Raw genomic sequence first — 230,686 nt, 5'->3', positions numbered from 1 at the left:
ATTGATAGAAGTCTTGTTGATTGGTTGTCATTGACGGACCTCCAGTTCATGTAAAATATTGCGATAGATAGAAAGCACTCTTTGCCCATACCAGCGTGCACGCTCTTCGTTCCAACTGTGATAGCGGCCTATGCCAAGCTCTAAATCATTTGGTGAAGACTTGATTGCTTCGGCCAAAATACTTGAGCCGACCGTAAGGTTGGTGATGGGGTCTAGCAGTTCCGCTGCTGAGCTCACCCGATGCCCATGCCAATGCAAATTGATTTGCATAAGGCCAATATCGAGCTGATATTTTTCAGTCTCTTGCAGTGCCTGGTTTAACAGTTGCTCTGCTTCTGTCTTAGATTTGGCGTAGGTTGCGTTTGAACCATTGCGAATTGCGTATGGCCATGGACTGGTCATGTTGAGACCACGATGTGAGGCCGACTCAGCCAAGGCAACGGCGTAGAGCATGACTGGATCAATACCAACGCTTTGTGCTGCTTTTTCCCACTGATAGCCCGGAAACGCATAGACTGAAGTGCTTGCGGACATGGCTATCACTAGGGCAATGGTTTTTGCTTTAATCGTTTTCATTTTTGTCCTCTAATTGATTTCCGAGAAGCGCCTGAATGGCTTTCGGGCTTATTCTTTTTAATGGCACTGCGCTAAAGTCGGCGATGCCTCTCGTATAAACTTGTGCCGCTTTTGACCAGTTGCCTACGGCAACAGGCGCTTGCATATCAAATCCTTTTTGCTGGTTCTGATGGTCTGCAATACCCTGTAATAGCCTTGGGTATTCACCCACTTCGTCCCGTAGCAAGTAAGCCTGGTAGCGTGCTAAAAACTCTTTTTGCTTAAAGGGGTATTCCCTGTCATCAACCTTGCAGAGTTCAACCCATCCACCCATGTCTGAAATCACGCGGTGGATAAGCGCATCGTCAAACATCACGGATGTCCAAGCGCCAACCTGACGAACAGCCTTGTCAACTTTGTTCCAAGCAACCATGGCTCTTGAACCTGAGTTGCCGTCGATATGCTTGATGACGTCAGCGGGCTTTGGAAAAAATTGCCCAGTATCCGGTGATTGAATATGCCGAGTCAGACCGATTCGCACTTCTTCAATGCTATAAGCACGAAGGGCTTCAAATGCGATGGATAGCAATTGTGGTGATACGCTTTTGCCATACATGGCCCAAGCTGCTCCCCAAACTTCAGCAAACTCGCGTTTATCAACCTCCTGCACTTGAACGAACCTCCCGAATACCTGGTCCGGCCCAGCTTTCAGCAATGCGGCGATTGCTTTCTTCAATATTCAATTGGTGATTGCTGCCCTTTAGGCTCGTCGATGATTGCTGTACTTCATCAATGCGAACGTACTCGTCTTCCCATTGCCGGTTTAAAAGCCAGTTATGTGGCATAGGGGTCTTAGTCCGATCTTGATACTGTAATCGGTTGTCTCGTTGCTCTTTCCAGCGTGTTAGCACTTCCAAGGCGAGTTCATGGTCTTCATTGAGGCCCATGCGTAGCCATTCTTCTTTGGCTTTCGCTTTTTTTTCTTTGCGTATTTGTACATCCCAGAAGTCTTCAAACTGTATGTGGTCAACAGTTTTAACTGTTGGTTTATTGCTTCTCTCAGAGTCATCCGACCGTTGAGAGTCCCTTACCGGGTTGCCATCAGGCATAAACAATGATGAAAATTCTTCTGGTAGCCGAGCTTGAAAAGCGGCAAGAGATTTCAAAAGCGATGCCATACCAATGAAGTCGGCAGGTACATCTTTAAGCAACCGAAAGGCTGCCTTACCTTGGTTTGGGTTTTCGATTGGGTTGTGCTTCAGAAAGCTTCGAATCAAAGTCCAACCAGATGCCTCGCAACGAATAAGGAACTGATCTTGTTCTAACTCACTTAACGTCTTGGCAACCTGTTGCTCATCCCAGTTCAAGTCAGAAGCAACGTAACCAATCGGCAGTCGAAAGCAGCCAAGCAAATTACAATGTGGGCATGTAAGCAAATACAGTCCTAGCAACTTCGCTGAGTCACTCCAGGACAAAACATTTTGCTTTAGCCAAAAGCGGGTATAGACCTTGCCATAATCACGCATGGAGGAACTCGCTTTTGTGTTTACGTAAAATGCTGACCATTATTTGCCCTTAATCCTACTGGTTACTGGCTTTCAGCTCGCTTGGGCATTCGGGATAGATGTCCGGTCTTAACTGAGATCGGGTTACCTGTCCTTGCGTAGCTTGTTCGATGGGTAAAACGAATTCAGCGGGAACACGCCCTGATTTATTCAACCAAAACCAGACGTTTTGCTGTTTTGAGTTGATGGCTCTTGCTAATGCTGATTGCCCGCCGACCAAGTCAATGGCACGGCGGAGATGTTTTTGTGTCGTTTTGAACACTTCCATACCGTCTCCTGTTACAATAATAACTGTTACAAGATTGAATGTTACAGTTTAAACTGTAGATAAGTCAACAGTTAAAATTGTTGAAAGACTACAGTTTTATTTGTAGAATGCGGGCTTATGAAAACTTTATCCGAACGACTAAACCATGCCTTGCAGCTTACTGGGGTAACTCAGTCTGAGTTGGCTCGTCGCATTGGTATCAAACAGCAGTCGATCAGCCAGATTTGCTCTGGTAAATCGGCTAGGTCTCGTTACACCATGCAGATCGCGGAGGCGCTTCGCGTGAATGCTCATTGGCTCGCCACAGGTGATGGCGAGATTGGCTTGGGGGTCGGTAATGTAGAAGTCGGGCCTGATATTAAGGGAAGAATTCCTCTCATTAACTGGGTTCAGGCCGGTGATTGGACTGAAATAGCGGAGGGATTTGCCCATGAAGATGCTGAGGAGTGGCGTGAAGTCACTGGGAAAGCACATGAGGGTTGTTTCGCACTTCGCGTAAAAGGCGACAGTATGGAAAATCCAAGCGGAAAAAAATCCATACCTGAGGGGGCAGTGATCGTTGTTGATCCTGAGTTACCTTACTCTTCAGGTTCATTGGTTGTTGCGCGTTTGGATGATTCGAAAGAAGCAACCTTTAAGCAGTTGGTTATTGATGGTGAACAGAAGTATCTAAAACCTTTGAACCCGCAATACCCTGCAATACCGATCAACGGCAACGGCACCATCATCGGTGTAGTACGACAAGCTATCATCGATTTCTGGTAGCGAAGGAATTTGTGGTTTAGCCACAGTTGTTCATGAGCTGAAGAAGCAACGATTGCAAACAGCTACAACTGAGCATTGGCACACGCTGAGAGCAAATGGTAACCGATTAGATAACCATTGATTGTTTATAAAGTCAAGATCAGCGAAAATAGCGGCCAATTACGATTAACACGACGGATTTGACAAGCGAAGAACTGAAAAGAGAGTACTTCCAAAAGTGTGTACAAATCCGTGTACAAACTAAAAGAATTTATACATGGCAAACCAAGATTTTCTCAATGAAATCAATAAGCGAAGGACCTTTGCTATCATCTCGCACCCTGATGCAGGTAAAACAACGATTACTGAAAAGGTATTGCTGTTTGGTAATGCGCTACAGGTGGCGGGCACAGTAAAAGGCAAAAAATCAGGTCAGCACGCAAAATCCGACTGGATGGAAATGGAAAAAGAGCGGGGTATCTCTGTGACTACCTCGGTGATGCAGTTTCCGTATCGCGATCATTTAGTCAACTTATTAGACACGCCCGGGCACGAAGACTTTTCAGAAGATACCTACCGTACCCTTACAGCTGTAGATTCTTGCCTGATGGTTATTGATGCTGCAAAGGGGGTAGAAGATAGAACCATCAAATTGATGGAAGTCACTCGTCTTCGAGATACGCCCATTATTACCTTCATGAACAAGCTAGACAGGGACACGCGCGACCCAATTGAGCTGCTGGACGAAGTAGAAGATATTCTCAAAATAAAATGTGCGCCTATTACCTGGCCAATTGGCATGGGAAAAGAATTTAAGGGCGTTTATCATTTACTGCGCGACGAAACTATCTTATATAAAAGCGGCCAAGGCCATACCATTCAAGAAAAACGTGTTATAAAAGGCATTGATAATCCAGAGCTTGATACAGCCATTGGTTCATATGCTGAAGAACTTCGGGATATGCTGGAATTGGTGCAGGGGGCCAGTCATGACTTTGAACTCGAAGCGTTCTTAAACGGTGAGCTTACGCCCGTCTTTTTTGGGACCGCATTAGGTAATTTTGGCGTTGACCACATGCTCGATGGTTTGGTGGACTGGGCACCTAAACCGCAGGGCAGAATGACCAGTGACGAAGAATTTATTCCTTCCGAATCGGACAAATTTTCAGGGTTTGTATTTAAAATTCAGGCCAATATGGACCCTAAACACCGCGATCGTATCGCCTTTTGCCGCATTGTTTCAGGGAAATACGAAAAAGGCATGAAAATGCGTCATACCCGCATTGGTAAAGATGTCAGGGTTTCTGACGCTTTGACCTTTTTGGCCGGTGACCGTGCGTTACTGGAGGAAGCTTACGCGGGTGATATTATCGGATTACACAACCATGGTTCGATGCGCATAGGCGACACCTTCACAACGGGTGACGATTATCGCTTTACTGGTATTCCAAATTTTGCACCAGAGCTTTTTAAACGCATTCGTCTTAGGGATCCGCTTAAGCAAAAACAACTTTTAAAAGGTCTTATTCAGCTATCTGAAGAGGGCGCAGTGCAGGTGTTTAGGCCGCTTATCAACAATGATTTGATCGTAGGCGCGGTTGGTGTTCTGCAATTTGATGTTGTTGTGGCACGTCTCAAAGCCGAATACAACGTTGATGCCATGTATGAACATGTTAACGTGGCGACAGCGCGCTGGGTTTATGGTGATGAGCGCAAGGTCGATGAATTTAGACGAAAAGCTGAAAGTAATCTTGCGGTAGACGGGGCAGATAATCTCACTTACATCGCACCCACTATGGTTAATTTATCATTAGCGCAAGAGCGCTACCCTGATATCACCTTTGCTTCAACGCGTGAGCAATAAAGTAGATGATTGCAAGCACACGCGAACTTTTGACGATATAGATTACTCGCTGGCAATAACGAGACAAACGCGACACAAATTAGGAACAAGGGAAGCTGCATGTTAATTCAAGCAATATTGGTAGACCGGTTTAAGCAGGCCATTGAAAAGCTTATTTTGGCGCATAATGAGGCGGGTGCAAACATCGACGCAAAAACACTACCTGTGCCCTTAAGTAAAAGTACACGACCTGAATTTGGCGAATATCAATTCAATGGCGCCATGGCTTTATCAAAACAGCTTAAAAAAAATCCACGTGAAATCGCGCAAGAGATTTTAGAGCATGTCTCACTTGACGATATTGCCCATCACTGCGAAATAGCAGGTCCCGGTTTTATCAATATCCACTTGGATAGCAATTGGATTGCTCAACAAATTGAAGCGGCTAATGGCAATGCGCGTTTGAATGTTTCAAAGCAAACAAAACAAAAAGTTGTGGTGGATTATTCTTCTCCTAACCTTGCAAAAGAAATGCATGTTGGACATTTGCGAAGCACAATCATAGGCGATGCGGTAGTCAAAGTGCTTGAGTTTTTAGGCGCCGATGTAATACGGCAGAATCACATGGGAGATTGGGGAACGCAGTTTGGCATGCTTTTGGCGCATTTAAGTGACAAGCTAGAGCAGTCTCAAGCAAGTACCGCATTAAGTGACCTTGAAGATTTTTATCGTGAAGCAAAAGTCAGATTTGATAACGAAGAAGGCTTTGCCGACAGAGCGCGAGAATATGTCGTTAAGTTACAAAGCGGGGACGAGCAATGCTTGGCGCTATGGGAGCAGTTTATTGATATCTCCATATCACATAGTGAAGAGGTTTATACAAAGCTTGGCGTTTCTCTAAGCCGTGAAGATATCATGGGCGAAAGTGCTTACAATCCCGACTTGCCCGTTTTGGTAAAGGATTTGTTAGAGCGAGAAGTTGCTGTACGCGATCAAGGTGCTGTTGTCGTGTTTTTACCGGAACTTGCCGACAAAAACGGTAATCCGGCGGTTTATATTATTCAAAAGTCAGGTGGTGGGTATTTGTATGCCACCACTGACCTTGCTGCTATTCGCTATCGTTGTGGTAAATTGAGCGCCGATCGCACCATGATATTTACTGATGCAAGGCAAGCGCTTCACTTTAAACAGACTGAACTGGTTGCGCGAAAAGCGAACTACATGCCTGCATCCCATCACTATCAACATTGCCCTTTTGGGATGATGCTAGGAAAAGATGGTAAGCCTTTCAAAACACGCAGTGGCACAACTATCAAACTTGCTGATTTACTGGATGAGGCAATTGAGCGCGCGGCTAAGCTTATCGCGCAGCGCGCAGGTGATAAGTCGGATGATGAATTACAAGAAATTGCTCAAACCGTAGGGATTGGCGCAGTCAAATATGCTGATCTGAGTAAAAATCGAACCACCGATTACATCTTTGACTGGGATAGCATGTTAAGTTTTGAGGGCAATACCGCGCCTTACTTACAATACGCCTACACTCGTATTCGCAGTATTTTTAGAAAAGCGGATATTGAGATGGACAATTTTACAGCGCCGGTAACTGTTGCCAACCATTCTGATAATGAAAGCGAACGTGCCTTGGCGATAAAGCTGCTGCAGTTTGAAGATGCTCTGCTTGCTGTTTCTAATGAAGCAGCACCACATTTACTGTGCACCTATTTGTATGAACTCGCCAGCTTATTTATGAAGTTTTACGAAGCGAGCCCGATATTAAAAACAGATGTGGATGCGTCGCTCAGAGACAGCCGTTTAGGTTTGGCTGCCCTAAGCGCCAAAACCTTAAAGCAAGGCTTGTCCATGCTTGGTATAGACGTACTGGAGCAGATGTAAATCAGGCGCAAGACTTATCCTTGCATCCCATTTATTTGCTGTTATGCTTATTTGATGTGAAATCAGATGCTTAGCTGTTGCATTAGCGTTTAAAAAGCAGTTAAAGCAAATACTTGGCGTTGAACGTTTGAATATTGCCATTATTCCCGCACGAGGCGGAAGTAAGCGTATCCCCCGCAAGAATATTCGGCCTTTCCAAGGAAAGGCCATCATTGCTTATCCTATTGAAGCAGCACTTGAAAGCGGCGTTTTTTCAAAAGTCTATGTCTCTAGCGACGACGAAGAGGTGGGAGAGGTCGCAAAGCGATACGGGGCCAGTTTATTACCATTAAGGCCTGCAAAACTTTCGGATGACCACACCGGCACCAGCGCCGTAATGCGATACGAACTGTCCAATCTCGTGAAAGAGCAAACTGATAAGTCTGGTACTTCACTTAATCGCATAGACTATTGTTGCTGTATTTACGCCACTACGCCGTTACTTACTCCGGATGCGCTTCAAAAGGCCTGGGAAATGCTTCAGAGCAATCAAGGTCTTGACTATGTATTTAGCGCGGCACGCTTTTCTTTCCCAATTCAACGAGCCTTGCTTAAATCTGAGAACGGTGGCGTACAGGCTTTTGATCCTCAAAGTATTAAAAAGCGCTCTCAAGATTTGCCTGAGTGTTTCCATGATGCCGGACAGTTTTATTTTGGTAAAACCGATGCTTGGCTTCAACAAAACGCCGTCTTTTCTGAAAAGAGCGAAATGTTGATATTGCCTCCTCACAGAGTGCAAGATATCGACACGCCAGACGATTGGGAACATGCTGAGCGTTTGTATCGTTTATTACAGCAACCATGAAAAATGAGCCTTCCTTGAACATCTTGTGTCGTGTGGATGCTTCACTTGAAATTGGCGCCGGTCATCTTATGCGCTGCTTGGCGCTGGCTAATGCGCTTAATAAGCGAGGAGCTCAATGCACCTTTCTTTCTTATAAACAAAAAGGTGACTTGCATGCGCTCGTTGATGAACAAGGTCACAAGCGTTGCGTAATATCATCTGACGAGCAAGCAGCGCCTGCAATAGCCTCTGATAAAAGTTATTCCGATAAGCTTATAGTTGCTTCACAGATGAGTGAAGAGCGGGAGGCGCAACGATGCATTCAATTACTTGGAAAGCAGCGCTTTGATTTGTTGATTGTGGATCATTATCATTTGGCAAAAACCTTCTGTCGCTCAATGCGCGCCATTTGCAAACGCATCCTCGTGATAGACGATTTGGCAAATCGAGAGCATGACTGCGATATATTGCTCGATCAAAACCTGTTACCAAATGCCTCAACCCGTTATCAGAATCTCATCCCAAACGCCTGTCAGACCTTACTTGGTCCACAATATGCGCTGTTAAGAGAGGAATTTTACCAATCAAAAACAATAGACAGTTTACAGCAAGAAGAAGGTCACCTTTTGGTAAACTTCGGCGGCAATGATATCCATAATCTTAGCGCGCTTTGCATAGAGGCTATGGCAAATTCGAAATACGTGAAAAGCGCTGATATTGTGATAGGCGCAAATCATCCCTCCCTTCAGCAACTAAAATCAGCAATAAGTCTTTATCCAGGATTTACTTTGCATATTCAAACTAAAGAAATGGCAAGGCTTATGCATAAGGCTTCGTTAATGATAGGTGCAGGTGGCAGTAGTCACTGGGAGCGATGTATTTGTTCGCTTCCAGCTTTAATCGTTACGGTAGCTGAAAATCAAGTGGAGACCACGCGATATCTGGACTCACTTGGTGTATGTCAATATGTGGCCGATGCAAGTGATGGAATAAATAATAGCATCAGCGCGACTATGCTAGCTTCCTGTATCGACAAATTTTTGTCGTCACCTGACTTACTTGAATCAATGCGAAAAAAAGCAAGCGAAATTGTGCCAAAGCAAGCGGGGACTCCCTTGGTTTGCGACACAGTGTTAACACTACTATGAGGAATCTATGCCTGTCTTCAAAGCATCGCCTTTTATCATTGCCGAGCTGTCGGGTAATCATGATCAGTCGCTAGAAAAAGCGCTTGCAATGGTAGATGCAGCTGCTGAGTGCGGTGCAGACGCTATCAAAATTCAAACTTACACGGCTGACAGCATGACCTTAAATGTAAGCCAGGCAGAATTTGTCATTAATGATAAAGGGAGCTTGTGGGAAGGTAGAACGCTTTACGAGCTATATCAGCAAGCTATGACGCCCTATGAATGGCATGAGGCAATTTTTGAGCGAGCTGCGTCTCACGGCATGCTTGCTTTTAGCAGTCCTTTTGACATTGCCGCCGTCGACTTTCTTGAAAGCTTAAACGTCCCTTGTTACAAGATTGCGTCATTTGAAAACAGCGACCATGGATTATTAAAACGCGTTGCCCAAACCAATAAGCCAGTCATACTTTCAACCGGTATGGCAACTCAGGCTGAACTGGCGGAATCTGTTGAAGTGCTTAAATCAAATGGATGCAAAGACTTAGTACTGCTTAAATGCACGAGTCATTATCCGGCAGACCCTGTAGATGCGAATTTGGCTACCATTCCTCATTTAGCTGAATTGTTCGACTGTCAGGTTGGGTTGTCAGATCATACCGCTGGAATTGGCGTTGCCGTTGCAAGCGTTGTATTAGGCGCAAGCGTGATTGAAAAGCACTTTGTGCTCGATAGAAGTGAAGGCGGTGTTGATGCAGAGTTTTCACTTGAGCCTCAAGAGTTTTCTGCCTTAGTTAAAGAATGCAGACGTGCTTCGCTTGCGCTTGGCAAGGTGACCTATGGTGGAACAGCTAAAGAACAGGCATCGCGCAAATATAGACGATCGCTTTACGTAGCAAAAGATATCGAAAAAGGCGAACTTTTTACCTCAGAAAATGTGCGAAGTATTCGACCTGGGCATGGCTTGGCGCCAAAATACTTAGACATGATACTGGGTAAACCGTCAAAACGGGCCTTGAAAAAAGGCTGCGCGATGAAGTGGGAGTACATTTAAGCATATGTATGCTAAACCCGAGCCTACTCAAGTAGATAAAACGCAAGAAAAAAAGCGAGAACGACCACAGAAAAGGGCCTATCCAAGCGCTCAGTTTGTCAAGCTCAGCTCAAAATATGTAAAACAGGTTTGGCAGTGGCGCAACCAAGATGACATTCGCAAAAATATGCATAACACGGCGCCTATTGAATGGAATACGCACCTGAAATGGTTTGAAGATTTACAAGCAAGCCAAAAGAGAGACAAGGAAAAAGCTCAAGAGTTTTTCGTGTTTTTGCAAAACGAAAGACCCATCGGCGTGCTGAATTTTAAGCCTTGTCCGATACAAGAATCAAATTCTAAAACTCATGAGCCTATTCGCGCTGCGCTTGAATGGGGCTGTTACATTGGCGAGCAGGATGCATGGCCTGGTTCAGGTTTACTTCTGGAAGTCGCTGCGCTTGACTATGCAAGTACGCAAGCGAAGGTCGCTCAACTGTATGCCGAAGTGCTTGATTTCAATCAATCTGTTTTGAAAATGCATAAACTCTTTGGTTACAAAACCCTTGAGGATGATTCTCAAAGACCGCAAGTAAAACGTTTTGTTTATGATACAGACGAGTGGCGTACAAATAGAACAGCAATACTTGCTCGTTTGCCTAAACAAATAGCTAAGGCGTCAGAGTTAATACGCTTCGCTTAATAAATAAAGAATGATGAGAAAAACCGTGGATATAGAATCAATTATCAGAAAGACTTTGCTTGAAGTGGCTGAAATGGCCGATTGCACACTTGTAGATAATATCGATGAGCACACCGTGTTATTGCAATCAGGACTAGATTCACTCGGATTTGCTATGTTGGTCGCACAACTGGAAGAAGATTTAGCTATCGATCCTTTTAGCGAGATGGAAATGGCCGTATATCCTCGTACCTTCGGTGAGTTTGTCGCTGTTTATCGTCAATCTTTAAGTCAACGCGATTAGTATGCGCTGGTTATCTGACCTGTCGAAAATTAAAAATCATGCCTCTTGCGCCATCATTGATGTATCAAGTTGTTCTCATACGCAGGTGCATTTCAGCTACAGCGATTTACATAAGCGCGCTTTGCACCTAAGAGCGTCCTATCCTCATTTGTATAATCAATGTATTGCAATAAGTGCTAGGAGACTATCTGACTTCGTCAGCGCGCTTTTTGCCTTTGAAGGCCATTGCGCTGCGATATATCTACTACCTAAAAATGGCTTGTCAGATAAGACGCGCTCTAACAAATCAATAGCTGCTGGGCACCCGAAGCAGGAGAATAATCTTGTTCACGAGACCTACAATTTGCCTGAGTATGCTCAGCTTTTTATTCCAGAGCGCGCAGACACTCAAACACTGAAATCTCGTCAAGCGATGCAAAATGAAGGTTTAAATCAGCAATCCACCTCGAAAGTTTCGCTTGATACACAGTTTTATCTTGCTACTTCTGGCACGAGCGGAAAAGCAAAGTGGATTGGACATAACACAGATAGCCTGACCAAAGCGATTAAGCTTAAGCCCCAGTTAACAGACTTGAGATGGGCGCTTTGCTACGAGCCTTCCCGGTTTGCTGGTTTGCAGGTCGTGTTACAGAGCATGCTGTCTGGGGCAAGCTTACTTGACTGCAGTGAGGGTGATTTTGAAACGCGTGCTAATCGCATGTTATTACACAAGGTCAATGCTATATCCTGTACGCCTTCGTTCTGGCGTCAACTGTTAATGCAGAAATCGAGCGAGTCGCTTGAACTTCAGCACATCACTTTAGGCGGAGAAATAGCTGACCACGCCATACTCAGAGCGCTAAGCCATCGCTGTCCAGAAGCCAAACTAATGCACATTTATGCTTCGACAGAACTAGGCGTTGGTTTTGCAGTGAGCGATAAACAAGCAGGCTTTCCTGATAAATGGTTAAGTGAGGGCGTAAATGGTCATTTTTTAAAAATTGACGCGCAAAATCACCTGCGTATCAAGCCTAACATCGCGCTGGACAAAGCGCTTGCTCCTCTCATTGATGAAAATGGCTACTACGACACCGGAGACTTGGTTTCGCATATAAAAAACAGGGTGATATTTTTAGGGCGTGCAAGCGGTTTGATCAACGTAGGTGGTGCGAAAGTCTCTCCTGAAGAGGTTGAACACGTGCTGTTGGCATCACCTTTGGTGCAACAGGCAAAGGTATATGGCAAAGCAAATAGTGTGCTTGGACAGCTTGTCGCTGCTGATATTGTTTTAAAACAACCCCTTGAAGTATCAACTTCTGAGGCAAAGCAATCTTTACTGACTTTGAGTCAAAATAATTTAGCCCGCCACAAAATCCCCCGTATCATCCACTTTGTAAGCGCGATTGATGCTAACGATTCAGGCAAAATCATGCGCCACCGAGCGGCTGATGAAACAGCAGGCAAGCCTTGTGTGATTGAAAACAGTGAGACTAATCATGAATAAACTAGTGGTAGTGACGGGCGCAAGTCGCGGTTTGGGTTTGGCCATCGTCAAACAACTGCTCAAGCATACGGTGATAAAATATGATGTGCTTGCAATTTCACGAAGCAAAAGCGATGAACTCCTTCAGTTAGAAGAAGAATATTCAACCAGTGATAAACGCTTACACATATTAAACGCTGATCTTTTAAAGCTTAACAATATTCAAGCGCTTTGCACAAAAATGGTAAAAGACTACGGTCGACCTTATGCGCTGATAAACAATGCAGCCCTAGGGTTTGATGGTGTTTTGGCTACTATGCACAATAGCCAGATTGATGAGTTATTATCGGTTAATGTGCAGGCCCCTATATTACTGAGTAAATACTTATTAAGGCCGATGTTGCTTAACAGAAAAGGACGCATCATCAATATATCGTCCATTATTGCCAAAACGGGCTTTAACGGATTAAGCGTGTATGCTGCCAGTAAAGCTGCACTAGAGGGCTTTAGTTTTTCACTGGCAAGAGAAGTAGGCAAGGCAGGTGTGACGGTGAATTGTGTTGCACCAGGTTATATGCAGACCGATATGACGCAATCCTTGCAAGGCGAAAAACTGGAAAGTGTCAAACGACGAAGTCCGCTAGGGCGTCTCGCCACTCCAGATGATGCCGCAAGTGCTGTTTTGTATCTCTTAAGTGAAGAGGCGAATGCCATTACTGGCACGGTGATAACGGTCGATGCTGGCTCTACAGCCTGATTTCGATGCGGCAAAACGCTATTTCTTAGCATCAAATTGGCCTGCTTAATTACTTTTGAACATAATGCCATCCTTGTCCGTAACAAAAGACCAGTAACATGCGCTCAGTATTATCATTAAGTACCCGTCGCACAGTACTGTTCAGATAGCACTGTTCGGGTAAAAAATTCGCGTAATAAACATTTAAAAAGGATGAACAATGAAAAAGATTCTCGCTTTTGCAGGCTCAGGACGAAAGCACTCTTATAATTTCGCGGCGGTCAAAGTGGCGGCAGAAGGCGCTAGAGAAGCAGGTGCCGACGTCACTGTGATTGATATGTCAGAATACGCAGATATCCCAATTTTTACAGAAGATCTGGAAGCGCAACAGGGCATGCCTGAAAAAGCAAAAGCCTTAAAGGAACTTCTCAAAAGTCACGATGCTTTTCTTATTTCAAGCCCCGAATATAACAGTGGTTACAGCGCCTTATTTAAAAATGTGATTGATTGGGCTTCTCGTAAAGAAGAGGGAGAAAAACCCCTTGAAGCATTCAAAGGCAAATACGCAGCATTATTAGCTGCTTCACCTGGTGGATTAGGTGGAATAAGAGTGCTTGTGCCTGTGCGTCTTCTCTTAAGTAATATTGGTGTAAACGTATTAGGCGACCAGTTGGCCATCAGTAATGTAGGTGACTTGGTTGACGAAAATCATGAAATGTCTGACGAAGCAACGATGAAAAAATTGCATAAGCTAGGTCAACAATTGGTCGATTTTACGAAGGCTTAGGCTCCGTTTGTTATATTTGCCTACTTTGTTTTTGTAAACAATTAAGCAAAAAAAGTAAAAAGCCACGGGTGAGTGGCTTTTTGCTTGATTGAATTGATGCGTTTACTCTACAAAAACTTTATCTGTGCTAGAGTCCGACAGGTCTGTACCGTGCAGCGTCGATGATTGACCAGATGTGCGCAATAGCGCCAACAGGCCATAAGAAAATTAAAATAACCGTTGCAGATAGCGCATAGCAACCTGCAGCAATGATAAAAAATACAATCGCCGCAAGCACTCTGCCTTGAACCAATTGGCCCAATCCAGGAATAAAAATATTACAAATAGCCGCGATAACGTTTCCGCCTGAGCCTTGTCCTGCCATATCAACCTCACTGTTTTTAAAAAGACTTTGATCAAGGTCTCTAAAAGCAAAGACCATTGACGCGCGACTTATAAGATATGGCAAAAACAAACGCTTCTCAATCTTTAAATTGTGAGAATAGGCGTCAATTTGTAACAATTTGCACTTAATTAGATGCGAAGCCTACTGTCAAAAGTGCCTTGTTTTGGGTACACTTCTGGCTCATTTAAAAAGGAGTGAAAAAAGCGGTTTATGTTCGAAGTCAATCCAATTAATAACGCTATTGCAGATATTCGTGAGCGCACAGAGTCGCTTAGGGGGTATCTTTGACTATGATCTGAAAGTTGAAAGACTTGAAGAGGTGAGTCGTGAACTTGAGGATGCCAGCGTTTGGAACGATCCAGAATATGCACAAAAGCTAGGAAAGGAAAAAGTCGCCCTTGAACAAGTTGTAAACACTATACAAACACTCGAGCAAGGCACCGAGGACGTTGAAGGTTTAATTGAATTGGCTGTTGAAGCCGAAGATGAGGAAACCTTCAATGAAGCGAGCTCAGAGCTAAAGAGCCTTCAAGACGAACTGGAAAAGTTAGAATTCAGGCGCATGTTTTCAGGGCCAAATGATGCCAATGATGGCTATCTTGATTTACAGTCTGGTTCTGGCGGCACAGAGGCGCAAGACTGGGCAAATATGCTTTGTCGCATGTATTTGCGCTGGGGCGAAGAAAATGGCTTTAAAACAGAATTAATTGAAGTTTCTGAAGGTGACGTTGCAGGGATTAAAAGTGCAACAATTAAGTTTACAGGCGAATACGCTTTTGGGTGGTTACGCACAGAAACAGGCGTGCATCGGCTGGTTCGTAAATCTCCTTTTGATTCGGGTAATCGGCGACATACCTCTTTTGCATCTGCCTTTGCTTACCCTGAAGTTAACGACGACATCGATATTGAAATCAATCCGGCTGATTTGCGTATAGATACCTACCGGGCATCTGGCGCAGGTGGTCAGCACGTAAACCGAACGGATTCGGCGGTACGAATTACTCATGTCCCGACAAATACGGTAGTGCAGTGTCAAAATGACCGCTCACAGCATAAGAATAAAGATCAAGCCATGAAGCAGCTTAAAGCAAAGCTTTATGAGCTGGAATTACAAAAACAAAATGCTGAAAAGCAAGCGATGGAAGACAACAAGTCGGATATTGGTTGGGGAAGCCAAATTCGTTCTTACGTGCTTGATGACTCGCGCATTAAAGACCTGCGAACAGGTGTTGAAACCCGAAACACGCAAGCGGTGCTTGATGGCGACTTAAACAAGTTTATTATCGCGAGTCTAAAGTCAGGCCTGTAGCACAAGGCAACACAAGACAACACAACACAAGACAACAACACCATTTATATTAATTTAACTACACAGGAATTTTCATGACAGAGCAAGTGCAAGATGAAAACAAATTGATTGCAGAGCGTCGCGGTAAGTTAGACGCCATTCGTAAAAACTGCGATTCCAATGGTTTTCCCAATCAATTTCGCCGCGAGCACTATGCTCAGGATATTCAAAACGAATTTGGCGATTTTGATAAAGAAACACTTGCTGAAACGCCTCGTAAAATGACCATTGCTGGTCGAGTAATGGCTAAACGTGGACCGTTTCTATTGCTTCAGGATATGACTGGCCGTATTCAAGCGTATGCAGATAAAGGCGTGCAAAAAGATATTAAGGCCACTTATGGCAGCCTGGATATAGGTGACATTATTGGTGTAAGCGGTCAGTTGCATAAATCAGGTAAGGGTGACTTGTACGTCAATATGGAAGAGTATGTATTACTCACCAAAGCACTTCGTCCTCTACCTGAAAAATTTCATGGCCTGGCCGATCAAGAGACCAAATATCGCCAGCGCTATGTCGATTTGATCACCAGTCCTGACACACGTCGAACCTTTCAAATTCGTAGCCAAATCGTTAATGGTATCAGACGGTTTTTAACTGAGCGCCGTTATATTGAAGTTGAAACCCCTATGCTACAAGTCATTCCAGGTGGTGCGACTGCAAAACCATTCGTCACGCATCATAATGCCTTGGATATCGATATGTATTTGCGCATTGCGCCAGAGCTTTACCTGAAACGTTTGGTTGTTGGTGGCTTTGAGCGAGTATTTGAAATTAACCGGAATTTTAGAAATGAAGGCCTGTCTACTCGACACAATCCTGAATTTACCATGCTGGAATTTTATCAGGCTTATGCAGATTATAACGATCTGATGAATCTCACTGAAGAGATGCTACGCGAGCTCGCCCAAAATGTGCTGGGCACAACCAAAATTCGCAATACCGAAAAAAATGCGGAAGGTGAAGTCGTTAAAGAAACGGTTTACGACTTTGGACAAGCATTTGAACGCTTGAGCATGGGCGATGCCATTTTAAAATATTGGCCAGAAGCCGATGAAGCGGCCATCAAAGACCCTGAGAATCATCTCGATAGTTTAAAAGCGATGGCGAAAAAGCTTCACATAAAAGAGCCTGAAGTAGACGGTATTTGGGGTGCTGGAAAATATCTATGTGAAATTTTTGAAGCAACGGCAGAAGAAAAACTTGAGCAGCCAACCTTCATTACCGAATATCCGTGGGAAGTGTCGCCACTAGCCCGTCGTAATGATAAAAATGCCTTTGTTACCGACCGCTTTGAGTTTTTTGTAGGTGGACGTGAACTTGCTAACGGGTTTTCTGAGCTCAATGATCCAGAGGATCAAGCTTCTCGCTTTAAGAAGCAGGTGGAAGAAAAGGATGCCGGAGACGATGAAGCTATGCATTTTGATGACGACTATATTCGTGCCTTAGAATACGGACTTGCACCAACAGCCGGTGAAGGGATAGGTATCGACAGACTCGTCATGTTGTTTTCAGATAGTCCCACTATCAAAGATGTGATCCTGTTTCCCCATATGCGACCTCTATCTACCGATGAATAGACAGAATTAACCGAATAAAGGCGAGTATCAGAAGCATAAAAGATAGGCAATAAGCGTGTTTTCTCGAAAGCCTTATTCAGCTGAATCTGTGCCTAGATATTGAGATTCCATATCTTTAATCTGCTGGTAGATACGCTCGATAAGCGGCAAGCTCATATTAAGCTTTGCCGCTTTTTCTATTAATACGCCTAATATTCCATCTATTTCAGTTTTTCTCTTGTGATAAATATCTTGCTGCATCGATGAATAGTTTTGCGCCGTGTTGTGAATAACATCATCAATATAACGATTGAGTAAATGTTCATCCAAGCCTACCTCTAACGCCTTGTATAGCTTAAATATTTCACTTTTTATTCCTTCAAGAAGTTCAGCCGCGCCTTTTATTTCGCCGTTTCGGCAGTTCAATTTAGCACTTAGGGGATTAATGACAGCATTGGCTGCAAGCTTTTGATAAAGATGCGTACGTATATCTTGCGCCCAAACGGCGCTTGATGGCGGAACTTTAGAATCACGCGGTTTTGCTGCGTGGCGGTGTGCGTCGATTAGCGCTTGAATAACAGCAGGCGCCTTACTTTCAGGTTCAGCATTTGCCAGCTCCACTGCACCAATGCTCAGTTTGCCTCTGGCATTAATTGTGATTGTGCTTTTGTTCGCGTGACCTTGTTTAAATACCGCATCGCTTGTCGTTCCAACATACAGTGTATTGTTTGGAAATTTTTCGTGCAATATCTCGTGTCCGCCTAAGCCATTTTGTAAAAGAAGGAGTGGCAGTTGCTCAGGTAATTTCCCCTGCAACTGCGCAACAAGTGCAGCGAGCTGATAGTATTTGACGGGGATAATAAGCAAATCCAGATCGCTTAACCTAATCTGAGGATCTTTATTTTCAATCACAGACTGCAAGTTATGATGCTTTAGGTGGTAATGGCCTCTCTTTGCCAGCGCCTTTGTTTGTTGTTTACTAGATGTATTTTGTTCGTATTGTTTCTGCTCAAAATCTTTTTGTTCTAAGCGCTCTTTAACAATAAGTTCATGCGTTTTCGCATCGCTTCGTCCAAACATACTGACTTTTAATGGGGCTTCTGATTCTTCCAGCACCTGAGCTAAATACAACCCAATTGCACCAGAGCCAATGATGCCATAATTAAGAGCCCCGTGGTGAAGAGCCTTGTACGTGTGAACTGCCTTATTCGAACTGAAATAATCACTCATTATTCAGCGTCTTTTGAGATATAAGATACATTTGTCAGTTTGGCCGTTGGCCACATCAGATGATGCGGCTCCAACCACGACTGTGGTAATTCGAGCGAATCAAAATGTATGCCTTCGCATGGTGGATGAAAAAGCGTTATCTGCTTTGATTGATATAAAAACCGCATGCCAAAACTATGCAAATAGAGACGATCGGAAGGAGAGCCGCCATAGCGGTCATCGCCCATTATCGGTGCGCTTAGCGCTTTTAAAGCGACTCTTATTTGATGGGTTTTACCAGTAATTGGCTTACACAAGTAAAGGCGCTTTCCTTTATTTAGAATAGCGCTTGAAACAAAATGCGTGATAGCGGGTTGATTGCATGATTTACTCAGCTTGTAACTTCCGCCGCGCGCCTTTTGCATGTCACCCATTATAGAGCCTTGTTTTTTCTTCGGCCTTTTATCACTAATCGCCAGATAATATTTTTCGATTTTTCTCTTGGCAAACAGATCAGATAAAATACCCGCGCTTTCTTTATGTTTGGCAATCAGTAAACAGCCTGAAGTTGGTGTATCTAATCGGTGAACCAAAAACAACTTTTCTTTAAACCCAAAAGACGCTAGCAAATTCAGGATACTCACAGTGCTTTCGTCGCCTCTATGCATCGCAACATTACACGGCTTATCTACAATAAGAAAATCGTCATGCTCTAGCAAAATATCAATGGAAGACGACACCCTCTTCTCACTAATCATTTTAAAAACACTGCGTAGAAGTAAAATCTAATGGATAGCCGTCTCATAGTTTGTTTATTTTGCAGGACTCAAAGTTGGAGAGATTTAACAAGCTCGGAGGCTTCATCGTATTGTAGTTCTTCTACCAGATTAATAAGCGATGCTTGCTGCTCTTTTGAAATGTCGAGCGAGCTGACCAAATTATGCAACAAAGTATCATCAATAAATTCATGACGAGCCAGTTTATCTAGCAATTGTGTTTTTGCATCTGCGATGTGAGTCCTTGCGTGAAGCTGGGTATCTACTTCCTTGTCATCTTGCTTATCGATGGCTTCACAGGTCTGCGACATGGTTAGCTCAAAAGCGTTAAGAGTTTCATCCTCGATGTCTTCTGCCTTTATTTGTCGGTCAAGCTCTTTACTCACGTCAAATAAAGCCATCAAGCCGAGGTTTCCGGTGATTCCTTTTGTGGTGTGCACTTTAATTTTGGCGTCTTCCAAATCGCCTTTATCAAGCGCAGATTTAACCTCACTTGGCATATGTTCAAATTCATCTCTAAACTTACCCAACATTCTCATAAGCAATTTTTCGTTTCCGCCAAGCTGACTTAAGCCAAAACCTAAATCAAGTAAGGGTCGTCTGTCATGCATACAAAAGGGCCTTTGTGAGCTGTATTTACAAGAAAGGATAATACAATTACATCAAGTTACAAAGTCCTGTACCAATTAGCTTTAAAATGATTACGAGCTTTTTGTGTTTGCAAAGAACTTATTTGTATCACTTTGATATAAATTAAAGGGTGTCTATTTGTGATGCCCTGCAATAGAATAGACGAAAAATAACGGGTGACTTACCCAAAATTAATTGGGATCTTTTTTTGAGTAAATTATTTAAACAATTTGATAGACGGCTGTCCTTTATAAACCAGAATAAGGTCATGGCGACCTTAGTTAATATTCGACGGGGGGTAGAGCGAGAAACGCTTCGAGTCAATTCAAATGGAAGTTTGGCGAGCACGCCTCATCCCGCTAAACTTGGCTCAGCCCTGACTCACGAATGGATTACAACCGATTTTTCAGAATCTTTGCTGGAATTTATCACGCCACCCGAAATACAGGCCGCTGTCACTATCGAGCAGCTTATTGATATTCATAAATACACCTACGAGAATATTGGCGAGGAATATTTGTGGCCAATGAGTATGCCTTGTTTCATAGATAAAGACACGAATATTCCCATTGCGCGATACGGCAGTTCCAACATTGCGAAAATGAAAGAAGTTTATCGCACCGGGCTTCATAATCGGTACGGCAGTATGATGCAAGTAATAAGTGGCGTTCATTTTAATTTTTCCTTACCCGATGAATTTTGGGCGCACTGGTGTGACTTTCAAGAACAGGAAAATAATAAAGATTGCATTTCAAAGCAGTATTTTGCGTTGGTCCGTCAATTCAAACGCTTAGCGTGGGTAATACCCTATTTATTTGGGGCTTCACCTGCCTTATGCAGCTCATTTATCAGTCACCGAGAGGTTGCCCATCCTTTTGAAAAAGTTGGCAAAGGCACTTTATATATGCCACATGGTACTTCATTGCGAATGAGCGATTTAGGATATACCAGCGCTGCGCAGTCAAATTTAAGAATTTGCTACAACGACCTAAGCACCTATGTAGAAACCTTGCGGCGCGCAATCAATAAACCTGCTCAGCAGTACGCCAATATTCCAGCAGGCGAGAACGGGAATTGGCAGCAGCTTAATAAAAATGTGCTTCAAATAGAGAACGAATTGTATTCCCCAATCAGGCCCAAACAGGTTGCAAAAACGCTAGAAAAGCCCACTGACGCATTAGAAGACAGGGGTGTACGTTATCTAGAAATCCGTTCTTTAGATGTAAACCCATTTTCACCTGTCGGGATTGATGCTTCGCAAATGGATTTTCTGGATGTGTTTTTAATCTACTGTTTGATGCTTGAGCCAATAGAATACGACGATGCTCTGCACGAAGAGAGTCAGAGCAACTTTGTAAGCACGGTATTAAGAGGTCGTGAGCCACAACTGGAACTACGGGATGGCGGGAAAAATATTCGTTTGGATAGATGGCTTTCGAACATCATGAAAGACTTACAGTCTATCGCCGAGGTTTTAGATAAAGCAAATCAAACAGATAAATATGCCCATGCGGTGAAAAACGAATCGATAAAAGCCGACGATGCGAGTCAGACTCTTTCAGGTAGATGGCTAGATACCTTGTTAGACAATCAAATTGATAACAGCATGCTTGGCATGGAATTGGCGAAAGAATACAAAACCTTTGTGTCTAACTTGGAATACAGAAACATCACTAAAGAAGCGTTTACTGAACAGGCTTCTTTATCGGTGAATGCGCAAACTCAAATTGAAAGGGAAGATGATAAAGACTTTGCGAATTTTATTCGTGATTATTTTGCTCCAGTACACGAACAAAAAGAGCTAAAAGCGTCCAGTTAAGGCGAGAGTGCTAAGCAGAAGAGTGCTAAGCAGAAGAGTGATAAGCAGAAAAAAGAAACCCAGCCATGAAGCTGGGTCAAACACACTTAGGGAAACACAATTAATTCGTATATATAGAGTCTATTGTCGTAAAAGAAGTTCAATAAAATGCAAAAAAAATTCAATCTTTTTTTAATGTCGTGTTGCTGCGTCGTTTTCCTGGGTGCTTGCTCAACCACTCAACCCAGCAAACGCGAAAATATATGCCATATTTTTGAAGAAAAGAACGACTGGTTTGACGCAGCCTCAGATATGCGAGAAAAGTGGGGCGTGCCAATTCACGTACCCATGGCAATGATGTATCAGGAAAGCTCCTTTAGACATGATGCACTGCCGCCTCGAGATTATATCTTTTTTGGATTAATTCCGTGGGGGAGAGTCAGCAGCGCTTATGGATATGCCCAAGCTAAAACAATGACCTGGGATGACTATGTGCGCGAAACGGGTAATCGCTTTGCAGATAGAGATGACTTTGACGATGCAATTGACTTTATGGGCTGGTTTATCAGTAAAACACATTCGATTAATCGTATTTCAAAGTGGGATGCTGGCACGCAGTACCTCAATTATCATGAAGGCTGGGGCGGATATAAACGAAAATCCTACCGCAAAAAACCATGGTTAATAAAAGTTGCTAATAGAGTGGATGCGCGCTCAAAACGCTATGCGGCGCAACTTCGTACTTGTGAAGAAGAACTGAGTAAATCCTGGTTTATGCGCCTGTTTACCTAAATAAAATCGTTACCTAAATAAAATCGCTCTATTGACACCAGTATGGATCTAATTTACTTAAAATAGAGCGTCATAAGTATCTGCGCTCCAAAAGAATAATCTGGCATTTCCTTTGCTTAATCTTTAATAGTAAGTTTACTAGCAATGAAGACACTGTGCTTAAATCCAGTCAAATATTCGATAACACGCAAAATCAAATAAACAGGTGGCTTGAATCCATATCTACCTCGTTGTCTCAGTATCAGAAAATTGGCATTTTTGGTAACGGTCCATATGCTCGTTATCTGGCAGCGTGTTTATTAAAAAAAGGTTTCATCCCCGTTTTCATCGTTTCGCAAGTGCAAGTTTCGAAACTCGATGGTTTAGACGTAAAAAGTCCCCGTTCTTTGGCAAACCAAGATGATTGCTCCACGGTGATTGATGCAATGTTGTCGGGCTCTCTGGCCGAGCCTTTAGCGCAGAAAACGGTCTTGGACGCTATGGGCATAGACTTGCCCTTTTATTACTTGCCGCAGGGGCAATTTCTGTGTTCTGAGCCAAGAATCAACCCTTGCGATTACAAAAAGCTTGAAAGTCTGCGAGATAAGCATAAGGGGCAACGGTTTTTCATCATAGGGAATGGACCGAGTCTTAATCACACGCCACCGGAGAAAATTGACGACGGCATTTGTTTAGGCGGAAACGGTATTTTGTTAAGAAAGGGTTTTTTACCAGACTATTACTTTCTTTTGGAGGAGAAAGCGCTGTTCCACTGGCCAGAGGAAATTGACGCGCTGACTATTCCAATTATTTTAGCGTCACACTTGTATTCACAACAACGTGATACATCTAACCGATTTTATTTTCCGGCGTGTTTTCGTGCAAAATCAGATGAGGTCGATCCATACCACTGTGGCGTCGCTTCAGGCGGAACAATAATCAGTAGCATGATACAATTTGCCGTTTTTATGGGTGCTTCTAGCGCTGTCATTCTTGGTGCAGACAACAATTACCGCGGAAATCAAAGGCAAACCCACTTTGCGGCAAATTATTATACAGAAACGCGAAGCAACATGGCGGAATCTAAAGCGAGGGCCATTGCTGATAGACAAACTTCAGGCATTCTGAGGGCGGTAAATTTGGCAAAATTAAACGGTGTAAGTGTGCTTGATGCCACACCAGTTGATAATGGTTTGGGCATAAAAAAAGTAGACTTTAACACATTGATATTACCGCCGCAGGCAACACCTCAGCACAGAGTGTCAAGTGTCTGAATTTAATAAAGCGCACATTTTTCAACGAATCTGGATTATACAATGACTAAGCTTCTTCATTTGGCTTCATTCACAGGCAATATAGGTGACAATGCAAGTCATATGGGCCTCTACGATATGATAAAACCGTTTTTTAGCTCCCTTGAGATTTCTCAACTGGAAATGCGAAAGTTTTATCAAAAATATCAAGGTGTTGACAAGATGCACTTTGACGAAAGCTTTATCGAAGCGATAAACAAAGCCGATTTTGCAGTCATAGGAGGCGGAGGGTTTTTAGACTACTGGCATAAAAACAGTCAGTCAGGCACAACTATCGATATTGCGCCCAATCTGATCCGTCATATCAAAACACCCACGTTTATCAGCAGTATGGGTGCAATGGCTCTGCATCCTGTTCCCGATGGAAATAAAGAGAAGGCACAAGTTTTTTTTGAGGCTTTGTATGATAACGAAAATATACACGTCGCCGTGCGCAATGACGGCTCTTTGCATTCTATCTCTCGTGATTTAGGTCCTGATTATTTAAAGGGGATCACTGAAATACTTGATCATGGTTTTTTCTATGCGCCAAAATCTGTTGATAACCCTCTGGGGCTCGTCAAGTATGTCGCTCTAAACATTACAGAAGATCAGCTATCGATGCAGCGAAGTGCGTCTTCAGCATTATCATTACAAGAGTATCACCTACAATTAAAGGCAAGTATTGAGTACATCGTTCATAAAAAAAATCTTAAGGTTGTATTAGTACCTCATATTTACAGTGATTTGCGGGCAATTAATGCTTTGCTTAACGAACTGGATGATTGGTTTGTAAGACAGCATCTTGCTATAGCTCCCTGTATTCAGGGCGACTCAGGAGCTGACTATTTATTCAATGTTTACCGTTCGGCGGAGCTCGTCATTGGTATGCGTTTTCACGCGAATGTGTGCTCGTTGTCAATGGCCAAAAAATGCATCGGTTTAGTTGCGCTTGACAGGATAGAGTATTTGTATGAAAGCCTCGGTATCAATGACAGCTGTGTTTCTATAGTAGGCGGATTTGCAGAGCAACTTAAAGGAATGATTGATAAAAAACTTAGGGATGATAATGGCTCAAATCTTGAGCAACTTGAAGCGCGAAAATTGCAGACGATTAATTACTACAAGAATCACTTTTGCAAGTTACTCCTCGATTAAGCTCCCAGATTTAGTTTAAAGAGAGAAGGCTTCCAGTTTATCCAATGCGATCCAGAAGCCTTCGCCTTCATTTTTATGACCTTGCCATATTTCGGGGATAAATGAAGCCTTCGGTGCATGTATCTTTAGTTCGTTGCACAAGGCTTTAAAGTCGATTTCTCCATCGCCAATTTGCAAACCTTCACCATCGACACCTTCAGCGTCAACAATGTGCAAATGTGCGGTATAGGGCGCTACTTTCTCAATAAACTCGCTGAACGACTGCCCTTTCAAATTGCAGGCTAATTTGGAATGCGAAATGTCCAAACAAATACGCGTTTGATATGCTTCACAGAAGGCTTTGATTTCGTCTGCATCCATAAAAAGATTATGAAAACGTTGCCCGCCAAAATGCCAAGGGTAGGGGGGCATGGTTTGGGGAATGATTTCTACCCCATTTTGATCGAGTTGAGAAAGAGCATCTGCAACTAACGCATATCGTATCTTTCGTTCATCTTCAGGCATAAAACCATCAAGCGTAAATCCGCCAGCGTTGATAATAATTTTTGGTGTTGTAGAGCGCGTAAAATAAGACTTAAGCTCACGCGTTGCTTGTATAACGCGCTGCAACTCTGCAATTGATCGATTTCGGTATGCCGAGTCCGATGAACAGAGGTCCATAACATGATCGCCTTCGAATAATTCAGGGCTGTGCACCACCAAATCCATGTCGTAACCTTTCGCATCGAGATAATCGCCGGGAGATAAATCTAAGTCTTTATAACTAAAATGAAACTCAACCAGGTTTAAGTTAGTCTTTTTAGCGATATTCACAAAATCATGATAGCGAACGGGAATACCGTAAGGACGTTCAAAGCGGTAAGGTCTGGCTTTTATAGCGTCTGAATTTAAATCAGAAGGATAAAAAAAGTCGCCTTTTTGTATATCTCTTGGTGCTATTTTCCCAATTAGCTCACACTTTCGATAGGGCGGCAGCCCTTTTCCTGGACTTCTGCTTGTTATGTGAGATTCATTTATGCGCTCACCTGCTTTAATCCCGACATTTGCGACCAGACTTTTTCCCAGCACTTCGCGGTTCATCATTTCGCCCTGAGTGATTTTTCTGATTTCTGCGGTCCCCAAAGCGTTCTCTATCTCTCTTATTCCCTGCGTCATAGCCGCAAATTCAGCGGGCAACAAACTAACTCGATGGTCGTTGCCCTCCATGTTCCTGTCAAGGGTGAAATGCTTTTCAATAACTCGCGCACCGAGTGCTACCGCAGATATCGCTACTGAGATACCGCGTTCATGACCAGAATAGCCAACAAAACCATCCCCCATAAGCTCTTGTAATCGGTGTAAGTATTTTAAATTTACGTCCTTAAACGGAGCAGGATAGGTTGAATTACAGTGCAAGAGCACAAACTGTGCACCTTCAGCGTTTAATAATGCGATTGCTTCTTTAATTTCTGCCTCGCTGGACATACCCGTAGAGCAAATGAGAGGTTTGCCGGTTTTTGCGAGTTTTAGTAGAAACTCATGATTGGTTAAATCAGCAGATGCAACCTTGTAGGCAGGCATACCATACTCCTCTAAAACAGAGAGGCTGACTTCGTCCCACGGTGTGCATAGTGGAGTGATACCTTTTTCTTTACAGTAATCAAATACTTTGAACATTTGATCGTTTGAAAGTTGAAAGCGAGCCAGTAAATCCAAGGTATATTCTGCCCCTAAATCTTCTCCACTAACGCCGCTTTCAGCCTGTCGATACATGCTGCACATATCACGCAATTGAAATTTTGCACAATTAGCACCTGCTTTCACCGCTTCATCTACGAGGCGATAAGCCATGTGAATATCACCGTTGTGGTTATTTCCTATTTCCGCAATGATATACACGGGATTATCGGCATCAATAATATCTGTATCTATTTGAATAGGCTGTTGTTTGTAGCTAGCTACTGCGACCAGTCGCTGCTGTTTATCGATAAGTGGAATAAATTCAATTTTTTTTGAAAACAGGGCCTCAATTTCCTGTCTTGGGGCGTTTTCGTGTTGATAAACAAAGCGCTTGTTCAAAGCATCTGAAACTGGACGAGTGATGTCTAGCTCACTTGAATTTAATAACCAACGTCTAAGATCGCCGTCAGTAATTACGCCTTCAAGCACACCATTTGGCGCTACAGCAAAGACGATACGCGTTTTATTTGTACTAATTTTTCTCAATGCATGGCTGAGCTCATCATCGGTGAATACAACATATCGAGCGATATTTCTTTCGATGATCATAAGTTTACCTCTTTCATCATAGTTTCAACAATCAGCCAATCAGTCATAGAATCAATCTCCCAGGATTCGCATTCTTTCATTTGAAACATTGCAATCTTGCCGCCTAAACGATTTTTTTCGCGGCTTAAAAGTTGTGTATCAGTGATATAAATTGAACCATTTTCTCTGTATTGCTGGTCTTTAGGCTCGATATCCTGGCGTCTGGGGCGAGCCCTGAAATCGTATAAAGGTTCTGGAGCACTCGGGTTTTTCCAAAAAAATGCATGGCTGGAACATACAGAAACAAGCGAATCTGCCTGCTGTTGTTCGAACAAAGAAATTGCGCTATCGATACTATTGGCTAACCTAAGTGGCGATGTGGCCTGCAGAAGTACCATCGCATGTCCGTTTTTGTTTGATTCGTCTTTCATCCATGTGTCTAGAGCATGCAGCATTACGACCTCTGTTGAGGCAACATCGGTCGCAAGATGTTTTGGGCGCAATTCAGGCACCTGTGCACCTGCTTTGCGTGCAATGTCGGCAATTGTTTCATCATCTGTTGAGACAATCACTCTGGATATCTTTTTTGATGCTTTGGCTTGTAAAATGCTCCACGTTATAAGGGGCTGTCCATTCATTATCTTGATATTCTTGTTGGGGATACCTTTAGAGCCGCCTCTGGCTGGAATTAAAGCTGTGTATTTCATGTTGATTGCTCAGACTCTTTTAGTTGCAATGGCAATAAGCGTATCGCTTTGGTCTCTTGCTGCCAGATAGGATTCATAAGCGTGTGCAAGAGCGATACTTGTCGCATCATTAGTTGCACCAGAAAGCCCTGAGGGCTCATGATGTGAGCACCAGTGCAAGTGATTCCAAACTGGATAACGTTGAACGCCTTTGATGTATTTGACTTGCCATCCGCTTGCTTCAATAGTGTATTTAAGAGACGCTCTGGTGTGCAGAACGATATGCTCTGACCAAAAAGTGAAGGCTTTAAAAGCTTCGGGGCCTTCATGTATAAGCCAGTCATTTGCGTGAGGAACTTCTATAATAAGCGTTGCTTGTTCATCCGAGGCTTCAGCCAATTCTTTCAATATTGTTTGCGGGTCATCGAGGTGTTCCATCACATGAAACAAACTGACAACTTGCGCAGTAAATGTCTTCGCTTCGTAAAAATCAGCACTGACCTGATAACCAGATTGCTTCAAGAGTTCCAAGTTTGTCTGATTAAGTTCGATTCCTAAATGCCTGCGTGATAAATGACTATCATGTCGAAGTTGATAACCAGGTCCACATCCAAAATCAAGCCATGCTTTTCCAGCGATTAGCGACTCTAGGAGCATGCTTCGTCTTTCGGTATCAGCGACATCCATATCATTTCGGGGATGCTCAGTCGCAGGCATGCTTTTATTGACGTAATAGTCTGTCTTTCTGCCGCCATATTGCGGATCAAGGTAAACCACGCCTGACTGTTTATCTTCAAAAACAGCAACGTCAGCATCTCGACATTTGTCTGCCAATTTATTGGCTCTCTTAGCAGAGATAAAATCAGACTTTTCTAACATTGATATTGCTGGCAATAGCGCCATAAGAAGACTCACTTACTTTTATCGATGGTTAATTAACGGTCTGTGTGATTGCAAAACTTATTGATATAACTTTGTGCAACAGCATTGCAATTTTGATTCCAAAAATGTAAGTAGTTGATCTTCTTGCTTGCTTGCGACTTATTTTTTCATCTATCATTTGAAGAAATCGCGACTAAGGAAAGAAATTAGCTATGTGGAAATGGCTTTTCAGTATTTTTACCATCATTCTGGTCGCTGCTGTTGGGTATTGGTTTAGTCTAAACAGTGGCGTTCGCTATTTAATATTAAATCCTCCAGACAATGAAAACGTGCTTTTCTGGACCACAGAGCAGCGTGATGCTGGATTTAGAGCTTTAGAATATTTAGATATCTTGCCAAAGCGTACGATTTCTAAAAGTGATGAGAAAACATCAAACCATACAGACAATAATGAAAAGAATAAGCCTATAGAATTAGAGCCAGGTAAACCCCTTGCCATTCCTGATGAGAAAATAGCTGATTATTTTAAGAGTCAACGAATTGCTGCATTAGTGGTAATTCACGAAGGAAAACTTGTTTTTGAAGGCTATGGTTTGGATTTCGACGCAGATAGCAAATGGACAAGCTTTTCAGTTGCAAAATCTTTTACTTCAACCTTGGTAGGCGCGGCCTTAAAAGATGGCTATATTAAAAGTCTTCAAGACAAGGTGACTGACTACATCCCTTCAATGCGCGGTAGCGCTTACGATGATGTTAGTATTGAGCAACTGTTGACCATGACCTCAGGTGTTAAGTGGAATGAAGATTATAGCGACCCACAATCGGATGTATCCCAATTCAACTTTCACCAGCCAGATCCAGGGATTGACGCAACGGCAAGTTATATGCGTAAGTTGCCGCGTGCATCAGCCCCGGGTGCAAATTGGGTATATAGCACAGGTGAAACAAATCTGATTGGGCTTTTAGTGAGTCGAGCGACAGGCAAACCTCTCGCCGATTATTTATCCGAAAAAATCTGGCAGCACATAGGTGCAGAGCAGAATGCATCATGGATATTAGGGCCGAGCAATCATGAAATAAGCGGCTGCTGTATTCAGGCTACTACGAGAGATTTCGCGCGCTTTGGTTTATTTATATTAAACGGTGCAAAAGTTGGCGGTGAAGGGGCTACGGGAAGTAGCATCGTGCCAGACAACTGGTTTAATCTCGCCACTCGCAAGCAAGCCGATACAGGAAGCGAAGATATGGGATATGGTTACCAATGGTGGACGTGGGAGGATGGTAGCTTTCAAGGGCGAGGGATTTTTGGACAGGGAATTTTTATAGACCCTGGCAAAGACTTAGTCATTGCGGTAAACAGTAATTGGCCGGTAGCGTCTAGCGCAGAGTATAACGCCAGAAAGTTTGCCATGTATCGAGATATTCAAAAAGCAGTCACTGACAGTGAATCGAATTAAGTCAATTGATGCCATCAGGGGCCTCGCTATTCTTGGCATTCTGTTTATGAATGTTGGTTTTCACATCAATATTGTCACCGGTTATGTCGGTTTTGAAGAGGCTATATCAAGCGACAGGATAATTTTAATCCTGCAGGGCCTGTTTATTGATGGGCGCTTTCGAAGTCTGTTTTGCATCTTATTTGGCGCGGGGCTGGCGATTTTGCATGAGCGTGCCAGCGCTAGAGGATTCGCGGTCAATATTTACCTAAAATCAAGGTTATTCTGGCTTGCAATTATCGGCGCCTTACATGCTACTTTTCTTTTTGGTGGCGACATCCTGCTATTCTATGCGCTGTGCGGCTATGTTGTAATTAAGTATTTGGATAATGACCAAAAAACCCTGCTCGTGGCGGCAAAACACCTGTTTATTGCCGGCAGTATTCTGAGTCTGATCATTGGCGCTGGTGCATTATATTCCACTTCAAGCGATGAGATTATGCATCGAAACTCAGCGGCCTTCTTGTCCAAAACCGCGTTTATCAATCAAAGCTACTTAAACTTTATTTTAGCCAATACGGGAATAGCAATATTTTTGCTGCTTATCTCAGTTTTTTCCTACCTGTGGCAGGCGCTAGGCCTGATGGTTTTAGGTATTTATCTTTACAGAAGTGGATTTTTTGAAAGAGGGTTCACACCTGATACTTTAGGAAAAATATCGCTTGCAGCGATTGTTTCAAGTCTTATCACCATCTCGCCGTACTTTTTATTGTCGTCGATTGACAGCAACATTATGCCATCGCTCGCTAGCGTTTCAGCGATTTTTGTTTCGCTGATTTACGCACATTTTTTGATAAGACTATCGCTTACAAACAAGCGCTATGTTCTTAAAAGCGTGGAAACGAGTTTGGAAAAGTGCGGAAAAGTTGCTTTAACACTTTACATAAGCCAATCAGTGGCAATGGCGCTATGGTTTAAGGTGATTTTACCGTGGATTGACCCTGACTATATTCAAAGCATCACTTTAGTGGATTTGATGCTGATATCCATTGTTTTTACGTTTATTCAAATCCTTTTTGCGAAATTTCTTACACATCACTTTTCACAAGGCCCTTTAGAGTATCTATGGCGCAAGCAATATGAGAAGCGGTATCAGGAGAGGGTTCTAAAGCAAGAGCGTGAGTGATCTCTCAATTCTGTTATGCAAATATCCATTAACCCTTGCAAAAACTTGATCTAGATTAATAAATTTATCTGCAGTATTTAGGTTTGAAAAAAACATTGATCTTGATCAGCGTTTTTTTAGCACTTTTTGCCACAATTAAACCATGAATTATAAATGACGCCACGTCGATTTAGTGCGGCTTTAGATGGCGTTTTAACCAAGAGCAGAGGTGCTTATGATTGACTTACTACTTTCAGATCCTGTCGCATGGGGTTCAGTACTTGGCATATTCGTGGTGATTGCTATTTGTGCATATTACGTCTATTTATTTTTAAATAACGTACACGAAGATAAATAAAGGCGCCAGGCGCATCGTTGTTGAAAGATTATATTTGCGTGTCTATTAACACGAGTAGTGCGCCATTGCCTCCCCATTCCAAAGGTGCCTGATGAAAACCCAGCACTCTCGGGTGTTGGACAAGGTAATTAGGCACTTGTTGTTTTAAAACACCGCCGCTCACGCCGTGAATGATATTTATGCACTCATAGTGTTTATTGAGCGCCTCATCAATTGCCGCAGCCAATTCGGGTTTTGCTTGAGCGCGATTAAGACCATGTAAGTCCAAAACAAGCTCAGGCACTATTTCTCCGCGCCTTAAGCGCTTAACACCCTGTGATGCAGTCTGATTGTTTTCTCTCACAAATTTAAGCGCTTTGTTGGCATCAAAGTGCGCTTCAAAACCATCTGAAAATTCAAACGACGCTGCGCGTTGTTTTTCCCTGTGCGTATAAATCGCCGCTGGCTTTCGTTTTAACGCACGTTTTTCTTTTGCACTTTGAACGAAAGTGTCGTGTTTAACCGGTTTTGCGTCAGCAAAGAGCTTTTTGAATTCATCTTCGTCTGAATGCATATTACCTGACACCACCTTGTTCATTTAATATTTTCACTTCACGCTGCGGGAACGGAATTTCAATATCGTGTTTTCTCAAGGCTTCAAAGATCATGAGCAATAAGTCACCACCTACGCGATTTTTACCGTCATCTACCCCATACATCCAAAACTCGACAAACATATTTACACCGCTATCCCCAAAACTGTCTATCTCGCAGTCAGGACGCTCTTCAAATGGGATATCTTCACCGCTAATCACTTGGGGATGCTCTGCCACCACCGACTTGATGATTTCAACCAATTGGCGAATATCCGTTTTGTAAGCAACCGAGAAGTCAACGCGAAAACGCTGCTTCATATCCTTATGAGACCAGTTGGTAAAAGTCTCGCTGATAAACTTTTCATTGGGTACCATGATGAATTTACCATCAAAGGTTTCCAAAGTTGCGTAGCGCATTTTAAACTCGCGGACATAGCCTTTACAGCTATCGTCAAACTCAATGTAATCGTCTACCGTAATTGAGCGGTCGAGCAAAATGATAATGCCGGATATAAAATTAGAGGCGATGGACTGCAAACCAAAGCCCAAGCCGACACCTAACGCGCCGCCAAATACTGCAAGCGCAGTCAGGTTTATACCCATAACGTTTATCAGTATCAAACCAACAGCTGTAAATAAGATTACTTCAAAAAGCTTGGCGAGCACTTCTTTTGTGGGTACATCAAAATCAGTTTGTTTACGAATTACATCTTGTCCAAATTGATTCGATGCGCGGCCAAACCAAAACAAAAATGTGCCAAATATGATAACGCGAGCAAGACCATAGGCAGATAATTCAATGTTGCCAACTTCGATTCGAACCGACTCAAGCGCGGCAACGATTTCAGGTAACAGTCCAACAAGGTGCAAAAACAGAATGGGTAAAGCAATCCATTTAAACAGCTTGGAAAGCACACGATTACTCACATAACGCTCAATAAGCTGATTTAAAAATAGCAGCATCGCAATGCCCAGAGCGTAGGATAGTAACCAGTGTGAGATAGCCGATTTTTCGTAAAGGACGAGGACAAACTTGAGTAAAATAATGGCAATAAGCGGAAATACCAAGCGGTGTATGTTAAACACAAGGCGCCTGATAGGGTGGCAACTATCTTCTGGCGTATCGTGAACCCAAGCAATACGCTTTTTTAACTGCAAAGCCAGTACAAAGGCAAAAATGTAAATCGCCAAAATAGTGGCAAATTGAATATAAGTTTGCGTTGACGATAAGACTTCAGCGCTTTGGTCAATAAACTCGAAAAAATGCTTTTGTAAACTTTCCATTGTGTTCATAAGAGCTTCTGCTTTTTTGTATTTATTCAGAGCACCTTTGCTCCCAATAGGTTCTACTTATTTTGGCATGCTTTGGCATGAAGATTAGGCGATGCCTGACAATATTGGCAAGCTTGCGCTAAACTCAAATAGCATTGCAAGTTTTATCGTCAAATAAAATGCAAAAATCGTTCATTAAGACAGGCATTCCATTGGAATAATGCGTATTATACGCATTAATAATCTGACAGCTTTTTTATTTTACCGCAAATGTCTGAACATTCATCTACAATCAACGAGTTAACTACTGCCGCGAGTGCCTCAAGTGCAGATTCTCCTTTGCACGAATTAGTAAGCATTGGGGATTGGATACGCTTTAGTATCAGTGAATGCCATCGCCATGACATCTACCTGGGGCACGGAACCGATAATATCTGGGATGAGGCAGAACACCTTGTTTTTCAGGCATTAGACTTGCCGCTGTTGATGAACGCTGCTCAGAAACAAGTCATGTATGTTACGCGCACAACCATGGCGGAGCGCAAAAAGATACTGGACTGGGTGCGTCTTAGAACAGAGCACGCAAAACCCTTAGCCTATATTTCGAACGTAGCGTGGTTCGCCAAAATGCCGTTTTATGTTGATGAACGTGTTTTGATCCCTCGTTCTCCTTTTGCCGAGCTGATTGAAAAACGCTTTGCCCCTTTTTTATCTGAACGTTTTGCGCCTTCTCACATTTTAGACATGTGCACGGGCAGTGGCTGCATTGCAATTGCGCTTGCTCACGCCTTTGAGCATGCTGCAGTTGATGCTACGGATATAGACATGGATGCGTTGGAGGTCGCTTCAATCAATATAGAGAATCACCAGCTTGAAGAGCGCGTCTATCCAATTCAATCAGACATCTTTAGTGAATTAGCCGGGCAAAGCTATGATCTGATTATTGCGAATCCGCCTTATGTTGATGCTGAGGATATGGCAGATTTACCACAGGAATATCACCATGAACCCGAGCATGCGCTTGCAAGCGGTTACGATGGCCTGGATTTGACCATGCAAATTGTGACACAAGCCATCGAGCATTTGAACGATGATGGCTGGCTGTTTGTTGAAGTAGGGAATTCCGAAGCCAACTTTGCTCAGCGCTTTGGTTCGCTCGAGGTTACCTGGTGCGAATTTGAACATGGCGGAAGCGGTATCTTTGCCATCAGTAAAGCGCAGTTATTAGCGCAACAAGATATATTGGACGAATTGGAGTAAATGCAGGATGTCTGGAAATACCTTTGGAAAACTATTTAGCGTTACCACTTTCGGAGAAAGCCACGGTATTGCCATTGGCGGAGTAGTAGACGGTTGTCCTCCTGGACTGGAGTTGACAGAAGAAGACATGCAGGTAGATTTGGATAGACGAAAGCCCGGTACTTCTCGTTACACTACGGCACGGCGCGAAGAAGATGAAGTGAAGATTTTATCAGGCGTATTTGAGGGAAAGACCACAGGTACCAGCATCGGTTTGCTGATTAATAATACTGACCAGCGCAGTCAGGACTATGGAAAAATTAAAGATACCTTCCGTCCGGGTCATGCCGATTACACCTATCAGCAAAAATTTGGTATGCGAGATTATCGCGGAGGAGGGCGCTCGTCTGCCCGAGAAACAGCAATTCGTGTTGCCGCAGGTGGAATTGCCAAAAAATACTTAAAAACGCATTTTGGGATTGAAATTCGTGGCTTTTTGTCGCAATTGGGGCCAATCGCAATTGATTCAGTTGATCATACGATTACTAATACCAACCCTTTCTTTTGTCCAGATGCGTCCAAACTGGACGCGCTTGACCAGTACATGCGAGACCTTAAAAAAGAGGGAAATTCAGTAGGTGCCAAAGTCAGTGTATCGGCTATCAATGTGCCGGTTGGGCTAGGCGAGCCAGTATTTGACCGTTTAGATGCGGATATCGCTCACGCCATGATGGGTATAAACGCTGTTAAAGGAGTTGAAATTGGCGATGGATTTGATGTGGTGACGCAAAAAGGCACTGATCACCGTGATCAAATTTCTCCTGAAGGCTTTCACACTAATCACGCTGGAGGCATATTAGGTGGCATTTCAACCGGACAAGAAATTTTGGTTCACATGGCATTAAAACCCACTTCAAGTATTTCTATTTCAGGTGAAACTGTGGATGTAGCAGGTAAATCGGCTGAAATTATAACCAAAGGCCGACACGATCCATGCGTCGGTATTCGGGCCGTTCCAATTGCTGAAGCGATGCTTGCTTTGGTTTTGATGGATCACCTTTTACGCCATCGAGCGCAAAATGCAGATGTGAAAAGCCCAACGCCAGTGATCCCGGCATCGCGTCCCTGAAGCGAAGATTCTATTTAATCGATGTTTTACGCGCTTAACAGTTAGATAAAAAACAGGCAGACAAAAAATACCCAGCGCATGGCTGGGTATTTTAAGAAAAAGCGTAAGTGGTTTATGCTACAAATTATGCTGCAAAGTTCTCTGAAGCAAAATCCCAATTCGCCAGCGCCCAAAATCCTTCAAGATAATTTGGACGTACATTGCGATAATCGATGTAGTAGGCATGCTCCCACAAATCAACAGTTAACAATGGCGTTAAGCCGACTTCAGTGATAGGTGTACCGGCGTTGCTGGTATTGACGATATCTAAACCACCATCAGCTGTTTTTACAAGCCATGTCCAGCTCGAACCGAAGTTATTCACTGCTTTGTCATTAAAAGCCGACTTGAAGTCTGCGAAAGAGCCCCATTTTGCGTTGATTGCGTCAGCTAGTGCGCCGCTAGGTTCACCGCCGCCATTTGGACTAAGGCTGTGCCAGTAAAAAGTATGGTTCCATATCTGTGCGGCGTTATTAAATACGCCGCCATCACTGCTTTTTACAATCTCTTCTAAAGACTTATCTGCGTAGTCAGTACCTTCGATTAAGCCGTTCAGCTTGGTCACGTAAGTCGCGTGATGCTTGCCGTAATGAAACTCTAATGTTTCAGCTGAAATATGCGGCTCTAGTGCGTTTTTTTCGTAAGGTAGTGCGGGTAATTCAAAAGCCATGTGTTTTCTCCATTTTCTGTGAGGATGTTGTAGTGTTGAAGTAAGGGCAAAGTCTTGCTTTTAAACCCTTTTTCAATAAAAACTTTTAGAACATGATCAGTGGGTCTTCTTATTTCGTAAAAACAGGCGTTAAAGATCACACTTATTTAAGCCATTTAAAGAAATTTAAGACCTTGATGGCTTGATATTCTGCGTTGTGACCCATACCCTACACACATTATACATTGATATGGCAGTTATTATGGAAACCTTAGATAAAATTAAAGAACAAATCGCTGAAAACCCTATCCTTCTCTATATGAAAGGTTCACCTAAACTACCTAGTTGCGGATTTTCGGCACAAGCCAGTCAGGCGCTTATGTCTTGTGGCGAACAGTTTGCCTATGTGGATATTTTACAAAATCCGGATATCAGAGCAGAATTACCAAAGTATGCAGACTGGCCCACGTTTCCGCAGCTTTGGATAAATGGAGAATTAATTGGCGGTTGTGACATCATTTTGGAAATGTTCCAGCAGGGAGAATTACAGCCCTTGATTAAAGAGGCTGCTGGAAAGGCAAAAGAATCGTAAGTCGAAGCGGAAATCTTCCAAAAAGTGTCTGAAGCAGACAAACACATATAAAAAAGGCGCGTAATTCATAACGCGCCTATTTTAATATTCAATTCTATTTATACAATATCAACTATTCAGCCCACGTCTTTGAATAAGGAATCATCAATAATGGTTTGGTCGATAATTGAGACTGCCATGTCTACACATGCACCGCACTGCGATCCAACGCCTAGCTGTTTTTTAAGCTCGCGAATATTGCCAATGCCATCGTCACGCACTGCTTTTTCGATTTGCTTATCGGTAATGCCATAGCACATACAAACGAACATGTTTTGCCTCTTCTAACAACACTGCAAATGATAATAGTTGTTATTTAGATTAAAGGCAAGCAGTTTTTGATTAAAAAATCGCTAGTTTTCTTCTTTATTTAGGGGCCAGCCGCCTAGCATTTGATAGCGATTGACCATGTAACAAAATAATTCTGCCGTTTTTTCGGTATCGTAAAGCGCGCTGTGTGCTTCGGATTGTTTAAACTCAATTTCTGCTGCTTCACAAGCTTTAACCAAAACCGTTTGACCCAAGCAAAGCGCGGCGAGACTGGTAGTGTCGAAGGACACGAAAGGATGAAAAGGCGTTCGCTTGATACTTTGACGCTCAATTGCAGCATTTACAAAGCTTTGATCAAAGGTGGCATTATGGGCAACGATGACGCTTCGTTGACACTCAGCCGCTTTTTGCGCTTTACGAATGTGTTTGCACAGTTCTTTGAATACATCATGCTCTGGCTTGGCGCCTCTTAAGGCGCAGTACGGATCGATACCATTAAATTCAATGGCGGCCTTTTCGATATTTGCGCCTTCAAATGGCACAACATGTTCATGGAATACAGTGTCTCGCTCTAGTTGCCCTTGCTCGTTAAGCTTTAAAGTCACCGCTGCAATTTCAAGCACTGCATCCGTTTGGGCATTAAAGCCGCCCGTTTCAACATCGATAACAACCGGAAAATAACCGCGAAAACGCTCGGAAAGGGAAGGGGGGCTTTGACTCATAATTTCAGTCTTAGTCTCTTTATCAAATATAACTATCAACAAGGCATAGTATGCCAACCTTAGTGCCTTGTGGCTAAACCTTTCTCAAAAATAGTCGATACTTACATGGAATACTGAGACTTAAAGATGACTTTACTATTTATGCAAATACATGTTCAACGCTTATTGCTTTTGCTGGCATTACTTACCTTTTCTCTAGCTTGGCAAAACAAGCCGCACGCCAACATGCGTCACTATCAAGTGGATGTTGAACAATCCAATTGGGAAATGCGCTCGCAAACGCGTCTCAAATGCGAAATAAGTCATGAAATACCGGGCTACGGAATTGCGTCATTCACTACAGAAGCGTCAAAACAATTAAATATGGAATTTTACTTGGATATGTATCGTTTGCCCAATCGATACGATTCTGCAATTGTCTATTCAATGCCGCCTAAATGGATGCCGGGCCTTGCGAAACGCGAGATAGCGCGTATGGATTTGCGCAAGCAGTATGATGGCGACTTGCCTTCACAAGCCGCCTGGCAAATGCTTACAGAGCTGGAAAAAGGATTTTGGCCAACCATTTACTACAATGACTGGTTAAATCCGAATGACAAAGTTGCAGTGGCCTTAAATGCGACAGCATTTGAAGAGGTTTATTATAACTTTAGCCGCTGCGTCGCTAATTTATTGCCCTATAGCTTTGAAGATATTGCCTATACGGTTCTCACATACCAAAAAAACAGTGCAGAACTGACCAAGTACTCACAACGGCGCTTGGATATGATAGGTGAGTACCTCAAGGAAGATTTGGACTTGGATCTTGTTCTGCTTGATGGCTATACCGACAGCTATGGCGGTCCTTATGCAAATGAACAGCTTTCTATTCGCCGCGCAAATGCAATAAGAGACTATTTTGCATCACTGGGCGTAGACGGTGAACGCATAGAAATTACCGGTCACGGTGAAAAGCGTCATGTGTCCCCTAACGACTCTCGGCTCGACCGGGCAAAAAACCGCCGAGTGGTAGTGAGGCTTTCTAAATAGTTTGTTTGGTTTATTTACTTAAGCATGTAAGGCATGATCTGGTCGCTGAATACGCCGTCGACGGCCAGGCTTTTTAAGGCTTCAAATGCTTGTTCTGGCTTGTCGATCACATCTGTTCTGAATGTGTACGGATGAATCAGTAAACCTTGTACTTTTGCACGTTTAATCAATGCTGTGGGTTGCTGTGATTTAAAATCATACACTTGCGGTAGCCACGGACCAATGCCATCTGCATAGCTTGCTATATTTTGCAGGCCTTCAGAAGTTTGCAAAGCATTGTAATCCGTTAATGATTCTCCCCAACTATTGTCAGCGATTAGCTGTACCAGTTTGGTTTTGGCACCAAGCTCAAATTTAAGTCTTTTTAAACTTTCAGGTTCAAAACTTTGAACGAATATTCGAGCGTCTTTTGAATTAAGCGACAGTCGATTAAGTTCATCTACAAGAAGGCTTGCTATATCTTTTCCTTCCTCAAGATGCCAGGCGGGAGACTTTATTTCAGGATACAAACCGACATTTTTATTCAATTGCCGGTTAAGTTCACTCACGAGTTCAACATGTTCTGCAAAGGTCGAAACAGTAAAATGCGCCGCCCCCTGGTAGCGGTTCGCAAATACAAGTTTGCCGTCGCTATTAGTGCGCTCATGAAGGCTTAAACTTCGAAGCTCATCAAGCGTAAAGTCTATTGCGTACCAGCGACCGTCTTTACGCTTACGCTGTGGATAGAGCACTTCAACATTTGTCACATTTTCCAGATGAATATCATGCAATACGATTAATTCGTTATCTCTACTGAGAACCAAATCCTGCTCAATATAGTCAGCGCCTTGCATAAAGGCTAATACTAAAGCTTCTTTGCTATGTTCTGGTAAAAAGCCCGATGCGCCGCGGTGTGCTATCAAATCAAACGCGAGGCTTTTAGCGCTAAATAGCAGAATACAAATGCAAGTGGTCGTAGAGATTAAAAAATGTCTGGTATTCATAGCCTTGTCTTTTCAATGATTACACTAACTCAATAGCATATTTGATATGTATGACGATAAAAAGACAACAAAAGAGCAATGAAGCAATAATGAAACAATAATGACACGACTTTTCTTCCCTCATTTTTTTCGGCATTAGTCCTCTGGGCCCGAAAATAAGCCGCTTGATAAATGAGTATCTGCTTTTCTTGCACTCAAATGTTATTGGCTTAGGACTTTTTCACTGCTATTGTTGCTACATAATGCTGTATAAAAATAAAACAAAATCAAACCGCGCAGCAGTTCGTAAAATTGATTCGTATTTACTTTCGCGCCTTGATCCAACTCGTAAAAGGTAAATACGCTATGTTGTTTCGACTTTTTTTACTCTCTTTTTTCATTTTATTTAGTGCTTCTGTGTTTTCTGATGAAACGAGGGCAGGAGAAACTAGAAGCGAGCCATCCAAAAATACCACTCAGGTGGTCACTGTTGCGGAGGCGAGAGAAGTTTTATCTGATGACTTTCAAGAATTAGTGGCGCTACGCAAAAGTTTATTGAACGAACAAAACACCTTAAAAGCTAAGCGTGATTCTATTAGCGCGATACTCTCCTACGAAAATCCGAAATATCTGGAGAGTGAAATTGTTAGAATAGATCAAATGATGCTGCAGACGCAAAAAGATATCGCTGAACTTGAAAAAATCGAGAACCCAACTGCCGAAGAAATGCAGCGCCTAAATACCTTTCGTGGCTATATCTCCACAGATAAATCCACAATTGAAGCGCATGAGCGCAGAATTGAAGAGTTGGAACAGATGAAGCTTGATTTACAGTTAGTGGAAAACGCATTGTTAAATTCAGTTAATCGGGCAGAAGCTGTAGAGCTTAAGCTTGGTAACCTTTTTAACCTTGAGAAAGAGCGAAACAGTTTCAGGATGATGACCAGTATCGCTTTTGTAGCTTTAGTTGCGATTGTGATTATTGGCTTTTACGTCATTGCGCTTAAAAAAGAAAACATTGCAGAGTCGATTTTTGCTGGTGAAAAGGGTATTCAGTTTGTTACGATCTTTTTAATTGTGATTTCGATTATTTTATTTGGCATTATGGGCGTGCTTGAAAGCAAAGAGCTATCTGCATTGCTAGGCGGTTTATCGGGATATATTCTTGGCCGTGTGAGTAATAATCCCGACAAGCCAAAGCGGGTAAAAGCGACTGAAGCGCCTCAGTCGTGAGTCTTTCAGTCAATTAGCTAATTGCCATTACAGCGTTTTTTCTGTTCTTATGCGTGATTGGTCGGCTCAGTTGTGGAGCGAATTAAAGTAGTATCAGCGACTGAGTCCATAATCCCGATTAACGTCCATGACTCTCAAGCCAAGCTCCAGTGCTTTTATGGTGTCTACAAAATCAAACTGAATGGCACACTGAGCCTCAATCATTACCTCCCATACGTAGCGAAGACTGTCAGGGCGCCTTCCTTTCCAGAATTCCTCGGTCTTATTGATATATGCCACAACAGGCGCAACATGACCATCACGATACATTCGGCGAATGAGTTCAAGATCAGGGCCAAAGGTGCTTAATACTGCAGAGTCGCTAATTTCAAGTGATTGCAATAACTCGGTGAAGGCCAGTTCGTAATTTTCTTGTCGGTAAGCTATCCAGGCTCTGGCAATGCCCACTGAATGAGATTCGCTACTGAAACGGTCAACCACTTCACCGGCAATTTGTTGCTCTAAACTGAGTGCCTCTGCATGTTCAAAAATCCGATCAATTTTGGCATTCACCACTTCTACAGGTTCAAATTGAGCACTGTATCGAAGGTGACGACTTAAATCGCCTATGACTTGATAAGGATTAGTGCTTGTTGCCAGGCTTCGTTCATAGTCCTGCAAGGTCTCGTTGAATAAGCGACGGTTCAAAGCTTCAAAATGCGCATATCGCTGCTTCATATATTGCGCGTAATCAGGGTCTTCACACCCTTTTGCATAATCAGCACGAGCAGCAAAGTTGGCCGTAATACTTAAGCAAAACAAAAGAGCGGCAAGAGGCTTTACCATTTAACTTACCTTTGTTCTATATTTGTATTTTACTACTTTGGAAGTGAGAAGATTGATCGTTTCAAAAGCAGATAAGGTAAGCCAGAAGTCATGCAAATGCGACAGTAGACGAATGGGCCTGGATGATTAAAGTTAACTCAATGAAAGCGCGAGTGATTACTCGACTTTATCTTTAAACTCACACAAATCTTCAATGATACATGAGCCGCATCTTGGCTTTCGAGCCACGCAGGTATAACGTCCATGCAAAATCAACCAGTGATGCACGTCAACCTTGAATTCTTTCGGCACAACTTTCAATAATTTTTGTTCAACTTGGTCAACATTTTTACCCATCGCCAGCTTAGTACGGTTACTCACACGAAAGATGTGGGTATCGACCGCTATAGTAGGCCAGCCAAAAGCCGTATTTAATACAACATTCGCCGTTTTTCTGCCAACGCCGGGAAGCGCTTCAAGAGCTTCTCTGTCTTCTGGCACTTGTGAGTTATGTTTCTCAATCAGAATGCGACAGGTTTCAAGAACGTTCTTTGCCTTTGAATTGAATAACCCTATCGTTTTAATATAGCTTTTTAGGCCCTCTAGACCCAATGCATATATCGCCTCTGGTGTATTTGCTATCGGAAACAGCTTGTCAGTGGCTTTATTAACACCAACGTCTGTAGCTTGCGCCGAAAGAATAACGGCAATGAGAAGCTCAAATGGTGAGCTAAAATTAAGTTCAGTAGTAGGGTGGGGGTTATTTTCACGCAATCGGGAAAGTATCTGAAAGCGTTTCTCTTTATTCATAAATCCGTTCCTGTCACACGTGCTCGCTGTACTACTTTTTGTTCACTTTGCGCTTTGCGCTTGGCTATTGCACCATCAATCAGATTTTTTGCGGCGATTAACAAGCCCATGCCCAAAAACGCACCAGGCGGTAAAATGGCCAATAAAAAATTGGCTTGTGTGTCATAAATAACAAGTGTCATGTTTGCTGCCCACTCGCCTAATAACAGCTCCATTCCATCAAATAAGGTGCCAAAGCCAAGCAATTCTCTCATTGCGCCCAAAACGACCAAAACGATGGTGAAACCTAAGCCCATCATCAATCCGTCAAACGCAGCAAACTGCACGGGGTTTTTAGAGGCGTAGGCTTCAGCGCGGCCAATGATCGCGCAATTTGTTACTATCAGCGGAATAAATATTCCAAGTGCCTGATAAAGCTCAAAAGTATAAGCGTGCATAATAAGTTCAATAACCGTAACAAAGGCAGCAATTACCATCACAAATATCGGAATACGTATTTCGTTAGGTACAAAGTTTCGCACTAAGGACACGGTAATATTTGAACCTAAAAGCACCAGCGTTGTGGCCAGGCCTAGTCCTAGACCATTTACAACAGAACCTGTCACAGCTAACAAGGGACATAAGCCTAACAATTGCACAATAGCAGGATTATTCTTCCAAATACCTTGGATACTTAAGTTTTTTAGCTCGTCTGTATATTGTGACTTGCCTTTATCTTCACTCATTGATATCGCCCATTAGTATGATTATTAGTCTGGCTGCCGGTACTTGCGATATCAGGTGTTACCAATGTATCGGGTGCGCCGCAGCTGGAAGGACTTTCAAATATGCTTTGTCCGTGCAGTTCCACGTAGATGATCGCGTTTTTAACGGCGTTTACTACTGCCCGCGGCGTAATGGTTGCGCCAGTAAACTGATCAAATTGACCGCCATCTTTTTTTACTTGCCAGCGGCTTCTGGTTTCTTCTGAGTAGCTCACGTCAGTAAAAGACTTGATCCAATCGCTTATGCGCAAATCAATTTTGTCTCCAAGACCGGGCGTCTCTCGATGCGCAATCACTCGTGCACCTAAAGAGTTTAAGTTTGTATCTACTGCGACAACGAGTTCTATGTCACCGCTATAACCATCAGGTGCGGTGGTTTCGACTATCGCGGCATAGTTGTCACCATTTTGGCGCGCTCTAAAAATGCGCTGAGGCTGATTACCCAGCAGTGGGTCGGCCTTAACGATTATGCAGTCGGTATGCAGTTCGTTACTATGCTTGTCATGGGGAACAAGCTCATTTAATACACTTAAAAGTTGCTTTTCTTGTGCAGCTGCAATCTCGTCTTTAGTGGCATAAAAAGTCATTGCAATCAGCCCTGTTGACACAACGGCAAAGCCAGCAAGTATGAGTCCATTTCGAGAGATAAAAGTCCACATACTAATCGTCCTCACTGTTATTGATTGCCGAGGTTTTTAGTTTGTGCCCGTAAGTTCTAGGACGCGTATAGTAATCAATTAGCGGAACCGCCATATTCATGAGTATCACGGCAAAGGCCACCGCGTCGGGATAACTTCCCCATGTTCGAATAATAATAATCCAGACGCCAATAGATGCACCGAAAATCAATCGACCTTTATTTGTAGTAGCCGCTGATACAGGGTCGGTTGCAATGAAAAATGCTCCAATCACCAAAGAGCCATTTAAAAAATGAAAGGCAGGAGACGCATATTGAGAGCTATCAGCAAGGTGCAATATTAAAGCGGTGAGCATAGCGGCCAGGATCATACTTCCGGGAATATGCCAATTAATCACGTTTAGCTTTATCAGCGCAATGCCACCCACCAGGTAGGCTATCGCGATTTGCGCCCAACCCAGCCCCCAGGCACCCGACATAATGGGGGTTTGCAAAGCTTCTTGCACGGTGTAACCCTCTACCAACGACGTTTTAACATGGTCAAGGGGAGTCGCCATGCTCACACCATCAGCACCAACGCGCAGCTGCTCTATGCTATAACCATCTATGGTAAAGCCGGTAAATACGGTATAAATTGCATCCAAAATGCTGAAATTTAGCTCGGCCAGGCTTATCGGCGGTAGCCAAGAGGTCATTTGAACAGGAAAAGAAATCAGTAACATAACATAGGCAGCCATTGCGGGATTAAACATATTGAATCCCAAACCGCCATAAGCTTGTTTTACTATGGCAATCGCGAAAAAGCTTCCTATTACGGCTATCCACCAAGGTGCTAATGGTGGCAGGCAAATGCCTAATAGAAGTCCAGCAAGGGCTGCGCTTGAATCTTTTATCACGCGTTCGGTATTTTTTTTGCGTAATTCGACTATAAGCGCTTCGGTCACAATCGCAGTAAGCATGCAAAGCGCTATTTGTATCAATACGCCAACCCCAAAATACCAGGTTTGAAGCATTATACCGGGTATACAGGCATAGGCGACTAAACGCATAACCTGTCCGGTATCGCGTTGATTATGGTGATGCGGAGAGCTTGCTACCTTTAGTTTACTCATTACTGGGTTTGTCTACCTTTTTAGCGGATGTCTCTTGAGATGCCGGCGCAGATTCCTGTTGTTTGGCGCGCTCTTGCTTTTTTGCCTTGGCTCTCGCTATGGCAGCCGCCACCTTCGCTTGCTTATCGTCTTGACTGGTGACAATTGTCGCGCTTGCTGCCGGAACACTCTGCGCTTGTTTTTTCGCTTCATCAGGAGAGGTTTGCGCTTTTGCTTGCGCCGCAGCTTTTTTGGCCTTGGCACGTTCAAGGGCCGCCGCAATTTTATCTTGAGCTACGCCGCCATCTTTATTCATAGCCTGTTTGCGAGCTTCTGCCGCTTTGCGATGCTTTTCTTCACGCTCTTCTTTTTCTCGTTGCAGGCGAGCTTTGCGTGCTTCAAATCGAATGCGCGCCTTTTCTGCTTTTTCTTTTTCGATTTGTTGCTGTCTGATATCCGCCTTTGCCTTTCGGTAATAGTGCACCAGCGGGATCTCGCTTGGACAAACATAGGCGCAGGCGCCGCATTCTATGCAGTCAAACAGATTATATTCCTGCGCTTTTTCGTACTCTTTTGCCTTGCTATGCCAGAACATTTGCTGAGGCAATAGCGATACCGGACAGGCATCCGCGCACGCTGAGCAGCGGATGCACGCTCGCTCATCTTCAACCAGTGGAAGCTCTTTGTGGGCAGGCACCAACAAACAATTTGTGATTTTTACCACAGGTACCTGCACTGAGCTAAGAGTAAAGCCCATCATGGGACCGCCCATAATAATTCTTGGATAGCTTTGCTTGTTTGGATCATACTCTGCAAAGGTGAGTAAATCTTTGACAGGCGTGCCAATTCTTGCCCAAACATTTCTTGGTTTTGCCAAGGCTTCACCCGTTACCGTTACAACACGTTCTATTAACGGCTTTCCTTCTATGACTGCATCGGCAATTGCATAACAGGTCCCAACATTATACATCAGGCAACCTACGTCGACGGGGAGGCCATCAGAGGGTACCTCGCGTGAAGTCAGAACCTGTATCAGCTGTTTTTCTCCGCCGGCAGGATATTTGGTAGGGACGCTAACTACTTGGTAGTGGTCCTCTTGCTGACAGGCGATTGATAAGGTTTTCAACGCTTCCGGCTTGTTATCTTCTACCGCAACCAGCACTTGTTTGGGCTGCAATAGATGGTTGAGAATATCAATACCTTGTCTTATCTGCCAGGCATGTTCGCGCATTAAGCGATCGTCAGCGGTAATATAGGGCTCGCATTCAATTCCGTTAATAATTAAAAATTCAATAGGTTTTACATTATTTGATTTCAAATGAGTAGGAAAACCCGCACCGCCCATTCCACTGATGCCAGCCTTACAAATGGCACTAATTATTTCAGCTTTGCTACGCGTGCTATAGTCGCTTAATGGTTCGTAATTAAAGGGAGTATCCTGGCCGTCTGAACGGATGCTAATAGTCAGCTCTTTAAGGCCCGAAGGATGCGCAGCCACGTGTTCATCAATTGCAATAATCTCTCCGGAGACTGATGCATGTACCGGCACAGAAAAGGCATTGTCACTGCTACTAAGTGGCTGTCCACGTAGCACTTTGTCACCCACGTTTACGATTATTTCACCATTGACCCCAATATGTTGTTTTACAGGAATGTGTACAAGCTCAGGTAAGGGTAATCTGGCAATTGATTCTTGATTAGAAAGCGACTTACGCTCAACAGGGTGCACGCCACCAGGAAAATCCCACAATCGCTGCGTGGCAATTCTTTCCATTATTTGATCGTAATCTGCAAACATACTCATCGTTTTTACTATACTTACCTTGATTGCCTTTGCTTTACTATTTAACTACTGTAGCTGCCTAACAGGAATATCACCGAGGTTTTCGTCACTTCGTGGAACTTGCGTAAAGTCCCATTGCCAATTTTCGCTTTTGTCGTTCAATGGAACCATATCGATGCAGTCAACAGGGCAGGGGTCAACACAAAGATCGCAACCTGTGCACTCATCAATGATCACCGTATGCATTTGCTTTGCTGCACCTAATATTGCATCAACCGGGCAAGCCTGAATGCACTTTGTGCATCCAATGCATTCGTCTTCGCGAATAAAGGCAACTTTTTTAATGTCTTCAACACCGTGAGCCGCGTCTAATGGTTTTGGCTCTTTACCCATTAAGTCAGCTAACTGTTTGATGGTTGCTTCACCACCGGGCGGACACTTGTTGATTTCATCCCCATTTGCGATAGCTTCTGCGTAAGGACGACAGCCAGGATACCCGCATTGACCGCACTGTGTTTGTGGCAATATGTTGTCAATTTGCTCAACTAATGGGTCGCTTTTCACTTTAAAACGAATTGACGCGTAACCTAAAAGCGCGCCAAAAATTAAAGCGATAGCAGAGACAACTAGAATAGCAATGAGGGTTAAAGTCATTTAATTAACCCCGTAAACCCCATGAAGGCGAGTGACATAAGGCCAGCCGTAATCATCGCAATGGACGCGCCTTTAAAGGGAGCGGGCGTATCGGCTGCAGCCAGTTTTTCCCGCATGGCTGAAAATAAAATCAGCACAAAAGAAAAGCCAAGGGCCGCGCCAAAACCATATACAATTGACTCTAAAAAGTTGTGTTGCTTGGTTGTGTTTAGCAGCGCAACGCCGAGTACCGCGCAGTTGGTTGTAATAAGCGGTAAAAATATACCAAGCAGGCGATAGAGACTGGGACTCGTTTTTCTGACAACCATCTCGGTAAACTGGACAACTACCGCAATAACTAGAATGAACGACAAGGTCCGCAGATAAGAAATACCCAGCGGTTGTAAGATATAGGATTCAACTAGATAACTGCTCATTGAAGCTACCGTTAACACAAATGTGGTAGCCATTGACATGCCCATTGCTGTTTCGAGTTTGCCTGAAACGCCCATAAAAGGGCATAGCCCTAAAAATTGGACCAAGACAAAATTGTTTACCAAAACTGTCCCTAACAGGAGCAACAAGATTTCAGTCATTACCGCGTGCTTATCCAGTTTATATTGAGACCGAGAAAGATGACGCGAATTATCGCTTTTTAATTGTCATTAAACAACACGTTATCTGTAAGGGTATTGTGAAAAGCAGAAGGAATTAGATTAATTTTGAGAATTGATGCAAAGACGCAAAGAAATTGTGACGTAAGCCTTAGCTTAGAATGGCTCCCCCTCCCCGACTCGAACGGGGGACCTGCGGATTAACAGTCCGTCGCTCTAACCAACTGAGCTAAGGGGGAATTTCGCATAAATGAAAGTTTGTTAAAAGTGGCTCCCCCTCCCCGACTCGAACGGGGGACCTGCGGATTAACAGTCCGTCGCTCTAACCAACTGAGCTAAGGGGGACCTGACTTTTAACGGATGCGCATATTAATGAGCATCTACCTGACTGTCAATAAACAATTGCGCTTTTTTGTATATATTTAAAGCGTTTGAACGTAAAACCTTATTATTTGTCGTAATATTAACGGATGTACATGCTGAAGCTCATTTAGTTGCTTGCTTATTATGCGAAGCCCAGAGAAATTGGTTGTTTTATTAACTAAATAATAGAGCTTGTTTATCTTTGTTCATTAAGTTCCTATATTTAATACTTATAAACAAAAATTCATTTGTTTTTCTTATTAAGTCAAAAAAAGAATTAAAAAAGCATTGATTACTGTACATTCGGACAGTGCTTAATAAATCTGTCATACAAGCACAGACACTGAATGGTTAGTAACAACTCACATAAAAAATGAACAATTAAGATGGAGCAAGCGTCATTATTAAGGCGCACTCAGTTATCCACCTTTTCTGTGGATAAGTGTGTGAATGAAATTTTTAAATTTAAAATATGTTTCTCAATAAAATGTCAATAAAGAAATGAAATTTTTCTTAAAAATTAAAAAAATATATGTATTACAATGATTTATGAATTTGCTGGATGAATTCGTATTTATTTTCTTGCTTTTGTGAAAATTGTTCGTCTGCCTGTGTGCATCTTTTTCTGATATTCACGAAATTTATGATGAATTTTAAAATGTGGCATTTAATTGGCGTTGCAAATTCTGGGTTTATGACGTTTTTATGACGAAAATTATTCTTAAGTTTAATATAAGGAGGCTGAATAAATCTTTTTGTGTGTTATCTTAAGGAAAGTGCTTGCGTAATCTGAAAAAGATTCCCATTCGTAATATTTTAGAATCCAGCACAATTAATAAATAAAGATAAACACGTTCTAACTATTAGTGTTTATAAACGGTTAGTATTCACAAGCATTGCACTACTGTAAAAGTGTTTAACTGAACACGATATGCAAAAATTTGCAAAGTCTTTATACCATTTCATCAGATTAAAAAAAGTGATTGAGCAATCGTGAAATCGAATCATTCAGCGCGGAATTTAGTAAAAGACGATATTCCAGTTACGCTGCGCAAAATGACTGTTCCTATGATCTTAGGGATGGTGATGTTAATGACCTTTTCTTTGGTCGATACCTACTTTGTAAGCTTACTCGGCACAGATGAGCTTGCTGCGATCAGTTTCACTTTTCCCGTTACCTTTACTGTTATTAGTTTAAATATCGGTTTAGGCATTGGCACCTCTGCAATTATTGGTAAATATTTAGGCGGTGGTGACGCTACACACGCAAAATCCATTGCAAGCGGTGCACTCATGTTATCGTTTATCTTGGTAAGCTTGCTTTGCCTCGTAGGATACTTATTAATTAATCCTGTATTTAGCCTGATGGGTGCAAGCGACCGTTTGCTTCCCTTTATTCATGCATATATGGGCGTTTGGTTTTTATCCGGCGTCTTGCTTGCGATCCCTATGGTTGGAAATAGCGTTCTGCGCGCATCAGGAGACACTAAAACGCCGAGTATTATTATGGCAGTGGGTGGCGGAATTAATGCTTTACTTGACCCTATTTTGATTTTTGGTTGGGGGCCTATTCCCGCCTTTGGCATACAAGGCGCGGCTATTGCCACTTGTATTGCGTGGGCAGTCTGTGTGATATGGATTTTGTATTTATTGGCCTATCAACGTCAGCTTATTGAACCAAAGTTACTTAACTTCGCAGATTTTAAACAGGCAGCGAGCGGTGTTTTAAAAATCGGCTTACCTGCCGCGGGCGCGAACATGCTAACTCCTATCGCCGGCGGAGTGCTAACTGCCGTTGTTGCAAGTTATGGTGCCGAAGCAGTCGCTGCATGGGGCGTAGGTAACAGACTAGAGTCCATTGCCAGTATACTTGTTTTAGCGCTCTCAATGTCTTTACCCCCGTTTATTAGCCAGAATTTTGGAGCAAGCGAGTATCATCGTATTAAAATCGCGTATAAAATTAGCTTACAGTTCGTCATGCTTTGGCAGTTGGCTGTATTTGTCGTTCTTGCTTTATTGTCCACCTTCATCGCTGATATATTCGCCAGCGAACAGCGTGTTCGAGAACTGATCATTTTATTTTTGTTAATTGTACCCGTCGGCTATGGTTTGCAGGGAATCATAATACTAACCAACTCTTCGTTTAACGCTATGCACCGGCCAATGGCTGCATTAGTCTTATCTATTGTGCGCCTCTTTATTTGTTATGTGCCATTCGCGTATATAGGCAGCCTGGTTTACGGATTGAAGGGTTTATTTATAGGCTGCGTTGTTGCAAATTTTGTTACCGCGCTGCTTTCATATTATTGGTTTAACAAAGAGTTGAACAAATCACGCATGCAATACGAACAAACACAATCTACTTTACTAAATAAGGGTGTGTCATGAGTAAAGGCTTTGATCTTGTTTCAAAGTACTCGCCTGCGGGCGATCAACCCAAGGCAATTGAAGCATTGGTAGATGGATTAGACAGCGGACTGGCTCGGCAAACACTGCTTGGCGTGACCGGCTCAGGCAAAACGTTTACCATGGCTAATGTAATTTCTCAGGTGCAACGGCCTACGCTCATACTTGCTCATAACAAAACATTGGCTGCCCAGCTATATGGAGAAATGAAAGACTTTTTTCCCAACAACGCAGTGGAATATTTTGTTTCGTACTACGATTATTATCAGCCTGAGGCATACGTTCCAAGCACCGATACCTTCATTGAAAAAGACGCATCTATTAATGATCATATAGAGCAAATGCGCCTGTCTGCAACCAAAGCACTGATGGAACGTCGCGACGTTGTTATCGTTGCTTCGGTTTCAGCGATCTACGGTTTGGGTGATCCGCAAAGTTACATGAAAATGCTTTTGCATTTGCGCAAAGGCGACTTGATGGACCAACGTGACATATTAAGACGCCTTGCTGAATTGCAATACAAGCGAAACGATATAGCGTTTGAACGCGGGTCTTTTCGTGTGCGTGGTGATGTTATTGACATTTTTCCTGCCGACAGTGAAAAACAGGCAGTCAGAGTGCAGCTTTTTGACGAAGAGATTGAAAAAATCAGCCTTTTTGACCCATTAACCGGCGCGGTTGAAAAAGATGTTATTCGTACTACAGTATTTCCCAAAACGCACTACGTGACACCACGGGAAAAAATACTAAATGCGATAGAAAGCATTAAAGGTGAGCTTAAAGAAAGGCAAAAACAACTTAAAGATAACCATAAATTACTCGAAGAGCAGCGGATATCACAACGCACTCAGTTTGATATCGAAATGATGCTGGAGCTTGGCTACTGCTCTGGTATTGAAAACTACTCAAGATACTTATCCGGCAGAGCCCCTGGCGAGCCGCCACCAACATTGCTGGATTATTTTCCAGCAGATGGGCTTTTGTTTATTGATGAATCACACGTAACGGTATCGCAAATTGGCGCGATGTATAAAGGAGACCGTTCTCGTAAAGAAACGCTAGTGGAATATGGCTTTAGACTTCCTTCGGCACTTGATAACCGGCCGCTAAAATTTGAAGAGTTTGAGCATATTTCGCCGCAGACAATTTATGTTTCTGCTACACCGGGGCAGTACGAGCTAGAAAAATCCGACGGCGACGTCATTGAGCAAGTTGTGCGGCCAACCGGCTTGCTTGATCCGGAAATTGAAGTACGGCCGGTTGCCACCCAGGTAGACGATGTACTGTCTGAAATCCACAAGCGGGTGAAACTTGACGAGCGCGTGCTTATTACAACCTTAACCAAACGCATGGCGGAAGATTTAACCGAGTATTTGAATGAGCACGGAGTACGTGTTCGTTACCTGCACTCCGATATTGATACCGTCGAGCGTATTGAAATCATTCGCGATTTACGTTTAGGCAAATTCGATGTACTAGTGGGAATTAATCTGTTACGAGAGGGCCTAGACATGCCCGAAGTGTCGCTGGTTGCTATTTTAGATGCAGATAAAGAAGGATTTTTACGGGCTGAAAAATCATTAATACAAACCATTGGGCGGGCCGCTCGTCACTTAAGCGGTAGAGCAATTTTATATGCCGACACCATCACCGGCTCGATGAAAAAAGCGATTGATGAAACTAACCGCAGACGAGAAAAACAAAAAGCGCATAATGTTGAAAACGGCATTACGCCGATGAAATTAGATAAAGCCATCACAGATATTATGGATATTGGTGATGAATCTGCACATCCTGCATCAGGTAAAGTAAGACTGAAAAAAGTAGCAGAGAAACAAAAAGTCGCGAAAGTCACGTCGGTGACAGATCTGATGGCTCAGATTTCTGCGCTAGAAAAGCGTATGTTTGAGCATGCGCGTGATTTAGAATTTGAAAAGGCCGCCTCTCTAAGGGATGAAGTAGAGTCTTTGCGCGCTGAAGTGGTTAAACTTTCGTAAAGCTTATAATTTTTGCGCAAATTTACAGAAAAGTGTAAAGTTTTAGTTATGTAAAACGATAACTTAGTTAATACTATAACTAGTCAAGGTCTAGGTAGTGCGTATTGCACTCGTATTAGCCCCGTTTTGTAACACTTTTCAAGGAGTAAATATGCTTAACCGTTTGCAGGAATCTGACATTAAATTGTTACGAGTATTCTATGCGGTTGCATCTTGCAATGGCTTTACTGCTGCCGAGCCTGTGCTGCGCATGCAGCGTCCTAACATAAGCGCTGCTATCAAAAAGTTAGAAGAACGCCTGGATCTTGTCCTTTGTCATCGTGGCCGAGGTGGCTTTCAAATGACCAAAGAAGGTGAGGTGGTTTTTCAGGAAACCAAGCGGATATTTAATGCTTTCGATAATTTTGTGTTTAACCTGAAAAGCCTGCACGACGATTATTCAGGTCATATTACCATTGTCTTGATGTCGGGTCTTGCCACATCAATGCAGCTCGCGGTTGCAAAAGCAGTAAAAAGCACCATGAAAAAGTTTGATGATATTCACGTGAATATCCAAACTCGCTTATATAATGAGGTAGAGCACGTTGCTCTGTCGGGGGAATGCCATCTAGTTTTGTCGACCTATGACATGGTGAAGCCTGAATCGGTTATGTTCCACCCTGTTGGCATTAAATGCGAAGGGCGTTTGTATTGTTCACCAACTCATCCTCTTGCAAAGTATCGTGATGCAGAAGCGCTACCAGATAATGTGAATATTGAAGATTATCCGGCCATAGGTATCTCTGGCTTGTCGTCTTCCAATTACATCTGGAATGACAAGCGCCTGAGTATTCAAACCTTTTCCGATTCGTTTGAAGTGTGTATGGCAGCGATTATGACCGGCGAATACGTAGGCTTATTGCCCGACTACATGGCAAAAGAGCAGGGCGCCGCCACGGGGCTTGTGCCAATTGCTCAGGGTTCGCTCTTTCCCTTTGCTCACGATCTTTTTGTAATGAACGGCAAAAACACACGATTAAACCCGGTGCTACGTTATTGCATCAAAGAAATTGAGTATTTTGTTTCAGAAAGTCAAAAATAATCGATGGGGTCTTTGACCCCGTTTTTTGCAAACGCTTCTAACCTTTCCTGACATGAGCCACATTTGCCACAGGCTTTTTCCAGTCCCTTGTAGCAGGTCCAGGTTTCAGAATAGTCCAAACCCAGGCGCAAGCCTTCTCTGAGAATATCTATTTTATTATGAGCAATAAAAGGCGCTCTAATCTCAACAGGTTCGTAGTTGGCAATCTGGCAGACATCGTTCATTTTTTCCATAAACTCTGTTCTGCAATCAGGATAAATAGCATGGTCGCCAGAATGCGCCCCAAAATAAACAGCCTCGGCACCAATTGATACGGCATAACCTACCGCCATGGAAAGCATGATCATGTTTCGGTTAGGGACAACCGTTTGCTGCATCGACGCTTCTTCATAATGTCCTTCAGGCACGTCGATGTCATCGGTTAAGGCAGAGCCTTTCAATAGCTGATTAATGGAAGAAACATCAACAATTTTAAAAGGATAGCCATAGCGTTTGCAGACCGATTCAGCAAGAAGCAGCTCTTTTTTGTGGCGCTGACCGTAATCGAATGACACAGGATACACCTCAAATCCATCAAGTGCCGCTTGTCGTAAAACGGTATAACTATCCATGCCGCCGGAATAAATAACGACGACTTTTCGATGGTTTTCAGTTGTTGAATTATCTGCTTGGGATGCGTGCGTTGAGGTCGACATATCTACCTAAGTGAAGTTTATGTGTATAATCGCGATCTTAAGTGAAATAAGTGCAAAATACCAAAGCAAAGCGACGATAAAGCGTATTTTATTGTCGCTTGATAAGAGAGAGCTATGACAGACCTATTGGTCAATGAAGTATTTGAGTCCATTCAGGGGGAAGGGGCATTTACCGGTGTGCCGTCTATTTTTGTGCGTTTACAAGGCTGTCCGGTGGGCTGCCCGTGGTGTGATACCAAGCATACTTGGGACGTTCACGAAGATAGGCTGCGCGCAGCAGATGTGATCATGCGTCAAAATGAAGATAGTGAGGACTATTTTAAAGCCGATACCAAGGCTTTGTTTTCACTTTTTCAGCAACATGGCTACGCTGCAAGGCATCTTGTTTTAACCGGTGGAGAGCCATGCATGTATGATTTACGCGCATTGACTGAAATGGCGATTGAAAAAGGATTCTCAGTTCAGATTGAAACAAGCGGTACCTTTGAAATCCTCTGTCATGACAAAACATGGGTAACGCTATCTCCTAAAATTAATATGAAAGGCGGCTATAAAATATTACCATCTGCCGTATTACGTGCCAATGAAATTAAACACGCCATTGCAATGGAAAAGCATATTCAGGAGCTTGACGATTTGATCTCGTCAGTTCAGTTAAAGCGCTTACCCATGATTTATTTACAGCCAATCAGTATGCAAAAACGTGCAACTGAACTGGCAGTAAAAACTTGTATTGCGCGCAACTGGCGTTTATCGTTACAAACGCACAAGTTTATCGGGGTTGAATAACTCATGAGCCGCAAACAGCCTTCTAATTGTTGTAAACACAAAGCCATTTTTTTGCTCGCATGTTTCATTACCTTGACGATGATTTCAGGGCAGTTAAGCGCGGCGATTTGGGTGATCACCTATCCTCAATCGCAGGTGGATAACGATTTACGCTACGATTACCCGCTGGCCCTGTTGGAACTCGCCCTGGATAAAACAGGTGTACGCTATGAATTAAAACCCTCAGTAAATACCATGCGGCAAGCTAAATCCGTCAAACGTCTGGAAGAAAACCTTGAAATTAATGTTCTTTGGTCGATGACTGATGCTACACGTGAAGAGGAGTTACTGCCTATTCGCATCCCGATTGCGAAAGGATTGATTGGCTGGCGCATGTTTATTGCTCCGCAAAATAGCGCATTTATGCGAGCCGATATTTTGACTTTAAATGATATGTTGGCATTTGAGCCCGTTCAGGGAATTGCCTGGCCGGATACAAAAATACTTCAGGCGAATGGATTTAATGTGGTGACTTCGAGGGATTATCTGGATGCCAAGAATATAGTATCGCAAGGACAAGCTGACTTTTTTCCTCGTTCAGTCATCGAAATAGAGCAAGAGTTGGAAAGTTCTTCAGTCTCAAACCTGGCTTTGCGAACAGATATTGCTTTGCAATATCCAACGGCTATGTATTTTTTTGTGAATAAACGCAACGTCACTCTGGCAAAGCTAATTGAAACAGGATTAAACAAAGCAATTGAAGACGGCAGTTTTGATGCCTTATTTCTGGAGCATTTTGGCGAGACTATCGAACGCTTAAACCTGAAAAACGTCAGATATTTTCAGTTGGCCAATCCGCTGCTTCCCAAGCTAACGCCTACATCAAAACAAGAGTTGTGGTACTTTCCGGAACGCAGTTTTTACAAAAATGCACAATAGCCTAAAAAGCTAACTAAAAAAGCATAACTAAAACAAAAAAAAGCGGAGTGTTCTCTCCGCTTAATTTATTTTGCATATACTCGACATCAAATCACTGGGCGCTTTTAAACTCACCTGCGTGAACTGACTTCATAGAACGGCCAGAAGGGTCTGCCATTTCTTTAAATGATGCATCCCACTCAAGCGCTTCTACCGTGCTACAGGCAATTGATTTACCGCCAGGAACGCATTTCGCTGCGGTTTCTTGCGGGAAGAAATCTTCGAAAATGGTGCGATAAAAATAGCCTTCTTTAGTGTCGGGTGTGTTGATGGGGAAGCGATATTGAGCCGTGGCCAATTGCTGGTCGCTAACTTGTGTGTTGACAAAATCGCGGATTGAATCAATCCATGAGTAACCAACCCCATCGCCAAACTGCTCTTTTTGCCGCCATAACACTTCAGCAGGAAGGTAGCTGTCGTCATCAAAAGCTTTGCGTAAAATCCATTTTTCCATGCGACCATCAAGGCACATTTTATCTTTTGGATTTAAGCGCATGGCCACATCCATAAAGGCTTTATCTAAAAAAGGAACGCGAGCTTCAACGCCCCAGGCAGATGTGGCTTTGTTGGCTCTTGCGCAATCAAACATATGTAATCGGTCCAGTTTACGAACCGTTTCTTCATGAAATTCTTTCGCATTTGGCGCCTTATGAAAATACAGGTAACCACCAAATATTTCATCAGACCCTTCACCGGAAAGTACCATTTTAATACCCATGGCTTTGATTTTTCGACTCATCAGATACATCGGTGTCGCGGCACGAATGGTCGTTGTATCAAAGGTTTCCAAGTGGTAGATCACATCTCTTATTGCATCTAAACCTTCCTGGATGGTGAAGTGAACTTCATGGTGTACGGTACCAATCATATCTGCGACTTTTCTCGCCGCCAGCAAATCAGGTGCGCCCTCCAAACCTACTGCAAAACTGTGCAAGCGTGGCCACCAAGCGTCACTTTTATCTTCATCTTCTATGCGTTTGGCAACGTATCGAGCAGCCACAGCAGAAACCAGCGATGAATCCAAACCGCCAGACAAAAGCACTGCATAAGGAACATCAGACATTAAGTGTGTTTTAACAGCTTTTTCAAATGCCGCTTTTAAATCATCAAGATTGGTTTCGTTATCTTTAACATTGTCGTAAGACATCCAGTCACGTTGATAGTACTTAACCAGTTTGCCATTGAGCATGTAATGTCCAGGCGGGAATTCCTGCACGGTTTTACATATCGGCACCAGCGCTTTCATTTCTGAAGCGACATAAAAATTACCAAATTCGTCAAAACCCGTGTAAAGCGGAATAATGCCGATATGATCGCGAGCAATCAAATAATCGCCGCTATCTTTGTCGTAAAGGATGAACGCAAACATTCCCTGAAGTTTATCAATAAACTCCACACCTTCACGCTGATAAAGAGGAAGGATCACTTCGCAGTCTGAGCGAGTGGCAAAATTGTAGTCGGCGCAATGGGCTTTTTCTAACTCTTTGTGATTATAAATCTCGCCGTTTACCGCAAGGATATGCTGCTGATTATCACTAATTAATGGCTGCGCGCCCGTATCCACATCAACTATTGCCAGTCTTTCGTGACATAAAATAGCACGCTCATCGTGCCAAATACCTGACCAGTCTGGCCCACGGTGACGAAGAAGTTTTGCAAGTTCCAAGGCCTTGCTTCTGAGCTCGGTGACATCTGATTTGATATCGAGAATACCGAAAATACCACACATAAAAAGGACTGCCTCTGTTAATTGAGTTTATATTTAGGTTGTTTCTGTCGGAAGTCGTGCAGCTTAGGAGGGTATGAGACCCGAATTTTTGCTATCTTTTTATTATTATGTTCCTGAATAGTGAATGTGCCATGCTCGAAAATAAATGCAAGGGTTTTATTAGTTTATGAAGCATTGAACACAAGAAAAGTATTAAATACAAAAAAAGCGATACGAAAAGTGTCCTTCGTATCGCTTGGTGGAGTGTTTTAGAGTTTAGCGAGAAATATTAGCGCTGAAATTCGCTGCTCGCATTCCATTTGGGCCAGTTCTCAGCATTTGCCACATCGTACCCAACTTCAAACAGCATTTGCGTGTCTTCCGTTATGCCTTCAATGTCCCAGTTGTCGCGATATTGATCGCACACCTGATGATAACATCCGGTTACGATAACGTTCATGCGTTTACGGTACTGAGCGGTTTCTTCATCTACCGGCTCTGTACCACCTTTTGCATAGAGTGCAGGGACGCCAAGCTTTGCGAAGCTAAAGTGATCAGAACGATAGTAATAACCGGCTTCAGGTCTATCTTCCTGAGTCAATACTCTGCTTTGTCTGGCTGCGGCATCTCGAAGATAGTCTTCCAGTTCAGATTTACCCATTCCAACAACCGCAACATCGCGTGTCTTACCCAAAATATTCATCGCGTCCATATTAATGTTAGCAACGGTGTTTTCCAGGGGAATAACCGGGTTTTCTGCGTAGTATTTTGAGCCTAATAGGCCTTGTTCCTCAGCTGTTACCACCAGCATGCTGATAGAGCGCTTAGGTGCAGTATCCAGTTTTCCAAATGCTCGCGCCATTTCAAGTATGGCAGCGGTGCCAGTGGCATTGTCATGCGCACCATTGTAGATTTGGTCCCCTTCTTTACTTTCGTCTTTACCAAGATGATCCCAGTGAGCGGTGTAAATGATATGCTCATCAGGGAACTCGCTTCCCGGTAAGCTTGCAAATACATTATAGCTCTTGGATTTTTCAATACTGTTTTTTACAGTAATCGAAGCGTTTAAATCAAGCGCTTTGGCGTAAGGCCCCTCAAGTGCTTTCGCCTTCTCTTCTTCAAAATTAAGACCTGCATCTGCAAATACTTTTTCCGCTGCTTCCCGCGAAATCCATCCTTCAACCTTAACGCGGCTCTCGCCTTTATCTGGACTTACTAAACCATATTGAGGGCCGCTCCAGCTATTGGCAACAACTGACCAACCATAGGAAGCAGGTGCAGTTTCATGCACGATAAAAACGGCATCGGCACCTTGCAGGCTAGCTTCTTCGTACTTATAACTCCAGCGACCATAATAGGTCATCGTGCTGCCTTGAAACTTGCCCGAGTCTGGGGCAGCAAAGCCCGGGTCATTCACAAGTACAATCACCGTTTTACCCGTCACATCAGTCTGGGCATAATCATTCCAGTCATATTCGGGAGCATTCACGCCATAACCTAAAAATACGATGGGGGAATCTTTAAGTTCGATGCTGTCGACCTCTCGCTTGGAGCTTGCGACCATATTTTCTTTGTAGTTGAACGTATTATCGCCCATCGATAAGATCATGTCTTCATCTGCAGTAATTTGCATCAAATCAACTTGCTGAAGGTAGCTATCTCCGTTGCCAGGCTCAAAACCTGCTTCACTGAATGCTTTGGTGAGTAAATCGAGGGTTTTTTCTTCTCCAGCGGTTGTGGGAAGGCGTCCTTCGAATTCATCTGACGCCAGCGTTTTGATATCTTCGCGAATACGCTCGCTTGAAATACTATTGTAGGCGTCTAAAAAAGATTCAGACGCTTGTTCTTGTGAGCTTTGTACTGAAGTCGTTTTAGTCTCATTGGCTGGTTCTGCACCAGACTGTGGCTGGGAGCAGGCGCTCAAAAGGCTTGCTATTGTAACAGTTAAGCCAATAAATAGGTGCGAGGAACGTCGCTTTTTGCCCTGGCTTTGAGGCATGCTGCTTAAACTTTTAAGTAAACCGAGTTTCATATTTCATCCCGAGGTATTGATAAGGTCATAGTAAAGTCAATGCTTTCAATATGCATTACCGTTTTTTATAATTAGTACACAAGCACAAATGCTTGCATATAAGCTTAACTTCCTAAGTATAAGGGAATTCATCATTCATACAAGATTACCCAGTCAGGCAAACGCTCAAGCTTTTGCGCAAGTTCTGCCCTTTATAAGCATTTCAAATGCAGCCTTTCAATCTAAGGGATTTCTGTCAGCTGATTACCTGCAAGCGCTAAAAAAGCAGTTTGCTCCCAACTTAGCCTATGATTTTGTTGACCAGGATAGTCTGCGAGACAGTCGATATTACGAGCAAATCATTTATCAAGATAAGTGCATACCCACGCGTAAAAATAGCTGGCATGACTTTTTTAATGGACTAATGTGGTTTCAGTTCCCGCGTACTAAAGCCTATTTAAATGAGCTTCATTGGCAAGATATTCAGCAATTCGGACTGAAAAAGCGCACAGCAGCGCGAGACCGGGCCACCCATTTTGATGAATGCGGTATGGTTTTAATTAATGACAGTGACTTTGCAGAAGCATCGTTAAATACGCATCAATGGAAGGAGCTTTTTATCACAAATCGTAAGGCATGGTTTGCAGCGAAAAACGGAGTTTTACCTGTCCATTTTGGTCACGCTAATCTGGAAATGTTGTGCAAACCTTTTATTGGCCTCACCGCCAAGGTGCTGGTGATTAATAACGCAACCGCTCTTAGACAGAGCGAATTAATCAAAGCGGAAAACAATGCTTGGACAGAAGACTCAGAGAAGATAGAAGAAAGCGCGAATCGGATACTCGGATTCACTGAAACTATCGACAAACTATTGTTGCAAACCCTTATTGAAAACAACATATTTGAGCAGAAAAAAGCATTCAGGCCCATGCCAATTTTAGGAATACCAAATTGGCATAATGCAGCGCAAGACGCTGCATTTTATGACAATAAAAACTATTTTATGCCGCATCCATCCGAACGCTCTCAGGATCGAAATTTTAAGCTAAGCGAGCGCGACCGCTAGCGTAATCGACCAAACAATTGCACCGGGGATGATTGCAATGATGATTGATTTGAGCATGCTAAAATTCGTCCATGTATTAAGTGCAATTGCGCCTAAAGCAATAGACCAAAATGTATCGAGACGAATACTTTCCAGCAATCCATAAAGACTGTGGCTCATATCAATACCAAACAGAAAAGCGAGGGAAAGGGGAGCCATTGCAGATTGCGGTATTTGAGCATCGATGGGTTGCATGACCAAATACAGGCTTGAAATTACTGCGCTTATTACTGCAGGTAATGCCATCCACCACATTGCGCCGTACCAATCAGTAAAGCCTTGCAGGCTTTTTTCATCGTTACGTGTCACGAGTGTGTAATAACCTGCAAGAATAGCAAACACGATTGGCGTACCAATAACTACCGCAAGGATAACGAACATTTGTGTCGAGCCCGGCTCCATGAAGTTCTTCATTGCTTCAAGTTCAGCTGGCGAGCCTTCAGGATTTTGCATCAGCGCCGCCTGCGTTGCGTACCAGTCAAAGTCAACAACGCTAAAATATAAATATGCAGGCGCACAAGACACTAAAATTATGAGAATAAAAGGTATCCATGACCAGTTGTCTTTCACTGCAAGCGCTTTAAATACATTAGTTGGTTTATAAAAAATTTCGGAAGCAGCTTGAAATGGGTTGGTAACTTCCAGTGTTTGTTGTTCTTGCATAGTCGTTCCTTTGATGGTGATTTACATTTACGCAGAATTATGTAGTTAAAGTGCCGGTAGCACAAGCCTGACTCAAGGTTCAGTTTTTCAAAAGTGTTAAAAAATGTGTCATTTTTGCTAAAACGAAACATCTTCACACAATTAGACGCGGTTAAATGCCTTAAACAGGGTCAAAATAGGTCGAAAATCGTTTTAATATAGCTTAAGCTAATGTCGCGCTTAAAAGCACCAAACTACTCGCTCTTACAGCAAATCGTTCATAGCTTCGCAAAATACACGGATGAGATAAATAATGATAAGTATTTCCGGATTAGCTAAAAAATTTAAAGTAGAAAACCCCAAAAAACTCAGCGAACAAGATAAAAAAGACCCACGCTTACAAGGAAAGTTTTTTCACTCGGTTAAAGGCGTACATTTACGCTGTGAAAAAGGACAAGTACTTGGTTTACTTGGGCCTAATGGAGCTGGCAAAACCACTACTCTGAGACTACTGTCAACTGCACTTCAACCTGATGCTGGCAGTATTCAGATTGGTGATACTGATGTCATAAAAGAGCCTGTTCAGGCACGGAAAAAAATCGGCTTTTTGTCAGGTTCGACCGGGCTATATGGGCGATTGACGGGCCGTGAAAATATTGCCTATTTTGGTCGTCTCAACGGCATGAAAGAAGCCGATATTAATCAGAAGATAGAAGAGCTAGGCAATAAGCTGGACATGCACTCGTTTCTTGATAGACGAAGCGAAACTTACTCCACCGGAATGAAGCAAAAAACCTCCATTGCCAGAGCCGTTGTGCACAGCCCTGATGTCGTAATTTTAGACGAACCGACCACTGGCCTGGATATTATGGCTGCAAAAACTGTTATCGATTTTATCCGCGATCTAAAGGCGCAATCTGTGCCCGTTATTTTTTCAACTCATCATTTAGAAGAAGTCACCGAATTATGTGATTCGGTTACCGTCATCGATCATGGTGAAACCACCTTTGACGGCAGTTTGGATGAATTTAAAGCACTTTCGAACGACGGATTGCATGCGTCATTTATGGCAAGCTTAAAACAGGGAGTCGCCTAAGATGTGGATGATTTTTAAAAAAGAAATTTTAGAGCTGTTACGAGACCGTAAAACCCTATTTTTTATGGTCGCTTTGCCTATAGTGGTCTTTCCTGTGCTTTTTGGTGGTGTGATTTATTTCACGTCTCAGGCGATGGAAGAAGCGCAAACCAAATCGTTATCTTATGCAATAGTGGGGCAGGAATATGCACCTGAGCTGGTGGAGAAATTTCAGGAAGTAGACAATCTTGCGCTACAAACATTAGATGTTGATGCGTCAGATGAAGAAGCTTTAAAGGCGCAAATTAAGGCCGGAAGCTTGGACTTTATCATTGCTATTCCTGATAATTTCAGTCCCCTTATCGAAAAGTCTGGCCAGATTGTATTTAAAATTTATCTTAATGACGCTGAGTTGAACTCTGTCCAGCAACGATTGAATGATGTGATTGATGAGTTTGAGACGCAATTTCAGCGTGACGCGTTTTCGCGCCTTGGTATGGACGAGTCTCAGCAAGTGACTCTTTTAGACCCAATGGTGCTTGAAAAAGTCAATGTTGCAGACAAGCGCGAGAGCGTGGGAGCAACCATTGGCGGAATGATCCCCTATATACTTTTTATTTTATGCTTACAGGGGGCGATGCTGCCTGCTGCTGATATTGGCGCAGGTGAAAAAGAGCGGGGTACTTTGGAAACGCTGTTGCTTTCTCCGATAAGCCGCACCGACATCGTGCTTGGTAAGTTTTTGACCATTGCCACCGCAGGTGTAGTTTCTGCTCTTGTTACCGTACTAAGTATGGCGGTTTGGGGAGTTATTTTAGCCCAGGGAATGGCGATAGAATTTGTGTCGAGCTTTATTGCCAGTATTGGCACCATCGATGTGATGCTAGTGTTTTTAATGCTGGTACCCATTGTTTCCATGTTTGCCGCCATTTTACTTTCGTTATCAATATATGCCCGTTCATACAAAGAGGCGCAAGGCTATATGACGCCTTTGGTGTTTGCCGTTATCGTACCGGTATTGATTGCTGCGGTTCCCGGTATTGAGCTAAAAGGGATTTGGGCTTGGGTTCCGCTCACAAACGTAGCATTAGCAATAAAAGAATTAATAAAAGGAACAATGGATTATGTGCAATTGTTTGCCATTTTCTGTTCTTCTGTTCTAATCGCCGGAGCATTAATTGCCTTTTGCGTATATTGGTTCAACAAAGAGAAAGTACTGTTTAGATAAACGTCAAAACGCGGTATATTCTTAAGTCGAATATGCTATTTGCAATCGCACCTGTTGTGTTTACTTCAGGTGCGTTTTTTTGTGATAAATGAAGTTGAATGTATCAAAGGGGATAAGTGCAATATGAAAAAAGTGAAAGACTTTTTTCAAGATGATGGCCCGCTTGCTAACATTATTGCTGGCTACAAAGTCCGAGAGCCTCAAGTAGAGTTAGCACAAGCTGTTGCAAAAGCCATTGAAAATAAGTCTGCGCTTATTGCAGAGGCTGGAACCGGAACCGGTAAAACCTTTGCCTATCTTATTCCTGCCTTACTTTCAAAAAAGAAGGTGATCATATCAACCGGAACAAAAAACCTGCAAGAGCAGCTTTACAGCAAAGACCTTCCTTTGATTAAAAATGCAGTAGATAAAACCCAGGATACCGCATTGTTAAAAGGGCGTGCCAATTATTTGTGTATACATCGTTTAAGATTGAACGGCGGTGAACACATGCGATTGGAAAAAGAAACGCTAAACGAATACAGCATCATCAAAAAGTGGAGCTTAACGACCCAATCGGGAGACATCTCGGAAGTTTCTTCCTTGCCTGATAATGCCAAAGTGATTCCCTTAGTAACCTCAACTGTGGACAACTGTCTTGGCAAAGACTGTAGCGATTATCAAGATTGCTATTTGATGAAAGCACGTAAAAAAGCCATGGAAGCGGATGTGATTGTGGTCAATCACCATTTGTTTTTTGCCGATTTGGCCTTAAAAGAAAGTGGATTTGGCGAGTTAATACCTGAAGTTGATTTGATCGTTTTTGATGAAGCACACCTTATTCCAGATATTGCCAGTGAATACTTTGGAGAGGCGATATCTTCAAGACAGCTCGATGATCTGCTCAATGACTTAAGCAAGCAACAAAGAGTGAGCTTAAAAGACGCAGACCAAATTCAGCAAGTTGCAGATAAAACCCGACAGCTTATTGCAGATTTGCGCTTGGCGTTTGAGCAAGACCCTAAGCGCGGAGATTGGGATGAAGCGCTGGAAAAACGAAATTTGTTGCCGCTTATGTCCAATATAGATGGGCAACTGACTCAATTGCTCTCAGTGCTCAATGTCCACAGTGGACGTGACAAAGATATCGACCAGTATGCAGAAAAGCTTTTAGGCCTTGCTGAAACGTTCAAACGTTTGATGCAAACCAAGACACCCGATGTGAGCTATTGGTATGAGACTACGCGCAAGCACATTGTGTTGCACATCACCCCTTTGAGCATTGCAGAAAAATTCCGAAAAATAGTTGAAAAAAGCGATGCAGCTTGGGTATTCACCTCCGCAACGCTTTCGGTAAATGGCTCATTTGACCATTACCAGCAATTAATGGGACTGGAAAAAGCATCCCATCTTGAAATGGGAAGTCCATTTAACTATGACTCACAGGCCATGCTTTGCGTCCCTCGCTATCTACCTGAGCCGAATGATAGAAAAATGAGTACTCATTTGGTAGAAATCGCCATCAGACTGATTGATGCCAGCAAAGGTCGCATATTTTTATTGTTCACGAGCCATCATATGATGCGGGAGGTTGCCCGTCGAGTGCGCGAACAGACTGAACATAAGATACTTGTGCAGGGTGAAAGCACTAAAACGAGCATTTTATCCCGCTTCAAAGCTGAGCCTGAAACAGCGCTTTTTGCCACGGGTGCCTTTTGGGAAGGTGTGGATGTCAAAGGGGATGCTTTACTGTGTGTATTAATTGATAAACTTCCTTTTGCGTCTCCAGACGACCCATTGCTGCAAGCGCGGATCAAAGACTGTCGGAATAAAGGTGGCAATCCTTTTGCAAGCATTCAGATACCTCAGGCGGTCATTACCTTAAAACAGGGGGCTGGACGCTTAATTCGAGACAGCGAAGATAAAGGCGTACTCGTGATTTGTGACAATCGATTACTCACAAAACAGTATGGCCAAACGTTTGTTGCATCCCTACCCGATATGAGGCGCACACGCTCGATTGACAAAGTGTGTGATTTTTTAAAAGACATAAGTATATAGGTTGAACAATAACTGCATGAAAATATTGGCAATTGATACCGCAACTGAGGCCTGTAGTGCTGCGCTTTTAATTGAAGAGCAGGGCGAAGTGACTATCGATGAAATTTTTGAAGTATGTCCGCAACAACAAAGCCAGCGGATTTTACCCATGCTTGATGAGCTGCTGTCACGCAACAATCTAAACGTTTCTGACTTGGATGCACTGGCCTATGGTCGAGGTCCGGGAAGCTTCACAGGCGTGCGTATTGCCAGTAGTACAATACAAGGACTGGCACTTGGCGCTGATTTGCCCGTATTGGAAATTTCTACCCTTGCCGCCATGTCTCAGGAGTGTGCCAAGCGCTGCCAGGTTAAGCATGTCCTATCACTCATTGATGCGCGCATGGGTGAAGTATATTTCGGTTTATATGAATACGATTTACAAACCGGCGTTGTAAGCCTGTTGGGTCAGGAAGCCGTTATTCCACCTGCTGATGTCATTCACCGCGTTGCGCGTATTCTTCCGGAAAAACACGAATCGATAATGAGTGAGTTTGGCTTTGCAGGCACAGGATTTGACGCTTACCGTCAAGAACTTGGCGAAAAATTGCAAATTAACGGAATCAAGGTAAACTATCCCAGTGCAAAGTATATGTTGCCGCTAGCAAAAAAGATGCTTGAAAGCGGCAACACGGTGAATGTTGAAGATATTTCCCCCGTCTATTTGCGCGATAAGGTTACATGGAAAAAGCTACCGAATAAGTAGAATAGCGACAATAACTACAAGAGATTACTAAGCCATGGAAAATATTTCGAACATTAATCACAGTCTGTATGTCAATGCAGATGTAAACCGTGATGCAAAACGAAAGGCGCCTTCACAAGTTGAGCAGCAACAGGAAAATACTGAGCAACATCGCAAACACATTATTAAATTAGGCTCTCAACAAGCATTCTCAGACGCAGAGGCTATTTTTTCACGTGCAAATAGCTATGCAGACGTTTCCAGCAAGGTTCAAAAAAGCTTACAAGCGTATGAAGCGGTTGAAGTATCGTTAAAGCGTGAAGCGGTTAGTCAGTTGATGGGCATAGATCTTTACGCATAGCGAGAGACTTACACCTTACAGAAAATCGTCTATAATGAACGATACGTAGTAAACTGAGTCTTAGGCTAGTTGTTATTTCAGAGGTTTTCATATGAACCGCATCATCTTTCTTTTATCAGTGCTTCTGATATCCGCTTGTTCCACTGTACCAGAACCTATTCAAATTGCCGACAATGTGCCACTGGTAAACTTTTCAAATGTGCTAGCTAACCCCGAAGCTGAAAACGTCATTGGGGAAAAAGCCCGTTGGGGTGGTCGTATCGTTAGTGTAGAGAACAAAAAAGACGTATCAGAAATCGAAATAATCTATTTTCCTGAGTCTGGTAGCGGAAAGCCTCGTTTAAGTGAAGCGAGCCCTGGAAGATTCAAAGCAGTAGTAAATGGTTTTATCGATCCTTTGGTTTTTGAACCTGACCGCGTGATAACAGTGATTGGAACCGTTAATCAACCTCAGAATGGAATAATTGGCGAGCAAAATTATACTTACCCAACGGTTGAAGCAATTGGCTATTACATGTGGAAGCAGCAAAGTGATGTTAGGGTTGAGCAAATTGGTTTCAGTCCTTTTATGTACGGTCCGTTTTTTCACCGAGGTTACGCGTGGTCTGCGTGGAGCCCATGGTATGATCCGTTTTATCATCAGAGGACCCGATATCGCGTGATCCAAAAGCACGGTCATTCTCAGGGTGCCACCGTGAACCAACCGCGAAGTAATCAGGTTAATCGTTCGAATTCGACTAACGCCAGATCAACTGCGTCTGTCAGTCGGCCATCGTATAGCTCTTCAGCAAAGAGGGCACGTACAAAGGCGCCTGAGAACGTGCAAAAACGTTAATTAACAAAAGAAATAGCATATTGAACTATCAAGAACGCTTTCTTTTCGAAAACCAGATCGCGTCTTTATCTTTCGGTAATGGAATTGAGCATACAGCTAATGATAATCCAGTTGTTATATGCTTACACGGTTACCTGGATAACGCCGCGAGCTTTATTCCTCTGATTGAGGCGCTAGAGGGCTTGTCAGGAGTAGCGATAGACCTGGCAGGACATGGCAAGTCTGCCCATCGGCCAGCAAACCAGCACTATGCGCTATTAGACTATGTAGCTGACCTTCATACGCTCATATCTTATTATCAACTCGAAAATGTAGTGCTCATAGGACATTCGCTGGGTGGTATTGTTTCGACTATCGTCGCAGCAGCCTTTCCAGAACGAGTGCGACAGGTCATTGCAATAGAAAGCATAGGGCCACTGACGCAAAGTGAAGAAAGTTCAGTGGAGCAAATACGCGCCAGTATATTGAGTCAAGTGAAAGCGCGTGCTGCGATTAAACATCCAGCTTCAATTGAACAAATAGTGGCCGCCCGAATGCGTGTGAGCGACTTAAAAGCGTGGCAAGCAGAAATTATTTTGAAACGAAATGTTGAAGATAAAGACGGTCAATTACAATGGCGCACCGATAAGCGACTGCGCACTCAGTCTTACCTTCGATTTACAGAAAAGCAAGCCTTGAATGTAATTGAAAACCTTCAGTGCCCCTTCCACTTAGTGCTTGGTAATCAGGGGTTTACTAAAATCAAAAAGCTTTTGGAGACCCGACAACAAGCGTTTAAACAATTCACATGTGTTGAATTTAATGGCGGTCACCATGTGCACATGGATTCACCAAAAGCGCTCGCGTCCTTCATTCAAAAGTGTCTTGAATCCGGCTTTGATGAGCGCACGGGTAAAAGATTAGACTTTTGACCATTTCATTTTTATCTATACTCCATTAGTATTAGTGAATTAAGTTGTTTAACAAAAGGTCAGACCTTTCTTGTCTGGCATCCATGCAAACCTATAGGGCATTTTTGTGGAAAAAATTTGGACCAATCAGTACGATGAGTCAGTTGAAGCTGAAATTAACCCAGATACCGTTCCTTCCTTACTAGAAATTTTTGAAAGTGCAGTCGGCACATACGCAAACCAAACCGCATTCATCAACATGGGACATAAGATCTCATTTGAGGACCTTGATGTTTTGTCAATGCAATTCGCCGCCTATTTGCAATCCATAGGCTTAAAAAAAGGCGATACTGTTGCTTTAATGATGCCCAATTTACTGCAGTACCCTGTTGCCTTGTTTGGTGTTCTAAGAGCAGGCTGTACGGTGGTGAATGTTAATCCGCTTTATACTGCTCGCGAATTAAAACATCAATTGAATGATGCGAAAGTATCTACTATTGTAATCGTTGAGAATTTTGCCTCGACCCTTGAAAAAGTGGTCAGCGAGACGCCTGTAAAGCATGTGGTTCTGACGTCTTTAGGCGACTTGCTTCCATTTCCTAAAAAGTGGCTGGTCAATTTTGTTGTCAAATATATTAAAAAAATGGTGCCGTCTTTTTCACTGAACAACACCTGTTCATTTTCATCGGCGCTTTCAATTGGGGAAAGCAAAACCTATCAACGTCCGTCCGTAGAAAGTTCTGATTTGGCATTTTTACAATATACCGGCGGGACAACCGGTGTATCGAAAGGCGCGATGCTAACACACAGAAATATGGTTGCTAATTTAGAGCAGGTGAGCGGAATTTTAGAGGCCGCTGTAACGCCTGGTAAAGACATGGTGGTGACCGCGTTACCGCTTTATCATATTTTTGCTCTCACCAGTAACTGTTTGACGTTTTTGAAATACGGTTGCCCAAATCTACTGATTACCAACCCGCGCGATATGCAAGGCTTTGTTAAGGAACTAAAAAAGTATCCTTTTGCTGTGATAACAGGCGTAAATACCTTATTTAATGGATTGCTAAATACACCAGGATTTGCAGAGCTTGATTATTCTCACTTTAAGTTCGGACTTGGCGGTGGAATGGCAGTGCAAAGACCGGTTGCTGAAAAATGGCAGGCGGTCACCGGAAAAGTGCTTGTGGAAGGTTACGGACTAACTGAGTGCTCGCCCGTGGTATCAGTAAATCCTATTAGTTCCACCGAGTATCGAGGCTCTATTGGTATACCAGTGCCCTCTACCGATGTAAAAATCTGCGATGAAGAAGGCAAGGAGCTTGAAATTGGCGAAACCGGTGAGTTGTATGTAAAAGGGCCACAAGTCATGCTTGGGTATTTTGGCAGAGACGAAGCAACTGCCGAGGTCATAAACGACGGCTGGCTGGCAACAGGTGATATTGCCAAAATGGACGAAAAAGGATTTTTGTATATTGTAGATCGTAAAAAAGACATGATTTTAGTTTCCGGTTTTAACGTTTTCCCCAACGAAATTGAAGAGGTGGCCGCTATGCACGATGGTGTGCTAGAGGCAGCCGCGGTAGGGATACCACACGAAGTGTCGGGAGAGGTCGTTAAGCTATTTGTGGTTAAGAGCGACCCCAATCTGACAGAGAAAGATGTGATTAAACACTGCAAAGATTTGCTAACAGGATATAAGGTACCCAAGTCGGTCGAGTTTAAGGATGAATTACCAAAAACAAATGTGGGCAAAATATTGCGACGTGAATTACGTGATGATTAAAACTTCAATACGTCGCAATGGAATTAACTGTGAATAGCGTAGACGTTGGCAAGTTAGACAATCTGGCGTTTACGTACATTACCGATTCACAGTCGCTTAGAAAACTATGTGAGTCTCTAAGTGCAGTAAGCGCATTTGCAATGGATACTGAATTCGTGCGGACTCGCACGCTTTATCCCGACCTGGGTTTGATCCAGGTTTTTGATGGCCATCATTTGGCTCTTATCGATCCTGTGCTTATTGATGATTTAACGCCATTTTGCGATTTATTGAATAATCAAAACATCACTAAAGTCCTTCATTCCTGTTCTGAGGATATTGATGCTTTGCATCGTAATTTAGGCACGGTTCCCCAACCTCTTTTTGACACTCAGTTTGCAGCCAGTTTGCTGGGAAAAGGTGCCAGCATAGGCTATGCAAATCTTGTTTCAGAAATGTTCGACATCTCGTTGGATAAAGGTGAGTCGCGAACCGATTGGATTGCACGCCCTCTATCGGATAGTCAGTTGTCCTATGCCGCCGCAGATGTGACCTACTTACTTGCCGCATACCAGGTTCTAAACGAGCAAATACAAACACAGGGACTGCATGAGTGCGTTATTCAAGAATCGCAGCAGTTAATTCACAAGAAAACCACGTTGTTTCCTGCTGAATACGCTTACCTGCTGTATTCTAATAACTGGAAGTTGCGCGGTAAGCATTTATTGGCTTTTAAGCTTTTGGCAAAATGGCGCATGGAACTGGCCAGAGAACAGAACGTAGCGATTAATTTTATCATCAAAGAGTCGAGTATGATTGAAATTGCGCAAAAGCTTCCGTTGAATATCTCTCAACTTCATCAGCTTCACGCGCTCTTCGGTAAACAAATCCGTTTATATGGGAACACGATTATCGCAATTGTTGAAAAAGCGAATGCAGCTGACGAAAGCGAATATCCGCCTCGCGTAAAGCGATTAATGGAATTCTCTTCTTACAAAAAAGCCATGTCTGACTTAAAAGCAATAGTCGATACAAGCGCACGGCAACACAATATACCAGAAGCTGTGCTGGCATCTAAAAAGCAGCTTACACAAGTGCTTAAATGGTGCTGGTTTAGCCTCGATGAGTGCGCCTTGCAAGGCATTAAACCTGATTTGCTGTCTGCCTGGAGAAGGCCGCTTGTAATTGATGCGCTTGAGCAGCATTTTGACTATCGCGACCAGCACGCGAACGACAAACATGGCAGCAATAATCAAGCTGGTCATGAACAAGCTGCAAACAACAGTGTCTCATCAAAACAAGGAACTCAAGCGAAATACCATGCTCTGCGCCGTTTATAAATCCAAGAAAAAAGCGGATACTTATCTGTATGTAAAAGAAAAAGACGACTTTTCGGATGTGCCCGAATCTTTGTTAAGTGTGTTCGGCCAACCTCAATTTGTTATGCTTGTTCCAGCGAATAAACGTCCACGCATTGCCGGTATTGAGCGAGAACGCTTTTTAGAATCGATGAACGAGCAGGGCTATTATTTACAAATGCCTCCAAAGCCTGAAAATTTATTGCAAAGTTATCGCGCATCTCTTGGACTTAGTAATAAAAATACGAACAATGAATCAAACGGGTGAGAAAGGGTAAGATGGTAAGGCAATTATTAATATTGTGTTTGGCATTTTGTGTTTTCACTAGCAGTCAAGCAGTGAGCGCGCAAGATGCCAAGCGCTTAGCCTTTGAAGATTATGTTGAGAGCCTGAAAAATGAAGCTTTGCAAAAAGGCTATGATGCGGATTTTTTAAATCCCATTTTTGCAAGCATTAAGCAACGCGAGACCGTAGTGAAGGCAGATCGAAATCAGCCGGAAAGACGTCTCACACTGGATAACTATCTTGAAACACGCGTGCCCGACTGGAAAGTGAAGCAAGCGCTTGAGCAATATAACTTGCATAAAGACTTATTTGAGAGAGTAGCAAAAAAATATCAAGTCCAACCTCGATTCATCGTTGCTTTATGGGGAAATGAGAGCAATTTTGGTCGAATTCAGGGAAACCATCCCGTTATTTCATCTTTGGTGTCGCTGGCGCATGAAGGACGAAGAGAGCATCTATTTAAAACGCAATTTTTTGCTGCGCTAGAGATTTTAAAACAAGGGCACATTTCACTGGAGAACTTCAACGGGAGCTGGGCAGGAGCAATGGGACAAAGCCAGTTTATGCCAAGTTCCTTTTTAACTTATGCTGTTGATGCAAACGGGGACGGTAAAAAAGATATCTGGAATACACCAGAAGATGTCTTTGCTTCTATCGCCAATTATTTAAGTAAAGAGGGTTGGCGAGGCGACCAAACCTGGGGAAGACAAGTTAAGCTCAGTGATACTTTTCCAAAAGAGCGTATTTCTTCATTGGAAGGTTTAAGTCAAACGCGTAAAAAATCGCTGCAAGCATGGAGCGACTTAGGAGTTCGGCGATTTGACGGTAGTCTCTTACCCGAGGTGGATATGCAAGCAGCTTTGATCCTGCCCGACGGTCCCGATGGGCGAGTCTATTTGGTGTACAATAATTTTGAAACCTTGATGAAGTGGAATCGTTCCTATTATTTTGGAATTTCGGTTGCCTACCTGTCTGAACGAATTGCCAAGGAAATTTAACCCGATGTACGTGCAAGCAAAATCACACACCGGAGAGAAGCTATTTACTGAGGGACCAGACTCGTCTGCGCTAATCATCAATAAAGCGGTTTGTGTTGGTCGAAATTATCTCGATCATATACAAGAGCTTGGAAACGCGCCGAGTGAAGAGCCTGTACTTTTTATCAAGCCTGCATCTGCGATAGCTGAATTAGATAAGCCGCTAGTGATCCCAAATGATTTTGGCGCTTGCCATAATGAGCTGGAGCTGGCCTTTCTCATCGGTAAAAATCTCTCATCTGCCACTGAAGATGAAGCAAGCAAGGCGATATCAGGGGTTGGATTGGCCTTAGATCTTACCTTAAGGGATGTGCAAAGCCGCTTGAAAGAAAAAGGTCAGCCCTGGGAGCGGGCAAAAGCCTTTGATGGGAGCTGTCCTGTATCGGGTTTTTATCCTATCAATTATGAAAATCAACAGTTTAACTTTACCTTAAAAGTGAACGGAGAGCTTCGTCAGTCGGGAAACTCTGATTTAATGCTGCATAAAGTTCCCCAATTGATCAGCCATATTTCCAAGCTCTTTAGTCTGCAAGCTGGAGATATCGTGCTTACTGGCACGCCTAAAGGAGTGGGTCCTTTACATGATCAGGACAAGCTGGAAATAAAACTTATTGATTATTTTTGTGTGAATGCGCAAGTAGTGTTAAAAAACACCTGATAATCGTACACCTTGAGGTTGAAAACACATACAAATGGCTAAAAAAGACAGCAAATCCGTGCCGTACACCTCAGCACTAATTGAGTCCCGATTTTGGGAAACCACAAAGCTTGAGAATATGAACAAAGAGCAGTGGGAAGCTATTTGTGACGGTTGCGCGCGATGTTGTCTGCACAAGTTCATTGACGATGAAAACATAGAAGAGGGCATGGCGGTAAGTGAGATCCCGGCCGAAGACGGCGATATTATGTATACCAACATCGCGTGTTATCTATTAAATGATAAAAGCTGTGCCTGCACGTCTTATGACAATCGTTCAGAATTAGTGCCTGACTGCGTAACGCTTACAAAAGAGAATTTAAACAGCATCTACTTTATGCCGCCATCATGCAGCTATAGGCGTATGCATGAGGGGAAAGGCTTAGCTTCGTGGCATCCTTTGTTAAATAAAGGCAAAAAAACGAAAATGCATACGCTTGGAATTAGCGTACGCAACAAAGTGGTGAGTGAGCAAAACGTCGATATCAATGAATTTGAAGATTATATTGTTACCTGGCCGCTTTGCGAGATTGAATAAACGCTGCAATATATGCCCCATGCGCTAAAAGGGCAAATACCCATCCTGCAATATACAAACTGAAAATTATCCGCATCCATTCAGGCATGCCCATCGACAAAAACTGCCAATCGTTATTATCGCAAAAACCAGGTGCATCAAAAATCTTCGGCAACCATTCATGCAGTGGCATAAAACCCGGAAACTCAGGAAATAAGGGGCAGGGTGGTACAAAAAAACTGTCTGGGAAGATAACATCCAAGTGTTCATTTGCCACAATTAATCCCCATATGGCAGCAGCTCCCCAAAGTGCAAGACTGAATAAACGGATGATTATGTGCTTACTGAATAATGGAAAAACTGCCGCAATAGCAATGAGGATAACCGCCGTACGCTGATAAATACATTTAACACAAGGTGCATGACCTAAAACATGTTGAAAATAAAGGGCAGCCAATAAAAGCGAAAGCGCAGAAACAAATACAAAGCCCCATAGAGCGCGGCTACTGCTTAACTGCGATAAAATACCGGTAATTTTTTCCATTTTTTATTCGTTTTCCAAAAACTTAGCTTCAAGCTTGTGTAATGTAACCCGAAAGTCAGAAAATGCAACTTGTGCAAAGAGCACGATTTTAAAATTTTAAAGCTTTCCTTGTCTTTATCATCTGGTACAATCAGTTAATAAGACGTTAATAAAAATAAGAGCAACTATGATTTATAAGTCTCAAAGCCCTGCTGGATTTGCTGAAGAATACATTGTTGAGTCCATCTGGAGCGGGCGATTCCCACCCGGTACGATACTGCCAGCAGAGCGAGAGTTATCAGAACTTATAGGCGTAACTCGCACAACGCTTCGTGAGGTGTTACAGCGATTAGCCAGAGATGGATGGTTGACCATACAACACGGTAAGCCAACAAAAGTAAATAATTACTGGGAAACATGTGGCCTTAACATCCTTGAAACACTGGCCAGGCTTGACCAGGAGGGGCAACCTGCTCTTTTGGATAATTTACTCTCAGCGCGCACTAATTTAAGCGCGGTTTTTATTCGCGGTGCCTTTAGACAAGCGCCGGAGAAAAGTCGTGAAATTATTGAGCGCTATAAAACAGTTCAGCACGAAGGTGCTGCATTTGCACAACACGACTATCAAATGCATCACGACTTAGCGTTTGCTTCAAATAATCCTGTTTACGTACTTATGATGAACGGCTTTAAGAATATTTATGCCAAATTGGGCGGTTTGTTTTTTTCTGAACAGGCGGCAAGAGAAGTGGCGATCAAATATTACGAACAGTTACTCAAGGTGCTTGATGAGGATGATCCAGACAAAGTGGTTGCCGTAGTTCGAAGATACGGCGTTGAAAGCGGCAAACTCTGGAGTGATTTTCGCGAAAACTTGCCGAACAATCTCGTTGATTAAGCCAATTGTTGAAAAGGTTATTTTATGAATGCAGTTGTTGATACACCCTACCCACATATATTCAAACCCCTGGATTTAGGTTTTACAACCTTAAATAACCGAATCATCATGGGCTCCATGCACACGGGGCTTGAAGAACTCCCAGACGGTCATAAGCGCATGGCAGCGTTTTTTAAAGAGCGGGCAAAAGGGGGCGTTGCGCTGATTGTAACGGGTGGTATTGGCCCTAACGATGAGGGCGCCACTCACGCGGTGACTCGTCGACTAGACTCTGACCAGGCGGTTGCTAACCATAAAGAAGTTACCGACGCAGTGCATGAGGCAGGCAGTAAGATTTGTATGCAAATTCTGCATACAGGGCGCTATGCGTATAATAAAAATCTGGTTGCGCCATCTGCAATTCAGGCACCGATAAACCCATACGTGCCAAAAGAGCTGACTAGCGAAGAGATAGAGAAACAGATAGAGGACTTTGTATTCACCGCTATGCAGGCGAAACGTGCCGGCTATGACGGTGTAGAGATAATGGGCTCTGAAGGTTACTTTTTGAACCAGTTTATTGTTGAGCGTACCAATCAGCGCAAAGACGAATGGGGCGGCGAGTATGAAAATCGCATTCGTTTGCCTATTGAAGTGGTTAAACGTGTTCGTGAAGCAGTGGGCGAACGTTTTATCATTATTTATCGCCTTTCAATGCTAGACCTTGTAGAGGGTGGAAGCACTTATGATGAAGTGGTAGAGCTGGGTTTACGCATTGAAAAGGCAGGCGCAACAATTATCAACACTGGTATTGGCTGGCATGAAGCCCGCATTCCCACGATTGCCACAAAAGTGCCTCGCGCCGCCTTTACCTGGGTAACGGCCAAATTCAGAAAAGCGCTTAACATCCCAGTGATTACCTCAAATCGAATAAATACGCCGGAGGTTGCCGAAGAAGTGCTAGCCAGAGGCGACGCCGATATGGTTTCCATGGCGCGCCCGTTTTTAGCTGACCCTGAATTTGTAATTAAAGCCCAGCGCAATCAGGCAAGCCAGATAAATACCTGTATTGGATGCAACCAGGCTTGTTTGGATCACGTATTTGCGGGCAAGATGACAAGCTGTTTGGTCAATCCGCGCGCGTGTCACGAAACAGAACTTGAAATAAAACCCGCTGAACAAATCAAAAAAATAGCCGTTGTGGGCGCAGGACCGGCCGGTCTAGCTGCCGCTACCACAGCGGCCTCACGCGGCCACAAAGTGACCCTGTTTGATTCAGATAGCGAGATTGGTGGGCAATTTAATATAGCTAAACAAATTCCGGGTAAAGAAGAGTTTTACGAAACTATTCGCTATTTCAAAGTACAGCTGCAACTGCATGGTGTGGAAGTAAAGCTTAATACGCGTGTGGATGCGAAGATGCTTAATGACATGGGTGTTGATGAGGTAATTCTTGCAACGGGGATAGAGCCACGCATTCCAGACATTCCGGGTATTGATCATCCAAAAGTGCTGAGCTATATAGACGTTCTCAAGTACAAAAAGCCGGTTGGTCAGAAGGTAGCCGTAATTGGTGCTGGCGGCATAGGCTTTGATACCTCTGAATTTTTGTCTCATGGCAAAGTGTCTACTTCTACCAATATTCCTGCCTTTATGAAAGAGTGGGGCATCGACATGGATCTTAAAGCCCGTGGTGGTGTGGAAGGCATGCGTCCTCAGCCAGAGCCTTCTCCCCGTGAAATTTTTCTGCTTCAGCGAAAAACCACAAAAGTGGGCGCAGGCTTAGGTAAAACGACTGGCTGGGCTCATCGAGCGGGACTGATGATGAAAGGCGTTAAAATGCTGGCAGGCGTTGAATACGTAAAAATTAATGACGAAGGTTTGCATATTACCGTCAATGGCGAGCCACAAACATTAAATGTGGATAACATTGTTATTTGCGCCGGACAACTACCGCTAAAACAGCTCGCTGAAGGTCTAAATGTATCTCATCATCTTATTGGTGGTGCAGACGTAGCAGTCGAGCTTGATGCAAAACGAGCCATTGACCAGGGCACCAAATTAGCTGCGCGGCTTTAGAGCCTTAAAACTTTATTTACCCTTTTGAGAAAGCAACCTTAGCGGGTTGCTTTTTTTGCAAAGTCATACGCAAAAGACTTTATTTTCAAAACATTACAGAGTATGTCCTCTGCGCACTATGTTTCACGGGGCTGCTGCCATCCGCTAAAATTGCCATTTGAGGCCATCTAAAAGATTTTTATGAGTTTTTGGTAATAGACAAGAAATAAATATGTTGACAACTTTTAAAATGTGAATGATATTCGCCGCTAATTAGGAAATAAAAATATAAAAGGACTTTAAATGATGGCGGTAATTATCTCAATTAGTGATCCTGTCAAACGGAGCCTTGCGCGTTTCATCATTTCGTTACCTCTTATTTTGTTGCTCAATAGCAAATTGCTTGCTTCTGATAATTCACCTGGTGCTCCTAATCAAAGTCTTCTCCCTGCAAATGTAGACACCCACTTTTTCGATTTACCCGATCCTACCGGACCTGGGATAGGCGATTCGAGCGGTCAATTTGTCGCACCTCAAACATTTACGTATAACTTTAATGACCTTAATAATGTTCAGACCGAGGTGCAATCATTGACTTCGTCTTTGATGGGCGATTCCATGGATTTAAGCACTGGAACAATAGCCTGGATGCACACCGATGTCGAAATACCGGGAAATTTTGATATCGAAGTCGCGATAAAGCGACAGTTGTCTGATACGGGTAACTGGTATCGGGCCACCCGGGATTTTGGGAATTGGAGTTTGGCTATTCCTCATGTTCGAACGACTTATGTCACTGATAACGATGGCAGCTTTACAAGTGCAGTCAATGGCGCCAGACCAGCGTGGTATCGAAATGAGGCTTGCTCCGCCGGACTCAACAGCAATCCTAATTTTAGAAAAAGAATTAAAAGTGGCACTCAACTTAGAGACTACGAGCTACGAAAAGAGGATTATTGGCAGGGCGATACTGTTGACATACCTGGTGTCGGTAGTTACAAACTGCTTCAGGACGGCGCTCAAAAACGCACCAGTGCAAACTGGAAGGTGGATTGCGTAAGCGTCAATGGGGTTGACAGTTTTAAAGTCACCTTGCCAAACGGCACCTCATACTTATTTTCTCATTTGACGACCATCGAGTCTTTAAAACCGGCAGCGCTCAGTGAACTTCCGCATTTTTGCTTGCAAAACTGCCCCATGCCACCGCCTGATATCGGTCCAGATGGTTCCGTAGACACCAAATACACCATGCGACAAGTCCATGCATTTATGCAAGTGACACAAATAACCGACCGCTTTGGAAATTGGGTGAAATACGAATACGATAGTCATGGAAAGCTGGATAAAATTCATTCGTCAGATGGCAGACTCATTGATATTACCTTTTCAGGCGGTAGTCAATCGCGAGTGACGCAAGTTATCGCAAATGGGCGTACCTGGACCTATGCGTATCAGTCTCCAAGTAGCAGTTCGAGTTTTTATAAACTCAATAAAGTCACCCTTCCTGATAGCCGCTATTGGCAGTTTCAGTATCCTTCAGATAGTCGGCTGCCATTTTGGAACAACTATTATATAAGCAACCATGTTGAGCTTTATCCCTATGACGTAACGATGTGCTCTGATGGCCTAATCGACGCTACCTTTATTGAAATGCGACACCCTAGTGGCGCAACAGGGAAATTTAACTTGAAGCTGCGCTGTAACTACCAGGCGGCGGTTCCAAAACTAGAGGAGTGGAATCCGTTTGGGCAAGGTGGACCATACCAGGCGTACGAACTGCAGATGGTTAATCAGCAATTTGCTCTGGCGAAAAAAACCATTACCTATGATGCGGGCGCGCAATATCAATGGGATTACCAGTACAGTAAAGTAAAAGGCTACTTTTATGCAGACGGCGCCCCCTACGCAAGTAGTTTTGGTATATCATCGTTGGCGAATAAGGATATCTCTTCAATCATCACACTTCTTGATAACAGAAACCTTCAACTCGCGGATGTAAATGCGACTTCTGTTACCAGTCCGGATGGAAGTGTGGCATTGACGCTGTCAGATAGACAATACGGTGCAACGCAGGGCAAGGTCATTATTGAAGCAACATTTGCCGATGCTGGTGAACCATTGGCGATAGCAGAAACCCATCATAGTAAAAGTCCGCGCTACTACGGCCAAACAAAACAAAAGCATGCGTGTAATACGGCCTACTTTGTGCACCCGATGCCCCCCGACTTTCAAGGTGAAACATGTTTTGACGTAGACATTACGTCTGCGTTTCATATTCAAACCATAGGTCAATCGACCATCATGCTGGACGATGGTGTCGATACTTGGTATCAAACCGACTTTAGCAATTTTAACGAATACGAACAGGCAACAGAGATTTCGCAAACTGGCCCGAGTGGGTCTCGCGATGTCCGATTAGGTTTTGCGCATCACACGGGTACGTGGGTATTAAACCAACCCACTACTGTCGATGTCAGAATAAACGGTGGAGCTTTTAAACGTCTATCGGAAAAAAGCTATCACAGTGCAACGCATTCAACATCTGGATATCGATTCCAGCTTTCGGCAGAAAAGTGGTTTGGTTCGACCCGCAAATCTTATCCTAGCTATCACAATACCACTGGAATGAAAGGGCAAATTAAAGATGTCGACCTGCATTTAGATGGCGCAAGTACAAAGCGTCGCATTAGTTTTTCAAATTATAAACGAGGCAAAGCGCAAACCATTAGCGTGCCTTTAAGATACAGTTCAGGCACGATGAGCTTGTCTAAAACCATAGACAATAACGGTTGGATAAGCTCCACTACTGATTTTAATGGTGCGACCACCTATTACGCTTACACCAATATGGGATTTATCAGTAGCGTAGATTTACCTCGCGATGATCGCTACAGCTATGGTAACTGGCGAGACACACGTTTTTCTTATTCATTCCCAAGCGCAGGTGGCCTTGTCAGAACCACGGAGCGCTGTGTACTCAATAGCACTCGCAATGCCTGTACAAACTCGAGCGACTTAACCATCACTGAAACCTACGATGCGTTATATCGATTGAAGCAAACCAAAACAGCGGGTAGTGGAGAGAATCGATATCAGCGTTTTTCCTATAACCACCATGATCAGCAAACCTTTGTGTCATATATCAGCAGCTCTTCATCTGAAAGCAGAGGCACGAGCTCAGATTACGACGCCCTTCAGCGGCTGATAAGTTCCACCGTATCCGGAATGGGTACAAACTCAATTGAGTATTTATCGGGGAATCGTGTTAAACAAACGAATCCACGCGGCTATGCGAGTATTACCACATATAGAGCGTTTGAAGGTCCTAGCTATCGATTGCCGACATTGATTGAGGCGCCAGAGAATGTGGACACGCAATTACACTACGATTATTTTGGTAATGTTACTTCGATAACACAGTCGGGTGGCGGCAAATCCTCCACTGAATATCGATACTACGACAGCGCAAACAATTTGTGCCTGATCAAACGTGCAGATATTGGAAATACCGCAGTCAAGATGAATTTAATGGGCGAGATGCAATGGCAGGCTCAAGGTTACAGCGGTAGCAGTTGTACTAGTACTAAGCCGGGTACGGCGGTAACCATGACTTATGATAACTTGGGGGATTTACACGAAATTTTGTATCCTTCTGGTAATCATAATGTGCGGTATAGAAGAGATAACAACGGCAACGTTGACCGACTATACGCAGGTAGCTCAAGTATTCACTATGTTTATAACAATATGAATTTGCTCGAGTACGAGAGTTCCTTTATAAGTGGTCGTGCTGGAAGTTTAGAGTTTAATTATGAATATGACAGTAGCCAGCAGTTGACACGTTTACGTTATCCGAATAACGATTCCCTCTGGTATGGTCCCAATGCTTTTGGCGAGCCTACGGTAGTCAGCAAATCGGGACAAACTTACGCAAGTGATATTGACTTTTTTCCTACAGGTAGCGTTGACCACTTTACTTACGGAAATGGAGTGCAGCACAACACGTATTTACATCATTTGAGTAATTTGCCGATTAAAATTGCTGATATAAAGGCATCGTCTACCCTCGTTAGATTTGACTATTCTTATGATGATAATGCTAATATCACGCGAATAATAGATGGCAGTGACAGCGGCTATAACCTAAATACACTGAGCTACGACGGACTGGACCGCTTGATAGGCGTTTCTGGAAACAGCAAAGCAGGCAACACCAGTGTGACTTATGACGCTTTGGGAAATATCACCAGACTCAATACCAAAAATCGCAATCTAAGCTATTTTTACACGAGCAATCACCAATTAGAGAAAGTGACAAGCTCTGGCTCTAGTGCCAAATCTTACGCCTATTTCAACTATGATAATCGAGGCAATGTTACTCACAATAGTCATTATTCGATGCAGTATAACTTGGCAAATCAAATGACGCATGCAAAGAGTAATGAATATACCTATGATGGTCACAATCGGCGAATAAAGGCACGTGAAAATGGCCAGACGAGCTATTATCACTATAGTCAGGCAGGGCAACTTTTATATCGTGAAAAAGGGACTGAAAAAACCAATTTTATCTATTTACAAAATCGTCTCATTGCTGAACACAGTAATACAAAACTAACTTATGTTCATACCGATAATCTTGGTAGCCCCGTTGCCAGAACAAATACCAGTGCCAGCGTGACTGAGCGCATGCATTACAAACCTTTTGGTGATACACACGAAGCTCCATCAGATGGAGTAGGATTTACGGGGCATAAGTTCGATAAAGAGCTGGGCTTAAGCTATATGCAGGCACGATACTATGATCCAGTTATAGGTCGTTTCTATTCGAATGATCCGATTGGTGCGGTTTCACATTTAGACACTCAAAATGGTATTCATGGATTTAATAGGTATGCTTATGGCAACAATAACCCTTACAAATATTACGATCCTGATGGTAGAGAGAGTAGACTTGCACAGCAGTTGGATATCGAAATTAAAGAAAATGCGCCGGAAGTCTTTGCCGAAACATACCCTGATTCTGGAACAGATGCGACAGTCATAGAGTTGAATTTGAGTTGGGGGGGCTCGGCGTCATTCGAAGCTGGTATTGTCAAAGATAGCCATGGTAATAAAGGATTTCAATTTTCAGCTCAATTCGGCGGTGGCACGCCAGAAGGCTCCATAGAGGTTGGCAAAGAATTCACAACTGCCGATTCTATAACACAACTTAACGGCCCTTCTGGAACTCAGTCTATTGGGGGAGGTGAGGGACTTGTTGCGACCCAATCAATGATAACGAACCCTGAATATAGGGGCTCTTCAACTACAGCTGGTTTAGGCGCAGGATTACCCGCAGGAATGTCTGGTGGTGTTGAATATACAAAGGTGATCATTTTTAAAACGGGAAATAATGATTAAAAAATGAAATTATCCAAGAAGACAATTTGTCTGATAATAGGTTTGAATGCATCCGTGATATTATTCGGTTCTATCTTTATTTTCTCTGATTCAGCAGTTCTGGAAGAAATTGAAGAAGCTTTTTTCGATAAACAAGAAGAGCCCGAAGTCTATATTTGTGGAAATAAGTTACCAGAAGTGGCGAATTTTAAAAAAAGCTTTTTGAATCGTAAATCTGTAAAGAAAATGGCCGGTAGCGAACCGGTTGAATTTTTCCTTCTACAAATATCAAATTCTGCTGATAGTGCAAGATTGTTTTTGGGAAGAGATTCAAAAAATTCGAATTTATATTGGATTTATCCTTTTGAAAAACCAGATTTAATTAGTCAGTTGGGTTATCTTCAACTAGAGATGGATCTTAGCTCTATTAATTGTGACGGTTTTGGCGATATTTGGCTTTCGGAGATTTATGGAAGTAAAAAGAATGATTAAACGATCGATATTTTTAAAAACACAATCTAATTGCTGCCGTTTTACGCATTTAGTTCAGTTTTTAATCGTAGGCAAGTCATCCTTAACTTAGGTTGAATCCAATCTCGTTGCCTCGCACTCGCGGGGCCTTTTTATTTTACTTCTAAATCTAGCCCAGAAGAAGTTATTGAAAATTGGAACTAGCTGATTAATTAAAAAATGAGAACTTATCAAGAGCACGAATCTGGGAAGACGCGAATTACATACGATGGGAGCGCAGTAAGCTAGCTACCTCAACCTTAAGTAATGAAGATTTGGATGCAATTTGTAATCTAGGTCTACCAAGTTGGGTCGCACCAAACATGAATTTTGATGTTTATGAACTGCAAGACAAAACTCTTCAATTAGGAGAGGACCGTGACGATAGGGCTATAAAGGTTTCTCTAGAGTCTTGTCGTGTGTCTGTTGGCACGACTGACCAGTTCATGAACAAAAATCTTGCTCTGATGAGGCATAGTGTTCCCCAATCGTAATAGCGAAGGGCAGATAATATCTGCCTTAGGGATACGCTATGGGAAACGTATCAGGCGATATGAAAAAACGCGTATTGAATGGCAGCTTCGTTCACTAGAACAAATGCGCCGAGAGGCACTTACAAGAGCCAAGGAGGTGTATTATGTTTAATCCGAACAACATGCGTATTTGGTGCTGTGTAAGATATTATCTGCGAACCTGTGCAGCCAAAGGTCAGGCGTCTGATACCATTCGTGGAAAATATTCAGGATTGAAGAAGTTCTTCCTTTGGTGCCTTGAAAACAACATCCGTAAAGTTGATAAAATTAACTTAGACGTGATGGACGGTTATATGGAATTTCTCAATGCCTATCGTATTCCTGCAACGAATAAACCACTTTGTCAGAATCAAAAACGCAATCTAGTTGAGTTTGTTAAAGTGTTTATAAAAGCGTTACACCATAAAGGAATACTGGAGTATAACACCTTAGAATTTGTTGAATTGCTAGGTAAAGAGTACACCTTACCAAAGGGGTTATTCAGTGAATATGAAGTCGAAAGAATACTCGACCAGCCACTTTTGGTTGGTGAGCGTGGTTATCGAGACAAAGCCATCCTCGAAACCTTTTATGCAACGGGGATTCGACGCACCGAGCTGATACATATTCGGTTTAGTGATGTGAATTTTGAAGCTAGAGAGCTTACAATCACCCATGGCAAAGGACATCGGCAGCGCATAGTGCCAGTCAGCCAACGAGCACTTGAATGGATAGCATTGTACTGGCAACGCGTTCGTCCGATTTTTGCGAATATTGGTGGCTGTAATTATTTGTTTTTGGCAAACAATGGAAATCAATACTTGCCTAATAAACTATCTGATTTGGTTGCCAAGTATGTCAAGCAAGCAGGTTTTAAGCGTCATGGTGCGTGTCATCTGTTTAGGCATGCAACAGCAACATTTATGCTGGATAACGATGCAGACATCCGCCACGTACAGGTGATGCTAGGCCATGCAAGCTTGAGTACAACGCAGATTTACACGCATGTTAGTCAGAAAAAATTGCATGCGGTTTATCAACGGACGCACCCGTCGGCACTGTCAAATGCGGAGCTGGGATGACTAACTCAGTGAATTTCGTTTATTTCGAATAGTATTGCTTGTTTCGATTATTTCGTTTATATTCTCTATTACGGTTCGCAGTATTTGAGACCGTAATGGAGAAATTGACGATAATGACCAACCGACAATATGACAATGTGTTTAGCCCAACAGAGCATGATATAGATCTCGCTAGGACGGGCTTGCCTATACTTGCCCAAATACTAGGCCGCCATAAACAAGAGCATGATTTTGACGAACGTATTGAGTTTATCGATGAACAAGGTGAACAAATCGTACTGCCTGCTTCTGCTTTAGAATTGCTCAAAACGATCTTGATACAAATGGCCCAGGGTAATGCTATGACATTGATGCCCATTCATGCTGAGCTAACTACACAGCAAGCTGCTGATATATTGAATGTATCAAGGCCCTATCTGGTAAAACTGCTTGAACAAGGTGATATCCCTTTCATGAAAAAAGGAGCGCATAGACGTGTTCGATTTGAAGACATTCAAACTTATAAAGCGCGAATCGATAGTCAACGACTCGAAGCATTGGATGAGCTAACTAAGCAGGCACAAGAGCTAGACATGGGGTACTAATGCGCTTTACGGCTTTACTGGATGCCAACATCTTATACCCCGCACCTCTCCGTGACTTGTTCATGCGTTTAGCAGTGTCTGACATTTTTGCTGCTCGATGGACTGAGCGAATTCACGATGAATGGATGAGAAATGTTCTAAAGAATCGACAAGATCTGACCAGAGAACAGTTGGAGCGCACAAAACTTCTTATGAACAGTCATGTTAGAGATTGCCTTGTAGAAGATTTTGAACAGCTAGAAGCGGGGTTGCAGCTGCCAGACGAAGATGACCGACATGTTTTAGCTGCCGCTATCAAATGTAACGCACAGGTTATTGTCACGTTTAACCTGAAAGATTTTCCGGAAGGTGAACTAAATAAATGGGGTATCGAAGCAATTAGTCCTGATGATTTTGTGCGCTTTCAGCTAGACCTGAATCCTGGTTTAGTCTGCCATGTCGTAAAGCAGCATCGTGAAGCGTTAAAGAATCCGCCTAAAACAATTGCAGAGTATCTCGATACGCTAGAAGCAAATGGCCTTGTGATCACCGCTGCAGAGTTGCGCGGTTTTGCGGAAAATTTATAGACTAGTACGGAATAAAACGAATTGGATAACCTACATCAATTATCGCGGAGTGAATTTGCTTCTAGGCTAAAAAATGTTCTTAAACCAGCTAAACCGATCGATTCTATTGAACTTCTGTTTGGTCGCGAAAAAGAAATCGAAGACATCGAGTATGCGTTGCCTGCAGATGGACGACATTGTTTCATTTATGGTGAGCGTGGAATTGGTAAATCTTCCCTAGCTCATGTTGTCGCTAGCCAACTTCAATCTTCAGATAAACGTCACCTTCGTGCTGAATGTCACAAAGGGTCAACGTTTACTAGCGTCATAAACTCATTGGTGAATTATGCAAATAAGAATCTACCAAAAGGCACGACTGAGAGTCACACAAAAACAAACGTTAAATTTCCAGTTTTAAGTCACGAGATAACAACAAAAAACAAGTCGGAAAATAATGGACAATATGGTGAAGTAGTAGATGAAGCACTTGATTTATTTCGCGAAATAGCTGCGTCATATTCTGATAGTACTGTCGCGGTGATAGATGAATTCGATGCCATAAGTGATGAAACGGAACTAGCAAAATTTGGCGAGCTACTTAAATACCTCAGTGATTTAGATATTAACGTGACTTTGATATTTACCGGTATTGGAAAATCTCTTAGCGACCTCTTGGGAGGTCATTTTTCAAGTGTAAGGCAATTGCATCAAGTTCCTCTCGAACCACTCAATTGGAGCGGTAGGTATAGCATAATCGAAAAAGCTTTTAACTTCTTTGATATCGCAATTTCTGATGATTTCAAATACAAAATAGCCGGTTTAAGTGATGGTTTTCCTCATTATGTTCACCTGTTATGCGAAAAAATCTTGGTTGAAGTTCATAAATGCGACAAACAGCCTAAAGCGATAAGCCATGATTTATTTTTACTTGGTTTAGATGCCGCTATAAACTCAGTAGGTGAGCAGATCAAAAAGGATTACGACAAAGCGACTGAAGGACGCAGTGAGTCATATCACCATATATTATGGGCAGCGGCTGATTCAGCAGACTTGATTCGACAGGTTGAACATGTGCAATTCTCATACGTAAATATTTGTAAGATTCTCGATCTTGAACCTTTGACTCAAGATGACTTCAAGAAGTGTTTGCAGAGACTACGAGATAAGTCATCAAACAATATATTGACCAAGGGTCTGGGTTCAAGACCTGGTTGGATTAAGTTCAAGGAAAGTATTTTACGTGGGTTTATTCGTATGTACGCTGAACGTCATGGTGCAACTTTAGATTTCGAACGAAATTTTACAGCGCAGACAGCAAGTTCGAAAACTCACAAGTCTCAACGGTTGTATCGTCCTCTCACAAATGTTGAACAGCAAGTATCCAAGTTAAGAGGAGAAGAATAAAAGGATTTATACGCACTTAAATCGGGTTGTGTCTTAGTATTTATCTATATGCAGGCACGATACTATGATCCGGTTATAGGGCGTTTCTACTCAAATGACCCTGTGGATGCTGTATCTCATCTTGGAGGAGCTGCAGGCATACACGGTTTCAATCGCTATGCCTATGGAAATAACAATCCTAGTAAATTTATTGACCCAACAGGCATGGCGCCAAAGTTTGTTGATGCCATTAAGGAGCAAGTTCAGGTTATTGTGCAAAGTTTTGGTTATGATTCTCCGTCACTGGGTAACCAGAATAGTGCAGCTGATTCAATGTCGGCTGCCAAGCAGGTTGCAAGCGATATAGGAAACGCAACGGTTGATATTGCAAGTACCACCGCAACTGTGGCTGGAAATGTTGCAGCAGACTCTCTAGCCCCTGCGGCAACCGTAAGTGCCCTTTTGCCAGGTGGGCAAGGTATTTCTGCGGCATTAACTGTAGCAGATGTAGCAGTTAACGGTGGGCTTGCAGAGGCTTTAGGAGCAGCATCTGGAGCAACTACATCAGCACTTGTTGGAGACGTATTAACTGATTATGGAAGTAAGTCTCCAAATCTCGGGGTTCGAGTGCTTTCCGAAGCTACTAATCAGATCGTTAGTAGAGCAGCAGCAGATTCAGTGAATATCCAAGAATTGAAAGAGGAAAACTGAAGGTTCAAATGAAAAACTCAAATAATCAAAAAGGCTTTTCGAGTAAAAGCCTTTTAATACTACTTATATTCGTTGGCGGTATCTGGCTAATAATTAAATCATTAATAAGCGGTGAGTTTTTACTTAAGGGGACGATAATTTCCATGGATGAGTCACCTCTTTATTTCTGGACGGTACTTTTCTGCTTTATCGCTGGGATGCTCTATATTTTGAAATTATTTATTAAGTCTTTGAAAGGCGACTGAACAGACTAAGTAGGACAGTCACTTTATTAACCCACAGCCTCGCACTCGCGGGCCTTTGTTTTGAGCACAAATTGGTCAAAATGCACAGCTTTAGCTATACTGCTAAAGCATTGTTCTAATATTATTTATTAAATATCTATCATAAATCATAGTGTCGTTAAATGTATATGCAGGCACGATACTATGATCCAGTCATAGGTCGTTTTTATTCGAATGATCCGGTGGGTTTTACTGGTGAAATTGATACATTTAACCGCTATTCTTACGTAGCTAACAATCCATATAAATATATAGATCCGAATGGAGAAGAAAAATGAATCATTAGTTGTACTGTTTGTTACATTTGGGTTGAGACGAGGAATCCGAAGCGGTTGGGTTTAGAACTTAGGCTTTTATTTGCTGTAATATAAAGTATTGAAAGCGGCCATTGAGATCCAAATAAATCAAAAACATGGCAAGACCACCGCGCTGAGATGCAGCGAGAAGAGCGCCGAGAATGGTTGCAAGTGATTGCGATTTCGTTTGTGGTGATTGCTGCAGGCGTGTTACTGGCGTATCTGGTGCAGTGATAAAACCGGTAACGGACTATCAACTAGTTTGGTGATAGTGGAAAGCGGGAATGGATGATATCGGTTCCCGCTTTTTTGCTGGGTTTATTGTCACACATAACGCAAGATTCTCTTGCTAATGAAAAGCTCGCCCTTATTGGGTTGGCGGAGAATCTGACTGTCGTTCAGGCGATGAAAAAGAGAATCTCATTGTGTGCAAAGGCTCTGTTGGTGTGGGCTAGCGCAGAATCTCTAAAAAGTGAACATTTTTAGGCTTTATCTTTTTAATTGGTTGCTTGTGCTTTTTTAGCCGCTAAAGCTGTTTATCATTGGGCAAATCCTGTGCCTCAAAATCTTGTCTGGTATGCACCACTGCCAGCACCCGGTGATGGTCACTCATGACTTCATACATGACGCGGTAAGAGTAAATGCGAAGCTCTCGAATGTTGGCTTCGTTGATCTCTGGCACCATCCGTCCGATGTTCGGTAAACGGTTAAGGACATCGGTCTTCTCGCGAAGGGTTTGGGCGACCTTTTTGGCATAGTGTGTGGAGTCTTTGGTAACAAAATCATGAATGGCTTTTAGGTCCGCAATGGCGGGACGTGTCCAAATGACCATCAATGATTACCACGAATCGATTTCGCGTTTGACTTCCTCACTGGTGAGCGTCTCGCCACGCTCGGCAGCGGCTTGACCTTTACGCACTTTATCGAGCACATAAAGTCGATACATTATCTCTTCCATATCGGCATTATCGGGCAGTTGATTGATGGTGTTAATGGCATCTTTTTTAGCGTCTGGTTTGTCATTTGGTTTAACAACTTGCATGGTGATGTCCTTTAAAAAAATACGCTTGAAACGCTGCGAATTACGCATTGCCTTGAATGACAGTATCGAGCATGTCACTCACAAACTTTTGCTTAGCTTTAGGCAACTGGCTTATCTGTTCAATTTGCCTGAGTAACCTTGGTGCTGGTCCGCGCTTTTTACCATTAACCGGCGCGACGCCAATTAACTCTTCCACCGAGACAGACAGTACATCGGCCAGTATTGGCAGCATAGAGGAAGGCACTTTCCGGCGACCTGCTTCAAAGGCTTGCATGTACTGTTGTGAAATCCCTAAGACTTGGGCAAGTTGCACTTGCGTGAGCCGCTGCTCTTTTCGCAGGCGAGCAATGTTATGGCCAAGCTGTTTAAAAAAATCATTGTCGTTGTCGAGCATCTTCGGTAGGTAATGAGCAATTGTCGATGTCATAAGAATACCCCGTGTTTTGCAATGCTTACGAATAGGTGTTGAAGATACTACATATAGTAGTATTATGCAATCGAGTTATTTTTTGAACTACCTATTGCCAGCAGTTGTGTCAGCAATAATTGGTTGGGGTGTTTCTAAACTTTTTAACTTGAGTTCGAAAGGTTCTATTAAATTAATTTTGAGTACAATCTTCATAAGCGTTGCACCAGTATCATTATTAATAATTTTGGTAAATTATTCGTCTGGGCCGTTGTAGCCTTTTGACATTAAATTAATCAACTTACTTAGAAATTTGAGAAGGATATGAACCAAAAAACATGGCAAGACCACCGCACTGAGATGCAACGAGAAGGCCGCCGAGAATAGTTGCAAGTGATTGCTTTTTCACTTGTGGTGATTGCCGCGGGCGCACTGCTGGTCTATCTGGTGCTGTGATAAAACGGGAAACGGAATGTCAGCTAGCTTGGTGATGATGGAAGGCGGGGATTGAGGTTATCGGTCCCCGCTTTTTTTATTTTTTTATCCGCCTATGGAAGCAACTTGTTTTTAGCTAATAACGGCAAAGCTTACAAACCCGGGAATGTATCTGAAATAGTCGGTCGATACGTTAAGCTTAGTAACATGAAGCACAGTAGCGCATGTCGCTTAGTTCGGCATGCTACAGCCATCATTATGCTGGATAAGGGTGCTGAGCTTCGACATGTGCAGAAAATGCTCGGCTATGCCAATATTTCTACTACACAAATTTATACTCATGTGTCCCGTACTTAACTTGGCGAGGTCTATAACAAAAGCCATCCCTCAGCTTTAAGTGATGAGCGTTTATATTTATCAGTGCTGGCAATAGTAATGCAAATGCATTACTATTTTGGGTATGAATTTAATTGAGTATATATCAATGCCACAATTACCCCTACAAACTGAAACAACGCTGACTGAGCGTTATCAAACAACGGTGCCCAGTGTGGTTCGTAAAGCGTTGCATTTAGGCAAAAAAGACAAAATCAGATTTACTGTAGAGCCAAACGGAAGCGTGACGCTATCGCGCGCCGAGCCAAACGAAGACGACCCAATTTTGAATGCGTTTTTGTCATTTCTAGGAAACGATATTGAGCAACATCCAGAGAATATACAGGCACTCAGTCCTGCAATGCGAGCGTCTATTCAATCTTTAACTGAAGGTGTTGACATTGATTTAAACGCGCCATTAGACGAAAACGACGACTGATTTTGAAAGATAGTAATCCGCTGATTATTAATGGCTGGACGCTGTATGCGCACTCACTTTTTCTAAAGCAGTTAGCATCTTTAACTGATAAAGTTAAGGTTCTAAAAGCACGAGACCCGATTGAGTACAAAAAGAAAAACGCGACCAAGCGACTCGCCGCAATAGAAAAACTTATTTACGAAATCATTCCAAGCGACCCTACTTCAACAGAGTTTCGTCAAGGATCGACATTAGGCGTCGACAATAAACACTGGTTCAGGGCGAAGTTCTTCCAACAATACCGCCTATTCTTTCGATATCATCAAGCGTCTAAAATTATTGTTTACGTATGGGTGAATGATGAAAAAACAAAACGCGCATATGAAAGTAAAACAGATGCATATAACGTATTTAGTAAAATGTTAGCATCAGGTAATCCGCCCGATAATTGGGCTGCTCTTTTAAAATCCGCCTCTGCTTTGAGCACTTCATTAGACTAATTCTGTTCTAAGAGTGTAAAGAACAAGTGGAACATAGTATCGTGCCTGCATATAGCTTAAGCCTAGCTCGTTATCGAACTTATGCTTTGTAAATCCCACGCCATCTGAGTGAGCTTCGTGTGTATCACCAAAAGCTGGAAGCCAAAATGCTTTAAAAACATGCCTAACCCGCGCAAAATAAAGAAATATGTGTAATTTTTTAGTTCGTATATGGCCTATTTTTCAGCTCTGCTAATCATACGCATCTGCCCGTCATTAGCGTTGTAGCTGATATGAAATTGATTAAGTACATTCATACCGAGCAGGCCATCAAAGTCAGGTAAATTCTCAGAGGGAAGGACCATTACCGCAACGTTTGTAAAATTTATCTCACCCACATATAAATTCCTGACTCGATAAACGGGGCTTGAAAGCGCGCCACCGGCTGTTTGCACATTAAACATTCCAAGATAGGTTTTTTCAGAATCATTGATGCTGTCGAAAATACGCTCACTAATTGCGGTAGTCGATGCGCCGGTATCTACTAACATATCAGCTTTAGCTCTGGTGTTTGCGAAACCCACTTCAGTGTAGTACTGCCCTCGACGATTTTCGAGCGCCACTTCATTTCCTTTAATTTCGCGCTCGCCAGTGCTGCTATCTGTCAAATTCTCGGGCGCAAACGTGTCACTCTGTCTCTCCAATGGCGCTTCACGGTTATCCAAACGCGCGTAGATGCTTTCTCTTAACCGCGACGCTCTTGGATCATTGCTTGGTAAAGCAGCCAATGCGTTTTCCATTAAAACCGTTTGTGCTTGCATGCCATATGCTTTTGCCAAAGCGATAATATAACTTCGATTAAGCGGGTCCACTTGCACAAGCGGCTCTAAAAATGTAGCCAGTAGATCCCAGCTACCATCACTGCTAAATTGCTGGATAATCCGTTGCGTATTCGCTTCAATAAGTGTTTTGATTTGAGTGAGTTGTTCTGGGCTGAGCGATTTGTCTAAGAGCCCATAGTAATTAATGAGCGCATTACTTAAAGGCTCGGTAAAGTAGATGGCTTCAGCTTCTAGCAGTAAGGCATCCAAATCGTAAGGATTTTCCCGCAGATAGTTTTTAACATAAAATGCCAATGCAGCATATTGCTGTTCTTTTTTTAGCTTAAGTAAAAACGTCATATCTACGCCGGTATCGGGAACGCTTACTGGCGCTTTACGTTGCGATAATCCTACATCAGTTGGTGGGAGCATTTGCTCAACTTTGGCGGTGGGGATAAGATTCTCGCCTTTGGCTTGCCCATCGTTTTGACTGTTGCCAAGGTGCTCTGAACGCGTGTTATTCCGCGAGTCCTCATCAGCGCTATGGTTTTGTGATTGATGGCCTTGCATCTGCTGGCTAGCATCAACTCGCTGGGACATTGAGTTCAGCTTAAACAATAAAAAAGCATTAAGCGTTAACGATAAAATAAACAGCCAAACTAGCCACGAGCGCATGAGATTTAGTCGCTTAGTTGAGTACTGTCAACAACTTGCGCTCCATAAATCGACGCAAAGTGTTCAGGCATTGGGCGAGGTGCACCACTAGATAGTTTAATACAAACAAAATCGGTCGTTGCGGTTAATAATGTTTTGTGGGATTGCGTTGAAATAAATTGAAATTGCCGTTGCAAGCGAAAGCGTTTGTCACACTTGGTGATCCAGGTTGCACAAGCAATGGTCTCATCTTCATAGGCTGGATTATGGTAATGAATATCGTGATGTTGTATTACCATCGCACGGTCGCATTTTTCATAATCTTCAAAATGCAAACCAAGTTGATGGGAATGCGCCCATGCGGTGCGCTCTAGCTGCTTTACGTAAGCCGTGTTGTTCGCATGTTTATAATGGTCGATATCTTCATGCGTAATATGCCAAAGCACAATGAAGGGGGAAGGGAACTGCCAGTCAAGTTCGTTCCAGTGATTTTGCTCGTCACAACATAGCGTGGTTTCTAGCATCTTTTTCCCTCAATTGTTTAGCGATTATCGAAATATTCTGACAGTTCGGTATACTGCGCCCACTTTCTTAGCGCAAGTGATTATTATTTTGGAGTCAAGCATAAACATGGCATCAGTTTGCAATCTATCAAATCATTCTGCAACTTTATTCGAGAAAAGCCCCTTGAGTAAGCATCGCGAAATGAGTGGAATAGATATTGCGGATATTTTTAATACATGTTTCAGCCAATCTATGAACACACGCTTATTTTGTGGCGCACACGAACCGCTTTACATACCCAATACGGAATCAGTGTTGACGCATTTATATGACCTTAGTTCACTGGGTCAGGTTCAGGAAGAGGGGCAAAATTTCAGATCTGTTGATGTAGTGGATACTGCCAATCAGCCTAACGCAGATACCCAAAAAATTTCTTATCAAGGCGTCTCTAAGCTATCCGACATGGATTCACTTTATAAAAATTGTCATAAGCTATTTTCTCGCTTTGATTATGCATCCAGTGCCTTACATGAAATTGCCCACTGGTGTATTGCCGGGAGCGAGCGTCGTAAAAAGATTGATTACGGTTATTGGTATGCTCCAGATGGACGAGACACAGTTCAGCAACATCAATTTGAAAAAGTTGAAGTTAAGCCTCAGGCATTAGAGGCCGCCTTTGCAAGCGCTTGTGGTTTGCGATTTAGGGTCAGCGTGGACAATTTAAGTCTAAACGATGATGAGCGCGAAACGCTTGTTCAGCGCTTTTCAAAAAGTGTAGAAGCGCAATTAGAAGAATATGCGAAAACAGGCTTTCCCGAGCGCGCTCAGATTTTTATTAATGCGCTGAATGAATATGTAACAAAAACAAGCAATACCAAACTGCCTTGTAAATATGGAGAGCTTGCGCCATGTCTTTAGCAAACAAGCGCATTGAGCGATGCTTTAAATTAGGGCTGATCATCAATCCATTTGCCGGTATCGGCGGAGCCGTAGCGCTTAAAGGAAGCGATGGTAAGCATATTCGACAGCAAGCGCTTGACGCGGGGGCTGAGCAGCTGGCAATGGAAAAAACCTTGCGTGCTCTAAAAGAGGTAAAGTCACTGGTTTCGCAATTTGAGGTGTATACCGGCTCAGGAGATATGGGGGAGACGGTTGCGCGTAAGCTGGATTTAAATACGCATGTTGTGTATCAGGTCAATCAGGCGCAAACCGAAGATACAGACACAATACAATTAGCAAAGGCACTAGTTGAACAAGACGTTGACTTGATCGTGTTTGCAGGAGGCGACGGCACAGCTCGAAATGTTTATTCTGTAGTGGGCGAGCACCGGCCCGTTTTAGGCATTCCGGCAGGTTGCAAGATTCATTCTGGTGTTTATGCAATAACGCCTAGCGGCGCAGGGAAAGTGCTAAGTCAGGTCATTCAGGGCGAGCTTGTGAGTCTTTTTGATGCCGAAGTCAAAGATATTGATGAAGATCGCTTTCGCAAAGGAGAAGTGATTGCGCGATATTACGGTCAAATGCAGGTACCAGCCGAATTAAACTATATTCAAGCGGTAAAAATGGGCGGAAAAGAATCTGACGAGCTTGTTTTGAACGACATCGCAGCCCATGTCATTGAAATGATGGAAGATGACCCGCAGCGCCTGTTTGTAATGGGTTCGGGCTCAACCGTTGATGCAATTATGCAGGCCGCAGCACTTCAAAATACGCTGCTTGGCGTTGATGTTGTGCAGAATATGCAAGCGATCGCATCAGATGTAACAGCAAACGATTTGCTAAAAATCTGTGAAAACAAGAGCTGTAGTTTAGTGATCACGCTGATAGGCGGGCAGGGACATATTTTTGGTCGGGGAAATCAACAGCTTAGCCCAGCATTTATTCGCCAGATGGGCAAAGAGAATATTCATATTGTGTCAAGCAAAAGTAAACTAAATGCATTGGGTAATAAGGGCTTGATAGCTGATACCACTGATGACAACCTTGATAATGAGTTAGCTGGCCCCATGTCAATCATTACAGGGTATAAAGATAAAGTACTTTATTTTGTGCGCACACCATAGCGTGCTTCTTATTGGTGATTTCATTCGTTTTACCCTATTTTTAAATTGCCGATTTAAGTCTCAACTAAAAGGAGAAGTTTTGACAAACCAATTAAAGCTCTCATATGAACAAGAAAACTACCTTGAACAAAAAGAACAGTTTCTAGATCAGTTTATTGAAAGTAACGACGAATATAAGCTGTTTGTTTCCAGTTATATTCATGGTCATTTTTCCGTCGTGGTTGCTAATCTGCCTGAGCATTTTACGGAAGTAGATGGTTTGGAATCGGTCGATTTGGATACATTCTCAACGACTTTTGAGCAAAACCTAAGACGTGACATTGACCAAGCGATTGAGAACAACGAGTTATCCAGTGAAGATGCAGGGCGGGTGTCGGATATGTTGGAAGAATTATTTGCCTAATTGATTATTTTCCATCACTAGGTGCTGGAAAGTTTATATGCGTGACTTTCGCTTTAAAAAACGGAATATAATCATCCGTTCCATAGTGATTTCCAGCAATGACTTTCGTGGGTAAACAGTAACCGCCAAAGCGTTTAAATTCGGATAAATCGCCGCCAAATGGCTGAGAACGATAAACCCGATCAGGATTTTCATTGCTCCATCTTTCAAACACTATCCGCTTGGCCTGACCGTTTGCACTCACAATTACATCTATCGATTGCATGAAATTTTTGTGATGAACGGTCACTCGGACGCTATCTTTTCCCAGTAGCTGCCATTGAACATGCTCATTCGGTAGCATGGTGGCAGGGGCCCAAATCAAACTGTCTGCCAATAGGCGACCGTAAGCAGATCGAAAATGGTCTCGACCAGTTACTCGTGCAACTGGAATACACTTAAATAACCAAAATCGCGTCCATGAAAAATTTTTATACAAGCCATCGGAACCAACAAATAGCTTCATTGAGACTGACCAAACAAACCCATGCGGTGCAGCCAAAATCTGCGTTGCCTTCATGTCGCTATACTTAAGCGGTTTTTTAGTTCCCAGCGCAAGCTGCCCAGTCATGGATACTTCAGTATAATTGTGTAGTGGCGTACCTTCGGCGATTGCGTATTTAAAAAATCGTTGGGCGGGTTCAGGCAAATCTTCAATTAAACTTAAATCAAACAAGCGAGGATCCATGTTTGCGGCTTTTAAATCGTTGAAAATCTTTCTTTCCCAACGTTTATCGTTCCAACGCCATAGCGCTAGGGAAAGCACTAGAGCACTAAATACGACAATAGGTGTCCAGATCCAAATCTGATTCATAGTGAATTTATAATAATAAAAATTCAGCTTATAATAAAAAAGCGTATCTATCTTCGCTAGGTCAATGTGAGTGAGTTATGAAAATTTTTGCAAGTGTTGTATTCACAATTTTTATGTTTATGAGTCTTTTGTCAGAGGCTAACTCTTTTCGCTGCGAAAATGGTAACTTGGTAAGAGAAGGGGACCTTAGCTTAGAAGTTATCTCAAGTTGTGGAGATCCTGATGCGCGAGAATATGTAGGGAAAGTTAAAATTAATGGGAAGTACGTAAACGTTGATCAATATTTATACATTCCTGCGAAAGGTCAGTTTGTCAAAATCATAGAATTTCATGACGGCAAAGTGGTAAAAATTACCAATGGAAGACGCGTGCAATAAGTCTTTGACAAAAACGTTTAAACTGGTTATGTCCCAACCATACCTGACGATTGCAAAACTCGACTGGAATTAAACATTTTTACTAGTGTGGTTCAACACTGTTTTGTGTTGAAGTAGATAGGATTTGAAACATCAAGCAAACGAATTTTTTGCTTTTGCTCCTATGTTGACCATGGTGCTTGCCTGGTGGATACTGGGCCAGGTTCCCAATATTTATCAGGTAGCTGGGGTTATCCCGATTCTCATTGATAGTTATTTAATAACGCGTCAACAGCAAGTTACATCTAAGACCTAAACATATTTTCTTACTATTAATTGCTCAATCTAGATGGCATTTGTGGCTATTGAATCGGTTCTAGCGTTAAGCCATTTCTTTGCTCAGCAGTTGTTGCGTCAAAAAATCTTCAAATTTTTCCAAGCTTTTCCATCGAATTGCGACCTTGCAGGAGTAGGGACCATTTTCGTCTCGCAAAGTATAGCCTTTGTCATCAACAGAGAAACGAATAGTTTCATAATCTAATAGGCTGCCATCATAAGCCATATAAACCGCCACATCGTCGAACAAAGTGGAACTTGCGGTGGCGAAAAAGTCACATTCCATCCAAGGAACGCGGGGCGCCCAGATGCAGTAGTTTTCAATCACAGAGCGTAATAAATCATCATCGGTGGCTGACCAAATTTTATAATAATTTTCGCCTTTCAGATGCACTAAGCCACAGGTATCCAATGGCGTAATGACTGCGCTTTTCCAGTTTGCAGTCATTAAAGTGCGAAATGCATTTACATCCACGCGAACATTGGTTTCTGCGGATATTTGTGGATTTCCGCCATAGCCAAAGTCAAAACTGCCGTACATGCCGTAAAACTCGCAATTTTGTGCAATTTCAGGCGCACGTTTTAAGGCTTCAGCCAAACTGGGGGCAGGACCAACGGCAATTACTTTGACTGGGACGACGCTAGATTTAATCAAGCGAATAAAGGCATCGATACCTTCTTTATGGATCGTGCCGGGGAATTGTTCTAAATCGTAATTTTTGACCCAGGGGCCTTGATGGCGATGTTCATCCCTCATCACGCCAAAATCACGACCTAAGGCAATTTCTACATCTGTTCGCCTGGCGGCTTCGAGCATTTTTGCGGTAACCAAAGCACGATATTCGGCTTCGCCAGTTTCAGTCAGCACCATTTTAAAGTCCAATTGTGGCACCCGCAAAATATGCGCTAGCGCCCAAGTATCATCAATATCGCTGCCAATATCCGTGCACAGTACAGTAGGTGCGGTTGGTTTGTTAGAACTAATAGCAGTGGTCTGGGTTGCGCCAATTTGGCTATTTTTTTGACTTATTTGTGCCAATGCAGAAGCACTACTTATACAAGCAACTGCGCCTGCTAAAAAACGACGTCGATTTATCATTCACATGACTCCACTAAAAATTATCAAAACACTAGGGCGTGTTCAGTTCCAAAAAACAGATTCAACCTTGTTAACACCAAAACGGCAAGTAAAGTCGCCATTTTTTTTACAGGCGGCAATCCTTTTCCTCTTTCAATGCTTACTAACAAAAACGTTTGGCTAGGGCGCTTGGCAATTTGCTCCATTTATATGCTTCATGAAAACAAATTATTGCTAAATCACCGTGTTTTCGCATCTTGGAATTATTTTTGCAAAGCCTGCGGTTTAACAGCATTCAATCAAGGCTGTTTCCAGGATTTCAGTTGAACGTCAAACGCGGCATTAAACACTTCATTGTTTTGAATCGAGGCGTTCTACTTACTTTATAGCAGGTAGTTATTATGAAAAACGCCTTACACAGTATCGCCAATATTATTATGAGCATCTGCTGTTTGCTTCTTATTTTAAGCTTAAGCGCTTGTAATTTGACGCAGCTTGTCTCATCAGAGGCAAATGTGGAACCGACACAAAAGCATCGCTCAACGGCGCTTGGAAATGCCGAATTGTATACACATAACCTAGCAAATGAATTGTTCGCTAATATGAATGCCGACAGGCAATATCGCTATGCGGTTGTTGGCTTTGTGCCCGTGACGTCCATGAAACAAGATTTGTCGCAGCAATCACCCTTAATGCTTTTAGGGCATCAATTAGAGCAAGGGCTAATAACAGAAGTGCTTCGCAGAGGTTTTATTGCGCAAGACTACAAAGCCACCAATACAATTATTATGGCTGATGATTCAGAGCGAGCCTTGTCCAGAAACGTCGAGCACCTTCGCGCTATTCAAAATATCGATTATTACATTACCGGCACAATTACCGAGCAGGAAACTGGCGCAATGGTAAATGCCCGAATTATCAATGTGAGAAACAAAGATGTAATAGCTGCGGCAACCTCATTTTTTCCGGCAGAGCTATTCTGGCAACAAGAACAAGTGAGTTTACGAAACGGCATGCCGTATCGAAGCAATAAGCCCAATCAACATTATTTAAAATCTGGAGAATAAGCCATGAAATACATAGTTCTTATCGTTGGGTGTTTTTTACTAGCTGCCTGCTCATCAATGCCGGGTATGGATTATTTTTCAAACCAAGATGCAGCCCAATCGGATGTAAATGATGAAGTCGGCTCGAGTGATGCAGTAAGGGGCATTGTTGATGTTCAAACTCAAGCGCCTGCTCAAAGCGCTTTCGCGCAGTCGGGAATGCAGCAAAGCCAATTACCTCAGCAAAACAAAGGACAAATTCCTCAGGCAGGTGGTATTGATGCATTTGGCTCTATTGAAAAGCCTAACATGATAGGAAGTACTCCCGGAGCATTTAAAAGCTTGCCGCTTACCCGTCACGTTGGATATTACGTGCGCAACATGGCGCAAGACTTGGTGGGTAATATGGAATATGTCACAGAGCGCACTCCCGTAGCGGTCACCCATTTTTCACTTATCGATAGCGACTTACGTGAAACAAATCTGTTGGGTCAGCAAATGGCTGAATCCTTTGTGCACGAGTTTCACAAATTTCGCATGCCGGTGGTTGAGTTTAAAGCAACGCAATTTATTCGAGTAACTGAAACGGGCGATTATGTGCTCTCTCGCGACTTTTTGGATTTAAACAATAACACGCCTATTCAATATGTGTTGACAGGCACAATGACTAAGCATCAAGGCGGATACATAGTAAATGCAAGAATGTTGGGAATGGAATCAAAAGTCGTAGTGGCCAGTGCGCAGAGCTTTATTCCGTTTTATGTTGTTGATGCCTTAATACCCAGCGAATCCAGCCGTCAAAATGAAGTGGTTGATGGCGTTCGCATTATTCGTGGAGAATAAACAATGCGAATTCGCCAACTGCTTTTTTTAGGTGTCGCTGTTTCTGCTTTAATGGGCTGCGCGGCAGGAAAAATGCTTATGGCGGGCTATACGCCGCCACAAACGATTGCTGATTTGTTGAATGAACAGTACGCGATGGCAGGGGAGTTACCGCCAGAATTAGCGCCAAACGGTCGAGAAAATAATCCAATTGGTATCGAAAATTATGCAGACGATACTTTAGGAAATACGAACGAAGCGCTTGACGTGAGTACAGGAAATGCCGACATCTATGGCATGTCTGCATACCGACAGATTGAATCCTTTCGTCCACGTTTTACCTACAAAACCTTAGACGACTACGCAGGACAGTTAGCCATGTCGCTTATGCAAAATCGTATCGCTTTGGGTAAGCACACAAAAGTTGGCATAAGCTCCTTCGTTAAACTGGATTATAGCCTTCAAAATACAACGGTTCTAGGCAATCAGCTAGCCGAACACCTTATTTCAAATATGCAACAACTGGGCTTGCCGGTTGTGGATCACAAGATTATGCCGGCTTTGACAGTCACGGAGCGCGGAGATATTGCGTTTTCAAGAGATGTGATGCAACTGTCTGAAAAAAATATAATGAATCACGTCCTGTCGGGCACCCTTATTCAAAAATCGAATGGCGTTTTTGTTAACGCGCGTATTATTTCACTTGAAACGCATCAAGTGGTATCGAGTGCGACGATTCTTATACCTGACTTTTTATCTGAGCAAATAAACGCCGGTTTTGCCTATCGCTAACACATCTGCCTCTTATTGCTGTTACGCCACTAAAATTAAGGGTAGGGAGTTTGACGGGTCAGGGCTCTCATTAAAAAGCGATTTGGACTCAGTGCATTGAGTAGCGGTATGCCAAGGGGAAGCGGGCGATTCATAATTTGCGAAACAAGTGCATCAGCCAGAATTGGAGCACTAGTGATGCCCCTGCTTCCTAGAGCGCCTAAAATATAAACGCCTTCAACGTTCTTAGCCTTCGGATAGTTATGGGCAGGTAAAGCTTTGTACAAATCCTTGTACTGTTCACACTGCTTATCGATGTTCGGCAAGGCTCCCATTAACGGAAGATGGTCAGGCGTTGAGCAACGAATGGCGGCACGCCCTGCAAAGCGCTGTGCATCGGCCTTTTTTAGTAGTTGTTCAAACCACGCGTTAGGCGCGTTACTTTTTCCTTTTCCTTCTCTGTCTCTATCTATATCACTATCGCTTTCACAGTTAGCTGTGCCTTCCTTTAGCACGGCATCTTTTTTCGTGACACCATTTCCCATGGCATTGAGATGCATACTTATATTGATGCTTCGCTCGCTGGCGCGATAATCCGTATTAAGATCATTTTTGATATAAGTTGAGCCTAGCGCGTGACGCTCATTTACCGCTGGCGTGAAATATCCCTTATGACACAACACAGTACTAAGCTTTTTTGATTCAGTCGTTGCGGGTATAGCTTCGACTTGACCACGTGTCATACGCATCGGGATGTGTTGTTTCAAAAGCGCGGGCGTACTATGACCTGTGGCAAAAATAAGGGCATCTGCATGTAGTGAAAACGCCTTGTTTTCACCCTCCGGGTTAGTTAAATCCACTGTAACGCCAGTTTTATCGGATTGATTCGCTCCTACTGCATCTGCGTTTATCACTTGATAGTCGCTTACCGCAGTCGAATAAAGGCAGTTTAGTCGTCCTGTTGCACTGGCGGCATCTATGAGCGCCTTCACCAAACTTGCGGGGGCAATCCATCCAGCTAGCGGTAAAAACAAGGCATCAAAGTCGACTTGTAGATTGGCAATAGCGCTAGCCTCTCTAGCGTCTACCCCGTAGGCAAGTTCGTCTGGCCAGAGTGATTTGTCGAGCATTTTATTCAGGCGAGTTTGCGTATTTTCATTAAACGCCAATTGCAGCACGCCGCACCAGTTATGATCAAAATTTAGTCCTTTTTGCAGTAAATCATCATAAAAGCGTCGGGCATATAAAAATGCGTGTACAAAAAACTGGCTGTTAATGCCCGCTTCTGCGTTTAGTTGCGGGTAAAAACCACCAACTGGATTGCCCGATGCTCCTTGCGCCGGCCCGGCGTCTTCGCAGATAAGCGAAACGTTGACGCCTAAATTGGTAAATTGATACGCCAATAGCGCGCCAGCAAGGCCAGCTCCTGCAATGGCGACATGCTCTGGGGTTTGAGAAGGTGCTTCACGCCTAAACCAAGGAGTTGCTTTTGTTGTTTTTGCCGGTGATGCTTTTTGTACTAATAACGACGCAGTCTCCAATCCAGCTTTTTCTCCCCTAAAGCGTGCGGTAATCATTTCACGTTTCCGGCCAAAGCCGGGAATTTTAGTAACTTCAAAACCGGCGGCCTGGAGCGAGCGTTTAACAAAGCCAGCAGCCGTAAAGGTAGCAAGACTCGCGTCGGGTCGAGAGAACTGTGCCATCTGCGATATGGCACTTTGCGACCACATATCAGTGTTCTTACTTGGCGCAAAACCATCTAAATACCAGGCATCTACCAAGCCGTGCTCATAACAATTAATATCAGTAAACATCTCGTTGATATCACCAAAGGCCAAATCCAGTACCACAGCGTCTTGCAAATAATAACTACGATGAATACCTTCCAACGCAGGTGGGTAATTGGTGATGAGTGCTTCAGAATACTGGTGCAGTTCAGGTCTCTGTTCAGCTATCATTTTTAGGTCTTCAAGGCGAAGCGGGTGCTTTTCAAAACTGATGAAATGCAAACGCTTGAGAGGTGAACAGGGATAGTTCTTCCTGAAAGCATCAAAGGCTTTAAGTGTCAGCAAAAAATTTAGGCCGCTTCCAAACCCTGATTCCGCGATGCAGAAGCTTGCATCTTGCCAACTAGCCCAGCGTTCGCTTAAATGATTGCCGTCAATAAAAACATACTGACTCTCTGCAATACCATCCTCATTTGAGTAGTAAACGTCACCATATTCCTTCGATTGTGGAGTGTTATAGCCATTAAATTGAATGTCTGCAGGACGTAATTTCATATAGGTGAATTTATACTCGACTAAAATTTTTGCTTAAAAAAGTGTGAAAAGTTTGTAAAGCCTTCATCAATGATTAACAATCAACACTTAATTTGTGAATTATATTGTGACAGTATACGCCTTACTAAAAACTTAAGGGCGGGAAGTATAAAACCTTAAGCTTTGTTTGCAAAAAGAATCCGTTCATCGGGAAGAAATACGGTATCAGCACTAAACGCACCCGCTATACCGGTGAGCATTACAATAAGCATTAACATAGAACGCAATAGACACAGCAATCCATATAATAAAAGGTGAAAAATGAAACGAGCGGTGATCACGGGCCTAGGCATAGTATCAAGCATTGGAAATAATGTTACAGAAGTTACTGAGTCACTTCGAGAGGGAAAGTCAGGGAACCGTTTTTCAGAGCAGTTTGCCGAAATGGGAATGCGTTCTCAGGTTTGGGGCAATCCTCAAATTGATTTAAAAGAACACATTGATCGCAAAATGCTTCGATTCATGGGAGATGCAGCAGGTTTCGCTTATATTTCAATGCAGCAAGCCATTGCCGATGCCGGTTTGGATGAATCACAATACTCAAACGAACGAGTAGGTATCATTGCAGGCTCTGGCGGTGCATCCTCAGATAATCAGGTTGTATCGGCTGATACGCTTCGTGAGAAGGGCGTTCGCCGCATTGGTCCTTACATGGTTACCCGATGCATGGGAAGCACCGTATCTGCCTGTTTGGCGACCCCCTTCAAAATTAAAGGCGTCAACTATTCGATTTCTTCAGCATGCGCAACAAGTGCACACTGCATTGGCCATGCGTGGGAGCAAATACAGCTGGGAAAACAAGATATGATTTTCGCAGGTGGTGGAGAAGAGTTGCATTGGGCGCTTTCAAGCCAGTTTGATGGTATGGGGGCCTTATCTACTAAATATAATGATAACCCCTCAGTAGCATCTCGTACCTATGATGCTGACAGAGATGGCTTTGTCAGTGCTGGCGGCGGCGGAATGGTCGTAGTTGAAGAGTTGGAACATGCGCTTAACAGAGGCGCAAAGATTTACGGTGAGCTTGTTGGATATGGCGCAACATCAGATGGTTATGACATGGTGGCACCCTCAGGGGAGGGAGCGATCCGCTGCATGAAACAAGCGCTTGCCGGACTAGATGCACCGCTTGATTATTTGAATACGCACGGAACTTCTACGCCCGTGGGAGACGTAAAAGAGCTGGAGGCCATTCAGGCTCTATTTGGCGATAAAAGCCCGGCCATCAGCGCCAGTAAATCAATGACAGGCCATGCTTTAGGCGCAGCTGGTGTTCATGAAGCCATTTACTCTTTACTTATGCTGCAGCATGGTTTTATCGCGCCATCTATCAACATAGATAATCTGGATGAAGCGGCCAAAGGGCTTGATATTGTAACCAGCACGCGAGAGCAAGCGCTGGATTTAGTGATGTCTAATAGCTTTGGTTTTGGTGGTACTAACGCTTCGCTCGTTTTCAAACGCTATAATCCCTAAGAGTATGAAATTGCATGAGCATTAAAAGTAAAGTGAGTGAACAAGAGTGGCAAACGCGAGTTAACCTGGCTGCCTGCTATCGAATGGTTGCACACTATGGATGGGATGATTTGGTGTTTACGCACATTTCAGCTCGAGTACCAGGGCCGGAGCATCATTTTCTCATTAATCCTTATGGTATGTTGTTTGAAGAAGTGACCGCATCGAGTCTGGTTAAAGTTAATTTAGCGGGTGAAAAGGTCATGGAGTCGGAGTTTGATATCAATCCGGCAGGCTTTACCATACACAGCGCAGTGCACGAAGCCCGCGAAAATGCCAAGTGTGTTATGCATTTGCATACCACTGCCGGTGTGGCAGTTTCAACTTTGATCAACGGCTTGGAACCTTATTCACAACAGTCGCTCTTTGCCTTAAGTTCTTTGTCTTATCACGATTATGAAGGGGTGGCATTAAATCCCGATGAAAAATCGCGCTTAGTAGCCGATTTGGGAGACACAAATTTCATGATTTTACGTAATCATGGCTTATTGACCTGCGCTGAAACCATAGCAGATACATTTTTGGCAATGTTTATTTTGCAGCGCGCCTGTGAGATTCAACTTCAGGCTCAAGCGACACATCAACCTTTAATTCCTATTGATGAGCGTATACTCGCTGCAATTCGGTCGCAGGCAAGTGAAGTCACTAAAAATGCGGGTGGGGCACTCGCGTGGCCCGGTATTTTGCGAAAATTAGATAGAATGTGTCCTAAATATAAAGAGTAAAGCATGATCCTGCGCGAGCAAGGCTTAATTTAAACGTCGTGCCGCGCAACTATTCCCTAGCGACCTGCCACCGTGTCTTAGTAAGTCTTACAGTAAGTGTATAAATAAGAGTTAAATGACGTGAATATACTTTACGACGATAATATGCCTTACGCTGAGCATTTTTTTCCAGAGCTTGGCAATGCAAGAGCCTTTAGTGCCGGACATTTAGGCCCGCAAGATTTAGCGGATTGCGAAGCCTTGCTTGTGCGCTCAACAAGCAAAGTGGATAAAACCCTCCTTGACCAGGCGCCTAAACTTAAGTTTGTAGCGACCGCAACGGCGGGCTTTAATCATCTGGATTTGAATGCCTTAAAGCAAAGAAATATCACTTGGTATGCTGCCGGTGGTTGCAATGCCAGAGCCGTAGCGGAATATGTTATCAGCACCTTATTTACCCTAGCAGAAAAAGAACAGTTCCAACTATCTCGAAAAACGATAGCAATTGTTGGCGTGGGAAATGTAGGAAGCACCTTATCCAAGCTGCTCAACGCCCTAGCGCTTAAAGTGATCGAATATGACCCGCCCCGAGCCTTGCGCGATAGCGATTTTACAAGTGCATCCTTTGAAGATGTATTAAACGCCGATGTAATCAGTTTACACGTACCCTTGGTCAATACTGATGAAGTACCAAAAGCGCATCATACCTATCATTTGTTGGGCGAGAATGAGCTTAATAAATTAAAGCCAAGTCAAATTGTTATCAATGCGTGTCGCGGCGAAGTTCTTGATAATGAAGCCCTGCTGGCTCTGGCAAATGAAAAAAGCCAATCATCGACAAAGCTGCCTGAGCTATTGCCGACCTTTGTACTCGATTGCTGGGAAAATGAGCCATACATTAACAAAGCCCTGCTGCCTTATGTGAGATATGCAACAGCGCATATTGCTGGCCATTCTCTTGAAGGGAAAGCAAATGGCACAGAAATGGTTTATCAGGCGCTTTGTCAATTTTTGAAACAAGCGCCGAAAACGCGCTTAGTGGATTTTTTGCCTGCTTATTCAGTGGACACAGAGTTGCTCGCATTTTTAGCGCAACCTAAGAATAGATATGCTAATCAGACCATTGTCGCAAATTGCATTAAATCTCTGTATGACATTGAAAATGATGATAGTTTTTTTCGTCATCACATGGCAAAATCAGAGACCTTTTCTGCAATCAGGCAAAACTACCCAATTCGCAGAGAATGGCCAGCCGCGACCATAAAAATTAAAGCAAATAGCGCGGGTGAACAAGTTGCTAATATACTTGAGAAACTTGGTTTTTCACTTTTTTACGATACACAACAGGCGCAATGAGTGCTCTAAGGAATTCAAAATATGTCGAGAGTTTATGATGTTGCCGTACTTGGCGCGACGGGTTTAGTCGGCCAGACCATGATGGATATTCTTGCCCAACGCAAATTTCCAATTGGGAAACTCTATCCGCTTGCCAGTGAGCGTTCAGCAGGTGGCGAAGTAGAGTTTAACGGTAAAAAAATCAAAGTCTTAAATGCAGATACTTTCGACTGGAGCTTGGTTCAACTCGGATTTTTCTCAGCAGGCGGAAGCGTGTCTGCTAAATTTGCTCCGCTAGCAGCCGAGGCAGGATGCGTGGTTATCGACAATACTTCTCAATATCGCTACGAGCCGGATATTCCGCTGGTGGTTCCAGAAGTAAACGCACATGCGCTTGCTGACTATCGTAATCGCAACATCATCGCCAATCCTAACTGCTCTACCATTCAAATGGTTGTTGCTCTAAAACCTATCTACGATGCGGTAGGAATAGAGCGTATAAATGTAGCGACTTATCAGTCGGTTTCAGGAGCGGGGAAATCGGCAATGGAAGCACTTGCCAGGCAAACTGCCGAGCTGTTAAATGCGAAAGAAGTCACCGGTGATGAGTTTAGTCGGCAAATTGCATTTAATGCTATACCGCAAATTGATGTGTTCATGGATAATGACTATACCAAAGAAGAAATGAAGATGGTGTGGGAAACCCGAAAAATTATGGGCGATGAATCGATCCTTGTAAACCCAACCGCTGTGCGCGTACCGGTATTTTATGGTCACGGTGAAGCCATCCACATCGAAACGCGAGATCAAACGGATGCTGAACATGTTAAACAACTGTTAGCAAATGCCCCTGGCGTCAAGCTGTATGAAGAGCGTGAAGCTTTTCCAACGCAGGTAAGCAACGCAAGCGGAAACGATGAGGTACATGTCGGGCGGATCAGAAACGATGTATCCCATCCGCGCGGCATCAATTTGTGGGTAGTGTCGGATAATATAAGAAAAGGCGCCGCGACCAACAGCGTTCAGATTGCAGAAGTACTGATACGCGACTATATGTAAATATTTCGATGCATCAGCCGATAAACGGCTGATGAGCATCGTTTTTTCGAAAAAACCAAGGAGATTAGCAAGCCAGGCTTGCGGTAACTTTCGGAAACTGTAGGAGCAGGTAAGAGTTTTGAAATCGACCATACGTTCGTGGCTAACAATCAGCACCTTATTTGTTATGCTGTTTTGCAGTTCTGCTAGCACGCAGGCGCAGGTACAGCTTCAAGGTCCGCCAGCATCTGCAGATGCCTTTTCTGGCGTTGTTTATGGTCCTATCGACGAAAACGATACCCTGTGGCGAATTGCAAGCCGCTACAAGCCAGAATCTGATTTCACTGTCTACCAGGTTATGTTGGCGATTTATCAGTTAAATCGTCAGGCTTTTGAGAACGGTAATTTTAATACCATGGTCAATGGCGCAACCCTGCAACTTCCCACCGATAGCTTTATTGCGCGCATGGATCCGCAACGAGCAAGAGCGAAAGCAGAAGCAGACGACAGGGCCTTTGGTCGCGTTAATTCAGTACAGCCAGAGCAAGTATTGGCCGAAGTTGCCGCAGCAGAAATCGAACCTGACGTTCCCTTGGTGAATCAGGAAGACTTATCGAATACCAAACAAGAGTTACAAAGGCAATTAAACTCGCTCAACAGACAGCAAAATCAACAGTTTAACGAAATAAAAGAACAGGTTTCCGCTTCAATTACGAATGTTCAGGCGCTGATTGAAGAAAACCGGAAACTCTATAGTCAATTAGATAAAGTCAATCAGGATATTTCCGAGCTTCGCACAAAAGTAGAAGGGGAAGTGCAAGGTCAAATAGATGAGCAACTCGCCTTACAAAAGGAGTTGATAGACTTAGTCAAAGCTGCTGAATTGAGACAGCAAGCCAATGAAAGCCAATCATTTTTAGCCACCTTATCCTCTCCGCTGATGGTGGGTGCCTTATCCTCCATTTTCATTATTGGTGTGTTGAGTATTTTAGGTATCTGGTTACTTCGTAAACCCAAAGAGGCCGAACAGGCAGCATCATCTAATGAAAAACCTCAGAGCGCTCCTGATATCGTCGATGATGAGTTGGTGATTGGTGAAGCTGACGATGATGATGACCTTATGGCAGCGCTTGAGCAGGAAATGGGCGATGATGATATTTTATCTTCTGAGCTTGAAGATGGCTTGGATGAACTTGGCGTAGGCGAGACGGATCTTGACGATGAAGACGACATGTTGGTACCTGATGCAAAAACAGAACGTTCGCAAAAAGCACAGGAAGTCTCAGAAGAAATTAGTTTTGATGCCGATTCAATTGACCTTGATGATGACGACTTTGATAACGAAGAAATTGATCTAAACCCTGGCGATGCTGACGCTTCAAAAGCGCCGGAAGGCAAAAAGCCCCAAACAGAGTTTGTAGAAGACCTGACAAGTGATTTAGATCTAAATGACTTTGATGAAAAAGAAGATGAACCGCTATCAGAAAGTGATGTAAGCGCCGATTCACCGGGCCAGGCGGAAGCATTACAGCAAGCCGCCGAGGATGCAACGCACGATAGCGATGTAATTAGCGATGTAATTAGCGATGCAATCGACAATGAAAAACGCGAAGCGGAATCAAGCGACAGCCCGATTGAAGGCGAGCAAGAGCCTGCCAGTCTTTTGGAAGACGATGCTGATGACAAAAAAGAGGGAGGCGCTACCAATAAACTGGCATCCGTTGGCTCTGCTGTGCCTCAAGGCGTACCCCTAGATGAAAGTGAAGATTTGAATGAAGACGCCATCGAACAAATCGAACAAACGGTGAATGAAACGACTTCTGAGTTTGAGCGTTTATCTGGTGAATTAACTGAAGAGCTCGATAAGCATAGCGGCCAGGACGAAGACGAAGGAGAGGACCCAAGAGAGGAGCCGAAAGAGGACGACACTCAGCCAGAGACTGATGAGCCGCTTACCAGCTATGCCGAAACAGATAATGCCGAAATAGATAATGCCGAAACTGATGATGCCGACACAGACCATGCAGAAACAGAGCAAGCAGAAACTGAAAAATCCGAATCTGAGCAAGTAAATTCTTTAGAAGCTGAATCTTCAGCGTCAGATAACGCAGCAGAGCAAACGCAAGAAGAGGGTCAAGCTCAAGAAGCGCTTGATGAAGAAGAAAAAGCAACGGAGCTTGATTCATTAGCCGATGAATTGCTTGATGAGCTTGAACAAGAGCAGGCAAGTGAAGAGCTCGACGAACTACTCGATGAATATATGGAAAACCCGGGCAGTGACCTTGAAGATTTAAGTTCTGAGGGAATCGACCTGGCAAGTGACGAAGACAATTTTGATAATGAGAATGAGGATGCGTCAAACGCCTTAGCTGACGAGCTCCTTAGTGAGCTAGACGATGATTCGCTATCGGATGATGACCTGGACGCTTTACTTGATGAATTTACTGAAGAAATGGCATCTGAGCAATCTAGCGAAGGCAAAGACTGGAGTGATAGTGACGCGTTGCTGGACGATATTCCATCGTTAAGTGAGATGGGCAGAGAAAACGATGACGAGCCCATTCAGCAAGAAGCTGTAAAGCAAGAGCTTGCACAAGATGATGCAAAAAATGAGGAATATAGTCCCAAAGCCGAATCGCAAGAAGACGATGCTTTTCAGCAAGCAAATGAGCTCAAAAATGATGAGGAATCTGAGGGGAAAAAAGATCTTGAAAGTCTGGATGAAAACGACGATGTTTTGTCTGACTTACCGGGCCTCGATGATTGGCTTGACGATGAAGACGATGCGCTTAAAAGCGATTTAAAAAAGTTTGAACAGGCAAAAGATAAAGACGAGCTGGAAGTACTAAGTGACCTGGATAATTCCGACTTTGATGATTTGCTCTCTGAACTTGATGCAGGTGATGAGAAAATCGTGCCTGAAGAGCGAGATGCGCGAACTGAGAAAGAAATCAATGATTTGACTGAAGCAGGTTTGGATATCGACGCCCTTATGGCTGACGATGAAAGCCCAGAAGAATCTGTTGAAGACTTTGTAAATGTAGATGATTTGCTCAGTGAAAGCGAAAAATTAACGCCCATGGAAGATGACGAACTTGAACTGAATCTTGATAAATCGCTTGATAAGGTAATGCCAAAAAAAGACGTTGAAGATAAAGGCAATACAGAGTTTACCGATGAAAGCGATGATCAGGCAAGCAATCTTGATTTAGCAGAAGTCTATATGGACATGGATGATTTTGAAGCAGCAAGAGAAGTATTAGAAGAAGTTAAGGAAAAAGGTAATCAAGCGCAAAAACAAGAAGCGCAAAACCTCCTCGACAAAATCAACGCTGCGAATTGACATTCTTACAGCATAACATTTACTGTATTTACTGTGAAAAGTGTACCGCTTAGGAAAGCGGTACCTCAAATTCTTCAGGTTTGTCAAAGTCGCCTTTCATGTTTACTAACTTGTCATCCTCAAATGTGAGTACAAGCTGTTTTTTGACATCTTCACCGCGCTTTCTCATACCGCGCTTCATTTCGTAGTAGTAGTACCAATTATCATCATCAAAAGAATCTTCTACCACCGGATTACCTAATACAAAGCGCACCTGTTCTTTTGTCATCTCAACGCGGAGTTTATCCACATCTTTTTGTTCCAAAAAGTTACCTTGGGGCACATCTATTCGATAAATCCAATCTGTGCAGCCTGTTAATAGGGTAAACGACAAAAAAACTAGGGTTAAAAACTTCATATTACATCCATATCTGAAAAACGCCTGCGATACTACATCACTTGCATCTGACCATGCAATGCCTAATTGGTTCTAAAAGAGCCTAGTGTTTAAGTAGATCTTTAGCGTTTGCAATCGCTGTGTCGGTAAGTTCATCCCCTGCCAATAGGCGTGCAATTTCGTTAACACGCTCTTCTTTAGTCAATTTAAGCACTTTGGTTTCAGTGGTTTTTCCATCAGTGAGTTTAGTCACAAATAATTGGTTATGACCCTGTGCAGCTACCTGGGGTAGATGGGTTACACAAATAACCTGTGACTGTGCGCCGAGCTTTTTCAAGAGCTTTCCAACTACCGAAGCGGTCTGTCCGCTTATTCCTGTGTCAACTTCATCAAATACCAAGGTAGGAATACTGTAATCGCGTGAGCGAATTACTTGAATGGCTAAACCAATTCTTGCCAGTTCACCTCCTGATACAACCTTTTCCATAAGGTCGGGCGCTTGTCCAGGGTTAACGGATACCAATAAGCGTATTTCATCATTGCCTTTCGCATTGGGTTTTGCCTTTGAGTCAAAAACCACTTGTGCATTCACAACCGCATGCGGCAGATTCATTTCTACTATGCTGCTTTTGATCTCGTCAGCCAACTTGCCAGCTGCTTTTGTCCTTGATTGATGCAGGTCTTGCGCATATTTTTGATACGCTTCAAGGCTTTGTTTACACTCTTGTTCAAGCGCATCGAGTGAGGCTTCCTGGCTTTGTAAATTAGCAAGTTCTGCGGCCAGTTCGCTATGAATGTTATGTAATTGTTCCGGGTTCACGCCATGCTTTCTGGCCAAATCTAAACTCGTTGCGTAGCGCTGCTCAGTTTGTTGAAGCTGCTCAGGATCTGCCTCTAAGCTTGATTGATAGTGACTTAGCTCTGTGTAAGCCTCCTGAGCCTGTATGACTGCATTTTGTAGCAATTCATAGGCGCCTTGGAGATTTTCATCCGTATCAAGCTGCTCCTGAATATCTTTAAGTGCCATATTCATTAAAGAAAGTGCATTAGCGTTTTCATCGTCTTTCAATAAATAACAGGATTTTTCCGCACTTTGTAGAAGTTCCTGTACTGAGTTTAAGCGTTTAAAATCAGCTTCTAATTGTTCAAACTCACCCTCTACCATCGCAAAAGCATCAAGCTCTTCCACTTGATACTGCAACAAACTGACGCGATCCAGTCGTTGTTGCTGCGCTTCCTGAAGTGTTCGTAATGCTTTAGACTGCTTTTGATAGTCTGTGTAGGCTTGTTTGGTGGCGTCTAGCTTGTCTTGGTGTTGAGCAAAGCCGTCTAGCAGCGCCAACTGATTGTCCGCTTTTAAAAACTGATGATGGTCGTTTTGTCCATGGATATGTACCAGTTTACTTCCAAGCTGTTTAAGCTGACTTAGGTTTACTGCAACGCCATTGATGAAAGCTTTAGAGCGGCCTTCCTTGCTCACTACACGTCTTATAAAACATTCGTCTGGATTATCATCTTGAATGAGCATTTCTTCTGTAAGCAAGGCTTTTACTTTTGGGAGCTTACTTATATCGAAGTGGGCAACTACTTCTGCGCGTTCGGCACCTTGTCTGACAATATTTGACTCAGCTCTGTCCCCAATGCACAAGCCTAAAGCATCCAAGGCAATGGATTTACCTGCGCCTGTTTCACCGGTAATTGCGGTTAGGCCTTGAGCGATAGATAACTCAACCTGTTTTACAACCGTGAAGTTTTTAATATCAAGATGAACCAGCATAAATTAAGCTCCAAAAATTAATACTGATAATATATACAGTATTTAAATTTCTGTAAAGCCTGACAATCAGATCATTTTTTAATTAGTTCAACGCGCCTCAGTAAAGCTTGCTACCCCAATTGAGCTTTGTGCGTAAAACATTGAAGTAATTATAGTCGGGTGGATGCACAAGCGTAAGATAGTTTTTGTTTTTGCGAATTTTGATGTAATCGCCCGGTTCTACGGCAATAACAACATGACTATCGCAGCTGATTTGCACGCTGTCAGTATTTTTGTCTGATATTTTAAGTGTAATTTCACTGTTTGCGTCAACCACAATGGGTCGTGAACTTAAAGTATGCGGAAACATCGGCACCAAGGTTAGTGCGTCCAAATGAGGGACCAAAATTGGACCACCGCCAGATAGTGAATAGGCAGTAGAGCCTGTTGGCGTGGCAATAATAAGCCCGTCGCTGCGTTGGCTAAATACAAAGTCACTTCCCACGTAAAGTTCAAACTCCATCATGTGGGCGACTTTGCTGTGGTGAAGCACTACTTCATTTATGGCGCTGTGAGATTGTTGTAAGCGACCGTCTTTAAATACTTGCGCCTCTAATATGAAGCGTCTTTCGCGATAGGTTTTATTATTGAAAATGTGCCCTAGTTGGGTAGCGATATCTTCTGGATTAATATCCGTTAAAAACCCTAAATTACCCCGGTTAACACCAACCACATCAACATCAAACTCGGCTAAGACCCTTGCCGCGCCTAACATATTACCGTCTCCACCAACCACAATGGCCAGGTCTGCCTGTTGGCCAATTTCTTTGAGGCTGGCCGCTTGCACGTTTTCGTCAATGGCTTCAGAAATACGGCTTTCTACCAGTACCGTGCAATCACGTTTTTTTAGCTCGTCTATGAGTGTGTTGATACTCACGTGAGTCGCTTTATGACTCGGTTTTCCAATTAAACCGACGGTGTTGTAGCGCATGTATTTCCTGGCAAAATGAAAGCGTTAGCGATTTATCTTTTTCGAAAGGTTATACAAGCTTGCGACAGTTGCAAGAAATTTTCAAAAAAAATTTATCGCGCCGTCCAGCCGCCATCTAAAATCAGGGTTTGACCTGTAATATTGCGGGCTGCATTACCCATTAAAAACGCAGCAGTTTCCGCTAATTCATCTACGCCAATAAAGGCCTTTTTAGGCATCGGTTCAAGCATGATTTTATTAACCACATCGTCAACGCTCATATTGTTTTCTTTCGCTTGCGCAGCGATTTGTTGTTCTACCAAAGGAGTTTTGACATAAGCGGGACAGAGTGTATTAATGGTTACGTCAACATCTCCGGTTTCAAGTGCGAGTGTTTTGGCAAAACCTAATAAGCCATGTTTAGCCGCCACATAGGCAGATTTAAATGGGGAGGCAACCACTGAATGAATACTGCCCACATTGATGATGCGTCCAAAATTTTGCTCGCGCATGTGCGGCAGAAATGCCTGAGTCAAAAGAGCAGGACCAACCAGCATAACGTTGATTAGCAATTGCCATTTGTCTGCCGGGAAATCCTCCAACCTACTGACATGCTGAATGCCTGCATTGTTTATGAGTACATCTACCGGTGTAGATTTCAATTTTTCAGGCAGTGCGGCAATTTCACTCGCATTAGACACATCCAGTTCAACCGCAAGTGCGTCTTCGTCTGATTTGCCTGCAGTGTCTATCAGTTTATTAACTGCATTTTGAGCAGCGCTTAAATTAATATCAGCAATAATGACTCGATGGCCTAAATCGCTCATGTGTTGAGCAATGCCAAAACCAATGCCGCTTGCTCCGCCCGTTATAAAGATGTTTTTCTTTGCTTGTGTTGTAGACATAAAATGAATTCCAATTGGCGTAAATGTTAAGGTATTAATCCGATTTAGACGAGGCTAATGCATTTACTATATTGCGGATAGCCTGAATTTGTGGCCCCTTTTGATTGGCATAATTTTCGTCAGTATAGCCCCACCAATCCCAGCACCCCTGAGGGTTAAGCGGCATGAACATCGACTTTTCCACTTGAGGGTAGAGCACAACAATATCATTACTTTGCGCCCAGCGATTAAAACCAGCATGAGCAGCATAGGTGGAACCTACATCCTCTGCGCTTTGATTGCAGCCATGAAAACTAACATGCAGCTTGCATGACTGACCTTTCTGACATGTCTCAGGAATATAAATATACGCTTTATCGGCAATTGAGCTACCAGATAAATCACTTAGCTCAGTTACATCCAGAGTAAAAAGCGATTGATTTGCTTTGTCATCTACAGGCGTTTTCAGTCCATCGTATATAAAATTGAGTATTTCGCCAGCAGCATCATAGTCACAATTGCCTATAAAAGGTGACTCTGAGCTTTTGCAGTCTGTTCCATAGTTTAAGGTTGGCATGTGGTGCGCGAAATCTTTATCGCTTATATAACGGAAGTTTGTTTCGCCGAGCCACTGCTCATATTGTCGAGCAAGCAAATCAGCGGCTTTACGGTTCACCGTTGTATCATGTTTGCCATGAATGAGAATGACTTTGTCATCAGTTAGCGACTCTTTTGATGCAAGCAAGCCGTCCTGTAAAAAACGCTCGTATGCTTCAATAAAAGGTTCATTTGTGATGGAATTTGAAATTTTATTCACGCACTGGCCCAGGGCGATAGCAATGTCATTAAGCGCGCAGTAATAAGGCCCCGCGCCAACAATACCCGCGCCAACAATAATGTCGGAATGGGAGAGATGAAACTGAGTTGCCATATAGCCACCGGAAGACAAACCACTTACTGAACTTTGCTTCAAATCGAGGTTTAAGCTTGAAAGTGCGTCATTAGGTAGGAGCTTTGGTGTGTAATCTGCATAATCTGTATTAGCTGCAAAAGTATCAGCACTTAATATTGCGGCGGTCACAACCAGCGCCGACAGCGTTTTAAAAGTCGTAAGAATGGCAGAATGTAATCTCATATGTATCCTTGTCATTTAAACATCTAAAATAGTATTATCTTTCGAGCAGTACTGCGTTTGTTGCAGTTAAAAACCCAAAATTACTCAGCTAAAAACGCACGTATAGTATCTGCATGAGCTGCAATACCTGACAGTCCCTCAAGATGCCCTAAACTGCCATCCAAATAGATAAGTTCAACATCTGAGCCTTGAGACTTCATCATCTCAGCCGCAAGCTCTGCGTGATAGGGCATCAGTAACAAATCTTGCCTGGCGGGTATAAAAAGTGTTTTTGCCTTAATCGACTTGAGTCCTTGCGCCAAATTGTCTTTCATGCCGGTCAGAAACAACTGATTCGCGCGCACCAGATACAAAAGATGATTTGCATCCATTTTTTCGGCTCGCTGGGCAGCACGCAGCATTAGCCAGTCAACAATGGGAGGGTTATTTCGAATGTTATAAAGAGATGTGTTTTGCTTTTCATCTTCATTGTGAGCGTTTGGCGATGCGTTAATTTGAGTGTTCATACTATTGAAAAACTCAGGTGCCAGTGCGCTTTGAGTAATCAGCGCAAGTGCGGCAGTAAGCCCTTTATTAGGATGCTGATCTTTTGGTAGATGATAGTAATTACCGTCATTCCAATTAGGATCCAGTTTGATAGGGATGGTCCATTGCTGAAGCAGTGCACTTGTCCAACCGTCGGCGGCAGCTGAACCGATAACCGAAATGAGCCTGGGAACCCAGTCAGGATAGGCTGCTGCCCACTCAATAGCTTGCATGGAACCCATTGATGGGCCAGCTACTGCATAAAGCGAGGTAATCCCTAACGACTCGAGTACCGACTTTTGAACGTTCACAAAATCGCGCATAGTCACTACCGGAAACCTTAGGCCGTAGGGTAAGCCGGTATCGGGGTTAATGCTGGCAGGGCCTGTAGTGATAACCTTATCGTCATAGGCGCTGATGTTAACCAAGCTGTCAACACTGATGACAAAAAAACGTTCGGTATCAATTGCCTTTCCAGGGCCTATTATGGCATCCCAATACCCTGGCTCTTCATCATTTTCATGGTATTTGCCAGCCGCGTGTGAACTGCCAGTAAAGTAATGGGTTATAAGAATAGCATTTGACTTATCCTCATTGAGTTTGCCATAACTTTCCCATCCGACGCGCACATTTTTTATCAGCTCCCCACCATATGTGGTGAAACGCTCAATTTCATGCACATTTTTATGCACTATCATGCTTGTACCTTGAATGTCATTTTGTGATGTTGTGTGTGAAGATACTGAAGTATTGCCTTTTTCAGACTCAATTGCGTCTTTTTTAATCTCACTTGCGTTAGCAACACCCGAATTAACGATTATCAATAAGCCCATGCAGAAAGATAGCAGGCGTTTTTTACAGATGTTCATGTGGCGAGCTCGAGAATAGCCAAATTGATTGTTTACAAACATTGCACCTGCTTCCCTAGAATAAAATAAATAAGCCGATAGCGGCTGCCAGGCCAATTAATGGCACAATGACCGTCAAGGCCGCCATGGGACCATAGGCTGCCTGATGCGTTTCGTGACAGATTGCGCGAATGGTTGTGACCACATAACCATTATGAGGTAGAGAGTCCAAAGCACCAGAGCTTATTGACACAATTCTGTGTAATTCTTCCGGATCAACCCCTTGGTCAAGGTAATAAGGCCCCACTAAGGGAAGCGCAATCGCTTGTCCGCCTGAAGCCGAACCCGTCAGTCCAGCAATAACCGAAACTGCGATGGCCGCGCCTATCAGCTCATTACCTGGAATCTGCGTCATAATTTCGACCGTACTTTGAAAGGCTTCTGTTGTGCGCGCAATGGCGCCAAAGCCAACCACTGCGGCAGTGTTGCCAATAGCAACCAATGCGCCAGTTGTGCCTAAATTTACCGCAGCACCCAAATTCTGGAAGTGTTTGAAGTTTATTAACATTAAGGTCAGTACACCACTTCCCAAAGCGACGATAAGGGCCATTTCTTTGTATTTTTCATGAAACAGAAACGAAATGATCAACACCACAAATAGTGGAATGAGACCGGTAACGGGATGCGGATAGTCGCGCTTGTGGATGATCGGGTCTTCAGGCTTTGTGTGAAAGCCTTCGCCCGCTGCAACGGCTTTTCCCACCATTTTTTTAAGCCACCAATAACCAAAAACAGCCATAAAGACTGCAACCACCGCACTGACTTCCCATGCTGCAAAAGGAGAGGTACCCAAATACTTAATTGGGATCCAGTTTTGAATTTCAGGTGAACCAGCCGACGTCATAGTAAAAGTGACTGAACCGAAAGCCAAGGTGGCAGGAATAAAGCGTCTGGGCAAATTTGCGTCTTTAAATAAGCTCAAGGCCATGGGGTAAACCGAAAAGGCAACGACAAAAACGCTCACGCCACCGTAAGTAAGAATTGCGCAGGCAGCAACCACTGCAAAAATAGCGCGTTTATAGCCAAGTTTATCGATAATAAACTTGGCGAGGGAATCTGCTGCACCGGTATCTTCCATGAATTTACCAAACAGCGCGCCAAGTAAAAACATAAAAAACCAGCTGGCAATAAAGCCGGTGAAGCCACTCATATACGTTTGAACGAAATTGCCGTCACCCACAAAAATCGCCATATTACTGGTAAGCGCAACAATGATTGCGCAAAGTGGTGCGGCAATGAATAAATTCATTCCCCGAATAGTGAGCACAATAAGCAGTGCCAACCCACCTATGAGTCCAATTAAGCTAAGCATGTAAGTTATCCTGTTATTATTGTAAGCCTTAAACACTTTGAATTATGTGTTCAGGCGCTTTATAAATCTGTGACCGCAGATCGCCAGGATAATGCATATGTAAACACCGCTACGGTGTTTACTGCCTTGGCCGTTAGTGTGATGCAAAACCCTAAGCATGCCCATAGTACGATGGTACTAGTTATTTTTTAACCATTTTAACTTAAATTTGACACCAGACCGCAATCCCAGATGTTTAACACACAATATAATAAAAACTTAGGGAATTATTATGACATCCAAGCAATTATTACCTTCACGAGATATCGCAAGCAGAAGCTTTAAGGCGACTGCTTGCGCGTTGGCAGTAAGTGCAGTGCTCAGTGCTCCGCTTGCAATTGCACAAGAGAACCAAGAAACACCAGAAACGAGTGAGTCTGCTTCGCAAGCGCTTCAGGAAGCACAGGCAAGAGGCACGCTCGAACGTATCGAAGTAACGGCGCGCCGCACAACTGAATCCCTTCAAGAGGTTCCAATTGCAGTAACGTCTGTGTCGGGTAATGAATTACAAAATATCGGTGCACAAGTTATCACCGAGCTTCAGCAATTTTCTCCGAATACGACCTTACAAACCAGTCGCGGTACAAACTCTACGCTAACAGCCTTTATTCGAGGTGTGGGTCAACAAGATCCACTGTGGGGTTACGAGCCTGGCGTGGGCATTTATGTAGATGATGTATACATTGCCCGTCCACAGGGCGCAGTATTAGACATTTTAGATGTACAACGCATTGAAGTCCTTCGCGGTCCTCAAGGCACGCTATATGGAAAAAATACCATTGGTGGTGCGGTTAAATATGTTACCAAAGAAATGTCTGGCGATACTGAATTTAATGCTCAGGCAACCCTTGGAAGCTACTCTCAACAAGACGTGAAAATTACCGGTCAGCTACCAATTATTGAAGACCAGCTCTATTTGGGAGTGGGTTATGCCAATCTTACCCGTGACGGATACGGCACCTATTTACGTTCGGCGTTAGATGGACAAGACAGAGAAAACTACAACAAGGATCTTTGGGCAGCAAGGGTAAGTCTTGAATATCGCCCAAGCGACGATCTCTTTTTCCGCCTGGCATGGGATAAAACCGAGGATACGTCTAACGCAAAAGGTGGCTATCGTTTACTGCCAAGCTTGCTCACTGATGCTCCAGTGCCAGACAAGGTTTATGATTCCTACACCAGTTTGCCTACCTTCAATGAAGTTGATTTAGAAGGGTGGAGCTGGCTTGTCAGATATGACGTAAACGAAAACCTGGAGCTTAAATACATTGGCTCAGACCGAGAAGGTTATTCACCTACCAATATCGATTTTGACAATACCTCGCTGGATATTTTTGATGTACCTGCAGAATATCGGGACGAAAATACCACTCACGAACTTCAGGCTAATTATGCCGGCGACAGTTATAAAATTGTATCGGGCTTATACTACTATGATGGTGAGTCATGCGGTAACTTCAATGCTATCTTAGGCTTTCTAGGGCGCGCGGCTTTCGGTGTGCCAGGGTTGACCAGAGAAGTTGCAGGTTGTAATAACTCTGAAAGCTGGGCAGTTTACACGCAAGCATCGTTTGACATTACCGAAAACCTTTCAATGACGCTGGGCGCTCGCTATACAGATGAAGAAAAAACAGCCATTGTTAATAACGGACTTGTATTTTACAACCTTTACCCAGCCACTGGATGGGTGCCTGGTTTTGTGCGACCAGAAGGCCAATTGGTTCCAACCGTATTGGGTTCTGACTCAAATGGCGATGGGGTACTTGATGCACCTAAATCCGATAGTTGGCAACGCTTTACACCTCGAGTTGGTTTAGAGTATTCACTGGATGAAGACACACTGATTTTTGCCAGTTTTGCACAAGGCTTTAAATCAGGCACCTTTAACCCGCGGGCTGAACAAAATGAGCCAGGCGTCAATCCTGAAATAGTGGATTCATATGAATTAGGCTTAAAACGCGACTGGAATTCTCAACTGCGTACTAACTTGACCTTGTTCTCATATGACCATAAAGATCGCCAATATATCGCAGTTGGCGGGGCAGGAGACGGCACCACTTTAAATCAGTCACTGCAAAATGCTGCTGAAACGGCAGGCAGCGGTTTGGAAGCTGAAATAACCTATGTTGCAACCGACAACCTGACGTTTGACTTTTCACTGGGTATTTTGAATTTTGACATTAAGCGAAATGACGTAATCCCGCCGCTAATTGGTTTGTCGAACTCGCCAGAGCATACTGCAAACCTGGCGGCTACTTACGTTCTGGATACGGATGTAGGTTATTTCACATTTAATGCAAATTACTATTACCGTGATGATTATCTGCTGTTTGAAACCAGCGAATTACTTGAGCAGGATGGTTACGGTTTAGTGAACTTAAGCGTCAACTGGGAAAGCGTGGAAGGCAATTGGTATGCTAACCTTACCGCTAAAAATATAACGGACGAAGAGTATTTGGTCGGGGGCTATAACTTTGTCGGTCCAGAAGATGCAAGCGGTAATTTGACGCCTGGTTTAGGCGGAGATACTACCCTGATTGGTTATTTTGGTGACCCAAGAACGGTGCACCTTACCGTTGGCTATCGTTTCTAATCATGTGTGTTGGCGGCTTCGGCCGCCTTTTTTGTCTGGGTGTGTTGAACTTTACTACTTTCTACGTAAATTTTGCTACTATGCCCGGCAGTCTTATTTCAATCAGTCTTTCTCTATATGCTTAACAAACAAAGTGCGCTTATTGCAGATGACCATCCTTTATTCAGAGCAGCGCTTAATCAAGTTTTGTCTGAGCAATTGGGCTTAAATGTCCAACAGGCAAATGACTTTAAGCAAACGCAAGCTTATTTAAATATGCATCCTGACACCGATTTATTATGTCTGGATTTGAATATGCCCGACTCTGACGGATTAGGCGGCATAACCAGCATCCGTGCTGAGTTTCCTAATACCTTAATCATTGTAGTGTCAGCCGATGAAAACCAGTCAACTATTTCAAAGTGCATTGCTCTTGGCGCAAGTGCTTTTATTCCAAAATCGGTAGGCTTAGAGAGTATTTCAGAAGCGGTAAGGGCTGTGTTAGATGGCGAACAATGGCTACCGCCCGACTATCAAATAAGCGGTGATTTTGAGCAGGAAAATAGAGAGCTTCGTTTATTAGAAACGTTGACGCCACATCAACTTAAAGTGCTGAATATGATAGCGGGTGGCCTGTTAAATAAGCAAATTGCCTATGAGCTGAACATTTCAGAATCCACGGTTAAGCAACATGCCTCAGCCGTTTTGAAAAAACTCGGTGTAAATAATCGCACTCAGGCGGGAATTATGTACAAGCAGATGATGAGTATCGATGCTTGATTTTTAACTGAGCATTTTATCGCGGCCGGTGGCTTTTGCCTGATATAGCTTAATATCAGCCTGCCTGACGGTTTCTTCAAATGACATATGTCGATGCGCATTGGCAATGCCAAAACTCATGGTTACACCTGTTTCTTTCAGTACGGGAATCTGAATTTCTGCTTTAATACCGTGGCGTATTTTATTGACAACTTTTTCAGCCGTTTCGGTGTCGGCGTTTGCCAGAATAACCAAAAACTCTTCTCCTCCCCATCGACTGACGATATCAGAATCACGCACATTATCCTGAAGTACTTCTGCGACCCGTCTGATAACTTCATCTCCCACCTGGTGACCATGAGTGTCGTTAATTTGTTTAAAGTGGTCTACGTCTCCAAGCACAATGGTATAGGTATCAAAACTTCGCCTGCGCTGCTCGGTGTCGGACGTAGACATCAGGTCGTTTACAAATCGGCGATTGTAGGTGCCGGAGAGGGGATCCATATTAGCTTGAGAGAAAAGCTCCTTCTCATTAACAAGATTATCATTTCGCAAGTAAAGAATGGTAAAAATAAAGGGCAAGGCCGCGAAAAGCACATTCATGGCGTAAATCCATTCTACAATGAATATCAATTCGTAAGAATAAGACACATTTTTTGTAAACAAGGTCAAAAGAATAAAACTTATAACAACAAGTAAACACAAAAAAGTTGATTGCTTCAATTTATTGTTAGGTAGTGATAGAAGCAGACCTAAGATGGGCCAAAGATAGTATTGAAAACCTAAATCGGGGCCAACAAATAAAGTGGCAACAATGGCGTGACAATACATTTCAGCAGCGATGATGTTGACGCTTTTTTCAAATTGTCGTCTTTGCGACAAGAAGAAAGCAAAAATCCAAACCGCAACGCTTACAATGTTGAATATCACCATTGCAACCACGTCCATTAAGGCAAACAAAAACAAAAATGCAATGTGTGCAATAGCGCCCACAAAGCAAATTGTGCGCATAGAAGTCTCAAACCGCGTTAAGCCATGCCGACTTTCCAGTTCTTTGTAACTATCTTCAAGATGATTACGGCTGTTTACAGGGGCTTTCATTTACTTCCTTTTACGACAGGCAAGTTTAGCCGAAATTGTGAGTTCTGTTAGCGTTTATATCGGCTGTTATCTTACACGCTTAAGCGGCTTTGTATTAGTCTTTTTAAGGCAGCACTTTTAACAGGCTTGGGAAGGTAACGCATTCCATTTTCTATGGCTCTGGCCTGAATGGCCTCGCTACGGTCGGCAGAGCTTAAAATAAGAAGCGGCTTATGTGGTTTTGCTCCGACAAGATCCATGCAAACATCCACGCCGTTTTGCTCGCGATCCAAATGATAGTCGGCAATAACAATATCAAAGGGCTTATCAATGTTGAGTGCGGTCTCGCCATCTCTCGCGAAACTGAGTTTTGCGCCCCAGTCACCTAAAAGTGCGCCTAAGGCCTGGGCAATTTGTTCATCATTTTCAAGGATAAGCACTTCTTTATTAGAGAGAAAACGCTGATGTTTATCTGATGCAAAAAACGGTGATTGCGAGGAATGTTGTTTTCCTTTTATAGCTTTGGCAAGACTCAGACCAAAAGCGGTACCTTTTCCTAAGGTTGAAGTAAGGTGTATGTCAATGCCTAGCAAATTTGCGGTGCGCTCAACGATAGTTAATCCTAAACCTAATCCTTGCGAATTGTGTGAATTCGAGTGATCGCTCGTACTCTCAATCCGTTGAAACTCGTTAAAAATTCTCGATTGATTCGCTTTAGCGATGCCTCGGCCGGTGTCGACTACCATGATTTCGCAGCGATTTTGTTGGCGATGACGCACCCCTATCAGGATTTTTCCGCTGTCGGTATAGCGGATGGCGTTAGCAAGTAAGTTTTGAATCATACGGCTAAGTAAACGTCGATCAGTATTTACCCAAACGCTCGTTTTAACGTAATGCATGCTCAGTTGCTTTTGCGCTGCAATAACCGAAAATTCGTTTAGCAGTTTTCCCAAAAGATCATCGAGACAAAAATGACTGTAGCTTGGCGTGATTTTGCCTGTTTCCAGTTTGGTTATTTCAATAAGCATGCTTAGCAAGGAATCTGCACTCTCAAGAGACTGCATTAAATTTCTTGATATAGGCTGCAACTCAGACTTAGCCAGCTTTTCATGCAACATAGACGCAAATAGACTTGCCGCATTAAAAGGCTGCATCAGGTCATGTCCGGTTGCAGCCAAAAATCTGGATTTGGAAATGTTAGCCGCCTCGGCTTCAAGTTTTGCCGCCTCAAGTTCTTCGGTACGCTTGGCAACTCTTTGTTCCAAGTGTTTTTTCGATTGCTCTAGCTGCTGCTGAATAGCTATATATTCAGATATATCCGTAAAAGAGGTGATATATCCACCGCCGGGTAATGGATTACCTGAAATTTCGATAGTTTTATCGTTTGCATGTTGTCGGAGGTATTTATAAGCTTTTGAATCTCGCATCAGGCTTAAACGCTTGTCTATAGCCTTGTATATAAGATCTTTATCGTTTGCTTTGTGCCCTTGCTCATTTAACAAGCCTCGTTGTGCATTAAATTCCAATAAGGCTTTGACCGGCATTCCATGTTTTAAAAAATGCGCAGGATAATCGAACAAACGCTCATATTGCTGATTCCATGCCACAAGTTTCAGATCAGAATCAACTACACTTATTCCTTGCGGCAGATGCGCAATAGATGACTGCAAAACTTCGTGATTAAACTGAAAAGACTGTGTGGCCATTTCAACCAATTCGCTTAGTTCCTGGGTGTTGTCATAGTCAGTATCGGCTACTGCATTTAGCAGAATGCGTGCACTGGCGTTTCCTACGTGTTCTGCCAAAACCTGCTCGGCTTCCAATTGAAGAGCAATAGGAACAGTTTGTCCGCTTTGTAACTCGCGGGCCTGAAATTTTTGTTCAAAGGTGTTTGTAACATTTTGGGGTAGCACTTTGACAAGTAAGGCGCGCAACTTAGTCACTTCTATATTCATCGCAACACGCATTAGCTTATTTTCTAAAAATGGGGTCTTTAAACGGGATTGACCTAATACTGAACCAAGCAGACAAATGGCAGTGTTAATAGCCAAAGATATAAAAATGGCGTTTGCAAATAAGGTGTCGGAGGGCACCGGGGCAAAGTAATAACTCGATAGTATGGCAGGATAAAGCATCTGACCTGCAACGATAGCAGCGCCGGTGATAATACCAAAGGCAGCAGCATATGCGTGCATTCTTCTCCAATATAAACCAAGCAACATGGCAGGTAGAATTTGCGACATTAGTGCAATGGCAATGGTGCCTGATTTAACAAGCGGTGCAGCTTGGCTGACGTTTTGATGATACCAATAAGCGATAATCAGCAATATGATGATAGTGCCCTGGCGAATGCGCAAGAGCTGAATGGCACTTAGTTTCGGCCTCCCTTTTTTTAGCGCTTTTGAATATAAAAAAAGCGGCGTAAGCAAATTATTGGCTACCATGTTGCCTAGCGCAAGCGTTGCCACAATTATCATGCTGGTAGACGCAGCCAGACCGCCGATATAGGCAAGCAGCGTAATCAGATGATTGTTTTGCGAGATTGGAATTTGCAGAACGAAGTCGTCTGAGCTGAGATTTCCTGTTTGTAGTCCAACCGATTCCGGACTTAAAAGCAGCTGACCGCTTAAGGCTATGGGTAAGACAAATATTGTCATCAGCAAGAGATAACAGGGTAGCACCCACCTTGCTTGATTTAATTCAGCGTCGTTATTATTTTCAACAAAATTAATGTGAAATTGCCTTGGTAGAATAAACATAGAGGCTATCCCCAGTACAATATGGCTCATGTATATCCACGTAGCAAAGGGCGTTTCGAGTGTTTCTCGGGTGACGGGATTGTCAAGTGAACGCGCTAATAAATCTACCCAACCGTCTGATAGCGCATAAACGCAATAAAGACCGACGGCGCATAGCCCCAACAGTTTCAAAATTGACTCAAAGGCTATTGTAAACATAAGTCCATTACGTTTTGTTGTCAGGTTTAAGGTGCGAGAGCCAAAGACAATGGCAAATATGGCCATAAAAATAGCGACATACAAACTGATAGAGCCAGACAGCATGCTGTTTTGTGACGAAATGCTTAGCTCTGTCAGGTTTTGAACGGATTGCGGGCTATTTGTCATTAACGAGATAGCCGAGCTAATTGCGTCAAGCTGCAGCGCAATGTAGGGAATGACGCCGATAAAACACAAGATCACTACAATTGCAGCAAGGGCATTTGCATGCTGATATTCAATACCAATAAAGTCTGCAAGCGATGAAATTTTGTATTGGCGACAAAGACGGGCAATCTTTTTTAAAACACTAAAGCCAAAAAACATTACAAGTACAACGCCCAGGTAAGTAGGAACAATAGGCCAGCCAAACTGTAAAGCTTGGGTACTTGTTCCAAAAAATGCCCAGGACGTGCAGTGAATACCCAGAGCTAACGAATAAACGATACGAGGCGGTTTGCTAACACGATTGCCAGCAAATGCGACAGCAAACAGCACAAGTACATACAGCCCAGTAATCCAAGCTAGAGTCCAAATTGAAAACATCATACCTTCCGGGCGCTGGGCGTTTTTAAATCCGCAAAAAAATAAAAAAGTGCCTTGAAGGGGCTCAAAGCATCCCCATTATAGCCTCCACAGGTTAAAAATGAAGCGCGCAAGTATCTAAGGCGGAGAAAAAGATGAGTCAAAAAAAGGACGCGAATCAGGAGCATGAGCAACAGTCAAACGAAAGTTCGGCACATGCACAAGCAGCTCAGGAAAATGACAGTCAGGTAGAGTCTGCTGCGAGTGAGGATCACAATCCGGAACAAAACACTGAAACAGCTGAAGGGCAAAGTCTTCATGAAGCACAGATTGATGCGCTTGAAGAAGAGCTAGCGCAAGCGAAGGCAACAATCGAAGAACAGAAAGACAGCGTACTACGAGCACGTGCCGATATGGAAAATGCCCGTCGACGTGCAGAGCAGGAAGTAGACAAAGCACGAAAGTTTGCCCTTGAAAGATTTGCAGGCGAGTTGTTGCCTGTTATCGATAATCTGGAGCGAGCACTACAATCTGCAAATGCTGAAGACGAAGCCGTTAAACCTCTGCTTGAAGGGGTTGAGTTAACGCATAAAAGCTTTTTAAGCAGTATCGAAAAATTTGGAATGCAAGTGCTTGACCCTCAAGGGGAAGCCTTTAATCCAGACCATCATCAAGCTATGTCTATGCAAGAGTCCACAGAGCTTGCGCCAAATACGGTGATGGCGGTGATGCAAAAAGGGTATTTATTAAACGGCAGATTATTGCGTCCTGCCATGGTTATGGTGTCAAGAGCGCCAACTGAAGGCGTTGATACGCAAGCCTGACCAAAAAATCAGGAAATTTGCAAAATTTTTGTGGGTAATAGCAATAAATCTGAAAAATACCTATTGAAAATAAGGGTATTAACCCCACTAAGTTATCAACAAGTAGTTTAGTTAGAACAAGTTTTTGGAGAAATATACATGGGTAGAATCATTGGTATCGACTTAGGTACAACCAATTCATGTGTTGCCGTGCTAGACGGTGAAAAAGCAAAAGTTATTGAAAATGCGGAGGGGGATCGTACTACTCCATCTATCATCGCTTATTCTCAAGATGGCGAAACTTTGGTAGGACAGCCTGCCAAACGTCAGGCGGTGACTAACCCAAAAAATACCTTATTTGCAATCAAGCGTTTAATTGGCCGTCGTTTTGAAGACGAAGAAGTTCAGCGCGATATCGATATCATGCCTTTTTCGATTTTGAAAGCAGACAACGGCGATGCATGGGTAGAAGCTAACGGCAAGAAGATGGCACCGCCGCAAGTGTCTGCAGAAGTTTTGAAAAAAATGAAAAAAACGGCTGAAGATTATTTGGGTGAAGAAGTAACGGCTGCTGTTATCACCGTTCCTGCTTACTTTAATGATTCGCAGCGTCAGGCAACAAAAGACGCCGGTCGAATTGCAGGCCTTGAAGTCAAGCGTATTATCAACGAGCCAACAGCTGCTGCGCTTGCATATGGCATGGACAAGAAAAAAGGCGATAATGTCATTGCGGTTTACGATTTAGGTGGCGGAACCTTTGATATTTCAATCATCGAAATCGATAACGTTGATGGCGAGCAAACCTTTGAAGTACTTGCCACTAATGGTGACACCCATTTAGGTGGTGAAGATTTTGATAACCGCATGATTAACTATCTTGTGGAAGAGTTCAAGAAAGAGCAAGGCTTTGACTTACGCAAAGATCCGTTAGCCATGCAGCGCTTAAAAGAAGCCGGTGAAAAAGCGAAGATCGAGTTGTCTTCAGCTCAACAAACCGAAGTGAACCTGCCGTATATTACGGCTGACGCTTCAGGTCCTAAGCACTTGGCCATAAAAGTAACGCGGGCAAAACTGGAGTCGCTTGTAGAGGACTTGGTGAAAAAGTCGCTTGAGCCATTGAAACAAGCTCTGGCAGATGCTGATTTATCAGTTGGTGATGTACAGGATATTATTCTTGTCGGTGGTCAAACACGCATGCCGCTAGTGCAAAAATACGTGACAGACTTTTTCGGCAAAGCGCCTCGTAAAGATGTCAACCCGGATGAAGCAGTCGCAGTGGGTGCTGCAATCCAGGGCGGTGTATTGGCAGGCGATGTTAAAGACGTTCTCCTACTTGACGTAACGCCACTTACTCTTGGTATTGAAACCATGGGTGGTGTGATGACGCCATTAATTGAGAAGAATACGACTATTCCAACCAAGAAGTCTCAAACCTTCTCAACAGCTGATGATAATCAGTCGGCAGTAACGGTGCATGTGCTTCAAGGTGAGCGTAAACAGGCTTCTGGTAATAAGTCTCTTGGTCAGTTTAATTTGGAAGGTATTCGTCCTGCTCCACGCGGCACGCCTCAAATCGAAGTGACATTCGACATTGATGCGAACGGTATTTTGCATGTGTCAGCAAAAGATAAAGACACCGGTAAAGAGCAGAAGATCACTATCAAAGCCTCCTCTGGTTTGAGTGAAGAAGAAGTGAACCAAATGGTTCAAGACGCTGAAGCCAACAAAGAAGCTGATGAGAAATTCGAGAAATTGGTGGCTGCACGCAATCAGGCCGATGGACTGATCCATGCAACTCGCACCCAGGTTGAAGAAGCAGGCGACGATTTACCAAGCGATGATAAAGCGAAAATTGAAACGGCGCTTGATGAGCTTGAAACTGCGCGCAAAGGCGATGATGTTGAAGCTATCGAACAGAAGAGCCAAGCCTTGATTGAAGCGTCATCCAAGTTAATGGAAATTGCACAGGCTAAGGCAGCTGCCGGTGCAGGTGATGCTGGAGCAGAAGGTGCACAAGCGTCTGACAAAAACGCTAAAGCAAGCGGCGACGATGTGGTCGATGCCGAGTTTGAAGAAGTAAAAGACGACGATAAGAAGTAATTATCAATCGTACTGATAACACTTCTCGTGTTGACCATCAGGCGCAAGCTCTTTAGAGGGTTTGCGCCTCTTGTTTGTCAAAAAGAATCAAATGCAAGAGCAGGAATAGTGGTGTATGTCTAAAAGAGACTATTACGAAGTATTAGGCGTGGCGAAAGGTGCCAGTGAGCGCGATATTAAAAAAGCCTACAAAAAGCTCGCAATGAAATATCACCCCGATCGTGCGCAAGGTGATAAGTCTTTAGAAGATAAATTTAAAGAAGTGCAGGAAGCCTACGAGATTTTATCCGACGAACGCAAGCGTGCTGCCTACGACCAGTACGGACATGCAGGTGTTGATCCAAACCGCGGTGGTGGTGGTTTTGGTGGCGGCGGTGCCGATTTCGGTGACATTTTTGGCGACGTTTTCGGCGATATTTTCGGCGGCGGAAGAGGGCGACAGTCTCGTGCCCGTCAAGGCGCTGATTTACGTTATAACCTTGAAATGAGTCTTGAAGAAGCGGTTCGCGGTAAAGAAGTTGAAATTCGCGTGCCAACGCTTGTTGAGTGTGAAGTTTGTCATGGCTCGGGTGCAAAAAAAGGCAGTTCGCCAACAACTTGCCCTACTTGTAAAGGAAACGGTCAAGTCCAGATGCGACAGGGCTTTTTTGCCGTTCAGCAAACCTGTCCAACCTGTTCGGGTAAGGGCAAAATTATTTCTGACCCTTGCTCGCCTTGCCGCGGTCAGGGACGTGTTGAGAAAACAAAAACACTGTCTGTTAAGGTGCCACCAGGTGTTGACACAGGCGATAGAATTCGCTTAACAGGTGAAGGTGAAGCCGGAGAGCAGGGCGCGCCAGCAGGTGATTTATATGTACAGGTACATGTACGCGACCATAGTATTTTTACAAGAGACGGCAATAATCTGTACTGCGAAGTACCATTAGGTTTTACAACGGCCGCTTTGGGCGGGGAAATTCAAGTCCCCACGCTTGACGGTAAAGTAAAGCTTAAAATCACTCCTGAAACCCAAACCGGCAAAATGTTTCGTTTGAGAGGAAAGGGCGTTAAGTCGGTAAGAAGCGGTGCGGTTGGCGATTTAATGTGTAAGGTGGTGATTGAAACGCCAGTTAATCTCTCAAGTAAGCAAAAAGAATTGCTAGAAGAGTTTGAGGCGTCAATTAATGGTCAAAGTGCAAAGCATCGTCCGAAAGAAAAAGGATTTTTTGATGGTGTGAAGCAGTTTTTTGATGATTTAAAAAGCTAGACGCCTCCAAGCAATAAAGAAAGGTATTTCTTTATTGCTTCAATCTTCCAAATAAGCCGGATGTCATTATTAAGATCAATAGATCCTAAAATGCTTCCGGCTTTTTTATTTGCCGTTAGGCATCATGTAATTGCGTAACGGTAAGCATTTGCCTATAGTTAAGTCATAAATACAAGGCATTTACTTTATAAGCACACGGCTGAGGCCAGCAAACATGAGTGCAATTTTTCTAAAGTTTAGGTTAAAGCCCGTCAACCTCAATAAACTTGGCACCTCACTTTTTTCCCAGTGCCCTGCAAAATTAGTACAAACCAAAATCGCGTATTCGCGTAAGAGTAATAAACAATTATATTAACCATCAATAACTACACATAGGAACCGGTATGAAGAAGATCCAATTAATCAGTCTCATTACACTTGTGAGCAGTCTGCTTTTCAGTTTTGCTTTGAGCGCACAAACGGTGCAAAGCCAGAAGCAAGCCGAAGCGGCCGTTCAGTTTCGCCAGGCTATTTTGCAACTAGTGCGCAGTAATATGGGCCCGATGGGAGCAATGGCAAAAGGTGAAATACCCTACGATGCGCAACTGATGATTAAAAATAGTCAGCGTATTGAGCAGCTTGGATTAATGATGGAAGACTATTTCAGACCTGATACCCGTGAGTTTGATGTGGAAACGGCAGCGCTTGATAAAATTTGGGAGAATGAAGCCGACTTTTACAAAAAAGCGCAAGATATGGTAACAGCGGCAATAAATGTGCAGGAAATTGCTACAGCCGGAGCACAAGACGAGTATCGAAAAGCGATTGGAAGCTTAGGCGCTACTTGTAAAGCCTGCCATGATGACTATAAAGCGGATTAGTTAGCACATAGCTATATAAACGTCCTTTTAAAAGCTATGTTGAAATTAAATTAACACAGGAGTCTACATATATGACAAAAGCCTACGCCGCAGCAAAAGAGGGGGCTAAGCTGGAATTGATTGATGCTGATTTGCCACCCTTAGGTGCTAATGAGGTAAAAATTAAGGTCGCATTTTGCGGTGTTTGCCATTCTGATTTATCCATGATCAATAACGAATGGGGAATGTCGAAATATCCTTTGGTTGCCGGGCATGAGGTGGTAGGTGAAATTGTCGAGGTAGGCAGCAACGTAGAAAGTGCGCGCAAGGGGCAAATTGTAGGCCTTGGTTGGCACAGCGGCTACTGTTTGTCGTGTTCTAGTTGTGATCATGGCGATCATAATCTGTGTAGCGATGCCCAGCCAACCATTGCAGGCCGTCACGGTGGCTTTGCCGAATATGTTCAGGCTGACGAAAAAGCTGTGATTGAGTTGCCACAAGGTGTGGACATGAAATCAGCCGGGCCATTGTTTTGCGGCGGAATAACGGTATTTAATCCACTTGTTCAATTTGGCGTTAAACCGACTGATAAAGTCGCGGTAATAGGTATTGGAGGACTGGGGCACTTAGGTCTTCAATTTTTGAATGCCTGGGGCTGTGAAGTTACCGCATTTACTTCATCAGAAAGCAAGGCAGATGAGGCAAAACAACTTGGCGCGCATCATGTTATCAATTCGCGGGATGAAGATGAAATTGAAGCAGCAGCGAATCGCTTTGACATGATAATTTCAACGGTTAACGTAAAACTGGACTGGAATTTATACCTTTCTACACTGAAACCTAAAGGACGCTTGCATTTTGTAGGTGCTGCTCTGGAGCCACTGGACGTTGGTGTGTTTAATCTGATTGCCGGGCAAAAGTCCATAAGTGGCTCACCTGTTGGTAGCCCCGCAACGATCAAAGATATGCTCGATTTTGCGGCACAACATAACGTCAAACCCATGGTGGAAATGTACGATATGAGCCAGATAAACGAAGCAATTGAGCACTTGGAAAAAGGCGACGCAAGGTATCGCGTTGTATTGCAAGCGGATTTTTAGCCACTCGTTTTATCTCTTTGCTTGTTGTATTACCCCTCAGACACTACACATGAAAAGCCTGCAAGCGCGGGCTTTTTATTTTGAAGTTTGCGAGCGCAGCAATATCAATAATACCATTAATAATAATCGTATAATCCAGGCTCGGGCGCTGGCGGCAAAACCTCAACAATCAGATATACAGCAAGCACAACCAAGGCAACAACTATTAAAAACCGTAACCAATGTGTTTTTATGTTTCTAGCTGAACCGGCGATTTCCAATTGGTTTGACTGCTTTTCATCAACTTCTTTATTACCAGTAAACATGGCTTTAACGAGTTTTTGTTTTTTCTTTATCCGATAGTACGCAATAGCAATAAGATGCAATGCAATCAAGTACCAGAGTAAGGAAAACGCCTGATGATGCAGCCAATTCATAATATCGGCCACTTCGCTACTTACTGCCGAATAATAAGGCCCCTGTGAAAAAATTTCGTCTGTCATGAATAAGCCGCTTACTGCCTGGGTCAGCATTACCGCCAAAAGTGCTAAAACTGAATATGCGCCTAGCGGATTATGACCTAAATAGCGATGGGTTTGGCTTTTACCTCTCATGTATTGCCAGGCAGTGACAGGTGAAGCTAAAAAACTTGTGAAGCGAGCGTGATAACTGCCTACCATGCCCCAAATTATTCGAAACAAAATCAGTCCTAATGCGACATATCCACCATAAAAATGAAGCTGCATGGCGTCATCTAATATATCGCCAGTAACAAATTGAAAAACAAAAACCGTCACCAACAACCAGTGAAACAGGCGGGTGGGTAAATCCCAGACTTTAATTTTAATTTGATTGCCGTTTTTGGTTGAATCCATTGTGTTCATCTTCTATTGTTCGTTTAAGTTATTACAGGGATTATAAAGAGAAAATTATGATAAAAGTAGGCATCTTAGGTGCAAATGGTCGCATGGGGCGCGTACTTATTGATGCGACCTACCAGCATTCTAGCGCAGCACTGGGCTTTGCAAGTGTAAGAGAGGGCTCTCAATTCGTGGGTATGGATGCAGGAGAGCTGGCGGGTGTTGCCAAACAATATGTAAAAATTGAGGCACTACAGCCTCACTTGTTTGACAATGCAGACGTTGCGATTGACTTTACTCTACCCGCCGCGCTCGATTCTAATTTAAAACTGGCGATGGAGACTAAAACTCCTTTAGTCATCGGAACAACCGGATTACTCTCGTCTCACTTAAGTGCCATTAATGATGCAGCAAAGCATATCCCTATCGTATTTGCAGCAAACTATAGCGTTGGCGTCAATCTCATGCTGAATCTTGTGAAGCAAACAGCAAAAATTATGGGTAATCAATCTGATATTGAAATTATTGAAGCGCACCATCGCTATAAACAAGATGCGCCGTCAGGCACGGCAGTGGCGATAGGTGAGGCTATTGCAAATACACTTAATCGTGATCTGGGCAAATGTGCGGTTTACGGGCGAGAAGGCACAACAGGCGAGCGCGACAAAGACACCATTGGATTTGCAACTGTTAGAGCCGGTGATATTGTGGGTGAGCATACTGCGCTTTTTGCTGCATTAGGCGAGCGCATTGAAATCACTCACAAGGCCTCAAGTCGCTTAACCTTCGCAAACGGTGCATTAACAGCGGCCCAGTGGTTAAAAGATAAACCGGCAAGTTTGTACTCAATGCAAGATGTCCTTGGTTTAAAATAATCAATAAATTAAGCGTTAAATTAGTCAAAATGTGCCTTTGTTCTTATATTTAATAACAACGATGCGTTTTTCTTAGTTTGCTATTAATTTTTAAAAAGCATTAGACGCATTTGTGTTTGTTGTATATAATGCGCGGAATTTGCCAAAAATTAGTAACCTACTTTTTATTCTAAATTAGGTCCTAGGTTTTTGGTAGCACCAAAGCCCCTTATTTATAGGGCCTCGCGTGGATTTTCTTTTTTAGTATAGAGAAGTTGTTACGCGGTAAGTTTGGTATTTTTGGCAGAGACATAATGCGTTATTTGTAAAAACGACGCATAATTGCAAGAAATACTACTGTGAGTAGTATTTCTATTAGTTATCTCTATTTTATAGGAGGTTGACTTGGCTGTTTCTGCCCTGCTTGTATTGGCCGACGGTTCAGTTTTTAAAGGAACCGCTATTGGTGCACAAGGTAGCAGTGTTGGTGAGGTGGTTTTTAATACCTCGATGACAGGCTATCAAGAAATTCTTACTGACCCATCCTACGCTGAACAAATTGTTACCCTGACTTACCCACACATTGGCAATACCGGCACTAACCCAGAAGACGTCGAATCGAATAAAATTTGGGCCAAAGGCCTAATCATCAGAGATTTGCCATTAGTTGCCAGCAACTTTCGAAATACGCAGAGCTTGAGTGATTATTTATGCACAAATAACATTTTGGGTATTGCCGATATCGACGCTCGTCGTCTGACTCGAATTTTGCGTGAAAAGGGCGCGCAAAGCGGTTGTATTCTTACCTATGACAGCGAAAGCAATCCAGATGTAAACGATAAAATCTCAGAAGCACTAGCGCTTGCCAATGGTTTCCCTGGTCTTAAGGGAATGGATCTGGCAAAAGAAGTGTCGTGTGAAAGCACTTATATCTGGAACGATGGAGTATGGGAGCTTGGTGAGGGATATAAAACCAATCTTGCAGACTTACCTTATCACGTTGTTGCCTATGATTTTGGCGCAAAGAAAAATATTTTACGCATGTTAGTAGACAGAGGCTGCAAACTTACCGTTGTGCCAGCACAAACGCCTGCAGAAGATGTACTTAGCATGAATCCCGATGGCGTATTTTTATCCAACGGCCCTGGCGATCCAGAGCCCTGTGATTATGCAATCCGTGCAACTAAAGTTTTTTTAGAAAAAAAATTACCTGTCTTCGGCATTTGCCTGGGCCATCAGCTATTAGCCATTGCCAGTGGCGGTAAAACTGAAAAAATGAAATTTGGCCATCACGGCGCTAACCATCCGGTTCAGGATACGCGTACAAAACGTGTCATGATTACTTCGCAAAATCATGGCTTTGCAGTAGATGCAGACAGCTTACCTGACAATGTTGAAGTAACCCATGTATCGTTATTTGATAAGTCTCTACAAGGTATTGAGCTTAAAGACAGACCGGCATTTAGCTTTCAGGGACATCCCGAAGCAAGCCCGGGTCCACAAGATGCTGCTGCACTTTTCGACCATTTTATTGAATTAATCAAACAAGCTAAGCAATAGGAAAAGACGATGCCTAAACGTACCGATATCAAAAGCATTTTGATTCTTGGGGCTGGTCCTATTGTAATAGGGCAAGCTTGTGAATTTGACTATTCAGGCGCTCAGGCCTGCAAAGCCTTGAAAGAAGAAGGCTATCGCGTCATCTTAGTCAATTCTAACCCTGCAACCATTATGACCGACCCTGAAATGGCTGATGCGACCTACATTGAGCCTATCCATTGGGAAGTGGTTCGTAATATTATTGCAAAAGAAAAGCCCGATGCGATTTTACCCACCATGGGCGGTCAAACTGCGCTTAACTGTGCCTTGGATTTAAATAAACACGGCGTATTAGACGAATTTAATGTGGAGCTTATTGGCGCTACGGCAGATGCAATCGACAAAGCGGAAGACAGAGAACGCTTTGATCAGGCAATGAAGTCTATAGGACTTGAGTGTCCCAGAGCCGAAATCGCCCACGATATGGATCAGGCGCATGATGTGCTATCACGCATAGGCTTTCCTTGTATTATTCGCCCTTCGTTCACTATGGGCGGAAGCGGCGGTGGTATCGCGTATAACATCGAAGAATTTGATGAGATATGTGCGCGTGGCCTGGATCTCTCGCCAACATCCGAGCTATTGATTGATGAATCATTGATTGGATGGAAAGAATATGAAATGGAAGTGGTTCGCGATAAAGCCGATAACTGCATTATTGTGTGCACCATTGAAAACTTTGACCCCATGGGTGTGCATACGGGTGATTCAATTACCGTCGCACCAGCTCAAACGTTGACTGATAAAGAATTTCAGATTATGCGTAACGCGGCGATGGCGGTGTTGCGTGAAATTGGTGTTGAAACGGGTGGTTCTAATGTGCAGTTTGGCGTTGATCCCAAAACCGGTCGTATGGTAATCATTGAGATGAACCCACGGGTTTCTCGTTCTTCAGCCTTGGCGTCAAAAGCAACCGGCTTTCCCATTGCCAAGATAGCGGCTAAGTTAGCGGTGGGCTTCACGCTTGATGAGCTGGCTAACGATATAACCGGCGGGCTTACGCCAGCTTCTTTTGAGCCTTCCATTGATTACGTTGTGACCAAAATACCTCGCTTTAATTTTGAAAAATTTGCTGGCGCAAACGATCGTTTAACCACACAGATGAAGTCGGTGGGCGAAGTGATGGCCATTGGGCGCAATCAGCAGGAGTCTTTGCAAAAAGCGCTTCGGGGCCTGGAAGTTGGTGCCTCAGGTTTAGATCCAATTCTCGACTTGGATGATCCGGAAGCTAAAAATATACTGATTTATCAGTTGCGTGAACCCGGAGCTGAACGCATATGGTATATCGCAGACGCATTTAGAATGGGCATGTCTGTTGATGAAATCTTTAAATTAACCAATATCGATCCATGGTATTTGGTGCAAATTGAAGAGCTTGTTGAAATTGAAAAGCAGCTTAAACGCGTTGGATTAAAAGGCATAGATGAAAGCTTGATGCGTAGCATAAAGCGCAAAGGGTTCGCAGATGAACGCATTGCGCAACTAACCCAGGTGGCTGAAAGCGATGTACGCGAATTACGCCGAAAGCTCAATGTATTACCGGTTTATAAGCGAGTGGATACCTGTGCTGCCGAGTTTGCCAGTTCAACTGCCTACATGTACTCCACCTACGACGAGGAATGTGAAGCGCAGCCAAGCGATAGAGAAAAAATTATGGTGCTTGGCGGCGGACCAAACCGCATCGGCCAAGGGATAGAGTTTGATTACTGCTGTGTGCACGCTGCGCTAGCCATGCGAGAAGATGGTTACGAAACCATCATGGTCAACTGTAACCCTGAAACGGTGTCCACTGACTATGACACTTCTGATCGCTTATATTTTGAACCGGTGACACTTGAAGATGTGCTTGAAATTGTGCGCGTTGAGCAACCTAAAGGCGTTATTGTGCAATACGGCGGACAAACGCCGCTTAAATTGGCAAGAGCATTACAAGCCAATGGTGTTCCTATCATTGGAACATCGCCCGACGCCATTGACAGAGCGGAAGATAGAAAACGCTTTCAGCATATGGTGAATAAACTGGGTTTAAAACAGCCCGCGAACGCGACTGTGACTAACATGCAAGAAGCGCTTGAAAGCGCGCAAGAGATTGGTTTCCCATTGGTGGTGCGCCCCTCATATGTACTCGGTGGTCGCGCAATGGAAATCGTTTACGACATGAAGGATTTGCAGCGTTACTTAAATCAGGCAGTTGAAGTATCCAACGACAGCCCTGTTTTGCTTGACCGCTTTTTAGATGACGCGATTGAAGTGGATATCGATGCAATTTGTGACGGTGAGCAAGTGCTTATCGGTGGTATTATGGAGCACATTGAGCAGGCTGGGGTACATTCAGGAGATTCTGCTTGCTCGCTACCGCCTTATTCACTTTCTCAAGAAATTCAGGATGTAATGAGAGAGCAAGTCACCCAAATGGCGCTCGAGCTAAATGTTCGAGGATTGATGAATACGCAATTTGCGATCAAAGACAACGAAGTATATTTAATTGAAGTTAATCCGCGAGCAGCCAGAACCGTGCCTTTCGTATCAAAAGCAACAGGAGCGCCTTTAGCTAAAATTGCCGCAAGAGTTATGGCGGGAACCTCGCTTAAAGAGCAAGGTTGTGAGAGTGAAATTATTCCTCCTTTCTTTTCAGTGAAAGAAGTTGTTTTACCCTTTGCCAAATTCCAGGGAGTTGATCCGCTGCTTGGTCCAGAAATGCGCTCTACCGGCGAAGTGATGGGGGTTGGACTTGATTTTGAAGAGGCCTACGCAAAAGCAAATCTTGGCGCTTCTGCACCGCTGCCTAAAAAGGGCAAGGTGCTATTATCAGTGAGAGAAAATGATAAAGTACGTCTTATGGAGCTTGCAAAAGAGATGATTGCCAAAGGCTTTTCAATTGAAGCGACCAGCGGTACTGCCCGGGCAATGAATCAAGCAGGAATTGAATGCTCGGTTGTAAATAAACTGGACGAGGGAAGACCAAATATTGTCGACGCGATCAAAAACGGTGAGTACTGTTACATTGTAAACACAACTGAAGGGCGTCAAGCGATTACCGACTCGGTTTATATTCGACGAGAGGCACTGCTTAATAAAGTTGCCTACACCACTACTATGAATGCGGCCTTTGCGACCATGAAAGCCATGTCAGCAGATGCGATATCAAACGTTGCATCGGTACAAGAGCTGCATCAACGAGTAGCTTCACGTGCTCATTGAGTAAACGAATAGTTAAAATCGCTAGTGAATAGTGCAAAACTTTGCACTATACTTATCGCAAATCCGTAATGAAAAAACGAATGCAATCTTGCATTCGTTTTTGTTTTCAATAAAGAGAATAATTATGAACAGCTATCCTATGACGGCCGATGGCGCAAAAAAACTGCGCGAAGAACTTGATCACCTTAAATCAGTAGAGCGTCCTCGCATTATTTCTGCGATTGCTGAGGCCAGAGAGCATGGTGATTTAAAAGAAAACGCCGAATATCATGCTGCCCGGGAACAACAAAGCTTTTGTGAAGGACGCATTCAAGATATTGAAGGTAAACTTTCCAACGCACAAATTATAGACGTGACCAAGCTCACGAATAATGGCAAGGTTGTGTTTGGCGCAACGGTTACCATTTTAAATACAGACACCGAAGAAGAAACGACATACCGAATTGTGGGTGATGACGAAGCTGATATCAAAAAGCATCTAATTTCTGTAAATTCACCGATTGCTCGTGGCCTGATTGGCAAAGAGCTAGACGATATTGTTTCTATTCAGACACCTTCAGGCTCGGTAGAAGTAGAAATTATCGAAGTCGAATATAAATAAGAATGCAAATAAGTAAATATAAATAAGCTCAACTCGCGGTAAGCGACAGTGCCAGCTAGCGCTAAAATAATAGAAACATTCTGACAGCGGACGCATTTTGATAGTCCGCTGTCGCTTAAACAGGATCTAAATATCCGCTGCGAAAGCCTTGTCTGCTTTCAAGCGCTGATTCGCCAAAATAAGCGCTTGCGTCCTATCTGCCATAAAATCAGCGTCGCATAGCAAATCTTCAAAGCCCATTCGCATTAATTTGTCTTTGGATTCTTTTTTATTGACTAACATCAAAATATGCTTGTTGAGCGACTTTGCATCTTTCACCAGATTTTCGATCGTCAACGCGATGGTATCGTCAAGAAATGAGACATCACTTAAGTCAATAATGACCACAGCATGATCGCCTAAGGAACTCAACTGGCGTGAGAGCGCTTTTGATACGCCAAATATCATCGTTCCACTTAAGTAGAAATACAGGATTTCGCCCTTTGCCAGATTTAATAGCTTACGCTGCTCATAGTTAAGTGGCAGGCGACCATCTACATCACTTATCGCTTTGATGTTTTTGGCTTGAGACGCGGACAGTTTTTCAATGGTGATTATGTTGGCGATAAACACCCCAATGCCAACTGCAATGACTAAATCGACAAACACGGTTAACAAAAGCACCGCATACATAATGACGCTAGTCTGCTTTGAAACCTTATGTGCCCGTTTGATAAAGCTCCAATCAAGAATATCAATGCCAACTTTAATGGCAATTCCGGCAAGCACGGCAATAGGAATGACAGATATCAGTTCTGATGCACCAAAGATGGCGACGATAAGAACTGACACCCTGACCAACCCTGAAAGCGCTGTTTTAGCGCCTGTCTGAATATTGACAACGGTGCCCATTGTCGCACCTGCACCCGGTAGACCACCAAATAAGCCCGAAAACAGATTGCCCATGCCTTGACCGATAAGCTCTTTATCTGATTTGTGCTCACTTCTTGTCAGGTTGTCGGCAATGACAGAGGTTAACATTGAATCAATACAGCCGAGCATACCGAGTACGATACCATCAAGAACCATCGTCTGAAATTGTGCAACAGTGAAGGTAGGTACCACGAGGCTTGGTAAACTAACGTTTATTTCACCGATACGTTTGATATCGGCATTGTTAAAAAAATATACGCTAATGACAGAGATAGCCAGTAATGCGATTAATTGCGGAGGTACCCAATGCTTAATTCTGCGAGGCGTAAAAAATATTAGGGCAAGCGTGCCAAGCGCCATGCTTGCCTCTATCCAATTTATCGATGCCAGCGTTTGCGGAAAAGCCATAAAGGCTGCTGTGACCCCGCCAGAGGGAGAAGGCGCGCCAAGGGCAGGTGCTAGCTGAAGAATAATCAGGATACATCCTATGCCTGACATAAAGCCGCTGATAACAGAGTAAGGCATCAAGGTAATGTACTTACCCAGTCTTAATACACCGAAAACGATTTGTGTGATACCGGCAATCATGACAACGGTAAACGCCATGGCAAGCCCTTGATCGGGATATTTTGCCATCATTGAGGTAACTACCGCCGCCATAATAACGGTCATTGGTCCTGTTGGTTCAGAGATAAGTGTAGGCGTTCCGCCAAAAGTAGCCGCAAAAAAGCCGATTATAATCGCACCATAAAGACCGGCCTCAGCACCGGCTCCTGATGCAACGCCAAAGGCCAGCGCCAATGGAAGAGAAACAATTGCGGCAGTTACGCCGCCCAGTATATCGCCTTTAAGATTACTTCGATTGATAAGGTTAAAAAATCGCAAAATACCTTCTCTTTTTATTTTTGTTTTAGGTCTTGGCTTGAGCTTAAAGAAGATGATAGTTCATCGGAAACTTCATTAACTCAATGCCTTACGCTATTGTTCACGCTATAAAAGCTAAGATTAACAATTAAATGCTGATTACTCTAATGAGAACATCGAAAAATGCTTATAATTATCACTATTAAAATGGCGGCGAAATATGCGCTGCGTTCCAGTATACTTTTTTTAGATGTAAATGCACGATGCAAAATTCAATAGTTTTTCAATAATGACGATAACAGTGAGATTGCAAAATATCTTTTGATATAGAGAGCAGCAACGATCCGGTCATTTATAAAAAACGTAGAATTTACTAGATCTTAGTGCTGTATTAACAGTAAAGTACACCCTAAATAAACCATGCGATGGTAGCTTCATGTGAAGCGCGTCCGAGCAATTAGAACAACAAATTGGAGCACTGTGGAACCATGAGCTTATTTTGGATTACAGCCATTCTTTTGATTGGCGTGCTTGTTCCGATACTTACCGAGCGATTTGGCCGTTCCCTTAACACATTACTTACCATGCTCGCGCCCGCAATAGCATTTGCCTATGTGATATCGCTTGTGCCCGAGGTGCTATCTGGTCAGACCCACCTTGAGTATTTGGAATGGATACCGGCGGCAGGATTGACGCTTTCGATGCGATTAGATGGCTTATCCTTGATGTTCGCTCTGCTCATCTTGGGTATTGGTCTGCTTATTATTCTGTATGCGCGCTATTACTTATCTGAAAAAGAAGCGGTAGGTCGTTTTTATTCTTACCTGATTCTTTTTATGACGGCAATGCTGTCAATTGTGCTTTCTAACAACGTGCTGCAAATGTGGATGGCATGGGAAGTCACCAGTATCAGTTCATTTTTGCTCATTAGCTTCTGGTCAGCCAAATCTGAATCGCGCAAAGGCGCTCGCATGGCGCTCACTGTGACCGGAGCCGGTGGCTTGGCATTGCTTGCCGGTCTGTTACTCATTGGCGATATTGTAGGTAGCTACGAACTAAGCGTGATATTGGCAAGTGGGGACCTTATTCGTGAGCATGTCCTCTATCCTGTGGTTCTCATTCTGGTTTTAATTGGGGCATTTACCAAATCTGCGCAATTCCCCTTTCACTTCTGGTTACCACACGCTATGGCAGCGCCCACACCGGTCAGTGCATATTTGCATTCTGCAACCATGGTAAAAGCCGGTATTTTCCTGTTAGCCAGAATGTACCCTGTGCTGTCTGGCACTGAGATGTGGTTTTTGATTGTCAGTATGACAGGCTTAATAACGCTTGTATTGGGCGCATACGTGGCATTGTTCAAACATGATTTAAAAGGTTTGCTGGCCTATTCTACGGTGAGTCACTTAGGCCTGATTACACTTCTGTTGGGGATGGACACAAAACTGGCAGCAGTGGCAGCTCTGTTCCACATTATGAATCATGCAGTATTTAAAGCCTCCTTATTTATGGCAGCCGGGATCATCGACCACGAGTCTGGCTCTCGTGATATGCGTAAATTGAATGGCTTATGGCAATTTATGCCCCATACCGCGACGTTGGCCATGGTGGCAGCGGCATCGATGGCAGGCGTGCCTTTATTTAATGGTTTTCTGTCAAAAGAGATGTTTTTGGCCGAAACCTTACATCAGGGTGCCTTAGGATTTTTATCCTGGATGATACCCGTATTGGCGACTTTGGCGGGTATATTCGCCGTTGCTTACTCCATGCGATTTATACACGATGTATTTTTTAACGGTCAGCCAATCGACCTGCCAAAAACGCCTCATGAGCCTCCTCGATACATGAAAATTCCTATCGAGATCCTTGTAGCCCTTTGCTTGCTGGTTGGTATTTTTCCAGCGCTGATGATAGGTGACTTTTTACAGGCAGCGGCAAGTGCTGTGCTTATGAGTGAGTTGCCATACTACAGTTTATCGATTTGGCACGGCTTTAATTTGCCCTTGTTAATGAGCGTTATTGCGATTGGAGGAGGGCTTGTTGTCTATGCCTACCGTGGTCACTTATACCGTTTTCAGGCACAGTTTAAGGAAAAAGACGAAAAGCTCATTTTTGAAGGCGTAATGCAAAATCTCGTTGGCTATGCGACCGCGATACATGAAAAAATCAGCAATGGCTCCTTACAACGTTATGTCGCAGCCTTACTGATTTTCACGATTATTATTGTGGCTGTGCCGTTGATCAACCTGGAAACAACGGCATTTCATTTGCCAAATCAGCCTGTGACGGGCGTTGAGATTACTGCCGGTGTAATCCTTTGCCTAAGCGCGCTGGCAACCGTTATTTATCATCGCAAGCGGATGGTTGCTCTTATCACTCTATCAGTAGTTGGGCTAATCGTATCTATCGCCTTTGCACGATTTTCTGCACCAGATCTCGCCCTAACGCAATTAGCTGTAGAAGTGGTGACCGTAATTTTGCTGATGCTGGCGTTATTTTTCTTACCGCAAAAAACACCGTCAGAATCATCACCCTCACGGGTTGTGAGGGATGTGGGGATTGCCGCAGCAATTGGCGGCTTAGTCGCGACTATTAACTACGCGTTTATTACGCAACCGCTCGATAGCATTTCAGACTTCTTCATAGCGAACAGTAAAACCGGCGGTGGTGGCACCAACGCGGTAAACGTCATTTTGGTAGACTTCAGGGGGCTTGATACCTTAGGTGAAATATTAGTGCTGGGTATTGCTGCTTTAGGCATATTTAAGTTGTTGGCAAGGGTTAGATTGTCGATGCCAACTGCAAATGAAAAAGGCATTCCGTTTGCCACTGATCGTCACCCTCCAATTCTGGTAATGATTTCCCAAAGCTTATTACCGCTGGCGCTTTTAGTCTCTTTTTACATCTTTTTGCGCGGTCATAACATGCCTGGAGGTGGATTTATCGCAGGCTTGATCACCTCGGTGGCTATTATCCAACAATACATCGCTCACGGGGTCGACTGGCTGCAGCCGAGGATCAAGGTGTCTTATCAATCGCTTATTGCCTGGGGTGTATTAATCGCTGCACTAACAGGAGTAGGAAGCTGGTTCTTTGACAGACCATTTATGACAACCTGGTTCGATTATTTTGATATTCCCGGCATTGGTGAGATTGAACTCGCCAGCGCGTTAATTTTTGATTTAGGTGTATATCTCACAGTGGTTGGCGCTACTTTGTTGATATTAGCGAATTTAGGCAAGCTTACTTCGGTTCACCGACCGACTCCGGAGGAATAATGGAAACCTTGTACGTAATTTGTGTAGGTGTTGTAACCTTTTGTGGTGTGTTTTTATGCTTACGCGGTCGCACATTTTCGGTAGTGGTGGGATTAACCTTACTTTCCTACGCTGTAAACCTGTTCCTGTTTTCCAGTGGTCGCTTGCATCTTGACGGGGCTGCGATACTGGGCATGTCTGAAAAGTATGCCGACCCGCTTCCTCAAGCCTTGGTTCTTACGGCCATTGTAATAGGTTTTGCCATGATTGCCTTTGTTGTTATATTGTCGATGCGGGCAAGAGCAGACCTGGGTAACGATTTCGTTGACGGCAGAGAGCCGCCCGATGATGAAAAATTGCTTAAACCGAGAAGAGGTCGACTATGAGTCAACATCTTCCTATCCTGCCTATTTTAATTCCAATGATTGGTGGCTTATTACTTTTGCTGCCACCATTCACAGGTCCTGAAAAGTATCAGTTCAGGCGAGTCGCCTCGATTTTGCTTATTGTTCTGCAACTGGTTTGTGCGGTCGTTTTGTTGCAAAACGTATCATACGGCGGTGCCATCATGTATGCGGTGGGCGACTGGCAGCCACCGTTTGGTATTATTCTTTATGTTGATTTGTTAGCGGCTCTTTTGGTCTGCCTTACGTCCTTTCTGGGCCTTGGCATACTGCTGTATTCTTTGGCAGGAGATGATAGAGAGGGAAAATATTTTCATCCGCTTATCCACTTTCAGCTATTGGGGATTTACGGCGCCTTTTTAACAAACGATTTATTTAATCTGTTCGTTTTTTTCGAGGTCTTATTAATCGCATCTTACACGCTATTGATTCATGGCGGGGGAAAACAAAAAACGGCAGCCAACGTCCACTATGTGATACTTAATCTGATTGGCTCAAGCTTGTTCTTGTTTGCCTTAGGGACACTTTACGGGACACTGGGAACGCTTAATATCGCAGACATGTCTCTCCGTGTTTCGCAAATATCAGAGAGTGAGCAGTTAATAGCGCAAGCAGGCGCTTCTTTGCTTTTAATTGTGTTTGGTTTAAAAGCGGCTATGCTGCCTATGCATTTTTGGTTGCCTAATGTTTATGGGGTTGCCAGTGCGCCTGTCGCCGCTTTATTTGCCATTATGACCAAAGTTGGGGTGTACTGCATATTTCGTGTTTATACGGTTATATTCGGTGAACAAGCGGGTAACTTATCAAACATTGTCGAGCCATGGATTTGGCCTTTGGCAATCTTAAGTATTATTGTTGGGACTATAGGCGCGCTGGCGAGTCCTAACCTGAGGGCGCTCATCGGTAATTTGGTTATAGTCTCGGTTGGGACCCTACTTATTACCTTTGCAATACGCACACCAGAAGCCACTGCCGCCGGACTTTTGTACTTAATTCACAGCACCCTGATAACCGGAGCCTTGTTTTTGCTAGCCGATTTATTAGGGCAGCAGCGCGGAAAAGCATTCGACTACTTTGTGGTCGCGCGAAAAATTGGTCAGCAAAAGGTCGCTGGGATCTGCTTTTTAATTGCTGCTATGGCGGTGGCAGGTTTACCCCCGTTTTCAGGATTTTTGAGTAAGTTGGTTATATTGCAGTCTGCTATAGGGACGGCTGAGAAAGTGTGGGTTTGGTCAGTATTGCTATTGTCCAGTCTCATGGCAATTATTGCGTTATCACGGGCAGGAACGACTTTGTTTTGGCGATACACAACGCCCACCAAAGAGAATGAAGAGACAAACGCGTCGAATTGGCAATTAGCAGGTGTATTTGTATTACTTACCGCATCCCCTTTACTCGTGCTCTTTGGTGCACCTCTCATCCAACTGACGAGCGACGCTGCCGCACAATTGCACGACCTACCGCTTTTAATAGAGGTAATGAATTTTAATGGAGATATGCCATGAGTTCACCTTCTTCCGTTTATTCAAAATTATTACCAATGCCTTACCACACAGTTTTGCTGGTTATTGTGTGGTTAATGCTCAACAGCAGCATTGGACTTGGACATATTTTACTTGGCCTTGTACTGGGCATCGTTATTCCCTGGATATGTGCGCCGCTTCGCATGCATCAACCCGGAGTTAAACGACCGCTTAAAGCTATTAGCTATGTACTCATCGTGCTTAAAGATATCGTCGTTGCGAATATCGAAGTAGCTATCTTAGTGGTTGGCCCAATGGCCAGAATAAAACCGGGATTTGTCGCCATACCGCTTGATATTCATCAGGATTTACCTATTACAGTGCTTGCCAGTACCGTCACAATGACTCCCGGTACAGTGAGCTGCGACATATCGGAAGATAAAAAATGGCTATATGTGCACGTGCTTAATATGCCAGAGAACGAACAAGAGGTCATTGACTTGATCAAAAGTCGCTACGAATCCCGTGTTAAGGAGATTTTCGGATGCTAGATATTACAGTAATCATTGTGTCAGGCATGTTGTGTGTTGCCTTAATTTTAAATCTATGGCGTTTGATAATCGGTCCGCACGTTGTAGATAGAATACTGGCGCTGGACACAATGTACATCAATAGTATCGCGCTGATTTTGCTTTATGGTATCTATAATCGCACGCCATTGTATTTTGAGGCGGCTTTACTTATCGCGATGCTCGGTTTTGTGAGTAGTGTTGCATTTGGCAAATATCTGCTTCGTGGCGATATCATCGAATAGGGGATAGTATGAGCTTTGCAATTGAGTTAGTTATATCTTTTTTCCTAATTGTTGGTGGTATCTTTGTTTTGGTTGGTTCCATTGGTTTACTGCGTCTTAAAGACCTTTATGTACGGCTGCATGCGCCAACTAAAGCAACAACTTTAGGTCTTGGAGGCGTGTTAATCGGTTCGATGTTTTATATGCATTATGCCCAAGGCTATATCACAATCAACGAACTTTTGATCACTTTGTTTCTTGTCATCACCGCGCCTGTTACTGCTCACATACTGGCTAAAGTCGCACTTCATCATCGCGTCAAAATGATGCAACGCACGCGCAATCCTCATCACGTAGAAACTGCGCGTATGCAGCAAGCACCTCAGGTATTGGAAGATAAAAGCAAGGATAAAGACAGTAACACTATCAAATAGTGCTCAGCGCGCTTTTATTCTAATAGAAGCCAGTGCTATTTTTGCGATTTATTTCGAAAGTAAATCGCAAATAAAAAACTTAATAAGGCGAGCAGGTAAGTGGGCAAATTTCCGTATTGAGTATAGGGCGTTTTTCCATCAATACGCTCAACATCAACGCTCAATACTGCATCTTCAAACTGCGGCAGTACACCAAGAAGATTGCCTTGATGGTCATAAGCTGCGGTAAGTCCTGTGTTGGTGGCTCTTAGAACGGGTTTACCAAACTCCATTGCTCTAACTCTGGCAATCTCAAGATGTTGATGGGGGCCGTGAGAATCGCCAAACCATGCATCGTTGCTGACGGTTACAATTGCATCCGTATTTTCCCGAATATTAGCTGCCATTTGCAAAGGAAAGGCAATTTCAAAACAAATTGCAGGCGCAAAACTTAAGCCTTTTGCTTTTAAATTATTTTGCACGTAGTCTCCTCGGTTAAAAGATGACATGGGCAAATTAAATATAGGAGCTAGTGGTCGCAAAATATTTTCAAAAGGCACAAATTCCCCTATTGGCAATAAGTGATGCTTTTTAAAGCGGTTTTTGTGACGGTAAATATAAGGGGTTAAATTATCTGTCTGTGAGTCTAATCCCAGTGCGAGCAGGGTGTTATAGGCCTCGTCATTATCCAGACTGACATCTACCACACCAGTAATTAAGGCGCTATTGAAATTGGTAGCCTGTTCATCCAGTAATTCTAAATAAGCAGTCGCCAATATTTCCAGTTTTGGTACCGCGGCCTCTGGCCAGATAATGATATCTGTCCCCCAAGCGTCATTGCTCAGGCGCAAATACTTTTCCATTGTCGGGCGGTCTTGCTCCGGACGCCAGCGAATAGACTGCTCAATATTGCCTTGAACGAGGGCAACGGAATAGGGACTTTTTAGGGTTTCTACCCAAGGAAAACGGTAGAAGATAAACGCACTTGTAAAGCTAACGGTGGTGACAATAAGCACTGCAAGCGATTGCTTTATTACGTTTACATGAAGGTTTTGATGCAGCTCATCTTCTGTATTTATATTGTCAAAACGTGTAAGCACGTTGACTAAAAGCACCGCGATGGCGCTTGAAAGCAAGATCATAAGCCCCGACAGCCCAATCTCTCCAATAATTGGATAATAGGCAGAAAATATGCTGGTACTTTGAGTGTAGCCAATAGACAGCCACGGAAAGCCTGTCAGGACATGAGCGCGTGCGTATTCAATAAGCAACCATAAAAAGGGCGCCGCAAGAGGCCAGAGACGAAGAGAAAAAAAGCGTTTAAGAAGGTATGAAAATGCGCCGATGTAAAGGGCTAAATATCCACATAGCAAGAGCATTAAAAAAATGGATACAAAAAGGGGAACGCCACCAAAGGTAGCAATGCTTACATGTACCCAGGAAATCCCGGCGCCGAAAAAACCAAATCCAAAAAACCAGCCGCTTAAAAAAGCACGTTTATGATATTTATAGGTGCTAGCTAACCAGATCGGAAGCACAAAAAATGGAAGCCACCACCAATGAAAAGGCGCAAACGCCAGCGTTAAACTGGCGCCTAAAATGGTATGAAGCAGATAGCCGATTTTCGTGTTCAGGCTAACTCTCCAAATTAGGCAAAAATACTTTTAGTTGAAGCAAGCGGCGTTTATCGGAGTTAGTCACTTCAAAATGAATATTGTCGATTTCGACTTTTTCACCGGTATTGGGCATATGGCCAAATGCTCGTAAAACAACGCCGCCAATAGTATCGGATTCTTCTTCGTTAAAATTACTTTCAAAAAACTCATTAAAGTCTTCAACAGGCGTAAGCGCTTTTACAGAATAGGTGCACTTATTTAATGGTCGGATATTGTCATTCTCGTTGACGTCATCATCAAACTCATCTTCAATTTCGCCCACAATAAGTTCGAGAATATCTTCAATAGTTACCAAGCCTGATACACCACCGTACTCATCAACTACAATCGCCATGTGGTAGCGTTGCTGTCTAAATTCTTTTAACAGCACATCAACACGTTTACTTTCGGGAACAATAATCGCTTCGCGCAGATTTTCTTTTAAAGAAAAGGTTTTTTCGTCATTAAAGGCATAAGCAAGTAAATCTTTTGCAAGCAATATACCTTCAATATGATCTTTATCTTCACTTATAACCGGAAAGCGACTGTGCGCAGAGTCTAGCATCAGCGGTAAAAACTCATCGACGCTTTGCTCGATGTCAATGGTAATCATTTGTGCACGGGGGATCATAATGTCTCTAACCCGCATCTCACTGACTTCCATAACACCTTCGATCATTTCTTTGGTTTGCGGGTCGATTAATTCCCGCTGCTGAGCGTCAGAAATAACTTCAGATAGTTCTTCTTTGTTTTTCGGCTCACCTTTAAAAGTGTGTAGCAAATTTGCAAACCAACCTTTACTCGATGAGCCGTTGGTAGAGGGGGGATTCTCTTCAGTCATTTTCCTGTCAACATTCATTTTATTCAATTTATATACTTAACTTAGCGTGTAGGGATCGTCAATCCCCAATTTCGCAAGCACGCCCGTTTCAATCGATTCCATTTCATCCGCATCTTGATCATTTATATGGTCATAGCCTAATAAATGCAAGACGCCATGCACGCATAAATGTGCCCAATGATGAGAGATATCTTTATTTTGCTCTGTTGCCTCATCTTGCAAAACCTGTGCACAAATCGCCAAATCACCAATGTAATTGGAATCAACGTAGTCTGGCGTATCGCTCGGAAATGATAAAACATTCGTCGCCTTGTCCTTTCTGCGGTATTGAAAATTGAGCGCTTTCGATTCCTCATAACTTACCACCCGAAGGCCCAGTTCAATAGGTTTTAAGTAGTGGATAAAGGATAGCGTGGTGCGGATGTAGGACACAAAGTCCATTTCAGAGGGCATGCCTTTAGAAAGTTCGGCAGGCACGTCCTCTGCTATCTCAATATATACATTGAGGCTTTTCGAAGTGGGATCAGTCGTCACGAGGATTTTGGATCACCCGATGCTGATGATGGATTTTCAGAATTTGACGCATTGTTTGATTCTGATCGCACTTGTTTTTCCTGACGTTTAATCGCTTCCTGCTTGGCGTCAAAATCCTCGTAAGCTTGCACAATTCTCGCAACTACCGGATGGCGAACGACATCTGAAGCGGTGAAGAAGTTAAATGAAATATCATTAACTTCACTCAATACATCAATCGCATGTCGAAGGCCAGAGCGCACTCCACGAGGCAAATCGACCTGAGTGATATCACCTGTTATTACGGCTTTTGAATTAAAGCCTATGCGCGTTAAAAACATTTTCATCTGCTCAGTGGTCGTATTTTGTGATTCATCTAAAATGATGAATGCATCGTTTAAGGTACGACCTCGCATGTAGGCCAGAGGAGCAACTTCGATAACATTGCGTTCAATTAATTTTTCAACCTTCTCAAAACCTAGCATTTCAAACAAGGCATCGTACAAGGGACGTAAGTATGGGTCGACTTTTTGTGATAAGTCACCGGGTAAAAAGCCTAGTTTTTCGCCGGCTTCAACGGCAGGTCGCGTAAGTAATATACGACGAATTTCCTGTCGTTCAAGCGCATCAACGGCGCAAGCTACTGCAAGATAGGTTTTGCCTGTTCCTGCCGGACCAATACCAAAAGTGATGTCATGATTGACAACATTGGCTACGTATTTCGACTGATTTGGATTGCGAGGCTTGATAACGCCGCGCTTGGTTTTGATATGAACTTCTTTGCCATAATCACCCGCTTCGGCTCGTTCCAGACACTTGGCTTCCTGGATAGCAAGATGTACTTGATTAGGTTCAAGTATCGGAATGCTGCCTTTTACAGGCTGAGTTTCGATATAAAGCAGCTTGAGCAATTCGCTTGCCCCATTTGCCTGCTGTGGATCGCCCATGACGCTAAATTGATTGTTGCGGTAGGTAATCTCCACTCCCAAGCGTCGCTCAATTTGTTTTATATTGTCATCAAATGGGCCACAAAGGCTTGATAAACGTTTACTATCTTCGGGTTCAAGTACAATCTTATTGCTTACGATATTGCTCAATATATATCCTCAATTGCTTCACTAAATTTTTTAGGCCGGCATCACCTGGATGACGCCAAGTTCATCTGGTGAGGGTTGTTTTGCTAAAATGCTTTGCGGCGAGACTGCAACGCGCAGACCCATTTCCGACTCTCGAGTAACAACATCACCGCGCAAAGAATTACTGAAAACCTCAGTGACTTCAATGTCTACAAATTCTCCTATCATGTCAGCGCTGCCTTTAAAGTTTACAACCCGATTATTTTCCGTACGCCCCGTCAGTTCATTCGGGTCTTTTTTGGATGGACCTTCTACTAAAATTCGCTGAACAGTACCCAACATGTTGCGCGCTATTTGTTGGGCGTTTTGATTAATACGCTGTTGCAATATATGCAAACGTTGTTTCTTTTCTTCTTCAGAAACATCATCCACTATATCGGCGGCAGGCGTGCCCGGACGGGCACTATAGATAAAGCTAAAGCTTAAATCGTAGCCAACGTGATTAATCAAATCCATCGTTGCTTCAAAATCTTCCTGGGTTTCACCGGGAAAACCAATAATAAAATCAGAGCTCATACTTAAGTTTGGACGCACCTTTTTAAGCTTGCGAATGGTGCTTTTATATTCAATTGCTGTATGGCCGCGTTTCATCAGATTTAAAATTCGATCAGACCCGCTTTGAACAGGTAAGTGTAAGTGGTCCACTAATTCAGGAATATGTTTGTATGCTTCAATGATGTCGTCTGTAAATTCGACAGGATGTGAGGTGGTATAACGAATTCGGTCAATACCATCAATGCTGGCGACAAGTTCTAACAGTTCAGCAAAGCGACAAATACTGCCGTCGTGATGTTCACCTCTAAATGCGTTTACATTTTGACCCAGCAGATTTACTTCACGAACGCCTTGAGCGGCAAGCTGAGCAACTTCGAGTAACACATCGTCTACAGGACGACTAACTTCTTCGCCTCGTGTGTAGGGAACCACGCAAAAACTACAGTATTTCGAGCAGCCTTCCATTATCGACACGAACGCCGTCGGTCCTTCTGCGCGAGGTTCTGGTAGACGATCGAATTTCTCAATTTCCGGAAAGCTTACATCCACGACTGATTTGTCACCGCCTTGAATTTGCTTGATCATTTCCGGCAAGCGATGCAATGTTTGAGGGCCAAACACAATATCCACATAGGGAGCGCGTTTACGGATTTCTTCACCCTCTTGAGAGGCAACGCATCCTCCTACGCCGATGATCAGTTCAGGCTTGTTGTTTTTTAAATGCTTCCATCGGCCAAGTTGGTGAAAGACTTTTTCCTGGGCTTTTTCACGAATGGAACAGGTATTTAGCAAAATCACGTCAGCATTTTCAGCCTCATCTGCTAAACTGTACCCGTGCGTGGCATCCAGTAGGTCGGCCATTTTTTCCGAGTCGTACTCGTTCATTTGGCAACCCCAGGTTTTAATAAACAGCTTTTTGCTCATAAAAAGTCGAAAATCTCAATTTATTGAATATCAGGCTTATATGCCTTATTACAATCGACACAATGTAAAGGTTTGCTTAGGATTGGTTAATTTAATGACCTTAAGTCAAGTCTAACTAAGCATCCCGAATTTTGTGTATTGCAATGTATGGAAAATAGCTGGTAATTTTAACGCGTTTAGCGCGATTAAGCTAGCGCCTGTTTTCTTTGCTTAAAGGGATAAACAGGCTCCGGAGAAATCTATGGCAGAAACGAATGAAAACAGAAGACAGATCTCAACAAATTGAAGCCGATATTTGCGTCATGGGCGCCGGTATGGTTGGGGCGGCCGTTGCATGTGCAATGGCTGATAAAGGATTTAAGGTCGCGGTTGTCGAGCCTTTTATGCCTGAAGAATATCACGCCTCACAAGCCCCTGATTTGCGTATGTCTGCCTTGAATAAGCACAGCATCGATTTACTGCAGGATTTAGGTGCCTACGAACATATTCTGCAAATGCGCTATCGAGATTATGATTGTTTACAGGTATGGGAAGATGAATTTGCAAAAACGAGTTTCAGTGCAAGTGATATTGGCGAATCGAAACTGGGCATATTTGCAGAAAATCGAATCATTCAGCTAGCATTATTAAAGTGTTTCAGGCTTCAATATGCCGAAAGTATTCAGGTATTTCCTCATAAGGCAAAACATATTGATATCAAAACTGGCACTTTGCAATTAGACAACGACGTCAGTATTAAGTCCGCATTGATAGTGGGAGCAGACGGGGCTAATTCGCAAGTAAGACGAAGCGCTGCTATCGGGCAAACCGGATGGGATTATGAGCAGTTGGCTAATCTGATACTGATTGAAACAAGTGAAAGACTGCCGGATACTACATGGCAACAATTTACACCCTCCGGTCCATTAGCTTGCCTGCCAATGCATGACAATTATGCTTGTTTGGTGTGGTACGCCAATGCATCTGCTTCAGCAGAATTAAATGGCGCAAACCTTCAAACTCTGAAACAAATGATCGAAGTGTCGTTCCCACCACTGCTTGGAGATTTTTCAGTGCTGGAGCATGCAAACTTTCCACTTCGACGTGCTCACGCCAATCAGTACTGGCGCTCAAAAGCCGTTTTGATAGGCGATGCCGCGCATACCATTAACCCCTTAGCCGGGCAGGGAGTTAATCTGGGTTTTAAAGACGTGGCTGCGCTGGCAGATGCGCTAGAGCGCTATGGGCTTGATGACCTTAAAAGCAGCTTAACTAGCTACGAGAAAGCAAGGCGGCACCAAAATTTATTGATGATGAGTAGCATGGATGTTTTATACAGCGTATTTAGCAATAAGATTGGTCCATTAAAATTAGTGCGCAATATTGCATTAGGCGCTGCTCAGCATGCAGGTCCGGTAAAAAATATGGCACTAAAATACGCAATGGGCATCTAATTCACAACAGGGCTTGTATATTTGTAACCAGCCCAGATAACTAACATTACTGTTGAACTTAAGGGTAGACTAATCGCGATGAATTTATTCGTTATTCTTGGTGTTTTATTTGTTGCACTTATCATTATCATTCCGCTAGTGGAGCGTTCAGGATTGAGAGTGTCAAACGAAACGGCCAGCAAGTTAAGCAAATTTATCTGGCCTTTAATTATCATCGCATTAATTGCACAATTAATTGTCTTTGCTTTTTAAAAATGGCTTACTCGTTCTTGCAATAAACTTTGCGCTTTAGACTCATAATTTGCTTGCAAACGTCTTGGCCTATCAAGGCTTTCCTGTCCAAATATCTTTTTCTTCCAATTCACCCTGGAGTTTGCAATCGCTGGCAGTAAAGACGATTTCTCCACCTTGTTGTCGCTTTGTCCGATAGTCTTGCGTTAATGAAACAATAGTAGGCGTTAATAGCACGATGGCGATTACGTTAACCACAGTCATTAGCCCTAAAGCCATATCCGCCATTGCCCACACGGTAGGAAGGGAAGCCATTGCACCCCAAAAAATCATAGCTAGATAACCGGCAGTAAAGGCTGCTCGTCCCGGGCGATTATCCAATTTGAACATGTGTAAATTTGCTTCGCCATAGGCGTAATTTGCGACCACAGATGTAAAGGCAAAAAATCCAATTGCCGCTGCCACAAAGTCAGCGCCAACGCTACCTAAGTGAGATTCCATCGCGGTTTGCGTCAATCTGATACCTTCCATTTCACCAATAGATGTATCCGTTCCCAACAAAATGATAAATGCAGTTGCGGTACACAAAATCATTGTATCCAAAAATACCCCTAGCATCTGAATATAGCCTTGAGAAACAGGATGATTTGGATGTGGACATGCAGCCGCAGCTGCCTGAGGTACGCTACCTGAGCCCGCTTCATTTGAATAAAGCCCTCGCTGGATACCATTTTTAACGGCGGCTGCAAATGCACCAGCGCCTGCCTCTTGTAGGCCAAAGGCTGAGGTGACAATATCCCACAGCACGGCAGGTAGCATTTCAATATTGACGACGGTCACGCCTAAAGCGACTAGCACATAGGCAATCCCCATAAACGGCACGACCCACTCTGCAAATCGAGCGATTGCTCTAAGCCCGCCTATCACAATAAGCCCTGCTACTATAACAATCGCCAAGCCGCTGTATTGAGTTTCTATTCCGTAACTGTTGTTCAGCGCATCGGTAATGGTATTAGCCTGTACTGCACTAAATACAAATCCATAACCAAAAAACAAACAGAGAGCGAACAATACGGCAAACCATGAATTTTTAAGACCTTGTTTGATGTAATAAGCAGGTCCGCCGCGAAATTGTCCGTCTGAATCCTTAATTTTATACGCTTGACCGAGCACCGACTCTGCATAGCCAGTCGCCATTCCAAGCAATGCTATTACCCACATCCAGAATATCGCACCCGCACCACCTAAGGATATTGCGACCGCAACGCCTGCCAGATTGCCTGTACCAACACGAGCAGATAAGCTTGTACAAAGCGCCTGAAAAGAACTTATTCCCTGAGAATTACTGGCGTTGCTCCCTTTGAGTAGAGACCACATGTGCTTGAAGTCGAGTATTTGAATGAATTTAAGTCGGAAGGTAAACCAGAGACCGGCTAAAAGCAGCATGTAAATAAGAACCTGACCTTGCCCCCAGAGAATATTGTTTACAAAGCCTACAACGTCATTAACCAAAGTCATTCCTTTCTTTATGCGCGAATATTTGATGAGTGCTCAAAGTTTATCGTAAAAGTTCGCTCATGCATAAACATGAAATGTTATGGAACAAACAAAGTTTGCATAAGGCGCATATTTGTTTTTTTATCCTTTGTTTTTGCGTCTGACTCTGAATAAAGGTATTAACGAATAAGCCGATATAAAAGACATTCATAAAATCCTGTACTCGCCTTAGGTATCTACGTGCGCAAAAACGTGATTTATTTGCTTGGCTGGCTGCTTCTACTCTCGCTTACTTTTACAGCGAGAGCCTTTGATGCTGAAAATAGTAACTCCATTCGCCATTTTCGTGCGCATTCAATGTTTCTTAATGAAGGGCAAAGCCTTCCTTTCGCGCGACATTCACAGCAAGACGGTCAAGGGTTTATCTGGTTGACTTCAGGCCCCTTCGTGCAGCGCTATAACGGTTATGAAGTAGAGTCATTCCACTTACCTTTTTTAAGCGAAAGTCGCAGGGGGACCAGCCCCTATTTATTTAAAGATAGCCAGGAACGCTTTTGGGTGGGGCAGGCCGGATTATTCTTGTTTGACCCAAAAGCACAAGCTTTTGTCTCTCAACAAGCAACGCAAGCACATCACGTCGAAAGTGTCATAGAAGATAAAAATGGCTACCTATGGTTTGCCGGTGACGGTGAAGGATTATTTCAATTTGATGCATCTGAAAAAGAGATACGACAAAGTTTCTTTAATTTGAGCAACAACCAACGGATCAGTGACGTTCATAGCTTGGCTTATGATCCTAACGGTGATGTCATATGGATTGTTGCAAGTAGCGGGATTTATCAGTTTTTAATCAATACCCAAGAATTCATAAAGATTAAAACTGAGCTTGATGATGTATTCGCATCATTTCTTATTCGCGATATATCGCTGGATTTATATAACGGGGTATTGTGGGTTGGCACATTTAATGGCCTGCTTAAAATTGACACCACGAACTTAAGTTCGAAGCTATACACGCTTAGTCTTGATTCTGGTATGCCCGTCAATGCCGTTACTACTACATTTATTGATGCTAACAACAACACCTGGATTGGCTTTGAAAAAGCGGGTATGTGTGTATATAAGTATCACAGCGACAGCTTTGTTTGTATGCCAGCATCATTTGATGATGCTCATTCAATACCTTTAGCAAGCGTTGAGGATATCAATCAGGACAAAGACGGTAACCTGTGGCTTTCAATGAATAGCTACGGTTTGGTAAGAGTAAGCCCCGAGTTGGAAAAGTTTTCGGATATCACTCGCTTGATTGATGATGACTTAAGTGATTTTTTTCCGCACACTTTCGATGGTGAATTGACCTCAAGGGGTGAAATCTGGTTCGCAACAGACGGCGGCGGGATCAGTATTTTTGACTTTAAAAACAATCAATTTTCGACCCTTAAACACGAACCTGACAATCCAGCAAGCCTCGGTTCTGATTCCGTCATTAGCTTAACCCAGGACGAAAACGCGATAATTTGGGCAGGTACCTGGGGAGGCGGTTTGGCAAAAATCGACCCGCTTACCAGAGATGTGGAAGTGTTTCAGCAAGACCCTACAGCGGCAAAAAATAGCACAATTGGTGGTAATAACATTTTCGTTGTAGAAGCGGACAAGCAAGGGGGGATTTGGTTATCTGTTTGGGGAAAAGGTGTTCAGTATTTCGATATCGCCAGAAACCGATTTACTGATTATTTTAGCAGACAGAAGGGGGGAGATAGCGATATTTTCAACCTTGGCGTTGTCGATTTGGCGATACATGGCAACTACCTATATATCGCTGGTCGCTATGGACTGGAACAGCTAAATTTAAAAACAGGACAAATTGAGCTTGTAATTGATGAAGACTTTGGCGGGATTTCTCATATTCATCCGTCGAATAATAACACCTTATGGCTTGCTACATCGTCGGGTTTGGTAAAGCTGGATCTTGAAAGCAAAGCCTACCTTATTTATTCAGAAAAAGATGGCCTGGCCAATAATGAAGTGAATTACCTCAGCGTTGATCCCTTAGACAGAATATGGGCAGCAACAAACCATGGTCTCTCTATCTTTGACACGAAAACAAAGTTGTTTGTGAACTACTCACAGCAAGATGGATTAGTTGGAAACGAATTAAGTACTCACGGTGAATTTACGTCTGTCGATGGCGCTTTTTACGTGCCTGCAAAAAATGGCGTGACAAAAATTGACCCATTTAGTTTGCCTGAGCGCTTACCTGAATCGCGTACTTATATCAGTGAAGTGTCAATGATTACTACCGATGCATCCTCAGACAGGCGTTTTTCTTTTGCTGAGCTACTGAGCCAGACAAGTCCGGCAGAAATTGTCTACAACAACAATAGCTTGAAAATTGATTTTTCAGCCTTGAATTATGTTTACCCGCAGTATTCACGGTTTCGATATCGTCTACTCGGATGGCAATCAGATTTTAATGAAGTAAGCGCACAAGAGCGAAGCGCAAGCTTCACGAATTTGCCAGCGGGTGATTATACCTTTGAAGTTTACGCATCTAATAGCAACGGAATATGGGATGAAAACGGCAGTCGCTTTACATTTACCGTACTGGCACCTTGGTGGCAAACCTGGTGGTTTGTGAGTATTGCCAGCATTCTGCTTACATTGGCGGTATATGCAATAACTCACTGGCGTTTAGCTGCCAACAAACGCAGTCAAAATGAGTTGAAACAAAAGGTGGCCGAAAAAACTGTTCAGCTTCAAACCTATGCAGAAGAATTAGAGAATACAAGTAACTCACTTGCCAAATTAAATAACGAATTGGAAGATCGCGTTTTACAGCGCACGCAAGAACTGCAAAAAGAAATAAATGAGCGTAGGGAAGCAGAAAGAAAACTGTTTCACATGGCTTTTCATGATTCTCTGACTGAGCTACCCAATAGAGAGTGGATACTGCAGCACATTAGTGGCTTGATTGAAAAAACAAAGCGCAATGCGGATTTTACTTACGGTGTGATGTTTCTGGATGGAGATCGTTTTAAACAAATCAACGATACCATGGGGCATATTTTTGGCGATAAACTACTCATTGCCTGTTCAAAGCGTCTGACCTCACTGTTACATGAAAATCAGTATTCAGCGAGACTGGGAGGTGATGAGTTTACCGTTGTCACGCAAGGTATGTGTGAGATAGAAATGGAAACGCTTGCAAAGAAAATTGTATCTGCGTTTGAAGAACCATTTATCATCGAAAATTCTACTGTCTACTTTAATGTAAGTGTGGGCCTGGTATGTTGTGATGCGAATTATAAAGACGTGCCCAGTGTGCTTAAAAATGCAGACATTGCGATGTATCACGCCAAAGAGTCTGGGCGGTCAGTCTACAAGATATTTGATGACCAGATGCAAAAACAGGCAGTTAAAAATATCGAAATTGAAAAAGGCCTTCGAAATGCCATTTCAAACGATCAGCTTGAATTGGTCTATCAACCTATTTTTAACCTTAATGATGATAGCCTAGAGGGCTTTGAAGCGCTAATTCGCTGGCAACATCCCGAAAAAGGCTTAATTTCGCCAGCGGATTTTATTCCTATTGCAGAAGAGACCGGCCTTATTTGGGATATTGGAGAGTGGGTACTGAGAGAAGCATGTCGACAGGCAAGTGTTTGGCATATCAAGGCTGATTACATCAGACCGACAATTTCAATCAACCTATCCAGTAATCAGTTAAGAAACACCCACTTTTTGTCACTGCTTGATAGTGTCATCGACACGGTGGAAATTGACTCTCGTTATATTAAACTTGAACTGACCGAGTCCTTGTTGATTGAAAACAGTCATCAGCTTGAAGCGATATATTCGTGCCTGCAAGAAAGGCAAATCGACCTGGCAATTGATGATTTTGGTACAGGATATTCATCACTTGCTTATCTTAACGAAATCCCCGTGCAATATCTGAAAATCGATCGCTGTTTTGTCGCTGCCATTGACGACAATACGAATCAAATTACCAATCAGAATGCATTGAATGTATTAAAGGCGATAGTTTCACTGGCGAAAGGTGTTGGTAAAAAAATCATTGCCGAGGGGATAGAAACACAATGTCAGCTGGAACAACTAAAAGAATTCAATTGCGATATGGCACAGGGCTACTTTCTTGGGCGGCCTTTGTCTATAGAAAAAGCAACTGCGTTAGTCGCAAAGTATGACGAAGAGAAAAGAAAAATTTAGATGTAGTCTAGTAAATGGCTGGGGTAGCAGGACTCGAACCTACGAATGGCGGGATCAAAACCCGCTGCCTTACCAACTTGGCTATACCCCAGTTGTTCGGTTATGGTTTGCTAGATGGCTGGGGTAGCAGGACTCGAACCTACGAATGGCGGGATCAAAACCCGCTGCCTTACCAACTTGGCTATACCCCAGTCGTTTACAACGATGGTGCGGAAGGAGAGACTTGAACTCTCACGCCGTGAAGCACTGGAACCTAAATCCAGCGTGTCTACCAATTCCACCACTTCCGCGTATCTAAGCAAATCCTAAATTAAACAAAATTATGGTGGCTACGGCGGGACTCGAACCTGCGACCCCATCATTATGAGTGATGTGCTCTAACCAGCTGAGCTACGTAGCCATAATTCCGCTCAATTTCGGAGTGGCGCGTATTATGCGCAAGCGAGGTAGGGTCGTCAACCGTTTTTTAGAAATTTCCCAACGCTTGCACACAATCTAAGCGTTTTTTAACTTAGCGTTGATTTTATACGCGCATTTGGCAACTTTTAAATCGATAGTCCTCTTTTTATTCTCGGTTTATTCCGTAAACTAGTGGCTCAAATACATTCAACTTATTCGCTACTTATTGTGCTTCCAATCGAATCCATATTTTCCATTCTGGCTGAACAGCTTAAGCATGATAATGCTATTGTGGTGGCGCCACCCGGAGCGGGTAAGTCGACATGTCTGCCACTGTACTTACTCACGCTTGAACAATTTGCCACAGACAAAATAATTATGCTTCAGCCAAGGCGAATAGCTGCCCGCAACATCGCGCAATATTTAGCCGGGCAGCTCAATGAAGCACCTGGAGAGCGAGTTGGATATCGTATACGGGGCGAATCAAAAGTCAGTGAAAAAACGCGTATTGAAATAGTGACAGAAGGCGTGCTGACTCGCATGTTACAAAGCTCTCCCGAGCTTGAGGGGGTTAGTTTAATCGTGTTTGATGAGTTTCACGAGCGCTCTATTCATGCTGATTTTTCCCTTGCATTGTCTATTGAAGTTCAACAAGCGCTAAGAAACGACTTGCGTTTGCTTGTTATGTCGGCAACGCTGGAAATCGAAGGAGTAAAATCCATCTTGCCTGCTGCCAAGGTCCTGAAGTGCGAGGGCAAACAGCATGCAGTTGATATAGTGTATCTTGATGATACCGGGCAACAGGCAGATTATCGCGGACAAAACAGACAAATTAAACAGTCTCTCTCGCAGCGCTTGATTGCACGGGTATGTAATGCAGTCAAGCAGGTATTCGACCAGCATACAAAAGACGTGTTGGTGTTTTTACCCGGAGCAAAAGAAATCCAAAAAGTGGCTGGGCAATTAACTGAGCTATTTGATGAAAGCGCGCTTATCTGTATGCTCTACGGTGGCTTAGCCTTTAACAAACAGCAACTTGCATTTATGCCAGCGCCGGCCGGTAAACGAAAAATCATACTCAGCACCAATATTGCCGAAACCAGTGTCACCATAGACGGTGTTGAAGTTGTTATTGATAGTATGATGGAAAAGGTGGCGGTGTTTAACTTGAATAAAGGGATCACAAGCTTACGCATGCAAGCTATTTCTCAGGCATCGGCAACCCAGCGCGCGGGGCGAGCAGGGCGGCTGATGGCAGGCACATGCTATCGGCTTTGTTCGCAATCATTCTTTGAGCGGCTTGCTCAGCAATCCAAGCCCGAAATATTAACTCATGACGTAAAGCATCTCGTTTTTGAGGCAGCCATTTGGGGTAGCCAACTCCACGAATTACCTTTAATTGACCAGCCTTCTGCGGCGCAACTCAAACAGGCGCTAACAGCCTTGGTGAGCCAGGGGCTTTTAAAGCCTCAGGGTTTTAACAATACATCGAATTTGCCAATGTCATTTGAAGCCTCTTCATCCAATACATTTTTATCTGATGGTGCCTTACTCAATCACTCTGATGAATTCAGTGTTAGCCCACTTGGACAACGTGCACATCGGTGGGGGACAGATTTATCTATTGCCGTAATGATTGAACGCACACTATCGGCAATTGACGATTCAAAAATGGAAAAACGCCATCTCAGTCTTGCCCTTGCAATTGCGAGCCTGATTGAAAACAAAGATCCATTGTCTCATCAAGGTCCGGCTGGCGCTGACATTCAAAAGCGTTTGCAATTTCTGCAATATAATAAGGCGCATCTTATCTGGAAAGATATTCGTCACTGGCATAGACGTTTGAATCTATCCTTAAATTTATGTGAGCAATGGCCGCTTGAGGAGAGCGGCATACTTGTCGCCTTTGGCTTTCCTCATTGGATAAGCATGCACAATGGTGAAGGTGCATTGAGTCTAAGCACAGGTGGGATGGCAAGATTAGGCGATGAAGACCCGCTTCTATCTATACCTAAGCAAGCTAAGCAGTTTGTCGCTGTTGCCTCGATGTTTATACACCAGTCAGATCAGCAAGCAGCAAATAATAAAGCAGATCCAAAAGTAACGCTTGCAAGCCTTTTACCCGTTGAGCTTCTTAAAAAATATAAAGAACCTTTTGCGCATTTATTTACTGAAAAGGAGACCGTGCATTGGGATAAAAACGCGCAAAGCATTAGCGCAAGGCGGCTGGAGTGTTTCGGTCAAATAGTGTTGTCTTCGACGCCTTTGCCTAAACCCTCCGCCGCTCAAATTATGTCGCTATGGCAAGCAAAAATACGTGAGCAAGGCCCAAGTTTCATAGATGCTTTGCCTTTTGAACAAGCAAGCATGCAGTTGCTGCGACGCCTTAATTTTGTCTCGCTTTATTACCCATCTCTTTTACCCAAAAGCTTGACTCGCCTTGACAATAAATTCTTGCTCGAACATGCAGATAAGTGGTTGCTACCGAGTTTATCAACATGTATGTCTTGGCAGTCTCTTAGCAAGCTTTGTTTTTACGACCTTCTACATAACTACTTAATAGCAGAAGTTGGCTATACGGAATTAAAAAGAGTACTTGCCTTAGTCCCTGAAAAATATGCCCTTGCATCGGGCGATAAAGCAACGCTTGAATATCAGCAAGACGGCACTGTGGTGCTAAGCGCACGAATACAGGCGTTTTACGGACTCAACTCGCATCCATGTATTTTACAGGGAAAGCTTTCTCTGACTCTACACTTATTATCGCCAGCCAATCGTCCTATTCAAATCACTCAGGATATTAGTAAATTTTGGGAAGGCAGCTATCAAGCCGTTAAAAAAGAAATGAAAGGTCGCTATCCAAAACATATTTGGCCAGACGACCCGGCAAATGCGACTGCAACGCTGAAAACAAAACAGGCATTTCAGCGTGAGAGCCAAACAAAAAATAATTAAATGCCTTGTGCATTTAAGCGATGCAGCTTGCTTGAGTAGCTAGACCGTGCCTAGACTGGGCAGCTAGAATAGGCAATAAAACGCATATCAAACGTTAAAGCGAAAGTGGATCACGTCTCCATCTTTTACAATATATTCTTTGCCTTCTAATCGCCACTTACCCTTGTCTTTAGCACCTTGTTCGCCATTACAGGCTATGTAGTCATCAAAACCGATGACTTCTGCGCGAATAAAGCCTTTTTCAAAATCGGTGTGAATTTTACCAGCAGCCTGAGGTGCAGTAGAGCCATCGGGGAAAGTCCATGCACGCACTTCTTTTGGACCAGCAGTAAAATACGTTTTCAAGGTAAGCAAGCTGTAGCCTGCTCGAATAACGCGATTAAGGCCAGGTTCCTCTAAGCCTAGCTCAGCTAAAAAGTCGGCTTTATCCTCTTCATCCAGCTCAGCAATATCTGACTCGATTGCAGCACACACGCTAACGACAACTGCACCTTCACTTGCTGCAATGGCCTTAACTTTGTCCAAATATGGATTGTTTTCAAAACCATCTTCGTTGACGTTCGCAATGTACATGGTAGGTTTGAGCGTCAGAAAATTCATATAGCTGATGGCTTTATATTCTTCAGGGCTTAAATCAACCTGTCGCAGTAAGCCACCTTCATTTAAATGCGGCAATAATTTTTCAAGTACTTTAAGTTCATACTTGGCATCTGCATCACCGCCTTTTGCGCGTTTGCCTACGCGGATCATGGCTTTTTCAGTGGTTTCGAGGTCGGCCAAGGCCAGCTCGGTATTAATGACATCAATGTCCGACTGCGGATCGACTTTTCCAGCTACGTGAACGATATTGTCGTTATCAAAGCAGCGCACCACATGACCAATTGCGTCTGTTTCGCGAATGTTTGCCAAAAACTTATTGCCCAATCCTTCACCCTTCGACGCACCTTCAACCAAACCGGCAATATCGACAAATTCCATCGTCGTTGCGATTAGCTTTTGTGGCTTCACAATGGCTGCAATTTGATCTAAACGTGTGTCAGGTACTGGCACCACACCTGTGTTAGGCTCAATTGTACAAAAAGGGAAGTTTGCCGCTTCTATTCCGGCTTTGGTAAGTGCGTTAAAAAGCGTTGATTTTCCTACGTTGGGTAGCCCAACAATGCCACATTTAAATCCCATGAATCTGCCTTAAGTCAGCTTAATTAGTTGTAGTTTTGAACAGTCAGGCCTTAACCTGCTGCTTTGAATCCATTTAAACGTTGCTGCGCGCTGGTCAGTCCTTCTTTAAATAAAAGTGCTATGCAGCGAATCGATTCGTCGATTGCATCGTCTATTTTTGCCTGCTCATCTGATGATGCCCGGCCAAGCACATGTCCGGTTACCTTACTTTTATGGCCGGGGTGACCGATACCAATACGCAGGCGTAAAAAATCTTTCTGATTGGCAAGGCAGCGTACAATATCGCGTATTCCGTTTTGGCTTGAGCTGCCACCCATTTTAAATTTTGCGATACCTGGCTCAAAGTCTAATTCATCAAAAGCGACCAAGAGCTGCTCTGGAAGTACTTTGTAAAAGGTGCACATTGCGCCAACGGCCTGGCCGCTTTTGTTCATAAAAGTCGTAGGGATAAGCAGGCGGATATCTTTACCCGCAATAATTCCCCTGCCGGTAAAACCAAAAAACTTAGCTTCATATTTCAATGTGATATTGAAACGTGAAGCTAAGTTTTCTACCAACATAGCACCTGCATTGTGCCGAGTGTTGTGATATTCGGGGCCTGGATTACCCAGACCCACGATAAGACGAATATCAGACAACTGATTATTCCTCAGTAGCCTCTTCACCTGCATCATCATCAGACGCAGCATCTTCATCAGAAGCGCTTGGTCCTTTAGGTGCTTTGATAGTCACAACGGCTAAATCGTGTCCTTCACCTTTTGCCAATTCAACAGATTCGACACCTTTAGGCAGAACAAGGTCAGAGATGTGAAGGGTTTGACCCATTTCAACTTCGGCCATATCTACTTCGATATACTCTGGTAAATCTTTTGGTAAACAGGTTACTTCTAACTCTTGCATTGCGTGATCAGCATATCCACCGTCGTTTTTAATACCGGGTGACTTAGCTTCGTTAATGAAGTGCAATGGGATATTAGTGTGCAGTTTTTCACCAGCGATAACGCGCTGAAAATCGATGTGCGTTACTTTAGGCTTGTAAGGGTGGCGCTGCATATCTTTTACTAGCGCTTCCACTTTCTTACCGTCAACGTTTAATGTAAGAACGTGAGAGTAAAAAGCTTCAAACTCTTGCGCTTGAACAACTTTGTTGTGATCAAGTGTTAAAGAAAGTGGCGCTTCGTTACCACCGTAAAGGATTGCAGGCACTTTGCCCTCATGACGTAGGCGGCGGCTCGCACCTTTCCCTAAGTCTGTTCGGACGCTTGCATCCAAGTTAAAAATTGCTTCAGACATGATTGTCTCCAGTTAATAGATTTAGCACGATTTTGCGACCAAATCGCGCGCGATACTTTATAAGAATATAAAGCCCGTTCGTAAACGGCGGCGCATTCTATCATTGGCACTGGATACAAACAATCATTTTTGTGGTAGTTGATGCCTTTCTTTGCTTATAACCTCTTCATAACTTTTATTGGCTATTTGAGAAATGATGCTTTTGAGACAATATAGTCATTCCGATGCAAATCGGAACCTCTTTGGCACATAGCAAAGGTTAAATAAACAATGCGTTAGCCCATGGAGGTCGTGATTTTCATCACGATGACGACTCTTCGTTGCAAAGCAAAGATGAAATAAACAATGCGTTAGCCCATGGAGGTCGTGATTTTCATCACGATGACAACTCTTCGTTGCAAAGTAAAGATCAATATACCTTAATACGCATTCCCTTTATTTTTGCTGGCATTGCTTTCATCAATGACGCTGTAATCCTCCACTTTGAACATTTGCCCAAATTGTTGAATGGTCATCATATCGGTCATCACGCTGCCGGTAACACTTAACACAATACCATTTTTTCGGTGTTCCTCAGCAATGCCGTTAAGCATAAATTTTTTGCCGTCTTTAGTAACAAAGCCATAAAAACCGCCTTCCATTTCTTGCCAAAGTAAAGTGCCTGTTATTGTCATTTGTCCATCCTGCGCTTGACTCGTTTCCTGGTCGTTACTGCTCATTTGTTCATTTAATTGCTCAGAATCCTCAGTGTCAACAACCGAAGAAACAGCTTGCGATGTTTCAGGCTGCACAGGCTCAGGAATGTTGCTATCGTCTTGACAGCCACTAAGGCCTGTCAAAAGAAGTAAAACAGGGAGGGAAAATCGTTTGTAAATCGTCATCATATCTCCTTTATGTTTAATATTATGCATGTTTTTCGACACTTTATTTTGATGCACAGCGCTACTCATTATCTCTTTTACAAGCTTATTACAGTGTAATCCGGTGTGCAAAAACCAACATGCCCCAGCCATCGTTTTGGGTATTAAAATTTAGGGCATAAAAAAACCGCTTTAGTTTAAAGCGGTTTTTGTTACATAAGTATAGCATTAATACTCAAACATCGCTGAAATTGATTCTTCATTACTAATGCGTCGAATAGTTTCAGCAAGCATTTCTGAAAGCGTGAGCTGCTTCACTTTTTTAACTTTTTTCATCTCTTCGCTAAGTGGAATACTGTCAGTGATAATGATTTCATCAATCACTGAATCTTCCAGGTTTTTAGGGGCAGCGCCTGAAAATACCGCATGGGTTGCGTAGGCATAAACTTTCGCTGCGCCGTGCGCCTTGAGAGCTTCTGCTGCTTTTGCCAAGGTTCCACCGGTGTCAATCATATCGTCAACAATAATACAATCGCGACCTTTGACATCACCGATGATATTCATAACTTGTGCTACATTGGCTTTTGGACGACGTTTGTCGATGATGGCCAAATCTGTATCGTTAAGCAACTTGGCGGTAGCTCTTGCTCTTACTACGCCGCCTATGTCAGGTGATACAACAACAGGCTCTTTAAAATCACGCTGGAACATGTCATCAAGCAAGATAGGTGTACCAAAAGCGTTGTCTACCGGCACATCAAAAAAGCCCTGTATCTGTTCAGCGTGTAAATCCACGGTAAGCACTCTGTCAACACCAACACTTGATAGAAAATCAGCCACAACACGCGCGGTAATTGGCACGCGAGCACTTCTGACTCGACGGTCTTGACGTGCATAGCCAAAATAAGGGATGACGGCAGTAATGCGGCCAGCCGACGCACGTCTGAATGCATCAATCATTACAATCAATTCCATCAGGTTGTCGTTTGTTGGCGCACAGGTTGACTGCAAAATAAAAACGTCCGAGCCACGGACGTTTTCATGAATTTCTACGCATATCTCGCCATCACTAAATCGGCCTACGCTGGCGTTTCCTAATTTAGTGTATAGACGGTCGGCGACTTTTTGAGCGAGTTCCGGTACGGCATTTCCGGTAAATAGCTTCATATCGGGCACAAGATAATCCTCAGTGCAAGTTTGGCCAGTGATGGCATGTATGGCTGTGGTGAATGCGAAAACAATCCGGCATAGTACAAGGTTCAAAGCTCAGAGCTCAGAGCGAAAGAAAACTCTATTATTCATCTTGCAAAATCTTATAAATCCAGACTTTTGTGCGCAGATGAATAATTCACGCCTTTTGCAATAAACCCTGATATCCCGTCAGGAAGCAGCTTAAGTATCTGTTTTGCATCATCTTCATTATCGAATATTGCAAAAACACTTGCGCCTGTGCCAGTCATTCTCGACGGGGCGTAGTTTAGCAACCACTGTAATAAATTTGCAACTTTAGAATCCATTTTACTCACTAAAATTTCGCAATCATTTCGCGTTTGTTCAAAGCTATAATCGCTAAATGCAATTTCCGGGGTATTTCTTGGTAAGTCGGGATGATTGAAAATTGCCTGAGTAGAGATGTGCGTTTTAGGAGTCGCAACCAAATACGTTCTAGTACTTAGCTCAACGGGAGTCAGCGCTTCACCCACTCCGCTTGCAAAGGCGGTTCTGCCTCTTACAAATACAGGAACATCGGCGCCTAATTTCAGTCCAATCTCTGCCAATTCATCTATCGATAGCCTGCATTCCCATGCTTGGTTAAGCGCAAGCAATACCGTTGCAGCGTTAGACGAACCACCTCCAATGCCTCCGCCCATGGGCAAGCGCTTGTCGATACTTAGCTCAATACCGAAGGGTGAGTTTTTGTAAGGTAGTAGGGCATTTGCAGCTTTAAGTAACAAATTATCCGCGTTATTCACCCCTGCAATAGGATTTAGCAAGTGAATTTTAGGCGCTTCGATGAGCTTGAATCCGATGGTGTCGCCGTAATCTAAAAGTTGAAATAAGGTTTGCAGATGATGATAACCATTTTCTAGCCGTCCACAAATGTGCAAAAAAAGATTCAGTTTTGCAGGGCTTAAAACGTAGAAGGGCGCATCAAAGTTAATCAAGAGACGCCTCCCAGTCATCAATGCGTAATATGAGTTTTGTTTGTGTATCAGCCTGTGTCATGGTTATTCGGGTGGGTAAAGCGATTTCGGGTGTATCCGCGCTTTGTGCTTGACTGCTCGATGAGCTCAAAAGTGAAAAATCTGCGTATTGATTAAACGTTACATCCCAAACAAAGCAAGCTTGGCATTGCGTACGAAAACGCTTCACCAGACCATTTTCATATCGTTCGATTACTAAGTTGTGTTCCACATTACCTTTTAGCCACTGAGGCATTGATTCTAAGGGTAATTGCCAACCAATCACTTGAAAGACTAACTCTGAAGGAGAGTGGCTTTGCCACTGCTGATTATCTGCCTCAAGGCTTGCAATCAAGCCATCGTATTTAAGCCTGGCGATGGTCGAGCCGACGATGGTGCTTAAGGTCATGTTAGTGTGGATGTCTTGCTGCTGCCATGCCATGTACGCACTTTTTCGTTCATCCGGTGTGATAATGGCAAGTTTTCCGCTCACGCGCCAGGATGCTAATTGCTCTAGCGCCTGCCTATTTAATTCTGCAGAGTCACTCACATTATCTCGCTTAGTCACGCATGCACTTAAGGTCAATATTGTCAGGCTAACTAGCAACAAACGCGGAACAAGCCGCCATAAATGAATGTGATGAAGGCGCTTTCCAAAATGCAGTGCGCAGTCGGATAATTGAGTCAGCTTTGTATCTATGGCTGTGGATGCTCTATTAAGTTTAGACAATAGGGGAACCTTTTGCTGGATTTACACGCAAAACGGCGCGATAAATGCAGTTATCCTTTTAATTAATGGGGGATTTTACTACAATGCGCTGTCTTTCAGTAAGTGCAAGTATACATATATTTTCATGCCGTTTTTCACCATTGGTTTAAATCATCAGTCAGCGCCGGTTGCTTTGCGAGAGCGCGTGGCGTTTACACCAGATAAACTGATGGATGCACTTTCAGAATTTAAGCGTCTAAACGAGCACAACAGTGAGCTTGTGATCCTCTCGACATGTAATCGCACCGAGTTGTATGCCAACACCGCGACATTTGAGCAGTCCCGCTTAATCGACTGGCTTGCAAAAGTACATGGCATTGACGTTAGTGACATACAAAATCATCTGTATTTACATCAGGAGCAAGATGCCGTTGAGCACCTCATGAGAGTGGCTTGTGGATTAGATTCACTGATTTTAGGTGAGCCGCAGATCTTGGGACAGGTAAAGCAATCCTTTATGGAGGCAAAGCGCGCAGGCACTGTTAACAGTCAGTTTGAAAAGCTGTTTCAAACCACCTTTGCCGTGGCAAAACAAGTTCGCAGCCAGACAGAAATTGGCGCTAGCGCAGTTTCAGTGGCTTACGCCGCAGTGCAATTAACCAAGCAAATATTCTCCTCTATCGATAGAAGTCATATTTTATTGGTGGGAGCAGGGGAGACAATTGAGCTGGTTGCCAAACACTTACAGCAGGCTAATGCGAAGTCTATTATGGTAGCCAACCGCACGCTTGAGAATGCGCAACAACTGGCACGAAGCCTAAATGGAAAAGCCATTACCATCAGTCAAATTCCCGCACACCTTTTTGAAGCAGACGTTGTTATAAGTTCCACTGCCAGTTCACTCCCGCTTATTGGTAAAGGAATGGTGGAATCAGCACTAAAGCAGCGCAAACACAAACCGATGTTGCTACTTGATTTAGCCGTTCCGCGAGACATAGAAAGCGAAGTCAGTGATTTAGACGATGCTTACTTGTATACCGTTGACGATTTGCAGGATATCATTGAACAAAACGTCGCAACACGCGAACAGGCGGCTCAGGAAGCGTCAAGACTCATTAAAGACAAAGTCCTTGATTTTAGTAAATGGCAGGCGCAATCGGCACACATCGATTTAATCAAAGAGTATCGAGAGCAGGCACAGGCCTTAAGAGACGATTTAACGCAAAAAGCGCAGGCACGTATCCAAGCGGGTGAAGATGCTCAGGTGGTGCTTGATGAACTCAGTTATAAATTATCACAGCAAATGATGCATGGCCCCACAAAAGCCTTGCAAAGCGCAATCCAGAATCAGGACAATGAAAGCTTACATTTACTCAGCAAAGCCTTTAATTTGAGTAAATTGATGAGCGAAGACAAATAAATTGATAAACAAGCGGTAATAGTCAGCACCTAAAGTTATTAGACCGCATAAGCAGGATAAAAATGAAGCAATCAGTCGTTAATAAACTCGAATCGCTAGTTGAGCGTTTTGAAGAAGTGCAAGCCTTGTTAGGTGATCCAAAGGTCATTGGTGATCAGGAAAAGTTCAGAGCACTATCAAAAGAGTTTTCTCAGCTTGAAGAAGTCGTCAAGCAATTTAGTGCCTTTCAGTCTGCGCAAGAAGACATTGCATCTGCCACAGAAATGCTAAAAGAAGACGATCCCGAGATGCGTGAAATGGCGCAAGAGGAATTAAAATCGGCCAAAGCGATAGCTGAAGAATTAGAAACGTCTTTGCAAATTCTCTTGCTCCCTAAAGACCCAAATGATGATAACAGTTGTTTTCTGGAAATTAGGGCTGGAGCAGGGGGCGACGAAGCGGCTATTTTTGCCGGGGACTTGTTTAGAATGTACAGTCGCTTTGCTGAAACAAAAGGTTGGCGGGTAGAGGTACTTAGCGCTAACGAAGGTGAACATGGCGGTTATAAAGAAATTATTGCCAATGTAAGTGGAGACGGTGCATACGGCGTGCTGAAGTTCGAATCGGGTGGTCATCGCGTTCAGCGCGTACCTGAAACGGAGTCTCAAGGTCGCATTCACACATCGGCTTGTACAGTGGCTGTATTGCCAGAAATTCCTGAATCGGAAGCGATAGAGATCAATCCGGCAGATTTGCGTGTGGATACTTTCAGAGCTTCTGGTGCTGGTGGACAGCACGTAAACAAAACGGATTCTGCCATTCGCTTGACACACATTCCAACGGGGGTGGTAGTGGAATGTCAGGACGAACGCTCTCAGCATAAAAACCGGGCAAAAGCGATGTCGGTTTTGCAGGCAAGACTTAATCAAATCGAGCAGGATAAACGCACGGCAGAAGAAGCAAGTACACGTAAGAGTTTGGTGGGTAGTGGCGATCGATCTGAACGAATACGCACTTATAATTTCCCTCAAGGCAGAGTGACAGATCACAGAATTAATCTCACCTTGTACAAGTTGGATGACGTTATAGCAGGGGATTTGGCAGCGCTGTCGGACCCGATACGACAAGAGCATCAAGCAGACTTACTTGCTTCACTTTCAGATGACTAAACCATGCATGTTATCAAAGAGCCCGCAGCATGAAATTGGCAAGTCTTTTAGCTAAGGCTGAACAATCGCTATTGGGCGAAACGCATTTAGCTTACGCGGATAAAAAAGACGCTGCCCTTGAAGCGCGTATTTTGTTTGAATTTGTAAGTGGCAAGACACGAGCCTGGCAAATCGCGCATTCAAGCGATGCTGTTGACGACACCGAGCAGGAAGCATTTAACGATGTTATTCGAATGAGATGTAGCGGACGACCTATCGCCTATATTACGGGCAAACAGGCCTTTTGGGATTTAAGCCTGGAAGTAAACTCCAGCACCTTAATCCCCAGGCAGGATACGGAGACCTTGATTGAACTTGCTATCTCATTGCAAAATCACTTGCCTGATAATGCAAGGGTATTAGATTTAGGCACGGGTACAGGAGCAATTGCATTAGCTTTGAAAAAAGAGTGCCCTCACTGGCGAGTCATTGGGATTGATACGATTGAAGATGCTGTCATGCTGGCAAGGCGCAATGCCAGCATCAATCAATTGGAGGTAGAGTTTTTTCAAAGCGCCTGGTTTGAAAAAGTAAAGATTGGTGAAACGGACGATGATGATTTATTTTCGCTTATTGTCAGTAACCCGCCTTATGTTGAACAAGGAAGCAGCTATTTATGGCAGGGGGATTTGCGATTTGAACCGCTTAGCGCGCTGACTTCAGGTGAGGACGGTCTTAAGGATATACGGGAAATTATTCAGCAAGCGCCTGCCTATTTGCTAAACGGCGGATTATTGATGCTGGAACATGGTTTTGCTCAAGCAAAGGCTATTCGTGATCTTTTAAGCGCCCGAGGCTTTAAACAAATTGAGACGCGCCAGGACTACAATCAAATTGACAGAGTAAGCTTTGGCTGGTGGTCAACAACTAATTAAAAACGATTTCAAAATGAACAATAACACATAATAAGAGCATAAAATTATGACAGAAACGACGATAGCCATCGCTAGACATCTCCACCTTACGGCAGTTGCCTTAACCTTTCTATTTTTCATCATTCGCTTTGTACTGCTTTTGCGCGCCTCGCCAGCCCTTGATAAAAAATGGTTGAAAATCACCCCACACATTGCAGATACGCTTTTACTCATTTCAATTATATGGATGGCGATAATTTATTCTGCCTATCCATTTTTGAACTCATGGGCAACGGCTAAATTTGCAGGCTTGATATTCTATGTTGGTTCTATTGTTGTTGCGCTTCGTGTTGCGAAGAAAACCCATTGGCGTATCCTTGCTGCAATAAGTGCCGTGTTTTGGCTAGTGATGACAGCGCGATTAGGATTTGTTGGTATGGCCGCTTTCGCATAGCATAAAACTCAAGCATTAAGATAATCAGTAAAATCAATAAGGACGCAGATGAGCACAATTAAAGAAGTAAACATACAGCATATAAGAGTCGCTAACGATGCGCCGTTTGTTTTATTTGGTGGCATGAATGTATTGGAATCGCGAGACCTTGCGATGAATATTGCTGAAACCTACGTGCAGGTATGTGAAAAACTTGCTATTCCTTATGTTTTTAAGGCGTCTTTTGATAAAGCAAACCGCTCTTCTCTTTATTCGTATCGAGGTCCTGGCATGGACGAAGGGCTAAAAATATTTGAAGAAATTAAATCGACCTTCAATATACCTGTGATCACCGACGTTCATGAACCCTATCAGGCGGCACCCGTGGCAGAAGTCGCAGACGTAATACAATTGCCCGCCTTTTTAGCACGACAAACAGACCTCGTTGCTGCGATGGCGAAAACGAACGCCGTTATTAACGTTAAAAAACCACAGTTTTTAGCGCCCCATGAGATGCGTCATATTATTAAAAAGTTTGCCGAAGGTGGAAACGAAAAAATAATGCTTTGTGAACGGGGAACGTGCTTTGGTTATAACAATCTCGTTGTTGATATGCTGGGTATGGATCTCATGAAGCCAATGGCACCGGTTATTTTTGACGCTACTCATGCTTTGCAAAAACCAGGTGGCAGAGAAGATTCGGCGGATGGACGAAGAAAACAGGCAGCTGAACTGGCAAGGAGCGGCATGGCTCTGGGTATTGCCGGTTTGTTTATAGAATCGCATCCTGATCCTGACAATGCAAAATGCGATGGTCCCTGCGCCTTACCCTTAGATAAACTGGAAGGGTATCTGACGCAAATGAAGCAATTAGATGACTTAGTAAAGAGCTTTGAAGACTTACAGATCAAGTGATCTATTGTCTGAGTGTTTAATTGTTACAATAAGCGGCTTATTATGTGTACGATTACTTGCGTGAATGCTTAATTGGCACAGTCTATTCCGACTACTGATGGATAAACGATAACGTGGATTTTTGCTCTGCTATAAAGTGATATCGTTTGTATAGGTTAAAAATGCACTTATTTACAATGCTTAAACGGGAGAAACAGGGAAGTAACAATGTTTGAGCAGGATTCGAATTCATTCACGTTCGATAAAGGTGAACATCTAATGTATTCGCGGCGCGCCGTCATGCGGCGCGTGACTTACCTTCTGCTTTTTGTTACCGCATTACAAACCTTGAAGCTCTTCTTTTTAGATGCCTCACATCAAAGCATCTTAACTTTACATCTAATGAATACCTCTATTCATTTCATCGGTTTTGCCCTCTGTGCATACGCATTTAGCCGCAATCGCTTTAATTTAGGTAAGTGGCTATTGCAGGTGTTTTTTATTAGCTTTATTACTGTAGCAAATCTGCTGTGGCGAGAAGATATGGCGCTTCAGTATTTTTATCTCTTGGCGCTCTTCGTTACAGGATTCATGTTTAGTGAAAAAGAAACACGTTTTTTCGCCGCTTTAAGTGTGCTTTACGTCATTTTATTTTTGATATTTCAGCATCTAAATGTGGCAAGGCCGCAAACACTCATCTATGAGCAGATTGGCCAGGAAAAAAATATCAATGCAGCGCTTACAATGATCAACAGCTTTGTTCTGGCGCTGTCCTGTTTAGGGTGTGCGTATATTGTCAGAAGAATGACCTTGTCTAACTGGAAAAAGGCACAGAATTTTAGTCAGTCGAGCGCCAATGTCATTTACAAAGTATTCCCCGAGCGTATAGCTGGCAAAATTATTTCGTTACAAAATACGCGCAAAAGCAGTGCGCAAGATTTGATGTACAAAGCACCGATGACGGTTGTGTTTATGGATATTGTAAACATAAGTTCTTATATGAATGAGCATGGTGAACATACTGCCTCATCGATTATACAGGATGTGTACACACGATTTGATGCGGTGATCAAAAGCTCTGCTTGCCTGCGCATTAAAACCAATGGTGACCAATACATATTTATATGTGAACTTAAAGACGGTAAGCACGAAGAGCGCGTATGCAAAACCTTATTTTTAATTCGTAAACTTCACCAGATTTTCAATGAAACCGCTGGCTCTAGCTCAATGGCCTTAAGAACGGGGATCTCAACAGGAGAAGTGTCGGCGGGCATAGTAAGCTTAAAAAGCCCCTGTTTTGACGTTTGGGGCCAATCTGTGGTGCTAGCGTCTCGCCTGGAAAAAAGCGCAAGCCCCAGGCAAGTCCACTGTGATAAACACACATACGAACTGGCACAAGGACGCTTTTTCTTTTCTGAACCTGCGGTATGGAACTTTAAAGGATTAGGTCAGACGCTCACTTATCACATGCTAGTTGATTGAAGCGCTTGTCGGCTCAAGCGCGCAGTTTAGCAATCAATTCGTCGCACAGGCGAAGCGCATCACCAATATAACTTGCTGGTGTCATGGCTTTTAGAGAAGCTTTTGCATCTTCAGGCATGTCTAGCCCGTCTATAAATTCAGCAATGGCCTGGCTGTTAACTTTTTTACCGCGCGTAAGTTCTTTTAGTTTTTCATAAGGCTTCTCAATGCCGTAGCGGCGCATGACGGTTTGTATCGGCTCAGCTAAAAGCTCCCAGTTTGCATCAAGTTCAGCGCTCAGACTTTGCTCATTTACTTCTAGTTTACTTATCCCTTTAAGCGTGGCTTGATAAGCAATTGATGCGTACGCCAAACCCACACCCAGATTGCGCAAAACGGTCGAGTCGGTCAAGTCGCGTTGCCAGCGGCTAACAGGAAGTTTTGCACTTAAATGCTGTAAAATAGCATTCGCGATACCCAAATTGCCCTCTGAGTTTTCAAAATCAATGGGGTTTACCTTATGCGGCATGGTAGATGAGCCGATTTCACCGGCTACTGTTTTTTGCTTAAAGTGACCTAGCGCAATATAGCCCCAAAGGTCTCTGTCAAAATCGATAATAATGGTATTGAAACGCGCAATTGCATCGTATAATTCGGCGATGTAGTCGTGCGGTTCAATCTGCGTCGTGTAGGGGTTGTGCGATAAACCTAAGCTTTCGACAAATGTTTTTGAAAAAGCGTGCCAATCAACATTCGGATAGGCGCTAAGATGCGCATTGTAATTTCCCACTGCGCCATTGATTTTACCAAAGAGTTTAACCGACTGTATTTGCTCAAGCTGCCGGGCTAAACGTATAGCAATGTTTGCCATTTCTTTGCCCATCGTTGTTGGAGAAGCAGGCTGCCCGTGGGTTCTTGCCATCATCGGTATTTGTCTGTAATTTTCGGCCAAATCAACAATGGCATCGATAATTTGCTGGCTTTGAGGCACTACGACATCCTGTAAACCTTGACGAAGCATCAGCGCATGCGAAAGATTATTGATGTCTTCAGAGGTACAGGCAAAATGAATAAATTCTGTGACTTTATGTAACTCGTCAGACTGAGCGACTTTTTCTTTTAAAAAGTACTCAACGGCCTTTACATCGTGATTCGTTGTGCGCTCAATTTCTTTAATTCTCGCTGCGTCTTGCTCTGTAAATTCACTGACAATTGCATCTAACACTGCATTAGCTTCGCTTGAGAAAGAGGGAACTTCACTGATTTCATCGTGCTTTGCCAAGGCCTGTAACCATCTTACTTCTACCTCCACTCTGCAGCGAATTAAACCAAATTCGCTAAAGCTGTAGCGCAGCGCTTTTGTTTTTTCGCCATAGCGGCCATCAACAGGGGAAAGTGCAGTTAACGATGATAATTCCATGATGTTTCCTGTATTTGAGTAAGTCGGTGTTAAAAGTTGAGCTTGATTATGCTTGTAAAATTTAGTCCATCTGTCTGAGGGCTTGTTTGGCGGCGTGAACAATTTTGTTACGAGAAAATAAAATATGACGTCGTTTTCCACCTAGCTGACGCCACAGTACTGCTGAGCGAATGCCAGCTAAAAGTAAAGCCCGCACACGCTTTTGATTGCTTTCTAGACTTAAAAAATTCGGATTACCCGCTATTTGTATTTTTGGCGCAAGCGGGCTCACGATATCTGAATAAATACTCGCAAGGGAGCTTAATATCTGTAAGTTCTCAAAGCCAACATGTACCGTTTGACGCTGAACGTGAGACACTCGCTGCCCTAGTTCATTTAAGGCTTGATTATTACGGCTTAATTTACGCTCCAAGCTTAAAATTGAGGCAATATAGCGGGTTAACTCGGCATCTTTAGTTTTGCTGGCGCTATCAAGCTGATCGACAAGGGTTGTAAAACCAATTTTTAAATTACTTAATTTGCCATATACCTGCTGAGTATTTTCAGGTGCTGTAACTAATATGCTTGAGATGCTTGCTTCTACAGCATTTTCATCCGCTTCGCCGCGTCTGGCAATACTCTGCACTAATTTAGCGGCTTGACATACACCTGCCAGGGCAAGTTGTTGTTCTATCAGCTTATCCATTCACTTATGCTCTACGCGTTTGATGTAACATGTTTATTATCAGGTGATATGTCGGATGCCAAATGAAGGTAATTATCAATTATCGCTCCACCTAAACATCGTTCATTTTGATAAAATACAACAGACTGTCCGGGTGTGACCGCTTTTTGAGGTTTATCAAAGATGACTTTGACCTCGTCATTTTTAAGCGGGATAACGCGGCATGGAATATCAGCCTGACGATATCGGGTTTTAACGCATGCTCTGAACTCATCTTTAGGTGTTTCTCTATCCACCCAATGAATCTGACTGGCAACTAGCCCATCTGAATACAATCTTGGGTGATTGGCGCCTTGTCCTACAATGAGCACATTTCGTTTTAAATCTTTGTCAACGACGTACCACGGCTCATCTCCGTGGTCTTTTGTGCCACCGATAAATAGGCCTTTTCGTTGACCAAGCGTGTGATACATCAATCCCTGATGCTCGCCAATTATTTCTCCGTCAACGGTCTCAATGACACCAGGCTGAGCAGGTAAATACTGTGCTAAAAAGTCTTTAAACTTGCGCTCACCAATAAAGCAAATGCCTGTAGAGTCCTTTTTATCGTGTGTCACCAAATCATGTTGCTCTGCGAGTTTTCGCACTTCAGGTTTTTCTAAATGCCCAATAGGAAAGAGCGTTTTGCCAACATGTTCGTGACTGAGCGTATATAAAAAATAGCTTTGGTCTTTGTTATTGTCGAGTCCTCGATGCAACTGCCATTTGCCATTTATTTTTTTACGCTGACAATAATGACCGGTAGCGATAAAGTCAGCGCCCAGGTCTTCTGCGGCAAACTCTAAAAAGGCCTTAAACTTAATTTCTTTATTGCACATTATATCCGGGTTGGGTGTACGCCCGGCTTTGTATTCTTCAAGGAAATACTCAAAAACATTATCCCAGTACTCTGCGGCAAAGTTGATGCGATGAAGTTTTATGCCAAGTTTGTCGGCAACTGCTTGGGCGTCTGCTAAATCTTCTGCTGCCGCGCAATATTCATCGTCATCGTCTTCTTCCCAGTTTTTCATGAAAAGCCCTTCCACCTGATACCCCTGTTGTAGGAGTAAAAGTGCAGATACAGATGAGTCAACTCCGCCAGACATCCCGACAATCACTTTGGTTTGCTCAGGGGGTAACGATGCATCTTCAGCGCTTTCATTGTGAAAGCCCGCATTCGTTGTGTCCCTCAGAGGTTTCTCGTTTGCTGTCATTATTCTAGTGCCATTTCTTTTGTTTACTGGTTTGTTACTGCTTTAGTTACTGGGTTCGTAATGCGGCCTTACTTACGCTTTAAGCGGGCTCTACAAAAAGAGGGCGGATTATAGCAAATATTTTCTCAAAGAAGCCAAGAATAGACACTAAATTTTGTTCTAAGCTATAGCGGACGGGCTCAGCTTTATGGCTTTGATCATATTACAACAAATTCACCGTTGTTTATCCCATCAATCGTCCAGCTTCCTACGCGATATCTGATTAATCGCAAAGTGGGATGTCCTATATGAGCAGTCATGCGCCTAACCTGGCGGTTTTTGCCTTCTTTTAATGTAATACTTAACCAGGTTGTGGGAATGTGTTTGCGCTCTCTTATGGGCGGATCTCGTTCCCACACGTCTGGAGCTGGCATGATGTTCACCTTGGCGGGTTTTGTCAGTCCGTCCTTCAGTTCAAGACCTTGTTCGATCGCCCTTAAAGCTTTGTCGTTAGGCGTCCCTTCGACCTGAACCCAATACGTTTTGCTCACCTTATTGTCAGGATGAGCCAGTTCGTGCTGAAGCTTGCCGTCATTAGTCAGTATAAGCAGTCCTTCACTATCGCGATCAAGCCTTCCTGCAGCATAGACTTGAGGGATAGCAATGTAGTCCTTCAATGTTTGACGTTTTTCGGCATCGGAAAATTGACAAAGCACCATATAGGGTTTGTTAAATAAAACAATTTTTCGATGTGACTTTGCTTTTTGCTGTTCAGACAGGTTTAAATGCCTCTTTTTGCAGATACGACTAAAGAATAACGGCAATTATAACCAAATCAGCTACTTTAATCCTGAGATTATTTTGCACAAACACAAAAGTTCGTTATTATCGACAAGTTATCTTGATAGACAGGCTTTTATGGCCTGAAATTAAACCCATACAGGAGCAAATACATGACAAGTAAGGTAGTGAAACCTGAGCAAGGCGAACAAATTCAGCTCGACGACAACGGTGCGTTAGTAGTACCAAACAACCCAATCATTCCCTACATTGAAGGCGATGGTATTGGTGTTGATGTTTCGCCTGTCATGATAGATGTTGTCAACGCTGCAGTTGAAAAAGCCTATGGTGGCGAAAAGAAAATTAACTGGATGGAAGTGTATGCGGGTGAAAAATCCACACAAGTCTACGGAAGCGAAGTATGGCTTCCGGAAGAAACTCTGGACTTGGTAAAAGAATATAAGGTCGCTATTAAAGGCCCATTAACCACACCAGTAGGCGGTGGTATTCGTTCGTTAAATGTGGCGCTTCGCCAGGAATTGGATTTATACGTCTGTCTGCGTCCAGTGCGATACTATGCAGGCACGCCAAGCCCGCTTAAGAATCCAGAATTAACCGACATGGTTATCTTCCGTGAAAACTCTGAAGATATTTATGCGGGAATTGAATTCCAGGCAGGTACCGATGAAGCGAATAAAGTCATTAAATTCCTGAAAGAGGAAATGGGAGCGACGAAAATTCGCTTTGAAAAAGACTGTGGTATTGGCATCAAGCCAACGTCTAAAGAAGGTACTACTCGTCTGGTTAAAAGCGCACTGCAGTATTGTATTGATAACGACCGCGATTCGTTAACGCTTGTGCACAAAGGGAACATCATGAAGTTCACCGAAGGCGCATTTAAAGACTGGGGTTATCAGGTTGCCCGAGAGCAATTTGGTGCAGAGCTGATTGATGGTGGCCCTTGGTGCTCATTTAAAAACCCGAACACGGGTAAAGAAATCATTGTTAAGGACGTGATTGCTGACGCTTTCTTACAGCAAATTCTCCTTCGACCTGCAGAGTATGATGTTATCGCAACCATGAATCTAAATGGTGATTATGTGTCTGATGCATTGGCTGCACAGGTTGGCGGTATCGGTATTGCACCTGGCGCAAATTTGGGAGATGGGGTGGCAATATTCGAGGCGACGCACGGCACCGCACCTAAATATGCAGGTCAAGATAAAGTAAACCCGGGTTCGGTGATCTTATCGGCCGAAATGATGCTTCGTCATCTTGGTTGGGTTGAAGCTGCTGACCTGATTGTTAAAGGCATGGAAGGTGCAATTAAAGCGAAAACGGTGACGTATGACTTTGAGCGTTTGATGGATGACGCGACATTGCTAAGCTGTTCAGAGTTTGGCAAGGCACTTGTCAAAAATATGTAATTATCACAATTGATAATGTCAGAAAGCCTATCGTTTGATAGGCTTTTTTGTTTTCATTTATAACGAAATTGATTAAGCGGATATTAAGCGGATCTGGAGGTGAAGCAGAAAAGTTTGAATTAAATAATATCCATAAAAAAGCAGCCATATTGCGCTATGCCTGCTTTTACTTCGTCATTATTTGTAAGCTTTTACCAGCTTATCGATTTGGCTCTTCGTCGGCAATGCCTATATTTTCGGCATGTAACCCTTTCGGCCCTTGTTCTATATCGAATGTAACTTGCTGGCCAGCTTTTAGTGAACGATATCCGTCCATTTGAATAGTTGAATAATGCGCAAAAATATCTTCGCCTCCATCCTCAGGAACGATGAAACCAAAGCCCTTGGCATTATTGAACCACTTAACTCTACCCACTGCCATTACACAACTTCCTATTGTATTGCTTGAAAACTTTTGATCTCGTCTCCACTATGTATACTACGAAGTAATGCACAAACCAATCTTACCAGTGGCGACTGATATGAAGCGCGGAACTCGTTCCTTACCCCATAGGTCTAACTTTAGGGGCTAGTTGCTTCCTATGTCAAGTTTTTAACACGGTGAATTCGACCATTTTTTAATAAAAGAATGCTTGCGCTTAATTAAAGCAGGATTATAGTTAGTAATAGTGAAGATGAGTAAAGATAATATTTTGAGTATTGATGGCGAAAAACTAATAGAACTGCAGAAACAAAAAACGCAGCCGCCACCGATGTATAAAGTCATGCTGAATAACGATGACTACACGCCAATGGATTTTGTGTGTGAAGTACTCATGAAATTCTTTTCAATGGATTCAGAAAAGGCCAACCAATTGATGCTCACGGTGCATTATCACGGAAAAGCCGTTTGTGGCATATATACTGCAGAGATAGCAGAAACTAAAGTTATGCAGGTTAACCAGTATTCTCGTAAACATCAGCACCCGTTGATGTGTACCATGGAACCAGCGCAGTAAAGGGGAAATCATGCTAAATAAAGATTTAGAACAGACCTTAAACGAAGCCTTTGTTTATGCGCGTCAGAATCGTCATGAATTTATGACTGTTGAGCATCTGTTATTGATGTTGCTTGACAATCCTGCGGCACAAGAAGCTTTAAAAGCCTGTGGCGCAAAAGTTGAAACACTTAGAAGTGAATTAACAGAATTTGTCAATGAGACGACACCGCTTATCGCCGAAGATGACAATGCCGAGCGTGAAACGCAACCTACTTTAGGCTTTCAGCGTGTACTACAGCGCGCTGTTTTTCACGTTCAGTCCTCAGGAAAGGGCGAAGTCACAGGCGCAAACGTGCTTGTTGCAATCTTCAGTGAACAAGAGTCTCAAGCGGTGTACATTCTGAAAAAGTCGGACGTTACACGGCTGGACGTTGTGAACTATATCTCTCACGGGGTAAGTAAAACGGACGATGACGATAGTTCTCACAGCGAAGAAATCAGCGAAGAAGGAGCGGAGTCTGAAGAAAATCAGTCCATGCTCTCAAAGTATGCAAGTAATCTAAATGTTGCCGCAAAAGAGGGCAAAATTGATCCGCTTATTGGTCGCGATAGCGAAGTAGAGCGCTCGATTCAAATTCTTTGCCGACGTCGTAAGAATAACCCGCTCTTAGTAGGAGAGGCAGGCGTAGGGAAAACAGCGATTGCCGAAGGCCTGGCGTTTCGCATTGTTAACAACGATGTGCCCGATGTAATCGCCGACAGCACTATTTATTCGTTGGACTTAGGTGGCTTGCTTGCGGGAACTAAATACCGTGGTGACTTTGAAAAGCGACTTAAAGGCATCCTAAAAGAATTAACCAAAGACAAAAAAGCGATTCTGTTTATTGATGAAATTCACACCATTATTGGGGCAGGTGCTGCATCAGGCGGTGTCATGGACGCTTCTAATTTGCTTAAACCAAAACTCAGTAGTGGTGAACTGCGCTGTATTGGTTCAACGACCTATCAGGAATATCAAGGCATTTTTGAAAAGGATCGTGCCTTGGCAAGACGCTTCCAAAAAATTGACGTGTTAGAGCCAAGCGTTAGCGATACCACCAAAATATTAATGGGGCTGAAGTCACGTTACGAAGAACATCACAGTGTGCGCTTTACTAACAAAGCTCTGCAGGCAGCCGCTGAGCTATCTGCAAAATACATTAACGAACGTCATTTGCCAGACAAGGCTATTGACGTAATCGATGAAGCGGGGGCCAGTCAGCGCTTGCTGCCAGCGTCAAAACGTAAAAAGACGATTAATGTCACTGACATCGAACAGATTATTTCTAAAATTGCGCGTATTCCCGAGAAGTCAGTATCTGCGTCTGATAAAGACGTGCTGAAGAACCTCGGCCGCAATCTTAAAATGGTTGTGTTTGGTCAGGACGAAGCGATTGAGAAGCTTTCTGACGCTATACAGCTATCACGCTCCGGCTTGGGCAACGAAGCTAAACCCATCGGTAATTTCTTGTTCGCTGGACCGACAGGCGTAGGAAAAACCGAAGTGACACAGCAACTGGCAAAAATCATGGGTGTAGAACTGGTGCGTTTCGATATGTCGGAATACATGGAGCGACATGCGGTCAGTCGACTTATTGGTGCGCCTCCTGGCTACGTTGGCTTTGACCAAGGTGGTTTGCTGACTGACGCTGTTATTAAGCATCCTTATTCAGTGGTTTTGCTGGATGAAATCGAAAAAGCGCATAGTGATATATACAATATCCTTTTGCAGGTGATGGATCACGGCACGCTGACAGACAACAACGGTCGCAAGGTAGACTTTAGAAACGTAGTGCTTGTAATGACAACAAACGCTGGTGTTCAGGCAACGGTTAAAAAATCCATTGGGTTTAAGCAGCAAGATCATAGCCACGATGCCATGAGTGAGATCAATCGAACCTTTACCCCTGAATTTAGAAATCGACTCGACGGGATAGTGTGGTTCAATCACTTAACCCAAGATGTCATATTGCAGGTGGTCGATAAGTTCATCATTGAACTGCAAGCGCAACTTGATGCGAAAGGAGTATCACTGGAAGTGTCTGAAAAGGCGAGGGCATGGCTTGCTGAAAAAGGCTATGACAAGTCAATGGGTGCGCGTCCTATGGCTCGTGTCATTCAGGACCAGCTCAAGCGAGAGCTTGCTTCTGAGTTGCTCTTTGGACAATTGAGCAAAGGTGGAGAAGTAAAAGTTGGACTTAAAAACGATAAGCTTACTTTTAAATATAGCAGTATTGAAGCACGTAAAAGTGAAGCTTAAATAGCCATTAAAATACTCGCTTAGAAAAAACCCGCTACTTGTGTTCAAGTAGCGGGTTTTTAGTATTCGGAATAAGTGTTTACGCCAGTACTGAAAAGCGTTAAGCGATTTAATAAACGACGTGTAGGCGCCTCTAAAGATTAACGAGCGCGATAAATGATACGGCCCTTGCTCAGGTCGTAAGGTGTCATTTCAACCGTGACTTTGTCACCAGTTAAAATTCGGATGTAGTTTTTACGCATTTTGCCAGATATATGAGCCGTAACGACATGGCCGTTTTCAAGCTCAACTCTAAACATCGTGTTTGGAAGGGTATCGAGTACCGTACCTTCCATTTCAATGGAATCTTCTTTTGCCATTTACAGCAGTAACCTCAAATGTGATTGATAAAATTTTGCCGCGCGAACCTTAACTAAATTCGCTTCATTAGTAAAGTATAAACTGAATATTTGCACGGTTTTCCTGAATGTTTGCGAGTTTTAGCCGAGAATAATCAAACATTCGAGACCTTCGGCCAAACAAGAAAAGAATCAGAGCACTCTATTACCTAAATTCTATTACCTAAATAAAGTCCACGTGTTGTTCATAAGACGTTGGTAGGGTTTAAAAGCGGTCTTGTAATTCATTTTGCGGCAGTCGTCTATCTGATAGCCTAAGTATAAAAAGGGTAACAACAAATCACGCGTTCGAGCAATTTGCTGCATGATCATGTATTTCCCTAAAGACCGCGAAGCGTATTCTGGCGCAAAATAAGTATACAAAGCGGATAAGCCGTCTTCTACTTCGTCGGTGACGGCGACGGCCAAGAGCGTTTTGTCTTTTGCACGCGCCTCCATAAAGAGCGGCTTTTTCCATTCGCAGCGAATAAAATTTGCATATTGACTGTAACTGGCAGGATACATACTGCCGTCGCTGTGCATAGCTTCAATGTAGCGCTCGTACAATGGGTAGTGTTCATCACGCTCTTCATACGTCAAATGAATACGTAAATCCTTATTTTTTTGGAGAACCCGTTTTTGACTTTTGCTTGGTGAAAAACTATTTACCATGATGCGAACGGAATTACACTGATTGCAAGTTGGGCAATGAGGGCGATATAGCTGGTCTCCACTGCGCCTGAAGCCTGCGTGCATGAGCTGTGAATAAGCGCCAGGTAACTGCTCTACAGGCGCCATGCAAACGAGTAGCTGCTCATTTCTATCTGGCAAATAATTGCAGGGAAATTGCTGGGTGATGCCAAACTTCATTGTGCAAGCTCTTGAAGTTCAAGCTGAAGCTTACGCCAGTACGATTTTTGAAGGCCGGACTTCCCGGGCGTTTCGTTTGAACGATACTTCAGACGACTGAGAGTATCTAAAAATTCCTGACGAGATACTGCTATACAGCCTAAGGTTTCCAAATGAGGATTAAGCATTTGACAGTCAATAAGCGGTAGCTTGTTTGAGGCCATGTAATGCGCTAGTGCCCAAAAGGCGGCTTTACTTGCATCAGTTTGTATATGAAACATCGATTCACCGCAAAAAAGTTGCCCGATAGTCACGCCATATAAACCGCCAACAAGTTCCCCCTTGCTGTTCCACACCTCAACAGAATGTGCATATCCTGCTCCGTGCATTTCACGATACGCACGCAGCATGTCATCAGTAATCCAAGTTGAATTGCTGTAGGCTTTATTACCGTGATAAATATCGCGACGGGGCACTTTTGCACATGCCGCTATAACGCTTGAAAAAGCATTATCCATGGTGGCTGTGTAGCCAAATTTGCGAACGCTTTTCCGCAGACTTCGGCTAGGTTTAAAATCGTCGGTGAATATCACGCCGCGTGGGTCAGGTGACCACCAAAGCAATGGCTCACCTTCGCTAAACCAGGGGAAAATACCGTTTGAATAGGCTTGCACGAGCCGCCTGACCGATAAATCTCCTCCAAAGGCCAACAAACCGTTTGGCTCATCCAGCGCGAATTCAGCGGAAGGGAAATTTAAACTATCATCGAGTTTAAATAATTCAAGCATGCCGTGCCGACTCCGCGCTAATTGTCGATGGTTCCGGGATTATTTAAGACGCTTCAGCTGCTTCAGCCGGGCTGTCCGTTGTGTCTGAAGCTAAAGCATCCAAGTATTTTTCGGCATCAAGTGCAGCCATACATCCCGTTCCAGCAGAGGTAATCGCCTGTCGATAAACGTGGTCACTTACATCTCCAGCGGCGAAAACGCCGGGTACGCTGGTTTGTGTTGCGTTACCATGAAGACCGCTATTAACCACAATGTAGCCGTCTTTCATCTCTAACTGGCCTTCAAAGATACTGGTATTAGGACTGTGTCCAATTGCGATAAATACGCCCATTACATCAAGCGATGAAATTTCGTCGCTTAGCGTATCCTTGATTTTTATGCCGCTTACACCCATTTCATCGCCGACAACTTCTTCCAGAGTCTTATTGAGGTGCAATACAACATTGCCGTTCTTGGCTTTTTCCATTAATCGGTCTGCCAGAATTTTTTCGCTTCTGAAAGTGTCTCGGCGATGGATAACGTGTACTTCTGAGGCAATATTTGACAGATACAAGGCTTCTTCTACGGCAGTATTACCGCCACCTACGACAGCCACTTTCTGATTCTTATAGAAAAATCCATCACATGTCGCACAAGCACTTACGCCTTTGCCCATGAAATTTGTCTCACTTTCAAGGCCAAGATATTTCGCAGATGCACCAGTGGCGATAATCAGCGCATCGCAAGTGTAGATGCCATTATCGCCTTTAAGCACAAAAGGACGCTCATCAAGTTTTGTTTCATTGATGTGATCGAAGATAATTTCAGTATCAAATTTTTCAGCGTGCTTTTGCATGCGGACCATGAGATCCGGGCCTGTCAGCCCCTCAGGATCGCCGGGCCAGTTTTCCACGTCAGTGGTGGTGGTTAACTGCCCACCTTGCTGAATGCCAGTCAATAAAACCGGATTAAGATTTGCTCGCGCAGCATAAACAGCTGCACTATAGCCTGCGGGACCCGATCCTAAAATTAATAGTGGCACGTGTCGATTTGCCATTTACTTCTCCAAATTAATCCAATGTGTTGTATATGGGTAGATATTCAAACAATTCAATATGTTTTAATTGCAAATCAAAGCCTGCCAGTCTTCTGCTAGTTGATTTGACTATCTACACATATAAAAATAAAAAAAAGCCTAAGACTTGTGCTTATTTTGTATAAGAAGCGTATTATACCATTAAGCAAGCGAGCTACCTTTTTTGGACATTGTCAAACTACAATCGGCAATTTACAAAAAGTGTAAACTAATGTAGCCGTGTAAAGTTAGCTTAGCATCAAGTACTTGGTAAAAACTGCCCGATAGACTAGCATCTATGTTAATCTTTGAGTAGGTCTGATGAAGGATTTGCGTGAGCAATATGTTACATCTTATTCCCACATATATTAAAGACGGTCGAGAGTACATGAAAATCTGGCCGATGGAAAAGCAGCTTTTTGGATTGTTTCCGGAATGCCGAATAATTACTGCCACCAAGTTTGGTATGCAGGTGATGCCGCCTATCGCAATTATGATGGTTGCTCTGCAGCTTCATTATTTAGGTAGTGCATTTTTGGCACAAGCTCTCACAATGGGGATCTTTTTCTTCTCGCTCCCTCTTCAAGGCTTGTACTGGTTAGGTAGCCGTTCGAACCAGCCGCTTCCCCCTGGCATGCACGCTTGGTACAAGGATATATATTTGAAAATGCAGCAACAGGGTTGTGCATTGGAATCATTGACGCCCAAGCCTCGTTTTAAAGAATTGGCAAAGCTTTTAAGAACAGCATTTAAAGAGCTGGACCGCGCATTTACACGAGACATGTTTTAAGGTCAGTTTGATTATCTTTAAAACGAATTTCGCATTTGCAGACTAATTGCCCAAGAATCTACGCTTTCCCCATCTGATAAAGGGGTAGATAAATCGATGTGAATAACCCCCGGTGTACTTGCCTTATTCGAGTAGAGCCGAGCTCCCAAACCTGTGCTGGCAAGAATACCGTCGTCTTCATTAAATTGCGCAAGTTCTCCGGAGAACGCTCTACCCACATCAGCAAATACCGCAAAACCTAAATTGAAAAGTTGATAGATATTGTAGTCGGTATAAAACCGCGCTTCTACGCTTGCAGAAATACGATTATCTCCGTGTTGATATTGATTTGCATAGCCTCGCACGCCATTGTCGTCATCAATTACAATCGGCAAGTCTTTAAATTGACCTGAAGAGAATGTGGCCGAAAGACGCGAGTAATAGCCTAGAATATCATTTGCGCGATAAAAATATTCGCCTGCAAAATGTGCAAGCATTCTATCTTTGGCGGTGGTATTTATGTCAGCGCTAAATTGCGATTTCGCTACAAACAGAGATGCGCCATATTGCCAGGCTTTTTGCGCATGTGTATCTAAATGATAGCCAAACTCATCACCATCAGCGACGTCGCTTAGTTCCAAACCAAGCTTTGTGCTAAATTGCCAACCTAAATTAATATCTTCTGGCTGTTGTATCAAATACACATCTTGCAAAACGGCAATATTACGCTGCACATAATCGAACTGTATCCATGGATATTGATAATTACGTTCATCGGGCAGGAACAATGGATTGCTGCTCGGACTGCTTTCGTCGATTCGAAATACGGAACGTTCGTCTGTAAATCCAATTGAAATGCGTTGGGTTTCCTGCCTGCTATTGCCTACATTCCAGCCTGTTGCGACTGCAACGCGTCTATGTTCAATGTCGATACTGTTGCGCGTTTGGTCATTCTGAAAAATATCTTCAACACGCTTATCGTCCAGGTATTCAGCGAAATACATTCGTTTTGTACCAAGGTGAAAAAAAGGCTTATCAAATACGAACTGGTAGCGTTCACCGTCATCATTATCTACAAGATCCAGATAAACGTTTGAATGTCTCACACCAGGGAATGCAGAGGAAAAAGACAGTTGATAACCGCTTCTTTGTTCGTCACTGTTGTAACGAAGACGCGTGCGAATACCCAGACCTAAAAGGTTATCTTCGCGCACCCCGATAATGGTTTTATTATTTCCGCCGCTTCTGCTAAACGAAAAGGTGGGGATCAATGACCAGTTATCGTAGGTGGTGACCAGAATATCATGAGTCAGGTCTTCGTTGCACACAGGGGCAACGCGTATGTTCGCATTTGCAATAAAGCGCTCGCTGCGCAAAATAGACTCTGCCTCTTTTAAATCCTGGGGGCTTAGGGTATCACCCTCGTCGAAGGTCAGCCGTTCACGAATGACAAAGGGCTTTGTTACAATGTGAAATGCATTTGCCCACCGGTGTAAGGGGATACTGTCAGGATCGTTTTCATCAAAAATGGGCAGAGGCTCGATAAAAATATCGCCGACAACTACGGATTCTTCTTCTATTTGATTCTCAGGTATTGCGTTGAGTTTACAGGCAGTATTGTTAATAAGACTATCTGAAGGGCTTGGCTCTAAAGCATTTTCTCGGGCGTAGCAAAGACTCTGCAGCATCAGATTTAAGAATACAAAAATTAACATTCCTTTCATTAACTGCTTATTATGCATCTACTTCCCACAAAAGAACTTGTACAACACGCTCTGCTCATAATACAAAAACTTTTTGTAGGATTATATGAAAATCGCGCGAATTCCGTTTAGCTTAAGGAAACAATTTCATTGAATTGGCAGTGATTCCGCTAAAGGCTCTTTACAGCGCGTACAAATGTAACGTTGGGACTGTTTCTGAATACGATTGTGTCGAACCGCGCTCAATTCATACTTTCCACATCGACAGGCATAGCTAAATGTTCGTATTCCGGCTGCTTTAACATCAAGTTGGTGTGTCACCAAAGGCTTGACATTCAATACGTTTATCATCAGGTTTTGCCACTGTACGCCGTGTGGCCTTACCTTACCGTGAAGATGATACACGGCAAGATGCGCCAGTTCATGGGGAATAACGTCTGAGTGATAGTAGTCCTGATTTTGGAAAAAGAGCATGGGTTGTAAGCGAATGACGTTTCGCTGTAATACAGCACTACCTGCTATTCTTCCTCTTTGATTGAGCTTGACTTCAGGCAGAGGGCAAGTCTTATAGGCACAATGCTGTAGTTTTGCATGCCAATATTTCAGACTGGAATTGGCCAGGCTTAGTAAATCGTTTTTCTGCAACGCTGAAATCCGCGTTATTTTGGTCTGTGCACTCATGGCGAAGAGTGTGCCTGTCTCCCTGAATATCTACAAGTATAAAAGTAATTTTTCAATACCTAAAATCGATTTATGCCATAAAAAAGCCGTCAAATTTCGCTTTGACGGCTTGCCATACTAAAAATCGGCTTTCTCTAGTAAATTTTGCATTCCAGGCATAATACATAGCTCGACATCGGGTCGTTTAATTCTTTAAAGATTTTCAAATCCTTATCGACCTTATTCGCGACTTTTAATAAGGGATGCTCAATCATATTCTTGTGAGAGTCACCCAATACGATGGAAGCACCTTTAAATAAGTTCTCCATAAAAATTTCTTGCGGCGTAAGGTCTCGCTGCACGTACTTTGTCTCATATTCGGTGATAGATGCAAGTTCAGCCGCTTTTTCAACTGCAAACTCAACATCTCCCAACTCATCCACAAGTCCAAGCTCCAGTGCTTGTGTGCCTATCCAAACACGACCTTGTGCGATTTCGTTAACGGCCTCTTTGCTCATGCCTCGTTCCTGGGCAACCAGCGATATAAATTTATCGTAACCGTTCTCAATACTACGCTGAATAAGCTTTTTATAGCCCTCGTTCAACTCGCGATCCAAGGCGATACCATTTAATTCTGTGGTGGAAACACCATCGGAATTTATGCCAAGATATTCAAAGGAATTTTCAAAGGTGGCAAACATGCCGAATATGCCAATCGAGCCTGTTATGGTATTAGGTTCAGCGATAATGTGGTCGGCACTTGCTGATATCCAGTAACCGCCAGACGCTGCGTAAGTGCTCATAGATGCAACCACAGGCTTGCCGGCTTGCTTGAGTAATTCAACTTCATTGCGGATCACCTCAGATGCAAAGGCGCTACCACCTCCCGAATCGACCTGAAGGACAACCGCTTTTACCGTATCATCTTCGCGGGCCTTGCGCAACAAGGCAGCGGTGCTGTCTCCGCCTATGGTGCCGGCTCGTTGCTCACCGTCTAGGATCGTGCCTTTTGCGACAACGATAGCGACCTTATCTTTATCAGAGGGGACGCTTGGGATCGGAGGATTGATAATATCCAGATAGTTTTTCAGGTTGATGGCGTTATATGGTGCATCATCTTCGCCTTCACCTAGTAATTCAGTCATTTCGCTTCTAAATTCATGACGGGTTCGCAAACCGTCTACCCATCCATTTTGCAACGCGTAAGTGGCAAAATCACCATCTGCGGCATCAAATTTGCTCAGCAGTGAATCAAAGGTCTCATCAAAATTGTCCGTTCCAAAAGGTCGGGCATCAGCGATATCGGCCTTGTATTGAGACCACAACTCATCCAGCCAGGCAATATTTGCCTCTTTTGCCTCAGGCGACATGCTATTGCGCGTAAACGGCTCTACTGCTGATTTGTATTTGCCAACTTTGAATACGTGAGTTGAAGCCTTTATTTTTTCCAAGCCTTCAGCAAAGTAAGTCCCGTAAAATGCATACCCTTCTAAAAGCATGCTTCCCATCGGATGCAAATAGATTGCATCGGCATGAGATGCTAAATAATATTGGTTGCGCGTAAAATAATCACCAATTGCAAATATGGGTTTTCCTGCGTCCTTAAATACTTGCAGCGCCTCGGCAACTCGGCTGAATTTATCCAAGCCGCCGCCGCCCAGCCCATCAAGCTGCAAAATAATGGCTTCAATACGGCTATCTTCAGCTGCATTTTCGATGGCTTTTACCAGGTCGCGTACCAAAACTTCCGGATTTTCCTCGGCCTGACCGAGCGCTTCTGAAAAGAATTTTTCAACTGGATCTACATAGGTTTTCTCAATGACTAAATTGCCGTTCAGGTCGAGGATCAAAGCGCTGTTTTTCGCAACGGTAAGTTTATCGTCGTCTGAACTGGATGCGGCAATAATGATCGCTATCAAAAGACCAAAAAATAATATATTAAAAATCAGCCGACGACTGAAATTCAGCACATTCCAAATACCTACAAACAGACCTTTGGTCCAACTTCTCTTTTCTGCCATTGAGTTACGCCTTAGTGTTGCCAATTAATAAACTAATCATACATCTTACATATTACGATAAGCTTTTGCAGATCTCTAAAATCAATTTGTAATAGTTTGTAACCAATTAAGTACAATCTGAAGGGCCTGTAATTTCACTTGCGCAAACGCGCTATCCTTATTAGGCTTTCGCTTATGCATTTAAACAAATACTATCAAGCGATAAAGGTTAAAGCATGAAAGCTCTAGATTTACTGTTAAATCGCAGTTCACAGCCCCGTTTACAGGCGCCCGCACCAGAAGGCGAAGCGCTTGAAAATATTTTACAAAGTGCCTTAAGAGCACCGGACCATCGCTCTTTATCGCCGTGGCGTTTTATCGTGTGCACGGGTAAAGGTCTTGAAAAGTTGGGCGAAATCTTTGAAGAGGCCGCGATCTGCAACGGCGCGGAACAGGCTGTGGTGGATCGAGCCAGGCAGCTTCCGCTAAGAGCGCCCATGGTGATTATCGGAATTTGTAAGCACCATGAGCATGATGGCGTGCCATGGGTAGAGCAGGTTGCATCCACTGCCTGTGCTGTACACGCGATGCAAATGGCAGCGGTTGCACAAGGATTTCAGGGAATATGGCGAACGGGCAGCTATGCACAGGACGAAACCGTTAAACGCGCACTAAAACTATCAGCAGATGATGAAATATTAGGGTTTTTATATTTGGGAAGCAGTCCACTTAAGACAATGAATAAAGCACCTAAAAACAGCGAAGACTATGTTGAGTTTTGGGATTAATCGCATTATTTATTGAGAATTCAGGTTTAGTTAAGTAATAAAAAAGCCGTCACATTTTGAACCGCGACGGCTTTTACATTTATTTAATTTTTTGCTGACTTAGAACACGGTAACCACTTTACAAGCGTTAGTCGCTCCCACTGTTTCCATTTTATCGCCGTAGGTCAAAATAAATTGATCACCCACTTTGAGCAAACCCGCATCCTTTAGTGCGGTCATCAAATCTTTTGTAAGCTCACCAGGTGCGCTCGAAGACGAATCAAAATAAACAGGGCGAACACCACGATATAAAGCCATGGCGTTTAAGGTACGCTGATGGCGAGACAAAGCATATATGGGCAACGATGAGGTAATGCGCGACATGAGTTTGGGCGTTGAACCACTTTCCGTCAAACCAACAATCGCCTTGATACTTGATAGATGATTTGCCGCATAAACAGCAGACATGGCGATCGTTTCGCTCACATCTTCAAAATGTTCATCGACGCGATGCTTGGATATTTTAACGCTTGGATGAGTTTCAGCGCCTTCACACACTCGTGCCATCGCTTTGACTGTTTCTACCGGGTATTCACCCGCAGCCGTTTCTGCAGAAAGCATCACAGCATCCGTGCCATCTAGCACCGCATTTGCCACATCCATCACTTCTGCACGGGTTGGCATGGGGTTTTCTATCATCGACTCCATCATTTGCGTGGCAGTGATAACAACGCGATTAAGCTGTCTAGAGCGAGCAATAAGCTTTTTCTGAACCCCAACTAACTCCGCATCGCCGATTTCTACACCCAAGTCGCCTCGCGCGACCATCACCGCATCTGAGGCCAAGATGATATCGTCTATTGCTTCATCAGAGGCAACCGTTTCCGCTCGTTCTACTTTTGCGCATATCTTGGCATGACATCCGGCCTTTTCGGCTAATTCACGGGCATAATTCAAATCTGCACCTGAGCGTGGAAAGCTTACTGCCAAATAGTCAACTTCCATGGCCGCTGCAGTCACAATGTCTTCTTTATCTTTTGCGGTAAGTGCTTCAGCCGATAAACCGCCGCCCTGACGGTTAATGCCTTTATTGTTTGATAGCTTACCGGCCACCGTCACTTTCGTATGGACCTTTCTGCCTTCAACCGAGCTAACTTCCAATTGAATACGACCGTCATCCAAAAGCAGTATATCACCACTGGAGACATCATCCGGTAGTGCCTTGTAGTCAATACCGACTTGGGTTTCGTCACCGTCAAATTTTCCAAGCTCAGCATCCAGGCAGAAGTCTTGGCCCTGTTTTAAAATGACCGAATCGTTTTTGAATCGAGATACTCGAATTTTGGGGCCTTGAAGATCACCAAGAATAGCAACATGTTTGCCGAGTTTTTTAGCGGCATCTCTAACACGCTTGGCTCTGGCAATATGATCTTCAGCCTGACCATGTGAAAAGTTCATTCTTACCACGTTTGCACCAGCCGCGATAATTGCTTCAATCATTTCGCTGCTATCTGTCGCTGGGCCAAGGGTGGCTAATATTTTTGTTCTACGTGACATATATAAATTGCCTTAAGTGTTTTCTGGACGGTTAAAACGGGATCCGCGCAAGGTATCTTTCACACGTTTGAGATTTTCTCTAAATTTGTTCCCTCTGCGCAGAGTAAAGCCGGTCGCAAGAACATCGATCATGGTAAGTTGCGCAATTCGTGATGCCATTGGCATGTAAAGGTCGGTATCTTCTGGAACGGATAAAGACAGCACGTAATTACAGGCTTTTGATAAAGGACTGCCCTCAGAAGTAATGCCAATTACGGTTGCGTCATTCTCTCTTGCAATATTGGCCACATCCACCAGGCTTTTTGTACGGCCAGTGTGAGATATGCATATAACCACGTCGCCCTCAGTGCTGTTCATAACACTCATGCGCTGCATCAGTATGTCGTCAAAATGTACAATCGGCACATTGAAACGAAAGAACTTGTTTACAGCATCGTGCGCAACAGAAGCAGACGCGCCTAAACCAAAAAACGAGATCTTTCGTGCTTGCGTAAGTAAATCAACAACACGATTCACCATAGCAACATCAACTGACTGTCTTGCGACTTCAAGCGATGCCATAGTGGATTCAAATATTTTATTGGTGTACTCGGTTGGCCCGTCAAATTCATCAACATGTCGGTTTACATAAGGGGTGCCGTTGGCGAGGCTTTGAGCCAGATGTAATTTAAAGTCAGGATAGCCTTTTGTGTCCAATCGCCTGCAAAAACGATTAACAGTTGGCTCGCTCACATTCGCCATTTTTGCCAGTGACGCAATACTTGAGTGAATGGCAACCTGAGGATTAGCGAGAATCACCTCGGCGACTTTTTTCTCAGACTTACTAAACTCCAACATATCTTGGGAAATTTTTTCTAATATATTCATTCGCTTGTGATACTCGTGTTCGCCTGAATAGAGGAAAGCGATAAGCCAATGTGCTTCAAATTTAGCATATTGCCTCTGCGCATTTTGTAACAATATTACTGAACTTATTCAGATTTGTCATTTTTGTTGTAACTTTTTGACAAAAAAATATACATACCGCAAAGGCTAACATACTTTTAACATTTCGTGTAGTTTGGATTCGTATTCATTCTGACATTGATTTACGTGACTTAAATTTGATGAAAGCTTTTATTCTTAAAGACTTATACGTATTTTTCAGACCTGAATACAACAAAGAACTTAGGTAAACGAGCTGTAAAAATGTATCAATAAAATTTGTAATTTTACTACATTTATTGTTTACTATTGGCATTTATTGATTCATGTGAACTCGCTCTGATTATTTGTTTAACGAATGAGCCTTTAATCGATACAAAGCGAACAATACACACACTCTCTCACAGAGGCAAAATATGGTGTCTGAAATTAAAAACGAACCTATCGACTTTGTTCTTTTCGGAACAAAAGGCGATTTAGCGCGACGCAAACTCCTTCCTTCATTATATCAATTAGAAAAAGCCAGTTTGTTGCATGAAGGCACCCAGATAATTGGTGTGGCACGCCAGGAGTTTTCGCTGGACGAGTACAAGGCGCTTGTAAAGGAAAATATAGTTAAATTTTCCGGTGATACCTTATGCGAAGATACCTGGGCAAAGTTTGTTGAACGCCTTCATTATGTGAAGGTCGATATTACCGACGTTGATGCTTATCATGAATTACGCGAGCACGTTGACGCAAAACGCACGATGGTATGTTATTTTGCCACTGCGCCGTCTTTATTTGGCTATATCTGTAAGGGAATGGATAACGCCAGGATAATTGATGATAGTGTCAGAGTTGTACTAGAAAAGCCAATTGGTCATAACCTGGCGTCGAGTAAAGTAATCAATGATCAGGTTGCAGAATACTTCAGCGAAAAGCAAATTTATCGAATTGATCATTATCTTGGCAAAGAAACCGTACTGAATCTTATAGCACTTCGCTTTGCTAACTCTATTTTTGCCACCAACTGGGATCATAACTGCATTGACCATGTGCAAATCACAGTAGCCGAATCGGTTGGCATTGAGGGTCGCTGGGGTTATTTTGATGATGCGGGTCAAATGCGTGACATGGTGCAAAATCACTTGCTTCAGATTTTATCACTGGTTGCAATGGAGCCACCCACAACACTAGACGCTGACAGCATTCGAGATGAAAAATTAAAGGTGTTAAAAGCGCTTCGTCCAATTAATATCAGTAATATCAATGATAAGACGGTAAGGGGGCAGTATTCTGCCGGTTTCGTGTCTGGCGAAGAGGTGCCCGGATACCTGGAAGAAGACGACGCCAATAAAAAGAGTAAAACTGAAACTTTCGTTGCCATTAAAGCCGAAATTGATAACTGGCGTTGGGCAGGCGTTCCGTTTTATTTGCGTACAGGAAAGAGATTACCCACTAAAGTGAGTGAAGTTGTTATCTATTTCAAACGCCAGCCACATAACCTGTTTGGCGACAGTTTTTCTCAATTGCCACCAAACAAACTGGTGATACGACTTCAGCCAGATGAGGGGGTTGAGGTGACGGTCATGAATAAAGTCCCTGGTCTTACAAGCACAGGCTCTATGGATTTGCAAAAATCCAAGCTGGATTTGAGTTTTTCTGAAGAATTTGCCGACCAGCGTATTGCAGACGCATATGAGAAGCTATTATTAGAGGTAATGATTGGTAATCAGGCGCTGTTTGTCAGACGAGATGAAGTTGAACAAGCTTGGCACTGGGTTGATTCAATCATTGGGGCTTGGAAAAACTGCAGCGAAGGCCCTGAACAGTATCAAGCAGGCACTTGGGGACCGGTTTCTTCTATCGGCCTATTAGCCAAAGAGGGCCGCTCGTGGTACGAAAGCAAGATTGTTAAGAAAAAGGGGTGATGCATGGCGCTTAATAAGCATGAGTTTCAAGATAACTCAACACTGGTGAAAGCTTTTAGTGAGCAGTTAGCCGGCATTATCAAGCAAGCGATAAGTGAAAAAGGCAGGGCATCAGTGGCAGTAAGCGGCGGTTCAACGCCTAAACCCTTGTTTGAAGCTTTAGCGTCGATTGATTTGCCATGGTCCAAGGTCGATATCACACTTGCAGATGAGCGCTGGGTGGATGCAGATCATGAAGCAAGTAATGAGAAGCTTGTCCGCGAGAATTTACTGGTGAATCATGCAGCGTCCGCTAATTTTGTATCGATGACGACCTCCGATACCAATGCAACTGATGCTCAAGGTGCGATTGAGAAAAGATTAGAGTCGCTATTGCCGCTGGATATTTTAATATTGGGCATGGGCGAAGATGGTCATACCGCCTCTTTATTTCCCTGCAGTGAACAAATCAAAACCGGACTTGATTTGAATTATCCCCACTCAGTGCTAGCTACCCAACCGACTACAGCGCCGCATCAGCGCATGTCTCTGTCGCTGGCTGAAATTGTGAAGAGCCGAAATGTGTTTCTACACATCACAGGTGAGAAAAAGCGTGAAGTTCTTGAGCAGGCACTGCAACAACATACCGCATTAGAAAAGCCCATAAAGGCCGTTTGTGATAATTGCACGGTCAATCTTGTGTGGGCACCATAGGTGAAATTATGAATCCGATTATTCAAGAAGTAACAGAAAGAATTATAGAGCGCAGCCAAAAAACGCGCGCGCAGTATTTGAAAAAAATAGATAAAGCTCGCCGCGAAGGACCGCACAGAGGTGCACTTTCCTGCGGAAATTTAGCGCACGGTTTTGCCGCTTGTGGCAAAGAAGATAAATCTGATTTGCGAAGCATGATTAAAGCAAACATTGCGATTGTGTCTTCATATAACGATATGCTCAGTGCACATCAACCTTATGAAACCTATCCTCAAAGACTAAAAGCGGCCATTAGCGCGGTGGGCAGTGTGGCCCAGTTTGCGGGCGGTGTACCTGCAATGTGTGACGGCGTCACGCAAGGCAATGCCGGAATGGAATTAAGCCTAATGAGTCGAGATAACATTGCGATGGGCGCTGCAATTGCACTGTCTCACAATATGTTTGATGGTGCCCTGATGCTAGGCATTTGTGACAAGATAGTCCCTGGCTTGTTACTTGGAAGCTTAAGTTTCGGACATTTACCGACGATTTTTGTTCCTGCAGGTCCTATGCCGTCAGGCTTGCCAAATAAAGAAAAAGCGCGTGTTAGACAAGCCTTTGCAGAAGGTAAAGCAGATCGCGAGGCGCTGCTTGAAGCTGAATCTCAATCCTATCATTCGCCAGGTACGTGCACGTTTTATGGCACCGCCAATTCCAATCAGCTAGTGGTTGAGTTAATGGGCTTACACTTACCGGGGGCGTCCTTTGTCAATCCGGGCACACCTTTGCGCGATGCTTTGACCGACGCCGCGGCTCGTCAGGTTACTCGCTTGACTGATTTGGGCGATAATTACACCCCAATTGGGCATATTGTTGATGCCAAAGCCATGGTGAATGGTTTAGTTGGCTTACTTGCCACGGGCGGTTCTACTAATCACACCATGCATTTAGTGGCGGTTGCCCGAGCTGCCGGATTAATTATCAATTGGGATGATTTTTCTGACATTTCTCGCGCCACCCCTTTGATTACTCGCATTTATCCAAATGGTTCAGCAGATATTAATCACTTCACTGCCGCTGGCGGCATGGCGCTGCTATTTAAGCAGCTTTTGGACAAAGGACTGATCCACAACGACGTCACCACGATTTGTGGTAAAGGTTTGGAACAATATACAAAAGAGCCCAAGTTAAAAGAGGGTGAGTTGGTTTGGGAAGATGGTCCTGTTGAGTCTTACGATAAATCCGTATTTGCAGACATCAATGAGCCCTTCAAACCAGACGGTGGTTTGTCGGTATTAAAAGGCAATCTGGGGAGAGCGGTTATCAAAACATCAGCGCTTAGACAACCAAAATGTCATATTAAAGCGCCTGCGGTGGTATTTGAAGATCAGTATGCCTTGGACGATGCCTTCAAGTCGGGCGAATTAAACAAAGATTGTGTGGTGGTTGTCCGCTTTCAAGGGCCCTATGCGATTGGCATGCCTGAATTGCATCGCCTCACTCCACCTCTTGGCGTCTTGCAAGATAGAGGCTATCAGGTTGCGTTAGTGACTGACGGACGTATGTCAGGTGCTTCTGGTAAGGTACCGGCTGCGATTCACCTCACACCTGAAGCGTACAAGGGCGGTTTAATCAATAAAATACAAGATGGCGATATCGTTGAAATAGATACCGAGACCAATGCGATTACGCTTCATGTTAGCGAAGACGAACTTGCCAAACGAGAGCCAAAAGTTATGGATTTATATGATAGCCATTACGGTATGGGACGTGAGTTATTTTCTGGCATGCGCTCAACCCTGACTGGCGCGGAAGAAGGAGCTTGTTCACTCTTTGTGACCACTGAACAAGAGCACGGTGACGATTAATGGCCGGTGAAAAGTTTGTCGCGGATGTGGGCGGTACCAATATTCGACTGGCGCAAGTTGAAAACGGCCGTATATCTGTAATTAAGAAATACTTGTGTAAAGACTTTGAGACTATCGACGATGCCATCTTACATTTTTCGAAAGACATTGGAGTCGCTCAATTCTCTGCTGGCTGCATTGCAATCGCCTGTCCAACGAATGATGATTTGGTAAAAATGACCAATCACTCCTGGGTATTCTCAAAAAGTGCATTAAAAGCGCATTTGGGATTGGAACACCTGGACGTAATAAATGACTTTACTGCCGTAGCGCACTCACTTCCAAACTTAACGCATAATCAAGTGATTCAGATAGGCAGTGGTCATGCTGCCGAGCATGGCAATATCGCAGTTTTTGGTCCGGGTACTGGATTGGGCGTTGAACACCTAACGTGGACCGGTAATGCATGGCATACGCTAGATGGTGAGGGGGGGCATGTTGACTTTGCACCAACTGAAGAAGACGACCTTATTATTTGGCGCTATTTGTATAAAAAATTTGGCAGGGCGTCAGCAGAGGAAGTGCTCTCTGGAAGAGGGATTGTCAATATCTATAGCGCTTTTTGTGAGGATGCAGGCAAGACACCTGTTTTTTCAGAGGCTTCTCAAGTTACTAACGCTGGCCTTCATCATAGCGATGAATTTGCCCATAAGGCAATCACGCAGTTCTGCCAAATTATGGGAAGTTTTGCGGGCAATTTAGCGCTTAACCTATGCACCACCGGTGGTATTTTCATTGGAGGCGGTATTGTCAGTCGTCTGCAGGACTTTTTCCTGAAGAGCAAATTTAGAGAAAAATTTGAAGCTAAAGGCGATATGGCCCATTACGTAAAACCCATTCCTACCTATTTAATTAATGAACCTGATCATGGATTGCTCGGTGCATTAGCCTATTTATTACAACAAACTCAGAGAACACACAATGATGAATAACTGGAAACTGACGTCTGCAGACATTTTCAATCAAGGTCCCGTGGTTCCAGTGCTTGTGATTGAGCATGTGGAAGATGCAATACCCATTGCCGAAGCATTGATGAAAGGGGGCATTAATGTATTGGAAGTAACCCTTAGAACAGCTGCAGCGATGCAAATCATTGAAAAAATTGCGAAAGAATTGCCAGAAGCATATATCGGCGCAGGAACCGTTACTAATCGTCAGCAGCTAAAAGCGGTGACTGACGCTGGCGCCAAATTTGCCATTAGTCCGGGTTTAACCGCAGATTTATTGGAAGCGGGTAGAGAAGGCACAATTCCTCTCATTCCCGGTGTTTCAAATATCTCTGATCTGATGAAAGCAAACGATGCAGGTTATGATCACCTTAAATTCTTCCCTGCAGAAGCCGCTGGTGGTGTAAAAGCGCTTAAATCAATAGGTGGCCCCTTTCCTAATACAGTATTTTGCCCAACAGGCGGGATTGGTCCAAACAACTATAAAGAATACTTAAAGCTCAAGAACGTAAAATGTGTTGGGGGCTCTTGGGTAGCGCCTGCTGATGCCATTGAAGAGCATAATTGGCAAGTTTTAACCGATTTGGCAAAAGAGGCAATAGCAAACGCTAAAGCATAAACAAACATGCTCTAGTAGTCGCTTGCAGTTTCGTCTGCAGGCGACGTGATCTCATATATCGGGGTGCAGGCGCTCACTTCATACTGATAGCCAAAAACTTCATTTTCATCTTTGCTTATAAGCAATACAGAATCTTCATCAATAATGACGCTACGTTGTTCGTCACTTTTTTTGCACAGGCTTCTTTCGTAGGCTTCAAACATGAAAATGAAATCAGCCACGGCGCGTTTTATGCTAGCATTAATACGTAAATTTTCTTCCAAGAAAGCTTTGCCCTCATCGTCCATATCCATTTTATCATCTGAAGATAGCGACTCGTCTGTTGCTGAATCATCCGATAGTGTGACCGTAATCTTTCCTCCACTTTCGCTTGAAAATATGATGCTATCACTGTTTTTACTCGTATCGATTATATAAGGAAGCGTTAACATAACAGCTGCGCCAATCATCGGTGGAATGAGCAATATTCGTAATAGCATGGTCAATCCAGCGTAGTTTTTATCCTCCCAGTGAATATTAAAATTTGCACCAAATGCGTTTAATATTAAACGAAGGATGATCCAGATGTTTAGCAAGAGAAGCCCTGTAATCATGACCAGCAGTGAGCTTATAGCAATCCAGAAAGGTGCAAAGACGAGCGTGCTAAAACCCATTGTAAATACAAATGGGCCTGGCTCAATCCCGGTGATCTGATTGATTTGAATGGCCGAAAAAGCAAGCGAAAAATTGGCAATAGAGGCGTAGGCAACGATGATAACGAGTTTACCGACGGTTGTTTCCCAAATATTATGGAAAAGCGCATGCGTTTCGCGTACAAAACCCACAAGGGAGGCAAGCAAGGCTACTGAACCAAACAGGAAAGAATCAAATGGCAGGGCTATTGAAATGGCCCATATTAGGGCGGCAACAACATAAGCGCGTTGCGAAATATTTAGTTTCGAGAAAAAACGTCCACTTGAGTGCTTGGCACCCGTCAATAATCCACTAATTGCCTGCATAAAATAAAATCCTTTTTAAAACGCGTTTAGGATATGCTTTGCTCAAGTATATGCTGTTTCCCGCTTTCAAGCACTATCTCAGGTTCAATTGCCGATTCGATACACAGCATCTTTCTGTATTCATTTTCTCCCATATCCGCCATATTGTGGCTTTTTTCAACCCAGGGATTCCATACTACAAGCGCATTTTGCCCCTTGTGCTCAAGCTCGATAAAATCGGCTTTTTGTAAGATACCGCTATCTTCGATAATTACTCTTGCCTGAGCGCTATCTGAACGATGCACTCTATCTGTTTCTTCAGAAATTAAGTATTGTATGGGGGCAGCTTTAATCTTCAAATCGTCTAGCTTATCGCTAAATTCACGCTCAATCCCCTTAATAGAGACATTGGCAATATCGCTTACCCTAAAGTAGCTGTGAATGGCGCCCGACAGTCTTATATCAGTATTGGAATAATTATTTGTAATCAAGATCAGACTGCACTTTTCTCCTATTTTTATTTTGAGTTCGCAAAGTAGCTCAGCAGGAAAGTTATAAAGCCCGAGCCGAGTGGGCCGCAGTGTCAAACTGGTTTCAACAATGTTTTGCTTGTCGCGCATTTCTTCAAGCTCTGTGAGTTGCCAATATTGTGTGCGAACAAAACCATGTGACGGGAGTTTAAGGCTGGCGCCTGCGTTTTCACTGCAAAGCCTTTCTTTTATCGAATTATTTGTCGACTCATTTGCTGAGCCTATTATTGATTCTTTAGCTGCTCCAAACCAGGGCCAACATATGGGCACGCCACCGCGAATAGGGGTTTGTGCATCAAATTTCGCTAAGCGGCTGACAAATAAACGCTCTTGATTGTCACGCGCAGGCTTATACGATAACAGGTGCGCGCCAAATAGGGAAAGCTTGGCCATCGCTTTCGCATTATTAATATTCAGATAAAGGCCCTGAGAATCGCTAGAAAGTTTTACGCTTTTGCTTTCACTAATCAAAGACTGCTCTAAAGAGGAGAGGGTATAAGACATCGAATTCCTTAAGCTCTAATTAAAAAAGCAACAAAAAGGCGGCTTGCGCCGCCCTCAATATGTTCGTGTTCTGCCAATGCGTTCTTATTCGCTTGGCTTTGTGGGGTTACTTGCTGATATGCGCAACCAAATCCAAAACGCGATTTGAATAACCCATCTCGTTATCGTACCACGACACAAATTTTACAAAGGTATCTGTTAACGCAATACCTGCTTTCGCATCCACAATTGATGAGCGTTTGTCACCAATAAAATCTTGTGAAACTACATCATCTTCAGTGTAGCCTAAAATTCCTGCCAGCTCACCTTCAGAAGCGGCTTTTAGTGCAGCGCAAATTTCATCGTAGCTGGCACCTTTTTCCAGATTCACCGTCAGGTCAACTACCGAGACATCGGCAGTAGGTACACGCATTGCCATTCCGGTTAATTTTCCGTTCAAGCTAGGAATGACCTTTCCAACTGCTTTAGCTGCGCCAGTAGAGGAAGGGATGATATTTTGCAAAGCGCCGCGACCGCCACGCCAGTCTTTTGCCGACGGACCATCAACGGTTTTTTGCGTAGCGGTTGTGGCATGAACCGTTGTCATAAGACCGTCTTTAATACCAAACTTGTCGTTAAGCACTTTAGCCAGCGGCGCTAAACAGTTCGTGGTGCAAGACGCGTTTGACACGATTGTTTGCCCAGAATAATCGCTGTGGTTAACGCCCATTACGAACATCGGCGTATCGTCTTTAGATGGCGCAGACATCACCACCTTTTCAGCGCCTGCATCAATATGCTTTTGCGCTGTTTCTTTAGTTAAAAACAAACCGGTAGATTCAACTACCACATCGACCTTTGCATCACCCCAGGCCAAGTCTGCCGGATCACGCTCACTGGTAACTCGAATTGTTTGTCCGTTTACCACTAATTGACCGTCTTTAACCTCAACACTTCCTTTAAATGTGCCATGAGTAGAGTCGTATTTGAGCATGTACGCGATGTAATCTACGTCAAGTAAATCATTTATTGCGACTACATTGATGTCATCTCTTTCAGTCGCAGCGCGCAAAACTAAACGACCAATGCGACCGAATCCGTTAATACCAAGGTTAATTGCCATGAAACACCGCCTTATTTTGTTGTGCGTTTATATTCGCCAAAGTATAAACGTAGCGTATTTGCTGAGACGCGCTACCTTTTCTTTACCTTAAAGCTCATATAACTGTAATTTAATTACGAAATTTATCCGCCAATATAAACATAATTTCCATGATTAGTCTAATCTATGTTGTTAAATTACAAACTTGTTAATTGATTTGTTAATGGATTGTCGTAAAAATTGACACAATGCAATCGTATTCACCTTTCATTCGCATGAATGCTGTGAATAATTCACACTACTAAACTGTATTTAGAGCATAGCGACGCCCATTCAACACTGATTCAGTATCTACATGCGTCGACCATTGCAAGGCATATAACAGGAACAGACACACATGACACAAAGCATTCAAGGTTCAGAGCCATCGATTTTAGAGCATCTTGTTGCACAAAACGGTATCGGCACTGAGTTCATCGACGCGTGGGGAAACCCGGCAACGATAGATAAGAGCAATCAACAAAAGCTCTTGCAAACCATGGGTTATCCACTGGATGATGAAAGGGCCTTGGAGGCGAAACTTGAAGAAGAGGCGATATTTGAATGGCAACGCCCGCTTAATCCGGTTTATGTATTTAGAAATGGTCAGCCTTTAATGTTGACGATTCGCTGTCCTATTGGTGATGCAGCTCAAGCCCATACGATTCGCCTTATTACTGAAAGCGGTGAAAAAAGCGCTGTGAAATTCAATCCGGTTGACGGTGAACTGCTTGCCACTCAAGAAATTGACGGGATCGAATGGCATCAATATCAAGTAAGGCTAGAACTAAATGTTGATATTGGTTATCACGATATCGCTTTATTTTTGGGGCGAAAAAAACAGCAGGTATCTAAACTTATCATAGCACCTGAAAAATGTTTTTCACCCAAAGCGGTTGAGCAAGGCAAAAAGTTATGGGGCCTGTCTGTGCAGCTTTATTGCTTGCGTAGCGAACGGAACTGGGGAATAGGTGATTTTAGCGACTTATGTTTTTTAGCCAAACAGGCGGCAAGTTTGGGCGCGGATTTTATTGGCTTAAACCCGATCCATCAGTTGTATCCGGCCAATCCAGACGCATGCTCTCCTTACGGACCCAGTTCTCGGCGCTGGCTGAATTATTTGTATATTGATGTTGAGCAAGTTGCCGGATTCGACAGTAAGAGTGTGCAGGCGTGGATGAAAAACGAAAATGTCGAACAACGTCTTGTTGCATTGCGAGAAAAAGACTGGGTTGATTACATTGCAGTAAGCGAACTTAAATTGGATGCGCTTAAGCTTGTTTTTGATGAATACAAAACCCGTTTTTTAAGCAAGCAGACCAAACAGAAAAAAGCTTTTGATGCGTTTATTGAGACGGGTGGAGAAAGTCTGGATGGCTTGGCTACCTTTGAAGCCTTGCAAATGCATTTAAAATCTCAAGGAAAAGACTATTGGGGATGGCCTGTTTTCCCCGACAAATATAAAGACGCAAATAAACCCGCTGTGAGACAATTTACGAAAAAGCACGCTGAAGAAATTCTCTTCTTTAAGTTTTTACAGTGGCAGGCACAACTGCAATTTGAGCAGGCAAGTAAAGTCGCAACGGATGCGGGTATGGAAATCGGACTTTATCGTGATTTGGCCGTTGGCGTAAGTGACGGCAGTGCGGAAATTTGGAGTAATAAGTCCCTTTACTGCACGGATGTCAGCGTAGGTGCTCCACCAGACATTTTAGGTCCTTTAGGGCAGAAATGGGGCTTGCCGCCTATGGATCCAAAAGTATTGGTTGAGCAAGCTTATCAACCTATCATCGATCTCTTTCATTCAAATATGCACGCCTCAGGTGCGTTGAGAATTGACCATGCCATGGCGCTACTGCGTTTGTGGTGGGTTCACAATGAAGACGATGCCAGTCAGGGGGTCTATGTTAATTACCCGGTAGATGATTTACTGGCAATACTCGCGCTTGAAAGTCAGCGCAATCAAGCACTGGTAATAGGTGAAGACCTGGGCACTGTGCCAGACGAGATTAGAGAAAAGCTTCAGGATAACGGTGTTTACTCCTACCGTGTATTCTTTTTTGAGCAAGCAGAAGACGGCGGATTTTTCTCACCCTCTCATTATCCTGTGCAGTCAATGTCGACACTGACAACACACGACATGCCCACTTTAATTGGGTATTGGCATTGTGACGATTTGACACTGGGCAAAGAGCTGGGTTTGTACCCTGACCCAGACGTGTTGCAAAGTTTGTTTGAGTCGCGTCACGAGAATAAACAGGAAATACTCAATACCTTGCACGGACACCACTCTATTGGTGAACATATCAGTCGAGATGTGAATTACGTAGGAATGAGCAAAGATTTAAATTTTGGCATGCAAAAGCATATGGCAGGTGGCTCCAGCGCACTATTATCGCTCCAGTTAGAAGACTGGCTTGAAATGGATAAACCGGTCAATATCCCGGGGACATTTAATGAATATCCAAATTGGAAACGCAAGCTTAGCCGAAACCTGGAGGAGATATTCAGCCGCGCTGACTTAAGAGCGCTGGCAGGCGATTTAACGCATTTACGCAAGCAGGCGTCTTCATAAATCTTGTCTGGAGTATGGTGAATCACTAAAGCTTCGTTATAGCCATCATACCGTTGCTTGGGTATGATGGCTGGAACAAGCTGAAATAGCGTTTAAACTGCAAATAATAAAAACAGGCTCATATTTATGCAAAACAAAGGCTCATTATCACCCGCGCAATACCAGCAACTTATTAAGGCTAAATGTGCAGAGCCTTTTTCTGTTTTAGGACCTCAGCAAGAAAGCAAAACGAAATCTCGTGTCAGCGTTTTTTTTCCTGAAGCATCATCCCTTGAACTCATTGATGACAAAGGCAAGTTACTCAGCAAGGCTGAAAAGCAAGCGGACGGTTTATTTGTTGCCAGCCTTGGGACGGCAAAACTGAAAAAGCCTTATAGCATTAGTGCCCAAGGTGAGGGATGGCAACATAGCTTTGTAGACCCCTATCAGTTTACAGCAGAGGCTTATCATGCGGTTCATTTTATTGATCATGCGCCTGAAAATATATACAGGCAAGCCGGGGCGCAGATTATTACAAGCGAGAGCGGTGTAAGCGGTGTGCGCTTTGCTGTGTTTGCGCCAAATGCCATGTCGGTGTCGATTATTGGTGAGTTTAACCTTTGGGATCGCCGACGACATCCGATGCAACGCACGGATATGGGCTACTGGGTATTATTTGTACCGGGTTTACGTGCCGGTGAAAAATATAAATTTGCCTTATACGATGCGCACGGCCATGCTTTGCCTGATAAGGCTGATCCTGTTGGCTTTCAACAGGAGCAATACCCCTCTCACTCCTCTGTCGTGTACGACCATGATGCCTATCAATGGCAAGATAAGGCGTGGATGACGCGAAAAAATCATGACCCGTATCATCAGCCCGTGAGCATTTATGAAGTGCATCTGGGTTCCTGGAAACGTCCCGACGAACCCGACAAGCGCTATTTGAGTTACCGCGAATTGGCGGATGCCTTAGTTGATTACGTCAAAGAAATGGCTTACACCCACATTGAAGTGTTGCCCGTTTCGGAGTTTCCTTTTGATGGTAGCTGGGGGTATCAACCGGTTGGTTTGTTTGCACCAAGCTCACGTTTTGGTGATGCAGACAGCTTCAAGTACTTTGTCGATAAATGCCATCAGCAGGGCATTGGCGTGATCATTGACTGGGTGCCAGCGCATTTCCCTGAAGATCCGCACGGTCTTGCGCGTTTTGACGGCACGCACGTTTATGAATACGAAGACCCTAAAAAGGGCTGGCATCCCGACTGGAATTCCTGTATCTACGATTTTGGCAAAGATACGGTAAGACAGTTTTTGGTCGGTAATGCACTATATTGGTTTGATAAGTTTCATGTAGACGCTATTCGTGTTGATGCAGTCGCTTCGATGCTGTATTTGGATTATTCACGGGAAGACGGAGAGTGGGTGCCAAATGTTGATGGAGGCAACCATAACTATGAAGCCATTAGCTTGCTCCAGTGGATGAACACCGAAGTGTATAAGCGTTTTCCAAATGCCATGACCATTGCAGAAGAGTCTACTTCTTTCGCCGGGGTCTCCAGACCTGTTTCAACAGGAGGACTGGGTTTTGGATTTAAATGGAACATGGGATGGATGCATGACTCGCTAGAATATATTTCCAAAGACCCAGCGTATCGAAAATATCATCACGGCGAACTGACTTTTAGCATGGTTTATGCCTACAACGAAAATTTTGTTCTGCCCATTTCTCACGATGAAGTGGTGCATGGAAAAGGTAGCATGATTGAAAAAATGCCCGGCGACGAATGGCAAAAATTTGCGAATTTGCGTGCCTATTACGGGTTTATGTTCGGCCATCCCGGTAAAAAGCTTCAGTTTATGGGAAATGAATTTGCGCAAGGTAGAGAGTGGGATCATGATGGGCAACTCCAATGGCATTTGCTGGAACATCCTTTACATGAAGGCGTTCATCATCTTTATCGTGATTTAAATAAGGTTTATCAGCACTTCAGTGCTTTACATCAACTTGATCACGAGCATTCCGGGTTCAGGTGGGGAGATTTACACAACGCCGAGCAATCCATTCTGTCTTTTGTGCGTTTTGATAAAGACGGACAACAAGCCGTTTTGGTGCTGTGTAACTTTACCCCTGTACCGCACCAGAACAAGCGCTTTGGCGTACCTAAGCAAGCGAATTATCGCGTCATTATTAATACCGATCAGGTGGCGTACGGAGGAAGCGACTACGACATTGCGCAAAGCGTGCAAAGTGAAGCTGTGCCTTTTCATGATATGCCATTTAGTATCACGATTAATTTACCGCCTCTGGCAACAGTTATGTTAGTTTGCGAATCGTAATTGTCGTACACTGAATAAAGTTAATCGTTTAAGACACAGACCAATACTGTAAATTTCTATGAATGAGCAAATTGCATTTAGCAGCTTAAATCCCTTCGAGCTTAAGAGTGGTAGTGTACATCCTTATGGTGCGAATCCGACCGAAGAAGGCTGTAATTTTTCTATCTATTGTCCCGATGCAGAAGAAGTGTTCATTTGTCTTTTTGATGAGCATGAGCAACCAATTGCACAGATTCCGCTAAAAGAGCGTGTTCAATCTAGTTGGTTTGGTTTTATTACCAACGTCAGAACAGGGCAATATTATGGTATTCGAGTCCGCAGTAAATCGTACAAGAATATGGTGGGCAACTCAGTTGAGAAATTGCTCATCGATCCTTATGCCAAAGCCCTGAGCCGCCCCTTAAACTGGAATGCAAAGCTTTACCAAGGCGATTCTCACGCCATGGTGCCAAAATGCATAATCACAGAAAATTCACTCTTGCCCTCTACCAACTCACATGTGCCAAAGCTCGTCAGTGCTTCATCACGCATCATTTATGAGGCGCATGTCAAAGGACTGAGCATGCTGCATCCCGATGTACCGGATGAACTTCGTGGAACTTATCTGGGTGCCTGCCATGAGAGTATTTTGCAGCACCTTAAAAGCCTTGGGGTGAGCAGCATTCAGTTTTTGCCTTTAATGGCTTTCATGCCCGAGCCTTTTGCAAGTGAAAAAGGGCTGACAAATTATTGGGGCTACAACCCGATTGCATTTTTTGCTCCTGAGCCTCGTTACGCCGCGCCAACGTCTTCATTAAGTGTTGTTGAGCAATGTAAAGAAATGATCCGTTGCTACCGAGATGCCGGTTTTGAGATTATTCTGGACGTAGTATTTAATCACACAGCCGAAAGCGGTTTTGAGGGGCCAATACTCAGCTTCAAAGGGCTTTGCGCTAACCATGCTTATTTAATAGAGCAAAATGATGAAAGTGACCGCCCTGAGTTCGTTAATTATTCAGGCTGTGGCAATACTCTTAAAGTGAGTGACACTTACATGCAAACCCTCATTTTAGACGCCATGCGTTATTGGGTTTGCGAAATGGGAGTAAGTGGCTTTCGCTTTGATTTAGCGGCGACTCTGGGGCGAGAATTATATGAATATCGCAGCAATGCCAGCCTGTTTAGAATGATTCAGCAAGACCCTGTATTAAAACAATCAGTGCTGATTGCTGAACCGTGGGATATTGGCCCGGGAGGCTATCAATTAGGCCATTTCCCTGCGACTTGGCAGGAAGTAAATGATAAATTCAGGGATTGTGTGCGTGGGTTTTGGCGAGGGGATAAAGGCTTAAAAGGGGAGTTCGCGACGCGTTTGATGGGCTCTAAGGATATCTTTAGAAAAAACATTCGTCCCATGCATGCCAGTATTAATAATGTTACCTATCATGATGGTTATACCTTGCACGATCTGGTTAGCTATGAGCAAAAGCATAATCAAGCCAATCTCGAAGATAACAGAGACGGTCATAATCATAATTTGAGCCGCAATTACGGTGTAGAAGGGGAGACACAAAACCCTGAAATCCTTGCTTTGCGTGAACAGCAAAAACGAAATTTGTTTGCGACTCTCATCTTAAGTCAGGGCACACCTCACGTCCTCGGTGGGGATGAATTAAGCCGCACGCAAAAAGGTAATAATAACGCGTATTGTCAAGACAACGAAATTAACTACTTTGATTGGAATTTGAATGAGCGCAAAGCTGACTTTTTGGCATTTTGTCGATATGTAATTGCTTTACGGCAAGCGCATCCACTGCTTCAGCAAATGGACTTTGCAGACGATCAGTTTTCTAATAAAGAAAATATTGCCATTGCTGAATGGTATCGTAGGGATGGCTCCCACAAACGGGATATCGATTGGGTAAATCACGAACATCACTGTTTTGCTTTACATATTGTGGGTGCGCAGACTTCACTTAGCCAGGCACAGGAGCAGTGGGTATTTTGCATCAATAGCGCTGATGCACCAAAACAGTTTACCTTACCGATGTTAACGAACGAAAATGAATGGGAATGCGTATTAGATACCAGTTGTGTAAAACAACAGACATGTAATCAAACTCCAATACATGGCTTATTTGAAATGCCAGCATTTAGTTTGCGCTTGTTTAAAAGAAAGTAGCTAAACTTATCTGGCAGCAATGGACAGGTAATAAGTACGAGGTGAAAAGATGAGCGACAGTAAGCAAGGCGAAATGCTAAAAAATGATGAACACTATCGCAGCAAGCTATCCGACGAAGAGTTTCGCGTTACTCGTCAGAAAGGCACCGAACGCCCCTACACTGGCGAGTACTTGAACAACAAAGCCACAGGCAATTATTTATGTAAATGCTGTGGGGCCAAGTTGTTTGATTCCGGCGCCAAATATGATTCTGGCTGCGGCTGGCCCTCATTTTATGAGCAAAGTGATGAAGCTAACGTGGTGTATCAGCAGGATAATAGTCACGGCATGTCACGCATCGAAATCTTGTGTAAACATTGCAACGCTCATTTAGGACACGTGTTTGAAGACGGACCTGCACCTACCGGAAAACGTTACTGCGTAAATTCAGTATCCTTGCAATTTGAAGGCGAGAAATAGACTTGCTGCGAATATTATTCATCGGGGGATTTACGGGAGAGATAGACTTTCCTTGGATATTTTGTATTGCGCTTGTGAAAGTTCGCTATTGAAATGGATAAGCAAAAACTCGCTACCCAATGCCGACATATTGCGACGAATAGAAAATGATGATCCTTTTCGTCAGACGCTTGCGCTTCTCTAGAGCCGTTTGACTCACTCTTTTTACTCTACATTTTTACGTCACTGTTTTTGTCTCACCCCTCTTGCGTCACCCTTGTTGCGTTACTGGGAAGTCATACAATGGTCTTAACTTTATACATTTAAAGATTCTTATTCTGAAAGTTTCTTTCAGATTATTGGATAGATTTCGCGTTTTCTTTGCGCTTGTTCATCGCTTGTAGTAACTAAACACCGCTGTAAATGAATATTGGCGTTTATTTACAATGTTTTTTTCCGTTTAGTCATGTTTGTAATTAAAAATGAAAGTTTTCACCAATTTGGCATCACATCAATTTTTGCATAGAATGCGCGCAGATTTTGGCAAGCAGATATGTAAGTCTGTCAGTTTGCCAAGCACTTTCTCTTATTTATTCAATGAGTTTTTATCTTAATTTGCAGGAAAATTGGAATGAATCAGCCTTTTGAACAAGTTCTTCAAAACAGTTGGCAAGAGCGTCAGGATTATGCCGAGCGGATGTTACCCATTATTGGTAGTCTTTACCGTAATCATGCGGTTGAAGTCACGCTTTATGGCAGAACGCTTTTAAATGCAAGTGCGATAGACGTGATAAAAGCGCACCGCACCGTACGTCTTTTTGAAGGCGTTAAGCTTCGATTGCGTGAAAGCTTCCCTGTTCTTGAGGCCATAAGCAAAATGACGCTTTCTCCTGCGGAAATTGATATTGGAAAACTGGCCTACGAATATCATTATTCAAATAAAAAAGCATCGGATGCAAAAGACGGCGCAGATCTACAGCATTTTTTAGATAAGGCTTTGGCGAGTGTTGCAAATAAAACGGATGAGCAAGCGCCGCGAGATGTGGTGCTATATGGTTTTGGCCGAATTGGTCGACTTCTGGCAAGGTTGTTGATTGAACGTCAGGGACAAAGTAACAAGCTTCGTTTACGTGCCATTGTGGTAAGAGGGGGAAGAGAGGGGGATTTAGAAAAGCGGGCCAGTTTGCTTCGTCGCGATTCTGTCCACGGCCCGTTTAACGGAAGCATTACCGTTGACAATGAAAGAAAAGCCATCAAAGCGAATGGCAGCTTTATTCAGGTTATTTATGCTAATCACCCCAGTGAGGTCGACTATACGCAATATGGCATTCAAAATGCGATAGTAGTGGATAATACTGGTATGTGGCGCGACCGAGACGGCTTATCTCAACATTTAAAAGCGAAAGGGGCCGCGAAGGTTTTGCTAACTGCGCCAGGCAAAGGCGATATTAAAAACATCGTTCATGGCGTGAATCATCATGATATTGCACAAGACGATACTATTTTATCGGCAGCAAGCTGCACAACAAATGCAATTACTCCGGTTTTAAAAGCGCTTGATGAAGCCTACGGCATTAAAAGCGGGCATGTTGAGACGGTGCATGCCTTTACTAACGATCAAAATCTTATCGACAATTATCATAAAGCCGACAGGCGAGGGCGCTCAGCTCCTCTTAATATGGTAATTACAGAAACCGGAGCGGCTAAGGCTGTAGCAAAAGCCTATCCTCAGTTAGAAGGTAAACTGACAGGAAATGCCATACGCGTGCCCACGCCAAACGTTTCGATGGCAATATTGAATCTAAATTTGAACACGGAATTAAGCAAAGAGGAATTGAACCAATACTTGCAACGTACCTCTTTATTTTCAGACTTACAGCATCAAATTGATTTTACGGCATCGAAAGAAATCGTGTCTACGGATTTGGTTGGCGCCCGAGCGGCCTCCGTTGTCGACTCGCAAGCCACTATTGTGGCCCATGATCGCGCTACACTTTACTTGTGGTACGACAATGAGTTTGGTTACAGCTGCCAGGTAATGCGGGTGGTACGCGATATGGCAGGTGTAAAAATACCTACGCTTCCGGCATAGCTGTCGCCATAATAGTGCTTTGATAAGAACACTTAAATGCCTCACAATGTTGAGGCATTTTTTTGTTACGCAGGCGCTAAATAGGTTATCATCTTCAAGACACATAAATACGGCCAATTGATTTGTTTCGGCGCGTGAAGACATGAGAACAAGGAGAGCTATTCACCAAAATAAAGTGTCAAAAAACATGGATGTTTTTTGCCAAGCGACTCATGGATGAGCTCGAAGCGTCTTTATTTTGGTGGATAGCTCTCCTTGTTTAGCGATGTCTGAGCTGCTGCTAATCAATCAACCCGCCACAAAATTGCACAAGGGCAAAAAAATGATAATAAATAGCCAGTTCGACAGTGGTAACATTCATGTTATACGTGCTGAATCACCTGAAAATATTCAGCTAAGTATTCGCAAAGACAATCAATCAGACTTTTATCAATGGTTTCACTTCAAGCTTCATTCGCAACCCTTTGTTGAGCATAAACTTTTTATTAATGACTTGGCAAAATCCGCTTATCCTGACGGATGGGAGGGTTATCAGGCAGTCGCATCCTACGACCGGGAAGAATGGTTTAGAGTAGATACTCAGTTTGATGGTGATACGCTTTGTATCGATTTCACTCCTGAGTATGACAGCGTTTACTTTGCCTATTTTGCACCTTACAGCTACGAGCAGCATTTAAATCTGATAGCAAAAGCACAGATGGCCTTTGACTGTCGGCACGAATGTTTAGGGCTGACAATTGATGGGCGCGAGATGAACTTGTTGGTGGTAGGTACCCTGGATGACGAAACACAAAGTATAGATTCAAGCGCCTCCTCGACCAAAAATCGTATTTGGATCACGGCTCGCCAGCATCCTGGTGAAACCATGGCAGAATGGTTGATTGAAGGCTTATTAGGTCGCCTCCTGGATGAAGATGATGGGCTTGCGCGAGCTTTGTTGAATGACAATGTTTTTTATATTGTGCCGAACATGAATCCCGACGGGGCGTATCGTGGCCATCTACGCACTAACGCAGTGGGCGCAAATTTAAATCGAGAGTGGGAAAGCCCCAGTCTGGATCGCAGCCCTGAAGTGTTTCACGTACTAAATAAAATGAAAGAAACTGGTGTGGATTTATTCCTCGATATTCACGGCGACGAAGCATTGCCCTATAACTTTGTTGCTGGAACAGAGGGTAATCCTGATTATGATTCGCGTATAGAGAACCTGGAAAATATCTTTAAAGCCAGCTTAATGGCAACTACTCCAGAGTTTCAGGATACTCACGGCTATCCCAAAGATCCGAAGGGCGAAGCAAATCTGACGATTGCCTGTAATGCAGTGGGCCATCAATTTAAGTGTTTATCTTATACCCTTGAAATGCCGTTCAAAGACAATGCAGATTTGCCCGATGCCAGCTTTGGATGGTCTCCTGTTCGTTGTCAGCAGCTAGGGGAAGACTTGCTTGTAGCTATCCGTGCCGTGAGCCCGCATTTGCGATAAATTCAGCTTTGCGATAAAACTGGCTTTGCGATAAAACAAGTGACAAAGCACGGGCTATCGTGGCAAGGTATGTTTTTATCACGTTCAAAACGTAGAAAGTAAAAATTAAAACAACAAAAAAGGAACAATCAACGTGGATGCTCTACTGGATTTTTTTAACACCTTAGACGGCTATCTGGGCGGTGCAAAATGGTTCCCCTATGTCTTGTTAGGCGTGGGGGCGTTTTTTACAGTCTACCTTAAATTTCCGCAAATTCGTTATTTCAAACATGCATGGAAAGTCGTTACCGGTAAGTTCGATAAAGGCGATGAACCAGGTGATACAACTCACTTTCAAAGTTTAACTACCGCCCTTTCAGGTACGGTTGGCACCGGTAACATTAGCGGTGTTGCCTTTGCCATCTTTCTAGGTGGACCGGCTGCGCTATTTTGGATGTGGGCAACCGCGTTTTTCGGTATGACGACCAAGTTTGTTGAAGTGACTTTATCACACAAATATCGTGTTAAAACCGATGATGGCACTATGGCAGGTGGCCCGATGTATTACATGGACCGTCGACTAAATATGAAATGGTTGGCCGTCGCCTTTGCAATTGCCACCGTTATATCCTCCTTTGGAACCGGAAACTTGCCGCAAAGTAACGGTATTGCTACCAGTATCGAATCCACGTTTGGCTTTTCGCCTGCCATAGTCGGCGGTGTGTTAGCGGTTCTTTTAGGGCTTGTTATCCTTGGCGGTATAAAACGCATTGCAGCCGTTACCTCTAAAATTGTGCCGTTTATGGCCGTGGTTTACATCGTTGGTGCATTCGCCGTTATTTTTGCCAATGCTGAAAATATTGGGCCAGCGTTTGCCGCTATCATTGGCGATGCGTTTACAGGCTCAGCCGCAGCGGGAGGCTTTTTAGGTGCATCACTAGCTTATGCTTTTAACCGTGGTGTGAACAGAGGCTTATTCTCAAACGAAGCCGGACAGGGTTCAGCCCCTATTGCACATGCTGCTGCAAAAACAAAAGAGCCCTGCTCAGAAGGGATGGTATCCATTCTTGAACCTTTCATCGATACCATCATTATTTGTACGATCACCGGTTTGGTCATTCTCTCATCCGGCGTGTGGAATCAAAAGCACGAAAATGTGTTCGACCGTTCTGACATGAAGTTCATCCAGGGCGAATATATTGAAAGCAATCAGGATGATGTGACTGCACTTTACAAGTTTTTAAATGAGTATGAAGATGCAAAAGTCATTGAGTATACCGGTGAGATAAAAGTCGTGAATGGTGTAGCGGTTACAGGTGGATACACTTTGATTAATGCCCGCTCATTGGCTGAGGATGTAAGCTATCATGTTGGATCGGTTGATGATGTATTCACGGGGACCCTTAATATTGTCAATGGTGAAATATCTCGTGACAATATTGTGGTGTCTGGCAAATCACTGGTGCATTCAGCAAGCCTCACCGCTATTGCATTCACCAAAGGCTGGTTTGGTGAATATGGCAAATACATAGTATCGGTTGGACTGATGCTATTCGCGTTTTCTACTGCTATTGCATGGTCGTATTACGGCGATAGGGCGATGACTTATCTTTTAGGACCAGCATCGGTAATGCCGTATCGCGTGATTTATGTCGCAGGATTTTTCTGGGCGGCGATTTCAGACACGACGCTGGTATGGGCGCTCTCTGCGGTTGCCATTGTGGTGATGACTTTGCCCAATCTCTTCGGCATCATGCTCCTTAGAAAAGAAATGAAGCAGACTGTGAACGATTACTGGCAGAAAGTGAACAAACCCTGAGACATTTTCATATAAGATCATCAGACCCTAGCAAAGGTTAACCATTAAACGGTTAACCTTTTCTTTTTAAGCCATATGGATTGCACTGATGTTTCGCCCGAGTTCTTAGCACTGCCTTTGCGCACAGCTTAAGACGCGCATATCATTTTCTAAAAAGCAATAACCTGACAGCAAAGAGCGAACATAGTAAAATCTGTATTTACGTTTACATTTTTATATTCAAGGGGGCTTAGATGGCAATTACGAATTGTCCTGCATGTTCTAAACCTATATCAGACAAAGTAAAAACCTGTCCGCACTGTAATTTGGAATTTGGTAATGCGACGGCGGAAGATATTCAGCGTAAATTAAGCCATGCTCGATATCAAAAACTGCATAAGTTACAAAACCAGAGCATGTTTGCTATTTTGATTTTCATCGTTGGCGCATATTTCACATTTATGGGCGATTTTCCTGACACTGAAGAAGGTTTATTAATGTATAATTTGTCAGTTGGTGTCGCAGCGCTAGGTTTCATATGGTATGCCATTAACCGAGTCAGAATAACGCTTGCGAAACGAGGTTAAGTCAGGTCAAGTCCTGCGAAGAGGAAAAGTGAAGTGGAAGTTGAGCAACTAGTTGCGGCTATGACGCCGCAGGTGTACGAGAATTTGCGCAATGCAGTGGAGACAGGTAAGTGGCCTGACGGCAATAAATTGAGCAATGAGCAGCGCGAAAATGCGATGCAAGCGGTTCTTTTATATCAAGCGAAAGTTTCGCAGACAGAAGAACATATGACCGTTGGAAAAAACGGCGAAATTATTCAAAAAAGCCGTGCTCAGCTCCAGCAAGAACTTAAGCAAGAAAAATCCAATGAAACGCCTATCGCTCGGTTTAAAAACGATGATATTTGAAAAACTGTTTAAAAAAGCCTACCAGTCTAAGGACCCGCAAACCCGAATAGAAGCTATTAATACGCTTGATCCCAATGTAGATAAGGACAAGCAAATTCTGCATGAGCTTGCCTTTAACGACAGTGATGCAAAAGTCAGTATCAAAGCGCTTGATGCTTTGAATTCTTTTACGCTTTATTTAAAAGCTTATGAAAACCATATGCATGCTGGCGTAAAGGTGTATGCTGAGCGTCAATTACCGCTTTTATTGGAATCAGGCGATGCGGTGTCTGATACACTTTTTAAGGATCTGTTTAATCAGGGTAGGCATCATGTTCTGACCAAAGCACTTCTGTTCTCAAGCGACCGTTTATTAAGGTTTGAAGAACTTGCACTGGATAATTTGTTCAAGTTGGCCAACGAAGCTGAGTTGCGCAGGTTTTACGAGCAGCGCGCCAGTGAATCGCTCAAGCTGAAGATTGTTCAGAGACTCAGTGAGCAGGCCTTTTCACAAATACTGCACGCCAACGACAAACGTAATATTGATTATGAAAAGCTGCTCAGGAGAATGCATAAAGGCGAAGCTTCTTCAAACATGCGAGAGCGAATTGAGAACATCCTAAGCGAAATCGAAAGCGAAAAGCAAAAGCCCATAGCAATCCGAGCAAGCGCAAAACTCATCAATAGCAAGCTTTTGGCGCTTGCTGATAGTAATGACTACCTTGATATCGACACAAAACGAAATGTCTTGCTTAAAGAATTTGAACAAATCAAAAGCCAATTCTCGTATTTATCAGAAGATGAACGCTCTCAAATTACTGCCACCTATATGAATGTAAAAGAGAAAGCAGAAAAGCGTTTATCGTCTCTTGAAGCTGACTATATGGGACAACAGCATTTAAAAGGAATAAGCGATGCGATAGCAGATATTCGCGAGCGAGCGAGCACTGTTTTTCAGCAGATAGATATATTGCTTAATGCTGATTCTGATGAACAGTTAGACTCTCAAATTGATTTATTAACAAGCGCAATTAACGATTTGCATCTTGAACTGAATGATTTAAAGCTTTTTGATGAGGCGACTTTGAGTACCGCTGCGCATAAACAAGAGGCAAAGAAGCTGCTTGCGCAATTTGATGACAAACGCCAAGCCCTCGAAGCATTACCTGATTATATTGAGCGCAATAAGGCGCTAGATGCATATTTGCAAGAGGTGAACGGTGTTGTACTTGCTGAAGATACAGACGATACAGACGAAGCAGTAAACCTTGATGAGCGCATTGCTCTTATGAGGGCCTTAATTTCAGATGGGGTAAGCGAACAACGCGAGGCGCAGTTTAATACCTTCCTTCATAGTCATAAGCAGGCAAAACAATCTGCTATTGCCGAAAAGAAGCAAACTGAAAAGCGCTGTATGGGAAAGCTAAGTGCAGTCAAACGCTTAGTGGACCAAGGTAAATTTAAAGCCGCCATTGGCACTTTTCATGCCGCCCAATCGATATTTGAAAGTTTGCAGTCCCCTTCAAAGGTCCTGACTAAACGCTATGAGCAGGCGCAAAAGAGCGTTCAAGATTTAAAAGACTGGCAGTCATACATTGCCGCTCCCCGAAAGCCAGAAATCATTGCCCGTCTTGATGCCATCGTAAATGATGATATTGCAAGGGATAAGACAGACGCTAAAGGTCAGGAAGGACAGACTCAAGCAGTTTTTGATGTTGAGCAACGCGCTGAAGAGGTCAAGCAACTACGGCATCAATTCAGCTCGTTGGGAAAACTAAATACGTCAGAAGATGACGCACTTAATGAGAAGTTTGAGCAACTTATTGAACAAGCCTTCGCTCCATGCAGAGAGCATTTCAAAGCGCGTGAAAAACTAAGAGAAAATAATGCCGCTACCGTGGCTAAATTAATGGAAGCGCTTAAGGCGCTGGAAAATGTGGAAGATATTCAGGTATTAAATAAGCACGTGCAAGCCCTGACTCAGGAGTATCGCAATATTGGTGAGCTTGACAGAAACGTCAGGCGCACGCTGCATAAGGATTATTTGCAAGCGATTAAACCTTTGAACGACAAAATACATGCATCATATAACGAGAACATGGCGCACAAAGAGCGTTTAATAAAACAAGCGCAAAAGCTTAATGAGCTAAGTGATATTCAAGAAGCAGTCGAGCAGGCAAAAGCCTTACAGCAAACCTGGAAAACAATTGGTTTTGCCGGAAAGAAACATGACAAGACGCTCTGGGATGCTTTTCGAAAAGCTAACGATCAGATATTCAATCAACTCAAACAGCAAAATGAAGAGCATAAAGCCGCGGTTGATGCGCAGTATTCTTCACTTTTGGCGCGCTTGGAAACCTTGCAAAGTGAGCTTGATCAGCGAATTGAAAAGATAGATGAAAAGTCGGATAAAAGTGGGTCTGATAGTGATGTAGATAATCAGACCCAAGCGCAATTAAGCCGGCTCCACCAACTGAATGAAAGTCTGGATCATTTGCGCTTGGAAGCAAATGCTTTGCCCAAACCTCTGATTACAAAAGTGTCGGGGCGCTTAAAAGCTTTACAGACTCAAATTAGTGAAAATTTGATGCTTGCAGAAAAAGCGAAAAAATCAGAGCAGTTGGACACGGTATTTTCCGTGATACAGTCCATGTTGCTCAAAAATACTCAATCTTCAGATGCGCAGGATAATGACCAAGCCGCTTTCGATAATTTACCGGCTAAATATAAAACTGCGCTGCTTGCTGCAAAACAAACTGCTTCAAGTAGCTCTTCTTTCACCAATTATCCTGTATTGGCTGACATGGACAGGAACGCCCTTTTTTATGCATTGGACATATTAGCAAAAAATGGTGAGCTCAGCCCTGACTCAAGCGAGAAAAAACAAGTTCAACTTGCACTGATGGCGGCAAAGTTAGAAGGGCAGAACATGCCGGAGCCTGAAGATGTGTTTGCACAATGGATAGCAAAAGGCCCTTTGGATAGCAAAGCAAGTGAACAACTTCAGGCCATCAAGCCATTACTGCTAGACTAATATGTATTGAAGAAAAGGGCAGGCGGTGCAAGGCATATGACAGCTACATTTAGAAAACATATCTACATTGCTTATACTGGCGGTACAATTGGTATGCGCGCATCCGAAAATGGATTTGTTCCGGCGGCTGGCTTTTTAGGCGATACCCTGGCAGGTCTGCCAGAATTTCATCGCCCCGAGATGCCTAATTATACGCTACATGAGTATGATACCTTGCTTGATTCAAGCGATATGGTGCCAGCAGACTGGCAGCGGATTGCTGATGATATACAAGCTAACTACGATGCTTATGACGGTTTTATTATTTTGCATGGCACTGACACGATGGCCTATACCGCATCTGCGCTTTCGTTCATGTTTGAAAATTTAAATAAGCCGGTCATTATTACAGGCAGTCAAATTCCACTGGCTCAGCTTCGTTCTGACGGACAGGCAAATTTGCTAAATGCTTTATATATTGCGGCAAATTTCCCCATACGAGAGGTCACACTATTTTTTAATAATAGTCTGTATCGCGGAAATCGCGCCCGTAAGATTGATGCAGACGGATTTCATGCCTTTGATTCCCCCAACTATCCCAGTTTGCTTGATGCGGGCATTCATATTAAAAGCCATGTCGATATTTGCCATGATGACCCAAAAGCGAAAGCCCCTTTAAAAGTGATGCAAATTCAAAGTCAGCCTGTAGGGATGTTAACGCTTTACCCGGGTATGAGCAGCGAATTGCTCGCCAACGTTCTTCAGCAGCCGGTTAAGGCGCTCATACTGCTTAGCTACGGCGTAGGGAATGCGCCAAGCCACCCTGATCTTCTCCAACAACTCCAGCGCGCAAGAGACAACAATATCATTGTTGTGAACTGCACTCAGTGCCTGAGAGGGAAAGTAAACATGAAAGGCTATGCAACCGGGAAAAGCGTTGAGGACACGCAAGTTGTGTCAGGCAAGGACATGACCCCAGAGGCTGCATTAGCGAAATTACATTATGTTCTCAGTCAATCTCACCTTAGTTTTACGCAGCAACAGTTGCTTATGAGCAAAAGCCTTCGTGGCGAAATGAGCGATTGACATATCTCGTAACATCTCCTTGATTCTCAATTTGTTTTGTTTTTTTTAAAAGCTTGCTATGTTAGTGAGATTAAGGATTTCAAATTAAAAGATAAAACGCAATTGGTAGCATCTTTATTGCACAAGGGAAGCGTTCATGCTCAAAATCAGTCAAGTTTCAAAAACCTATCCAAACGGTGTTCATGCACTAAAAAGCGTTGATTTGCAGATTGATAAAGGCTTATTTGGCTTACTCGGCCCAAATGGTGCCGGTAAATCGAGTCTAATGCGCACCATTGCAACGCTTCAACAGCCTGATACAGGTAGCATCACCTTCGACGGAGTCGATGTTATCAACGAGCCCAACGAGCTAAGAAAACGCCTGGGATATCTTCCGCAGGATTTTGGTGTTTACCCACGGGTAAGTGCCTATAACCTGCTTGACCACCTGGCGATTTTGAAAGGCATTAACAATAAAGCAGAGCGCAAAGAAGCAGTGGAAGGCTTACTTGCGCACACCAACCTATTCCAGTATCGGAAACGTGCCGTAAGTGGATTCTCAGGCGGCATGCGACAGCGTTTTGGTATTGCGCAAGCGCTGTTGGGCGATCCCGATCTGCTGATTGTAGATGAACCGACCGCAGGTCTTGACCCAGAAGAGCGTAATCGATTCCATAATTTATTGGTAAGCCTTGGGCGAGACAAAGTCATTATTTTATCGACGCACATCGTAGATGATGTTTCTGAGCTTTGCGAAAACATGGCGGTTCTAGGAAAGGGCGAAATTTTGCTGCAGGGGAACCCCATCTCTTTGACGCAAAGTCTCGATGGCAAAATTTGGCGCAAAACCGTCCATCCCTATGAGGTAGAAGATATTGCTGATGATTTACAGGTTTTATCAACACGTTTGTTTGCCGGGCGCACCGTAATACATGTTGTCGCCGATACTCAGCCTGAAGGTTTTGAATCAGCTCCAGCTTCGTTAGAAGATGTTTATTTTAACACGCTTAATCATTCGCGGGTGAACAATGATTCTTAAAATGATGCAATTTGAATGGCGCTATTTTACAAAGCAGCCATCGTTTATCGTCACCTGTCTTATTTTCTTTTTATTGCCGTTTTTGTCTATCACCATCGACAATGTGCAAATTGGGGCATCGTCCAATGTAAATATAAATAGCCCTTACGCCATCGCTCAGACTCTGCTGATTTTTGCTATTTTTGGAATGTTTCTGGTTGTTAATTTTGTTGCCAATACTGCAATGCGAAATGAAGCAAGCGGTATGAATGAAATTATCGTTACAAAACCGCTTCAAGCATTTCAATATCAATTAGGTCGATTTCTTGGCGCATATGCAGTGTGTTTAACGGTATTTGCCATGATCCCCCTGGCGTTGATGATTGGTAGCCTTATGCCATGGCTTGACCAAGAGCGAGTAGGCGCCTTTGCACTTTCCTATTATTTAAAGCCTTATTTTATATTTTCTGTTACAACGCTATTTGTGCTTTCAGCACTTTTCTATGCGTTTGCGCTTCGCTTTCAAAGCATGATGGCGGTGTACTTAATTGCGCTTGGGATATTTATTCTCTATGTAATAACCGGTGAGGTTTTCTCATCACCCTCTGATAGAGAGTTGGCTGCTTTACTTGATCCCTTTGGTCTTCGTACTTTTGCTGAAGTCACCCGTTACTGGACGCCTGCAGAGCGCAATTTTGATACGCTTGGCCTAAGTGGAGAGGTACTTTATAACCGGCTTCTGTGGTTGGCGGTAGGCTTTGTGATATTCATGGGTTTTTCGCGCCTCTTCAGTCCTCTTGGTATTGTGAAAAAACGTAGCGCATCTAAACAAGTTTCCAGCACCTTTGAACCGCCACTAGACAATGATATTAGCGCCAAATACTCAAATGACAGCGCTCTTGCGCAGTTTACGCAACGTCTGAAGTTTGAGATGCAACAAGTGTTTTTATCTCCGGCCTTTTTAATTTTAATGGTGTATTGCTTTTTCACCTTGATTTTCATTTTAGCGGATTCGCCAGGCATATATGGCGCGCCAAACTGGCCGCTAACGCAATACATGGTCGAGATGATTAATGGAGCCTTCAGCTTAGTCATTATAATCATCATTACTTATTACAGCGCCGAGGTTGTGTGGCGAGAGCGCTCGGTCGGTATGGGCGATATTGTTGACAGTATGCCCGTCTCTAATTTGACTTTCTGGCTGACCAAGTTTTTGGCAGTATCGTGCGTTATCGTCGCAGTTTTACTCTCAGGTATGCTTGCAACGATACTGTTTCAGCTATCCAAGGGATTTGTAGATATCGACTTAAGCCAATATGCCATTTCTTTGGGTTACTTTTCAGCATTGCAATGGATTTTGCTGGTGGTACTTGCCTTTTTTATTCAGGCACTGAGTCCAAACAAATACGTGGGAATGCTCATTTTTGTAGCTTATTTCTTTGTGTCTTTAGCCTTTACTCAAATTGGGCTTGAACACAATATGTTTCAATACGGTAATGCACCTGTCATGCAATATTCAGATATGAATGGGTACGGATGGGCATTAACCACGCAAAATTACTACATGCTTTATTGGGGCGCATTAGCCCTTGTGCTCGCTGCTCTTAGCTATGCATTGTGGCAGCGGGGACCGCAAAATAGCTTAAAATCACGCTTTGCTTTGCTTGGATATCAGTTAGGCAGTGGCGGAAGGAGCCTGGTGATTATTGCAACGCTCGTATTTATAGGCGTTGGCACAATTATTCACTATAACACGACAGTCATTAATGAGTTTGTAGGAAGCGAAGATGGTCTTGATTTACGCGCTGACTACGAAAAAACTTACGCGCAATATGAGGATGCCCCCGTTCCAATTGTTGAATCAATGCATATTGATGTGGCTATTTTTCCTGAGCTTAGACAAATAGAGGCGATTGCAAATTTTGAGATGCGCAATCAAAGTGATGCTCCTATAGAAAAGGCGCTTATTAATCTGCCGCGTTATACTTCCGACCTGCGTATCGATATTGAAGGAGCGAGAGTGCAGGATGTTGATGAAAAATTTGATACGGCGTGGCTGGTATTTGAAACGCCTTTACCACCCCAGCAGCAAGTTTCGGGTAAAATCAGTTTGTCTCGTCAACACTTCGGCTTTAAAGACGCCGGGGAAGATACTACGCTGGTACAAAATGGTACCTTCATCAACAATTTTGAACTTTTACCTAATTTTGGTGTGAATACAAGCGTTTATTTAGATGACCGCCATGAAAGGCGTAAGCGCGATCTTCCTCCTCCCAAGCGCGCCTACGATCTTGAAGATACTAGCCGTTACACTGAGAGCTTCTTTGGTCCCACTGTTGGGCTCATCGATTTTTCAGCCACGCTATCTACCAGCGAAGACCAAATAGCGATAGCACCAGGCTATTTGCAAAAATATTGGAATGAAGATGGCCGCAATTATTTCCATTATGAAATGGATGCGCCGATGATTAATTTCTTTTCTATCATGTCGGCAGACTTAGAAGTAAAAACCGCCATGCACAATGGTGTTGAGATTGCGATCTACTATCATCGCGATCACGACTGGAATATCGATAGAATGATTGAGGCAAGCAAAGATTCTCTGGATCTCTTTCAAAGCGTGTTTGGCCCCTATCAGCACCGGCAGCTTAGAATTATTGAATTTCCGGGGTATCGTAGATTCGCCCAAAGCTTTGCCAACACGGTTCCTTATTCTGAACGAATAGGTTTTATTACCGATTTACGAGACAAGGACAACATTGACCCCGTGTACTACATCACCGCGCATGAAGTAGCCCATCAATGGTTTGGGCATCAACTCAATGCCGCCAATGTGCAGGGAAGCGCAATTTTATCTGAATCCCTGTCACAATATGCCGCTTTGTTGGTTATGAAAGACAAATATGGACAGGCAAAAATGCGCGAGTTTTTAAGCTACGAGCTTGACAGCTATCTGCGAGGACGCACTCAGGAACAGCTTGAAGAAATGCCGTTTATGCGCGCTGAGGGGCAGCAGTATATTCATTATCGTAAGGGTTCTATTGTGATGATGGCCATTGCCGATCGAATAGGTGAAGAGGCGCTTAATCGTGCGTTGTCAGGATTAATTGAAAAATTTAAATTTTCGCGAGATGAACAAGCGACAACGCTTGATTTGCTAGCCGCGATTAAAGCAGAGGCTCCCAAAGGTGATCATGCATTTATTGAGCAGCAGTTTACGCAAATCACGGTATATGATATTCGCCTGAATGAAGTGCTTGCCGAGCAAAGAGATGATGGTAAATACGACATCACCCTGAGTATCCATGCTTCACAATATAAGGCAGATGGTAAAGGAAAGGAGACGCCGCAAGACTTTTCTGATGTAGTAGATATTGCGTTTTTTGACGATGATCCGGACGATTTTTCAAGCGATACTACAATTTTATATCAGAAAAAGCATCAGCTGGAGCAGGGGGAGAATACTTTGGTCATTGTGTTGGACGAAAAGCCCGCCTACGCCGGGGTAGACCCTTTTGTACGCTTTATAGATAGAGAGTCGCAAGATAATATTCTAAAGGTGAACTAAAACACATACCGTCGTACCTGTATTCACCAGATTACCAAATGAAAGGGGCGCTTAAAAAACGCCCCTTTAAGATCTAAATTATCAAATTTGTGAGTTTAATTTT

201 protein-coding genes and 6 tRNA genes (2 of these 207 running past the window's edge) are annotated in these 230,686 nt (G+C 43.5%); 120 read left to right on the top strand and 87 right to left on the bottom strand.

The window, feature by feature from the left end; translation table 11 throughout:
• The 5 genes in view from D6V41_RS02200 to D6V41_RS02180 are tightly spaced (at most 55 nt apart) and all read right to left on the bottom strand, a layout consistent with a single transcriptional unit that may run on beyond the window.
• Positions 1 to 31, bottom strand: partial view of a flagellar transcriptional regulator FlhD gene (locus tag D6V41_RS02200; RefSeq protein ID WP_136249840.1) — the beginning only. It extends 269 nt beyond the left edge of the window; the window shows 31 of its 300 coding nt (coding positions 1-31); the start codon lies at positions 29 to 31; the stop codon falls past the left edge of the window.
• The gene (locus D6V41_RS02195; protein ID WP_008843242.1) at positions 28 to 576 is read right to left on the bottom strand and encodes a lytic transglycosylase domain-containing protein; all 549 of its coding nucleotides are present in this window, start codon (positions 574 to 576) and stop codon (positions 28 to 30) included. Before D6V41_RS02195 ends, D6V41_RS02200 begins: the two co-directional genes overlap by 4 nt.
• Positions 563 to 1,225, bottom strand: a complete 663-nt coding sequence (locus D6V41_RS02190) for a DUF6475 domain-containing protein (protein ID WP_136249839.1) — start codon at positions 1,223 to 1,225, stop codon at positions 563 to 565. The genes D6V41_RS02195 and D6V41_RS02190 overlap by 14 nt, the downstream gene beginning before the upstream one ends.
• The gene (locus D6V41_RS02185) at positions 1,212 to 2,081 is read right to left on the bottom strand and encodes a hypothetical protein (protein ID WP_008843243.1); all 870 of its coding nucleotides are present in this window, start codon (positions 2,079 to 2,081) and stop codon (positions 1,212 to 1,214) included. The genes D6V41_RS02190 and D6V41_RS02185 overlap by 14 nt, the downstream gene beginning before the upstream one ends.
• 55 nt (positions 2,082 to 2,136) lie before the next feature.
• A complete protein-coding gene (locus tag D6V41_RS02180) occupies positions 2,137 to 2,382 on the bottom strand; it encodes a helix-turn-helix domain-containing protein (protein ID WP_425440828.1) in 246 nt (81 codons plus the stop codon).
• 123 nt (positions 2,383 to 2,505) lie between these two features.
• Between D6V41_RS02180 and D6V41_RS02175 the strand changes: the two genes are divergently transcribed.
• From D6V41_RS02175 to D6V41_RS02125, 11 genes are all read left to right on the top strand, one after another.
• Complete coding sequence (locus D6V41_RS02175; RefSeq protein WP_136249838.1) at positions 2,506 to 3,153, top strand: LexA family protein; 648 nt, start codon at positions 2,506 to 2,508, stop codon at positions 3,151 to 3,153.
• A gap of 256 nt (positions 3,154 to 3,409) precedes the next feature.
• Positions 3,410 to 4,996 (top strand): peptide chain release factor 3, encoded by a 1,587-nt coding sequence (prfC, locus tag D6V41_RS02170; protein WP_136249837.1) that lies wholly within the window; start codon positions 3,410 to 3,412, stop codon positions 4,994 to 4,996.
• A 99-nt stretch (positions 4,997 to 5,095) separates the two neighbouring features.
• Positions 5,096 to 6,871, top strand: a complete 1,776-nt coding sequence (gene argS / locus D6V41_RS02165; protein ID WP_136249836.1) for an arginine--tRNA ligase — start codon at positions 5,096 to 5,098, stop codon at positions 6,869 to 6,871.
• A 127-nt stretch (positions 6,872 to 6,998) separates the two neighbouring features.
• Complete coding sequence (pseF, locus tag D6V41_RS02160) at positions 6,999 to 7,715, top strand: pseudaminic acid cytidylyltransferase (protein WP_136249835.1); 717 nt, start codon at positions 6,999 to 7,001, stop codon at positions 7,713 to 7,715.
• 14 nt (positions 7,716 to 7,729) lie between these two features.
• The gene (gene pseG, locus D6V41_RS02155) at positions 7,730 to 8,842 is read left to right on the top strand and encodes a UDP-2,4-diacetamido-2,4,6-trideoxy-beta-L-altropyranose hydrolase (RefSeq protein ID WP_168710935.1); all 1,113 of its coding nucleotides are present in this window, start codon (positions 7,730 to 7,732) and stop codon (positions 8,840 to 8,842) included.
• A gap of 7 nt (positions 8,843 to 8,849) precedes the next feature.
• A complete protein-coding gene (gene pseI / locus D6V41_RS02150) occupies positions 8,850 to 9,872 on the top strand; it encodes a pseudaminic acid synthase (protein ID WP_136249833.1) in 1,023 nt (340 codons plus the stop codon).
• 4 nt (positions 9,873 to 9,876) lie between these two features.
• Positions 9,877 to 10,554 carry a UDP-4-amino-4,6-dideoxy-N-acetyl-beta-L-altrosamine N-acetyltransferase gene (gene pseH, locus D6V41_RS02145; protein ID WP_136249832.1) on the top strand — a complete coding sequence of 226 codons (678 nt, stop codon included), beginning with the start codon at positions 9,877 to 9,879 and terminating at the stop codon, positions 10,552 to 10,554.
• Positions 10,555 to 10,579: 25 nt separating this feature from the next.
• A complete protein-coding gene (locus tag D6V41_RS02140; RefSeq protein ID WP_136249831.1) occupies positions 10,580 to 10,837 on the top strand; it encodes a phosphopantetheine-binding protein in 258 nt (85 codons plus the stop codon).
• Between the two features lies 1 nt (position 10,838).
• Positions 10,839 to 12,320 (top strand): AMP-binding protein, encoded by a 1,482-nt coding sequence (locus D6V41_RS02135; RefSeq protein WP_136249830.1) that lies wholly within the window; start codon positions 10,839 to 10,841, stop codon positions 12,318 to 12,320.
• Positions 12,313 to 13,056, top strand: a complete 744-nt coding sequence (locus tag D6V41_RS02130) for an SDR family NAD(P)-dependent oxidoreductase (RefSeq protein WP_136249829.1) — start codon at positions 12,313 to 12,315, stop codon at positions 13,054 to 13,056. Before D6V41_RS02135 ends, D6V41_RS02130 begins: the two co-directional genes overlap by 8 nt.
• Positions 13,057 to 13,255: 199 nt before the next feature.
• Positions 13,256 to 13,822, top strand: coding sequence for an NADPH-dependent FMN reductase (locus D6V41_RS02125; protein ID WP_136249828.1), 567 nt, complete (start codon positions 13,256 to 13,258; stop codon positions 13,820 to 13,822).
• A gap of 127 nt (positions 13,823 to 13,949) precedes the next feature.
• Here the strand turns inward: D6V41_RS02125 and D6V41_RS02120 are convergent, their stop codons facing one another.
• A complete protein-coding gene (locus D6V41_RS02120) occupies positions 13,950 to 14,186 on the bottom strand; it encodes a hypothetical protein (protein WP_136250075.1) in 237 nt (78 codons plus the stop codon).
• A gap of 231 nt (positions 14,187 to 14,417) precedes the next feature.
• Here D6V41_RS02120 and prfB point away from each other — a divergent pair.
• A protein-coding gene (gene prfB, locus D6V41_RS02115) for a peptide chain release factor 2 (protein WP_136249827.1) occupies positions 14,418 to 15,516 on the top strand; the annotation gives its coding sequence in 2 pieces (ribosomal slippage) (positions 14,418 to 14,492 and positions 14,494 to 15,516; 1,098 coding nt in all).
• A gap of 74 nt (positions 15,517 to 15,590) precedes the next feature.
• On the top strand, positions 15,591 to 17,135 hold the full coding sequence (lysS, locus tag D6V41_RS02110; RefSeq protein ID WP_136249826.1) for a lysine--tRNA ligase: 1,545 nt from the start codon (positions 15,591 to 15,593) through the stop codon (positions 17,133 to 17,135).
• A 72-nt stretch (positions 17,136 to 17,207) separates the two neighbouring features.
• Here the strand turns inward: lysS and D6V41_RS02105 are convergent, their stop codons facing one another.
• The 3 genes from D6V41_RS02105 to D6V41_RS02095 all read right to left on the bottom strand — a co-directional run bounded on the left by D6V41_RS02105 (position 17,208) and on the right by D6V41_RS02095 (position 19,710).
• A complete protein-coding gene (locus tag D6V41_RS02105; protein WP_136249825.1) occupies positions 17,208 to 18,344 on the bottom strand; it encodes a ketopantoate reductase family protein in 1,137 nt (378 codons plus the stop codon).
• Positions 18,344 to 19,063: a TIGR01621 family pseudouridine synthase gene (locus tag D6V41_RS02100; protein WP_206663229.1), complete on the bottom strand. Its 720-nt coding sequence runs from the start codon at positions 19,061 to 19,063 to the stop codon at positions 18,344 to 18,346. The genes D6V41_RS02105 and D6V41_RS02100 overlap by 1 nt, the downstream gene beginning before the upstream one ends.
• Positions 19,064 to 19,149: 86 nt before the next feature.
• Positions 19,150 to 19,710: an Hpt domain-containing protein gene (locus tag D6V41_RS02095; RefSeq protein WP_136249823.1), complete on the bottom strand. Its 561-nt coding sequence runs from the start codon at positions 19,708 to 19,710 to the stop codon at positions 19,150 to 19,152.
• 227 nt (positions 19,711 to 19,937) lie between these two features.
• Between D6V41_RS02095 and gshA the strand changes: the two genes are divergently transcribed.
• The 4 genes from gshA (at position 19,938) to D6V41_RS02075 (ending at position 24,748) form a co-directional block, all read left to right on the top strand.
• A complete protein-coding gene (gshA, locus tag D6V41_RS02090; protein ID WP_277750962.1) occupies positions 19,938 to 21,548 on the top strand; it encodes a glutamate--cysteine ligase in 1,611 nt (536 codons plus the stop codon).
• A gap of 147 nt (positions 21,549 to 21,695) precedes the next feature.
• A complete protein-coding gene (locus D6V41_RS02085) occupies positions 21,696 to 22,319 on the top strand; it encodes a transglycosylase SLT domain-containing protein (protein ID WP_136249822.1) in 624 nt (207 codons plus the stop codon).
• A 155-nt stretch (positions 22,320 to 22,474) separates the two neighbouring features.
• The gene (locus D6V41_RS02080) at positions 22,475 to 23,572 is read left to right on the top strand and encodes a 6-hydroxymethylpterin diphosphokinase MptE-like protein (RefSeq protein WP_136249821.1); all 1,098 of its coding nucleotides are present in this window, start codon (positions 22,475 to 22,477) and stop codon (positions 23,570 to 23,572) included.
• Positions 23,573 to 23,614: 42 nt separating this feature from the next.
• The gene (locus D6V41_RS02075) at positions 23,615 to 24,748 is read left to right on the top strand and encodes a polysaccharide pyruvyl transferase family protein (protein WP_136249820.1); all 1,134 of its coding nucleotides are present in this window, start codon (positions 23,615 to 23,617) and stop codon (positions 24,746 to 24,748) included.
• A gap of 15 nt (positions 24,749 to 24,763) precedes the next feature.
• Here the strand turns inward: D6V41_RS02075 and D6V41_RS02070 are convergent, their stop codons facing one another.
• From D6V41_RS02070 to D6V41_RS02060, 3 genes are read right to left on the bottom strand one after another with little or no spacing between them, the layout of a single operon-like run.
• Entirely contained in the window at positions 24,764 to 27,016 is a 2,253-nt protein-coding gene (locus D6V41_RS02070) for an N-acetylneuraminate synthase family protein (RefSeq protein WP_136249819.1), read from the bottom strand.
• A complete protein-coding gene (locus D6V41_RS02065) occupies positions 27,013 to 27,702 on the bottom strand; it encodes an acylneuraminate cytidylyltransferase family protein (RefSeq protein WP_136249818.1) in 690 nt (229 codons plus the stop codon). The genes D6V41_RS02070 and D6V41_RS02065 overlap by 4 nt, the downstream gene beginning before the upstream one ends.
• 9 nt (positions 27,703 to 27,711) lie before the next feature.
• On the bottom strand, positions 27,712 to 28,560 hold the full coding sequence (locus D6V41_RS02060) for a class I SAM-dependent methyltransferase (RefSeq protein WP_168710934.1): 849 nt from the start codon (positions 28,558 to 28,560) through the stop codon (positions 27,712 to 27,714).
• A gap of 215 nt (positions 28,561 to 28,775) precedes the next feature.
• On the opposite strand from D6V41_RS02060, the gene D6V41_RS02055 reads away from it, so the two are divergent.
• The 3 genes from D6V41_RS02055 to D6V41_RS02045 all read left to right on the top strand — a co-directional run bounded on the left by D6V41_RS02055 (position 28,776) and on the right by D6V41_RS02045 (position 31,522).
• Positions 28,776 to 30,020, top strand: a complete 1,245-nt coding sequence (locus D6V41_RS02055) for a serine hydrolase domain-containing protein (RefSeq protein ID WP_136249816.1) — start codon at positions 28,776 to 28,778, stop codon at positions 30,018 to 30,020.
• Entirely contained in the window at positions 30,007 to 31,185 is a 1,179-nt protein-coding gene (locus D6V41_RS02050; RefSeq protein ID WP_136249815.1) for a DUF418 domain-containing protein, read from the top strand. The genes D6V41_RS02055 and D6V41_RS02050 overlap by 14 nt, the downstream gene beginning before the upstream one ends.
• A gap of 214 nt (positions 31,186 to 31,399) precedes the next feature.
• Entirely contained in the window at positions 31,400 to 31,522 is a 123-nt protein-coding gene (locus tag D6V41_RS02045) for a DUF3149 domain-containing protein (protein ID WP_136249814.1), read from the top strand.
• 28 nt (positions 31,523 to 31,550) lie between these two features.
• On the opposite strand, the gene smrB is transcribed toward D6V41_RS02045, so the two are convergent.
• Positions 31,551 to 32,075, bottom strand: coding sequence for an endonuclease SmrB (smrB, locus tag D6V41_RS02040; RefSeq protein WP_136250073.1), 525 nt, complete (start codon positions 32,073 to 32,075; stop codon positions 31,551 to 31,553).
• Position 32,076: 1 nt separating this feature from the next.
• Entirely contained in the window at positions 32,077 to 33,381 is a 1,305-nt protein-coding gene (locus tag D6V41_RS02035) for a mechanosensitive ion channel family protein (protein WP_421907477.1), read from the bottom strand.
• Positions 33,382 to 33,639: 258 nt separating this feature from the next.
• Here D6V41_RS02035 and prmB point away from each other — a divergent pair, with 258 nt between their 5' ends.
• Together prmB and aroC are read left to right on the top strand one after the other, a co-directional pair.
• Positions 33,640 to 34,629, top strand: coding sequence for a 50S ribosomal protein L3 N(5)-glutamine methyltransferase (prmB, locus tag D6V41_RS02030; RefSeq protein WP_136249812.1), 990 nt, complete (start codon positions 33,640 to 33,642; stop codon positions 34,627 to 34,629).
• Positions 34,630 to 34,636: 7 nt separating this feature from the next.
• Positions 34,637 to 35,737 carry a chorismate synthase gene (aroC, locus tag D6V41_RS02025; RefSeq protein ID WP_136249811.1) on the top strand — a complete coding sequence of 367 codons (1,101 nt, stop codon included), beginning with the start codon at positions 34,637 to 34,639 and terminating at the stop codon, positions 35,735 to 35,737.
• 124 nt (positions 35,738 to 35,861) lie between these two features.
• On the opposite strand, the gene D6V41_RS02020 is transcribed toward aroC, so the two are convergent.
• Positions 35,862 to 36,446, bottom strand: coding sequence for a Fe-Mn family superoxide dismutase (locus D6V41_RS02020; protein WP_136249810.1), 585 nt, complete (start codon positions 36,444 to 36,446; stop codon positions 35,862 to 35,864).
• Between the two features lie 241 nt (positions 36,447 to 36,687).
• On the opposite strand from D6V41_RS02020, the gene D6V41_RS02015 reads away from it, so the two are divergent.
• The gene (locus D6V41_RS02015; protein WP_136249809.1) at positions 36,688 to 37,017 is read left to right on the top strand and encodes a Grx4 family monothiol glutaredoxin; all 330 of its coding nucleotides are present in this window, start codon (positions 36,688 to 36,690) and stop codon (positions 37,015 to 37,017) included.
• 116 nt (positions 37,018 to 37,133) lie between these two features.
• On the opposite strand, the gene D6V41_RS02010 is transcribed toward D6V41_RS02015, so the two are convergent.
• Both D6V41_RS02010 and rnt read right to left on the bottom strand, forming a co-directional pair.
• Positions 37,134 to 37,328 (bottom strand): bacterioferritin-associated ferredoxin, encoded by a 195-nt coding sequence (locus tag D6V41_RS02010; RefSeq protein WP_136249808.1) that lies wholly within the window; start codon positions 37,326 to 37,328, stop codon positions 37,134 to 37,136.
• A gap of 81 nt (positions 37,329 to 37,409) precedes the next feature.
• Positions 37,410 to 38,048, bottom strand: a complete 639-nt coding sequence (gene rnt, locus D6V41_RS02005) for a ribonuclease T (RefSeq protein WP_136249807.1) — start codon at positions 38,046 to 38,048, stop codon at positions 37,410 to 37,412.
• Between the two features lie 225 nt (positions 38,049 to 38,273).
• Between rnt and D6V41_RS02000 the strand changes: the two genes are divergently transcribed.
• Entirely contained in the window at positions 38,274 to 39,077 is an 804-nt protein-coding gene (locus D6V41_RS02000; RefSeq protein ID WP_421907475.1) for a flagellar protein MotY, read from the top strand.
• Between the two features lie 14 nt (positions 39,078 to 39,091).
• Here D6V41_RS02000 and glpQ read toward each other — a convergent pair whose 3' ends face one another.
• Positions 39,092 to 40,060 (bottom strand): glycerophosphodiester phosphodiesterase, encoded by a 969-nt coding sequence (glpQ, locus tag D6V41_RS01995; RefSeq protein ID WP_136249806.1) that lies wholly within the window; start codon positions 40,058 to 40,060, stop codon positions 39,092 to 39,094.
• Between the two features lie 345 nt (positions 40,061 to 40,405).
• On the opposite strand from glpQ, the gene D6V41_RS01990 reads away from it, so the two are divergent.
• Positions 40,406 to 41,272 (top strand): hypothetical protein, encoded by an 867-nt coding sequence (locus D6V41_RS01990; protein ID WP_136249805.1) that lies wholly within the window; start codon positions 40,406 to 40,408, stop codon positions 41,270 to 41,272.
• A 93-nt stretch (positions 41,273 to 41,365) separates the two neighbouring features.
• On the opposite strand, the gene D6V41_RS01985 is transcribed toward D6V41_RS01990, so the two are convergent.
• From D6V41_RS01985 to D6V41_RS01940, 10 genes are all read right to left on the bottom strand, one after another.
• The gene (locus tag D6V41_RS01985; RefSeq protein ID WP_136249804.1) at positions 41,366 to 42,097 is read right to left on the bottom strand and encodes a hypothetical protein; all 732 of its coding nucleotides are present in this window, start codon (positions 42,095 to 42,097) and stop codon (positions 41,366 to 41,368) included.
• A 156-nt stretch (positions 42,098 to 42,253) separates the two neighbouring features.
• A complete protein-coding gene (nth, locus tag D6V41_RS01980) occupies positions 42,254 to 42,886 on the bottom strand; it encodes an endonuclease III (RefSeq protein ID WP_136249803.1) in 633 nt (210 codons plus the stop codon).
• The gene (locus D6V41_RS01975) at positions 42,883 to 43,611 is read right to left on the bottom strand and encodes an electron transport complex subunit E (protein WP_136249802.1); all 729 of its coding nucleotides are present in this window, start codon (positions 43,609 to 43,611) and stop codon (positions 42,883 to 42,885) included. Before D6V41_RS01975 ends, nth begins: the two co-directional genes overlap by 4 nt.
• Positions 43,608 to 44,309 carry an electron transport complex subunit RsxG gene (rsxG, locus tag D6V41_RS01970; protein ID WP_136249801.1) on the bottom strand — a complete coding sequence of 234 codons (702 nt, stop codon included), beginning with the start codon at positions 44,307 to 44,309 and terminating at the stop codon, positions 43,608 to 43,610. The genes D6V41_RS01975 and rsxG overlap by 4 nt, the downstream gene beginning before the upstream one ends.
• A gap of 1 nt (position 44,310) precedes the next feature.
• A complete protein-coding gene (rsxD, locus tag D6V41_RS01965) occupies positions 44,311 to 45,399 on the bottom strand; it encodes an electron transport complex subunit RsxD (RefSeq protein WP_136249800.1) in 1,089 nt (362 codons plus the stop codon).
• Positions 45,392 to 47,176, bottom strand: coding sequence for an electron transport complex subunit RsxC (gene rsxC / locus D6V41_RS01960; protein ID WP_136250071.1), 1,785 nt, complete (start codon positions 47,174 to 47,176; stop codon positions 45,392 to 45,394). The genes rsxD and rsxC overlap by 8 nt, the downstream gene beginning before the upstream one ends.
• A gap of 51 nt (positions 47,177 to 47,227) precedes the next feature.
• Entirely contained in the window at positions 47,228 to 47,815 is a 588-nt protein-coding gene (gene rsxB, locus D6V41_RS01955; RefSeq protein WP_136249799.1) for an electron transport complex subunit RsxB, read from the bottom strand.
• Complete coding sequence (rsxA, locus tag D6V41_RS01950) at positions 47,812 to 48,390, bottom strand: electron transport complex subunit RsxA (protein WP_136249798.1); 579 nt, start codon at positions 48,388 to 48,390, stop codon at positions 47,812 to 47,814. The genes rsxB and rsxA overlap by 4 nt, the downstream gene beginning before the upstream one ends.
• Positions 48,391 to 48,570: 180 nt before the next feature.
• Positions 48,571 to 48,647, bottom strand: a tRNA-Asn gene (locus tag D6V41_RS01945).
• A 29-nt stretch (positions 48,648 to 48,676) separates the two neighbouring features.
• Positions 48,677 to 48,753 (bottom strand) — tRNA-Asn (locus D6V41_RS01940).
• A gap of 1,008 nt (positions 48,754 to 49,761) precedes the next feature.
• On the opposite strand from D6V41_RS01940, the gene D6V41_RS01935 reads away from it, so the two are divergent.
• The 3 genes from D6V41_RS01935 to D6V41_RS01925 all read left to right on the top strand — a co-directional run bounded on the left by D6V41_RS01935 (position 49,762) and on the right by D6V41_RS01925 (position 54,255).
• Positions 49,762 to 51,159, top strand: a complete 1,398-nt coding sequence (locus D6V41_RS01935; protein WP_241664411.1) for an MATE family efflux transporter — start codon at positions 49,762 to 49,764, stop codon at positions 51,157 to 51,159.
• A complete protein-coding gene (gene uvrB / locus D6V41_RS01930) occupies positions 51,156 to 53,174 on the top strand; it encodes an excinuclease ABC subunit UvrB (protein ID WP_136249797.1) in 2,019 nt (672 codons plus the stop codon). The genes D6V41_RS01935 and uvrB overlap by 4 nt, the downstream gene beginning before the upstream one ends.
• Before the next feature lie 151 nt (positions 53,175 to 53,325).
• Positions 53,326 to 54,255: a LysR family transcriptional regulator gene (locus D6V41_RS01925; protein ID WP_136249796.1), complete on the top strand. Its 930-nt coding sequence runs from the start codon at positions 53,326 to 53,328 to the stop codon at positions 54,253 to 54,255.
• Here D6V41_RS01925 and queC read toward each other — a convergent pair.
• Positions 54,246 to 54,950, bottom strand: a complete 705-nt coding sequence (gene queC, locus D6V41_RS01920) for a 7-cyano-7-deazaguanine synthase QueC (protein WP_136249795.1) — start codon at positions 54,948 to 54,950, stop codon at positions 54,246 to 54,248. The genes D6V41_RS01925 and queC overlap by 10 nt on opposite strands.
• A gap of 114 nt (positions 54,951 to 55,064) precedes the next feature.
• On the opposite strand from queC, the gene queE reads away from it, so the two are divergent.
• Together queE and D6V41_RS01910 are read left to right on the top strand one after the other, a co-directional pair.
• Entirely contained in the window at positions 55,065 to 55,739 is a 675-nt protein-coding gene (queE, locus tag D6V41_RS01915) for a 7-carboxy-7-deazaguanine synthase QueE (protein ID WP_136249794.1), read from the top strand.
• A gap of 3 nt (positions 55,740 to 55,742) precedes the next feature.
• The gene (locus D6V41_RS01910) at positions 55,743 to 56,657 is read left to right on the top strand and encodes a transporter substrate-binding domain-containing protein (protein ID WP_241664397.1); all 915 of its coding nucleotides are present in this window, start codon (positions 55,743 to 55,745) and stop codon (positions 56,655 to 56,657) included.
• Positions 56,658 to 56,748: 91 nt separating this feature from the next.
• On the opposite strand, the gene asnB is transcribed toward D6V41_RS01910, so the two are convergent.
• Entirely contained in the window at positions 56,749 to 58,425 is a 1,677-nt protein-coding gene (asnB, locus tag D6V41_RS01905; RefSeq protein WP_136249793.1) for an asparagine synthase B, read from the bottom strand.
• A 268-nt stretch (positions 58,426 to 58,693) separates the two neighbouring features.
• A complete protein-coding gene (locus D6V41_RS01900; RefSeq protein ID WP_136250068.1) occupies positions 58,694 to 60,403 on the bottom strand; it encodes a M28 family metallopeptidase in 1,710 nt (569 codons plus the stop codon).
• Between the two features lie 121 nt (positions 60,404 to 60,524).
• Between D6V41_RS01900 and D6V41_RS01895 the strand changes: the two genes are divergently transcribed.
• Complete coding sequence (locus D6V41_RS01895; RefSeq protein WP_136249792.1) at positions 60,525 to 61,481, top strand: DUF3025 domain-containing protein; 957 nt, start codon at positions 60,525 to 60,527, stop codon at positions 61,479 to 61,481.
• Here the strand turns inward: D6V41_RS01895 and D6V41_RS01890 are convergent.
• The gene (locus D6V41_RS01890) at positions 61,461 to 62,183 is read right to left on the bottom strand and encodes a YIP1 family protein (protein ID WP_136249791.1); all 723 of its coding nucleotides are present in this window, start codon (positions 62,181 to 62,183) and stop codon (positions 61,461 to 61,463) included. The genes D6V41_RS01895 and D6V41_RS01890 overlap by 21 nt on opposite strands.
• 292 nt (positions 62,184 to 62,475) lie before the next feature.
• Between D6V41_RS01890 and D6V41_RS01885 the strand changes: the two genes are divergently transcribed.
• The 13 genes from D6V41_RS01885 to D6V41_RS01825 all read left to right on the top strand — a co-directional run bounded on the left by D6V41_RS01885 (position 62,476) and on the right by D6V41_RS01825 (position 74,993).
• Positions 62,476 to 63,258, top strand: coding sequence for an ATP-binding cassette domain-containing protein (locus tag D6V41_RS01885; protein ID WP_136249790.1), 783 nt, complete (start codon positions 62,476 to 62,478; stop codon positions 63,256 to 63,258).
• Between the two features lies 1 nt (position 63,259).
• Positions 63,260 to 64,465, top strand: a complete 1,206-nt coding sequence (locus tag D6V41_RS01880) for an ABC transporter permease (RefSeq protein WP_136249789.1) — start codon at positions 63,260 to 63,262, stop codon at positions 64,463 to 64,465.
• Between the two features lie 123 nt (positions 64,466 to 64,588).
• Positions 64,589 to 66,505 carry a DNA repair helicase YoaA gene (locus D6V41_RS01875; RefSeq protein ID WP_136249788.1) on the top strand — a complete coding sequence of 639 codons (1,917 nt, stop codon included), beginning with the start codon at positions 64,589 to 64,591 and terminating at the stop codon, positions 66,503 to 66,505.
• A gap of 16 nt (positions 66,506 to 66,521) precedes the next feature.
• On the top strand, positions 66,522 to 67,250 hold the full coding sequence (gene tsaB, locus D6V41_RS01870) for a tRNA (adenosine(37)-N6)-threonylcarbamoyltransferase complex dimerization subunit type 1 TsaB (protein WP_136249787.1): 729 nt from the start codon (positions 66,522 to 66,524) through the stop codon (positions 67,248 to 67,250).
• Between the two features lie 34 nt (positions 67,251 to 67,284).
• The gene (locus D6V41_RS01865) at positions 67,285 to 67,590 is read left to right on the top strand and encodes a hypothetical protein (RefSeq protein ID WP_136249786.1); all 306 of its coding nucleotides are present in this window, start codon (positions 67,285 to 67,287) and stop codon (positions 67,588 to 67,590) included.
• Positions 67,591 to 67,681: 91 nt separating this feature from the next.
• On the top strand, positions 67,682 to 68,425 hold the full coding sequence (locus tag D6V41_RS01860; protein ID WP_136249785.1) for a Slp family lipoprotein: 744 nt from the start codon (positions 67,682 to 67,684) through the stop codon (positions 68,423 to 68,425).
• Positions 68,426 to 68,445: 20 nt separating this feature from the next.
• The gene (locus D6V41_RS01855) at positions 68,446 to 69,336 is read left to right on the top strand and encodes an alpha/beta fold hydrolase (protein WP_168710933.1); all 891 of its coding nucleotides are present in this window, start codon (positions 68,446 to 68,448) and stop codon (positions 69,334 to 69,336) included.
• Between the two features lie 106 nt (positions 69,337 to 69,442).
• The gene (gene fadD, locus D6V41_RS01850; RefSeq protein ID WP_136249783.1) at positions 69,443 to 71,098 is read left to right on the top strand and encodes a long-chain-fatty-acid--CoA ligase FadD; all 1,656 of its coding nucleotides are present in this window, start codon (positions 69,443 to 69,445) and stop codon (positions 71,096 to 71,098) included.
• A 29-nt stretch (positions 71,099 to 71,127) separates the two neighbouring features.
• Positions 71,128 to 72,417: a ribonuclease D gene (gene rnd, locus D6V41_RS01845; RefSeq protein ID WP_168710932.1), complete on the top strand. Its 1,290-nt coding sequence runs from the start codon at positions 71,128 to 71,130 to the stop codon at positions 72,415 to 72,417.
• Positions 72,398 to 72,703 carry a YcgL domain-containing protein gene (locus D6V41_RS01840; RefSeq protein WP_136250067.1) on the top strand — a complete coding sequence of 102 codons (306 nt, stop codon included), beginning with the start codon at positions 72,398 to 72,400 and terminating at the stop codon, positions 72,701 to 72,703. The genes rnd and D6V41_RS01840 overlap by 20 nt, the downstream gene beginning before the upstream one ends.
• 11 nt (positions 72,704 to 72,714) lie before the next feature.
• Positions 72,715 to 73,719: a lytic murein transglycosylase gene (locus D6V41_RS01835; RefSeq protein ID WP_136250066.1), complete on the top strand. Its 1,005-nt coding sequence runs from the start codon at positions 72,715 to 72,717 to the stop codon at positions 73,717 to 73,719.
• Positions 73,720 to 73,723: 4 nt separating this feature from the next.
• Positions 73,724 to 74,416, top strand: coding sequence for a fumarylacetoacetate hydrolase family protein (locus tag D6V41_RS01830; protein WP_136249781.1), 693 nt, complete (start codon positions 73,724 to 73,726; stop codon positions 74,414 to 74,416).
• A gap of 34 nt (positions 74,417 to 74,450) precedes the next feature.
• Positions 74,451 to 74,993: a YcgN family cysteine cluster protein gene (locus D6V41_RS01825; protein ID WP_136249780.1), complete on the top strand. Its 543-nt coding sequence runs from the start codon at positions 74,451 to 74,453 to the stop codon at positions 74,991 to 74,993.
• Here the strand turns inward: D6V41_RS01825 and D6V41_RS01820 are convergent.
• On the bottom strand, positions 74,965 to 75,516 hold the full coding sequence (locus D6V41_RS01820; protein WP_136249779.1) for a disulfide bond formation protein B: 552 nt from the start codon (positions 75,514 to 75,516) through the stop codon (positions 74,965 to 74,967). The genes D6V41_RS01825 and D6V41_RS01820 overlap by 29 nt on opposite strands.
• Before the next feature lie 166 nt (positions 75,517 to 75,682).
• Here D6V41_RS01820 and fadR point away from each other — a divergent pair, with 166 nt between their 5' ends.
• The 10 genes from fadR (at position 75,683) to D6V41_RS01770 (ending at position 89,701) form a co-directional block, all read left to right on the top strand.
• The gene (gene fadR, locus D6V41_RS01815; protein ID WP_136249778.1) at positions 75,683 to 76,393 is read left to right on the top strand and encodes a fatty acid metabolism transcriptional regulator FadR; all 711 of its coding nucleotides are present in this window, start codon (positions 75,683 to 75,685) and stop codon (positions 76,391 to 76,393) included.
• A 24-nt stretch (positions 76,394 to 76,417) separates the two neighbouring features.
• The gene (locus D6V41_RS01810; RefSeq protein ID WP_136249777.1) at positions 76,418 to 78,451 is read left to right on the top strand and encodes an NADPH-dependent 2,4-dienoyl-CoA reductase; all 2,034 of its coding nucleotides are present in this window, start codon (positions 76,418 to 76,420) and stop codon (positions 78,449 to 78,451) included.
• Positions 78,452 to 78,733: 282 nt separating this feature from the next.
• Positions 78,734 to 83,833 carry an RHS repeat domain-containing protein gene (locus tag D6V41_RS01805; RefSeq protein WP_136249776.1) on the top strand — a complete coding sequence of 1,700 codons (5,100 nt, stop codon included), beginning with the start codon at positions 78,734 to 78,736 and terminating at the stop codon, positions 83,831 to 83,833.
• Positions 83,834 to 83,836: 3 nt separating this feature from the next.
• Positions 83,837 to 84,304 carry a hypothetical protein gene (locus tag D6V41_RS01800; RefSeq protein WP_136249775.1) on the top strand — a complete coding sequence of 156 codons (468 nt, stop codon included), beginning with the start codon at positions 83,837 to 83,839 and terminating at the stop codon, positions 84,302 to 84,304.
• A 655-nt stretch (positions 84,305 to 84,959) separates the two neighbouring features.
• Complete coding sequence (locus D6V41_RS01795) at positions 84,960 to 85,916, top strand: tyrosine-type recombinase/integrase (protein ID WP_136249774.1); 957 nt, start codon at positions 84,960 to 84,962, stop codon at positions 85,914 to 85,916.
• 113 nt (positions 85,917 to 86,029) lie between these two features.
• On the top strand, positions 86,030 to 86,500 hold the full coding sequence (locus D6V41_RS01790) for a helix-turn-helix domain-containing protein (RefSeq protein ID WP_136249773.1): 471 nt from the start codon (positions 86,030 to 86,032) through the stop codon (positions 86,498 to 86,500).
• Positions 86,500 to 87,066, top strand: coding sequence for a PIN domain-containing protein (locus D6V41_RS01785; protein WP_136249772.1), 567 nt, complete (start codon positions 86,500 to 86,502; stop codon positions 87,064 to 87,066). The genes D6V41_RS01790 and D6V41_RS01785 overlap by 1 nt, the downstream gene beginning before the upstream one ends.
• A 21-nt stretch (positions 87,067 to 87,087) precedes the next feature.
• Positions 87,088 to 88,449, top strand: a complete 1,362-nt coding sequence (locus D6V41_RS01780; RefSeq protein WP_136249771.1) for an AAA family ATPase — start codon at positions 87,088 to 87,090, stop codon at positions 88,447 to 88,449.
• Between the two features lie 48 nt (positions 88,450 to 88,497).
• Complete coding sequence (locus D6V41_RS01775) at positions 88,498 to 89,139, top strand: RHS repeat-associated core domain-containing protein (protein WP_136249770.1); 642 nt, start codon at positions 88,498 to 88,500, stop codon at positions 89,137 to 89,139.
• 406 nt (positions 89,140 to 89,545) lie between these two features.
• A complete protein-coding gene (locus D6V41_RS01770) occupies positions 89,546 to 89,701 on the top strand; it encodes an RHS repeat-associated core domain-containing protein (protein WP_136249769.1) in 156 nt (51 codons plus the stop codon).
• Positions 89,702 to 90,245: 544 nt separating this feature from the next.
• On the opposite strand, the gene D6V41_RS01765 is transcribed toward D6V41_RS01770, so the two are convergent.
• Genes D6V41_RS01765 through D6V41_RS01755 form a run of 3 tightly spaced genes read right to left on the bottom strand, consistent with a single transcriptional unit; the run spans position 90,246 to position 91,188 of the window.
• Positions 90,246 to 90,551 (bottom strand): type II toxin-antitoxin system RelE/ParE family toxin, encoded by a 306-nt coding sequence (locus D6V41_RS01765; protein ID WP_136249768.1) that lies wholly within the window; start codon positions 90,549 to 90,551, stop codon positions 90,246 to 90,248.
• A 6-nt stretch (positions 90,552 to 90,557) separates the two neighbouring features.
• The gene (locus D6V41_RS01760; RefSeq protein ID WP_136249767.1) at positions 90,558 to 90,761 is read right to left on the bottom strand and encodes a hypothetical protein; all 204 of its coding nucleotides are present in this window, start codon (positions 90,759 to 90,761) and stop codon (positions 90,558 to 90,560) included.
• A 40-nt stretch (positions 90,762 to 90,801) separates the two neighbouring features.
• Entirely contained in the window at positions 90,802 to 91,188 is a 387-nt protein-coding gene (locus D6V41_RS01755) for a helix-turn-helix domain-containing protein (RefSeq protein ID WP_136249766.1), read from the bottom strand.
• Between the two features lie 540 nt (positions 91,189 to 91,728).
• Between D6V41_RS01755 and D6V41_RS01750 the strand changes: the two genes are divergently transcribed.
• From D6V41_RS01750 to D6V41_RS01740, 3 genes are all read left to right on the top strand, one after another.
• On the top strand, positions 91,729 to 91,959 hold the full coding sequence (locus tag D6V41_RS01750) for a tyrosine-type recombinase/integrase (RefSeq protein WP_241664394.1): 231 nt from the start codon (positions 91,729 to 91,731) through the stop codon (positions 91,957 to 91,959).
• A 127-nt stretch (positions 91,960 to 92,086) separates the two neighbouring features.
• Complete coding sequence (locus tag D6V41_RS01745; protein WP_136249764.1) at positions 92,087 to 92,416, top strand: type II toxin-antitoxin system PrlF family antitoxin; 330 nt, start codon at positions 92,087 to 92,089, stop codon at positions 92,414 to 92,416.
• A gap of 2 nt (positions 92,417 to 92,418) precedes the next feature.
• A complete protein-coding gene (locus D6V41_RS01740) occupies positions 92,419 to 92,895 on the top strand; it encodes a type II toxin-antitoxin system YhaV family toxin (protein ID WP_136249763.1) in 477 nt (158 codons plus the stop codon).
• Between the two features lie 215 nt (positions 92,896 to 93,110).
• Here the strand turns inward: D6V41_RS01740 and D6V41_RS01735 are convergent, their stop codons facing one another.
• Both D6V41_RS01735 and D6V41_RS01730 read right to left on the bottom strand, forming a co-directional pair.
• Entirely contained in the window at positions 93,111 to 94,295 is a 1,185-nt protein-coding gene (locus tag D6V41_RS01735) for a retropepsin-like aspartic protease family protein (protein ID WP_168710931.1), read from the bottom strand.
• Positions 94,296 to 94,375: 80 nt separating this feature from the next.
• A complete protein-coding gene (locus D6V41_RS01730) occupies positions 94,376 to 94,873 on the bottom strand; it encodes an acyl-CoA thioesterase (protein ID WP_136249761.1) in 498 nt (165 codons plus the stop codon).
• 163 nt (positions 94,874 to 95,036) lie between these two features.
• Between D6V41_RS01730 and D6V41_RS01725 the strand changes: the two genes are divergently transcribed.
• The 3 genes from D6V41_RS01725 to D6V41_RS01715 all read left to right on the top strand — a co-directional run bounded on the left by D6V41_RS01725 (position 95,037) and on the right by D6V41_RS01715 (position 97,319).
• Complete coding sequence (locus D6V41_RS01725) at positions 95,037 to 95,771, top strand: elongation factor P hydroxylase (protein ID WP_168710930.1); 735 nt, start codon at positions 95,037 to 95,039, stop codon at positions 95,769 to 95,771.
• A complete protein-coding gene (locus D6V41_RS01720) occupies positions 95,762 to 96,916 on the top strand; it encodes an ATP-NAD kinase family protein (protein WP_136249759.1) in 1,155 nt (384 codons plus the stop codon). The genes D6V41_RS01725 and D6V41_RS01720 overlap by 10 nt, the downstream gene beginning before the upstream one ends.
• Before the next feature lie 79 nt (positions 96,917 to 96,995).
• The gene (locus D6V41_RS01715; protein ID WP_168710929.1) at positions 96,996 to 97,319 is read left to right on the top strand and encodes a YfcL family protein; all 324 of its coding nucleotides are present in this window, start codon (positions 96,996 to 96,998) and stop codon (positions 97,317 to 97,319) included.
• Between the two features lie 4 nt (positions 97,320 to 97,323).
• Here D6V41_RS01715 and D6V41_RS01710 read toward each other — a convergent pair whose 3' ends face one another.
• Positions 97,324 to 98,172: a DUF6544 family protein gene (locus tag D6V41_RS01710; protein WP_136249757.1), complete on the bottom strand. Its 849-nt coding sequence runs from the start codon at positions 98,170 to 98,172 to the stop codon at positions 97,324 to 97,326.
• A gap of 77 nt (positions 98,173 to 98,249) precedes the next feature.
• On the opposite strand from D6V41_RS01710, the gene D6V41_RS01705 reads away from it, so the two are divergent.
• Together D6V41_RS01705 and D6V41_RS01700 are read left to right on the top strand one after the other, a co-directional pair.
• Positions 98,250 to 98,549: a DUF2845 domain-containing protein gene (locus D6V41_RS01705; RefSeq protein WP_136249756.1), complete on the top strand. Its 300-nt coding sequence runs from the start codon at positions 98,250 to 98,252 to the stop codon at positions 98,547 to 98,549.
• Positions 98,550 to 98,673: 124 nt separating this feature from the next.
• Positions 98,674 to 98,844: an EamA family transporter gene (locus tag D6V41_RS01700; protein ID WP_136249755.1), complete on the top strand. Its 171-nt coding sequence runs from the start codon at positions 98,674 to 98,676 to the stop codon at positions 98,842 to 98,844.
• A 66-nt stretch (positions 98,845 to 98,910) separates the two neighbouring features.
• Here D6V41_RS01700 and D6V41_RS01695 read toward each other — a convergent pair whose 3' ends face one another.
• Entirely contained in the window at positions 98,911 to 99,963 is a 1,053-nt protein-coding gene (locus D6V41_RS01695) for a nucleoside hydrolase (protein ID WP_136249754.1), read from the bottom strand.
• A 380-nt stretch (positions 99,964 to 100,343) separates the two neighbouring features.
• On the opposite strand from D6V41_RS01695, the gene D6V41_RS01690 reads away from it, so the two are divergent.
• The 3 genes from D6V41_RS01690 to D6V41_RS01680 are packed head-to-tail and all read left to right on the top strand — an operon-like array spanning position 100,344 to position 102,602.
• Positions 100,344 to 101,009 carry a FlgO family outer membrane protein gene (locus tag D6V41_RS01690; RefSeq protein ID WP_168710928.1) on the top strand — a complete coding sequence of 222 codons (666 nt, stop codon included), beginning with the start codon at positions 100,344 to 100,346 and terminating at the stop codon, positions 101,007 to 101,009.
• Between the two features lie 3 nt (positions 101,010 to 101,012).
• A complete protein-coding gene (locus D6V41_RS01685) occupies positions 101,013 to 101,831 on the top strand; it encodes a FlgO family outer membrane protein (RefSeq protein ID WP_136249753.1) in 819 nt (272 codons plus the stop codon).
• Positions 101,832 to 101,834: 3 nt separating this feature from the next.
• Entirely contained in the window at positions 101,835 to 102,602 is a 768-nt protein-coding gene (locus D6V41_RS01680; RefSeq protein ID WP_136249752.1) for a FlgO family outer membrane protein, read from the top strand.
• 35 nt (positions 102,603 to 102,637) lie between these two features.
• Here D6V41_RS01680 and mnmC read toward each other — a convergent pair whose 3' ends face one another.
• Positions 102,638 to 104,863, bottom strand: a complete 2,226-nt coding sequence (mnmC, locus tag D6V41_RS01675) for a bifunctional tRNA (5-methylaminomethyl-2-thiouridine)(34)-methyltransferase MnmC2/FAD-dependent 5-carboxymethylaminomethyl-2-thiouridine(34) oxidoreductase MnmC1 (RefSeq protein ID WP_136249751.1) — start codon at positions 104,861 to 104,863, stop codon at positions 102,638 to 102,640.
• Between the two features lie 300 nt (positions 104,864 to 105,163).
• On the opposite strand from mnmC, the gene fabB reads away from it, so the two are divergent.
• The 5 genes from fabB (at position 105,164) to D6V41_RS01650 (ending at position 112,837) form a co-directional block, all read left to right on the top strand.
• Positions 105,164 to 106,378 (top strand): beta-ketoacyl-ACP synthase I, encoded by a 1,215-nt coding sequence (gene fabB, locus D6V41_RS01670; RefSeq protein WP_136249750.1) that lies wholly within the window; start codon positions 105,164 to 105,166, stop codon positions 106,376 to 106,378.
• A 14-nt stretch (positions 106,379 to 106,392) separates the two neighbouring features.
• Positions 106,393 to 107,142: a class II aldolase/adducin family protein gene (locus tag D6V41_RS01665; protein WP_136249749.1), complete on the top strand. Its 750-nt coding sequence runs from the start codon at positions 106,393 to 106,395 to the stop codon at positions 107,140 to 107,142.
• Positions 107,143 to 107,262: 120 nt separating this feature from the next.
• Positions 107,263 to 108,477, top strand: a complete 1,215-nt coding sequence (locus tag D6V41_RS01660; RefSeq protein WP_136249748.1) for a 4-phosphoerythronate dehydrogenase — start codon at positions 107,263 to 107,265, stop codon at positions 108,475 to 108,477.
• Between the two features lie 21 nt (positions 108,478 to 108,498).
• Positions 108,499 to 109,515, top strand: a complete 1,017-nt coding sequence (locus D6V41_RS01655; RefSeq protein WP_136249747.1) for an aspartate-semialdehyde dehydrogenase — start codon at positions 108,499 to 108,501, stop codon at positions 109,513 to 109,515.
• Positions 109,516 to 109,633: 118 nt separating this feature from the next.
• On the top strand, positions 109,634 to 112,837 hold the full coding sequence (locus D6V41_RS01650) for a FimV/HubP family polar landmark protein (protein WP_136249746.1): 3,204 nt from the start codon (positions 109,634 to 109,636) through the stop codon (positions 112,835 to 112,837).
• A gap of 49 nt (positions 112,838 to 112,886) precedes the next feature.
• Here the strand turns inward: D6V41_RS01650 and D6V41_RS01645 are convergent, their stop codons facing one another.
• The 7 genes from D6V41_RS01645 to D6V41_RS01615 form a co-directional block, all read right to left on the bottom strand.
• Positions 112,887 to 113,234: an outer membrane protein assembly factor BamE gene (locus D6V41_RS01645; RefSeq protein ID WP_136249745.1), complete on the bottom strand. Its 348-nt coding sequence runs from the start codon at positions 113,232 to 113,234 to the stop codon at positions 112,887 to 112,889.
• Between the two features lie 82 nt (positions 113,235 to 113,316).
• Positions 113,317 to 114,990, bottom strand: coding sequence for a DNA repair protein RecN (gene recN, locus D6V41_RS01640; protein ID WP_136249744.1), 1,674 nt, complete (start codon positions 114,988 to 114,990; stop codon positions 113,317 to 113,319).
• Between the two features lie 97 nt (positions 114,991 to 115,087).
• Positions 115,088 to 115,960: an NAD(+) kinase gene (gene nadK / locus D6V41_RS01635; RefSeq protein ID WP_136249743.1), complete on the bottom strand. Its 873-nt coding sequence runs from the start codon at positions 115,958 to 115,960 to the stop codon at positions 115,088 to 115,090.
• 92 nt (positions 115,961 to 116,052) lie between these two features.
• Positions 116,053 to 116,844 carry a 3-hydroxybutyrate dehydrogenase gene (locus D6V41_RS01630; RefSeq protein ID WP_136249742.1) on the bottom strand — a complete coding sequence of 264 codons (792 nt, stop codon included), beginning with the start codon at positions 116,842 to 116,844 and terminating at the stop codon, positions 116,053 to 116,055.
• Between the two features lie 34 nt (positions 116,845 to 116,878).
• The gene (locus tag D6V41_RS01625) at positions 116,879 to 117,958 is read right to left on the bottom strand and encodes an extracellular catalytic domain type 2 short-chain-length polyhydroxyalkanoate depolymerase (protein ID WP_168710927.1); all 1,080 of its coding nucleotides are present in this window, start codon (positions 117,956 to 117,958) and stop codon (positions 116,879 to 116,881) included.
• Positions 117,959 to 118,038: 80 nt separating this feature from the next.
• Positions 118,039 to 119,394, bottom strand: coding sequence for an E22 family MetX-like putative esterase (locus D6V41_RS01620; protein WP_241664393.1), 1,356 nt, complete (start codon positions 119,392 to 119,394; stop codon positions 118,039 to 118,041).
• A gap of 13 nt (positions 119,395 to 119,407) precedes the next feature.
• Positions 119,408 to 120,703 (bottom strand): GntP family permease, encoded by a 1,296-nt coding sequence (locus tag D6V41_RS01615; protein ID WP_136249740.1) that lies wholly within the window; start codon positions 120,701 to 120,703, stop codon positions 119,408 to 119,410.
• A gap of 271 nt (positions 120,704 to 120,974) precedes the next feature.
• Here D6V41_RS01615 and D6V41_RS01610 point away from each other — a divergent pair, with 271 nt between their 5' ends.
• Both D6V41_RS01610 and D6V41_RS01605 read left to right on the top strand, forming a co-directional pair.
• A complete protein-coding gene (locus D6V41_RS01610; protein ID WP_136249739.1) occupies positions 120,975 to 123,335 on the top strand; it encodes a TonB-dependent receptor in 2,361 nt (786 codons plus the stop codon).
• 117 nt (positions 123,336 to 123,452) lie between these two features.
• The gene (locus D6V41_RS01605) at positions 123,453 to 124,094 is read left to right on the top strand and encodes a response regulator (protein ID WP_136249738.1); all 642 of its coding nucleotides are present in this window, start codon (positions 123,453 to 123,455) and stop codon (positions 124,092 to 124,094) included.
• A 3-nt stretch (positions 124,095 to 124,097) separates the two neighbouring features.
• Here D6V41_RS01605 and D6V41_RS01600 read toward each other — a convergent pair whose 3' ends face one another.
• Both D6V41_RS01600 and D6V41_RS01595 read right to left on the bottom strand, forming a co-directional pair.
• Positions 124,098 to 125,174, bottom strand: coding sequence for a GGDEF domain-containing protein (locus D6V41_RS01600; protein ID WP_136249737.1), 1,077 nt, complete (start codon positions 125,172 to 125,174; stop codon positions 124,098 to 124,100).
• Positions 125,175 to 125,245: 71 nt separating this feature from the next.
• Positions 125,246 to 128,698 carry a PAS domain-containing hybrid sensor histidine kinase/response regulator gene (locus D6V41_RS01595; protein ID WP_241664392.1) on the bottom strand — a complete coding sequence of 1,151 codons (3,453 nt, stop codon included), beginning with the start codon at positions 128,696 to 128,698 and terminating at the stop codon, positions 125,246 to 125,248.
• A gap of 131 nt (positions 128,699 to 128,829) precedes the next feature.
• Between D6V41_RS01595 and grpE the strand changes: the two genes are divergently transcribed.
• The 5 genes from grpE (at position 128,830) to ahr (ending at position 134,762) form a co-directional block, all read left to right on the top strand.
• Positions 128,830 to 129,498, top strand: a complete 669-nt coding sequence (grpE, locus tag D6V41_RS01590) for a nucleotide exchange factor GrpE (RefSeq protein WP_136249736.1) — start codon at positions 128,830 to 128,832, stop codon at positions 129,496 to 129,498.
• Positions 129,499 to 129,636: 138 nt separating this feature from the next.
• Positions 129,637 to 131,577: a molecular chaperone DnaK gene (gene dnaK / locus D6V41_RS01585; protein WP_136249735.1), complete on the top strand. Its 1,941-nt coding sequence runs from the start codon at positions 129,637 to 129,639 to the stop codon at positions 131,575 to 131,577.
• A 115-nt stretch (positions 131,578 to 131,692) separates the two neighbouring features.
• Positions 131,693 to 132,823 carry a molecular chaperone DnaJ gene (gene dnaJ / locus D6V41_RS01580; protein WP_136249734.1) on the top strand — a complete coding sequence of 377 codons (1,131 nt, stop codon included), beginning with the start codon at positions 131,693 to 131,695 and terminating at the stop codon, positions 132,821 to 132,823.
• 383 nt (positions 132,824 to 133,206) lie between these two features.
• Positions 133,207 to 133,683: a c-type cytochrome gene (locus D6V41_RS01575; RefSeq protein WP_136249733.1), complete on the top strand. Its 477-nt coding sequence runs from the start codon at positions 133,207 to 133,209 to the stop codon at positions 133,681 to 133,683.
• A 71-nt stretch (positions 133,684 to 133,754) separates the two neighbouring features.
• Positions 133,755 to 134,762 (top strand): NADPH-dependent aldehyde reductase Ahr, encoded by a 1,008-nt coding sequence (ahr, locus tag D6V41_RS01570; RefSeq protein WP_136249732.1) that lies wholly within the window; start codon positions 133,755 to 133,757, stop codon positions 134,760 to 134,762.
• A gap of 116 nt (positions 134,763 to 134,878) precedes the next feature.
• Here the strand turns inward: ahr and D6V41_RS01565 are convergent, their stop codons facing one another.
• Complete coding sequence (locus D6V41_RS01565) at positions 134,879 to 135,616, bottom strand: cytochrome b/b6 domain-containing protein (protein ID WP_136249731.1); 738 nt, start codon at positions 135,614 to 135,616, stop codon at positions 134,879 to 134,881.
• 56 nt (positions 135,617 to 135,672) lie between these two features.
• Between D6V41_RS01565 and dapB the strand changes: the two genes are divergently transcribed.
• The 4 genes from dapB to greA all read left to right on the top strand — a co-directional run bounded on the left by dapB (position 135,673) and on the right by greA (position 141,856).
• On the top strand, positions 135,673 to 136,476 hold the full coding sequence (gene dapB, locus D6V41_RS01560) for a 4-hydroxy-tetrahydrodipicolinate reductase (RefSeq protein ID WP_136249730.1): 804 nt from the start codon (positions 135,673 to 135,675) through the stop codon (positions 136,474 to 136,476).
• A gap of 384 nt (positions 136,477 to 136,860) precedes the next feature.
• The gene (gene carA / locus D6V41_RS01555; protein ID WP_136249729.1) at positions 136,861 to 138,015 is read left to right on the top strand and encodes a glutamine-hydrolyzing carbamoyl-phosphate synthase small subunit; all 1,155 of its coding nucleotides are present in this window, start codon (positions 136,861 to 136,863) and stop codon (positions 138,013 to 138,015) included.
• Between the two features lie 9 nt (positions 138,016 to 138,024).
• Entirely contained in the window at positions 138,025 to 141,255 is a 3,231-nt protein-coding gene (gene carB / locus D6V41_RS01550) for a carbamoyl-phosphate synthase large subunit (RefSeq protein ID WP_136249728.1), read from the top strand.
• 124 nt (positions 141,256 to 141,379) lie between these two features.
• Complete coding sequence (gene greA, locus D6V41_RS01545) at positions 141,380 to 141,856, top strand: transcription elongation factor GreA (RefSeq protein ID WP_136249727.1); 477 nt, start codon at positions 141,380 to 141,382, stop codon at positions 141,854 to 141,856.
• Positions 141,857 to 141,982: 126 nt separating this feature from the next.
• Here greA and D6V41_RS01540 read toward each other — a convergent pair whose 3' ends face one another.
• The gene (locus D6V41_RS01540; protein ID WP_136249726.1) at positions 141,983 to 143,653 is read right to left on the bottom strand and encodes a SulP family inorganic anion transporter; all 1,671 of its coding nucleotides are present in this window, start codon (positions 143,651 to 143,653) and stop codon (positions 141,983 to 141,985) included.
• Positions 143,654 to 144,120: 467 nt separating this feature from the next.
• Between D6V41_RS01540 and D6V41_RS01535 the strand changes: the two genes are divergently transcribed.
• From D6V41_RS01535 to D6V41_RS01510, 6 genes are read left to right on the top strand one after another with little or no spacing between them, the layout of a single operon-like run.
• Positions 144,121 to 146,910 (top strand): monovalent cation/H+ antiporter subunit A, encoded by a 2,790-nt coding sequence (locus D6V41_RS01535; protein ID WP_136249725.1) that lies wholly within the window; start codon positions 144,121 to 144,123, stop codon positions 146,908 to 146,910.
• Entirely contained in the window at positions 146,910 to 147,275 is a 366-nt protein-coding gene (locus tag D6V41_RS01530) for a Na+/H+ antiporter subunit C (RefSeq protein WP_136249724.1), read from the top strand. The genes D6V41_RS01535 and D6V41_RS01530 overlap by 1 nt, the downstream gene beginning before the upstream one ends.
• Positions 147,272 to 148,798: a monovalent cation/H+ antiporter subunit D gene (locus D6V41_RS01525; protein ID WP_136249723.1), complete on the top strand. Its 1,527-nt coding sequence runs from the start codon at positions 147,272 to 147,274 to the stop codon at positions 148,796 to 148,798. Before D6V41_RS01530 ends, D6V41_RS01525 begins: the two co-directional genes overlap by 4 nt.
• On the top strand, positions 148,795 to 149,307 hold the full coding sequence (locus D6V41_RS01520; protein ID WP_136249722.1) for a Na+/H+ antiporter subunit E: 513 nt from the start codon (positions 148,795 to 148,797) through the stop codon (positions 149,305 to 149,307). Before D6V41_RS01525 ends, D6V41_RS01520 begins: the two co-directional genes overlap by 4 nt.
• On the top strand, positions 149,301 to 149,570 hold the full coding sequence (locus D6V41_RS01515; protein WP_136249721.1) for a K+/H+ antiporter subunit F: 270 nt from the start codon (positions 149,301 to 149,303) through the stop codon (positions 149,568 to 149,570). Before D6V41_RS01520 ends, D6V41_RS01515 begins: the two co-directional genes overlap by 7 nt.
• A gap of 8 nt (positions 149,571 to 149,578) precedes the next feature.
• Entirely contained in the window at positions 149,579 to 149,983 is a 405-nt protein-coding gene (locus tag D6V41_RS01510) for a Na+/H+ antiporter subunit G (protein ID WP_136249720.1), read from the top strand.
• A 35-nt stretch (positions 149,984 to 150,018) separates the two neighbouring features.
• Here D6V41_RS01510 and lnt read toward each other — a convergent pair whose 3' ends face one another.
• From lnt to miaB, 5 genes are all read right to left on the bottom strand, one after another.
• Positions 150,019 to 151,500, bottom strand: coding sequence for an apolipoprotein N-acyltransferase (gene lnt, locus D6V41_RS01505; protein WP_241664391.1), 1,482 nt, complete (start codon positions 151,498 to 151,500; stop codon positions 150,019 to 150,021).
• Positions 151,501 to 151,597: 97 nt separating this feature from the next.
• Complete coding sequence (corC, locus tag D6V41_RS01500) at positions 151,598 to 152,458, bottom strand: CNNM family magnesium/cobalt transport protein CorC (RefSeq protein WP_136250063.1); 861 nt, start codon at positions 152,456 to 152,458, stop codon at positions 151,598 to 151,600.
• A gap of 36 nt (positions 152,459 to 152,494) precedes the next feature.
• A complete protein-coding gene (gene ybeY, locus D6V41_RS01495; protein WP_241664390.1) occupies positions 152,495 to 152,992 on the bottom strand; it encodes an rRNA maturation RNase YbeY in 498 nt (165 codons plus the stop codon).
• A complete protein-coding gene (locus tag D6V41_RS01490) occupies positions 152,989 to 154,068 on the bottom strand; it encodes a PhoH family protein (protein ID WP_136249718.1) in 1,080 nt (359 codons plus the stop codon). Before D6V41_RS01490 ends, ybeY begins: the two co-directional genes overlap by 4 nt.
• Before the next feature lie 30 nt (positions 154,069 to 154,098).
• Complete coding sequence (gene miaB / locus D6V41_RS01485) at positions 154,099 to 155,526, bottom strand: tRNA (N6-isopentenyl adenosine(37)-C2)-methylthiotransferase MiaB (protein WP_136249717.1); 1,428 nt, start codon at positions 155,524 to 155,526, stop codon at positions 154,099 to 154,101.
• A gap of 254 nt (positions 155,527 to 155,780) precedes the next feature.
• Here miaB and D6V41_RS01480 point away from each other — a divergent pair, with 254 nt between their 5' ends.
• Positions 155,781 to 156,959, top strand: coding sequence for an FAD-dependent monooxygenase (locus D6V41_RS01480; RefSeq protein WP_136249716.1), 1,179 nt, complete (start codon positions 155,781 to 155,783; stop codon positions 156,957 to 156,959).
• A 78-nt stretch (positions 156,960 to 157,037) separates the two neighbouring features.
• Entirely contained in the window at positions 157,038 to 157,211 is a 174-nt protein-coding gene (locus D6V41_RS18100) for a hypothetical protein (protein ID WP_168710926.1), read from the top strand.
• Positions 157,212 to 157,283: 72 nt separating this feature from the next.
• Here D6V41_RS18100 and D6V41_RS01475 read toward each other — a convergent pair whose 3' ends face one another.
• Positions 157,284 to 158,708: an alanine/glycine:cation symporter family protein gene (locus tag D6V41_RS01475; protein WP_479680813.1), complete on the bottom strand. Its 1,425-nt coding sequence runs from the start codon at positions 158,706 to 158,708 to the stop codon at positions 157,284 to 157,286.
• A 219-nt stretch (positions 158,709 to 158,927) separates the two neighbouring features.
• Here D6V41_RS01475 and D6V41_RS01470 point away from each other — a divergent pair, with 219 nt between their 5' ends.
• The gene (locus tag D6V41_RS01470; RefSeq protein ID WP_136249715.1) at positions 158,928 to 162,914 is read left to right on the top strand and encodes an EAL domain-containing protein; all 3,987 of its coding nucleotides are present in this window, start codon (positions 158,928 to 158,930) and stop codon (positions 162,912 to 162,914) included.
• A gap of 15 nt (positions 162,915 to 162,929) precedes the next feature.
• Here D6V41_RS01470 and D6V41_RS01465 read toward each other — a convergent pair.
• The 4 genes from D6V41_RS01465 to D6V41_RS01450 form a co-directional block, all read right to left on the bottom strand.
• Positions 162,930 to 163,005, bottom strand: a tRNA-Gln gene (locus tag D6V41_RS01465).
• A 24-nt stretch (positions 163,006 to 163,029) separates the two neighbouring features.
• A tRNA-Gln gene (locus D6V41_RS01460) sits at positions 163,030 to 163,105 on the bottom strand.
• Between the two features lie 14 nt (positions 163,106 to 163,119).
• Positions 163,120 to 163,204, bottom strand: a tRNA-Leu gene (locus D6V41_RS01455).
• A gap of 33 nt (positions 163,205 to 163,237) precedes the next feature.
• A tRNA-Met gene (locus tag D6V41_RS01450) sits at positions 163,238 to 163,314 on the bottom strand.
• A 191-nt stretch (positions 163,315 to 163,505) separates the two neighbouring features.
• On the opposite strand from D6V41_RS01450, the gene D6V41_RS01445 reads away from it, so the two are divergent.
• A complete protein-coding gene (locus D6V41_RS01445) occupies positions 163,506 to 166,268 on the top strand; it encodes an ATP-dependent RNA helicase (protein WP_241664387.1) in 2,763 nt (920 codons plus the stop codon).
• An 87-nt stretch (positions 166,269 to 166,355) separates the two neighbouring features.
• Here D6V41_RS01445 and ychF read toward each other — a convergent pair whose 3' ends face one another.
• From ychF to lolB, 7 genes are all read right to left on the bottom strand, one after another.
• Positions 166,356 to 167,447 carry a redox-regulated ATPase YchF gene (gene ychF / locus D6V41_RS01440; RefSeq protein ID WP_136249714.1) on the bottom strand — a complete coding sequence of 364 codons (1,092 nt, stop codon included), beginning with the start codon at positions 167,445 to 167,447 and terminating at the stop codon, positions 166,356 to 166,358.
• Between the two features lie 50 nt (positions 167,448 to 167,497).
• Complete coding sequence (pth, locus tag D6V41_RS01435) at positions 167,498 to 168,085, bottom strand: aminoacyl-tRNA hydrolase (protein WP_136249713.1); 588 nt, start codon at positions 168,083 to 168,085, stop codon at positions 167,498 to 167,500.
• A 4-nt stretch (positions 168,086 to 168,089) separates the two neighbouring features.
• Entirely contained in the window at positions 168,090 to 168,740 is a 651-nt protein-coding gene (locus tag D6V41_RS01430; protein WP_136249712.1) for a 50S ribosomal protein L25/general stress protein Ctc, read from the bottom strand.
• A gap of 419 nt (positions 168,741 to 169,159) precedes the next feature.
• Positions 169,160 to 169,690: a hypothetical protein gene (locus tag D6V41_RS01425; protein WP_136249711.1), complete on the bottom strand. Its 531-nt coding sequence runs from the start codon at positions 169,688 to 169,690 to the stop codon at positions 169,160 to 169,162.
• 138 nt (positions 169,691 to 169,828) lie between these two features.
• Positions 169,829 to 170,776 (bottom strand): ribose-phosphate pyrophosphokinase, encoded by a 948-nt coding sequence (locus D6V41_RS01420; protein ID WP_136249710.1) that lies wholly within the window; start codon positions 170,774 to 170,776, stop codon positions 169,829 to 169,831.
• 137 nt (positions 170,777 to 170,913) lie between these two features.
• A complete protein-coding gene (gene ispE, locus D6V41_RS01415; RefSeq protein ID WP_241664385.1) occupies positions 170,914 to 171,765 on the bottom strand; it encodes a 4-(cytidine 5'-diphospho)-2-C-methyl-D-erythritol kinase in 852 nt (283 codons plus the stop codon).
• A complete protein-coding gene (lolB, locus tag D6V41_RS01410; protein WP_168710924.1) occupies positions 171,758 to 172,513 on the bottom strand; it encodes a lipoprotein insertase outer membrane protein LolB in 756 nt (251 codons plus the stop codon). The genes ispE and lolB overlap by 8 nt, the downstream gene beginning before the upstream one ends.
• A 124-nt stretch (positions 172,514 to 172,637) precedes the next feature.
• Here lolB and hemA point away from each other — a divergent pair, with 124 nt between their 5' ends.
• From hemA to D6V41_RS01380, 6 genes are all read left to right on the top strand, one after another.
• Entirely contained in the window at positions 172,638 to 173,912 is a 1,275-nt protein-coding gene (gene hemA / locus D6V41_RS01405; protein ID WP_136249707.1) for a glutamyl-tRNA reductase, read from the top strand.
• A 62-nt stretch (positions 173,913 to 173,974) separates the two neighbouring features.
• On the top strand, positions 173,975 to 175,060 hold the full coding sequence (prfA, locus tag D6V41_RS01400) for a peptide chain release factor 1 (RefSeq protein ID WP_136249706.1): 1,086 nt from the start codon (positions 173,975 to 173,977) through the stop codon (positions 175,058 to 175,060).
• A gap of 29 nt (positions 175,061 to 175,089) precedes the next feature.
• Complete coding sequence (gene prmC, locus D6V41_RS01395; protein WP_136249705.1) at positions 175,090 to 175,974, top strand: peptide chain release factor N(5)-glutamine methyltransferase; 885 nt, start codon at positions 175,090 to 175,092, stop codon at positions 175,972 to 175,974.
• A gap of 46 nt (positions 175,975 to 176,020) precedes the next feature.
• Positions 176,021 to 176,407: a SirB2 family protein gene (locus D6V41_RS01390; RefSeq protein WP_136249704.1), complete on the top strand. Its 387-nt coding sequence runs from the start codon at positions 176,021 to 176,023 to the stop codon at positions 176,405 to 176,407.
• 48 nt (positions 176,408 to 176,455) lie between these two features.
• Positions 176,456 to 177,301: a 3-deoxy-8-phosphooctulonate synthase gene (kdsA, locus tag D6V41_RS01385; RefSeq protein ID WP_136249703.1), complete on the top strand. Its 846-nt coding sequence runs from the start codon at positions 176,456 to 176,458 to the stop codon at positions 177,299 to 177,301.
• Between the two features lie 207 nt (positions 177,302 to 177,508).
• Positions 177,509 to 178,762, top strand: coding sequence for an adenylate/guanylate cyclase domain-containing protein (locus D6V41_RS01380; protein WP_136249702.1), 1,254 nt, complete (start codon positions 177,509 to 177,511; stop codon positions 178,760 to 178,762).
• A gap of 13 nt (positions 178,763 to 178,775) precedes the next feature.
• Here D6V41_RS01380 and purB read toward each other — a convergent pair whose 3' ends face one another.
• The 4 genes from purB to D6V41_RS01360 form a co-directional block, all read right to left on the bottom strand.
• Positions 178,776 to 180,161, bottom strand: coding sequence for an adenylosuccinate lyase (gene purB / locus D6V41_RS01375; RefSeq protein ID WP_136249701.1), 1,386 nt, complete (start codon positions 180,159 to 180,161; stop codon positions 178,776 to 178,778).
• Positions 180,162 to 180,222: 61 nt separating this feature from the next.
• Positions 180,223 to 180,846, bottom strand: coding sequence for a high frequency lysogenization protein HflD (gene hflD, locus D6V41_RS01370; RefSeq protein WP_136249700.1), 624 nt, complete (start codon positions 180,844 to 180,846; stop codon positions 180,223 to 180,225).
• 11 nt (positions 180,847 to 180,857) lie between these two features.
• On the bottom strand, positions 180,858 to 182,078 hold the full coding sequence (gene mnmA / locus D6V41_RS01365) for a tRNA 2-thiouridine(34) synthase MnmA (protein WP_136249699.1): 1,221 nt from the start codon (positions 182,076 to 182,078) through the stop codon (positions 180,858 to 180,860).
• Between the two features lie 197 nt (positions 182,079 to 182,275).
• Positions 182,276 to 182,836 carry a pseudouridine synthase gene (locus D6V41_RS01360; protein WP_421907472.1) on the bottom strand — a complete coding sequence of 187 codons (561 nt, stop codon included), beginning with the start codon at positions 182,834 to 182,836 and terminating at the stop codon, positions 182,276 to 182,278.
• A 174-nt stretch (positions 182,837 to 183,010) separates the two neighbouring features.
• On the opposite strand from D6V41_RS01360, the gene icd reads away from it, so the two are divergent.
• On the top strand, positions 183,011 to 184,264 hold the full coding sequence (gene icd / locus D6V41_RS01355; protein ID WP_136249697.1) for an NADP-dependent isocitrate dehydrogenase: 1,254 nt from the start codon (positions 183,011 to 183,013) through the stop codon (positions 184,262 to 184,264).
• A gap of 199 nt (positions 184,265 to 184,463) precedes the next feature.
• Here the strand turns inward: icd and cspD are convergent, their stop codons facing one another.
• A complete protein-coding gene (cspD, locus tag D6V41_RS01350; protein ID WP_136249696.1) occupies positions 184,464 to 184,685 on the bottom strand; it encodes a cold shock domain-containing protein CspD in 222 nt (73 codons plus the stop codon).
• 253 nt (positions 184,686 to 184,938) lie between these two features.
• On the opposite strand from cspD, the gene clpS reads away from it, so the two are divergent.
• A complete protein-coding gene (gene clpS / locus D6V41_RS01345; RefSeq protein WP_136249695.1) occupies positions 184,939 to 185,262 on the top strand; it encodes an ATP-dependent Clp protease adapter ClpS in 324 nt (107 codons plus the stop codon).
• Positions 185,263 to 185,272: 10 nt separating this feature from the next.
• The gene (clpA, locus tag D6V41_RS01340) at positions 185,273 to 187,543 is read left to right on the top strand and encodes an ATP-dependent Clp protease ATP-binding subunit ClpA (RefSeq protein WP_136249694.1); all 2,271 of its coding nucleotides are present in this window, start codon (positions 185,273 to 185,275) and stop codon (positions 187,541 to 187,543) included.
• A gap of 140 nt (positions 187,544 to 187,683) precedes the next feature.
• Here the strand turns inward: clpA and infA are convergent, their stop codons facing one another.
• From infA to trxB, 4 genes are all read right to left on the bottom strand, one after another.
• Positions 187,684 to 187,902 carry a translation initiation factor IF-1 gene (gene infA, locus D6V41_RS01335; protein ID WP_136249693.1) on the bottom strand — a complete coding sequence of 73 codons (219 nt, stop codon included), beginning with the start codon at positions 187,900 to 187,902 and terminating at the stop codon, positions 187,684 to 187,686.
• A 198-nt stretch (positions 187,903 to 188,100) separates the two neighbouring features.
• Positions 188,101 to 188,790, bottom strand: a complete 690-nt coding sequence (locus tag D6V41_RS01330; RefSeq protein ID WP_136249692.1) for an arginyltransferase — start codon at positions 188,788 to 188,790, stop codon at positions 188,101 to 188,103.
• Entirely contained in the window at positions 188,787 to 189,557 is a 771-nt protein-coding gene (gene aat, locus D6V41_RS01325) for a leucyl/phenylalanyl-tRNA--protein transferase (protein ID WP_136249691.1), read from the bottom strand. The genes D6V41_RS01330 and aat overlap by 4 nt, the downstream gene beginning before the upstream one ends.
• A gap of 43 nt (positions 189,558 to 189,600) precedes the next feature.
• Complete coding sequence (gene trxB / locus D6V41_RS01320) at positions 189,601 to 190,593, bottom strand: thioredoxin-disulfide reductase (RefSeq protein ID WP_136249690.1); 993 nt, start codon at positions 190,591 to 190,593, stop codon at positions 189,601 to 189,603.
• A 361-nt stretch (positions 190,594 to 190,954) separates the two neighbouring features.
• On the opposite strand from trxB, the gene yfbV reads away from it, so the two are divergent.
• The gene (yfbV, locus tag D6V41_RS01315; RefSeq protein ID WP_136250059.1) at positions 190,955 to 191,401 is read left to right on the top strand and encodes a terminus macrodomain insulation protein YfbV; all 447 of its coding nucleotides are present in this window, start codon (positions 190,955 to 190,957) and stop codon (positions 191,399 to 191,401) included.
• Positions 191,402 to 191,418: 17 nt separating this feature from the next.
• Here yfbV and D6V41_RS01310 read toward each other — a convergent pair whose 3' ends face one another.
• The 3 genes from D6V41_RS01310 to sppA form a co-directional block, all read right to left on the bottom strand.
• Positions 191,419 to 193,122 carry a BamA/TamA family outer membrane protein gene (locus D6V41_RS01310; RefSeq protein WP_136249689.1) on the bottom strand — a complete coding sequence of 568 codons (1,704 nt, stop codon included), beginning with the start codon at positions 193,120 to 193,122 and terminating at the stop codon, positions 191,419 to 191,421.
• Positions 193,123 to 193,230: 108 nt separating this feature from the next.
• Positions 193,231 to 193,764, bottom strand: a complete 534-nt coding sequence (locus tag D6V41_RS01305; protein WP_136249688.1) for a SprT-like domain-containing protein — start codon at positions 193,762 to 193,764, stop codon at positions 193,231 to 193,233.
• A gap of 134 nt (positions 193,765 to 193,898) precedes the next feature.
• Positions 193,899 to 195,764 (bottom strand): signal peptide peptidase SppA, encoded by a 1,866-nt coding sequence (sppA, locus tag D6V41_RS01300; protein WP_136249687.1) that lies wholly within the window; start codon positions 195,762 to 195,764, stop codon positions 193,899 to 193,901.
• Between the two features lie 215 nt (positions 195,765 to 195,979).
• Here sppA and D6V41_RS01295 point away from each other — a divergent pair, with 215 nt between their 5' ends.
• Positions 195,980 to 196,531 (top strand): NAD(P)H nitroreductase, encoded by a 552-nt coding sequence (locus tag D6V41_RS01295; RefSeq protein ID WP_136249686.1) that lies wholly within the window; start codon positions 195,980 to 195,982, stop codon positions 196,529 to 196,531.
• Positions 196,532 to 196,630: 99 nt separating this feature from the next.
• Here the strand turns inward: D6V41_RS01295 and pyk are convergent, their stop codons facing one another.
• Entirely contained in the window at positions 196,631 to 198,067 is a 1,437-nt protein-coding gene (gene pyk, locus D6V41_RS01290) for a pyruvate kinase (protein WP_136249685.1), read from the bottom strand.
• A 12-nt stretch (positions 198,068 to 198,079) separates the two neighbouring features.
• The gene (locus tag D6V41_RS01285) at positions 198,080 to 198,934 is read right to left on the bottom strand and encodes a MurR/RpiR family transcriptional regulator (RefSeq protein ID WP_136249684.1); all 855 of its coding nucleotides are present in this window, start codon (positions 198,932 to 198,934) and stop codon (positions 198,080 to 198,082) included.
• Positions 198,935 to 199,407: 473 nt separating this feature from the next.
• Between D6V41_RS01285 and zwf the strand changes: the two genes are divergently transcribed.
• Genes zwf through D6V41_RS01260 form a run of 5 tightly spaced genes read left to right on the top strand, consistent with a single transcriptional unit; the run spans position 199,408 to position 205,049 of the window.
• Positions 199,408 to 200,904, top strand: a complete 1,497-nt coding sequence (zwf, locus tag D6V41_RS01280; RefSeq protein WP_136249683.1) for a glucose-6-phosphate dehydrogenase — start codon at positions 199,408 to 199,410, stop codon at positions 200,902 to 200,904.
• 3 nt (positions 200,905 to 200,907) lie between these two features.
• Positions 200,908 to 201,597, top strand: a complete 690-nt coding sequence (pgl, locus tag D6V41_RS01275; RefSeq protein ID WP_136249682.1) for a 6-phosphogluconolactonase — start codon at positions 200,908 to 200,910, stop codon at positions 201,595 to 201,597.
• A gap of 8 nt (positions 201,598 to 201,605) precedes the next feature.
• On the top strand, positions 201,606 to 203,444 hold the full coding sequence (edd, locus tag D6V41_RS01270; protein ID WP_136249681.1) for a phosphogluconate dehydratase: 1,839 nt from the start codon (positions 201,606 to 201,608) through the stop codon (positions 203,442 to 203,444).
• Positions 203,444 to 204,415 carry a glucokinase gene (glk, locus tag D6V41_RS01265; protein ID WP_136249680.1) on the top strand — a complete coding sequence of 324 codons (972 nt, stop codon included), beginning with the start codon at positions 203,444 to 203,446 and terminating at the stop codon, positions 204,413 to 204,415. Before edd ends, glk begins: the two co-directional genes overlap by 1 nt.
• Positions 204,405 to 205,049: a bifunctional 4-hydroxy-2-oxoglutarate aldolase/2-dehydro-3-deoxy-phosphogluconate aldolase gene (locus tag D6V41_RS01260; RefSeq protein WP_136249679.1), complete on the top strand. Its 645-nt coding sequence runs from the start codon at positions 204,405 to 204,407 to the stop codon at positions 205,047 to 205,049. The genes glk and D6V41_RS01260 overlap by 11 nt, the downstream gene beginning before the upstream one ends.
• Before the next feature lie 11 nt (positions 205,050 to 205,060).
• Here the strand turns inward: D6V41_RS01260 and D6V41_RS01255 are convergent, their stop codons facing one another.
• The 3 genes from D6V41_RS01255 to gap form a co-directional block, all read right to left on the bottom strand.
• On the bottom strand, positions 205,061 to 206,047 hold the full coding sequence (locus D6V41_RS01255) for a hypothetical protein (RefSeq protein ID WP_136249678.1): 987 nt from the start codon (positions 206,045 to 206,047) through the stop codon (positions 205,061 to 205,063).
• Between the two features lie 26 nt (positions 206,048 to 206,073).
• A complete protein-coding gene (locus D6V41_RS01250) occupies positions 206,074 to 207,060 on the bottom strand; it encodes a D-hexose-6-phosphate mutarotase (RefSeq protein ID WP_136249677.1) in 987 nt (328 codons plus the stop codon).
• A 106-nt stretch (positions 207,061 to 207,166) separates the two neighbouring features.
• Positions 207,167 to 208,162: a type I glyceraldehyde-3-phosphate dehydrogenase gene (gene gap / locus D6V41_RS01245; RefSeq protein ID WP_136249676.1), complete on the bottom strand. Its 996-nt coding sequence runs from the start codon at positions 208,160 to 208,162 to the stop codon at positions 207,167 to 207,169.
• A 376-nt stretch (positions 208,163 to 208,538) separates the two neighbouring features.
• Between gap and malQ the strand changes: the two genes are divergently transcribed.
• The 13 genes from malQ to D6V41_RS01180 all read left to right on the top strand — a co-directional run bounded on the left by malQ (position 208,539) and on the right by D6V41_RS01180 (position 230,583).
• Positions 208,539 to 210,755, top strand: a complete 2,217-nt coding sequence (gene malQ / locus D6V41_RS01240) for a 4-alpha-glucanotransferase (RefSeq protein ID WP_136249675.1) — start codon at positions 208,539 to 208,541, stop codon at positions 210,753 to 210,755.
• 126 nt (positions 210,756 to 210,881) lie between these two features.
• Positions 210,882 to 213,074 (top strand): 1,4-alpha-glucan branching protein GlgB, encoded by a 2,193-nt coding sequence (gene glgB / locus D6V41_RS01235; protein WP_136249674.1) that lies wholly within the window; start codon positions 210,882 to 210,884, stop codon positions 213,072 to 213,074.
• 58 nt (positions 213,075 to 213,132) lie between these two features.
• Positions 213,133 to 215,235, top strand: a complete 2,103-nt coding sequence (gene glgX, locus D6V41_RS01230; RefSeq protein ID WP_136249673.1) for a glycogen debranching protein GlgX — start codon at positions 213,133 to 213,135, stop codon at positions 215,233 to 215,235.
• Between the two features lie 73 nt (positions 215,236 to 215,308).
• Complete coding sequence (gene msrB, locus D6V41_RS01225) at positions 215,309 to 215,695, top strand: peptide-methionine (R)-S-oxide reductase MsrB (RefSeq protein WP_136250058.1); 387 nt, start codon at positions 215,309 to 215,311, stop codon at positions 215,693 to 215,695.
• 610 nt (positions 215,696 to 216,305) lie between these two features.
• Positions 216,306 to 217,766 carry a glyceraldehyde-3-phosphate dehydrogenase gene (locus D6V41_RS01220; RefSeq protein WP_136249672.1) on the top strand — a complete coding sequence of 487 codons (1,461 nt, stop codon included), beginning with the start codon at positions 216,306 to 216,308 and terminating at the stop codon, positions 217,764 to 217,766.
• Positions 217,767 to 218,088: 322 nt separating this feature from the next.
• Positions 218,089 to 219,249: a M14 family metallopeptidase gene (locus D6V41_RS01215; protein ID WP_136249671.1), complete on the top strand. Its 1,161-nt coding sequence runs from the start codon at positions 218,089 to 218,091 to the stop codon at positions 219,247 to 219,249.
• Positions 219,250 to 219,382: 133 nt separating this feature from the next.
• Positions 219,383 to 221,047 (top strand): alanine/glycine:cation symporter family protein, encoded by a 1,665-nt coding sequence (locus D6V41_RS01210; RefSeq protein ID WP_136249670.1) that lies wholly within the window; start codon positions 219,383 to 219,385, stop codon positions 221,045 to 221,047.
• Between the two features lie 233 nt (positions 221,048 to 221,280).
• Positions 221,281 to 221,613, top strand: a complete 333-nt coding sequence (locus D6V41_RS01205) for a hypothetical protein (RefSeq protein WP_136249669.1) — start codon at positions 221,281 to 221,283, stop codon at positions 221,611 to 221,613.
• A gap of 33 nt (positions 221,614 to 221,646) precedes the next feature.
• Positions 221,647 to 221,940: a YeaC family protein gene (locus tag D6V41_RS01200; protein WP_136249668.1), complete on the top strand. Its 294-nt coding sequence runs from the start codon at positions 221,647 to 221,649 to the stop codon at positions 221,938 to 221,940.
• A complete protein-coding gene (locus tag D6V41_RS01195; protein WP_136249667.1) occupies positions 221,900 to 224,953 on the top strand; it encodes a DUF349 domain-containing protein in 3,054 nt (1,017 codons plus the stop codon). The genes D6V41_RS01200 and D6V41_RS01195 overlap by 41 nt, the downstream gene beginning before the upstream one ends.
• Positions 224,954 to 224,989: 36 nt before the next feature.
• Positions 224,990 to 226,018 carry an asparaginase gene (gene ansA / locus D6V41_RS01190; protein ID WP_136249666.1) on the top strand — a complete coding sequence of 343 codons (1,029 nt, stop codon included), beginning with the start codon at positions 224,990 to 224,992 and terminating at the stop codon, positions 226,016 to 226,018.
• 136 nt (positions 226,019 to 226,154) lie between these two features.
• Positions 226,155 to 227,036 carry an ABC transporter ATP-binding protein gene (locus tag D6V41_RS01185; protein ID WP_136249665.1) on the top strand — a complete coding sequence of 294 codons (882 nt, stop codon included), beginning with the start codon at positions 226,155 to 226,157 and terminating at the stop codon, positions 227,034 to 227,036.
• Positions 227,026 to 230,583, top strand: a complete 3,558-nt coding sequence (locus D6V41_RS01180) for an ABC transporter permease/M1 family aminopeptidase (protein WP_136249664.1) — start codon at positions 227,026 to 227,028, stop codon at positions 230,581 to 230,583. The genes D6V41_RS01185 and D6V41_RS01180 overlap by 11 nt, the downstream gene beginning before the upstream one ends.
• Positions 230,584 to 230,678: 95 nt before the next feature.
• Here D6V41_RS01180 and D6V41_RS01175 read toward each other — a convergent pair whose 3' ends face one another.
• Positions 230,679 to 230,686, bottom strand: partial view of a S9 family peptidase gene (locus D6V41_RS01175; RefSeq protein ID WP_241664384.1) — the 3' end only. Its footprint extends 2,200 nt past the window's final position; only the last 8 of its 2,208 coding nucleotides appear in the window; its start codon lies off the right edge, out of view; it ends in the stop codon at positions 230,679 to 230,681.

The organism is Ningiella ruwaisensis (assembly GCF_004798935.1).
In the GTDB taxonomy this organism is placed as follows: Bacteria; Pseudomonadota; Gammaproteobacteria; order Enterobacterales; family Alteromonadaceae; genus Glaciecola; species Glaciecola ruwaisensis.
This window is presented reverse-complemented; position numbering and strand designations above follow the sequence as displayed.

What these genes read in the sequence shown, in the direction of transcription:
- sppA (WP_136249687.1), bottom strand. Translation starts at nt 195,764, where the DNA reads ATGGCAGAAAAGAGAAGTTGGACCAAAGGTCTGTTTGTAGGTATTTGG.
- D6V41_RS01730 (WP_136249761.1), bottom strand. Translation starts at nt 94,873, where the DNA reads ATGCTAGAAACCACGCTATGTTGTGACGAGCAAAATCACTGGAACGAA.
- D6V41_RS01805 (WP_136249776.1), top strand. Translation starts at nt 78,734, where the DNA reads ATGATGGCGGTAATTATCTCAATTAGTGATCCTGTCAAACGGAGCCTT.
- D6V41_RS01755 (WP_136249766.1), bottom strand. Translation starts at nt 91,188, where the DNA reads ATGACATCGACAATTGCTCATTACCTACCGAAGATGCTCGACAACGAC.
- asnB (WP_136249793.1), bottom strand. Translation starts at nt 58,425, where the DNA reads ATGTGTGGTATTTTCGGTATTCTCGATATCAAATCAGATGTCACCGAG.
- rsxD (WP_136249800.1), bottom strand. Translation starts at nt 45,399, where the DNA reads ATGAGTAAACTAAAGGTAGCAAGCTCTCCGCATCACCATAATCAACGC.
- pyk (WP_136249685.1), bottom strand. Translation starts at nt 198,067, where the DNA reads ATGTCACGTAGAACAAAAATATTAGCCACCCTTGGCCCAGCGACAGAT.
- D6V41_RS02045 (WP_136249814.1), top strand. Translation starts at nt 31,400, where the DNA reads ATGATTGACTTACTACTTTCAGATCCTGTCGCATGGGGTTCAGTACTT.
- edd (WP_136249681.1), top strand. Translation starts at nt 201,606, where the DNA reads ATGAATCCGATTATTCAAGAAGTAACAGAAAGAATTATAGAGCGCAGC.
- tsaB (WP_136249787.1), top strand. Translation starts at nt 66,522, where the DNA reads ATGAAAATATTGGCAATTGATACCGCAACTGAGGCCTGTAGTGCTGCG.
- fabB (WP_136249750.1), top strand. Translation starts at nt 105,164, where the DNA reads ATGAAACGAGCGGTGATCACGGGCCTAGGCATAGTATCAAGCATTGGA.
- D6V41_RS01795 (WP_136249774.1), top strand. Translation starts at nt 84,960, where the DNA reads ATGTTTAATCCGAACAACATGCGTATTTGGTGCTGTGTAAGATATTAT.
- D6V41_RS01975 (WP_136249802.1), bottom strand. Translation starts at nt 43,611, where the DNA reads ATGAGTGAAGATAAAGGCAAGTCACAATATACAGACGAGCTAAAAAAC.
- D6V41_RS01220 (WP_136249672.1), top strand. Translation starts at nt 216,306, where the DNA reads ATGAATCAGCCTTTTGAACAAGTTCTTCAAAACAGTTGGCAAGAGCGT.
- D6V41_RS02085 (WP_136249822.1), top strand. Translation starts at nt 21,696, where the DNA reads ATGCAAAAAAAATTCAATCTTTTTTTAATGTCGTGTTGCTGCGTCGTT.
- D6V41_RS01655 (WP_136249747.1), top strand. Translation starts at nt 108,499, where the DNA reads ATGTCGAGAGTTTATGATGTTGCCGTACTTGGCGCGACGGGTTTAGTC.
- D6V41_RS01840 (WP_136250067.1), top strand. Translation starts at nt 72,398, where the DNA reads ATGCTCTGCGCCGTTTATAAATCCAAGAAAAAAGCGGATACTTATCTG.
- glgX (WP_136249673.1), top strand. Translation starts at nt 213,133, where the DNA reads ATGAATGAGCAAATTGCATTTAGCAGCTTAAATCCCTTCGAGCTTAAG.
- D6V41_RS01295 (WP_136249686.1), top strand. Translation starts at nt 195,980, where the DNA reads ATGAAAGCTCTAGATTTACTGTTAAATCGCAGTTCACAGCCCCGTTTA.
- fadR (WP_136249778.1), top strand. Translation starts at nt 75,683, where the DNA reads ATGATTTATAAGTCTCAAAGCCCTGCTGGATTTGCTGAAGAATACATT.
- D6V41_RS01520 (WP_136249722.1), top strand. Translation starts at nt 148,795, where the DNA reads ATGAGTTCACCTTCTTCCGTTTATTCAAAATTATTACCAATGCCTTAC.
- D6V41_RS01330 (WP_136249692.1), bottom strand. Translation starts at nt 188,790, where the DNA reads ATGAAGTTTGGCATCACCCAGCAATTTCCCTGCAATTATTTGCCAGAT.
- D6V41_RS01250 (WP_136249677.1), bottom strand. Translation starts at nt 207,060, where the DNA reads ATGTCTTATACCCTCTCCTCTTTAGAGCAGTCTTTGATTAGTGAAAGC.
- D6V41_RS01515 (WP_136249721.1), top strand. Translation starts at nt 149,301, where the DNA reads ATGCTAGATATTACAGTAATCATTGTGTCAGGCATGTTGTGTGTTGCC.
- pseH (WP_136249832.1), top strand. Translation starts at nt 9,877, where the DNA reads ATGTATGCTAAACCCGAGCCTACTCAAGTAGATAAAACGCAAGAAAAA.
- argS (WP_136249836.1), top strand. Translation starts at nt 5,096, where the DNA reads ATGTTAATTCAAGCAATATTGGTAGACCGGTTTAAGCAGGCCATTGAA.
- prmC (WP_136249705.1), top strand. Translation starts at nt 175,090, where the DNA reads ATGAAATTGGCAAGTCTTTTAGCTAAGGCTGAACAATCGCTATTGGGC.
- D6V41_RS01820 (WP_136249779.1), bottom strand. Translation starts at nt 75,516, where the DNA reads ATGGAAAAAATTACCGGTATTTTATCGCAGTTAAGCAGTAGCCGCGCT.
- D6V41_RS02015 (WP_136249809.1), top strand. Translation starts at nt 36,688, where the DNA reads ATGGAAACCTTAGATAAAATTAAAGAACAAATCGCTGAAAACCCTATC.
- D6V41_RS18100 (WP_168710926.1), top strand. Translation starts at nt 157,038, where the DNA reads ATGAATTTATTCGTTATTCTTGGTGTTTTATTTGTTGCACTTATCATT.
- D6V41_RS01310 (WP_136249689.1), bottom strand. Translation starts at nt 193,122, where the DNA reads ATGCATAATAAGCAGTTAATGAAAGGAATGTTAATTTTTGTATTCTTA.
- D6V41_RS01910 (WP_241664397.1), top strand. Translation starts at nt 55,743, where the DNA reads ATGAGCCGCAAACAGCCTTCTAATTGTTGTAAACACAAAGCCATTTTT.
- D6V41_RS01605 (WP_136249738.1), top strand. Translation starts at nt 123,453, where the DNA reads ATGCTTAACAAACAAAGTGCGCTTATTGCAGATGACCATCCTTTATTC.
- D6V41_RS01695 (WP_136249754.1), bottom strand. Translation starts at nt 99,963, where the DNA reads ATGATAAATCGACGTCGTTTTTTAGCAGGCGCAGTTGCTTGTATAAGT.
- D6V41_RS01880 (WP_136249789.1), top strand. Translation starts at nt 63,260, where the DNA reads ATGTGGATGATTTTTAAAAAAGAAATTTTAGAGCTGTTACGAGACCGT.
- D6V41_RS01595 (WP_241664392.1), bottom strand. Translation starts at nt 128,698, where the DNA reads ATGATGTTTTCAATTTGGACTCTAGCTTGGATTACTGGGCTGTATGTA.
- gap (WP_136249676.1), bottom strand. Translation starts at nt 208,162, where the DNA reads ATGGCAATTAACCTTGGTATTAACGGATTCGGTCGCATTGGTCGTTTA.
- aroC (WP_136249811.1), top strand. Translation starts at nt 34,637, where the DNA reads ATGTCTGGAAATACCTTTGGAAAACTATTTAGCGTTACCACTTTCGGA.
- D6V41_RS01430 (WP_136249712.1), bottom strand. Translation starts at nt 168,740, where the DNA reads ATGTCTGAAGCAATTTTTAACTTGGATGCAAGCGTCCGAACAGACTTA.
- D6V41_RS01710 (WP_136249757.1), bottom strand. Translation starts at nt 98,172, where the DNA reads ATGAATCAGATTTGGATCTGGACACCTATTGTCGTATTTAGTGCTCTA.
- dnaJ (WP_136249734.1), top strand. Translation starts at nt 131,693, where the DNA reads ATGTCTAAAAGAGACTATTACGAAGTATTAGGCGTGGCGAAAGGTGCC.
- D6V41_RS01525 (WP_136249723.1), top strand. Translation starts at nt 147,272, where the DNA reads ATGAGTCAACATCTTCCTATCCTGCCTATTTTAATTCCAATGATTGGT.
- carB (WP_136249728.1), top strand. Translation starts at nt 138,025, where the DNA reads ATGCCTAAACGTACCGATATCAAAAGCATTTTGATTCTTGGGGCTGGT.
- D6V41_RS02125 (WP_136249828.1), top strand. Translation starts at nt 13,256, where the DNA reads ATGAAAAAGATTCTCGCTTTTGCAGGCTCAGGACGAAAGCACTCTTAT.
- hemA (WP_136249707.1), top strand. Translation starts at nt 172,638, where the DNA reads ATGCCGTTTTTCACCATTGGTTTAAATCATCAGTCAGCGCCGGTTGCT.
- rsxC (WP_136250071.1), bottom strand. Translation starts at nt 47,176, where the DNA reads ATGTTTGCAGATTACGATCAAATAATGGAAAGAATTGCCACGCAGCGA.
- D6V41_RS01985 (WP_136249804.1), bottom strand. Translation starts at nt 42,097, where the DNA reads ATGGTAAAGCCTCTTGCCGCTCTTTTGTTTTGCTTAAGTATTACGGCC.
- D6V41_RS02095 (WP_136249823.1), bottom strand. Translation starts at nt 19,710, where the DNA reads ATGCATGACAGACGACCCTTACTTGATTTAGGTTTTGGCTTAAGTCAG.
- D6V41_RS02175 (WP_136249838.1), top strand. Translation starts at nt 2,506, where the DNA reads ATGAAAACTTTATCCGAACGACTAAACCATGCCTTGCAGCTTACTGGG.
- ychF (WP_136249714.1), bottom strand. Translation starts at nt 167,447, where the DNA reads ATGGGATTTAAATGTGGCATTGTTGGGCTACCCAACGTAGGAAAATCA.
- D6V41_RS01530 (WP_136249724.1), top strand. Translation starts at nt 146,910, where the DNA reads ATGGAAACCTTGTACGTAATTTGTGTAGGTGTTGTAACCTTTTGTGGT.
- D6V41_RS01900 (WP_136250068.1), bottom strand. Translation starts at nt 60,403, where the DNA reads ATGCCTCAAAGCCAGGGCAAAAAGCGACGTTCCTCGCACCTATTTATT.
- D6V41_RS02070 (WP_136249819.1), bottom strand. Translation starts at nt 27,016, where the DNA reads ATGATCATCGAAAGAAATATCGCTCGATATGTTGTATTCACCGATGAT.
- D6V41_RS01760 (WP_136249767.1), bottom strand. Translation starts at nt 90,761, where the DNA reads ATGCAAGTTGTTAAACCAAATGACAAACCAGACGCTAAAAAAGATGCC.
- recN (WP_136249744.1), bottom strand. Translation starts at nt 114,990, where the DNA reads ATGCTGGTTCATCTTGATATTAAAAACTTCACGGTTGTAAAACAGGTT.
- D6V41_RS01835 (WP_136250066.1), top strand. Translation starts at nt 72,715, where the DNA reads ATGGTAAGGCAATTATTAATATTGTGTTTGGCATTTTGTGTTTTCACT.
- D6V41_RS01890 (WP_136249791.1), bottom strand. Translation starts at nt 62,183, where the DNA reads ATGCAAGAACAACAAACACTGGAAGTTACCAACCCATTTCAAGCTGCT.
- D6V41_RS01615 (WP_136249740.1), bottom strand. Translation starts at nt 120,703, where the DNA reads ATGCTTAGCTTAATTGGACTCATAGGTGGGTTGGCACTGCTTATTGTG.
- D6V41_RS01610 (WP_136249739.1), top strand. Translation starts at nt 120,975, where the DNA reads ATGACATCCAAGCAATTATTACCTTCACGAGATATCGCAAGCAGAAGC.
- D6V41_RS01690 (WP_168710928.1), top strand. Translation starts at nt 100,344, where the DNA reads ATGAAAAACGCCTTACACAGTATCGCCAATATTATTATGAGCATCTGC.
- D6V41_RS01390 (WP_136249704.1), top strand. Translation starts at nt 176,021, where the DNA reads ATGACAGAAACGACGATAGCCATCGCTAGACATCTCCACCTTACGGCA.
- dnaK (WP_136249735.1), top strand. Translation starts at nt 129,637, where the DNA reads ATGGGTAGAATCATTGGTATCGACTTAGGTACAACCAATTCATGTGTT.
- D6V41_RS01765 (WP_136249768.1), bottom strand. Translation starts at nt 90,551, where the DNA reads ATGGTCATTTGGACACGTCCCGCCATTGCGGACCTAAAAGCCATTCAT.
- D6V41_RS01810 (WP_136249777.1), top strand. Translation starts at nt 76,418, where the DNA reads ATGAATGCAGTTGTTGATACACCCTACCCACATATATTCAAACCCCTG.
- D6V41_RS01775 (WP_136249770.1), top strand. Translation starts at nt 88,498, where the DNA reads ATGCAGGCACGATACTATGATCCGGTTATAGGGCGTTTCTACTCAAAT.
- glpQ (WP_136249806.1), bottom strand. Translation starts at nt 40,060, where the DNA reads ATGAATACCAGACATTTTTTAATCTCTACGACCACTTGCATTTGTATT.
- mnmC (WP_136249751.1), bottom strand. Translation starts at nt 104,863, where the DNA reads ATGAAATTACGTCCTGCAGACATTCAATTTAATGGCTATAACACTCCA.
- grpE (WP_136249736.1), top strand. Translation starts at nt 128,830, where the DNA reads ATGAGTCAAAAAAAGGACGCGAATCAGGAGCATGAGCAACAGTCAAAC.
- malQ (WP_136249675.1), top strand. Translation starts at nt 208,539, where the DNA reads ATGACACAAAGCATTCAAGGTTCAGAGCCATCGATTTTAGAGCATCTT.
- corC (WP_136250063.1), bottom strand. Translation starts at nt 152,458, where the DNA reads ATGACTGAAGAGAATCCCCCCTCTACCAACGGCTCATCGAGTAAAGGT.
- D6V41_RS01630 (WP_136249742.1), bottom strand. Translation starts at nt 116,844, where the DNA reads ATGTCTACAACACAAGCAAAGAAAAACATCTTTATAACGGGCGGAGCA.
- D6V41_RS01925 (WP_136249796.1), top strand. Translation starts at nt 53,326, where the DNA reads ATGCTTAACCGTTTGCAGGAATCTGACATTAAATTGTTACGAGTATTC.
- D6V41_RS01535 (WP_136249725.1), top strand. Translation starts at nt 144,121, where the DNA reads ATGAGCTTATTTTGGATTACAGCCATTCTTTTGATTGGCGTGCTTGTT.
- infA (WP_136249693.1), bottom strand. Translation starts at nt 187,902, where the DNA reads ATGGCAAAAGAAGATTCCATTGAAATGGAAGGTACGGTACTCGATACC.
- kdsA (WP_136249703.1), top strand. Translation starts at nt 176,456, where the DNA reads ATGAGCACAATTAAAGAAGTAAACATACAGCATATAAGAGTCGCTAAC.
- D6V41_RS01680 (WP_136249752.1), top strand. Translation starts at nt 101,835, where the DNA reads ATGCGAATTCGCCAACTGCTTTTTTTAGGTGTCGCTGTTTCTGCTTTA.
- D6V41_RS01260 (WP_136249679.1), top strand. Translation starts at nt 204,405, where the DNA reads ATGATGAATAACTGGAAACTGACGTCTGCAGACATTTTCAATCAAGGT.
- D6V41_RS01180 (WP_136249664.1), top strand. Translation starts at nt 227,026, where the DNA reads ATGATTCTTAAAATGATGCAATTTGAATGGCGCTATTTTACAAAGCAG.
- D6V41_RS02055 (WP_136249816.1), top strand. Translation starts at nt 28,776, where the DNA reads ATGTGGAAATGGCTTTTCAGTATTTTTACCATCATTCTGGTCGCTGCT.
- icd (WP_136249697.1), top strand. Translation starts at nt 183,011, where the DNA reads ATGACAAGTAAGGTAGTGAAACCTGAGCAAGGCGAACAAATTCAGCTC.
- D6V41_RS01825 (WP_136249780.1), top strand. Translation starts at nt 74,451, where the DNA reads ATGGCTAAAAAAGACAGCAAATCCGTGCCGTACACCTCAGCACTAATT.
- D6V41_RS01875 (WP_136249788.1), top strand. Translation starts at nt 64,589, where the DNA reads ATGAAAAAAGTGAAAGACTTTTTTCAAGATGATGGCCCGCTTGCTAAC.
- yfbV (WP_136250059.1), top strand. Translation starts at nt 190,955, where the DNA reads ATGTTACATCTTATTCCCACATATATTAAAGACGGTCGAGAGTACATG.
- D6V41_RS01480 (WP_136249716.1), top strand. Translation starts at nt 155,781, where the DNA reads ATGAAAACAGAAGACAGATCTCAACAAATTGAAGCCGATATTTGCGTC.
- D6V41_RS01830 (WP_136249781.1), top strand. Translation starts at nt 73,724, where the DNA reads ATGTACGTGCAAGCAAAATCACACACCGGAGAGAAGCTATTTACTGAG.
- D6V41_RS02135 (WP_136249830.1), top strand. Translation starts at nt 10,839, where the DNA reads ATGCGCTGGTTATCTGACCTGTCGAAAATTAAAAATCATGCCTCTTGC.
- D6V41_RS01860 (WP_136249785.1), top strand. Translation starts at nt 67,682, where the DNA reads ATGAACCGCATCATCTTTCTTTTATCAGTGCTTCTGATATCCGCTTGT.
- uvrB (WP_136249797.1), top strand. Translation starts at nt 51,156, where the DNA reads ATGAGTAAAGGCTTTGATCTTGTTTCAAAGTACTCGCCTGCGGGCGAT.
- miaB (WP_136249717.1), bottom strand. Translation starts at nt 155,526, where the DNA reads ATGAGCAAAAAGCTGTTTATTAAAACCTGGGGTTGCCAAATGAACGAG.
- D6V41_RS02195 (WP_008843242.1), bottom strand. Translation starts at nt 576, where the DNA reads ATGAAAACGATTAAAGCAAAAACCATTGCCCTAGTGATAGCCATGTCC.
- clpS (WP_136249695.1), top strand. Translation starts at nt 184,939, where the DNA reads ATGAGTAAAGATAATATTTTGAGTATTGATGGCGAAAAACTAATAGAA.
- purB (WP_136249701.1), bottom strand. Translation starts at nt 180,161, where the DNA reads ATGGAATTATCATCGTTAACTGCACTTTCCCCTGTTGATGGCCGCTAT.
- zwf (WP_136249683.1), top strand. Translation starts at nt 199,408, where the DNA reads ATGGTGTCTGAAATTAAAAACGAACCTATCGACTTTGTTCTTTTCGGA.
- nadK (WP_136249743.1), bottom strand. Translation starts at nt 115,960, where the DNA reads ATGCGCTACAACACCGTCGGTTTAATTGGAAAACCGAGTCATAAAGCG.
- rsxA (WP_136249798.1), bottom strand. Translation starts at nt 48,390, where the DNA reads ATGACTGAAATCTTGTTGCTCCTGTTAGGGACAGTTTTGGTAAACAAT.
- rsxG (WP_136249801.1), bottom strand. Translation starts at nt 44,309, where the DNA reads ATGTGGACTTTTATCTCTCGAAATGGACTCATACTTGCTGGCTTTGCC.
- D6V41_RS01285 (WP_136249684.1), bottom strand. Translation starts at nt 198,934, where the DNA reads ATGAATATATTAGAAAAAATTTCCCAAGATATGTTGGAGTTTAGTAAG.
- D6V41_RS01475 (WP_479680813.1), bottom strand. Translation starts at nt 158,708, where the DNA reads ATGACTTTGGTTAATGACGTTGTAGGCTTTGTAAACAATATTCTCTGG.
- rnt (WP_136249807.1), bottom strand. Translation starts at nt 38,048, where the DNA reads ATGAGTCAAAGCCCCCCTTCCCTTTCCGAGCGTTTTCGCGGTTATTTT.
- D6V41_RS01380 (WP_136249702.1), top strand. Translation starts at nt 177,509, where the DNA reads ATGTTTGAGCAGGATTCGAATTCATTCACGTTCGATAAAGGTGAACAT.
- D6V41_RS02120 (WP_136250075.1), bottom strand. Translation starts at nt 14,186, where the DNA reads ATGGCAGGACAAGGCTCAGGCGGAAACGTTATCGCGGCTATTTGTAAT.
- D6V41_RS02060 (WP_168710934.1), bottom strand. Translation starts at nt 28,560, where the DNA reads ATGTTAGAAAAGTCTGATTTTATCTCTGCTAAGAGAGCCAATAAATTG.
- D6V41_RS01625 (WP_168710927.1), bottom strand. Translation starts at nt 117,958, where the DNA reads ATGAGATTACATTCTGCCATTCTTACGACTTTTAAAACGCTGTCGGCG.
- D6V41_RS01645 (WP_136249745.1), bottom strand. Translation starts at nt 113,234, where the DNA reads ATGAAGTTTTTAACCCTAGTTTTTTTGTCGTTTACCCTATTAACAGGC.
- D6V41_RS01895 (WP_136249792.1), top strand. Translation starts at nt 60,525, where the DNA reads ATGCTTGCATATAAGCTTAACTTCCTAAGTATAAGGGAATTCATCATT.
- D6V41_RS01205 (WP_136249669.1), top strand. Translation starts at nt 221,281, where the DNA reads ATGGCAATTACGAATTGTCCTGCATGTTCTAAACCTATATCAGACAAA.
- D6V41_RS01425 (WP_136249711.1), bottom strand. Translation starts at nt 169,690, where the DNA reads ATGAGTAGCGCTGTGCATCAAAATAAAGTGTCGAAAAACATGCATAAT.
- rsxB (WP_136249799.1), bottom strand. Translation starts at nt 47,815, where the DNA reads ATGACTTTAACCCTCATTGCTATTCTAGTTGTCTCTGCTATCGCTTTA.
- D6V41_RS02065 (WP_136249818.1), bottom strand. Translation starts at nt 27,702, where the DNA reads ATGAAATACACAGCTTTAATTCCAGCCAGAGGCGGCTCTAAAGGTATC.
- cspD (WP_136249696.1), bottom strand. Translation starts at nt 184,685, where the DNA reads ATGGCAGTGGGTAGAGTTAAGTGGTTCAATAATGCCAAGGGCTTTGGT.
- msrB (WP_136250058.1), top strand. Translation starts at nt 215,309, where the DNA reads ATGCTAAAAAATGATGAACACTATCGCAGCAAGCTATCCGACGAAGAG.
- D6V41_RS01185 (WP_136249665.1), top strand. Translation starts at nt 226,155, where the DNA reads ATGCTCAAAATCAGTCAAGTTTCAAAAACCTATCCAAACGGTGTTCAT.
- D6V41_RS01665 (WP_136249749.1), top strand. Translation starts at nt 106,393, where the DNA reads ATGAGCATTAAAAGTAAAGTGAGTGAACAAGAGTGGCAAACGCGAGTT.
- prfA (WP_136249706.1), top strand. Translation starts at nt 173,975, where the DNA reads ATGAAGCAATCAGTCGTTAATAAACTCGAATCGCTAGTTGAGCGTTTT.
- aat (WP_136249691.1), bottom strand. Translation starts at nt 189,557, where the DNA reads ATGCTTGAATTATTTAAACTCGATGATAGTTTAAATTTCCCTTCCGCT.
- ahr (WP_136249732.1), top strand. Translation starts at nt 133,755, where the DNA reads ATGACAAAAGCCTACGCCGCAGCAAAAGAGGGGGCTAAGCTGGAATTG.
- D6V41_RS01720 (WP_136249759.1), top strand. Translation starts at nt 95,762, where the DNA reads ATGTCTTTAGCAAACAAGCGCATTGAGCGATGCTTTAAATTAGGGCTG.
- dapB (WP_136249730.1), top strand. Translation starts at nt 135,673, where the DNA reads ATGATAAAAGTAGGCATCTTAGGTGCAAATGGTCGCATGGGGCGCGTA.
- D6V41_RS01195 (WP_136249667.1), top strand. Translation starts at nt 221,900, where the DNA reads ATGAAACGCCTATCGCTCGGTTTAAAAACGATGATATTTGAAAAACTG.
- greA (WP_136249727.1), top strand. Translation starts at nt 141,380, where the DNA reads ATGAACAGCTATCCTATGACGGCCGATGGCGCAAAAAAACTGCGCGAA.
- nth (WP_136249803.1), bottom strand. Translation starts at nt 42,886, where the DNA reads ATGAATAAAGAGAAACGCTTTCAGATACTTTCCCGATTGCGTGAAAAT.
- D6V41_RS01305 (WP_136249688.1), bottom strand. Translation starts at nt 193,764, where the DNA reads ATGAGTGCACAGACCAAAATAACGCGGATTTCAGCGTTGCAGAAAAAC.
- D6V41_RS02020 (WP_136249810.1), bottom strand. Translation starts at nt 36,446, where the DNA reads ATGGCTTTTGAATTACCCGCACTACCTTACGAAAAAAACGCACTAGAG.
- smrB (WP_136250073.1), bottom strand. Translation starts at nt 32,075, where the DNA reads ATGCATTCAGACGAAGATGAATTCAAAAAGCTCTTTGCTGACGCAAAA.
- D6V41_RS01510 (WP_136249720.1), top strand. Translation starts at nt 149,579, where the DNA reads ATGAGCTTTGCAATTGAGTTAGTTATATCTTTTTTCCTAATTGTTGGT.
- prfC (WP_136249837.1), top strand. Translation starts at nt 3,410, where the DNA reads ATGGCAAACCAAGATTTTCTCAATGAAATCAATAAGCGAAGGACCTTT.
- D6V41_RS01575 (WP_136249733.1), top strand. Translation starts at nt 133,207, where the DNA reads ATGAAGAAGATCCAATTAATCAGTCTCATTACACTTGTGAGCAGTCTG.
- D6V41_RS02000 (WP_421907475.1), top strand. Translation starts at nt 38,274, where the DNA reads ATGCGTCACTATCAAGTGGATGTTGAACAATCCAATTGGGAAATGCGC.
- D6V41_RS01215 (WP_136249671.1), top strand. Translation starts at nt 218,089, where the DNA reads ATGATAATAAATAGCCAGTTCGACAGTGGTAACATTCATGTTATACGT.
- D6V41_RS01865 (WP_136249786.1), top strand. Translation starts at nt 67,285, where the DNA reads ATGGAAAATATTTCGAACATTAATCACAGTCTGTATGTCAATGCAGAT.
- D6V41_RS01620 (WP_241664393.1), bottom strand. Translation starts at nt 119,394, where the DNA reads ATGTTTGTAAACAATCAATTTGGCTATTCTCGAGCTCGCCACATGAAC.
- pgl (WP_136249682.1), top strand. Translation starts at nt 200,908, where the DNA reads ATGGCGCTTAATAAGCATGAGTTTCAAGATAACTCAACACTGGTGAAA.
- D6V41_RS01735 (WP_168710931.1), bottom strand. Translation starts at nt 94,295, where the DNA reads ATGTCCCAGCGAGTTGATGCTAGCCAGCAGATGCAAGGCCATCAATCA.
- D6V41_RS02010 (WP_136249808.1), bottom strand. Translation starts at nt 37,328, where the DNA reads ATGTTCGTTTGTATGTGCTATGGCATTACCGATAAGCAAATCGAAAAA.
- pseI (WP_136249833.1), top strand. Translation starts at nt 8,850, where the DNA reads ATGCCTGTCTTCAAAGCATCGCCTTTTATCATTGCCGAGCTGTCGGGT.
- queE (WP_136249794.1), top strand. Translation starts at nt 55,065, where the DNA reads ATGACAGACCTATTGGTCAATGAAGTATTTGAGTCCATTCAGGGGGAA.
- hflD (WP_136249700.1), bottom strand. Translation starts at nt 180,846, where the DNA reads ATGGATAAGCTGATAGAACAACAACTTGCCCTGGCAGGTGTATGTCAA.
- D6V41_RS01800 (WP_136249775.1), top strand. Translation starts at nt 83,837, where the DNA reads ATGAAATTATCCAAGAAGACAATTTGTCTGATAATAGGTTTGAATGCA.
- D6V41_RS02075 (WP_136249820.1), top strand. Translation starts at nt 23,615, where the DNA reads ATGACTAAGCTTCTTCATTTGGCTTCATTCACAGGCAATATAGGTGAC.
- ansA (WP_136249666.1), top strand. Translation starts at nt 224,990, where the DNA reads ATGACAGCTACATTTAGAAAACATATCTACATTGCTTATACTGGCGGT.
- queC (WP_136249795.1), bottom strand. Translation starts at nt 54,950, where the DNA reads ATGTCGACCTCAACGCACGCATCCCAAGCAGATAATTCAACAACTGAA.
- prmB (WP_136249812.1), top strand. Translation starts at nt 33,640, where the DNA reads ATGTCTGAACATTCATCTACAATCAACGAGTTAACTACTGCCGCGAGT.
- D6V41_RS01770 (WP_136249769.1), top strand. Translation starts at nt 89,546, where the DNA reads ATGTATATGCAGGCACGATACTATGATCCAGTCATAGGTCGTTTTTAT.
- D6V41_RS02035 (WP_421907477.1), bottom strand. Translation starts at nt 33,381, where the DNA reads ATGGAAAGTTTACAAAAGCATTTTTTCGAGTTTATTGACCAAAGCGCT.
- trxB (WP_136249690.1), bottom strand. Translation starts at nt 190,593, where the DNA reads ATGGCAAATCGACACGTGCCACTATTAATTTTAGGATCGGGTCCCGCA.
- D6V41_RS02130 (WP_136249829.1), top strand. Translation starts at nt 12,313, where the DNA reads ATGAATAAACTAGTGGTAGTGACGGGCGCAAGTCGCGGTTTGGGTTTG.
- glk (WP_136249680.1), top strand. Translation starts at nt 203,444, where the DNA reads ATGGCCGGTGAAAAGTTTGTCGCGGATGTGGGCGGTACCAATATTCGA.
- mnmA (WP_136249699.1), bottom strand. Translation starts at nt 182,078, where the DNA reads ATGACAGCAAACGAGAAACCTCTGAGGGACACAACGAATGCGGGCTTT.
- D6V41_RS02185 (WP_008843243.1), bottom strand. Translation starts at nt 2,081, where the DNA reads ATGCGTGATTATGGCAAGGTCTATACCCGCTTTTGGCTAAAGCAAAAT.
- D6V41_RS01745 (WP_136249764.1), top strand. Translation starts at nt 92,087, where the DNA reads ATGCCACAATTACCCCTACAAACTGAAACAACGCTGACTGAGCGTTAT.
- clpA (WP_136249694.1), top strand. Translation starts at nt 185,273, where the DNA reads ATGCTAAATAAAGATTTAGAACAGACCTTAAACGAAGCCTTTGTTTAT.
- D6V41_RS01990 (WP_136249805.1), top strand. Translation starts at nt 40,406, where the DNA reads ATGTTGTTTCGACTTTTTTTACTCTCTTTTTTCATTTTATTTAGTGCT.
- D6V41_RS01705 (WP_136249756.1), top strand. Translation starts at nt 98,250, where the DNA reads ATGAAAATTTTTGCAAGTGTTGTATTCACAATTTTTATGTTTATGAGT.
- D6V41_RS01885 (WP_136249790.1), top strand. Translation starts at nt 62,476, where the DNA reads ATGATAAGTATTTCCGGATTAGCTAAAAAATTTAAAGTAGAAAACCCC.
- D6V41_RS02105 (WP_136249825.1), bottom strand. Translation starts at nt 18,344, where the DNA reads ATGAGTGATTATTTCAGTTCGAATAAGGCAGTTCACACGTACAAGGCT.
- D6V41_RS01790 (WP_136249773.1), top strand. Translation starts at nt 86,030, where the DNA reads ATGACCAACCGACAATATGACAATGTGTTTAGCCCAACAGAGCATGAT.
- D6V41_RS01255 (WP_136249678.1), bottom strand. Translation starts at nt 206,047, where the DNA reads ATGCAGGCAATTAGTGGATTATTGACGGGTGCCAAGCACTCAAGTGGA.
- D6V41_RS01600 (WP_136249737.1), bottom strand. Translation starts at nt 125,174, where the DNA reads ATGAAAGCCCCTGTAAACAGCCGTAATCATCTTGAAGATAGTTACAAA.
- glgB (WP_136249674.1), top strand. Translation starts at nt 210,882, where the DNA reads ATGCAAAACAAAGGCTCATTATCACCCGCGCAATACCAGCAACTTATT.
- D6V41_RS01785 (WP_136249772.1), top strand. Translation starts at nt 86,500, where the DNA reads ATGCGCTTTACGGCTTTACTGGATGCCAACATCTTATACCCCGCACCT.
- lysS (WP_136249826.1), top strand. Translation starts at nt 15,591, where the DNA reads ATGACAGAGCAAGTGCAAGATGAAAACAAATTGATTGCAGAGCGTCGC.
- D6V41_RS01685 (WP_136249753.1), top strand. Translation starts at nt 101,013, where the DNA reads ATGAAATACATAGTTCTTATCGTTGGGTGTTTTTTACTAGCTGCCTGC.
- D6V41_RS01565 (WP_136249731.1), bottom strand. Translation starts at nt 135,616, where the DNA reads ATGGATTCAACCAAAAACGGCAATCAAATTAAAATTAAAGTCTGGGAT.